The sequence below is a fragment of the Amycolatopsis sp. MEPSY49 genome, assembly GCF_051337345.1.
GTDB lineage: Bacteria > Actinomycetota > Actinomycetes > Mycobacteriales > Pseudonocardiaceae > Amycolatopsis.
On the sequence record NZ_JBDLYJ010000004.1, the window covers coordinates 394939 to 622066 of the forward strand.

Below are 227128 nucleotides of genomic sequence, written 5' to 3' on the forward strand. Positions count from 1 at the left end.
CCTTCGAGCCGCCGGTCCTTGCGGTCGGCCTTGTTCGCCGGCTCGATGGCCCAGTCGGGCACGCCGAGCGTCTTCAGGTCGGCGCCGTCGACCACCTTGCGCAGGTCGTCGGCGGTCACGCAGGTGCTCTTGCCGTTGATCTGCGCGCAGGACGCCTTCGCCATCAGGCTGTACACGCCGGGCGTGACCTTGCCGTCGGGCTGGGTGATGTCGTCGAACTGCGTGTACGGCCGGATCTCCAGCTGGCCGACCCGCGAGGCCGCGTCGGTGATCCGGTCGACCGCGCTGGCGCCCGACATGTGCGACTTCATCACGTAGAAGCCGTGCTGGATCCGGGCGAGCTTCGGGTTGTCCTCACCGGCCTTGACGAACGCCTTGCCGCTGGCGACGACGCCCGCCGTGGCGAGCTTCGCGCCGATCGCCGACGTCGAATCGCCGTCGTCGACCTGGAACAGCACGTCCCCGTCGCCGGCGCCCTCGAAGTCGTCGTAGCCGAAGATCTTGTTGAAGCCGTAGTAGGCGCCGCCGGCGAGCAGCACGATCACGACGAGCGCGGCGACCCAGCCGAGGGCGCGCTTGCCCTTTTTCTTCTTCTTGCGCGGCTGCTCCGGCTCGTCCTCGTACTCGTCGTACTCGGCGTCGTCGTAGTCCTCGTAGCCTTCGGCGTACTCGTCGTAGTCGTCGTACTCCGCGTACTCGTCGCCCTCGGCGAAGAACTCTTCGGGCTCATCGCGGGCCGGTTCCGCCGGGGCCTGGGCGGGGATGATGTCGGTCGGCGGGTCCTCGCGGACCGGCGGGGGCGGCGGGCGGCGGCGCCGCGGCGGCTCCAGGCCGGGTTCGGGCACGCCGACAGACCGGTCACCCGGCTGGACGGGCCGCCGCGGGGGTTCCGGCGCGCCGCGACGGGGGTCGGCGTCGGGGTCGGGCGCCGCGCGACGCCGGTGCGACTCGGCTTCGTTCGGGTCCGGCGCGGCCCGCCGGCGGCCGGCGGGCGGCTCGACGGCCTCGACCGGCTCGGGCTCGGCCCGGCGACGCCGCCGAGGGCCTTCGTCCGGGGCACCCCGGAGCCGGGCGGCCTGCGCTTCGGCGGCCTCTTCCAGGTCGAGCATCGCCTGGTGGCGGCGGGCCGCGTCGGCTTCGGCCAGCTCTTCGGGACTCGGGCGGCGCCGGCGGGCATCCGCCCCTTCGTCCGGGCTCGGCGCGGGACGGCGGCGGCGCGGCGGCTCCTCGGGGGCCGCGCGGCGGCGCCCTGGCTCGGGAGCCGCGCGACGCGGGGGCGGGCCGTCAGCACCGTCGTCGAGCCCGTGGCGGGCGCGGACGGGGGCCGAGCGCTCGGCTTCCCGGGGGTCGAAGTCGTCGTCGGCCGGGGGCAGCGTGCCCGGCGGTTCGAGGCGGCGACGGCGGCCGGACGGCGGCGCGTCGCGGCGCGGGTCGTAGCCCGGCTCGGGGCGCGCCCGGCGCGACGGCTGGGGCAGCTCGTGGGACCCGCTGTGCCGCGACGGCTGCGGGAGCTCCTGGTACCCGCTCGCGCGGGGATCGGGGCGGGACGGCGGCGGGGTGGCCGGTCCCGGTTCGCGGAGTCGCCTGCGCCCGCGAGGGGGCTCAGGTGGCTGCTCGTTCATCGGTCTCCCTCCCGGGCGCGGTGCGCAGCGGCGGCGTCGATCCAGGCCTGCAGGATCTCCACGGCGGCGGCCTGGTCGACCACCGCACGCTGCTTGCGGCCTTTGACCCCGCGCTGGGAGAGGATGCGGGATGCGGTGACCGTGGTCAGCCGCTCGTCGCCCAGCCGGACCGGCACGGGCGCTATCCGCCCGGCCAGGCGTTCAGAATACGCGATCGCCAGCTCGGCCGCCGGACCCTGGCGGTTGGCGAGCGTTCGGGGCAGGCCCACGATCACCTCGACCACCTCGTGCTCGGTGACGAGGGCGGCCAGCTGGTCCAGATCACTGTCGTCGGTCGCATCGCGGGAGAGGGTAACCAATGGCGACGCCAGCACGGGGGCCGGATCGCTCAGCGCCACCCCGACCCGGACGGATCCGACGTCCACGCCGAGGCGGCGGCCGCGCCCCGGATCGGCCTCTCCCGGCCGGTCCGGGCCACGGTTTCCGCGGTTAACCAATGCCGGCAATCGCCGAACGCAGGGCCGTGACCGCGTCGGCCGCGCCGGCCGGGTTCGTGCCACCGCCCTGGGCCATGTCGGGCTTGCCGCCGCCCCGGCCGCCGATCTGCTCGGCGAACGAGGGGACGAGCTTGCCCGCGGCGATGCCCTTGTCCTGGGCCGCCTTGGTCGTCGCGACGACGAAGCTCAGCTTCTCGCCGGCGGGCGAGAACAGCGCCACCACGCCGGGCCGCGAGCCGAGCCGGCCGCGGATGTCGGAGGCGAGCGCGCGCAGGCCGTTGCCGTCGACGTCCGGGACGACCTCGGCCACCACGGTCACGCCGCCGATCTCCTGCGCCTTGTCGACCAGCGAGCCCGCCGAACCCAGCACCTGCTGGGTCTTGAGCTGCGCGATCTCCTTTTCGGCGTTCTTCAGCCGGCTCAGGACGTCCTCGATGCGGCCGGGTAGCTGGTCCGACGGCACCTTGAACGTGTTCGCCAGCTGCGAGACCAGCAGCTGCTCCTTGCGGACGTACTTCAGCGCGTCGCTGCCGACCAGTGCCTCGACGCGGTGGACACCCGAGCCGATGGAGGCGTCGGAGACGAGCTTGACCAGGCCGAGCTGGCCGATCCGCTCGACGTGCGTGCCACCGCAGAGCTCGCGGGAGTAGTCGCCCATGTCGACCACGCGGACGTCGTTGCCGTACTTCTCGCCGAACAGCGCGACCGCGCCCAGCTCGAGGGCCTTGTCCTTGGTCGTGGTGAAGCTCCGGACCTCGACGTTGGTCTGCAGGTAGTCGTTGACCTCCTGCTCGACCTCGGTCAGCACGTCCGCCGACACCGAGCCGGGGGTGGTGAAGTCGAACCGCATCCGGCCCGGCGAGTTCAGCGAGCCCGCCTGCGCCGCGCGCTTGCCGTACGCGCCGCGGACGGCCGCGTGCACCAGGTGCGTCGCGGAGTGCGAGCGCTCGATGGACAGGCGGCGGTGCGCGTCGACCGAGCCGGTGAGCCTGGTGTCCAGGCCGACCTCGCCGTCGGTGACCTCGACGCGGTGCACGTACAGGCCGGGCACGATCTTCTGGACGTCGAGGACCTTCAGCTCGACGCCGTCGCCCAGCAGCACGCCGGTGTCGGCGACCTGGCCGCCGCTCTCGGCGTAGAACGGCGTCCGGTCCAGGACCAGCTCCGCCTTCTTGCCCGCGGCGACGCTGCGGACCGGCTGCCCGTCTTCGAGCAGCGCGACGACCTTCGCCTCGGCCTGCAGGTCGGTGTAGCCGAGGAACTCGGTCTCGCCGTGCTGCTCCAGGACCTTGCGGTACTCCGAGAGGTCGCCGTGGCCGGTCTTGCGGGCCGCCGCGTCCGCCTTCGCGCGGGTCCGCTGCTCGCTCATGAGCGTGCGGAAACCCTCTTCGTCGACGGTCAGGCCCTGCTCGGCCGCCATCTCGAGGGTCAGGTCGATCGGGAAGCCGTAGGTGTCGTGCAGCTGGAACGCCTTGTCGCCGGCCAGCACGTCCCCGCCGCCGCGCTTGGTCTCCTCGGCCGCCATGTCGAAGATGCGCGAGCCGGAGGTCAGGGTCGAGAGGAAGGCCTCCTCCTCGATCCGGACGACCTCGTTGATCCGGTCGAAGCCGTCGACGAGCTCGGGGTAGGTCGGGCCCATCGTGTCGCGCACGACCTTCGCGAACTCCTGCAGCACCGGCTCCTGCACGCCCAGCAGGCGCGTGGAGCGGACGATGCGGCGAAGGAGGCGGCGCAGCACGTAGCCGCGGCCGTCGTTGCCCGGGGTCACGCCGTCGCCGATCAGCAGGACGCCGGTGCGGGCGTGGTCGGCGATGACGCGGAAGCGGACGTCGTCGGCGTGGTTGGCGCCGTAGCGGCGGCCCGAGAACTCCTCCGCGCGACCGATGACCGGGCGGACGAGGTCGGTCTCGTAGACGTTCTCGACGCCCTGCAGGATCGTCGCCACGCGCTCGACGCCCATGCCGGTGTCGATGTTCTTCGCGGGCAGCTCGCCGAGGATCGGGAAGTCCTTCTTGCCGCTGCCCTCGCCCCGGATGTTCTGCATGAACACCAGGTTCCAGATCTCGATGTAGCGGTCCTCGTCGACGACCGGGCCGCCCTCGCGGCCGTACTCCGGGCCGCGGTCGTAGTAGATCTCCGAGCACGGGCCGCACGGGCCGGGGATGCCCATCGACCAGAAGTTGTCGACCATGTCGCGCGCCTGGATGCGCTCGCCGGGCAGGCCGGTGATCTTCCGCCACAGCCCCGCCGCTTCGGCGTCGTCTTCGTAGACGGTCGCCCAGAGGCGATCCGGGTCGAGGCCGTAGCCGCCTTCGCTCTGGGGCTTGGTGATCAGCTCCCAGGCGTACTCGATGGCGCCTTCCTTGAAGTAGTCGCCGAAGGAGAAGTTGCCGGCCATCTGGAAGAACGTGTTGTGCCGGGTGGTCTTGCCGACCTCGTCGATGTCCGGCGTGCGCACGCACTTCTGCACGGAGGTCGCGCGCGGGTACGGCGGCGGCGCCTCACCGAGGAAGTACGGCTTGAACTGCACCATGCCGGCGTTGACGAACAGCAGGTTCGGGTCGTCGAGGATCAGCGGCGCGCTGGGCACGCGCGTGTGACCCTTGCTCTCGAAATGGCGCAGGAATCGATCGGTGATTTCGTGTGTGTCCACGGGGTCATTCCTTGTTGCTGGTGACGAAGAGGTGGTCGGCGTCGACGGCGGAAGGGTTCCGGGCAGGCCCGGATCAGCCCTCCGCCCGGCGAGCTCGCCGGACCGGGCGCCGGGCGGCGGCCGCGTGGCGCCCCTCGGCGCGGGGCGTGGTCACGCCCGCCCGCTCCTCGACCATGTCGTGCAACTCCTGCTCCCGCTCGTTCATGCCCGCGCGCACCTCGGCGCCGAACGAACCCACGGCGCCGGCCAGCTCGCGCACGGCCTCGCCCAGGTTCGATGCTAACCCGGCCGGAGTGGCCTGACGAGCGGTTTCGGCGGCCTTGCGGGACAGCACGACGCCGGTGACCACGCCGACGCCGAGCCAGAACAGCCGCTTCACTTCGCGGCCTTCTTCGCGGCCTTCAGCGCGCTCTTCTTCTTGCGCGCCTTGATCGCCTTGGACAGGCCGTAGGACAGCGCCGCGGTCTTGACCAGCGGGCCGCCCAGCGTCGCGGTGAACACCGACGCCAGCGCGGAGACGTTGCCGGTGACCGCCTGCGCGTTCGACGTGATCCCGTCCACCCGCTCGAGCTGGGCGTTGACGTGGGTGATCGTCTGGTTCGCGCCGATCAGCAGCGGGTCGGTGTTGCTGTTGGTGCGCTCGATCGCCTCGGTGGCCGCGTCCAGCGTCTTGCCGAGCTTGATCAGCGGGATCGCCAGCAGGACGACCAGCACCACGAATGCTCCTGCGGCGATCAACGCGGCGATCTGCCCTGCCGACACGGGCCCTCCTCGGTTCACGGGTTTCGGGTGCTGGTGAGGTTACCGCCTGGCCGGGTTCCCGACCGTGTCACCCCGCGCGGGCCGGAAAACGCGTCGCCCCGGGCGCTCGCGGGGCGGTACACCTGAGCGATGGGACACGACGACGGACCCGGTCGCCGGGTGCTTTCCGGGCCGGGCGGCGGCGCGGCCGACGTGCTGGCCGCGTTGCCCGGCGCCGACCTGACGACGGTCCAGCTCGAGGTGGCGCGCCGGCGCGCGGCCCGGCTGTCCGGACCCGACGTGCTGCGCCGGCACCGGACCGACCGGTTCGCGGCGCCGAGCCCGCTGCCGTTCGCCCGGCTGCGCCGGGTCGAAGACGCCGTGCTCGGCGCGGCCGCGGACTTCGACCTGGTGGCCCTCTCGCCGCTCGTCCCGCTGGGCACCCATTCGGCGGTGGCCGGAGTGGCCCAGCACCGGGTGGTGCCGACCGGCCGCGGCACCGAGGTCGCCGCGGACCCCACCACCGGCTTGGCCCTGGAGGCGGCGGTCCGGCGCTCGGCGGAGGACGTCGTCCGCCTGGCCACGGTGCAGCGCGTGGTGCGGGCCCAGCAGGTCGCGGCCGGGCTGTTCGCGCACTTCTCCCTTTTCGGCGCGGTGACGGCCGGGCGGGACTCCGGCGATCTGACCTTCGAGCGGCAGCACCTGGCCGAGCACGCCGGATTGCTGGCCGCCGCCTGCCGGGCGCTGGGCGCGACGGAGGTTTCGCTCGCCGTGACCGTGCTGGACCCCCGGTTCGAGGGCCTGCTCGACGCGGTGCCGGACGTGCCCGTCCGCCCGTTCCCGGAGCGCGAAAGCGGCCGAGGTGGGTACTACACCGGCCTCTGCTTCAAGGTGTACGCGTCCTTTGGCGGCGGTGAGCTCGCCGAAGTGGGCGACGGCGGCTTCACGTCGTGGACGCGGAAGTTGCTGGGCAACGCGAAGGAACGCTTCCTGACCAGCGCCCTGGGCGTGGACCGGCTCGCGACACTCCTCCCGGCCTGAAGCGCCCCGAGGCGGCCTTCGGGCGCTTGAGACCCACGGTCAAGAGGACTTGAGCACCGCGCGGTAGAGCGCCGCCATGTCTTCGTCGCCGTGGCCCGCGTCCACCACCGCTTCCAGGTGCGAGAGGACCGCACGGGCCCCTGCCACGTCGACGTCCTCGCCCGCCGCCTCCACCACCAGCCGCGCGTCCTTCGCCGCCAGGCCCGCCGGGAACGACGGCGGGTACTCGCCCGACAGCATCGCGCCGCCCTTCACGTGCGCGTAGCCGACGTCGAGGCCGCCGCCCTCGATCGTCTCCAGGAACAGCGCCGGGTCCAGGCCCAGCGCCCGGGCCAGGCCGAGGCTCTCCGCCGTGCCGTTGGTCAGCGCCAGCACCCACGCGTTCAGCACCAGCTTCAGCCGGCTGCCGTTGCCCGCCGGGCCGAGCCACTGCGTCTTGACGGCGACCGCGTCGAACACCGGCGTGGCCTTGGGACGGGCCTCTTCCGGGCCGGACGCCAGCACCTGCAGCTGCGCCAGCTCCGCCGGCTGCCGGGTGCCGAGCACCGGCGCGTCGACGAACACCACGCCCGCCTTCTCCGCCAGCGCGGCGAGCCGGTCGGTCCAGTCGAGGCCGACCGTGCTCATCTGCAGCCACAACGTGCCCGAAGCGGGCGAAGCCGCCTCGAACGCTTCGGCCACCGCGGGTCCGTCGGCGAGCATCGTCACGAGGGTGTCCGCGCCCTCGGCCGCCGCGGCCGCCGAATCCGCGACCGTCGCGACGTCGGCGAGGGGCTCGGCCTTCGCCCGGGTCCGGTTCCAGACCCGGACGCCGAGGCCCGCCTTCGCGATGTTGGCCGCCATCGGGGCGCCCATGATTCCGGTTCCGAGAAACGCGACGCTCATGCTCTCCACGTGCCCACGGAACGCGCTCAGTAATCGCCCAGCAGGCAGAACGGGTGCCCGGCCGGGTCGGCGTAGACGCGCCAGCCGCGGCCGCCGAGGTCGGGGTCGAGCAGCCGGCCGCCGTTGGCCAGGACGACGTGGTGCGACTCCCGGAAATCGTCCACCTCGAAGTCGAGGTGGAACTGCTGCGGGTGCGCCGGGTCCGGCCAGCGCGGCGGCTGGTGGTCCAGCGCCCGCTGGAACCCGAGGACCATCCCGCCCACGTGCAGCGTCGACCAGTCCTCGTCGACCCGCCAGCGCGGGTCCGGCCGGTCCACCTCGCCGCCGAGCAGGGCCTGGTAGAAGCGGGCGAGCACGACCGGTTCCGGACAGTCCAGGACGATGCACTGCAGCGTCGCGGGCACGGGCACGCCTCCTGCGGGGATCGGGTCACCTTCGAGGGCAGCAGCTTACGAAACCCGATGATCTTGACCGCCTCGGGCCGCGAAGATGATCAGGGTCCGGAGAATCGTCCGCCCGGCTCACCGTTCGCCGCGGATCGTCCGGCGCAGCTTGGGGACGCGCTCGGCTAGGGTGCGCTCGGCGCCGCGCTGGGTGGGCTCGTAGTAGTCCCGGCCGACCAGCTCGTCGGGCGGGTACTGCTGCGCCAGCACGCCTTCCGGGACGTTGTGCGGGTACCGGTAACCCTGCGCGTTGCCCAGCTTCTTGGCGCCCGCGTAGTGCCCGTCGCGCAGCGGCGGCGGAACCGCGCCGGCCAGCCCGGCCCGGACGTCCGCCAAGGCCGCGTCGATGCTCGTGACGACCGCGTTCGACTTCGGCGCGGTGGCCAGGTGGATCGTCGCCTGGGCCAGCGCCAGCCTGCCCTCCGGCATGCCGATGAACTGCACGGCGTGCGCGGCCGCGACCGCCGCCTGCAGCGCGGTCGGGTCGGCGAGGCCGACGTCCTCGCTGGCGTGCACGACCAGCCGCCGCGCGAGGAACCGCGGGTCCTCCCCCGCTTCGATCATCCGGGCGAGGTAGTGCAGCGCGGCGTCCACATCGGACCCGCGGATCGACTTGATGAACGCGCTGATGACGTCGTAGTGCTGGTCGCCGTCACGGTCGTAGCGCACCGCCGCCTTGTCCACAGTGGACTCGACGATGGCGAGGTCGATCGTCTTCGCCTCGGTGGCCGACGCCGCGTCCGCCGCCGCCTCCAGCGCGGTGAGCGCGCGGCGCGCGTCCCCGCCCGCGAGCCGGACGAGGTGGGCGCGCGCGTCCTCGGTCAGCGTCAGCTCGCCGCCGAGGCCGCGTTCGTCGGCGAGCGCGCGCTCGATCAGCTCGGTGATGTCTTCGTCGGTCAGCGGACGCAGCTGCAGCACGAGCGACCGCGACAACAGCGGTGAGACCACGGAGAACGACGGGTTCTCGGTGGTCGCCGCGACCAGCAGCACGGTGCGGTCCTCGACCGCGCCGAGCAGCGCGTCCTGCTGGGTCTTGGAGAAGCGGTGCACCTCGTCGATGAACAGCACGGTGTTCTCGGCATTGTACTGCCGGCGCCGCCGCGCTTCCTCGATGACGCCGCGGACCTCCTTGACGCCCGCCGAAAGCGCCGACATCGCGACGAACCGGCGGCCGGTGGCGATCGAGACGAGGTTGGCCAGCGTCGTCTTGCCCGTGCCGGGCGGGCCGTAGAGCAGCACCGACGCCGGCGCGGCGCCTTCGACGAGCCGCCGCAGCGGGGCGCCTTCGCGCAGCAGGTGCTGCTGGCCGACGACCTCCTCGAGCGAACGCGGCCGCATCCGCACGGCCAGCGGCGAGCTGGCCGGATCCGCCTGCGGTTCGCCCGCGTTCGACGTCGTGCGCTCCGGCGGCGGCGCCACGTCGGCGTTCACGGCGTTGGATGCCGGCTCCGCGGAGAAGAGTGCGTCGCCGGTGAAGAGTTCGTCCTGTGCCACACCGATGACGTTAACCGACGGCACCGACAGAACCACTTGCCCCGGCCCGGCGATCGGCGCTACGGTCGTTATGACCGGTTGACCAAAAGTGCGATTCCGGTCAACAGGTCAAACTCTCAACGAACCAGCAGGTGGACGAACGCATGAGCCATCCCAACCGCGAGCGCGCCGACCGCATCCTGGACGCGGCGGGCGAGCTGCTGCTGCGCATGGGCTACCGGAAGGTGGCGGTCGACGACATCGCGCGCGCGGTCGGCATCGGCAAGGGCACCGTCTACCTGCACTGGCGCAACAAGGAACTGCTGTTCCAGGCGCTGATGATGCGCGAGTCGGCCGACCTGACCGACGAGATCCTGCAGGCGATCAAGGCCGATCCGGCGATGATCCTCCCGCACCGGATGATCTCGGCGTCGTTCCTCACCACGCACCGCCGTCCACTGGTGATGGCGATGCTGCGCGGCAACGCCGAGATGTTCGGTTCGCTCGGCGACCTCGCCCTGCGCAAGCAGCAGGACGAGCTGCGCGGGCAGTTCGAGGACGCGATGCTCCGGCGCGGGCTGATCCGCGCGGACGTCCCGAACGTGACCTACGCGCTGCACGCGGCGACGCTCGGCTTCTACCTCGGCGACACGCTGTCGGACGAGTTCGACGGCATCGCGCTGGAGGAGAAGGCGGCGGTCCTCGCGCACATCATCCGCACCGCGTTCGAGCCGGCCGGGGAGCCCGATCCCGCGGCGGTCGCGGACGTGGCGGCGGAATTGGGTTCGGCGCTCGAGGAGCTCGTCTCGGGCTACCGGAAAGGGATCTACGCACACGATCCCACCAGGGCTCCCGGCTGACCCGGGGGCCACACAGGGGAAAGAAAAGGGGCGGACATGACCACCACACAAGCGGACCTCTGGGGACTCCACGAAGCCCAGTTCTGGCTGCGGGGGAAGCAGCCCGAGGAGCGCGTCCACCACGCGGCCGACCTCGGGTTCTGGAACGTCTACGGGCACCCGGAAGCCGAAGAGGTCCTGCGCGACCCGGCGACGTACTCCTCGGACACCACCCGGCTGGTGCCGAAGGACATGATGGCCGGCCAGGACATCGACGTCGACTTCGAGGAGATGCAGGCGGGGAACCTGCTGCAGCTGGACCCGCCGCTGCACAACAAGATGCGCAAGCTCGTCAGCCGGGCGTTCACGCCGAAGGTCGTCGCGGACCTCGAGCCGCGCATCGCCGCGGTGACGCACGAACTGCTCGACGCGGCGGGGTCGTCGGACCGGCTCGAGCTGGTCGAGGACCTGGCCTACCCGTTGCCGGTGATCGTCATCGCGGAGCTGCTGGGGGTCCCCGCGAGCGACCGGAACCTGTTCAAGGGCTGGGTGGACAAGCTGTTCGACTCCTCGGAGCAGTTCTCGCTGAAGGAGCAGACCGAGGGGCGCCAGGAAGCGGTCAAGAAGTCCCTGGAGGGCCAGAAAGCGCTTACGGACTACCTCGGCACGCACGTCGACGAACGGCGCAAGCAGCCGCGGGAGGACCTGCTGACGAAGCTCGTCGAGGCCGAGCTCGACGGGGAACGGCTGACGCGCAACGAAGTCGTCAACTTCGCGAACGTCCTGCTGCTGGCCGGGCACATCACCACCACGATGCTGCTCGGCAACGCGGTGCTGTGCCTGGACACCCACCCGGAGTGGGACGAGCGCGTGCGCGCCGACCGGTCGCTCGTGCCACCGACGATCGAGGAGTCGCTGCGGTACCTGTCGCCGTTCGCGGCGGTGGCCCGCGCGACGAACCGCGAGGTCGAGCTGGGCGAGACGACCGTGCCCGCGGACCAGATGCTGATGGTCTGGGTCGCGGCGGCCAACCGCGACGACCGGGTGTTCACCGACCCGGACACGTTCAACCCGCTGCGGGACCCGAACCCGCACCTCGCGTTCGGCCGGGGGATCCACTTCTGCATCGGGGCGCCGCTCGCGCGGCTCGAAGGCCGGGTGGCGCTGAACATCCTGTTCGACCGCTATCCCGCGCTGCGCACGATCCCGGGCGAGCCGCCGAAGTTCCAGATCAACCCGAACATGACGGGGGTGCGGGAGCTGCCGCTCACCACGGCGTGAACCGGTTGCGCCCTGGGCGAACTCCCTCGCCCAGGGCGTTTCCGTGCCCCAGGGTGGGGCGATGAAGGTGGCGGTGCTGGCGGACATCCACGGCGTCCTCCCCGCGCTGGAGGCCGTGCTGGCGGAGCCGGACGTCGTGGCGGCGGAGAAGATCGTGCTGCTCGGGGACATGCTCGCCGGCCCGATGCCGGTGGAGACCCTCGACCGGCTCCTTGTGCTGGGCTCACGGGCGGTGTGGGTGCGCGGCAACGCGGACCGCGAGCTGGCGGCGTCGGCGCGCGGGACCGGGCAGTTCGTCCCGGACCCGATCTTCCCGTGGGCGGCGCGGCAGCTGCGTCCGGCGGATCTGCCGATCTTGGACGCGCTGCCGCTGACCGTGTCACTGGACGGTGTGCTGTACTGCCACGCGACCCCGCGCGACGACACGGAAATCGCGCTCGTCGACAGTCCGCCGGAGCGCTGGGCGGAAGTCCTCGACGGCGTGGCGGAGGACGTGGTCGTCTGCGGGCACACGCACATGCCGTTCGTCCGGCTCGCCGACCGGCGGCTGGTCGTCAACCCCGGCAGCGTAGGGATGCCCTACGGTGCCCGGGGCGCGCACTGGGCGTTGCTCGGCGACGGCGTCCAGCTGCGGCGGACGTCGTACGACATCGAGGAGGCGTGTCGCTTTCCTGGCCGCGCGGTCGGGCTATCCCGGCATCGAGGAGTGGGCGGACTACTTCGTCCGCGACCCGGCTTCGGACGCGGAGGCGTTGCGGGTGTTCAGCGGGCGCGGAACGAGTTCCACATGATGACGGCGGCGTAGGGCAGGAACTCGCGGCCGCGGCGCCAGAGCCACGGGATTCCCTTGAGCACCAGCCACCCCACGTGCCCCGCGGCGCTCGGCTCGACCCCGCCGCCGCAGGTGAGGCTGACCGGTTCCGGCACGGCGAAGCCGGCTTCGGCGAGCAGGGTGGTGAAGCCGTCGGCGAGCAGGCGGTGGCCGAGTTCGGAGGGGTGCAGCCGGTCGACGCTCCAGACGGTGAGGTCGTAGGCGCCGGGCAGGCGGTCGAGGTCGAGACAGGGGACGCCTTCGCGGGCGACGACTTCGTCGATGGCGGCGTTCAGCTCGGCGACGCGGGCGCTGAGGGCGCGCTTGAGCGAGGGCGGGAGGCGGAAGACCTTGCTGTGGTCGTGGAACCGGACCGGGACGACGGTGGTGTTCACTGCGCGGAGCCGGCGGATGACCTCGGTGAGGTCGGCGGCGATCCGGGCGGCGTCGAAGTCCGGCCGCAGGGTGTCGTTCATCCCGGCGACGAGCAGCGCGACATCAGGCCGGTGCGCGACGGCGGCGGGCACCTGCTCGGTGAGCACGCACCGCATCCGGGCCCCGGTGAAGGCGGGGTTGAGGTAGCCGCCGGGACCGACCCCGAGCGCGGCGGCGACGAGCGGGCCGACACCCCGCCAGCCGCCCCGCTTGGGCAGCGGATCCCCGAGCCCGACGGCGGTGGAGTCCCCGAGCACGACGAGCCGCTCGGCGTGCCTGAGCGCGGTCGCGGGTGCGGTGGGCACGGCCGCGAGTGCCGGGCGGGCGGGCCGGGGAGGTTCGGGGGTGACTTCGACACTGATCACGGTCACGTCCACGACCATCGGCCACGGAGACTCACACCCGGTGAGGACGAGGTAACGCGCCTGGGACGGAGCGCCTAATTCTTGACGCTCACCTCACAGGAGCCGGAAATGTCCAGTTCGGGCGGTGGTTGGCGCCTCACCGGACGACGTGAATGACTCATTCATGTCGCCTGACGACATGAATGAGTCATTCACGTCGTCCGGGCCGGGGCTCGCGACGATAGGGCACCGAGCGGGACCGCCGCCATGCCCGGAGCCTCGGACTGCGACTTTCCGGCGGCAGAGCCGCCCCTCCCCCGCCCGAAAAGTAGCCCCCGCCCTCCCTGGCAGGGTTCCGGCAAAGTCGTGGCCGCGCGGTCTGCCCGGCGTCGCGGCGATGTCATGAAAGGGTCGTTCATGTCGTCTGACGAGATGAACGACCCATTCATGACGTGCGGGCGGCCAGATCGGCCGCGCTGATCTGAATTTGCCGGGCCCCCGTCCGCCCTGGGGGCGAACCCGCTTCCGGCGTATCGGGAGGGGCCGGCAAAACCGCGCGGAAAAGCCCCAGCGGCCCGACCTGTCCACATCACGGCCGCCTTGGGGACAACCCCGCCCTGCCCGCCGTCACCGGAAAGCCGGGTAGAACGCCAAATCCGCGTGCGGCCCCAACCGCGCCGCCAAAGCCGCCGCTACCCGGGCCGCGAACTCCGACACCGCCGTCATCCGTACGTACCCCGCGTGCTTGGCCAAGTCCCGCCACCACGTCACCAACGCCGCCTCGCGGCTGACCGGAGCGGCGTGCCGGGACAGATCCAACGACCCCAGCTCCTCGCCCGTGATCACCCACACCCGCAGCAGCTCGCTGGTCGTCAGGTGCGTGGCCAGCACGTCGTCGTCGGCGAAGGCCGGCCACACCCCGACCACCTCCGCTCGCCACGCCGCGATCATCGCCTCGCTCATGCCCGCCGGCAGGGCCAGCGCGTCCGGCCAGCTCGCGAACGGCAGCCTCAAGTGCGCCGCGTCGACCAGGGCCGACCGGACGCAGCCGTACTCGAAGTCCAGGAACCGGACGCTTTCGCCCGTCACCAGGTTGTTGTCCGGGCTCAGCTCCACCGGGCTGAACGCGCGGAACCCCGCCGACCGCGACTGCTCCAGCGCCTCCGCCACCTGGGTCAGCACCTCGTCCGGCGCCGGGATGCCGAGGCGCTCCTGGATCACCGCCGCCACTCGCGCACCCAGCTCGTCGTCGGTGCGAGCGTCGTTCTTCGCCGGGCCGCCCAGGCGCCGCAGCAACGCGTTGAAGTCCGCCTCGCGCCCCGCCGTGCTCGCGTGCAGCCTACCCAGCGACCGCGCCCACGACAGCAGGGCGCGCTCGGCCGCGCGGGAGTCGCGGGCGTAGAGCTTGTCCTCCAGCGTCGGTGTGCGGCCGAGGTCCTCCAGCACCAGGACCCGGTCGCGGCCGTCGTGGGCCAGCAGCTCCGGGCACATCCGCTCGTCCGGCGCCAGCGCGGTGAACAGCTGGTAGCTGACCGCCTCTTGCGCGAACGGGTCGGCGTCCCCCGCCGCCGGTGACTCCGGGTAGTGCTTGATGACCAGTGTGCGCGGCAGCGCGAAGGACGACGACACCACCCGCGCCCGGACGACTGTCGCCGGTCCGCTCCCCGCGAGGTCCTCGGGCGCGACCAGCGTGATCGCACTGCCGAACCGGCGCGAAAGAACGGACTCGCCCGCCGCGACCGCCGCGGCCACGGCGAGGTGCTCGGCTCCTGCCCCGACCCCAGCGTCGCCGGAGGAGGAGGTGTCGACTGTCATTGTCACCGACCCTACTCGTGACTGAGCAACCATGACTACTGACATCCGGACAAGAAGAAGCCCCCGGTCCGGACCGGTCATCCCCGTGAAAGCGGACGCGTTCCCACCCGTGAACGTTGCCCATTCCGGCGCAGAGTCAACACAATGGCCGCAGCTGCAACGATTCCGAGAAGGTTGACCAGCAGCTGGCCGACCGACTGGAGGCACCGGCTCCACTCCCCCGCCACGGCCGCGACGACCGCGTACCCCGCGGCCGGCACCGTCGTCACGGAGATGAAGACGCCCACCAGCGCGGCGGACTTCGCCGACGTCATGGCGAGCATCCCGGCGGCGCCGGCGAGCATCGCGACGACCAGGGACGGCACACCGACGGAGAAAACGAAGTCGACTTCGTGGTTCTGGTCCAGCTGGAAGGCCTTTTCGCCGAAGACGTCGGTCGCGCGCACGAGCAGCGCGCCACCCAGCGTCACGACCATCGCCAGCGGGAAGCCGACGCCCAACGCCGCGCTCGCCCGGCGGAGCAGGTCCCCGCGGCGCAGCACGAGCCCGACCGCGAGCGCGGCCAGCGGCCCGAACTCGGGGCCGACGACCATCGCGCCGACGATCGTCACCGCGGAGTTCGTCAGCACACCGACCGCGGCGAGCAGGCAGGCGATGGTGAGGAACGCCAGGAACGTCACGTTCGTCCGCGACTCCTCGCCCGTGCGGGCGACCAGCTCCTCCCACACGACGGCGTCCGCGCCCTCGCCCGGCGCCGCCTCCTCCGCCCGGTCGGCGGCGTCGGACAGCGCGGTGTCGAGGGCTTCGAGCGTGATGCCGCCGGTGTGGTCGAGGCCCAGGCCGCACAGCGCGTCGACGATCTCGTCGGCCGCCTCGCGCGCGATGTCGGCCTCGACCAGGTCACCCGGCGGCTCCACGGCGGCGCCGCGGTGCGCGATCAGGTGCGCCGTCCCGGCGTGGGCCCGCAGGATGTCCAGCGCTTGCGCGGTGACTTCCGGCGGGCACACGGCCCTGAGGTGCAGCACTAGTTCTGCGGGGCGGGGGCCGGCTTCGCGTCGATGCCGGCTTCCTTGCGCTGCTGCGCCGTGATCGGCGCCGGCGCCGCGGTCAGCGGGTCGTACCCGCCACCGGTCTTCGGGAACGCGATCACGTCCCGCAGCGAGTCGGCCTTGGCCAGCAGCATGACGATGCGGTCCCAGCCGAAGGCGATGCCGCCGTGCGGCGGCGGGCCGAAGGCGAAGGCGTCGAGCAGGAAGCCGAACTTCTCCTGCGCTTCCTCCTCGCCGAGGCCCATCAGGCTGAAGACGCGCTTCTGGACGTCGCCGCGGTGGATACGGATCGAGCCGCCGCCGATTTCGTTGCCGTTGCAGACGATGTCGTAGGCGTAAGCCAGGGCGTTGCCCGGGTCCTGCTCGAACTTGTCGATCCACTCCGGGGTCGGCGAGGTGAACGCGTGGTGCACCGCCGTCCACTTGCCGGAGCCGACGGCGACGTCGTCGCCGATGTCCTCGACCGGCGCGAACAGCGGCGCGTCGACGACCCACACGAACGACCAGGCGTCCTCGTCGATCAGGCCGAGCCGCTTGCCGATCTCGTCACGCGCGGCGCCCAGCAGCGGCTGCGTGCTCGACGCCTTGCCCGCGGAGAAGAAGATGCAGTCGCCCGGCTTGGCGCCCGCCGCGGCGGCGACGTTCTCGCGCTCGGTCTCGGACAGGTTCTTGGCGACCGGGCCGCCGAGCGTGCCGTCCTCGTTGACGAGGATGTACGCGAGGCCCTTGGCGCCGCGCTGCTTCGCCCACTCCTGCCAGGCGTCGAGCTGGCGACGCGGCTGGCCGGCGCCGCCGGCCATCACGACCGCGCCGACGTACGGCGCCTGGAACACGCGGAACGGCGTGTCGGCGAAGAACTCCGTCATGTCGGTGATCTCGAGGTCGAAGCGCAGATCCGGCTTGTCCGAGCCGTACTTGGCCATCGCCTCGTGGTAGGTGATGCGCGGGATCGGCCGCGGGATCTCGTGCCCGATCAGCTTCCACAGCGCCGAGACGATCTGCTCGCCGATGTCGATGACGTCGTCCTGCTCGACGAAGCTCATCTCGATGTCGAGCTGGGTGAACTCGGGCTGGCGGTCGGCGCGGAAGTCTTCGTCGCGGTAGCAGCGGGCGATCTGGTAGTACCGCTCCATGCCGCCGACCATGAGCAGCTGCTTGAACAGCTGCGGCGACTGCGGCAGCGCGTACCAGGAGCCGGGCTTGAGCCGGGCGGGCACCAGGAAGTCGCGCGCGCCTTCGGGCGTCGAACGGGTCATCGTCGGGGTCTCGATCTCGACGAAGTCCTGGGCGTGCAGCACCTCGCGCGCGGCGCGGCTGACCTCGCTGCGCAGGCGCATGGCCGCGGCCGGGCCGCTGCGGCGCAGGTCGAGGTAGCGGTGCTTGAGGCGGATCTCTTCGCCGACGTCGACGCGGTCGTCGATCGGGAACGGCAGCGGCGCGGCTTCGGAGAGCACCTCGAGCTGGGTCGCGAGGACCTCGATCTCGCCGGTGGGGATCTCGGCGTTCGCGTTGCCTTCGGGGCGCTTCGCGACCTCGCCGACGATCTTGACGCAGAACTCGGAGCGCAGGGCGTGCGCGCGCTCGGCCATCTCGCCTTCGCGGAAGACGACCTGGGCGACGCCGCTGGCATCGCGCAGGTCGATGAAGATGACGCCGCCGTGATCGCGCCGCCGGGCCACCCATCCGGTGAGGGTGACGGTCTGTCCGGCCTGTCCGGCACGCAGGGTGCCGGCGTTGTGAGTGCGGAGCACTGCGACTGCTCTCCTTCGACCTGGGGTTATCGCTGCCTGGAAAGGCTAACGAACCACCCAGCGTACGACGTCGGCAGGCTTGGGTTGCGCGGTGGTCAGAGCACGAACTTCGGCCGGGTCTCGAGTGCGGCGACCAGCCGGTGGGCCTGGGCGAGATAGGCGGCGACCCGGTAGATGCGTCCGCCGGGGTGGGCGACCAGCCAGCTGGCGGCCGCCGAGGCGGAGGAGAAGAACGGCTGGCCGGCGCAGGCCATGGCGTCGGCGTGCTCGAGGCCGAAGCCCAGGTCGACGGCGGCGACGACGGCCGACGACGGGTCGGCCTGCACGATCGCGTGCGGGGTGAGGTCGATCCGGATGCGGGTGCCGGTGACCGGGCAGGTCGCGGCCGCGTGCACGCGCTCGCCGGTGGCGATGGCCAGCAGGAACATGTCGACGGTGCCGTCCGGGCCGGCGCCGAGAGTGCCTTCGGCGGGTTCGAGGCGGTGGTGGGCGCCGCGCGGCGCGGGGCCGGTGCTGACGAGGTCGCGGTGCAGGGTGAAGCCGATCAGTTCGACGAGCCGGCGCGCTTCGGCGGGGGTGACGCCGACGGTGGCGGCCAGCCGCTCGACGCTGACGGGGTGCCGCCCGGCCCGGGTCAGCTTCAGGGCGGCCCACGCGAGCCGGGCGGCCGCGACCCGGTCGGTCTGCGAGGTCGTCATTCGCCGCTCTCCCTTCCGCATCGATCCCTTCGACGTTAGGCGTCGGCGAGCCGGAGCGACAACGACACGATCGGACATTTTTCCGCAAGCCCCCGACTCGGCCGCGCAATCGGGTGAGGACTACGGCGAACGGCGCAGTTCGCACGGCTCCGGGGACGATGGGGGTGACGCCTTCACCCACACGGCGGCGAGGCGGGTGATCACGTACCGCAAGCGGCGGTCGTCCACAAAGGACGGCAGGACGGCGGGCGGACGGACGACTCGGCTCGCTTCGCGGCTTTCGGCCATGCAGGGCAACAGGCGGCGGCTGGGCGCCGCGGGACCGCAGGCGGGCTCAGAGCAGCTGCACCGCTTCGCCGCCGGTTGGCGAACTCGACCGGCCGCCGCAACCCGAAGCCCGGGCGTGGCCTCGGCAGCCGCAGCTGCCCCGCCGGAGAGCGGGATCGGCCGCCAGCCGCCTCAACCCGAAACCCCGGCGCGGGCCCGAAGCCGCCACAACTGCCCCGCCGCCAGGCTCAGAGCAGCCGTAGCTGCTCCGCCGCCGGCACCTCGATCCGCGGCTCGGGCACCGCCTCCATCCCCCGGGAATCCTCCCCCGCCCTCCGCATCAACCCGTGCCGCCGGAGCAGCGGCGCCACCCGCTGCCCCAGCCGCTCCCGATACGCCTTCCGCACGTAACTCCCCCGCGCGTACAACTCGCGGTACCGCGGCACCAGCTCCGGATACGTCCCCGCCAGCCACCGGCCGAACCACTCCCGCGCGCCCGGGCGCAAATGCAGCGGAATCACCGTCGCGCTCGTCGCACCCGCTTCGGCCAACTTCGCGAACAACGCGTCCAGCGCCTCGGCCGAGTCCGTCAACCACGGCAGCACCGGCGCCACCAGCACCGAGCACGGCAACCCCGCGTCGCGGGCCTTGCGGATCAGCTCGAGCCGCGCCCGGGGGCTCGGCGTGCCCGGTTCGAGACGGTGCTGCAGCTCGCCGTCCAGCAACGCCAGCGAGACCGCGAGCGACACCGGCACGTCCCGGGCCACCTCCTGCAGCAGCGGCAGGTCGCGCGCCAGGACCGTGCCCTTCGTCAGCACCGACAGCGGCGTCCCCGAGCGGGCCAGCGCCGTGATGATCCCCGGCATCAGCCGGTAGCGGCCCTCCGCGCGCTGGTACGGGTCGGTGTTCGTGCCCATCGCCACCGGCTCCCGCTGCCACGACGGCCGCTTCAGCTGCGCCGCCAGAACCTCCGGCGCGTTGACCTTCACGACCACCTGCGTGTCGAAGTCGTGGCCCGCGTCGAAGTCGAGGTACGTGTGGGTGTTCCGGGCGAAGCAGTTGTGGGACACCATGCCGTCGGCGATGAAGTCGCCGGTGCCGGTGGTGATGTCGAACAGCGGCAGCTGCAGGCCCAGCGGCTCGATCGTCTCGACGCTGCGGCGGCTCGCGCCGATCACCGCGCCGTCCAGCGACCGCTTCCACGCCACCGCCGGGTTGCCCACGTGCAGGAACCGCAGCACCTCCGCGGTCCCGCCGAGCAGCCGGACCTCCTGCCGCGCGGGGAACTTCGGCACTTCGTCGATCTGGTGCGCGAAGCCGAACCGGGTGAGCGCGGCGGCGAAGGCCTCGATGATCTCGGGTTCGTCGTGCGCCACGGCGAGGACGCCCCGGCCGTAGTCGCCCGCCAGGTCGAAGACGCCGGCGAGGAACCCGCGCTGCCAGTGCGCGTCCGGGTCCGGCGGCACCTGGAGGAACCCGACGGACGCGCCGAAGTCGGGCAGGTACCCGAGGGCGCGGCCGGCCGCGTCCGGTTCCGCCGCGAACCCGCCGGAACGCAGCATCCCGCACAGGTAGCCGGCCCGGTAGCCGAGCGTCTCGTCCGGCGTCGGCTCGAACCGGCCGACGCCGATGAGCTCGGCGCCGGGCTCGAGGTGCGGCCGCTGCGCGGCGCCGAACTTGCTGCCGGTGACGTGCTTCCAGCCCTTGCTCGTGAGGAACCGGTGATCGCCGCCGGCGACGAGCCGGGTGCCGTCGTCCAGGGTCACGCGGTAGGCGGCGCGCAGGGTCGTCCAGTGCGCTTCGACGCGGGTGGGCACCAGCCGCCGGGACGCGCCGTGGCCGCGGGTGCCGTAGATCTCGTCGCCGACCTTCAGCTCGGACAGCGCCCGGGTGCGGCCGTCCGCCATGAGGATCTTCGTGCCGCCTTCGAGGCAGTACGTGCAGGCGTGGGAACAGCCGCGGTACGGGTTCACGGTCCAGTTGAAGGGGACGCCCGAGCCCGAGGGCACCTTGTTCAGCACGGAGCGCGCGTGCACCTCGTGAAAGGTGACGCCGTCGAACTCCGGTGACCGCACGGACCGCACCAGGCCCTCCAGCCCGGGCAGTGCCGGCTCACCCTCCCCCGCTCGCTGCCGATCCCATCGCACCGCGTCAGTCGAACATATGTTCTAGTCGGGTGTCAAACCGGTTCGCCGCAGGCGAATCCGCGTGGTGCCGGTGTGACTCCTGGGGCGCTTCGGGCTGGGTCTGCGCGGCTGCCGATGTCGTGAATGACTCATTCATGTCGCCTGACGACATGAATGAGTCATTCACTACACACCGGCACCGCGCCAGGTCAGGACGAGAAGCGGTCCAGGGCCCGGATCTTGTTGGTCGCGTCCAACGCGGCCACCTTGTACGCCTCGGACAGCGTCGGGTAGTTGAACACCGCGTCCACCAGGTAATCGACGGTGCCGCCGCAGCCCATCACCGCCTGTCCGATGTGGACCAGGTCCGTCGCGCCCGTGCCGAACACGTGCACCCCGAGCAACTTGCGGTCCTTGGTGGACACCAGCAGCTTCAGCATCCCGTAGCTGTCGCCGGTGATCTGGCCGCGCGCCAGCTCGCGGTAGCGCGCGATGCCGACTTCGTACGGCACCGACGACGACGTCAGCTGGGCCTCCGTCGCGCCCACGTACGAGATCTCCGGGATCGTGTAGATACCGATCGGCTGCAGCGCGCCCAGGCCGTTCGCCGGTTCGCCGAACGCGTGGTACGCCGCGAGCCTGCCTTGGTCCATCGACGTCGCCGCGAGCGCCGGGAAGCCGATCACGTCGCCGACCGCGTAGATGTGCGGCACCTCCGTGCGGTAGTTCTCGTCGACCACCAGCCGGCCCCGCTCGTCGGCCGCCAGTCCCGCCGCGTCGAGGGCCAGCTCGCCGGTCATGCCCTGGCGCCCCGCGGAGTACATGACGCCGTCGGCCGGGATGCGCTTGCCGCTGACCAGCGTCGTGATCGTCGCGTCGTCGGACACCGCCACGTCCGCGACCTTCTCGCCGAAGCGGAACGTCACGCCGAGGTCGCGCAGCTGGAACTTCAGCGACTCCACGATCTCCGGGTCGCAGAAGTCGAGCATGTGGTCGCGCTGCTCGACCACCGTGACGCGGGAGCCGAGCGCGGCGAACATCGACGCGTACTCGATCCCGATCACCCCGGCGCCCACCACGACCAGGGACGACGGGATCTGCTCGAGCCGCAGGATCTCGTCGGAGTCGAGCACGCGCGCGGCGTCGAAGTCCACCTGGGCCGGGCGCGCCGGGCGGGTGCCGGTGGCGATCACGACGTAGTCCGCGCTCAGCGTCCGGCGGTCGCCGGGGTGCTTGCTCTCGACGACCACCGTGTGCGGGTCGGCGAACGAGCCCGTGCCGGAGACCAGGTCGACGTGGTTGCGCATCAGCTGCGCCCGCACGACCTGCACCTCGCGCCCGACGACGTGCTGCGTGCGCGCCAGCAGGTCGGCGATCGTGATGTCCTGCTTGACGCGGTAGCTGGCGCCGTACAGCTCGCGCTGGTTCATGCCGGTCAGGTAGAGCACGGCTTCGCGCAGCGTCTTGGACGGGATCGTGCCGGTGTTGACGCACACCCCGCCGACCATGTCGTGCCGGTCCACGACCGCCACCCGCTTGCCGAGCTTCGCCGCGGCGATGGCGGCCTTCTGGCCGCCGGGGCCCGAACCGATGACGATGAGGTCGTACTCGTGCTCGCTCACGTGTCGAGCCTGCGCACCCGGGCGGCCCCGCGCAACCCCTCGCCGGTGAAGATCCGCGCGCGGATCGGTTTCCGGGCTAGCGTGGCCGGGTGCTGCGCGTCTCGCTGCTGGGCGAGCAGGTCATCGCCGACGACACGACCGGCACCGTGCTGACGCGGTCGCCGCGGTCGGTCGCGCTGGTGGCCCACCTCGTCGTGCACGCCGGGCTCGCCCAGCCCCGGCGCCTGCTCGCGGGGCTGTTCTGGCCGGACTCCACCGACGCGCAGGCCCTGACCAACCTCCGCCGCGAGCTGCACCAGCTGCGCCGCGTGCTCGGCGACCTGCCCTCCCTCGCCGTCACCGGGCGGGACCTGTGCTGGCGGGACACGCCGTCGAGCCGGGTGGACGTGCGGGAGTTCGACGTCGCCTACCGGGCCGCGCTGGCCGCCGAGGACCCCGGTGAAGCCGTCGCCCACGCGCAGGCCGCGCTCGCGGCCCACCGCGGCGAGCTGCTGCCGGGCCTGGCCGACGACTGGGTCCTGGCGGCCCGCGCCGAGCTCGACCGCCAGTGCGTCGAGCTGTGCGACCTGATCTGCCGGACCCCGGCGGGCGACCCGGCCGCCGCGCTCGCCGCGGCCCGCCGCCGGATCCGCCTGCGTCCCCTCGAAGAGACCGGTTACCGGACGCTGATGGGGCTGCAGGCCGACGCCGGCGACCGCGCGGGCGCGGTCAGCACGTACCACCGGTGCGCGTCGGTCCTCGAACGCGAGCTCGGCGTCGTCCCGGCCGAACCGACCCGCGCGGCGCTGCGCCGGCTGCTCGACCGGCCCGGCCCCGAGGTCCGGCGCGCGGCGGCTCCGGGGCTCGTCGGCCGGGCGGCGGAGCTGGCGCGGCTCGGCGAGCGGTGGCACGCGGCCGCCGCGGGCCGGGCCGGGATCGTCCTCGTGCGCGGCGACGCCGGGGTCGGCAAGACGCGGCTCGTCACCGAGCTCGCCGGGCTGGCGCGCGCGGAAGGCGCCGTCGTGGCCACCGGCCGCTGCTTCGGCTCGGCCGGGCGGCTCCCGCTCGCGCCGGTGGCCGACTGGCTGCGCACCCCCGCCGTGCAGCGGGCGGCCGCTGCCCTCGACCGGGGGTGGCGCGCCGAGGTCGACCGGCTGCGGCCGGCCGCGCGGCCGGCCGCGGGTGGTCACCCGACCGTCGACGCGTGGCAGCGCCTGCGCTTCTTCGAGGGGCTCGCCCGCGCGCTCACCGCCGGCGGGCGGCCCGTGCTGCTGGTGCTCGACAACGTGCAATGGTGCGACGAAGAGACGGGCGCGTTCCTCGCCTTCTGCCTCGGTCTCCTGCCGGACGCGCCACTGCTGGTCGCCGGGACGCTGCGCGACGGCGACCTCGACCCCGGCGTGGCCGCCTGGACCGCGCGGCTGCGCGACGACGGCAAGCTGACCGAGCTGCCGCTGCGCCCGTTCGACGCCGACGGCACCGCGCAGCTCGGCGAAGCGGTGGCCGGGCGCCCGTTGTCCGCGTCGGACCGGACCCTGCTGCACGCGGCCACCGGCGGGTTCCCGCTGTACGTCGTGGAAGCGTTGCGCACCAGCGCTTCCCCGCCGTCCGGGCGGCTGGACGGCGTGCTGCGAGCGCGCCTCGAACAGCCCGGCCCGGCGGCCCGGGAAGTCGCCGGGCTGGCCGCCGCGGCGGGCCGGGACGTCACCCTCGAGTTGCTCACCGAGGCGAGCGACCTCGACGCCGACACCGTCGTCGAGGCCGTGGACGAGCTGTGGCGGCGCCGGATCGTGCGCGAGGTCGGCGGCGGCTACGACTTCACCCACGACCTCCTGCGCGAAGCCGCCTACCAGCAGGTCAGCCCGCCGCGGCGGTGGCTGCTGCACCGGCGGCTGGCCCAGGGCCTGGAGCTGCTGCACGCCGAGGACACCGACGCCGTGGCGGCGCAATTGGCCGAGCAGTACGCCCGCGGCGGGCGCCCGGACCGCGCCGTCGAGCACTACCGGCGTGCCGCCGCCGTCGCCGCCCGGACGTTCGCGCACGCCGAGGCGATCCGGCTGCTGAAGGAGGCGCTGACGCTCGTCCGCGCGCGCCCGGCGAGCGGCAACCGCGACCGCGCCGAGCTCGACGTCCTCGAAGCGCTCGCCGGGCCGCTCAACGCCCACCGCGGGTACTCCTCCCCCGAGCTGCAGCACGTCCTGGAACGGTCGCTCGCGCTCGCGGAGTCCTCGGGCAGCAAGGAGTCCGCGCTGACCGCGCTGCTGGAACTGTGGTCGTCGCGGTTCGTCCAGGGCCGGACGGCGGAGGCGCACGAAGCCGCCGAGCGGGCCCTCACGCTGCTCGTCCCCGGCACCAGCGCCGAGCAGGGCGGCTCGGCGCACTTCATCGTCGCGGGCTCGTCGCTGACCCTCGGGCACGACCCGGCCGAGGCGCTGCGGCACTTCGAGCTGGGCGCCGAGCGCACCCGCGGGGCGTCGTCGTGGCCGATCGGCACCCGGCCGGACGTGCACGGGCCGGCCTGGGCGGCGCACGCCCACTGGCTGCTCGGCCACGACGACGCGGCCGTGGCCAGCGGCGCCGGCGCGATCGCGCTGGCCCGCCGGATCGAGCAGCCGTACAGCCTGGCCATCGCGCTGGCGTACGCCGGGATCACCCACCAGCTGCGCCGGGACCGGGCGGCGCTGTGGACGGCGGTCTCGGAGCTGCACGCGCTGTGCGACCGGTACGGCTTCGCCTACTACCGCGAGTGGGCGCTGGTGCTGGGCGGCTGGGCCCGCGGCGGCGCGGCCGGGCTGGCCGCGGCGCAGGAGGGCGTCGCGAACCTCAAGGCCGAGGGGGCGTTCGCCCGGATGCCGTACTGGCTGACGCTCGTCGCCGAGCTGGCGGACCCGGCCGCGGCCCGCGCGACGCTGGACGCGGCCCTCGCCGCCGGGGAGGCCCGCGACGACCGCTGGTGGCTGCCGGAGGTGCTGCGGCTGCGGGCGGCTCACGACGCCGACCCGGTCCCCCGCCTGCGGGCGGCCGCCGAGCTGGCCCGCGTCCAGGGCAGCGTCGCCCTGCGCCGGCGGGCGGAGGCGGACCTGGGCGTTCGGCTCCCGTCCTGACTCCGGCGAACGGACCGAACGCTGTGCGAACGCCGGCTGCCTACGTTCCCTCCCGTACGGAAATCCGAGAGGGGCACCATGACCACCACCGCACTGCCGCACGAGGAACTGGCCACCGCGCTGCGCGGCGACCTCATCACGCCGGCCGACCCGGGCTACGACGACGCCCGCGCGGTCTACAACGCCATGATCGACAAGCGCCCGGCGGCGATCGCCTACTGCCGCGACGCCGCCGACGTCGTCACCTGCGTCCGCTACGGCCGCGAACAGGGCCTGGACCTGGCCGTGCGCGGCGGCGGCCACAACGCGGGCGGCCTCGGCGTCGCCGACGGCGCCCTGGTCGTCGACCTGTCCGGGCTGCGCAGCACCACGGTCGACCCGGTCAACCACACCGTCCGCGCCGACGCGGGGTGCACGTGGGGCGACGTCGACCACGCGACGGTCGCGTTCGGGATGGCGACGCCGTCGGGCATCGTGGCCTCGACCGGCGTCGCGGGCCTGACGCTCGGTGGCGGCATCGGCTACCTGGCCCGCCGCTTCGGCCTGACGGTCGACAACCTGCTCGGCGCGGACGTCGTGCTCGCGGACGGCTCGTTCGTGCACGCTTCGGAGTCTTCGCACGCCGACCTGTTCTGGGCCCTGCGCGGCGGGGGCGGCAACTTCGGCGTCGTCACGTCGTTCACGTTCCGCTGCCACGACATCGGCGAGCGCGGCGTGGTGATCGGCGGGCCGGTGCTGTACGACATCGCCGACACGCCCGACGTGCTGCGCTGGTACCGCGAGCTGCTGCCGTCGCTGCCCGAGGAGCTGAACGGCTGGTTCGGCCTGCTGACGATCCCGCCGGCACCACCGTTCCCGGAAGAGCTGTGGGGCCGCAAGGCGTGCGGCATCGTCTGGTGCTACACGGGCGCGCACGACAAGGCGGACGAAGTGCTGGCGCCGGTCCGCTCGTTCGGGTCGCCGTTGCTGGTGGGGCTGCAGGAGATGCCGTACACGGCGTTGCAGGGAGCGTTCGACGCGCTGTACCCGGCGGGGCTGCAGTGGTACTGGCGCGCGGACGTGTTCCACGAGATCTCCGACGCGGCGATCGAGGTCCACGTCAAGCACGGCGCGGACCTGCCGACGATGCATTCGTCGATGCACCTGTACCCGATCGACGGCGCGGCGAGCCGGGTGGCACCGGACGCGACGGCGTTCCCGCACCGGTCGGGCGGCTGGTCGGGCGTGATCGTCGGAGTGGACCCGTCACCTTCGCGGGCCGAGGCGATTTCGCAGTGGACGCGGGAGTACTGGGAGGAGCTGCACCCGACGTCGGCGGGCGGGGCGTACGTCAACTTCATGATGGAGGAGGGCCAGGACCGGGTTCGCGCCTCCTACGGAGGGAATTACGACCGGCTGGCGGAGGTGAAGCGGCGGTACGACCCGGACAACGCGTTCCACGTCAACCAGAACATCCGTCCCGCCTGACGCTCGGCGCGGGCGGCCGGGGCGGGGGTCCGGCCGCCCGGGGTAGGTTCACCTCCGAGGAGGTGATCACGTGCCCCGGTGGGACGTCCTGACGGCCATCGGCGCCGGCGGCGCGCTGGGCAGCCTCGCCCGTTACGGCCTGTCCGTGGCGATCCCGCACGCCCGCGGCGAGTTCGCCGTCGCGACGCTGCTCACCAACGTCCTGGGCTGCCTGCTCATCGGCGTCCTGATGGCGTTGCTGACCACCACCGCGCGCCCCCACCACCTGCTCCGGCCGTTCCTCGGCGTCGGGATCCTCGGCGGGTTCACGACGTTTTCCACGTTCGTGACCGACACCCTCGACGCGGTGACGACCGGGCGGATACTGGCGTCGCTGGCCTACGCGCTGGCGTCGGTGGTCTTCTGCCTGGCGGCGGTGACCGCCGGCCTGACGGCGACCCGCGCGATCCGGAAGGGACGCTGATGGAAGGACCGGCCACCCGCCTCACGATCTACCTCGGCGAAGACGACCACTGGCACCACAAGCCGCTGTACCACGAGATCGTCCGGCGAGCCCGCGACGCGGGTCTCGCGGGCGCATCGGTGCTTCGCGGGGTCGAGGGCTACGGCGCGTCGTCGCTGATCCACACGACGCGGATCCTGTCGCTGTCGGAGGACCTGCCGGTGGTCATCGTGATCGTCGACCGCGAGGAGAAGCTGCGGGCGTTCCTGCCGCAGCTGGACGAGCTGATCGGCGAAGGCCTGGTGACGCTCGACCAGGTCGAGGTGGTCCGCTACGTGGGACGGACGGAGTGACGCTGGTCCTGGTGGCCGTCGGCGGAGCGGCGGGGTCGATCCTGCGCTACCTGACCGACCGCCGGGTCCAGTCGTGGCGCGACTCGCCGTTCCCGTTCGGGACGCTGACGGTGAACATCGTGGGATCGTTCGTCTTGGGGTTCCTGAGCGGCTGGCTCCTGCACGGCGCGGAGCCGTCGTCGGTGCGTTCGCTGGTGGCCGTGGGTTTCTGCGGCGGGTTGACGACGTTCTCGACGTTCGGCTACGAGACCGTGCGGCTGTTCATGGAGAAGACGCGGCTGTACGCGGTGGTCAACGTGCTGGTGACGGTGGTCGCGGGCCTCGCTTCAGGCGCTCTCGGCCTGCTCCTCGCCACGGCGGTCTTCGGCTAGGGCTGATCGGTCAGTCCGCCTCACCAGTGGGCGGTTCGAAGCCAGGGACGGTTTCGCCGAACCGGAGGAGAATCCGCGCGAGCTGCGCATACGCCGATCGCGCGTACTCGCCACTCGTCCTCCAATGCCAGTCATGAAAAGTCGAACGCCAGTGGCACCGCGTTACAGCAGAGCCCCGACCTTCCCGAGGTCCGCAACGGTCACGTCTCCGGCCCGATCAAAGCCGTCACCGCGGTGCTCGCGCGCAGTCCTAGCCGCGGTCGGGACGGCCCAGCCGCCGCTGCACGCGGCCGAGCGCCTCCTCGAGCCGGCCGGCCCGGCCGGCTTCCCGCTCGGCGCGGCGTTCGACCTTCCACTCGACGTACTCGACGAGCGGGATGTCCGGCCACTTGCGCTTCACCCGGCGGCGCTTTCCCAGCAGCCGCAGCTCGGCCGCTTCGGCGCGGACCTCGTCCGGGTTGCCGGTCGCCGCCCGCAACGCCAGGCTTTCCCGCGCGCGGTTGGTGCGGCGCGCGAACGCCTTGCTGCGCGCCAGGTTCTTGCGCGACGACTTGTCGTTCTCGCCGTACGCGTCGCGCCGGTCCTTGAGGTAGCTGAGCCGCTTCTTCTCCGGCGGCGTCTTCCGTCTCATCCGTCCTCCTCCGGCGCCCAGGAAACACCGGGCGCCGGAGGAGAGCAACGGAATATCAGCGCGGTGCCAGCCCGCGCACCTGCTCGAACGGATCCCCACCAGTCGGCAGCAGCGCGATGATCGGCGTCGTCAACCCCTTGTCCACATAGGACCGCACCTGCTCCCGGCACGACTCCACGCTCCCGTGGACGACCAGCTCGTCCACGACCGAGTCCGGGATCACCTGGTTCGCCTTCTGCCGGTCTCCCGCCGCCCACGCCTCGTGCATCGGGGCCAGCGCCTCGCCGCGGCCCAGCCATTCGTGGAACGCCGCGTACACCGGGACCGTCAGGTAACTCGAGATCAGCATCCGCCCCAGACCTCGCGCCGCGTCGGCGTCCTCCGTGGGGCAGACGAAGATCCGGGCCGCCAGCTCGACGTCCGGGCCGATCTCGGCGCGCACGCGAGGGACGTCCGAAGCCGCCAGCCAGTTGGTGATCGCGCCGTCCGCTTCACGCGCCGCGAGGCGCAACATGCCCGGACGGAGCGCCGCCAGCATGATCGACGGCGGCGGGTCGGCCGGGCGCTCCAGCCGGAACTTCGACACCGCGAACGTGTCGTACTTTTCGCTGACCTTCTCCCCCGCCAGCGCCGAACGCAGGAACCGCAGCGTGTCACGGGACCGCGCGAACGGCTCCTCGAAGGAGGCCGCGTTCCACTGGGAGACGATCACCGGGGACGACGCGCCGATGCCCAGCACGAACCGGCCGGGCGCCAGCTCCGCAACCGTCGCCGCCTGCATCGCCAGCAGACCCGGGCCACGCGTGTACACCGGCACGATCGCCGTGCCCAGGCGCAGCTGCGGCGCCCACTGCGAGGCCAGGACCAGCGGCGTGAACGCGTCGGTGCCCGCCGTCTCCGCCGTCCACGCGTCGGTGTAGCCCAGGTCCGGCAGCTGCTCGACCAGTTCGCGGTGCGCCGTCAGCGGCACCCCGGTCAACGGGATCGTGAGGCCCCAGCGGCTCATGCGGTCTCCTTCTCGACACTGGACAGTTCACGCAGCAGCCAGTCCACCTGCGTGCGCATCAGGTTCTCCGCGACCTCTTCGGCCTGCGGCGTCATGTGGGTCGCGCCCGCCAGCGGGAGGAACACGTGCGGCCGCCCCTTCGCCAGCAACGCCGACGACAACCGCAGCGCGTGCGCGACGAACACGTTGTCGTCGGCCAGCCCGTGCACGATCAGCAGCGCGCGGCTCAGCTCGCCCGCGCTCTCGATCAGCGAGTTGTGCGCGTAGCTTTCGGACTCGTCCTGCGGCTTCCCCAGATACCGCTCGGTGTAGTGCGTGTCGTACAGCGACCAGTCGGTGACCGGCGCGCCCGCGACCGCCGCGTGGAACACGTCCGGCCGGCGCAGCACCGCCAGCGCCGACAGGTAGCCGCCGTACGACCACCCGCGGATCGCCACGCGTTCCAAGTCCAGCTCGGGACAAGACGCGGTCGCCGCCTGCAGCGCGTCGACCTGGTCCTGCAGCGTCACGTCGGCGAGGCGGCCGGCGATCTCGCGCTCCCACACCGCGCCGCGGCCCGGCGTGCCGCGGCCGTCCGCGACGAGCACCGCGAAACCCTGGTCGGCCAGCCACTGCGACGTCAGGAAGGCGTTGCGGCTCTGCAGGACGCGCTGCGCGTGCGGCCCGCCGTACGGGTCGAGCAGCACCGGCAGCTTGCCCTCGCTCGGCTCGTACCCGCGTGGCAGGAGCAGCGCCGCGCGCAACCCACGCTCCCCCAGCGTCAGCCAGGTCAGGTTGGGCACGATGTCCGGGTCCACGGTGGACGCCTCGATGGAGGCTACCGGCGAACCGTCCCGCAGCACCGAAACCCGCGGCCCGCTGTGCTCCAGGCTCCACGACGAGAGCACCGTTACCGCGGCACTGCCGGAGCCGTGGTGCACGCCGTCCACAGTGGACAGCCGGCGCACCGAGCCACCCTCGGTCCGGAACACGTGGATCTGCGTCGGGTCGGCTTCGGACGCGCTGAAGAGGATCTCGTCGCCGACGTCGAGGACGGCGCGCAGCTGCAGCCCGGCCGGGGTGACGGCCTCGCCGCCGACGAACAGCCGGTGGTCGCCGTCCACCATGCCTTCGACGACCAGGCGGCCGTCCGGCGTCCACGCCGGGACGCCGCCGACGATGTCGATCCAGTGCTGGTCGGTGGCGGTGTGCAGCACCGACGTCGAGCCGTCGGCGACGTCCAGCCCCAGGACGTCCATCCGCTTCTGGTCGCGCGGCTGCACGGCGAGCAGCGGCACGCCGCCGGCCGACCAGTGCACCGAGGCCAGGTACTCCCACTCGCCCGGCGCGACGTCCACACGGGAGCCGTCCAGGCCGAGCACGGAAAGCGAAACCAGCGCGTTCGTCGTGCCCGCCGCCGGGTATGCGACGACGTTGGCCGGGTTCTGCGGGTTGGCCGGGTCGGCGATGGTCCAGCGCGGCACCGGGCCGCGGTCGGAGCGCTCGGCGAGGATGCTGCGGCCGTCCGGGGCCCACCAGTAGCCGCGCGTGCGGTCCATCTCCTCGGCGGCGATGAACTCGGCGAGGCCCCAGGCGATGTCCTCGCCGTCCTCCTCGACCAGCACGCGGTCGTCGCCGGTGGCCAGCTCCATGACGTGCAGCCGCCGGTTCTGCACGTACGCCACGTGCGTCCCGGTCGGGTCCGGCCGCGGGTCGATCACCGAGCCGTCGACGCGCAGCGTCACCTCGCCGGACGCGAGGTCCAAGGTGTACAGCTTGCCCGAGAGCGAGAACGCGGCGACCGTGAAGCCCGCGTCGACGCCGTAGTGGACGACGCCGCCACCGGTCTCGCGGGCGCGTTCGCGGCGCGCGCGCTCCTCGGCGGGCAGCTCCTCCTCGCCGGGCAGCAGCTCGGCGGCGTCGACCAGCTTCGTCTCGGCGCCGGTCGCCAGGTCGGCCGACCAGAGGCTGTGCCGGGGGTCGGTGCCCGACTCCGCGCGCAGGAACAGCACGCGCGAAGCGTCCGGGGCGACCCGGAACTCCTTCGGCGCGCCGAGGGTGAAGCGCTGGGTCCGGGCCTGCTTGCGGAGGAACGGGAGGTCGTCGACATCGGTCACGCCCGCACTCTTTCAGACGATCACGCGGATACGCCAACGCCCTTGAGCTTCGCCAGCTCCGCGTCGACGTCGTAGTCCGGTTCGGGGAACCGCGGCTTCAGGTCCGCGAGCGTCTCGATCAGCAGCTCGGCGACGGCCCAGTTGCGGTACCACTTGTGGTCGGCGGGCACCGCGTACCAGGGCGCGTGCCCGGTCGACGTCTTCTCGAAGATGTCGGCGTAGGCCTCGGCGTAGGCGGGCCAGTGCGACCGGGCCTCGAGGTCGCCGGGGTTGAACTTCCAGCGCTTCTCCGGCGTGACGAGCCGGGCCTTGAGCCGCTTGAGCTGCTCCTTCGGCGAGATGTGCAGGAACACCTTGACTACGGTGGTGCCCGCCTCGGCCAGCTCCTCCTCGAAGGCGTTGATCTCGCTGTAGCGGCGGCGCCGCTCGGCGGCGGTGAGCAGCTTGCTCACCCGCGGGACCAGGATGTCCTCGTAGTGCGAGCGGTCGAAGACGCCGATCTGGCCGGGCGCGGGCAGCTGCTTGCGGATCCGCCACAGGTAGTCGTGGCGCCGTTCGGCCGCGGTGGGCTTCTTGAACGCCGCGTACCGGACGCCCATCGGGTTGACCAGGCCGAGCACGTGCGAGACCGTGCCGCCCTTGCCGGAGGTGTCCATGCCCTGCAGCACGAGCAGCACGCTGCGGGTGCCGCCGCCGACGCCCTCGGCGTAGAGCGCCTCCTGCAGCGCCGACAACCGCTCGCCGGCGCCCTCGAGCTTGGCCAGCGCCTTGGGCTTCTTGCCGGGGCCGACCGGGGTCGAACCCGGGTCCGGCAGCTCCGCGCCGACGCGCAGCGCGTCCCGGACCCGGCTTCCGTCGTTCTTCGCCATCCGCTGACGATAACGACTCAAGCGGCAGCTTTCGCGGCGAAGAGTTCCAGCAGCGCACCGTGCCCGCCGTCACCGGAGACGCCTTCGCGGACCTTGGCGCCGGTTTCGCCGTGCCGCTCGAAGTTGCGGTGCTCCAGTTCGACGCGGGTCGAGCGCGGTCCTTCTTCGACGAATCTGACTTCGATCTCGCTGGCGTACGCCGGGTCGGGGTTGATCCGCCAGTCGCCGTCGATCCGCCACGACAGCACCACCCGGGCGGGCGGCTCCCAGACGAGCACCTCGCCCCACTGGCACTCGGCGCCGTCCACGGTCCTCTCGTACCAGCGGCCGCCCGGCTTCGGCTCCAGGACGGCTTCGGCGAGGTCACCCGCCCCGATGTGGTGCTGCCGCGGCCACCAGCTGTCGAAGGCCTCGGTGTAGGTCTTGAACGCGTGCTCGCGCGAGCAGGCGACGGTGATCGTCTTGCGGATCGGTTCCAGGGTGGTCATGACTGCTCCTCTTCGGTGGATTCCGCCAGCTCGGCGAAGGCCTTCAGCGCGTCCGACCACATCCCGTCGAGCCAGGCGCGCAGGGCGGCGATCCCGGCCGGTTCCAGCCGGTAGAGCCGCTTGGTGCCGACGGCCCGGTCGGTGACCAGGCCGGCCGCCTTGAGCACCTTGAGGTGCTGCGAGACGGCGGGGCGGCTGATCGGCAGGTCCGCGGCCAGCTCGCCGACCGCGCGCGGCCCGTCGCGCAGCGCCTCGAAGATCGCGCGGCGCGAAGGGTCGGCGAGGGCGGCCAGCTGGTCGCTTCCGTAAGTCGCCACGAACGGTAAGTTACGGCTTACCGATGCCGTCGTCAACGGTTGCGCAGTGTTTCGAGGGTGTTGCGGGCGGATTGCGCAACGAACGACGGGTGAAAGCAATGATTCCCGGCTGAACTCTGCGTCTTCTGCCCTTAACCTGAACACATGACGACGTTCGCCGGCCGGGAGACCGCCGCCCCCACCGCCGCGAGCTTCATCGAGCTCGACGAGCGGTGGAGCACGCACAACTACCACCCCCTGCCCGTCGTGATCGCCGAAGCTTCCGGTGCTTCGGTGACCGACGTCGAAGGCCGTTCCTACCTGGACTTCCTGTCCGGCTACTCGGCCCTGAACTTCGGCCACCGCCACCCGGACCTGATCGCCGCCGCCGTGGAGCAGCTCGGCCGCGTCACGCTGACGTCGCGGGCGTTCCACCACGACCAGCTGGGCCGGTTCTGCCGCGAGCTGGCCGAGCTGACCGGCACCGAGCTGGTGCTGCCGATGAACTCGGGCGCCGAAGCCGTCGAGTCCGCGGTCAAGATCGCCCGCAAGTGGGCGCACCGGGTCAAGGGCGTGCCGGACGGCACCGCCGAGATCATCGTCGCCGGGTCCAACTTCCACGGCCGGACGACCACGATCGTGTCGTTCTCGACCGACGAGACCGCGCGCGCCGACTTCGGCCCGTTCACCCCGGGCTTCGTCACGGTGAAGTACGGCGACGCGGCCGCCCTGCGCGACGCGATCACCCCGCGCACCGCCGCGGTGCTGCTGGAGCCGGTGCAGGGCGAGGCCGGCGTGATCGTGCCGCCGGAGGGCTACTTCGCCGACGTCCGCGCGGCCTGCGACGAGCACGGCGTGCTGCTGATCGCCGACGAGATCCAGTCCGGGCTGGCCCGCACGGGCACGGTGCTGGCGCTGGACCACGAAGGCGTCCGCGCCGACGTGTACACGCTGGGCAAGGCGCTCGGCGGCGGCATCATGCCGGTGTCCGCGGTCGTCGGCCGCCGCGACGTGCTGGGCGTGCTGAAGCCGGGCGAGCACGGCTCGACGTTCGGCGGCAACCCGCTGGCCTGCGCGATCGGCCGCGCGGTGGTCAAGCTGCTGGCGACGGGCGAGTTCCAGCAGCGCTCGACGGAGCTGGGCGCACACCTGCACGGGCGGCTGAACTCGCTGATCGGAAGCGGGCTGTCCGAGGTCCGCGGCCGCGGCCTGTGGGCGGGCATCGACATCGCCCCGGGCGGGCCGTCGGGACGCGAGGCGTCGGAGGCGCTGGCCGGGCGCGGCGTGCTGTGCAAGGAGACGCACGAACGCACACTGCGCGTGGCGCCGCCGCTGGTGATCACGCGCGAGGAGCTGGACCGCGGCATCGACGCGATCGCCGAGGTCATCCGCCCGTAAGACGTCCGGATGCCGCCGGGTGAACCTCCCGCCCCGGCGGCATCCGGAGCACAACGAGCGGCGGGCCCGTCACCAGCCCCGCCGGGAGGTGGCGCGCCCCAGGGACGCGACCAGGGAAAGCACCAGGCCGAGCCCGAAGAGCACGACGCCGAGCCGGATGTCGGCGAACGCCGGGAACGCGGGGCGCCCGAACTCGTCGGTGCGGGTGGACATCACGGTGGCCACCTCGACCACGGTCAGGCCGAACCCGCCGACCGCGAGCAGCGCTCCCAGCCAGACGGCGACCCGCACCCACGCCGGCGCGCCGGAGTAGTTCGCCGGCGACGGCGCATGGACCTTGGAAATGAGGCCGCCGTGCGTCGCGACCTCGATGTTCCCCTGGCCGAAGTGCTGCGCGTTGGTCTCCGCGACGACCTGGTTGATGATCCGCCTGCCGCCGGCCTGGTCGAGCCGCCGCACGAGCGCGTCCAGCTCACGGGCGAACCGCTGGTCGGCGGCGGCGAGGTTTTCCACGGCCCGCGCGACCCGTTCCTGGACGGCCCGGTCGGTGGGCGCACGCGACAGGTCCTCCTCGGCCCGTCTGCCCAGCTTGGCTGTCACGCGCAAGGCGATCGCCTTGAGCAGCTCGTCGATCTTGCTGTCGGCGAACCTCGCGACGCCCCGAGCGAACGCCGCACCCGCGTACGCGGCGACTATCCCACCATCGATCATGGCCCCTCCCCAGGGTGACGATCCAGGTTAGGTCCGGAACCGGCGGTCGTCCCAGGTGGCCGCGCGGTTTTCACCCGTACGCAGTCAATCGGGAGCGTTCGTCCGGGTTGGAGCGTTGTGCCCGGTATGGGATTCGGGGAGCGCCCGCTGGTGGGCACGAACAGCGTCACACCGGGCGAGCTGTACGAGCAGGGGAAACGGCTCCGGGAGAAAGTCCCGGCCACCGCGCACGACCACGAGGCCGCCGGTGCGGGCCGGCCGAGCGCGAAGCAGTACTTCGAGGCCAGCAACGCCGGGCGGCTTCCCGAGCTGGCCGAACTCCGCCGTGAGCGCATGCTCGCGTCCCCGTTCACCTTCTTCCGCGGCGCCGCCGGGCTGATGGGCGCCGACCTCGCCGGCACGCCGGACTCCGGGCTGACCGCCCAGCTCTGCGGCGACGCCCACGCCGCCAACTTCGGGCTCTACGGCACGCCCGAAGGCAAGATCGTGATGGACATCAACGACTTCGACGAGACCGTCCCGGGCCCGTGGGAGTGGGACCTCAAGCGGCTCGCCGCCAGCCTCGTGCTCGCCGGGCGCGAGGGCGGCATCGGCGAGTCCGGTTGCCGCGAAGCCGCCGAAGACGCCGTGAAGTCCTACCGCCGCACCATCCGCGCGCTGGCGGACCTGCCGTTCCTGCGCAGCTGGAACGCCCTGCCGGACTCGTCGGTGCTGTCCAAGGCCCGCGCCGACGAGCTGATCGACGACTTCGCCGACGCCGCCGAGAAGGCCCGCAAGAACGACAGCGCGAAGATCTCCGCGAAGTGGACCGAGCGCGTCGACGACCACGAGACGGGCCTGGCGCGCCACCGGTTCGTCGAGGACCCGCCGGTCCTCACGCACGTCGACGACCGGGCGGCCGAAGCCGTCGCCGCCGGGTTGGTGTCCTATGTGGACACTCTGCGCGAGTCGCGGCGGACGCTGATCGAGCGGTACCGCATCGCCGACGTCGCCTTCCGCGTGGTGGGCACCGGCAGCGTGGGCTTGCGCAGCTACGTCGCCCTGCTGCACGGAAACGACGACGAAGACCTCGTCCTGCAGGTGAAGCAGGCGGCGAAGCCCGCACTGGCGCCGTACCTCGCCCTGCCGGCGGCGGACCACGAAGGCCGCCGGATCGTCGACGGCGCCCGCCTGGTGCAGGCGGAGACGGACATCCTGCTCGGCTGGACGACGATCGACGGAGTGCCGTACATCGTCCGCCAGTTCCGCAACCTCAAGGGCGATATCGACCCGGCGGAGCTGGAGAAGGACCACCTCGACGACTACGGCCGGCTGGCCGGCGCCCTGCTGGCCCGCGCGCACACGCGGTCACTGCACCCGAAGCTGCTGGCGGGCTACTTCGCCGACGACTCCGAATTGGACGAGGCGATGGGCGCCTACGCCGTCCGGTACGCCGACCGGACCGAGGCCGACCACGCCGCTTTCTCAGGCCGGCCGTGATCCCGGTACCGCCACGCTCGGATGCGACCAGCACCAAATTCACGCATCTTTGGTCTCCTCCTGAGAGAACAGGTCGGTTTCGGTTCCTGCTTTGGGGGCGGCTTTGGCCGCGGGCCGCACCGGCAGGACGTTCGCCGCAGTCAGATCGTCGACTGTGAGCAGCCGTCCCGCCATGATCTCGTCCAGCAGCGCAGCCTGACGTGGCTCGAGCGCGACACAAAGCTCGAGGACGTTCAGCAGTTCGAGCAACTCGGTCGTCATGGCGGGCGTCCAAGTGGTCGCGACCAGGTCGTCGAGCTGCGACTTCCGGTTTCCGGATGGGTTCTTCTTCCGGTACCCGAACCAGTGCTTGACGACCGACATCCCGGCCACCTGGTAGCTCCAGACCGCCGGCGAAACCGGAGAGATACGACCATCCCCGACATGCAACGTCCGGGTCTTCTCGTCATACGTGATGCCGTCGGGCATGCTCTCCTCGGTGTCCGGAATCCCGGCACGCACAGCGGGACGATCAGCCGGCATCTTCGGCGGACCGGGTCTGCGCCCGGCTGAGGCATCGGCGAACCGTTCTCCGTACGTGTGCAACCACACTACTTCGCGGCCGAGCCGGACCGCTTCGGTCCACAACTTCGGGTGACATGTAAGCGGCACTCTGATGCCGGGGGTTCTGAGGTTCACCGCGAACCGAGTGGTGAACGCCGGATGGGCGACGACGGCGGCCAAGTATGCGACGAAATCGTCAGACGTCACCTCAAGGCCGAGCCGATCGGATAGCAGCTGCCGTAGTCCAGGCGAGAGGTTCGGATCGTGGCCCGCTGAGTCGCGGTAAAGCGGTGCAACCCTGCCGCCACGACCGGCGAAGTGGTGCATGTCGGGGATGAGACCAGAGAAAACCAACCCCGGTCCCGTACCGATGTCGTGAAGATGCTGCTCGACCACGAAGATCTGCCGGTCTCCCACAACGGCCCAGAGCGCGGGACGCGGGGTGGCCAGCAGCCGCGAATCCGGAACCACCCACTGCCGGTCGAAGGACCGGAAACCGACACGAATCATCTGCGGCGGATCGCCGCGCTCTTCGAGGAACGGTGTACTCGACGCGACGCAGCCAGGGAGAGGCGGATTGACACGCCGCAAGTTCGCGTCTCGACTTTCGCAGAACAGCGCGGATTTTTCGTCCGGCGACGCCCTCACAATGGTACGCCAGCGCTCGTTCAGAGAGTTCCGATCCGGCGCGTACACCCAAGTGCGGTTCGGCTTGACCCCCGGCGATTGCCAAGGCATGAGCTCCGGCAGAGAGGGCATCGAGTCCCAGCGTCCGTCTCCGACCGAGCGGAAAGGAGCAGACCAGCCGCTCACGCAGGTTTCCCACCCACCATCTACCTGCAGGTTACTTAGTCCGACCTCCTTCTCGGCGACACTCCCGGAAACTTCCACCCGATGGATCACAGCCGGAACAGCCGGGTTCGGCGTACCTCGCCGAATAAAGACCGCCACGCAAATGGGTTGTTGATTCGGCTTGAAGAACCGGGTGGACATCGGCGGCTGATGACCCTCCGGTGTCAGGTCGATGAACCAGCCCTCATCTGCGGTTCTGCGAAGGTACTCCCGCATGCCTGCGAACCCGGCGCCAGTCGCAAAACTCGCGGAGCAGACCAGGGCGACGACACCTGCCGGATCGGCGGGGTGCGCATCGAAGGCCTTCCACGTCGCCCATCGCCAAAAGTAGATGTACTTATTCCAAAGCACGTACTCCAGACGACCATTTCCGGGCTTCTTGAAGGCGTGGATACTCGGTGCCGCGCCCGTCGAACTCGGGTCCTCGATCCACGGGGAACTGCCCTTTACCTTGTCGACGAAGGGCGGGTTGCCGATCACCACCATGACCGGCTCTTCGCGCTTGACCCTGTTCGCACCTTTGCGGGACCGCTCGATGGCTTCGTACATCCGTCCCAAGGGGAGATGTTGAATGTCGGGGTCATCGAGGGTGTCCGTGAGAAACCTTCGCTCCGAAGCCGGAATGTCCGCGCGGTGCCGCTTTTTCAGCAAGCTGTGGATACGGAGTTCCGCGACCGCGTACGGAGCTGCCTGGTTCTCGAAGCCGATCAACCTCTTCGACAACTCCCGCAGGCTGGCGGGAACGGCACCTGACCCTTCCTCCTCCGCGACGGTAACCGCGACCTTGTCCACGACCTCCGCCAAAAAGCTCCCCGTCCCCATCGCCGGATCGACGACGATCACATCCGGATCCGCGAAGCCCAGACTTCGACCCAACCGCGACCGTAGGATGTCGTCCACGAAGCCGGTAATGAACGACACCAGCGACGCAGGCGTGTAGTAAATGCCGCTCTTCCGACGTAGAGCCGGGTCGTACTCGGTAAGGAAGCGCTCGTACAGCATTGCGTAGGTGTCGTCAGGAAACTCTGCCCAATCAACCACACTGAGCACTCGCACCATGGTCGTCAGAGCAACACTCTGCTCCTCCTCCGGCTGATCGGTGAGAACAGTCAGCGCACGGCCCATCAATGAATGCTTCTTTCCCAGCAAGCGTGCGATCTCCCCGATGGACCGTCCGGGGAAGCTGACACCTTCGACCCGAGCCAGCAGGAGCGCGAAGGTGATCGTTTGCGCGTACTGATCCGCGAACTCCATGCCCGTCAGGTTCGGAAAGAGAACTCTCCTCCAGTCCTCGGCGAGACTGCGGAAGGTCTGCGCTTTCGACTTACCAGACTCCTCTCGCACGATCTCTGCGACGACATCATCGCGCAGCAGGCCGCAGAGGTTGGCGATCAAGCGGACGAGTTCGTCCAATGTACGCGGACGTTCAGGCTCCCACAGCAGGAAGTCGGTGAGGACGCGAGCGAAGTCCGTGCCGACCGCGTGAAACTTGCTGCCGGCGCGATCGAGGCCCGGCTCGAGCTTGGCGACCACTCCCTGAAGCTTGCCGAAGTTGAAGCGCGCGAACTGTTCTCCGTCGGAGTAGAGGACGTTCGGCAATCGCTTGAACTTCTCCCATTGCTCGAGGTCGTGCTTGCTCGCCCTCGTCCAGGTGTCCGGAACCCCGTGACCGGGCTTCTTCAACTCTACGTATCCCGCTCGCGCCCCGGCGACATCGATGGCGTAGTCAGGTCGGATCGAGAGTTCCGGCAGGCGAGTCTCACCGATCATCGTGATCTTCAAACCCAAACTACCGGCTATCGCCGCGAGCATGCGTTCAAACGGGCCTCGCAAATGATCTTCTTTCGAGCCGTGCCCAGTGCGGAGTTTGCTGGTAACTTCCCGGCCGAACTCGGCAATGACCATGTCGACCGTAGTGGTACCGATCTTCAGCCCCACAGTGCGGTTTCGAGGCATTCACCCTCCCACCAAGAAGGCAACCCGACAGATCAAATTCACCTCCTCTCCACCGGATTGTCTTCGGCCTAAAGGGTCTGATCACGAACGGATTTGATCACTAAGAGTTCGCGAAGATCACAGCTGAGCCTTGAGCAGGCTACGGATACATGACGGAACCGCCGAACAGGCGGTTTTTCCGGAATTACAATCTTGTGCTTTGGCCAATTTTCGTCCAGTTTACCGACTGGCGACAACTGAAGCGAGAACGTGATTCGCCAACCTGATCGGACTAGCCGACGAGGTCGAGGACGTCAGCCGCACAACCCCACGCGAGCGTGATCCCCGAGCCGCCGTGGCCGTAGCAGTGGACGACGTCACCGGTTCGCTCCAGCCGCACCACCGGCCGGAACGGGCGCAGCCCCACCGCCGACCGCAGCACCTCCGCCCCCGCCAACGCCGGGACCAGCTCGCGGCACCGCCGCACGATGTCCGCCGTCACGCCCGGGTTCGGGATCGTGTCGCCGCGGCCCGGCTCCTCCGTTCCGCCGCACACCACGTGCGTGCCGTGCGGGATGGCGTACGTCACGCCCGGGCCCGTCTCGTCCACCACGAACTCGCGCAGGCCCGGGTCGGCCAGGTGCACGACCTGCCCGCCGATCGGGACCATCGAACCGTCGCCCGCCAACGGACCCGCGCCCAGGCCCGCCGCGTTGACCACCGGGCCCAGGCCCGACAACGACGTCAACGACCGGTATTCGACGCGCACGCCCAGCGAAACCACCTGGGCCAGCAGCCACTCCAGGTACACCGGCGTGTCGACCAGCGCCGTCGTGAACACCAATTGGTCGCCGTCGCGGACCGGGTCGATCATCGCGCGCAGCCACTGCGGCTCCGGCTCGCCCGAGGCCAGCAGGACGCGGCCGCGGCGGAACCGCACCCCGGGCGCCTCCTGCGCCCGCAGCACCGCCAAGGTCTCCGCCGTCCACCGCGCGATCCGCTTGTCCGGGCGGCGCACCGGCGGGTACAGCACCCCGCCCGCCACCGCCGACGTCGACTCCCCCGGGCCGGCCGCCGCGACGACCGTCACGTCGTGGCCCGCACCGGCCAGCCGGTACGCGCAGCTCAGGCCGATGATCCCGGCCCCCGCCACCGTGATGTGCATGCCCGCATCGTGGCAGACGGCCGTCCCACGCCGCCGCGGCTACCCTCGCGCGGGTGAGGACGATGTGGGTGCCGGCCGCGGTCTGCGGGCCGCTCGCGCTGTTGCTGGGACTGCCGTTCGCCGGCGGGACGACCCCGGGCGCCGTCGACGCCGTGGCCGCCGGCTGGACGGCGCACTTGAGCCCCGGCGTGTTGCGCGCGCTGGTCTTCCCGACCGAGCCGTACGTCGTGTTCGCCCTCGGCGTCCTCGGCGTCGTCCTGTGCCTGCGCGCGGGCCGGAAGCTGGAAGCCGGGCTCGCGCTCGCGGCGCCGCTGCTGGCGATCCTGCTGACCGCCGTCCTGCTCAAACCCCTGTACGACCGGTGGAAGAACGACACCCTCGTCTACCCGAGCGGCCACACCGTGAGCCTGGTCGCGGTGCTGACCGTGCTCGTGCTCGTCACGCGCAAGGTTTTCGTGGTGGTGCTGAGCGCGCTGGCGCTGCTGGCCGCCACGGCCGGGCTGGTCGGCCTCGGCTACCACTACCTCACCGACGTCGCCGGCGGGACGCTGTTCGCCGTGGCTGTCGTGCTGCTCACGTGGCCGGTGCCGCGTCCCGCGCCAGCGCCGTCAGCCGGCTGACCGCGCGCAGGTACTTCTTGCGGTAGCCGCCGTTCACCATCTCCTCGGTGAACAGCGCCGGCAGCGGCTCGCCCGAGACGACCACCGGGATGGCCCGGTCGTAGAGCCGGTCGGCGAACGCGACCAGCCGCAGCGCCACGTTCTGGTCCGGCGCCGGGTGGATGTCCCGCAGGTGCACCCGGGTGACGCCGTCCAGCAGCCGCCCGTAGCGCGAGGGGTGCAGCGACGCCAGGTGCTCGACCAACGCGTCGAAGTCGTCCACAGTGGACCCCTCGTGCGCGGCGACGGATTCTTCGAGGACGTCCGGCGTGACCGGCGGCGGCGCGTCCGGCAGGCCGCGATGGCGGTAGTCCGGGCCGTCGACGCGCACGACGCCGAACCGGGCCGACAGCGTCTGGATCTCGCGCAGGAAGTCCTCGGCGGCGAACCGGCCTTCGCCAAGCTTCTCCGGCAGCGTGTTCGACGTCGCCGCGACGTACACGCCCGCGTCCATCAGCTCCTGCAGCAGCCGCGTGACCAGCGTGGTGTCGCCGGGGTCGTCCAGCTCGAACTCGTCGATGGCCAGGATCCGGTGCTCCGACAGGCGACGCACGGCCTCGGCGAAGCCCAGCGCTCCGACCAGGTGGGTCAGCTCGACGAACGTGCCGTACGCCTTGGGCGACGGCGCCGCGTGCCACGTCGAGGCGAGCAGGTGGGTCTTGCCGACGCCGAACCCGCCGTCGAGGTAGAGCCCCATCGGGCCGGCCGGCTCGGACGACCCGCCGAAGAGCTTGAAGCGCTTCTTCTCCTTGCGCGCGCCGACTTTGGCCGCGAACGCCGAACACGCCGCCACCGCGGCGGCCTGGCTCGGCTCGTCCGGGTTCGGGAGGTAGGTCTCGAACCGGACCGCGTCGAAGCGCGGCGGCGGCACCAGCGCACCGATCAGCTCGTCGGAGGACAGCTCGGGACGGCGGTCGGTGAGGTGCGCGGGCATGGTCGCAGAGCCTAACGGCGTGACGCGACCCGGCAGGCGGCGATGTCCCCCGGTCGAGACGCACTTCACGCCCGTGCTGGGATTGTCGGCGTGCGGAGCGTGTGGCCTTCTTCGACGGACGAGCTGACCGGGACCGACCTGGAGTCGATCTACGCCTACCCGGCGGACCTCGACCGCCCCTGGGTGCAGGTCAACTTCGTCGCGTCCGCCGACGGCGCCGTCGAGGTCGACACGACCTCCGCCGGCCTTTCGCACGCCGCCGACCGCAAGGTCTTCCTGCTCGGGCGCGACCTCGCCGACGTGATCCTGGTCGGCGCCGGCACCGCCCGCGCCGAGGACTACCGCGGGGTCGTCGCGGGCCCGAAGCGCCTCGAACGCCGGCGCCGGCTCGGCTTCGAGACCGTCCCGCCGATCGCCGTCGTGACGCGCACCGCGGACCTCGACCCCGCGTCCCGGTTGTTCACCGAAACCGTCGTACCCCCGATCGTGGTGACCACGGAAACCGCCGAGACCCAGCGGCTGGAAGCGGCCGGGGCGGAGGTCCTGCGCGCCGGGGACACCGAAGTCGACGTCCGGCGCGCGCTCGACCTGCTGGCCGCGCGCGGTCTGCGCCGCGTCGCGTGCGAGGGCGGGCCGCGGCTGTTCGGGCAGCTCGTCGAAGCCGACCTGGTGGACCAGCTGTGCCTCACGGTCGCGCCGTTGCTCGTCGCCGGGAGCGCGTCGCGGATCGCGGCGGGGCCGGTCGCCGTGCCGCGCCGGCTCGCGCTGGCGTCGATCCTGGTCGAGGAGGGCTTCACGCTCCTGCGCTACCGCCGGGACGCCGGGTGAGCGACGACGCCGACCTGGTCTGCCGGGCCGCGGCCGGTGACGACGCCGCGTTCGGCGCGCTCGTGCGGCGGCACACGCCCCGGATGTACCGCGTCGCGCTGCGGATCACCGGCAGCGCGGGCGAGGCCGAGGACGTCGTGCAGGACTCGTGGCTCGCCGCCTGGCGCGCCCTCCCCGGCTTCCGGCACGAATCCGCGGTCTCGACGTGGCTCTACCGCGTCGTCACCAACAGCGCGCTCGCGCTGCTGCGCCGCCGCCGGCCCACGGTCTCCCTCGACGAGCCCGCCGACCGGTCCACTGTGGACACGGCGTTGCTCGCCGCCGCGGTCCCGGGCCCCGAAGGCCGCGTCGTGCGGGCCGAAGAGGTCGACGCGGTGCTGCGCGCGATCGGCAGGCTGGAGGTCTCGCAGCGGGTGCCGCTGGTGCTGCGCGAACTGGAAGGGCTCAGCTACGAAGAGGTCGCCGAAGTGCTCGACGTGAACGTCGGAGCCTTGCGTTCCCGGCTGCACCGGGCCAGGGTGGCGCTGCTCGCCGAGTTGAGGGAGCGGTGATGGCCGAGCAGTCCGACCCCGAGCGGGACCCCCGCTGGGACGCCGTGCGCCGGGCGGCCGCACGCCGGGTGCCGACCCCGCCCGGCCTGGTCGAACGGGTCCTGCGGGCCGTCGCGCGCAGCCGCCGGACCGTGGTCGAGGTGCCCGGGGACGACGGCGACCTGCGGGTCGCGGAGACCGTCGTCACGCGGCTGGCCAGGGCGATCGCCGGCGAGCGGGCGCCGGCCGGGGTGCGGGTTTCGGCCGTCGCCGTCGAGGACGACGCCGTGCAGGTGCTCGTGTCCGTCCGGTTCGGCGTCGCCGCCGACGAGGCCGCCGAGGCGCTGCGGCGGGAGGTCACCGCCGAGCTGGCGCGCCAGCTCGGGAGCGAGGCGACGGTGAACGTGCACGTCGTGGACGTCCACCGCGAGTGACGTTCCCCCGATCGGGTGAGTCTGCGTGAGGTTTGCGCCCGCGCGGGCATCGTACGGGCGAGAGACCGCCCGAGAGGAGCCCGCACGTATGCACCCGGAACGGACCGAAAGCCCCGGCACGGTGACCCCGCTCAACGAGGAGGGCACCGCCGGCCGCACCACGATCTCCTCGCTGGTCGTGCAGAAGGTCGCCGGCCTGGCCACCCGCGAGGTCGCCGGGGTGCACGCCCTGGGCGGCGGCGGGGTGTCCCGCGCGATCGGCGCGCTGCGCGAACGCATCCCCGGCTCCGGCACGGTGAGCACCACCGGCGTGGCCGTGGAGGTCGGCGAGAAGCAGACGGCGATCGACCTCGACGTGATCGTCGAGTACGGCGCGCGCATCGTCGACGTCGCCCGCGCGGTGCGGCGCAACGTGATCACCGCGGTCGAGCAGATCACCGGCCTCGAGGTGATCGAGGTGAACATCGCCGTCAACGACATCCACCTGCCCGGCGAGGAAGAAGCCGAATCGACGCGGGTGGAATGACCGGGCGCGACCGGGCGGCCTTCCGGGAGTTCGTGCGCACCCACCACCCCGATGTGGGCGGCGATCCGGCCGTGTTCGCCGAAGGGCTCGCCCGGTTCCGCGCCGGCGAGTCCGAAGTGGACTCCCGCTTCGACGCCCCGGTGAGCTTCACCGCCCGCCGGCGCGGGATCGCCGCGCTGCTCGCCCGCTTCCGCCGCCGGCCACCCCGGGTGCGGTGACGCGCACCTTTCGCACGACCGTCCAAGGAGGACAAGTGAACGCAACGCAGACCGGGCTCCTGGCCGGGCTGATCCTCGGCCTCGCCGCGTCCCAGGGGTTCACCGCGTTCCTGGTGACCCTGGCCGTCGGGATCATCGGCCTGGTCGCCGGCCGGGTCCTCGACGGCGAGCTCGACCTCGGCGAGCTCTTCGGCAAGGGCCGCGACAAGTGAGCCGCGTCCTGGACGTGCCGCGCGAGCTGGCCGAGCCCGCCGAGCGCGGCACGCTCACCGTCGGGCACGCTGTGGTCCGCAAGGTCGCCCAGCACGCCGCGGACCAGGTCCCCGGCACCGCGAGCGACGGCAAGAAGGGCGCCAAGGCGAAGGTCGGCGGCCTCGACAACGACGTCGACCTCGCGCTCGACCTGGCCCTGCAGTACCCGGCGCCGGTGCGGACCGTCGTCGGTGTCGTGCGCGAGAAGGTCACCGAAGAGGTCGAGCTGCTCACCGGCTACCACGTGCGGACCCTCGCCGTGACGGTGTCCGCGCTGCGGCCCGCCGTGACGCCGAGGGTGCGGTAGCCGTGCGCCTGTTCGTCCGCCTCCTCGCCACCCTGCTCGGGCTGGCCTTCGCCGCCGCCGGGGCGCTGCTCGCCCTGGAAGTCGGCTGGCACTGGTGGCGTCCGGCTTCGGACCCGCTGCTCGTGCCGTGGCCGCGTTGGCAGGCTCAGCTCGCTTCGCTGGGCTGGGACGCCTACGCGGTGCGCGTGGGCGCCGGCGTGCTGGCCGCCGCGGGACTCGTCTTGGTGCTGTGCGCGCTGGCCGCCGGGAACCGCGCGGTCCGGCTCACCGACCCGGCCGACGAGGTGAGCGTCTCGACGTCGCCGCGCTCGCTGGCCCGGCTGGTCGGGCTCACCGTGCGCGCGCAGGACAACGTCGCCGGCGCGACGGTCACCGCGAGCGCCCGCCGCGTCCGGGTCCGGGCGAAGAGCACCCTCGAAACCGAGGGCGAGCTGCGGCCGCGGCTGCTCGAGACCGTGACCGCGCTGCTCGACGACGTCCCGCTCGCGCGACGGCCGAAGGTGTCGGTCGTCGTCGACTCCCCGAAGGACCGCCGATGAGTAAGTCCGTGGCCGCGAAGGCGCTTTCCCGGTCGTATGCGGGCGAACGCACCGGCGTGTTCCTCGTCGGCCTGCTGGCCCTGCTCGGCGGGGCGCTGGCCCTGGTGGTCGGCTTCGGCGTGCTCGGCGAGTTCCGCGGGCGCCGGCCGCTGCTCGACCCGATGGCGCTCGACTGGCTCGGCGGCCACGCCACGCCCGCGCGGATCGCCGCCATCGTGCTCGGGCTCCTGCTGGTCGTGCTCGGCTTGCGCGGCACGCTGCGGTCGCTGCGCCCGGAACCACGCCCCGACCTGGACCTCGACCGCACCGAGGGCGCCGAACTGGTGGTCACCGCCGCCGCGCTCTCCGGCGCGGTCCAGGCCGACGCGGAACAGCTCGACGGCGTGAGCCGCGCCCGGGTCCGCGCCGTCGGCTCCCGGACGTCTCCCGCGTTGCGCGTCACGCTGTGGCTGCACGAGGGCACCGACCTCAAGAGCGTCTGGGCGGAGCTGGACGGCCGCGTGCTGACCAGGGCGCGGGAGTCGCTCGGCCTCGACGTCCTGCCCACCGCCGTCCGCCTGGAACTCGACACGAGCCCGGCGAAACGCGTGCGCTGAACCGCGTCTTTCCGCAGAATGCCCGCATGCCCCTACCGCTGCAGCCGCCGCTGAAGCCGATGCTCGCCAAGCCCGCGAAGGCCATCCCGGACTCCGGGGGCCTGCTGTTCGAACCGAAGTGGGACGGCTTCCGCTGCATCGTCTTCAAGGACGGCGACGAGCTGTACCTGCAGTCCCGCGCGGAAAAGCCGCTCAACCGGTACTTCCCGGAAGCCGTCGCGCGGCTGCTGGAGACGCTGCCCCCGCGGGTCGTGCTGGACGGCGAGCTGGTCGTCGCGCGCGGCGGGCGGCTGGACTTCGACGCCCTGACCGAGCGCATCCACCCCGCCGAAAGCCGGATCACGCTGCTGGCGGCCGAGCAGCCGGCCGAGTTCGTCGCCTTCGACGTCCTCGCCCTCGACGACGAGTCCCTGCTCGACGAGCCGACGTCGGCCCGCCGCGAACGGCTCGTCGAGCTGGCCGGCGACCGCTTCCCGCTGACCCCGGCGACCACCGACCCGGACACCGCGCGGCACTGGTTCGAGCTCTTCGAGGGCGCCGGTCTCGACGGCGTCATCGGCAAGCCCCTCGACGAGCCGTACACGCCGGGCAAGCGCGTGATGGTCAAGTACAAGCACCTGCGCACCGCGGACTGCGTCCTCGCCGGGCTGCGCTGGCACGTCGACGGCGGCCCCGGCGAGCTCGTCGGCTCGTTCCTGCTGGGCCTGCACGACGAAAAGGGCGTGCTGCACCACGTCGGCACGGTCGGGTCGTTCCCCAAGGACCGCCGTCGCGAGCTCGCCGAGGAGCTGGCGCCGCTCGTGACCGACGGCGAAGACCACCCCTGGGGCGGGCGCGCGACCGGCGAGGCCCAGCGAATCCCCGGCGGGGTCACGCGGTGGCGCGCCACCGAACACGAATGGGTGCCGCTACGGCCCGAGCGCGTCGTCGAAGTCGCCTACGAGAACACCGAAGGCGGGATGCCGTCGCGCTTCCGGCACAACGCGCGGTTCGTGCGATGGCGCCCGGACCGCGAACCCGCGTCGTGCGACTACGGCCAGCTCGACGAGCCCGCCCGCTACGACCTCGACGCCGTGTTCCGCGGCCAGGTGGTGCGGACCCGCTAACCCGCGTCCCACACCGGCCGTGCGAAGCTCGGCTCCTACCGTGCCCTTGATCGACGTGAGGACCTCGCCCGTGCGCCGCCGCCGTACCCGTCTCCTGGTCGCGCTGCTCGCCCTGGCCTCCGCCGCGGGCTGCGCCGCGGGGCCGTCGGTCCGCCCGGCGCTGGTCGAGAACGACGGCAAGACGACGGCCGCGTCGCCCACCGGCACCCCGCCGGTGCCGCTGCCGCCGCTGGCCGAGCCGCAGTCGCCGTCGCTGCGGTGGGCCGACTGCGACGACGACACCCGGCAGCGGATCGGCACCCCGCCCGTGCCGGACAGCCTGCACTTCACCTGCGCCCGGGTCACCACGCCGCTCGACGCGCCCGGCGAGGCCCGGCGGTCGGTGGTGCGGCTGCTGGCGCTGAAGGTCGGCACCGGGCCGATCCCGCTGGTCGTGGTCAACGACGTCGACGGCGACCCCGGCACGGTGTACGCCGCGCGGCTGGCCGCGACGCTGCCGCCGGCGTTCCTGGCGAAGTTCTCGCTGATCGGCCTGGACCGCCGCGGCACCGGGCTCTCGGCTCCCGTCCAGTGCGTGCCGCCGGACATCCGGCACGACCTGATCGACGCCGACCCGGGCCAGGGCGACCTGCAGGACGTCCTGGACGCGGCGCGCAAGGCCGGGCAGCAGTGCGCGATCGAGCTGGACGACTCCCAGACCGCGCTGGACAGCTGGCGCGGCGCGGGCGACCTGGAGGAGCTGCGGAAGGCGCTGGGCTCGGACCGGCTCAACGCGCTCGGCCGCGGCGACGGCTCGAAGCTGCTGTCCGAGTACGCGGTGCGCTTCCCCGGCCAGGTCGGCCGGATGGTGCTCGACGGCGTCCCGGACCCGGGCCCGGACACCGCGGCGGTGCTGGACGCGGTCGCCGCCGGCGCCCAGACGACGTTGGACGCGTTCGCCGCGGACTGCGCGGCCCGCAAGTGCGCCCTCGGCGACCCGAAGGCGGCCCTGACGGCGCTCACCCAGCAGCTGCGGGCCGCGCCCCCGATGACCGAAGACGCCGTCGCGTTCGGGCCGGGAGTGGCGATGTACGCGGTCTACTCGGGGCTTTCGCAGCGCTCGCGTTGGCCGGAGCTGGCCGACGCGATCACGGCGGCGCGGGGCGGGAACATCACGCCGTTGGCGGCGTTCGCGTCACCGGCGCTGCACGACACGCGCGCACAGCCGTCCCGCCTCGACGCGACGATCGCGACCCGCTGCAACGACAGCCAGACGCGGCTCTCGGCCGACCAGCTCGACCAGGTCGCGGCCGGGATGCGGGCGAAGTACCCGCAGTTCGGCACGGTCGTCGCGCAGCAGCTGGCGTGGTGCGGGCCGTGGCCGGTCCGCACCGAGCCGCTGCCCCCGGCGGGCGCGACGGGAGCGCCCCCGATCCTGGTGACGGCCACCGCGGCCGACCCGCTGACCCCGCAGGTGGGCAGCACCCGGGCGGCGGACCAGATGCCGACGGCGGTGACGATCACGTGGCAGGGCGCGGGTCACGGCGCGGTGGGGACCTCCCCGTGCGTCACGGAGGCGGCGCGCGCGTTCCTGGTGGACGGCAAGGTCCCGGTGGACGGCACCCTCTGCCCCGCCTGACCCCACGGCATGCTGAAGGGCACCTTCCTCACCCCACAGGCAAGGAAGGTGCCCCTTCAGCCGGTCACTGGCGGTAGGACTCCACTTCGGAGACCGGGCGGGCCTGCGCGTCGTCCGGGTTCTCGTGGAACTCCGACTTCGCGCGCCGCTGGCGGAGCAGGTCCCAGCACTGGTCGAGCTGCTGCTCGACCGCGGTGAGGCGGTCCTTGTCGCCGCCGCTCAGCCCCACGCCGACCGAGCGCGACCGGAGTTCGTGCTCCTCCGCGATCAGCTCGTCGATCCGGCCCAGGATTTCGCCGTCGGCCATCTGTTCCTCCTCTTCACGGGTGCTCGGGTGCAGACGCTACCCCGGCCCCGGGAATTCCCGCCGGGGCCACGTCGTTGACCAGGGCATGAGCACCGTTGAGCTGACTGCCGAGAACTTCGACCAGACGGTTGACGACCATGATTTCGTCCTGATCGACTTCTGGGCGAGCTGGTGCGGGCCGTGCCGCCAGTTCGCGCCGGTCTACGAGAAGGCGTCCGAGAAGCACGACGACATCGTGTTCGCGAGCGTCGACACCGAAGCGCAGCAGCAGCTCGCCGCCGCCTTCGACGTCCGCTCCATCCCGACGCTGGCCATCATCCGCGACAAGACGCTGATCTACGCCCAGCCCGGCGCGCTGCCCGAGCCCGCCCTCGAAGAGCTCATCAAGCAGGCTCGCGAGGTCGACATGGCCGAGGTCAAGCGCAAGGCCGCCGAAGCCGAGGCCGAACAGGCCTGACCACCACCACATGACGAAGGCCGCCCCGCGGGGCGGCCTTCGTCGTGTTCAGGAGCGAGTCGCGAGCCCGCGCAGGAAGAACGCCAGGTTCGCCGGCCGCTCGGCCAGCCGCCTCATGAAGTAGCCGTACCACTCGTCGCCGTAGGGCACGTAGACGCGCATGCGCGCACCCGACGCCGCGATCCGCGCCTGCTCCTCCGGCCGGATGCCGTAGAGCATCTGGAACTCGTGGTCGTCGTCCTTGCGGCCGTTCTCCTCGGCGAGCGCGGCGGCGATCTCGATCATCCGCGGGTCGTGCGAGGCCACCATCGGATAGCCCTGGCCGGCCATCAGGACACGCAGGCAGCGGACGTAAGACTTGTCCACTTCGGACTTCCCCTGGAACGCCACCGACTCCGGCTCGGCGTACGCGCCCTTGCACAGCCGCACGCGCGAGCCCGGGCCGGACAGCTCCCGGCAGTCCTGCTCGGTGCGCCGCAGGTACGCCTGCAGCACCGCGCCCACCCACGGGTACTCGCCGCGCAGCTCGCGCAGGATGCCGAGCGTCGAGTCCGTCGTGGTGTGGTCCTCCATGTCCAGCGTCACGGTGGCGCCGACCGCCTCGGCCGCCGCGCAGATCTTCCGCGCGTTCTCCAAGGCGACGTCCTCGCCGTTCGACGGCAGGAACTGTCCGACCGCCGACAGCTTCACCGAGACGTCGGCACCTTCGGCCAGCCCTTCGGCCGCCAGCGCCGACAACACGGCTTCGTAGGCCGCGACGGTCGCCGCCGCCTGCGCGGCGTCGGTGGTGTCCTCACCGAGGTGGTCGAGGGTGATCCGCCGGCCGTCCGCGGCCAGTTCCCGGGCCACGCGGACGGCGTCGGCGGTCTCGGACCCGGCCACGAACCGGCGCACCACGGACCGCGTGGCGGGCACGGCTTCGACGAGCGCCCGGATCCTGCGGGAGCGAGCGGCGGCGAGCAACGGGGCACGCAACATGGCGGGTCCTCCTCAGCCCTGGTGCGGGTAGCGCACGGAGGTCGGCGGCACGAACGTCTCCTTGATCGAGCGGGGGCTCGTCCAGCGCTGCAGGTTGAAGATCGAGCCCGCCTTGTCGTTGGTGCCCGAGGCCCGCGCGCCGCCGAACGGCTGCTGGCCGACGACGGCGCCGGTCGGCTTGTCGTTGACGTAGAAGTTGCCGGCGGCGAACCGCAGCGCTTCGGCCGCCTTCGCGACGGCCGTGCGGTCGTTGGCGATGACCGCGCCGGTCAGCGCGTACGCGGCGGTCTCGTCGACGAGCCGCAAAACGGAGTCGAAGGCGGTGTCACTACCGCTGTCCTCGTAGACGTGCACCGACAGGATCGGGCCGAAGTACTCGGTCGAGAAGATCTCGTGCTTCGGGTTGTCCGAGACGAGGATGGTCGGCTTGACGAAGTACCCGACGCTGTCGTCGGCGGTGCCACCGGTGAGGACCTCGACCGAGGCGTCGTTCTTCACGCTCTCGAAGAGGTTGGTGTGCTTCGCGAACGCCCGGGCGTCGATGACCGCGCCGCCGAAGTGCGACAGGTCGGTGACGTCGCCGTAGGACAGCGCCTCGGTCTCGGAAACCAGGCCGTCCTTCAGCTTCGCCCACACGCTGCGCGGGATGTACGCACGCGAAGCGGCGGAGCACTTCTGGCCCTGGTACTCGAAGGCGCCGCGGACCAGCGCGGTGCGCAGGACGTCGACGTCGGCCGACGGGTGCGCGAGCACGAAGTCCTTGCCGCCGGTCTCGCCGACCAGCCGCGGGTACGAGCGGTAGCCCGCGATGTTCGCGCCGACCGTGGCCCACAGGTGCTGGAACGTCGCGGTCGAGCCGGTGAAGTGGATGCCGGCCAGGTCGCGGTGGGTCAGGGCGACCTCGGAGACGGCCTTGCCGTCGCCCGGCAGCAGGTTGATGACGCCCGGCGGCATGCCCGCCTCTTCCAGCAGCCGCATGGTCAGGTGCGCGGCGAACGACTGCGTCGGCGACGGCTTCCACAGGACCGTGTTGCCCATCAGCGCGGGCGCGGTCGGCAGGTTGCCGGCGATCGCGGTGAAGTTGAACGGCGTGATCGCGTAGACGAAGCCCTCGAGGGGCCGGTGCTCCATTCGGTTCCACACGCCCGGCGAGCTGACCGGCTGCTCGGTGAGCACGCGGCGGCCGAACTCGACGTTGAAGCGCCAGAAGTCGGCGAGCTCGCAGGCGGAGTCGATCTCGGCCTGGGTCGCGGTCTTGGACTGGCCGAGCATGGTGGCGGCGTTGAGGGTGGCGCGCCACTTGCCGGTGAGCAGGTCGGCGGCGCGCAGCAGGATCGCGGCGCGGTCGTCGTAGGACAGCGCGCGCCACTCGGGCGCGGCCTTCGCGGCGGCCGCGATGGCGTCGGTCGCGTCCTGCTGGGTGGCGCTGCGGATGGTGCCGAGGACGTGCCGGTGGTTGTGCGGCTGGACGACGTCGATCTTCTCGCCTCCGCCGGGGCGCTGCTCGCCCCCGACGGTGACCGTGAGGTCGACGGGTTCCGCCTGGCCCAGCCGCTTGAGCGCACCCTCGAGTTCGGCGCGCTCAGCGCTGCCCGGCGCGTACGTGAGCACCGGCTCGTTCTTCGGGGCGGGGGTCTGGGTCACGGCGTCCACGGCGGCTCCTCTGCCTTTCCTCTACGTCCTTGATGCCCCGAACGGTAACTCCGGACACGTCGTGGCGGCTTGTTCGAACGGCTAAAATCGCTCGTATGATCTTGGCCGATCGGATAACCCCGCCGTGACCTCGCTGCGCCATGTCCTGGCAACGCTCGGCGAGCCGCTCGTCGAGGTCGTCGTGGCCCCGCACGGGCTCGGCGTCCCGGTCGCCGACGTCGTGATCCTCGACCCCGAGGACCCCCTGGAGGCCTCCCCCGGCGACCTCGTGCTGGTGATCGGCGCGCGCGGCCGGGCGGCGGCCCCCGCGATCCGCGCGGCCGGGCGCGGCGGCGCGGCCGCCGTGGCGGTCAAGGGCGCGACGGGCGCCGACGTCGCCGCCGACGCGGGGGTCGCGCTGCTGACGGTCGGCGCGGAGGCGCGCTGGGAGCAGGTGGAGTCGCTGGCCCGCGGGGTCGTCGACGCGGCCCGCGCGGGCGGCGAGGCGGCCAGCGGCGAGGTCCTCGGCGACCTGTTCGCCCTCGCCCAGACCATCGCGACGCTCACCGGCGGCCTGGTCAGCATCGAGGACACCGCGAACCGCGTCCTCGCGTATTCGCGCGCCGGCGACGAGGTCGACGAGCTGCGGCGGCTGTCCATCCTCGGCCGCGAAGGCCCGGAACGGTACCTGGCGATGCTGCGCGAATGGGGCGTCTACCAGCGGCTTCGCGCCGGCGAAGGGATCGTGCGGATCGACGAGCGCCCCGAGCTGGGCATCCGCCGGCGCATCGCGGCCGGCATCCACGCGGGCAAGCAGCCGCTCGGCACGATCTGGGTCCAGGAGGGCGCACAGCCGCTCACCGAACGCGCCGAGACGGCCCTGCTCGGCGCCAGCCGCGCCCTGGCGCCGCAGCTGATCCGCGCCCGCACGCTGCCGAGCCCGGAACTGCGGCTGCGGGAGGACCTCCTCGCGAGCCTCCTGGAAGGGCGGCTGGACGCGGAGTCCGTCGCGGACGACATCGGCGCCGACCCCGCGCGGCCGGCCCAGGTGCTGGCGTTCTCGCTGAGTTTTCCGGGGCCGAGCCCCGGCCCCCAGCCGGGGGGCAAGCCCCCCTGGACCCCCCAAAAGCCGGTGGGGCGCTCGGACAACCGGCAGCTACGGCGCGCCGAGCTGGTGCACCTGATCGCGGTGCACACGGCGGCCTACCGGCGCAGCGCGCTGGTGAGCGTGATCGGCGGCCGCGTCTACGCGCTGCTGCCGGACCTGCCCGAGCACTCGGACGCGGCGGTGCTGGCCCTGGCGCGCGAAATCACCGGCACCGCGCGCCGCCACCTGGACGTCCCGGTGCGGGCGGCGCTGGGCGGCGTCGTACCGCGCCTGTCCGACGCGGCCGCGTCCCGGGGCGACGCCGACCGCGTCCTGGCGGCGATGGCCCGCGGGCACTGGGCCGCCGACGTCGCCTCACTGGCCGACGTCCGCGCCGAAGTCCTGCTGTCGGAGGTGCTGGCGTTCCTGGGCGGGCAGCCCCGCATCCGCGACCCGCGGCTGGTTTCGCTCGTGGCGCACGACACCGAGCACGGCGGCATCCTGGTCCCGGCGGTCCTGGCCTGGCTCGACGCGTTCGGCGACGTCCGCGCGGCGGCCCGGGTGCTGAACATCCACCCGAACACGGTCCGCTACCGCGTCCGGCGGGCGGCCGAAGTGTCCGGAGTGGACTTCGACGACCCGGCCCAGCGGATTCTTACTCAGCTGCAGCTGAGGCTGTGACCCTGCTAGCTTCGCCGGCGTGGATCTCTTTTCGCGCACGTGGGCGGCGCTGCGTGCCGCGGTCGCCGCTCTTCCCGACTCCGACTTCGCGAAGCCGTCGGGCTGCCGAGGGTGGCTGGTCCGGGACCTGGTGTGCCACCTGGTGATCGACGCGCAGGACGTGCTGATCACGCTGGTGACGCCCGCGTCGGCGGCGGTCACGCACGACGCGGTGACGTACTGGGCGGTGTCGTCCGAACCGCCCACCGGCGACGATCCCCTGGACGCGCTGATCGTCCGCCTGGCGGCGGCGTACGAGGATCCGGCGCTGCTGAAGTTCCACCTCGACGACGTGGGCGCGGCGGCGGGCCGCGCGGCCGGGCTGGCGGACCCCGGGATGCGGGTGTCGACGCAGGACATGGTGCTGACGGCGGGCGACTACCTGTCGGCGTACGTGCTGGAGTGGACGCTGCACCACCTCGACCTGGTGGCCCACGTGACCTCGGTTCCGGGGCCGCCGGCGGAGGGCCTGGCGGAGACGCGTTCGCTGGTGGAGAAGATCGCGGGCACGGCGTTCCCGGCGTCGTTCCCGGACACGGACGTGCTACTGGTGGCGACCGGCCGCCGCGCCCCCACGGACGCCGAGCGCGACGCGCTGGGCGACCTGGCCGCGCGGGTGCCATTCGTGCTCGGGTGAGGCAGGGCGCCCTGCCCCACCCGGCTCACCTCAGGCCCGCACCAGGCTGAACCGGCGCCGTTCCACGTCGATGGCTTCGATGCGGACCGTCACCCGGCTGCCCTGCTCGGGGACGCGGTCGGTCACGAGCAGGCCGTGCACGCCCGGCGCCACTTCGACGAACGCGCCGAACGGCACCGCCCGCGCCACGACGCCGTCGAGCACCCCGCCCTCGCGGTGGGCGGCGACGAACTCCTGCCAAGGGGACATGCGGTTTCACCTCCTTCCCGCGCACGTTCCGGACTTGGCGAACGTGCGGGAGGCGGCGGGCCACGGGCCCGCCCGGAGGTCACGGCACAGCCGGGTACCCCGTCTGCTCACGGCTCGAGGCCGACCCGGCAGTCATACCGGAAACCGTATCGCCGAAACGCGGAATTGCACCACCGGTAATTCTCCGACGCGATATCCGGCTATCGGGAAATCGGCTCACACAAGGGCGTGCAGATCGGCCAACCGCACGAGCGAATCCAGGCGCGCGGATTGGTCGTAGGCGGCCGTCGTCACCAAAACCTCGTCGGCGCCCGCGGCGTCGATCAATGCGCCGAGCCGGTCCCCGACTTCGGCCGGGGTGCCGGAAATCTGACCGTCCAAGGTCTCCTCGAGGCGCCTTCGCTCGCGGTCGGTCATCGGCAGCGCCAGGACCTCCGCGGGCGGCGACAGCGGTGGGAAGACGCCGTGGGAGCGCGAATACACCGTCGCCCAGGCCTCCGACACGAGCAGGCGGCGCGCGTCGGCCGCCGAGTCCGCCACGGCGATCGCCGACGACACCACGACGTACGGCTCGCGCGCCCACCCGGACGGCCGGAAGCCGTCGCGGTAGCGCGTCACGGCTTCGGCGAGCGCGCGTTCGCCACGGACGGGCGCGATCACCAGCGGCAGCCCGAGCTCGGCGGCGAGGTCGGCGCCGGACCCGGTGGCCAGCAGGAACGGCGGCACGCGCAGCCCCTCGGCCGGGTAGGCGTGGACGCCGGGGCGCTCGCCCGAGAAGAACCCGAGCAGTTCCCGCACCTGGGCGCCGAAGTCGTCAGCCGCTTCCTTGCCGTGGCCGAGCGCGTCGCGGACGCCGGCGGTGAAGCCGACCGACCGGCCCAGTCCCATGTCGATCCGGCCGGGGTACAGCGCTTCCAAGACGCCGAACTGCTCGGCGACGACCAGCGGCCGGTGGTTCGGCAGCATGACGCCCCCGGTGCCGACGCGGATCCGGCTCGTCGCGCTCGCGACGGCGGCGGCCAGGACGGTCGGCGCGGACCCGGCGACCCCGGGCACGCTGTGGTGTTCGGAAACCCAGAACCGGTGGTAGCCCAGCCGTTCGACGTCGCCGGCGAAGGCGACGGTGTCCCGCAGCGCCCGCGCGGTCCCGCCGTGCGTGCGGACGGGCGAGCGATCGAGCACGGAAAACCTCACGCCGGGTGCAACGCCCGCCGTGCGCCGGGATTCCCGTCAGGGACGCCAGCGCTCGCTGTACTCCGGGTGGTCGGCGTAGGGCAGGGCCAGCAGGCGCAGGGTGAGGCACCAGTTGGAGCCGGCCTCGTCGGCGGGCACGTGGCAGGTCTCACACCAGTATTCGCTGCCGTAGAGCGGAAAACCGGGGACCTTCTCCGACACGGTGGTGCGGTGGGCGAGCAGGATCCGACGCGTGGCCTCGATCTCGTTGATCATCTGGTTGACGACGTCGAGCTCCAGATCGGTCATCCCACGAATCTTCTGCTCGACGGCGACCTTGGTCTCGCCGCGGTTCATCGCCTCGCCGGCCTTCGCCTTGTTGACGGCCTGCATGATCAACGCCTGCCGCGCGCCGACGCGCGCGGCGAGGAATGCGATCAGGTCGTCCACGAAGGGCCTCCCTCGAACTCGCCCCAGGACATGTCGTCGAGGAGTCGTCGATTCGGGACCGCACGTTACGCCGATCGTGGCGGTGGTCGAGACCACAGGAGCGGCCGTGCGGGATTTGTGACCCGAAAGGCGACAGCGGGCAGCGGCGTGATCACTCCCCGTTTTCCGTGGTGACGTTCCGATTGGTTTCCGGGCCCCCGGAAGTGGCGCGCGGCACGGTTGTGGCGGTGATTACACGGGGTCCCGATCGAGGGAATCCCGCTGCCGCTGAGTAACACCGAACCCGGTCGTGGCGTCTGTCCCGGGCACAAGAGCCACGGAGGCAGCCATGTCCGTTCCCGTCCCGCCCGGCCCGCCGATGCCCTACGCCCCGCTGCCCGCGCCCGCGCCGCCGCGCCGGAAGTGGCCGTGGGTGCTCGGCGCGGCGCTCGTCGTCTCCGCGGTCGCGGCGGGTGTCGTGCTGGCGATCGCCGTGGGCAAGGCGGCCTCGAGCCCGTGCGTCGACAAGTCGCAGACCGCCCCGTGCGTCGGCCCCGGCGGGACCTGGGTCTCCGCAGACGGCGCGGTCCGGCCGCGCGACGCCGCCGCGCCCGCGACCACCAGCCCCTCGATCCCGGCCCTCGTCGCACCGACCACGACCGAGCCGGCCCTCCCCGAGCCGACGGCGAAGGACTACTCCGTCGACCTGGCGGTCGTCTCCAAGCAGTGCTTCGGCTCGGCCGGGTGCAACGTCGTCGTCGAACCGAAGCTGAACGCCCTCGGCGCGAGCACCCTGCTCTGGGAGTGCGACATCACCTACAGCATCTCCGGCGACAGCTCCGGAGAACTGATCGAGACGGCCTACGCGCAGGGCGGCACGTCGTACCGCGTCGACCGCACGGCGATGAGCACCAAGAACACCAAGGTCGCGCCGAAGGCGACCGTGACCTCGGTGAGCTGCCGCAAGCCGTGACGGTCAGGCCTCCGGGCGCGCCTTGCTGGGCTGGACCCGCTTGGGCTCCCCCGGCATCTTGGGATAGTCCGGCGGGTACGGCATGTCCCCCAGCCCGTGGTCGCGCAGGTCCCGCTCGTACCACTCCAGCGCCGTCTCCAGGCCGAACGCCTCGGCGTCCATCCCCGCGTGCAGGTCGCCGTGGGACTCCAGGAACGCCGGGATCGTCAGCACGTCGAAGTCGTCCGCGTCGACCTCCGGCAGCAGGTCCCACGTCAGCGGCGTCGACACCGTCGCGCGCGGGGTGCCGCGGACCGACCAGCTCGACGCCACCGTCCGGTCGCGCGCCGCCTGGTTGTAGTCCAGGAACACGCGCCCCTCCCGCTCCTCCTTCCACCACGCGATCGTCGCCTTGTCCGGGATGCGCCGCGCCACCTCGCGGCCCAGCGCGATCACCGCGTGGCGGACCTCGACGAAGTCCCACTCCGGGCGGATCCGGACCAGCACGTGGACCCCGCGGCCGCCGGACGTCTTCGGGTAGCTCGTCAGCCCCGCGTCCGCCAGTACCTCGCGGACCACCAGCGCCACCTCGACCGCGTCCGCGAAGCCGGCGCGGTCCGGCGGGTCGACGTCGATGCGCAGCTCGTCCGGGTGGTCGACGTCGGGACGGCGGACCGGCCACGGGTGGAAGTCGAACGTCCCCAGGTTGGCCGCCCACGCGAACACCGCCGGCTCGGTCGGGCACACCTCGGCCGCCTTGCGGCCCGACGGGAACGTGATCTCGGCCGTCTCCAGCCACGCCGGCGCCCCCTTCGGGACTCGCTTGGCGTAGAACCACTCGCCCTCGACGCCGTCGACGTAGCGCTTCAGCGTCGTCGGCCGCTCGCCGATCGCGCGCAGCAGCGGCCCGCCGACCGCGATGTAGTGCTCGACGACCTGCCGCTTGGTGATGCCGCGCTGGGGGAAGTACACCTTGTCCGGGCTCGAGACGCGGACGGTGCGCCCGCCCACCTCGTACTCGACCGGGTCACCGTGCTTGGGCATGCGGCCACGCTAGCGGTGATCGCGCACCGGAGCGCCCGCGAACATGCCCGCCCGGTGACATGAATGAGTCATTCACGTCACCGGACGACAGCGTCCCGGCAAAGTCGTGGCCGCGCGGTCTGCCCGGCGTCGCGGCAATGTCATGAAAGGGTCGTTCATGTCGTCTGACGAGGTGAACGACCCGTTCATGACATGCGGGCGACCGGATCGGCCGCGCTGACCCGACTTTGCCGGGACCCTGTCACCGGACGACATGAATGAGTCATTCACGTCGTCCCGGCGCGTGGATGACCCCCTCCCGGCACCCGGCGAGCGCGGCGGACCCGACCGGTAGGCTGGAGCGGGTGTCCGGCCGCACCAAGCTGATCGTCGCGCTCGCCGTCGTCGCCCTCTTCGCGGCCGCCGCGGTGCTGCTGCCGATCCCCGGGCCTGCCGAGCTGCGCGCCTGGGCCGCCGCCACCGGGCCCGCCACCCCGCTCGTGCTCTTCGCCGCCTACTCGCTGCTCACCGTCGCGCCGATCCCGCGCACCGTCTTCAACCTCGCCGCCGGCCTGCTGGTCGGCACCGCCGCCGGGATCGCCATCGGCCTGGCCGCCACCACCGTCGCGGCCGGCCTCTCCTTCGGGCTGGCGCGGCTGCTCGGCCGGGACCTGGTCACCCGGCACCTGCACCGGTCGGCCGTGCGGACCGTGAACGACCGGCTCTCCGGCGGCGGCGTCCTCGCGATCACGTCGCTGCGGCTGATCCCGATCGTGCCGTTCGCGCCCTTCAGCTACCTCTGCGGGGTGTCCTCGGTGCGGCTCGTCCCCTACCTGGCCGGTACGCTGCTCGGGAGCGTGCCCGGCACCGTCGCCGTGGTCGTCCTCGGCGACGCCCTGACCGGCGACACGCCGCCCGCGCTGCTCGCCTGCTACGGCGTGTTCGCGCTGGCCGGGGCGATCGGGCTGGTCAAGGTGTTCAAGAAGCGGGCACCGGCCGAACCGGGTCCGCCGGACCTGCTGGCTGACGCGAACAGCACAGGGCCGACCGCTACACTCGATCGGGTGCGCGAAGCGTAAACGCGCTGAGCAGGGCCACCATCACCGGGAATTTCGTCAGGAGCAGCCGCCATCGACACCGGTCAGCTGATCGCGGGGCACTACCGCCTCGTCGAGCACATTGGTAGCGGTGCCATGGGAGTCGTGTGGCGCGCGACCGACGTGCGCCTCGAGCGCACCGTCGCGATCAAGCAGATCCTCCCGCAGCCGGGCGTCTCCGAGACCGAACGCGACAACATGCGCCAGCGCGCCATGCGCGAGGCGAAGAACGCGGCCCGGTTCCAGCACCCGAACGCGATCGTCGTGTTCGACATCGCCGAGCACAACGGCGACCCGTGCCTGGTGATGGAGTACCTCGACGGGCCCAGCCTCTCCACGATCCTCGCCGAGGAGGGCACGCTCCCGCTCGGGCGCGTCGCCCGGATCGGCGAGCAGGTCGCGTCCGCGCTGGTGGCCGCGCACCGCGCCGGGATCGTCCACCGCGACGTCAAGCCGGGCAACATCCTGATCGACGAGACCGGCACCGCGAAGATCACCGACTTCGGCATCTCGCGCGCGGCGGGCGACATGACGCTCACCGCCACCGGACTGATCGGCGGCACCCCCGCCTACCTGGCGCCCGAGCTGGCCCGCGGCGCCGACCCGGTACCCAGCTCCGACGTCTTCGCCCTCGGCGCGACCCTCTACCAGGCGATCGAGGGCACCACGCCGTACGGCAACACGACCAATCAGCTCGCGCTGCTCTACGCGGCCGCGAACGGCCAGATCAACCCGCCGGTGCAGGCGGGCGCGGCCACCGCGCTGCTGATGAGCCTGCTGCGCAGCGAGCCGGGCGAGCGGCCCAGCATGGCCGAGGCGCGCGAGCGGCTGGCCGCGCTGGCCCGCACCGAGCCGGGCGGCATGTCGGCGTCGCCGCCGCTGCTGTCGGGCGGCGGGGGCCGCAAGCCCGCCGCGCCCGCCGACGGCGGCGAGCGCCCGCCGTGGCAGCGCACCGACCAGAAGGCGCCCTCGTCGCCGCCGGTCGGCACGCCGGTGCCGGCGAACAAGGCGGCGTCCAACCCGCCGCGCCCGACCGCGGCGTTCATGCCGATGCGCTCGCCCGCCGCGCCGCCGAACACCCCGCCCAGACCGATGCCCGCGGCCGCGCCGACGGCCAGGGCACCCCAGTACTCGTCGAACGCCCCGAAGCCGGACAACAAGCGCAAGTACGCGCTGCTCGCCGGGGGCGGCGCCGCGGTCGTCGTGGTCGCGGTCATCGTCTTCCTGGTGCTGAACTCGGGCAGCGGCGGCACGGGCGGCACCTCGAACGCCCAGTCTTCGGGCAACCAGCCGACCGCGGGGCAGAGCACGCCCAAGGCCACCGGTTCGGGCAGTGCCTCGAACGTGCCCGCGGGCCTCGGCAGGACCGTCCCCGAAGGCAAGATCACCGATTTCGGTGCCGCCGGCCGGGCGATCACGGCCTTCTACGACAACCCCGCGGGCGGCTGGTCGAAGCTGACCCCGGCGGCGCAGCAGGTGTACGGCAGCGAGCAGCAGTTCGCCGAGTACTGGGCGAACAACAAGGTCTCGAGCTACCAGAGCGCCCGTGCCGACAGCGGCGGCTCGAACGCCGACGGTTCGATCACCATGAACCTCACGGTCAACGGCACGCGCAATGGCTACCGGATCGTGATGGTCGGAGGCCAGATGCTCATCGACGCCGACACCCGCCTCGGCGCGCAGGGTTCGCCCGGGTCGGGCTACTGAGACTTAACGCGCCGCTGGTGGGTTCGCGGGCACCGATGGCCTACCGTGGAGGTATGGCCGACGACGGAGCTGCGCTGCCGGGCCAGAATCCTCGCTTCCACGAGGACCTGGTCGGCCTGGACCCGTACGACCCCGAGGCGCGCGCGTTCGCCGAGCACCTCGACCGGATCGAACGTTCCGGGCCGAACTACACGATCGAAGCCGCGCTGGACGGCGTGGCCGACTTCGCCGACTCCAGCAACCGGCTCGGCGGGCTGCGCTACTGGGTGTCGGCGCTCATCGTCGTGCTCATCGTGCTCGGCGTGATCGTCGCCGCATGGGACATCGTCGTGCACGCCCTCGCGTGGCTCGCGGCGTAACGTGGAACGGGTGAAAGGTATGAAACCCGTTGTCGGAGCCACCCCGCGCGTCGTGAAGTCCGAGCAGGAATGGCGGGAGAAGCTGGGCCCGGAAGAGTACGCCGTGCTCCGCCAGGCCGGCACCGAACGGCCGTTCACCGGTGAGTACACCGACACCAAGACCACCGGCGTCTACGAGTGCCGCGCGTGCGGTGCCGAGCTGTTCCGCAGCGACACGAAGTTCGACAGCCACTGCGGCTGGCCATCGTTCTACGACCCCGCCGACTCCGACGCCGTGCTGCTGCGTGAGGACCGGACCATGGGCATGAAGCGCATCGAGGTCCTCTGCGCCTCCTGTCACAGCCACCTCGGGCACGTCTTCGAGGGCGAGGGCTACCCGACCCCGACCGACCAGCGGTACTGCATCAACTCGATTTCGCTGAAACTGGTGCCCGAGCAGTAAAAGCCGGCAGCCTAAATCCTCCTTAAGCAAGCAACCCGCCGCCCTTCCTCGAACGTAGTCTCCGCACACGGACGAGGGAGGGCGGACTCATGACCGACACCTGGGGCATTCCCGGACCGGCGTTCGCGGGCCTGTACCTGGGCCTGCTGCTCCTGCCGGCGCTGTCCGCCGCGATCCGGCTGGCGCTCCTGCGGCGGGGCCGCGCGGGCGGAGCGCCGGAAGGACCCGAAGAGCTGGCGGTGCTGACCGGCGGGCGGCGGCGCTTCGGCGAGTACGTCGTGGCCAACCTGCTGGACGAGCAGGTCGTCCGGCTGGCGGGCAACGGCTGGCTGAGCCGGGTCAAGGGCACCACCGCCGGCACCGTGGGCCGCGAAGCGGTGAGCCGGATCGGCAAGCACGGCACGTCGGTCGAGCGGGTGTGCGACGCCGCCGCCGAGCACGAGACCGCACGCGAGCTCGAGGCCGCGCTGATCGGCCGCGGGCTGCTCGCCGACCCGCGGAAGGTGCGTTCGACTTGGGTCGCCACCGCGGTGGCGTATTGGCTCGTACTCGTCGTCGGCGTGGTTCGGCTGATCGCCGGGTCGAGCACCGGGCACCCGGTGGGGATCCTGCTGGGCCTGCTCGCCGTGGGCAGCGTCGTCGCGATCGCCGTCACCGTCAAGGCCCGCAACCGGCCGGCGGTGCAGGCCACCGCCGCGGGCACGGCGGCTGCCGAAGCGGCCCGCCGGGCCGGAACGCTCACGACCGGTCCGGCCGGCACCGTCGCGGCGCACGGGCTCAGCGGTCACCCCGACAAAGACATCCGGCGGGCCGCCACCCAGGCCGCCGCTCAGGCCGCGCGGCACTCGGCCGCGCGGGCGCACAGCCGCCGCACCCGCTTCGCCGGCGCCGGTGGCGGGGCCGCCGTCGGCTACTACGGCGGCAGCTCGTGCGGTGGCGGCAGCAGCTCCTGCGGTGGCGGTGGGGGCGGCGGCTGCGGAGGGGGTGGCGGCGGGGGCTGCGGCGGTTGAAACGCCGACGCGAGCAGCCGCGTCTCACAGCTACGGTAACCGCAACTCACTGAGGGGAGACGGGCGATGGACGACCCGTGGGGCATCTCCGGACCGGATTTCGTGGTCCTCTACATCGGACTGCTCGTCGCCGTGCTGCTCGTCCGGGTCATCGTGGCCGGGGTCGTCGCGAGCCGCGCGTTGCGGGGGAACACCGAGCGGCCCGGCCCGCCGCCGACCGTCTACCAGCTCGCCTTCCTCGCCGGCGGCCCCGACCGGGCCGTGGACGCGGCGATCGCGGCGCTGGTCGAGCGCGGCCAGCTGCGGGTCAACAGCTACAAGCAGGTCAGCCAGGCCGGGACGCGGCCGTCCGAACCGCTGGAGCGGGCGGTCTTCGACGCGGCGCAGCTGAAGACGACGGCGACGCTGCGGGCGTACGGCCGTCAGTCGGCGGCGATGCGGGCGCTGGAAGAGGGGCTCGACCAGCGCGGGCTGCTGGCGTCGGCGGCCGCGAAGCGCCAGTCCCGGACGTTCGGGCTCGTGCTGCAGCTGGCCGTGCTGGTGCTCGGCGTGGCACGGCTGGTCAACGGCATCTCGCTGGGCCGCCCGGTCGGCATCCTGGTGTTCCTGGTGCTGGTCGCGGCCGTGCTGACGATCGTGGCGGCGGTCCGGCGGTCCAAGACCGGGCCGCGGCAGCCCTCGGCGGCGGGGCACCACGTGCTCGGCCAGGCCCGGGCCGCGTCGAGCGGTCCGCTGCCGGCGGGGATGCTGGCGGGCGGCGTGCTGCTCGGCGGCGCCGCGGCGGCGGTCGCGCTCGGCGGCTGGGCGATGTACCCGGACGAGGAGCTCAGCGCGGCGCTGGCCCCGCCGGTGACGTCCTTCGGCGGCGGCGGTTCGTCCGGTGGGTCTTCGTGCAGCAGCGGGTCGTCGTGCTCGAGCTCGTCGTGCAGCAGCGGCTCGTCGTGCGGTTCCTCGTGCGGTGGGGGTGGGTGCGGTGGGTGAGCTCGGCATCGGGATCGGCTGGCGGCACGAGCTGGACCTGTCGATCGCCCGGCTGCCCGGTGTCGACTGGGTGGAGGTGGTCGCCGAGAACCTGCACGCCGACCACCTCCCCGAGACCCTCGTCGCGCTGCGCAAGCGGGGCATGCCGGTGCTGCCGCACGCGGTTTCGCTGTCGCTGGGCGGCGCCGAGCCGCTCGACACCGGGCGCGTCCAGCACCTCGCGGAGATCGCGCGGGCCGTGGACGCGCCGCTGGTCAGCGACCACGTGTGCTTCGTGCGCGCGGGCGGGCTCGACTCGGGCCACCTGATGCCGCTCCCCCGCACGCGCGAGGCGCTGGACGTGCTGGTGGCGAACGTCCGGCTCGCACAGTCCATTGTGGACGTGCCGTTCGCGCTGGAGAACATCGCGGCGGTGCTGGACTGGCCGGACAACGAGCTGACCGAAGAGCAGTTCCTCACCGAGCTGACCGAACGCACGGACTGCCGGCTGATCATCGACGTCGCGAACCTGTACGCGAACGCGCGCAACATCGGCACGGACCCGGTGCGGTTCCTGGACGGGATCCCGTGGGAGCGGCTGGCGTACGTGCACATGGCGGGCGGCATCGAGCGCGACGGCGTCTACCACGACACGCACGCCCACCCGGTGCTGCCGGAGGTGCTGGCGCTGCTGGCGGAACTGCGCCGCCGGACGGACCCGCCGGGAGTGCTGCTGGAGCGCGACGACGACTACCCGACGGACGAGGAGCTGGCCGCGGAATTGGCGGCGCTGCGCGCGGCGGTGACGGTGTGAGCCGGTCGGAGCTGGCGGCGCGGCAGGCGGAGCTGCTGCGGGCGTTGCTGGCTTCCGGCCCGGCCCCGGCGGGCTTCGACGCCGCGCGGTTGCGGGTGGAGGCGTCCGTGTTGCGCCGCAAGCACGGGCGGGTGCTGGCGTACCAGCGGCCGGAGGTGGCGGAGGCACTCGGGGACCGGTTCGGGCCGCTGTTCGCGGAGTTCACCGCGGGACGGCCGAAGCGGGACACCGAGCGCTCGGGGGCGTACGCGGACGAGTTCGTGACGTGGCTGATCGCGGAAGGGCACCTGCCGAAACCGCGGCGGGGCTTGGTGTCCCGACTCCGGCGCCGGTAACCCACAGACCGGCGCGGAGCTTGATATCCCGGCCTCGGCGCCGCTAATCCACAAGCCTGCCGCCTTGTGGACAACCGTGCCCGGCGCGGCGATTCCGTCGGGCACCACCGGTAAAATGGATGCGGGGGCACCCCCCGGGAAGGGCGGGCCGCGCTCGGCCGCCGCTGAGGGGCCAGGTTGGTTTGTCGCTGCCGTCTACGGGGTCCAGGTCGGTTTGTCGACACCCGGCAGCCGCGTCCCGAAGTCCCAGTGCGGTTCCGCCCCCGGCAACCCGCCCGCCATCCGGACCCGGGTCAGCCGGCCGTAACCGCTGTCCGCTTCTTCCAGGAGATCCGAGTAGTCCACCTCAACCGCGGCAGGATCCTTGCGGCCCAGCGAATCCAGCCACCGCGCCGTCCCGGCCAACGACAACCGGACCCGCCACGTCCCACCGTCCGTCACCTGCCGCCGCAACGCCGTCATGATCGCCGCCGCCGCGAGCCAGCCCGTCGCGTGGTCCAGCGCCTGGACCGGCAACGGCGAAGGCCCGTCCGCACCGAAAGCCATGCCGTTCGACATCTGGACCAGGCTGTCGAACCCGCGTCGGCGCGCCCACGGGCCTTCCCACCCGTACGCGCTCAGGTCCGCGATCACCAACCCCGGCCGCAGCTCAGCCAGCTCCGAAGCACCGAAGCCGATCCGCTCCAAGGCACCCGGACGGAACGACTGCAGCAGCACGTCCGCCCGGCTGATCAGCTTCTTCAACCGCGCCCGCCCGCCTTCGGTGTCGAGCGCGACGAACGCCGAACGCTTGCCCTGGTTCGTGTCGCGCACCAGCGCCTCGACCCGCGGGAGGTGCGCCGCGCCGACGTGCAGCACGTCGGCGCCGTGGGCCGCCAGTACCCGGCCGGCCACCGGACCCGCCAGCACGTGCGTCAGCTCCAGCACCCGGACCCCGCCCAGCGGCCGGTCCGAATAGAACAACGTCCGTTTGGGCGCGTCACCGACCGGCGAAGCCGAAACCAGCGGCAGCGAAGCCACGGCCGCCCCTTGGGGATGCACGGCCCAGTCCGATGGTGAGCGCAGCTCGGCGGCCGCTCCCCCGGCGGACACCACGGCGTGCTCGATCTCGCGCGCGCTCCGCCCGGCCACTGCCTTCGCGACCGCCTCCCGGCTGCCCGGCACGCCGAGGCCCCAGCACACCGCCGCTTCGTGCCGCGGGTAGTTGCAGTGCAGGCGGACCCAGCCGTCGGCCGCGCGGTAGTTGCCCGACAGCGGTGCCCACATCGACTCCGCGCCGGCGCCGTCCACCCGTAGCAGCTGCTCGCTGTGGAACGCCGCCGCCGCGTGGCGCGTGTCCGCCGTGACCACGCCCGGTTCGATCTCACGCGCCCGGAGCATTTCGCCGGCGGCCAGCGTCGCCGCGGCGATCGACGCCGTTGCGGCCGCCGCCACCCGGTACGGGCCGGGCAGGACGTCTTCGGTGCCGGTCAGCTCGAAGGGGCCCGGCTTCGACTCGGTGAGGGCGTGCCAGACGCCCTCCACTGCCTCGCGCACTACGGCAGAGCCGCGACGAGCTCGGCCGGCGGCACGCGCGTGCCCGTGTAGAACGGGACCTCTTCGCGGACGTGCAACCGCGCCTCGGTGCCACGCAGGTGGCGCATCAGGTCGACGATCCGGTGCAGCTCGTCGGCCTCGAAGGCGAGGATCCACTCGTAGTCGCCCAGCGCGAACGACGCGACGGTGTTCGCGCGGACGTCCGGGTAGTCGCGGGCTTCCTTGCCGTGGTCGGCCAGCATCTTGCGGCGGTCGGCGTCCGGCAGCAGGTACCACTCGTAGGACCGCACGAACGGGTACACGCAGATGTACTTGCGCGCCTCTTCACCCGCGAGGAACGCGGGGATGTGGCTCTTGTTGAACTCGGCCGGCCGGTGCAGCGCGGTCTGGCTCCAGACCGGCGTCGACGCGCGGCCGAGCGGGGTCCGCCGGAAGCCGGAGTAGGCGGCCTGGACCTGCTCGATCTCCTCGGCGTGCCACCAGATCATGTAGTCGGCGTCCGCGCGCAGGCCCGAAAGGTCGTAGACACCCCGGACGACGACGCCCTTGGCCTCCAGGCCGTCGAGGTACTCGGTCGTCTCGCGACCGGCCGCCCCGCGGTCCTCACCCAGCCGGCCGGGCTCGATCCGGAAGACCGACCAGGTGGTGTAGCGGATGGTGTCGTTGAGCTCGTTGTAGTTGACCCGCGCCATGCTTCCATCCTGTCACCGCCGCCCGCCGGACGCTGCCACGGGGCCGGGTGAGCGCACTCACGCGGAAAGCTGCGCCGCGATCCGGTGCGCCGCCGCCTCGGCCGTCGCGACGCAGGCCGGCAGCCCGACGCCGTGCAGGGTCGCCCCCGCCACCGCCAGCCCCGGGATCTCCGCGACGGCCTTCTCGATCCGCTCCACGCGCTCGAGGTGACCCGCGCCGTACTGCGGCAGGCCGCCGCCCCAGCGCGTCACCAGGGTCTCGATCGGCGCCGCCGTCACGCCCGTCAGCCGCGCGAGGTCGTCGCGGACCACGCGGACCAGCTCGACGTCGTCGGCCTGCAACGCGCCCAGCTCGCCGAACCGGCCCACCGAACCGCGGACCAGCACCGGCCCCGAGCCGAAGTGCGCCCACTTGCGCGAAGAGAAGGTGAACGCCTTCGCCGCGTACGGCACGCCCGATGCGTCCCGTTCGCCCTGGCCGATCAGGATCCCCGACGCGTCGGGCAGCGGTGTCCCCGGCGGCAGTGCCAGCGCCACCACCGCCATCGACGCCAGTTCGACCTCGCCGAACGCCGCCGACGCCGCGGGCACCAGGTCGGCCAGCAGCCGCCGGGCCGAGGGCGCCGGGACCGCGAGCAGCACCGCGTCCGCTTCGATCGTGTTGTCCGCGGGCGCGTGCGCGGTCGGGTTCGCGCCGATCCGCAGCCGCCAGCCCGGGCCGTGGCGTTCGATGTCGCAGACCGGCAGCCCGGTCCGCAGCTCGGCGCCGGACAGCTCGGTCAGCCGGTCGATCACCGTGCCGAGGCCGCCCGGGACCGTGCCGAACACCGGCGCCGTCCCCGGCGAAGCGGGCAGCTGCGCCTTGGCCGCCGCCGTCAGCGAACCGGCGCCCGCGGCCACCGCCGCGGCCAGGCCCGGCATGGTCGCGCGCAGGCCGAGGCCGTCCGCGCCGCCCGCGTAGACGCCGCCGAGCAGCGGGTCGACGAGCCGGTCGACCAGCTCGTCGCCGAACCGCTCGCGCAGCAGCGGCCCGAGCGGCAGGTCGCCGCTCGGCAGCCGCAGCTCGGGCAGCGACGGCTCGGCCTCGACGGCCCGCCGTCCGGCCTCCGACAGCACTCCGGCGACCGACTCGGCCGACGCCGGGACGCCCATGACGGTGCCCGGCGGCAGGCCGGTGACGCTGCCGCCGGCGTGGATCTTCGCGCGCGCCTTCGTCGGGTTCACGACGTCGAGCCCGAGCTCGCGGACCAGCGCGAGCATCTCGGGACGGCGGACGAGGAACGCCTCCGCGCCGACGTCGTAGGGGACGCCGGCCAGCTCGGCCGTGCGCAGCTTGCCGCCCGGCGTCTTCGTCTTCTCGAACACGACGATCTCGGCGCTCTCGCCGAGCAGGCGCCGCAGTCGGTACGCCGCGGTCAGCCCGGAAACGCCGCCGCCGACGACCGCGACGCGCTTCACAGCTCGTGCACCAGCCCGACCACGCGGGTCAGCACGTCCGGGTCGACGCCCGGCAGCACGCCGTGGCCCAGGTTGAAGATGTGGCCGTCGGCCGCCTTGCCCTCCTCGACGATCCGGCGGACCTCGGCTTCGAGCACCGGCCAGGACGCGTGCAGCAGCGCCGGGTCGAGGTTGCCCTGCACGACGGCGTGCCCGCCCAGCCGGCGGACGGCCTCGTCCAGGGGGATGCGCCAGTCGACGCCGACGACGTCCGCGCCCGCGTCGCGCATCGCGACCAGCAGCTCGCCGGTGCCGACCCCGAAGTGGATGCGCGGCACGCCGTGGGCGGCGACGCCTTCGAGGACCTTCGCCGAGTGCGGCAGGACGAACCGGCGGTAGTCGCGCTCGGACAGCGAGCCCGCCCACGAGTCGAACAGCTGGATCGCGTCGACGCCGGCGTCGAGCTGCGCGCGCAGGAAGGTCAGGGCGATGTCGGCCAGGCGGCCGGCCAGCTCGTGCCACACTTCCGGCTCGGAGTGCATCAGTGCCTTGGTGTGCTCGAGGTTGCGGCTCGGGCCGCCCTCGATCAGGTAACTGGCCAAGGTGAACGGCGCGCCGGCGAACCCGATCAGCGGTGTCTCACCGAGCCGCTCGACCAGCAGCTTGACGCCGTCCGCGACCTGCGAGACCTGCTCGGCGGCCAGTTCCGGCAGCGCCTTGACCGCGCCGAGGTCGCGCACCGGCTCGGCCACCACCGGCCCGGTGCCGGGGACGATGTCGAGGTCGACGCCCGCGGCCTTGAGCGGCACGACGATGTCGCTGTAGAGGATCGCCGCGTCGACGCCGTGGCGCCGGACCGGCTGCAGCGTGATCTCGGCGAGCATCTCGGGGTCGAAACAGGAGTCGAGCATCGGCACGCCCTCGCGCAGCGCGCGGTACTCGGGCAGCGAGCGGCCCGCCTGGCGCATGAACCAGACGGGCGTGCGGGCCGGGCGTTCGCCGCGCGCGGCGGCCAGGAACGGGGCTTCGGGCAGCTCGCGGCGGCCGGACGGGGCGGCCTGCTGCGGCAGGGGCGTGGTCGGAGACATCGCCGTCAATCGTGCCACGAGCCGGCGACGGTGCTTCCATCGGCGCGCCTGCGCCCGCAACAGGGCGTGCCCGCCCTAAAGTCGGTGCGTGACCGCGATGACGCCAGTGCCCGAACTCTTCCGCGAAGCAGTCGCGGCGCTGCAGTCCGTCCGGCCCCGCCGCGAGGTGCTGCTGGAGCCGATGCGCCCGCCGCAGCGGCTCGCGCCGTGGTCGTACGCGGTCAGCTGCGAGGTCTCGGGACCCGCGGACGTGCTGGCCTCGGGCCGGCTGGTCCTGCTGCACGACCCCGACGGCCAGGACGGCTGGGACGGCGTCCTGCGGCTCGTCATGTACGTGCGCGCGGAGCTGGACCGCGAGCTGGCGACCGACCCGTTCCTGCCGGCGGTCGGCTGGTCGTGGCTGACCGACGCGCTGGAGGTGTCGGGCGCGAACTGGAAGGCGCTGGGCGGCACGGTGACGGAGACGTCTTCGGCCCGCTTCGGCGACATCTCCGGTCCGGCGCGGACCGACGACCTGGAGCTGCGGGCGTCCTGGACCCCGGCCGACGCCGGCCTGCTGCCGCACGGGCAGGCGTTCTGCCAGGTGATGGCCAGCGTCGTGGGCCTGCCGCCGGTCGGCGTGACGCTCTTCGGGCAGCGCCAAAGCTCCTGACCCGCCGCACCGGATGACATGAACGAGTCGTTCCTGTCGCCCGGCGCGCTGAAAGAGTCGTTCATGACGTCTCCGGCGGCCGACCTGCCCGGCGTTCGGGCGATCGCCGGCAACGAATCGGCAACGGCGGCCACCGCCGTCCGGTCCGTCAGGAGCCCCTTGTACGGATGTGAGCAAATCTCACGTCCGCTGAACGCCGTTCACCCCGAACGGCCGCCTGAAGCACCCCCGGACGGGCGAAACCACTCAGACCGGCACCCGAGCCCTCCGCGCTCCCCCGAACGTCCCTGAGGCCGATTCACGTCTCCCCGTTAGTGACCGCACGCCGTCACGCACCGCAACAAGATCAACTTGCGGTCCCGGCGCCGGAGATCGCCCACCAGCGCCACGGACAGTCACCGGAACGTCCGGCCGGGAGGGCCGCCGGAGCCGGGTCGTGGTGTTGATCATGCCCCGGCCGGAGCCACTTTCCGACCCCTGGAGACCCCCATCCGGACCCCCGTCACTAGGCGCACCGGCAGCTGCACACCTCATCTGCACGGCCATTTGGGCGCCGGTAACTTCTTTGCATCGTGTTCGCTGGGCTATCCGTTAACAACCGGCCGTGTACTAGCCCGATCGTGTTACTACGAACCCACTGAGTGACTGTTCGTTTGAGATAGATACCCATTCGATCCCCCCGCAACGGCCTCAGGGCGGCTACAGTGCCTTCGACGACACCACTTTCGGTCTAAAGCTGGCGCGGCTGAACGGCCGAAGGTCCCGGTGCCGGTCGGGGGGCACGACCGACTCCAGGGAGGTAGTGACGTGGCTACCGTCGGCATTTCTCAGGCCGTCCGATCCACGCCAGCCGGCGCGTTGCCGGCGAGCATGGTTCCGCACCCGCGGGAAGAGCTCTTTTCGGTACTGGTGGTCGACGACCACCCGCTGTTGAGGGAGGCAATCGCAGCAAGACTCGCACAGATGGGTGCGGGAACCGTCCACGAAGCCGCCACGGTGGCCGAGGCGAGGGCGCGAGCACAGGCCACCGGGCCTTGTGACCTGGCGATCCTCGATCTCGGACTGCCGGACGGCAGCGGCATCGAGCTGGTTACGGAACTCCGTAGCCACGGCTGGCCGCGCGTGGTCGTACTCGCATCCTCGGACGACCCGTACGCGGTCCGCTCGGCCTTCCAGGCCGGGGCCCAGGCGTACCTGCTGAAGTCCGCGTCGCCGGTCGTCGTGACCGACGGCGTGCGGCGCGTGCTCGAAGGCGGCGTCTACGCCGACCCGAGCGTGGCTCCGGTGCTCGCCACCGGGACCCGCGTCGCGGGCACCGACAACACCCCGCGCGAGCTGTCCGCTCGTGAGGTGGAGGTGCTCCAGCTGGTCGCCGACGGGCAGTCCAACAAGGAGATCGGCGAAGAGCTTTCGCTCTCCGCTCTCACCGTCAAGTCCCACCTGTCCCGGATCGGGCGCAAGCTCGGCACGGGCGACCGGGCCCAGATGGTGGCGCTGGCCATGCGGGCCGGCGTGATCCGCTGACGCAAGCGAACAGCCCTGCGGGGCGGGCAGACCAGGCGCGGTATGCCCGTCCCGTAGGGTCGTCGGTTATGGGAAGTGCAGAGGCCGAGGACACCGGGATGGAGATCGAGTCCACGGGCGGCCCTGTGCTGCTGCGCGAACCCGCCGAGGGCACGCCCCCGGTGATCACCGATCCGGACGCGCTCGCCGAAGCGTGCGCCAGGCTCGCCGCGGGCACCGGCGCGGTCGCCGTCGACACCGAACGCGCGTCCGGCTACCGGTACTGGCCCAAGGCCTACCTCGTGCAGCTGCGCCGCGAGGGTTCCGGCACGGTGCTGATCGACCCGATCGCCCTGGCCGACGACCTCCAGCCGCTGCGCGACGTCCTCAACGACCTGGAGTGGGTGCTGCACGCCGCCTCCCAGGACCTCCCCTGCCTTGCCGAGCTGGACCTGCGCCCGGCGGCGCTGTTCGACACCGAGCTGGCCGGTCGGCTGGCGGGCTACGAACGCGTGGCGCTGGGGACCCTCGTCGAGCTGCTGCTCGGCTACACCCTCGAAAAGGGGCACAGCGCGGCGGACTGGTCGAAGCGGCCGCTGCCCGTCGACTGGCTCAACTACGCGGCCCTCGACGTCGAGCTGCTCGTCCAGCTGCGCGAAAAGCTGGAGGCGGAGCTGGGCGCCCAGGGCAAGCTCGAGTGGGCGCAGCAGGAGTTCGAGAACGTCCGGCTGGCCCCGCCGCCCGCGCCGCGGGCCGAGCCGTGGCGCCGGACGTCCGGCGTGCACAAGATCCGCAGCCCGCGCGGGCTGGCGGCGGTCCGCGAGCTGTGGCAGGCGCGCGACGAGCTGGCCCGCAAGCGCGACCGCGCCCCGAGCCGCATCCTCCCCGACAGCGCGATCATCAACGCGGTGACGGCCGACCCGAAGACGGTCGAGGAGCTGCAGGCGCTCCCGGTGTTCAGCGGCCGGGTCCAGCGCAAGTACACGGCGAGCTGGCTGCGGCACCTGCAGGCGGCCCGCGCGCTGCCGGCGAGTGAGCTGCCGTCGCCGTCGCAGCCGACGGACGGCCCGCCCCCGGTGAACCGCTGGGCGGACAAGGACCCGGACGCGGCGGCCCGGCTGTCGGCGGCCCGGGCGGGCCTGGCGGCGATCGCGGAGGACCGCCGGCTGCCGGTGGAGAACCTGCTGCTGCCGGACCTCGTGCGGCGCACGTGCTGGCGCCCGCCCGCGGAGACCGACGAGGAGTCGGTGGCTTCGGTGCTCCGCGCGGGCGGGGCCCGGCCGTGGCAGATCGAGCTGACGGTGACGGCGCTGAGCAAGGCGCTGCAGACGACGGCGTCCTGAACGGACAATCCCCGGACAGTTCCGGCAGCCCGCTCGAAGCGATCAACGCTCCCCTGCGCGCGGCCATCCGGCCGTTGCGCGTCGGCGCCCAGTCGATCCGGCTGGGCATGCGCACGAGGCGCGAGCTGTCGCGGACCATCAGCAACCTGCCGGCCGTCCCGGGCGGGCGGTGCAGCTGAACGGGCGGCCCGCACCGCGTTAGTCGGCGAGCGTCGCCAGCAGGGTGTGGGCCTCGGCGCGCAGTTCGTCCGTCGGCTCGGCCGGCCCCACCAGCCGGACCACTCCGTCGGCCCCTTCCCGCACGTGGGCCTCGACGTCCAGGTCCGGGTCGTCGCGGCGGATCACCGCGATGCTCTCCACCAGCCCGAACACCAGGTCCGTCCGGATCCCCACCGCCTCCGCCGCGACCCCGGCCGCCGCCACCAGCCGGCCGTACGCCGCCTTCAGCTCCGCCCGCTCCGCGCGGAAGCGGGCCAGGTTGGGCGAGGCGACCTCCGGCAGCAGGTACAGCGCGCCCAGGTTGTGGCGGGCTCCGCCGAGCAGGCCGATGTCCGCGTACGCCAGCGCCCACAGCCGGACCGCCGCCGGGGCCGGGCCCGCGACGAGGCGGGCGGCCAGGTCCAGCGACGGACGGACCGTCTCCGCCAGCAGCGCCGCGAGGATGTCCTCCTTGGCCGGGAAGTGGTAGTAGAGCGACGCCTGGCGCAGGCCCGCGCGTTCGGCGATCGCGCGCGTCGTCGTCGCCGCGTAGCCGGCTCCCGTGAACAGCTCGCCCGCGGCGTCGAGCACTGCCTGCCGCGCGTCCGGCCGGTTCGCCGCCGCGCCGCTCGCCCTGGGCCTGCCGACCCCCGCCCCTTTGACCACGGCGGTGATCTTGCCAGGTCCGGCGCCCGCGCACCCGCACCGAGGTGCGGTTACACCCACATGTCGCCGTTGACGTCCCGTCGACCGGGGCGTTAACGAGCCCCTAACGCGCCGGAGATCGGGAAGTCCTGACGCGGCCCTAATTTCTGTCGTGCGATCGAAAAAAGGAGAGCGCATGCCCGACGAACTCGCCGCCTTCGGTTACCGCCAGGAGCTCCGCCGGTCGCTGGGCGGGTTCTCCGCCTTCGCCGCCGGGTTCTCCTTCGTCTCCATCCTCACCACCGTCTTCCAGCTCTTCGGCTTCGGCTACTCCTTCGGCGGCCCGCTCTTCTTCTGGACGTGGCCGGTCGTCCTCGCCGGCCAGCTGCTCGTGGCCCTGAACTTCGCCGAGCTCGCCGCGCGCTACCCGCTCGCCGGATCCGTGTACCAGTGGGCGAAACAGCTCACCCGCGGGTTCCTCGGCTGGCTCGCCGGCTGGATGATGCTGCTCGGCTGCGTCGTCGCGCTCGCGGCCGCCGCGATCGCGCTGCAGATCGTGCTGCCGTCGGTGTGGGACGGCTTCCAGCTCCTCGGCGGCGACCCGTCGGTGACGTCGCCGTCCGGCGCGGCCAACGCCGTGCTGCTCGGCGCCCTGCTGCTCGTCTTCACCACGCTCGTCAACGCCGGCGGCGTCCGGCTGATGGCCCGGATCAACGACGTCGGCGTCGCGGCCGAACTGCTCGGCGTCGTCGTGCTCGTCACCGGGCTCGGGCTGTTCGCCGTCCGCGGCCCGCAGGTCGTGCTGCACGACGCCCCGGGCGCGAGCGCCGGGATCGGCGGCGTGCTCGCTTCGGCGCTCATGGCGGCGTACGTGCTCTACGGCTTCGACACCGCCGCGTCGGTCGCGGAGGAAACGAAGAACGCGCGGAAGACGGCGCCGCGCGCGGTGCTGCGGGCCGTGCTCGTGTCCGGGATCGGCGGGCTGGCCGTCGTGGTCACCGCGCTGATGGCCGCGCCGAGCCTGACCGACGGGCAGCTCGCCGGCCACGGCCTGCCGTACGTGATCACCGCCGTCTTCGGCGACACCCTCGGCCGCGTCTTCCTGGCCGACGTCGCGATCGCCGTCGTCGTCTGCACCCTCACCATCCAGACCGGCACCGTGCGGCTGATCTACGCGATGGCCCGCGACGGCGCGCTCCCCGCGTCCGCCCGACTTTCGTCGGTCAATCCGCGCACCGGGACACCGGTCGCGCCGGCCCTGCTCTCCGGCGGGCTCGCGATCGGGCTGCTGCTGCTCAACTTCGGCAACCCGACGCTGTTCAGCACGATCACCGGGACGTCCGTCGTGGTCGTCTACCTGGCGTATCTGCTGGTCACCGGCCCCCTGCTGGTCCAGCGGCTGCGCGGGAGATTCCCCGCGGAGCCCGGCCGGTTCTCGCTGGGCCGGTGGGGCGTTCCGCTGAACGGGGCAGCGGTCCTCTACGGCATCGCGATGATCGTCAACATCGCGTGGCCGCGCGCGGAGATCTACGACGTGACCGGTTCGGGCGCCCCCTGGATGCTCCTGTTCCCGATAGAGTTCGTCGGCGGCGCACTGGTGATCGGCTGGCTCTGCTGGCAGCGGCTGCGCCCCGCTCCCGCCCTCGAACCCGCGATCTGAGAGAGGACGTCCATGAGCACCACCGCCACCACCTACGGCGCCCGCGACCACGCCAGGGCCCAGGCCGGCACCGTGGTCGAAACGATGCCGTCGATCCCGGCGAGCACCTTCCCCGCTCCCCCGCCCGGGGTGGCACCCGAGGCGCTGACCTGGGCGGAGACCGTGGCCGGGGGCGGCTACACGCACAAGGTGCTGGCCCGCGGCACGCGGCTGCGGCTCACCGACGTCGAGGGCGACGCGTGCGCGCACCTGCTGCTGTTCAACGCCGACCAGCCGTGGGAGCGGCTGAACGTCGCGGACACGGTGAAGGTGCAGTGGAACGCCTACCTCGGCGAGAAGGTGGCGCTGCTGTCGGACCAGGCGCGGGTGCTCGCGACGATCGTCGCGGACTCGAGCGGGCACCACGACGCCCTCTGCGGGACGTCCACTGTGGACGGCAACACCGAGCACTACGGCGACGGCGCCCCGCAGGGCCCCTCCCCCGCCGGACTGCCGCTGTTCACCTTGGCCGCGGCCAAAAACGGCCTCGGGCCGCGCGACCTGCCGCCGAGCCTGGCGTTCTTCCAGGGCGTGCGGGTCCAGCCGGACGGCGGCCTGGAGTTCACCGGCTCCGCGGGCGCCGGGCAGTCGGTCGAGCTGCGGATCGAGGTCCCGTCGATCGTGCTGCTCGCCAACGTGCCGCACCCGGTCGACCCGCGTCCGGACTACACCGTGACGAACCTCCAGGTCCTCGCGTGGCGCGACCAGCCGTCCACTCCGGACAGTCCGGAGTGGACGCACTCGCCGGAGGCGCAGCGAGCGTTCGAGAACACCGCCGACTACCTGACCGCACGGGGGATCGCATGAGCACGGCGTACGAATCCCGGCTGGAGCTGACGTTCGACGTCGCCGCGCGCGCCCCGTTCTCGACCGTGCTGAAGCGCGGCAGCGAGCTGGCGATCGTCGACCTGGGCGGCAACCAGGCCGTCGACTTCCTCTGCTACGACGCCGACGACACGGCCAAGCGCTACAGCGCGGCGGCGACGATCGCCGCGCAGCGCAACATCTTCCTGACCACGGGCAGCGTCCTGCGCACCCAGGAAGGCGCGCCGCTGCTGACCGTCGTCGCCGACACCTGCGGCCGCCACGACACGCTCGGCGGCGCGTGCAGCAAGGAGTCCAACAGCCTCCGCTACGGCCAGCACACCCGCCACCAGCACGCCTGCGTCGAGAACTTCCTCATCGAGGGCGCCAAGTGGGGCCTGGGCAAGCGCGACCTGGTGAGCAACGTCAACTGGTACATGAACGTGCCGGTCGAAGAGGACGGCACGCTCGGCATCGTCGACGGGATCTCCGCGCCGGGCCTGGAAGTCCGGCTGCGCGCCGAGACCGACGTCCTCGTGCTCGTGTCGAACTGCCCGCAGATCAACAACCCCTGCAACGGGTTCGACCCGACGCCGGTCCGCATGTTCGTGACGTCCCCCGGGGGTAGCGAGTGAGGCTGCTCGTCGCCAACCGCGGCGAGATCGCGGTCCGGATCCTGCGCACTGCCAAGGAACTGGGTCTCGAGACCGTCGCGGTGTACTCCGACGCCGACGGCCTCGCCCCGCACGTGCGGCTCGCCGACCGGGCCGTGCGGCTCGGCCCGGCACCCGCCGCCGAAAGCTACCTGCGGGCCGACGCCATCGTCCGGGCGGCCCTCGACACCAGCTGCGACGCCGTCCATCCCGGCTACGGCTTCCTGTCCGAGGACGCGGCGTTCGCCCGGGCCTGCGAAGACGCCGGGCTCGCGTTCGCCGGCCCGGCGCCGGCGCACTTGGAGGTGTTCGGCAGCAAGCACACCGCGCGCGAGGCGGCGATCGCGGCCGGCGTGCCGCTGCTGGCCGGCACCGGCCTGCTGTCCGATGTGGACGAGGCACTGGCGCGGGCGGACGACATCGGCTACCCGGTGATGCTCAAGGCGACCGGGGGCGGCGGCGGGATCGGCATGCGTGCCTGCGCGACCCCCGGGGAGCTGCGCGAGGCGTGGGACGGCGTCCGCAGCGTCGCGGCCAAGAGCTTCGCGAACACCGGCGTGTTCCTCGAACGGCTGGTGCGCCGCGCCCGGCACGTCGAGGTCCAGGTGTTCGGCGACGGCTTCGGCGAGGTGCTGGCGCTGGGCACGCGCGACTGCTCGCTGCAGCGGCGCAACCAGAAGGTCGTCGAGGAGTGCCCGGCGCCGGACCTGCCCGCCGCCGTCCGCAAGCAGCTCGTCGACTCTGCCGTCGCGCTGTGCTCGTCGGTGCGGTACCGCTCGGCGGGCACGGTCGAATACGTCTACGACCCCGAGCGCGAAGAGGCGGCGTTCCTCGAAGTCAACACCCGGCTGCAGGTCGAGCACCCGGTCACCGAGGCGGTGTACGGTGTCGACCTCGTCGCCTGGATGCTGCGCCTGGCCCAGGGCGACCGCGCGATGTTCCGCGCGGTGCCGGTCGCGCGCGGGCACGCCGTGGAGGCCCGGGTGTACGCCGAGGACCCGAGTGCCGGGCACCGGCCGAGCGCGGGTCTCGTCACGCGGGTCACGCTGCCCGCGGACGTCCGCGTGGACACCTGGGTCGAACCCGGCACCACCGTCACGACGCACTACGACCCGTTGCTGGCCAAGGTGATCTGCACCGGCACCGACCGCGGCGACGCCCTCGCGCGCCTGCGGGAAGCGCTCGCCACGACCCGCGTCGACGGCGTCCGCACCAACCTCGGGCAGCTGCGCGCGGCGGCCGCCGACGCGGCGTTCGGTGCGGCGGCGCACGAAACGTCCACTTTGGACGGAATCGAGGACGCCGAACCGCGGATCGACGTCGTGCGCGGCGGGACGATGACCACCGTGCAGGACTGGCCGGGCCGCACCGGGTTCTGGCACGTCGGCGTGCCGCCGAGCGGCCCGATGGACGACCGCTCGCTGCGGCTGGGCAACCTCGCCCTCGGCAACCCCGAGGGCGCGCCCGGCCTGGAGTGCACTGTGGACGGTGTGACGCTGCGGTTCTCGCACGCCACCGAGGTGTGCGTCACCGGCGCGCCCACCACCGTGCTGCTCGACGGCTCGGAAGTTCCGTTGTGGACGCCGATCGAGGTGCCCGCGGGAAGCACGCTCGACGTCCGGGCGTGCACGGCCGGGCTGCGCAGCTACGTGCTCGTCCGCGGCGGCGTCGACGTGCCGGAGTTCCTCGGCAGCGCCGCGACGTTCACCCTGGGCAAGTTCGGCGGGCACGGCGGCCGCGCGCTGGCCGTCGGCGACGTCCTGCGGACCGGGCCCGAGCCCGCGGACCCGGCTGTCGGGCCGGTGGCCGACCGTCCGGCCTTCGCGTCGCACTGGACGATCGGGGCGCTCGAAGGCCCCCACGCGGCACCGGAGTTCTTCACCCCCGAGGACGTCGACACGTTCTACGCCACCGACTGGCAGGTGCACTTCAACTCCGCCCGCACCGGCGTCCGGCTCGTCGGGCCGCGGCCGAACTGGGCGCGGGCCGACGGCGGCGAGGCGGGCCTGCACCCGTCGAACATCCACGACACGCCGTACGCGACCGGCGCCGTCGACTACACCGGCGACCTGCCGATCCTGCTCGGCCCGGACGGGCCCAGCCTGGGCGGGTTCGTCTGCCCGGCGACGGTCGCCACCGGCGAGCGGTGGAAGCTCGGGCAGCTGCGGCCGGGCGACACCGTGCGGTTCGTGCCGATCGACACCGACCACGCGGCCGTGCTGCGGCGGCGGCCGGCGACGACGGTGACGTCCACTAGGGACACTCGCCACGACGGCGGTGTCCTGGGCCGGCAGACGTCCACCGGCGACGAGCCGTCGGTCACCTACCGCCGCAGCGGGGACGACAACCTGCTCGTCGAGTACGGCGAGATGAAACTCGACCTGGCGCTGCGGATGCGGGTGCACGCGCTCGCGGAACGGCTGGCGGCCGAAGGCGTGCCGGGGATCGTCGACCTGACGCCGGGCATCCGGTCGCTGCAGGTGCACGTCGACCCGGACGCGCTGCCGGTCGGCAAGGCGCTGGGGCTGGTGCGGGAGCTGGAGCGGGACCTGCCGCCGACGCACGCCCTCGAGGTGCCGAGCCGCAGCGTCCGGCTGCCGCTGTCGTGGGACGACCCGGCGACGCGCGAGGCGATCGAGCGGTACATGACCGGTGTGCGCGACGACGCGCCGTGGTGCCCGTGGAACATCGAGTTCATCCGGCGCGTCAACGGACTATCCACTGTGGACGATGTGTACCGCACGGTGTTCGACGCGGAGTACCTGGTGCTCGGCCTCGGCGACGTCTACCTCGGCGCGCCGGTCGCGACACCGCTGGACCCGCGGCACCGGCTCGTCACGACGAAGTACAACCCGGCGCGGACGTGGACCGCGGAGAACTCCGTCGGCATCGGCGGCGCCTACCTCTGCATCTACGGCATGGAAGGCCCCGGCGGCTACCAGTTCGTCGGCCGGACCGTGCAGGTGTGGAACAGCTGGCACGGCGGGGACCAGCCGTGGAACCTGCGGTTCTTCGACCGGATCTCCTGGTACCCGGTGTCGGCCGAAGAGCTCCTCGACCTGCGGGCGCAGAGCTCGTCCGGGCAGCTGGCGCTGGACACCACCGACGGCACCTTCAAACTGGCCGAGTACCAGAAGTTCCTGGCGGACAACGCCGACAGCATCGCCGGCTTCCGGGCGACGCAGTCGGCGGCGTTCGAGGCGGAACGGCGGGCCTGGGCCGCGGCGGGCGAGTTCGACCCGAAGCCGGAACCGGTGACGCGGCCGCCGAAGCGGGTCGAAGCCCCGCAGGGCGGGCACGTCGTCGAGGCGCCGTTCGCGGCGACGGTGTGGCGGGTGGACGTCACGGCGGGCGAGCGCGTCGAGGACGCGCAGTCGCTGGTGACGCTGGAAGCGATGAAGACGGAGGCGCGGATCCCCGCGCCGGCCGGCGGTGAGGTGGTCGAAGTGCTCGTGTCCCCCGGCGACCAGGTCGCGCCCGGCACGCCGTTGGTGGTGCTGGGATGACCGCCGACGCACGCTTTCCCGCGGAGGCGGCATCGAACACCGCGGTGGAACGCGTCCGGGCCGCGTACCGGCGGATCGAGCAGGTGGACCGGCCGGAGATCTGGATCGACCTCCGGCCGGAAGCGGAGGTGCTCGCCGAAGCCGCCGCGCTGGAAGAGCGCGGGCTCCCGCTCTACGGGAAGCTCGCCGCGGTCAAGGGCAACATCGACGTCGCCGGGCTGCCGACGACCGCGGGATGCCCGGCGTACGCGTACAAGCCGGAGGCCGACGCGCCGGTCGTCGCGCGGCTGCGGGCGGCCGGGGCGCTGGTGCTCGGCACGACCAACCTCGACCAGTTCGCGACCGGCCTGGTCGGGACGCGCAGTCCCTACGGCGCGGTGCGCAACGCCGTCGACCCCGCGTACGTCTCCGGCGGCTCCAGCTCGGGTTCGGCGGTGGCAGTCGCGCTGGGCATCGCCGACCTGGCGCTGGGCACGGACACCGCGGGCTCCGGGCGGGTGCCGGCGGCGTTCAACGGGATCGTCGGGCTCAAGCCCACACCCGGGCTGCTGCCGACGGACGGGGTCGTCCCGGCGTGCGCGAGCATCGACTGCGTGTCGCTGTTCGCGCGGACGGTCGAGGAGGCGTCGTTCGCACTGACCTGCCTGGCCGAGCCCGCGCGGGTCCACACGGGACGGTTCCGGCTCGGCGTGCCGGCCGGGCTGGGCCCCTTGGCGGCGGGGTGGGCGGAGGCGTTCGAGGCGGCCGTCGAGGACTACGCCGCGGCAGGCGCCGACGTGACCACTGTGGACACCAGGTCGTTCCTGGAGGCGGCGGAACTGTTGTACGGCGGCGCGTTCGTGGCCGAGCGGTACACGGCGGTCGGCGAGTTCATCGACGCCCATCCGGATTCCGTCGACCCGGTCGTGCGGTCGATCATCGGGCCGGCCCGCGACATCCCCGCGCACCGGCTGTTCGCCGACCAGGCGAAACTGGCCGGGCTGCGGGCGGAAGCGCTGGCGACGCTGGCCGGCGTCGACGCGCTGCTGTTCCCGACGACGACCGAGCACCCGACGCTCGCGGAGGTCGCCGCGGACCCGGTCGCGGTCAACGCGCGCCTGGGCCGGTTCACCAATTCGACCAACCTGTTCGGGCTGTCGGCGCTGGCGGTCCCGGCGGGCACGGTGGCCGGCCGCCCGTTCGGCGTGATGCTGGTCGGCGCCCCGCACGACGACCTGAAGCTGGCGGCACTGGCGAGCCTGCGCGGCGAGCGGGTGCCGATCGTGGTGGTCGGCGCGCACCTGCGGGGGCAGCCGCTGAACCACGAGCTGACTTCGCGGGGCGGGCGGTTCGTGTCCACGGTTTCGACAGCGGCTTCGTACCGGCTGTTCGCGTTGGACACGGTCCCACCGAAGCCGGGGCTGGTGCGGGTCGCGTCCGGCGGAGTCGCGATCGCGGCGGAGGTGTGGGACCTGCCGGCGCGCGGGTTCGGCGAGTTCGTCTCCCGGATTCCCGCCCCGCTGGCGATCGGCAAGGTGGAGCTGGCCGACGGCTCCCGGGTGTCCGGGTTCTTGTGCGAACCGGCGGCGACCGAGGGCGCGGAAGACATCTCGGCGAAGGGCGGCTGGCTGGCGCACCTCGGATAATCGCGTGCGCGCCGGGTGCCGCGCGTCGCACACTGGGCCCGTGAACACCTTGCCTTGCGGCCATCCGGGCCGCATCGGCACCTTGCGCCTCTGCCCGCACCTGGCTGTCTGCGAAAGCTGCGCCGATCGGGCGGATCAGCAGAGCTTCCCCGCGGGCCGGCACGGCGAGCCGGAAGTCGTCCTGCGGGACCGGGAACTCGGCGGCACCTGGTCGGCGCGCCCCTGCCCGGTGCGGCCGCTGAACGACGGCTGCCTGGCCCCGATGCCCGGCCACTGGCTCGCGCTCACCGCGGCGGGCTTCGTCCGGATCACCGACGACGACCAGTGGCTCGTCGGGCCGGTCGAGCTGCCCGCAGAGACCTATGAAGACATCCGCGACATCCCGGACCGCCCCCGCCGCGGCCTGCACACCTCGCGCGACGGGCGGTTCGCGGCGGTCGTCTCCGACTACGGGCAGTTCGCCACGGTCGTCGATCTCGACGAGTGGCTCACCGTGCTCGCCCTCGACCGGGACTGGAACGACAACGAGCTCACCCGGTTCCCGCTGGCCTTCCTCGGCGAAGGCGAAACGGCCAAGGTCGTCGCCGCGACGGACTGGAACCGCCTGGACGTGTTCGCCCTGCCCGGCGGGGAGCTGCTGACCGATCGCGAAACCGCGCCGCGGGAACGCGGGCAACCGGCACCCGAGCACTACCTGGGCTACTTCCAGGGCGCGCTCCACCCGAGCCCTGCCGAGCGGTGGCTCGTCACCGACGGCTGGGCCTGGCACCCCGTCGGCATCCCGCTGGCCGTCGACCTCGCCGCCTGGCTGGGCGGCGACCGGCACGCCGCCGAACACGGACGGCACCTCGCCGACCGCGGCGACACCTGGGACACCCCGATCGCCTGGCTGGACGAAAACACCGTGGCACTGCAGGGCATCGGCACCGACGACCCGCTCCTCGACGGTGTCGACCTGCGCGACCCCGCGACCGGGCGCCGCACCGGGATGTTCGCCGGGCCGAAAGGCCGGATGTGGGGCCATGGCGGCCTGCTGTACGTCGCCGCCGAAGCCGGGCTCGAGGTCTGGGACCCGGCCGACGGCGCCCGGATCGGGCTCCTCGAAGGCTTCGCGCCGACCGCCCACCGCGATGGCACCTTCGCCGAACTCCGTAACGATCAGCTGAGGATCTGGGCACCCGTCGGATAACAACGCTCCTCCCGGGGCACGAAACCGCCGATGACCTCGGTGAGACCCCGGAGGCGGCGATGACCACGGCAACCCGATCCCCGCAGACCACGCTCGTCCACTCGTACCTGTTCCTCCGCCGCGCGATCGGCCTGATCGGGCTGGCGCTGCCGGTCGTCCTGATCTTCGGCAAGCAGCTGGTCCAGGGCGGCGACCTCATCGGGTCCCTCAGCGGCTACTACTACACCGACCTGCGCAACGTCTTCGTCGGCGCCATGTGCGCCGTCGGGGTGTTCCTGCTCGCCTACTACGGCCACGACTTCGTCGACAACGTCGCCAGCAGCGTGGCCGGGCTCGGCGCGATCGGGCTCGCGCTGTTCCCGACGACGCCGGACCACGACGTGACGGCGTGGGACCGCACCTCGGGCGTGCTGCACCTGACGTTCGCCGCGGTGTTCTTCCTGATGCTGGCCTACTTCTGCCTGCACCTGTTCCCCCACGACGGCGAACAGCCCCCGGGCTTCGGAGTCGTCTACCGCGTCTGCGGCGTGGTGATCCTGGCCGCGCTGGTGCTGATCGCCCTGACGAGCTGGCTGCGGCTGGTGCCGGAGTGGCACCCGGCGCTGTGGCTGGAGAGCGTCGCCGTCTGGGCGTTCGGCGTGGCGTGGCTGCTCAAAGGCCAGACGTTGACGCCCAAGAGTGTGCCGTAGCCCACTCGACCGGGCCACTCCCCTGGTTACCGACGGGTAACAAGGGCTATCGTGCGGTCAAAGACCTCTACTTCATGGAGCATCTGTGGCCGCACCAGCAACGCCGCTCGCGCCGAACGCGCGGGGCGTGCGAAACGTCGCCTTCGTCGAGGGGGTACGGACCCCCTTCGGCAAGGCCGGCGACAAGGGCATCTACGCCGGGACCCGCGCCGACGACCTCGTCGTCAACGCCATCCGTGAGCTGCTGCGGCGGCACCCCGAACTGCCGCCCGAGCGCGTCGACGAGGTGGCCATCGCGGCCACCACGCAGATCGGCGACCAGGGCCTGACCATCGGCCGCACCGCCGCGCTGCTGGCCGGCCTGCCGAAGTCCGTCCCCGGTTTCGCCATCGACCGCATGTGCGCCGGCGCGATGACCGCCGTCACCAGCGTCGCGTCCGGCATCGGCTTCGGCGCCTACGACATCGCCATCGCCGGCGGCGTCGAGCACATGGGCCGCCACCCGATGGGGGAAGGCGTCGACCCGAACCCGCGGATCATCGCCGACAAGCTCGTCGACCCGACGGCGCTCGTCATGGGCCAGACCGCCGAGAACCTGCACGACCGGTTCCCCGCGATCACCAAGCAGCGCACCGACGCCTACGCCGCGCGCAGCCAGGAGCGCTACGCCGAGGCCGTCAAGACCGGCAAGATCGGCCCCGAGCTGGTCCCGGTCGCCACCCGTTCGAAGGAGCTGGGCTGGGGCCTCGCCACCGAGGACGAGCCGCCCCGCCCGGGCACGACGGTCGAGCAGCTCGCCGGGCTGAAGACGCCGTTCCGCCCGCACGGCCGGATCACCGCGGGCAACGCGGCCGGCCTCAACGACGGCGCCACCGCCTCGATCCTCGCCGACGAAGAAACCGCCCGCGAGCTGGGCCTGCCCGTCGCCATGCGGCTGGTCGGCTACTCCTTCGCCGGCGTCGAGCCGGAGGTCATGGGCATCGGCCCGGTGCCGGCCACCGAGAAGCTGTTCAAGCGCACCGGCCTGTCCATCGACGACATCGGCCTGTTCGAGATCAACGAGGCCTTCGCCGTGCAGGTGCTGGCCTTCCTCGACCACTTCGGCATCGACGACGAAGACCCGCGCGTCAACCAGTGGGGCGGCGCGATCGCGTGCGGCCACCCGCTGGCCTCGTCCGGCGTCCGGCTCATGACGCAGCTGGCCCGCCAGTTCGCCGAGCGGCCCGACGTTCGGTACGGCATGACGACGATGTGCATCGGCATCGGCATGGGCGGCACCGTGATCTGGGAGAACCCGGCCTTCGAGGGGGCGAAGTAATGACTTTCACCGCTGAAGAAGCGAAGGCCGCCTTCCCGGACGAGGTCGTCACCAACGCCGTGACGCGGCTGGTGAAGGTGCCCGGGCTCGAGAAGCCCGTCGCGCTGATCACGCTCGACAACGGCCACGACCACACCCGGCCGAACACCTTCGGCCCGCAGGGGCTCGTGTCCCTCAACGCCGCGCTGGACAAGGCGTTCGAGGCCGAGCCGGCCGCGATCGCCGTCACCGGCAAGCCGTTCATCTTCGCCGTCGGCGCGGACCTCTCGGGCGTCGAGTCCGTGAGCGACCCGAAGCTGGCGCGCGAGATCGCCCAGACCGGGCACGACGTGTTCCGCCGCCTCACCGAGTCCTCGATCCCGACCTTCGGATTCGTCAACGGCGCGGTCATGGGCGGCGGCCTCGAGCTGGCGCTGTCCTGCCACTACCGGACGCTGTCGGAGAACACCGCCGCCATCGCGTTCCCCGAGGTATTCCTCGGCCTGTTCCCGGGCTGGGGCGGCACGCAGCTGCTGCCGAACCTCATCGGCGCGGACGCCGCCGTCACGGTGATCATCGAGAACGCCCTGGCGCAGAACAAGATGCTCAACGTCAAGCAGGCGGCCGAACTCGGTATCGTCGACGCCGTCTTCGGCTCGGCCGACTACCTCGAGCAGTCGCTGCTGTGGCTGGCTCGCGTGGTCAACGGCGAGATCACCCCGGTTCGCCGCGAGATCGACCGCGGTTCCGGCTGGGACGCCGCCATCGCCCGCGCCAAGTCCCTTGTGGACGGTCGCACGCACGGCGCGTCGCCGGGTGCGGCCAAGGCCGTCGAGCTGCTGGAGCTGGCGCGCGAGAACGACCTCGACCGCGGTTATGCCGCCGAGACCGACGGCCTCGCCGAGCTGCTCATGTCCGACGTCCTGCGCGCCGGGCTGTACTCGTTCAACCTGGTCAACAAGCGCGCCAAGCGCCCGGCCGGCGCGCCGGACAAGTCGTTGGCCCGCAAGGTGAACAAGGTCGGCATCGTCGGCGCCGGTCTGATGGCCAGCCAGCTCGCGCTGCTGTTCGTGCGCCGCCTCAAGGTGCCGGTCGTGCTGACCGACGTCGATCAGGAGCGCGTCGACAAGGGCGTCGGCTACGTCCACGCCGAGATCGACAAGCTCCTGAGCAAGAAGCGCGTCTCCCCCGACGGCGCCAACCGGCTCAAGGCACTGGTCTCCGGCTCGCTCGACAAGGCCGCGTTCTCCGACGCCGACTTCGTCATCGAAGCCGTCTTCGAGGAGCTGGGCGTCAAGCAGCAGGTGTTCGCCGAGCTGGAACAGCACGTCTCCCCCGAGGCGATCCTCGCGACGAACACCTCGTCGCTGTCGATCACCGCGATGGCGTCGAAGCTGCAGCACCCCGAGCGCGTGGTCGGCTTCCACTTCTTCAACCCGGTGGCCGTGCTGCCGCTGCTGGAGATCGTCCGCGGCGAGCGGACCGACGACGCTTCGCTGGCGACGGCGTTCTCGGTCGGCAAGCAGCTGAAGAAGTCCAGCGTGCTGGTGAAGGACGCTTCGGCGTTCGTCGTCAACCGGCTCCTGCTGCGCTTCCTCGGCGAGGTGCTGGTGACCGTCGACGAGGGCACGCCGTTCGAGGTCGCCGACAAGGCCCTGGAACCGCTGGGCCTGCCGATGACGCCGCTGACGCTGATGCAGCTCGTCGGCCCGGCCATCGCGCTGCACGTCGGCGAGACGCTGCACGAGGCCTTCCCGGACCGGTTCACCGTGTCCGAGAACCTCGCGAAGTTCGTCAAGGCGGGCAAGAAGGGCGTCTGGGTCTGGGACGACCAGGGCAACCAGTCGGCCGACCCCGAGGTCGTTTCGCTGTGGACGCAGGGAGATTCTCCGTCCACTTCGGAGCAGGTGCGCGACCGCGCGCTCTCGGCCATCGCCGAGGAGATCCGGATCATGCTCGACGAGGGCGTGGTCGCCGAGGCGCAGGACATCGACCTGTGCCTGATCCTCGGCGCGGGCTGGCCGTTCTGGAACGGCGGCATCACGCCGTACCTGGACCGCTCCGGCGTCTCCGAGCGGGTGAACGGCAAGCCGTTCCTCGCCCCGGGTGTCGCCTCGGTTCCGGCGCGCTAGTACTCGCCCTCACGTGGGCACTTCGGCGGCGGCGCAGTGAGTTTCAGCTGCGCCGCCGTCGCGTCGGAGTCGATGACCGTCACCCGCTCCGCCTTCCGGAAGCGGGCGTGCAGCTCCTGTGCCCAGTTCTTCAGATCGGTGCCGGGGATGGCGAGCAGCGAGACCGACGGCGAGTCCACGAACACCCGCCGCGTCTTCGGATCGTCGCGGAGGGACGGCATCGCCGCCCGTAGCTCGGCGTCGGCGGGGAAGACCACGACGACGGCCGCGCACAGCGTGTGGCCGGACAGGGGCGCGGGGTTCGTGTCCACCGGCAGCTCGGGCGGCCGGACCAGCGCGGCGACGTAGAGGGCCAGTCCCACCCCCGCGGCCAAGGCGAGCGCGACGGCCGGGGCGACCACGCGGACCAGCGGCTTCTCCTCCACGCCCAAGATCACAGCACACGTTGACCGCCGGGACACCGCCCGTTCACCCCGGCGGCTCAACGTCCGCGCGTGACCACCGACAGACGCCGGTTCCTCAAGGGCGCCGGTTCTTCCAGGCCGGCGACCGGCAGACGGCCAAGCTGCGCGAGTTCGAGCGGACCTTCGACTGGCGGCTGACGAACTCCGAGGCGTCCAGCCCGGCGAACGAGGCCCTCGCGCTGCGGGCGTTGCGCTGGCTCTCCGACGAAGAACGCGCGCGGCGGATCCACGCGCCGGTCGCGCTGATCAACCACCCGCTGCGCAACGGCCGCGTAGCGCCGCACGAGCTGCGGGCCTACCGCGACGCCCCGGCTGGCTTCGCGCCCCAACGGCGGCGGCTCGGTGCCACGGCTGGCGCGGCTGGACGTCATCGCGGGCCCGGTGACCGGCCCGGTGGCCGACCCCGACACGATGACGGCGCCCGGCACGCGGGTCGTCGAGTCGTTCGAGCCGCGGTGGGCGCCCGGGCGGCGGGTGGTCTTCCGGCACACCGTCCGGAACGCGCGCTCGCCGTTCTGCGGGTCCGCGGGTCGAACGGGGATTCCGAGCCCACGCCGGACGTCGTCGGCCAGGCGAACCCGTTCGAGGACTTGTGGATGTACGCGAACCCGATTTTCGTGGACGTGTGCTGAACGGAAGAGTGCTGCTCGTCCGGTCGATCATGACCGGGTTGCGGTGGCTGCTGAGCTTGCCTTCGCCGGTGCTGCGCGTCCTCGCGGGCCGGCCGGTGGTCGTCGACGGGCGGCAGCCGGTGCCGACCGCGCGGATGCTGATGCGGGTGTCGCGGTTCGCGCCGTTCGACGCGCCGCACCGGAACGGCAGCCTCGCGCGGGCGCGGGCGGAGCTGAACCTGGCGGGGGCGCTGGCCGGGGCCGGGATCTGCCCGGGCGTCCGGACGCGCGACTCGACGTGGCCCGGGCCGGGCGGCCCGCTGCCGCTGCGGTGGTACGAGCCGGCCGGGCTCCCGGCTCCCGGGCCGGCGATCGTGTACTTCCACGGCGGCGGGTTCGTCCTCGGCAGTCTCGACACGCACGAAGGCGCGTGCCGGCTGCTGGCCGAGGAAGCCGGGGTGCGGGTGGTGTCGATCGGCTACCGGCTGGCGCCGGAACACCCGTTCCCGGCGGCGGCCGCGGACGCCGTGGCGGCGTTCGCTCACGTGTCTTCCCACGCGGCGGAGTTCGGCATCGACCCGGCGCGGCTCGCGGTGGGCGGCGACAGCAGCGGCGGCAACCTGGCGGCGGTGGTGGCCCACGCGGCGGCCCGCGGCGAGCTGCCCCGGCCGGCGTTCAGCCTGCTGCTGACCCCGGCGACGGACGCGCTCGGCGCGTCGGAGTCGCACCGGCAGTTCGGCTCGGGCTTCCGCCTGGACCGGGACGAATGGGCCTGGTACCGCGAGCAGTACGTGGGAGATCCGGCGCTGTACACGGACCCGCGGGCGTCGGTGCTGTACGACGCCGCCCTCGAGGGTCTGCCGCCGACGTTCGTGGCCACGTGCGGCTTCGACCTGCTCCGCGACGAAGGCGAGGCCTACGCGGCCCGCTTGGCTGCGGCCGGGGTCCCTCTCGTGCACCGACGTCACGAGGGCCAGCTCCACGGTTTCGCGAACCGGGTGGGCATCGACCCGGACGCCCGCGCGGCCATGGTCCACGCGGCGGGCGTGCTTCGCGCGGGTCTCGCCCTCGGCTGAGCACCTACCGGACGGGAAGGTGGACCGTCACCCCGAGACCGCCGCCCACGATCGGTTCCGCCGTCACGCTTCCGCCGTGCGCCGCCACCGCCGCGCGGACGATCGACAACCCCAGCCCCGCGCCCGACCGGGCCGTGCGCGCCACCCCGGCCCGGCGGAACGGCTCGAACAGCTCCGCCACCGTCGCCGGGTCCACCAGGCCGCCCGACGAGCGGACCCGCAGCGTCGACCACCGCGGCCCCGGCTGCGTCACGACCTCCAGCCAGCCGCCCTCGACGTTGTGGCGGACGCCGTTCTCCAGCAGGTTGCCCGCGATCCGCTCCAGCAGCGCCGGGTCGCCGAACGCGGGCGCCGGCACGACCGCGAACGTCGCCCGGATCCCGCGCTTCTCGGCTTCGAGCCGGACGGCGCGCCAGGCGCGGTCGATCACCACCGCCAGGTCGACCGGCTCGCGGACGCCCAGCCCGGCGCCGTCGGTGCGGGCCAGCAGCAGCAGCGAGTTCACCAGCTGCCCGGCGCGTTCGGTGGCGTCGCGGACCACCCCGCCCATCCGGCGCAGCTCGGCTTCGTCGGCGTCGTCGTCGGCGAGGGTGACGTCGAGTTCGGTGCGGATCACCGACAACGGTGTCCGCAGCTCGTGGCTCGCGTTCGCGACGAAGTGGCGTTGGGCGTCGAAGGCGGCCTGGAGCCGGTCGAGCATGTCGTCGAACGTCTCCGCCAGCACGGCCAGCTCGTCGCGCGGGCGCACCGCGCCGATCCGCTCCCCCAGCGACTCGACCGACAGCCGCCGCGCGGTGCCGGTGATCTCGCGCAGCGGCAGCAGGACGCGGGAGGTGAACGTCCAGGCGAGGATCGCCGCGGCCGCCACCACCAGCAGGAACGCGATCGACCCGAACAGCAGCATCCGGTTGCGGGCGTGCACGCGCAGGTGCTCGGCGAGCGTCGAGGCGTCGACCGTGACGCCGTCGACGACGACCGTGCTGCCCGGCGGCATCTGCGGCACGGTGTCCAGCGAGTCGCGCACCAGCGTCCAGGCGAGCCAGAGCAGCAGCAGGCTGACGGCGGCGACCAGCACGGTCGCCAGCAGGGTGATCCGGGCGCGGAGGCTGCGGGTGCCCGGCAGGTTCACGCGCGCTGCGCGCCGGGTTCCGGCACCCGGTACCCCGATCCGACGACCGTTTCGATGATCCCCGGCTCGCCGAGCTTCTTGCGCAGCGTCATGACGGTGACCCGGACGGTCGTGGTGAAGGGGTCGGCGTTCTCGTCCCAGACGCGCTCGAGGAGTTCCTCGCTGCTGACCACGGATCCGGCGGCCTGCAGCAGGACCTCGAGGACGCCGAACTCCTTGCGCGTCAGCTCGACCGGCCCGCTCGCCCGCCGCACGGTCCGCTTGGCCGGGTCCAGCTCGACGTCCCCGGCGGTGAGCAGCGGCGGCGCGGCCGGCGTGGCCCGGCGTCCCAGCGCCCGCACGCGCGCGACGAGCTCGGGGAAGGCGAAGGGCTTGGCGAGGTAGTCGTCGGCGCCGAGCGAAAGCCCGTCGACGCGGTCGGACACCGAGCTGCTCGCGGTGAGCATCAGCACCCGGGTGAGTTCCCCGGAGGCGACGATCTCCCGGCACAGCTCGTCCCCGGACATCCCGGGCAGGTCCCGGTCCAGCAACACGACGTCGTACCGCGTGACGGCGGCCTTTTCGTGCCCGTCGTCCCCGGTGAGCGCGACGTCCACCGCCATGCCTTCGCGGCGGAGGCCGCGGGCGATCGCGTCGGCCAGGGGTTCTTCGTCCTCGACTACCAAAACTCGCACGAGCCCACAATCCCATATTTTCCTGAGAGTGCCCTTTAAGGACGCTGTGCCGACCAGCGGAGGGCGAACCACAGCCGCATCCGGATCTCCGGGTCCGCCAGATCGACCCCCAACGCCTTCTCCACCTGGGCGATCCGATGCCGGACGCTGTTGCGGTGCACACCCAGCTCCGCCGCCGTCGGCTCCCACGCGCCGTGGTGGGCCAGCCACGTCCGCAGCGTCAGCACCAGCGACCGGTCCCCCGCCTGGTCGAGCGCGACCAGCGGCTCCAGGGCCTTCGCGGCGAACCCCCGGGAAGCACCCGAATCCACCAAAGCGTCGAAATCCAGGGGCGAGTCTCCCGCCACCACCGGGCGCCCCAGGGCACGGGCCCGGGAAAGCAGCAGATCCACTTCCGCCGCAGCCGCGGCCACCCCGGCAGCGGGCACCGGCGAGCCCACGGCCGCGAGCCAGCCGGACGCGCGCAGGTCGTCCAGCCGCGGGACCGAGCCGGCCACCGCCACGAACGACGGCCCGGGCCGCACCGAGACCAGCGGCGTGTCCAGCCGCGCGCGCAGCCAGTCCGGGCGCCGGGCCACCTCGTCCGGGCCGCGCCGGTGGGCCGCCCCCGCGACCAGCCGGACGACCTCCGTCCCCAGCAACGACCGGGCCGCGTCCCCGGGGGAAACCCGGCCCAACAGGAGCCCGGTGGCCGCCGCGCCCAGTTCGGCCGCGTCCGAGCCCGCGCGGCCCACCAGGCCCAGCAGGGCCGCGCCGACGGCGAGGATCGCCCGCTCGGCGCCGTCGAGCCGCCGGGACCGGCCGACGACCACCAGGTGCGACGCCGTGGCCTGCGGGTACACCGGCTGGACGACGACGAACCCGCCGGCCAGCTCGGTGGTCGCGCTCCGGATCCCGCTGCCCGCCCGCACGGTCGCCATCAGCTCCCGCACCGCCGTCGGCAGCGGCGTGGGCGCGTCGTGCGCCGAGGCCAGCACGTCACCCGCACCGACCAGGGCGACCCAGGACCCCAGCACCGCCGCCAGCGACGACGTCAGTTCGCCGAGCCCGCCACCCGCCGCGCGCGTGAGCGTCTCGCGCGCCGCCGTGATCCGCCGCTGCTCCCGCTGGCCGGCTTCGGTCAACGCCACCGAGACCGCCCGGTTGACCGCCAGGAACGGCGTCCGCGACGGCACCACCAGCAACGGCAGCCCGCGCCGCGCGCACGCCCGGCGCAGGGGTTCCGGCAGGGTCTCGTGCACCGTCGGGGTGAGCCCGAACCCCAGCGCCGTCACCCCGGCGTCGCGCAGCCCGCGCACGTACCGGTCGATCCGCTCCGGCAGGTTGACCCCGGCGGTGAGGATCAGCTCGCCGCCCAGCAGGTAGGGCGCGGGATCCTGCAGCTCGCTCACGTGCGCCCAGCGCACCGGGGCGTCCAGCGCGCCCGGCCGCAGCGTTTCGGGGACGACGTCGAGCGCGAGCTCCCGGTTGCCGACCACGTCCCGTAACGGGACATTCACCTCCGTGGACAGCGAATCCGTGATCAGGGTCATTTCATCCCCATCGATGTCGACATGGGGATGAATCATCCCATGCCGAGAGGGTGGCGGGCGAACCTACGGTGACCCGAAACGACGTGAGGAGGACACCGTGACCGGCGACTACGCGGTGATCGCGCTGTACATCGCGGGGATGCTCGGGGTCGGCTGGTACGGCCTCCGGCTCGCCAAGACGAAGTCCGACTACCTGGTGGCCGGCCGGCGGCTGGGGTGGTTCATGTACTCCGGCACGATGTCGGCCGTCGTGCTCGGCGGCGCGTCGACCGTCGGCGGCGTCAAGCTCGGCTACACCTACGGCATCTCCGGCATGTGGCTGGTCGTCAGCATCGGCGTCGGCATCCTCGTGCTGCACGCGCTGTTCGCGCGGCGGCTGGTCCGGCTGAAGGTCTACACCGTCGGCGAGATGCTCGACCTGCGCTACGGCGGCCGCACCAGCGCGGTGTCCGGCGTCGTCATGTGGGGCTACACGCTGATGCTGACGGTCACCTCGACGCTGGCGTTCGCGACCATCTTCAAGGTGCTGTTCGACCTGCCGAACTGGGCCGGCATCGCGGTCGGCGGCTCGATCGTCGTCCTCTACTCGGTGCTCGGCGGCATGTGGTCGATCACGCTCACCGACATCGCCCAGTTCGTCATCAAGACGATCGGCATCCTGGCCATCCTGCTGCCGGTGGCGATCACCTCGGCCGGCGGCTTCGACGGCATGAGCGAGAAGCTCGACGCGAGCTTCTTCAGCTTCACCTCGATCGGCACCGACACGATCATCACCTACTTCGTCATCTACACCTTCGGCCTGCTGATCGGCCAGGACATCTGGCAGCGCGTGTTCACCGCCCGCACGCCGGCGATCGCGACGTCCGGCGGCATCACCTCCGGCGTCTACTGCCTGGTCTACGGCCTGGCCGGTGCCCTGATCGGCACCGCCGCGCACACGCTCTACCCGGACATCGCCAGTGCCCAGGACGCCTTCGCGACGATCGTCGAGCGGCTGCTGCCGACCGGCGTCCGCGGCCTGGTCCTGGCCGCCGCGCTCTCGGCGATGATGTCCACGGCGAGCGGCGCGCTGATCGCCTGCTCCACCACGACGACGTCCGACCTGCTCACCAAGCTGGGCCTGAAGAAGGGCGGCGAGGTCAGCCGCAACCGGATCGCCACGCTGGTGCTCGGCCTGCTGGCCATCGGCATCGCGATGGTCGTCGACGACGTCGTCAACGCGCTCACCATCGCCTACGACATCCTGGTCGGCGGCCTGCTCGTCGCGATCGTCGGCGCGCTGTTCTGGAAGCGCGGCACGCGGCAGGGCGCATACGCGTCGATGGTGGCCGGCACGGTGTCCGTGATCGCGTTCATGATCATCGACGGCGTCGACGCCAACACCCCGATCTACTGGGGCCTCGGCGCGAGCCTGGTCGTCTACCTGGCCGTCAGCTTCGCGACGCCCCGCACTTCCGAGACCATCCTCTCCGTCTGGACCCGCCGCCTCGCCGGCCAGGAAACACCCATCGAAAACCGGGAACAGGAGCCCACCAGTGCCTAACATCGGACCCCTCGACTCGTCGCGCGTCCCCCGGTTCGCCGGCTTCGCGACCTTCGCGCGGCTGCCGCGGATCGACCAGGTCGAGCGCGCCGACGTCGCCGTCGTCGGGGTGCCCTTCGACTCCGGGGTGTCCTACCGGCCCGGCGCGCGGTTCGGGCCGGCGGCCGTCCGCGAGGCGAGCCGGCTGCTGCGGCCGTACCACCCGGAACTGGACGTCTCGCCGTTCGCCGAAAAGCAGGTCGTCGACGCCGGGGACATCGCGGTCAACCCGTTCAACATCGGCGAAGCGATCGAGACGCTGCAGCAGGAAGCCGAAGCGCTGCAGGCGGACGGGACGCGGCTGGTGACCGTCGGCGGCGACCACACCATCGCGCTGCCGCTGCTGCGCGCCGCGGCCAAGAAGCACGGACCCGTTGCCCTGCTGCACTTCGACGCCCACCTCGACACCTGGGACACCTACTTCGGCGAGCCGTACACCCACGGCACCCCGTTCCGGCGGGCGTCCGAGGAAGGGATCCTCGACACGAGCGCGCTGTCGCACGTCGGCACGCGCGGCCCGCTGTACGGCAAGCGGGACCTCGAAGAGGACCGCCGGCTCGGCTTCGGCATCGTCACCTCCGGCGACGTCCTGCGCCGCGGCGTCGCCGAGACCGTCGACGCGCTGCGCCAGCGAATCGGCGACCGGCCGCTGTACGTCTCGGTCGACATCGACGTCCTCGACCCGGCCCACGCGCCCGGCACCGGCACCCCGGAAGCGGGCGGGATGACCAGCCGCGAGCTGCTGGAGATCCTGCGCGGGCTGCGCGACCTCAACCTGGTCGGCGCGGACGTCGTCGAGCTGGCCCCGGCCTACGACCACGCCGAGATCACCGCCATCGCGGCCTCCCACGTCGCCTACGACCTGGTGAGCCTGCTGACCCTCGGGAAGGGCGAATGACGCGCATCGGCGGGGACGTCGTCGTCGAAACGCTGCGGGCGCTGGGCGCCGACACGGTGTTCGGCCTGCCCGGCCAGCACGCGCTGGGCCTGTTCGAAGCGTTGCGGCGGGCCGACGACCTGCGCGTGATCAGCGGGCGCGTCGAGAACAACCTCGCGTTCGCCGCCGACGGGCACGCCCGCGCCCGGCTCGCGGCGAACCCGGACGGGCCGGTGCCGGTGACGCCCCTGGTCGTGTCGACCGGCCCTGGTGCATTGCTGACGTTGGCTTCGCTGCAGGAATCCCGCGCCGCTTCGGTGCCGGTGCTCGGGATCTCCAGCCAGATCCCGGTCGCCGGGCTCGGCGGCGGGCGGCACGGCTACCTGCACGAGCTGACCGACCAGCAGGCGAGCTTCCGGGACGTCGTCAAGTCGGTGCACGTCGTACGGCGGGCGAGCCAGATTCCTTCGGCGTTGCGGGAAGCGTGGACGTCGGCCGCGACCGCGCCCTACGGCCCGGTGTGGGTCGAGATCCCCCAGGACGTGCTGCTCGGCCCGGCCGGAGTCCCGCCGATCACGTCGGTGTCGGCCTCTCCCCCGCCGTTGGAACCGCTGCCCGAGCTGGTCACCGCGGCGGCGGAGCTGCTGGGCGAGGCGTCGAACCCGGTGATCCTCGCCGGGGGTGGCGCGCTGCGGTCCGGGGCACACGCCGAGCTGACCGCCCTCGCGGAAGCGCTGCGGGCGCCGGTGATCTCGACGTTCGGCGGCAAGGGCGTCTTCGGCTGGGACCACGAGCTGTCCGGGCGGTCGTGGCTGGAAGACTGGCACACCACGGCATTCCTGGCGGACGCCGACGTGCTGCTCGTGCTCGGTTCCGGGCTCGGCGAGCTGTCCAGCAACTACCGTGAGTTCGCGCCGCGCGGCCGGGTGATCCAGGTCGAGGCCGACCTCGGCAAGCTGGAGTCGAACTACCCGGGCCTGGGCATCCACGCCGACGTGCGGCTCACGCTGCAGGCGCTGCTGGAGCAGGTGCCGATGCGGGCGTCCGACGGCCGGGCCGAGAAGGCGGTCTCCGGGCTGCTCGTGCGCGTCGAGTCGCGTTTGGACAGTCAGGACCTGGCCACCGAACGGAAGCTGATCGACGACATCCGCGCGGCGCTGCCCGAGGGGACGCAGACGTTCTGGGACATGACGATCGCCGCGTACTGGGCCTGGTCGGCGTGGAACCCCGAGGGCGCGCCGATCCACACGGCGCAGGGCGCGGGCGGGCTGGGCTACGGCCTGCCGGGCGCGCTCGGCGGCGCGGCGGCCGGCGGTCCGGCGCTCGCCGTGTCGGGTGACGGCGGCGCGATGTACGGCGTCGCCGAGCTGGCCACGGCGGTGCAGCACGGCCTCGACGTCACGTGGCTGATCATCGACGACGGCGGCTACGGCGTGCTGCGCGAGTACCTCACGGACGCGTTCGGCCAGACGACGGCGACCGAGCTGGCCCGGCCCGACTTCGTGGCGCTGGCCTCTTCGTTCGGCGTCCCCGCGCGTCTCTCCTCTTTGGACACCGTGGGCACGGACCTCGCCGAGGCGCTGCGCACGCCGGGTCCGTCCGTCGTCGTCCTCCCCGCGTTGCTGAAGCTGTTCGCGCCGACCCACCTGGAGCAGGCATGACCCGCACGCTCGACCTGACCGACCCGGCGACCGGCGAGGTCTTCGGCACCAGCGCCGTCGCGTCGCAGTCCGATGTGGACAACGCGCTCGAATCGGCTGCGCAAGCGTTTGCGGTGTGGCGCCGAAGCACCCCGGCGCAGCGGCAGCTGGCGCTGCTGAAGATCGCCGACGCGCTGGAGGTCCGGGCGTCGGAGTTCGCCGACCTGGAGGTGCGCGAGACCGGCAAGATCCGGTCGGTCGTCCTGGACGAGGAGATCCCGGAGTGCGTGAGCGCGCTGCGGTTCTTCGCCGGCGCCGCGCGGCACCTGGAGGGCACCGCGGCCGGCGAGTACGCGCCGGGCCACACGTCGGTGATCCGCCGCGAGCCGGTCGGCGTCTGCGCGCAGATAGCGCCGTGGAACTACCCGCTGATGATGGCGGTCTGGAAGATCGCGCCGGCCTTGGGGGCGGGCAACACGGTGGTGCTCAAGCCGGCCGAGACGACCCCGTCGACGGCCGTGCTGCTGGCCGAGGTGGCCGCGGAGTTCCTGCCTCCGGGGGCGTTCACCGTGCTGACCGGCGACCGCGACACCGGCCGGGCGCTGGTACGCCATCCCCTTACGGACCTGGTCTCGATCACCGGGTCGACGCGGGCGGGCATCGACGTCGCCACCGTGGCGGCCGCCGACCTCAAGCGCACGCACCTGGAACTCGGTGGCAACGCGCCGTTGCTGGTCTTCCCGGACGCCGATCTCGCTGCGACGGTGGAAGGCATCGTGGGCGCCGCGTTCTACAACGCGGGTCAGGACTGCACCGCGGGCAGCCGGGTGCTGGTGCACGCGTCGATCCACGACGACTTCGTCGCTTCGCTCGCGAAGGCCGCTTCGGCACAGACGCCGGGCGTCGACTACGGGCCGTTGAACAGCGCGGCGCAGTTCTCGCGCGTGGAGGGTCTCGTCTCGCGGCTGCCGTCGCACGCGCGGATCGAGACCGGCGGCACGCGGTTCGGCTCGCCGGGGTTCCACTTCTCCCCCACGGTGATCTCGGGGGTGCGCCAGGACGACGAGATCGTCCAGGAGGAGATCTTCGGGCCGGTCATCACGGTCCAGTCCTTTTCGGACGAGCCTCAGGCGGTTTCGCTGGCCAACGGCGTCCCCTATGGACTGGCGTCGTCGGTGTGGACTCGCGACCTCGGCGTCGCCGCGCGGGTGTCGGCGGAGCTGGACTTCGGGTGCGTGTGGGTCAACACGCACGGGCCACTGGTCGCCGAGATGCCCCACGGCGGGTTCGGCCACTCCGGCCACGGCAAGGACCTCTCGGCGTACGCGTTCGCCGAGTACACGCGCGTCAAGCACGTCATGACGAGGTTCGCATGAGCGAGAAGATCACCGAGGTCGAACAGCACGGCATCGCCCCGATCCCGCCGGAGGAGCAGACGTCGAGGCCGCGCGACCTGTTCCGGATGGCGTTCGGCGGCGCGAACACGTTCGCCACGATCATCCTGGGCACGTTGCCGATCGCGTACGGGCTGAGCTTCCGCGACGCGGCGCTGGCGACGGCGCTCGGCGTCGTCGTCGGCGGCCTGGTCCTGGCGCCGATGGCGTTGTTCGGACCGCGGACACGGACGAACAACGCGGTGTCGTCGGGCGCGCACTTCGGCGTGGTCGGCCGCTGCGTCGGCTCGTTCCTTTCGCTGCTGACGGCGATCACGTTCTTCGCGATTTCGGTGTGGGTAAGCGGCGACGCGGTGGCCGGCGCGGCGCAGCGGCTGTTCGGCTTCGACGGCGGCGCGGTGCTGCGCGGCGTCGCGTACGGCGTGATCGCGATCGCGACGCTGGTGGTCTGCATCTACGGCTACCGGTTCATGCTGCTGGTCAACCGGATCGCGGTGGTCCTGGGCACGCTGATCATGCTGCTGGGCATCTTGGCCTACGGCGGCACGTTCGACCCGGCGTACGCGGGCACGGGGACGTACGCGCTGGGCACGTTCTGGCCGACGTTCACGCTGGCGGCGTTGACGGCCCTGGCCAACCCGATCTCGTTCGGCGCGTTCCTCGGCGACTGGGCCCGTTACATCCCCGCGCGGTACAGCAAGCGCTCTCTGCTGACGGCGCCGTTCCTCGCGCAGGTGGCAACATTGCTGCCGTTCGGTTTCGGCATCGCGACGGCGACGCTGGTCGCGGACCCGGCCGACTACATCACGGGCCTGACGGCGATTTCCCCGTTGTGGTACGCGATCCCGCTGATCGTGGTGGCGTTGATCGGCGGCCTGTCGACGGGCACGACGTCGTTGTACGGGACGGGTCTGGACTTCAGTTCGATCTTCCCGAGGCTGTCCCGAGTGCAGGCGACGCTGCTGATCGGGACGCTGAGCGTGGCCTTCATCTTCGTGGGTAATTTCGTGCTGGACATGGTGTCGAGCATCAACGCGTTCGCGACGCTGATCGTGCTGTGCACGTCGCCCTGGATGGTGATCATGATGATCGGCTTCGTCCAGCGCCGGGGTTTCTACGACGTCGACGACCTGCAGGTGTTCAACGAAGGGCGTCGCGGTGGCCGGTACTGGTTCGCGCACGGAGTGAACTGGCGAGCGATGGCGGCATGGATCCCGGCGACGACGCTGGGGTTGTTGTGCGCCAACACGCCGATGATCGCGGGGCCGCTGCGCGATGTGGCGGGCGGGGTGGACATCAGCTTGCTGGTGACTTTGGTGACCGCGGCGGTGGCGTATCCGGTGCTGGTGAAGCTGTTCCCGGAGCCACCGGAGGTCTTCGCCTCGGCTCCGCTTCCGGTCACCGCCGCGCTCCCGGCGGAGGCCTGACCACCGCCCCACCCGAGCCCGCGCGGGGGCGCCCCCCGTTTTCCACTCTACCGGCGGGCACCGACAGTTTCGGCGCCCGAGATCGCAGCGCCGGCCCAGTGCAAGCCCCAAGCGCCCCCATGTGGCCTTCGGGTGCGTTGAATCCGCACTGCGGCGCGGAGCGCCTCCGTTGAGGGTGGTGGTGGGGCATGGGAGGAGCACCCAATGTGGCCTTGGGTGCGTCAGACGCAACCAAGGCGGCCTTGGGTGCGTCACACGCAACCAAGGCCGCCTTGGGGCGCTCTGGTCTAGCTTCGGTTGGCGTCCTTCTTCTCCGGAGCCGAGGCTTCCGAAGACCCCAGGCGGGAAGCCCATTCCGTCACCCGGCGGGCCACGTCCTGGGCCGTCAACCCGATCCGCCCCAGCACCTCGTCGCGGCTGCCCAAGTCGTGGAATGCCTGCGGTACCGCCAAATCCCGCAGCGGCACGTTGCACTCGGCGTCGCGGAACATCGCCGCCAGCGCTGAGCCGAAGCCGCCGTGGCGGCCGCTGTCCTCCACCGTCACCACCAGCTTGTGCTGCGATGCCAGGGCCACCAGCTCGGCCGGGACCGGGAGCACCCAGCGCGGGTCCACCACCGTCACGCCGATGCCCTGGTCGGCGAGCCGGTCCGCGGCCGCCAGCCCCAGCGTCGCGAACGGGCCGACCGTCACCAGCAGGACGTCCGCGCCCTCCGTCGGGCGGCGCAGCACGTCCACCGTGCCCAGGCGCTCCACCGCCGTCACGTCCGTGCCGACCTTGCCCTTCGAGAAGCGCAGCGCCGTCGGGCCGTCGGACACCGCCACCGCCTCGCGCAGCTCTTCCCGCAGCGTCGCCGGGTCGCGCGGGGCCGCCACGCGCATGCCCGGGACCATGCCCAGCAGCGACAGGTCCCACATGCCGTGGTGGCTCGGCCCGTCCGGCCCGGTGATGCCGGCCCGGTCCAGCACCAGCGTCACCGGCTGGCGGTGCAGCGCCACGTCCATCAGCACCTGGTCGAACGCGCGGTTCAGGAACGTCGAGTAGATCGCGACCACCGGGTGCAGCCCGCCCATCGCCAGCCCGGCCGCCGACGTCACCGCGTGCTGTTCGGCGATGCCGACGTCGTACCAGCGGTCCGGGAACGCCTCGGCGAACTTGTCGAGCCCGGTCGAGCGCAGCATCGCCGCCGTGATCGCGACGACGTCCTCGCGCTCGGCGCCGATCTTCGCCAGCTCGTCGCCGAACACGCCGGTCCAGCTCGGGCCCTTCACCGGCGGCAGGCCGGTCTCCGGGTCGATCGGGTCGGTCTGGTGCATCTGGTCGTGCTCGTTGTTGACCGCGGGCGCGTAGCCGTGGCCCTTCTCGGTCACCACGTGCACGATCACCGCGCCGCCGAACGACTTCGCGCTCTGCAGTGCCTTCTCCAGCGCCACCTGGTCGTGGCCGTCGACCGGGCCGAGGTACTTCAGGCCGAGGTCGGAGAACATCGCCTGCGGGCTCAGCGCGTCCTTCAGCCCGGCCTTCGCGGCGTGCAGCGCGGCGTAGATCGGCTTGCCGACGACCGGGGTGTGCTTGAGGATCTCGCGGCCGCCGTCGAGCAGCCGCTCGTAGCCCGGCTGCAGGCGCAGCGCCGCGAGGTGGTCGGCGAGGCCGCCGATGGTCGGCGAGTACGAGCGGCCGTTGTCGTTGATGACGATGACGACCGGGCGCTCGCGGTGCGCGGCGATGTTGTTGAGCGCCTCCCAGCACATGCCGCCGGTGAGCGCGCCGTCGCCGACGACGGCGATCGCGTGCCGCCCGGCACCGTCCAGGGCGAACGCCTTCGCCAGGCCGTCCACATAGGACAGACCGGACGACGCGTGGCTGCTTTCGACCCAGTCGTGCTCACTCTCCGCGCGCGACGGGTAACCGGTGACGCCGCCGGTCTGGCGCAGCAGGTCGAAGCCCTCCGCGCGGCCGGTGACGATCTTGTGCACGTAGGCCTGGTGCCCGACGTCCCAGACGATCGCGTCGCGCGGCGAGTCGAACACGCGGTGCAGCGCCAGGGTGAGCTCGACGACGCCGAGGTTCGGTCCCAGGTGGCCGCCGGCGCGGCGAACCTTGTCGACGAGGAAGTCCCGGATCTCGGCAGCCAGTTCGCCGAGGTCCTCGACACTCATGCGCTTCAGGTCCGCCGGTCCTTCCAAGGACTCCAGCAACGTCACTCGTCTCCACCTCGCTTGTCGCCCGCGGTCGGGGGTCCAGGGGGCTTGCCCCCGGCCGGGGTCCGGGGCCAGGCCCCGGAAGACACGGCACGCCCCGCGTCCGGCCCAGTCTACGGAGACCCGCCAGGGTGGTTCCGCCCGCCGCGTCCGGCGTCACAGGCGGAGCGCGACCAGGCGTCATCACGCGGGGTGAACCTCGTCTCCGTCCGTCGCTGTGGCAGTCACGCCGCGTGGCCACGAGAATGGGGGCATGGCGGACTTCTTCATCGGCGGCGACTGGGTGGACGCGATCGACGGCGGGCGCCGGGAGATCCGCTGCCCGGCCGACGGCTCCCCCGTCGCGACGGTCGCCGAAGGCACCGCCAAGGACACCGAGGCCGCGATCGCCGCGGCGCGCCGGGCGTTCGACGACGGACCGTGGCCCGGCACGCCCGCCCACCTGCGCGGCGACCTGCTGCTGCGCACCGCGGACCTGCTGGACCGCGACGCCGAGGCGTTCGCCCGCGCGGAGTCGCTCGACACCGGCAAGCGGCTGGTCGAGAGCCGTTACGACATGGCCGACATCGCGGCGTGCCTGCGTTACTTCGGCAAGCTCGCGGCCCAGGACGCCGGGCGCGTCGTCGACACCGGCAACCCGGACGCGATCAGCCGGATCGTGCACGAACCGGTCGGCGTCTGCGGGCTGATCACGCCGTGGAACTACCCGCTGCTGCAGACCGTGTGGAAGATCGCGCCGGCGCTGGCGGCGGGCAACACGTTCGTGCTCAAGCCCAGCGAGCTGACACCGCACACCGCGATCCTGTTCATGAAGCTGCTCACCGAGGCGGGCCTGCCGCCCGGCGTCGCCAACCTCGTGCTCGGCGCGGGTGCCGAGGCCGGCGCGCCGCTGGCGTCCCACCCGGACGTCGACCTCGTGTCGTTCACCGGTGGGCTCGCGACCGGCCGGGTGATCGCCGCCGCGGCCGCCGCGACGGTCAAGAAAGTGGCCCTGGAGCTGGGCGGGAAGAACCCGAACGTGGTGTTCGCCGACGCCGATTTCGAGACGGCCGTCGACTACGCGCTGACGGCGGTGTTCCTGCACTCGGGCCAGGTGTGCTCGGCGGGCGCGCGGCTGATCGTGCAGCGCGAGTGGCACGACGACTTCGTCGCCGAGCTGGTGCGCCGGGCGGAGCGGATCCGCTTGGGCGGCCCGTTCGACCCCCAGGCGGAGACCGGGCCGCTGATCTCGGCGGCCCACCGGGAGAAGGTCGAGGCGTACGTGGCGGCGGCGCTGGCCGAGGGCGCGGTGCTGCGGACCGGCGGGCGCCGGCCCGAAGATCCCGCTCTGGCCGACGGCTTCTACTACCTCCCTACCATCCTGGACCAGGTGAAACAGGGGTCGTCGGCGGTGGTCGAAGAGTCCTTCGGGCCGGTGCTCACGGTCGAGACGTTCACCGACGAGGACGATGCCGTCCGCATCGCCAACGACACCCACTACGGCCTGGCCGGGGCGGTGTTCACGCAGGACGCGTCGCGGGCGCAGCGGGTCGCCGGGCGGCTGCGCCACGGGACGGTCTGGATCAACGACTTCCACCCGTACCTGCCGCAGGCCGAGTGGGGCGGGTACAAGCAGTCCGGGTTCGGCCGCGAGCTGGGGCCGACGGGGCTGGCCGAGTACACCGAGGTCAAGCACATCTACCAGAACCTCCGGCCGGCGCCGCAGCGCTGGTTCGCCGGCTGAGCGGTCCTCCGATCGGGATCCCCCGAACGGCCCAGCGCGGAAAAGGTGATCGGAAAGCCGTTTCCGGCGAATTATGCTGCGTGCGTGACGCGTGCTTGGCGGGTTCCACGGGCGGTGGCGGCGGGGATCGCCGGCCTCGGGGTGATCGCCGGGCTGACCCTGCGCACGGCGGACTACCCGGGGATGCTGCCCCCGGGCACGCCGGACCCCGAACTGGACCTCGGCCTGCGCCTGGTCTGCGCGGCGGCGGTCCTGATCACGGGCACGCTGGCGTACCTGACGTTCGCCCGCCGCCAGGACGAGCCCCTGGCGATGGCATGCCTGCCGGGGCTGGTGGTGACCGGCGTGGTCCTGCGCCACCTGGTGGTGACGCTGCCGGGCGTGACCCGCATCCAGCCGGCGGCACGCGTGGTGCCGGGCGCCGGGGCGTGGGTGCTGCTGGTGTCGGGCATCGCGATGACGGCCGCCGGTCTGGCGGCGGCGTTCGCGGTGCGCCGGGCCACGTGAACCCACCGCGCTGACCTCCTCTCCCCAGTCGAGTCTCTGGTCGAAACATTCCCAGCCACGGTAAAGTCGTTTCATGCCGCAACGAAACGAGACCGCCGCGCTGGCCCAGGCCGTCATGGAGCTCATCGACCAAGGGCACCGGCGGATCTCACGGCGGATCGACCTGACCCGCGTCCGCGTGCTCGGGCTCGTCTCCGCCCGCGGTCCGCTGCGGCCGCGGGAGATCGCCGCCGAACTCGGCCTCACCGCCTCCGCCACCAGCCGGCACCTGACCGCGCTCGAACGGGAAGGCCGCGTGGTCGTCGACGCGGACCCGGCCGACTCGCGCACGTTCCTGGTCCGGGTCGCCGCGGACGGTCAGGCCGAGATCGACGCCACCGTCGAAGCCGGCGCCGCGGTGTTCGCGCGGGTCATCGCGGACTGGCCGGACGAGGACGTCGCCACCGCGCGCGTCCTGATCACCCGCCTCAACGAAGCCTGGACCCGCCGCGACGACGCCCCCGCCGCACCGGCCGGCCCGCGCTGGCAGCGAGCCCGCGGGAAGGAGGACTGACCGTGGACACGACCGCCCGGACGACGAGCGCGCCGAAGCCCGTCCGAGCCGCCCGGACGCTGCTGGCCCTGGTCGGGATCAGCCACCTCGTCGTCGCGGTCGTCATGGGCGCCCGCGAGGACGCGCTGCGCGACGAGATCGCCGCGCAACACCCGGACTTCGGCACGGCGGAGGTCGCCCGGTCGGCCGACATCGCCGTGGTCTCCGGCGCCGTCTTCCACGGCCTGCTGCTCCTGCTCTGCGCCCTCCTCGCCGTCAAGCCGGCGTCGGGCCGGCCGTGGACGCGCCGGCTCACCACCGTCTCCCAGTTGCTGTCCGTCGCCTTCGGCTTCTTCTCGTGGTCGTCGTCGCCGATGTTCCACGCGGTCATCCCGGTGGTCGCCGTCGCGCAACTCGCCGTCGTCGTCCTGGTGTGGGCGCCGCGGCCGTCGCGGGATTTCTTCGCCAGGCGCTAAGCGCTCACCGCCTTCCGGCCCAGGAACGCCGCCAGCCGGTCCGCCGCCGTGGCTCCCTCCGGAGCGTCCACCTCCGGCCCGAAGGGCCCGCCCGGCTGCCGTGGCGTGTCACCGAACCGCGCCCGCCACTGCGCCAGCGCCCGCGACGCCAATTCCGGCAGCAAGTCCGTCGAAGCGCCCGTCGCGTCGGCGATGTCCCAGCCGTGGACGACGTACTCGTTGACCCGCATGTGCACCAGGAACACCCCGGGCACTTCGCCGAGCGGAGTCGTCACCTTCCGCTCGAACAACCCGGGCGACGCCAGCACGGACCGAGCCGCCGCCACCGAGGCCGTGAACGCCTCGACCGGCGCGGAACCCAGGTAGTCGCCGTCCGGGGCCGGTGGGCCCATGCCCGCCCAGAACGCCACTTTCGCGTTGCCGTGCGCCAAGTGGTTCACCACCGCGCGCACGTCCCAGTCCGCGCACGCCGTGGGCGCGTCCCAAACCGAGATGCCGGAAACCAAGCCGGTCACCGTCGAAGCCGCCAGGTCGAATTCCTCGAGTGGAGTCATGCGAGCAGTGTGACGGCCACCACCGACAAAACCTCAGGACAGCAGCGCCACGCACTCCACGTGGTGGGTCATCGGGAAGGCGTCGAACGCCCGCAGATCCGTCAGCGAGTACCCGTGCGAAGAGAAGAACGCCAGGTCACGGGCCAGAGCCGCCGGATCGCAGGCGACGTACACAATCCGATCGGGTGAACCCGCCACGATGGACTCCACGACCGCCTTGCCCGCGCCCTTGCGCGGCGGGTCCAGCACCACGACGTCGACCGGCTTGGCCGCCGACGCCAGCACGTGCTCCACCCGCCCCGCCTGCCAGGACACCTGGGGCAGGTCCGCGAGGTTCTTCTCCCCGTCGGCGACCGCACGCCGCCCGGACTCGACCGCCAGCACCCGGCCCGCCGAGCCGACCTGCGCGGCCAGCACCGACGCGAACAGCCCGACACCCGCGTAGAGGTCCCAGGCCGTGCCGCCGGCCGGGGCCTCGGCCCACTCCCCCACGACCGCCGCCAGCGTGGGCGCCGCGTCCGGGTGGACCTGCCAGAAACCGTGCGCGTCGAGGTGCCAGTCGCGGCCCGCCGCGTGCTGCACCGCCACCCCACCGGCCAGCTGCCGCGCCCGGACCTTGCCGCGCACGGTCGACAGCTCCCGCACGTGCACGGCGCCGTCGCCGTCGCTGGTGACCTCCAGCTCGCTGCCCGGCCGCCAGCGCCGCGCCAGGACGTCGTCGAGCGCGCCGGGCACCGCGATCGGGCAGTCGTCCAGGGCCACCACCCGGTGGCTGTGGTGCGCGCGCAGCCCCGCGCGCCCCTCCCGGTCGGCGACCAGCCGCACGCGGCTGCGCCAGTCCAGCGGCCCGCCCTCGAAGGCCTCGACGACGACCTCGCGTTCGATGCCGGCCAGCCGCTGCAGCTGCTCCGCCACCACCGCCGCCTTGAGCGAACGCTGGTACTCCGGGTCGGCGTGCTGCCAGTCGCAGCCGCCGCAGCCGCCGGGCACCGCGAGCGGGCACGGCGGCTCGACCCGGAACTCCGAGGCCGAGAGCACCTCGACGGCGTCGCCGCGGCAGAACGACCCGCCGTTGTCCTCGGTCACCTCGACGCGGACGCGCTCGCCCGGCAGCGCGTGCCGGACGAACACGACGCGGCCTTCGGCGCGGGCGACGCAGTGGCCGCCGTGCGCCACCGCGCCGACCTCCACCTCGAGGACCCGGCCCAGCCAGCTCGTCATTCGGCGGGCTCCTTGGGCTTCGGCGCCGCGACCGGCTTGCCGTTGGGCGAGAAGCCGCGGCGGACGTCGCCGGCCGCGGGCCGCTCGTTCCGGACGCGCGCGGCCGCCTTGGCCGACGACTCCAGCTGCCACGGCACGCTCGCCACGATCACGCCGGACTGGAACAGCAGGCGGCCCTTGAGCCGCAGCGCGCTCTGGTTGTGCAGCACCTGCTCCCACCAGTGCCCGACCACGTACTCCGGGATGAACACGGTGACCACGTTGCGCGGGTTGTCGCCGCGCACGCGCTTCACGTAGTCGAGGACCGGCTTCGTGATCTCGCGGTAGGGCGACTCGACGACCTTCAGCGGCACCTTGAAGTTGTGCGCGTCCCACTCGGCGGTGAGCCGGCGGGTGTCCGCGTCGTCCACATTGACCGTCACGGCCTCGAGGACGTCCGGGCGCATCGCCTTCGCGTAGGCCAGCGCGCGCAGCGTCGGCCGGTGCAGTTTGGACACCAGGACGATCGCGTGGTTGCGCGACGGCAGCACGGTCGGGGTGTCGCCGAGCTCCTTCAGCTCGTCGGCGACGCGGTCGTAGTGCCGCCGGATCGCCGTCATCAACGCGAAGATGGCCACCATCGCGGCGATCGCGATCCACGCGCCCAGCAGGAACTTGGTGATCAGCACGATCACCAGGACGGTCGCGGTCATGGTCAGGCCGATGGCGTTGACCGTCTGCGAGCGCCGCATCCGCCGCCGCACGCCCGGGTCGGTTTCCTTGGCCAGCAACCGGTTCCAGTGCCGGATCATGCCGGCCTGGCTCACCGTGAACGACACGAACACGCCCACGATGTAGAGCTGGATGAGCCGGGTGACCTCGGCGTCGAACGCGATGATCAGGACCAGCGCGAACGCCGCCAGGAACAGGATGCCGTTGGAGAACGCGAGCCGGTCGCCGCGGGTGTGCAGCTGCCGCGGCAGGTAGCGGTCCTGCGCGAGGATCGAGCCCAGCACCGGGAAGCCGTTGAACGCGGTGTTCGCGGCCAGCAGCAGGATGATGCCGGTGGAGAAGGAGATGTAGTAGAACGCCGGCGGGAAGTCGGCGAACACCGCGTGCGCGATCTGCGCGACGATCGTCTTCTGCTCGTAGCCCGCGGGCGCGCCGGCGAGCTGCCGCGCCGGGTCCTCGGCGAACTTGACGTCGGTGATCGACGCGAGCGTGATGATGCCGACCAGCATGGTGACCGCGAGCAGGCCCATCATCAGCAGCGTCGTCGCCGCGTTCTTCGACTTGGGCTTCTGGAACGCCGGGACGCCGTTGCTGATCGCCTCGACCCCGGTCAGCGCCGCCGCGCCGGACGAGAACGCCCGCAACACCAAGAACGCGTACGCGACGCCCGCGAAAGTCCCCTCGGCGTTCAGCGTGAAGCCGGCGCTCTCGGCCTTCATCTCGGTGCCGGTGGCCGCTTGGACCAGGCCCCACGCGACCATGACCAGAATGCCCAGGATGAACCCGTACGTCGGGATCGCGAAGGCCTTCCCCGACTCCCGGATGCCGCGCAGGTTCAGCGACGTCAGCACGACGACGATGACGATCGAGGCGAGCACCTTGTGCTGCGCCACCCACGGCACGGCGGACCCGATGTTGGCCACACCGGACGAAGTGGACACTGCGACGGTCAGCACGTAGTCGACGAGCAGCGCGCTGGCCACGGTGAGGCCGAACTTGCCGCCGAGGTTGGTGTTGGCGACCTCGTAGTCGCCGCCGCCGCTCGGGTAGGCGTGCACGTTCTGCCGGTAGGACGCGACGACGACGAGCATGACCAGGGCGACCATGATGCCGATCCACGGCGCCAGCGCGTACGCGGACAGGCCCGCGACGCTCAGCGTCAGGAAGATCTCTTCGGGTGCGTACGCCACGCTCGAGAGCGCGTCGGACGCGAAGATCGGCAGCGCGATGCGCTTGGGCAGGAGCGTGTGAGCGAGCCTGTCACTGCGGAACGGACGTCCGAGGACCAGGCGTTTCAGCACGGTCGGGAACTTCGACACCACGAAAGCCTAACGGCACCCGGGCACGGTAGGTTCGGCGCTGGCATGTCGGGGTAGGAACGGACGGGTAACCGCCGAATGAGGAGGCAGGGCGTGCACGTGGTGATCATGGGGTGCGGCCGGGTAGGCGCGTCCCTGGCCGCTGCGCTGGAGCGGCTCGGCCACGAGGTGGCCGTCATCGACAAGAGCCAGCAGGCGTTCCGCCGGCTCGGCAGCGACTTCCACGGCCAGCAGGTCGTCGGCGTCGGGTTCGACCGCAAGGTGCTGATCGAAGCGGGTATCGAGCGGGCCGGCGCGTTCGCCGCGGTGTCCAGCGGCGACAACTCGAACATCATCTCGGCGCGGGTCGCGCGCGAGAACTTCAACATCGAGCACGTCGTCGCGCGGATCTACGACCACAAGCGCGCGGCCGTGTACGAGCGGCTGGGCATCCCGACCGTGGCGACGGTCCCGTGGACCACCGACCGGTTCCTGCGGACGCTGCTGCCGGACGGCGTGGCGTCGGCGTGGCGGGACCCGTCGGGCAACGTCGCGCTGCTGCAGCTGCCGCTGCACGAGGGCTGGGTCGGGCACTCGGTGAAGTCCCTGCAGGAGGCGTCCGGCGCGCGGGTGGCGTTCATCATGCGCTTCGGCACCCCGGTGCTGCCCGACAACAAGACCGTGGTCCAGGACGGCGACGACGTGTGGGTCGCCGCGCGCTCCGGCACCGTCAGCGACGTGACCAGCGTGGCGCAGCGCGAACCGGAGGACGAGAACTGATGCGGGTCGCGATTGCCGGCGCGGGTGCCGTCGGCCGTTCCATCGCCAACGAGCTCATCGACGGGCGCCACCAGGTGATGCTCATCGAGCGCGAGGCCGACCAGTTCGAGCCGCACACCGTCGAGCAGGCCGACTGGGTCCTCGGGGACGCGTGCGAGGTGTCGATCCTGGAGGAGTCCGGGATCGAGCAGTGCGACGTCGTGATCGCCGCGACGGGCGACGACAAGGCGAACCTGGTCGTCTCGCTGCTGGCGAAGACGGAGTTCGCGGTGCGGCGCGTGGTGGCCCGGGTGAACAACCCGGCCAACGAGTGGCTGTTCACCGACGCGTGGGGCGTCGACGTGGCGGTCTCCACCCCGCGGATGCTCGCGGCGATGGTCGAGGAGGCGGTCAGCGTCGGCGACCTGGTCCGGTTGATGACGTTCCGGCAGAGCAACGCGAACCTGGTCGAGCTGACGCTGCCGGCGGAGACGCCGCTGGCCGGCAAGCCGGTGAGCGAGCTGACGTTGCCCCGGGATGCCGCTTTGGTGACGATCCTGCGGGGCGACCGGGTGATCGTGCCGCAGCCGGAGGACCCGCTCGAGCCGGGGGACGAGTTGCTGTTCGTCGCGACGGCGGATGTGGAGCCGGAGATTCGGACGGCGTTGGGGTACTGAGGGTCGTTCGGACGTGCCCCGGGGTGGGTGACGGGGCCGTTCGGACGACATGAATGAGTCATTCATGTCGTCTGGCGACAGGGTCCCGGCAAAGTCGTGGCCGCGCGGTCTGCCCGGCGTCGCGGCGATGTCATGAAAGGGTCGTTCATGTCGTCTGACGAGGTGAACGACCCGTTCATGACGTGCGGGCGACCGGATCGACCGCGCTGACCTGACTTTGCCGGGACCCTGTCGTCTGGCGACGTGAATGACTCATTCACGTCGTGACCGGCGGCCTACCTGCGCTTCCGGGCGGCCGAAACTGTCGGTGCCTGCGGGTAACGTGAAATCCGGGGGCGCCCCTACGCGCGCGGGTTGTGCGGGTCGTCAGGCTTCGGGAGCCGCGTACTTCTCGCGCAGCCGGGCTTCGATCTCGGCGTCCGTCTCCGGCTTCGGCGTCGTCTCCTCCAGCGCCTTCAGCCGCTTGTCCGACCGCCGCACCGCCCACACGACCACCAGCAGGCCCAGCGCGTACAGCGGATACCCCATCGCGATCTTCGCGAAGGCCAGCCAGCCGGTGTAGTCCTCCTGATACAGCCATCGCTGCACGACGAACCGCGCGGCGAACACGAGCGCCAGCGCCAGCGTCGCGATGTCGTAGCCGTAGCGGGACGGCTTGTCCTTGCGCCACGCCTGGCCGGTGCCGTTCAGCACGTTCCACACCACGCCCGCGATCGGCCACCGCACCACCACCGACAGCACGAAGATGCCGCAATAAACCAGGCTCGCGTAGATCCCGAAGAGGAAGAACCCCTTCGCCGACCCCGTCCGGTAGGCGATGAACGCCGCGATCGCGACACCGAAGAAGCCGGAGATCGCCGGCTGGAGGGGCTCCTTGCGGACCACCCGCAGCACGGTGATCGCCACCGCGCTGCCCACCGACGTCCAGATGGCCGCGGTCAGCCCGAAGAACGCGTTCGCCAGCACGAACACGATCACCGGCACCGAGGAGTAGATCAGGCCGGACACGCCGCCCATCTGCTCCAGGAGGGTCGGCTGCGGTTCATCGCCGGAGTCGGTCTTCTTCTCGCTCGGGGCGGGTTCAGTCACGATGGGTGATCAACTCACTGGGCTCTGGAGCTCGTAATAGGGGTTGTACAGCACCTTCTGGCCGTCACGCTCGGCCATCCGGCCGCGCACCTTGATCGTCCGGCCAGGCTCGATGCCCGGGATCCGGCGGCGGCCGAGCCAGATTAGCGTCACGCCCTGTGTTCCGTCGAACAGCTCCGCCTCCAGCGTGGCGGCCTCGTTCGTCGGGCAGAGCTCCACGCTGCGGAGTCTCCCCATCACGGTGACCTCTTCGCCGGAACGGCAGTCGCAGGCCCGCTGCGCCCCTTCGGCGCCGGACCTCATGGACATCTCGTCGGCGTCGAGCTCGTCGACGTCGCTGGTCAGCTTGCGTACCAGCCGGCTGAAGTAGCCGCCGTCTTTGGCGGACATAGGTGCTCCTGTGCTCCGGGGCCCCCGACAAACTGCTTGCGGCCCGTGCGATTCCAGCGTACTGCGGTCCCCGCCAGGGAAACGCCTTTGCGCAAAGATCGCAACGTGACGTCCGCAATCAGAGTTCCCGCCGCGGTGCTGCTGCCCGGCACCGGCTCGGACGAGGTGTTCGTCCGGGCCGTCTTCGGCGGGCCGCTGCGCGCCCTCGGTGTCCCGCTCATCGCGCCACCCCCGCCGCCCGGCGCGGCCCTCGCCGACGGCTACCTGGCCACCCTCGACGCGCTCGCGGACGAACACGGCGAACTGCTCGTAGGCGGCATTTCGTTCGGTGCCCACCTCGCCGCGGAGTGGGCGGTCGCCAACCGGGGGCGTTGCGGGGGCCTGCTGGCCGCGCTCCCGGCCTGGAACGGCGTCCCGGGCCCAGCACCCGCGTCGCTGGCCGCGACGCTGTCCGCCGATCTGGTGGCCGGCTCCGGGGTCGACGCGGCACTGGCGCAGACGGCGGGCAGCCCGGACTGGCTGCGGGCCGAACTCGACCGGGCGTGGCGCCGGCACGGCGACGGATTGGCGATGAGCCTGCGCGTCGCGGCGGGCCGTCCCTCCCCCACCCTCGGGGAGCTGGCGGCCCTCGACGTCCCGGCCGGCATCGGCACGTGCACCGACGACCCGATCCACCCGACGAAAGTCGCATCGGAGTGGGCTCGCGCACTCCCCCGCGCCGTCCTCGGCGAGACGACGCTCACGGCGCTGGGCGCGGACCGCGAGTCCCTGGGCCGGGCGACCGTCCTGGCCTTCCTGCGGGCCCTCGAAACGCCGTGAAGGCCTCCGTACCGGTCATAAAGCCGGTACGGAGGCCTTCACGGACTCGAGCGTCAGCCCTGTTGCTGCTGGGCCGCGATGTGCTCGGCGACCGCGTCGGGCAGCGTGATGGTGAGCGGGGTGCGGACCGGCATCGGCGCGTCGCCGCGGTCGACGATCGTGCGCCGCACGATCCCCCGCAGCACCTCGACCGCCGCCGCGGCCTCCGACTGCGGCCCGGCGATGACGCCGCGCAGCATCCAGCGCGGCCGGTCGACGCCGACGAAGCGCAGCGCGACGTCGCCGACGATGGCCGAGATCTCCAGGCCCCACACGCCGCGGCCGATGTTGACCTTCGCGCCGTCGGCCCGCAGCTGCTCGGCCAGCTCGGTGCTGACCTCGCGCCACAGCCCGCCCGAGCGCGGCGCGGCGTAGGCGCTGACCGTGATCTGGCCCTGCTCGGTGACGACGTGCACGGCGCGCACGCCCTGCGTTTCGGGGTCCATCTCGACCTGCACCTGGGAACCGTCCGGCACCGGCACCTTCACCGAGCCGAGGTCGATCCGCGGGACGCCGTCGTCCTCGAAGTCCGCGACGTCGAACGGGCCGTCGGAGACGTCCGAAAGCTCCGAGTCCTCGTCGTACGCCTCGTCCTCGATCGTGTCGTCGGCCTCGGGCGCGGCGTGCCGTCCGGCGGACCCGCCCTCGGTCCGCCGCTTGCGTCCGAAAATCCCCACTACTTCTCCGTTCCTTCCCCCGTGCCGGCGCTCGCGGCGAGCGCCGGTGCTCCCAGTGTGGCGTGTCCACCCGTGGAGCCGTAGCCTCCGTCGCCCCGCTCGGTCGTGTCGAGCTCGGCGACCTCGACGAACACCGCGTGCTCGACCCGCTGCACGACCAGCTGGGCGATGCGGTCGCCGCGCGCGAGCTCCACCGGGTGCCGCGGGTCGTGGTTGATCAGGCAGACCTTGATCTCCCCGCGGTAGCCCGCGTCGATCGTGCCCGGCGTGTTGACCACCGAGAGGCCGACCCGGGCGGCCAGGCCCGACCTGGGGTGGACGAAGCCCGCGTACCCGGGCGGGAGGGCGATGGCGACGCCGGTGCCGACGACGCCGCGTTCCCCGGGTTTCAGCACGATATCCGAGGTCGTGACGAGATCGGCGCCCGCGTCGCCCGGGCGGGCGTAGGCGGGCAGCGGGACATCCGGGTCGAGCCGGGAGAGGAGTACCTGAACGCTGGACACGGGCGGCGAGATTACTCTCTACCCGTGGGTGAATCTGCGAAGACGGCCGCGAGTGCCGCGGTCCGGCACTCCGAGCGGCTCTACGTCCCGTGGTGGGGCTGGCCGCTGCCGGTGCTGGGCGCGATCCTGCTCGCGGCCGAGGTCGACATGGGCTACCCGGGTGTCCGGGCGTGGCTGCCGTACGTGATCGCGCTGCCGGTCGTCGTCGGGCTGATGCTGTCGCTCGGCCGGTCCAAGGTCCGCGTCACCGGCGGTGACGAGCCGGAGCTGTGGGTCGGTGACGCGCACCTGCCGCTGCGCTACGCGGGCGAGGTCGAGATCTTCGACAAGGAGGCCAAGCGCAAGGCGCTGGGCCGCGACGGCGACCCCGCGGCCTACGTGCTGCACCGCGGCTGGGTGGGCCCGGTCGTGCGGATCCGGCTGACCGACCCGGCCGACCCGACGCCGTACTGGCTGTTCAGCACCCGCCACCCCGAGCGCGTCGCCGAGCTGGTCAAGGGCGCCTGACCACGCCAAGACATGTGGAAGGGGGCCGGCCTGCCGGCCGGCCCCCTTGTCCCCAGCGCGCTCAGAGCCTCCCCCTTGGTGCCCTCGAGGCTCCTCGTCGCGTCTGTTCGTCCCCTGTGTCCGAGATCCCGCGCTTGTCAGGCGCAGTCGCGGCAGATCAGGCGTCCGCCGTTGTCCTCGGCCAGCCGGCTGCGGTGGTGCACCAGGAAGCACACGGAGCAGGTGAACTCGTCCGCCTGCTTCGGCACCACCTTCACGGTCATGTCCTCACCGGAAAGCCCGGAGAGGTCGGCACCCGGCAGCTCGAAGTTCTCGGCGGTCGCGTCCTCGTCGACGTCGACGACGCCGGACTGGTTCTCGTTCCGCCGGGCCTTGAGCTCCTCCAACGAGTCTTCGGCCAGCTCGTCGGCTTCGCTGCGGCGCGGAGCGTCGTAGTCGGTAGCCATGTGTCCCTCACCCCTGCGATCAGCTTGTGTAGTCGTTTTCCCGGACCCCCGGGTGCGCCCGTGAGTCCGCCGTGCCGCTGGTCAACGTTCCAGGGCCCTCGTTTGTGCCCGACGGCCGAAGTGACCGAGGTCTCTTCTTTATGGGCCTCTTCCTGCGGCCGGAGCCCGGGAAGGGTAGCTCACGCCCGCGACGGTTCTGCAACGAGTCAGACATTGCCGGGGAATCGTCACCCGACAGGGGGAACCCGCAGGTAAGACGCGGTGTCGTCCATTCGGGTTGCCCGGGGGTGGAGAACTTCACCGACGGCCCGTGTCCGCTTGCCCCGGCCGGCCCCGCCGTGGTGCGATCGCCGCACGGGGATCGGCCGCGGGCGGGGCACGCGGCGACGGGCGGGCACGGTGTTTCCGCCCGCGGTGACCCGGGACCGTGCGCGCCGGCCGCAGCGCCTAGGCTGAGCGGCCACGACGGTGCCGGGTTCGCACCGGCCGGGTTCGGTGTTCGGGAAGGGACGGGCAGGTGGCGTCGGGGAACGGCATCGGGGACCGTGGGGCGCGGCCGTATCGCAAGCACAAGCCGCTGCCGGCGCTGATCGTCATCGGCGTGCTCGCCCTCGGCGCGATCATCGTCTGGATCAACGCGGCCGTCGGCAAGGGCGACGTCGACGAGGCCGTGAAGTGCGACCCGCCCGCGAGCCCGCCGCCGGGGGTCACGTTCAGCTCGCTGCCCCACACCGCCCTCGACGACCGCGCGCCGGTGCCGCCGGACAAGGTCGCGGTGAAGGTGCTCAACGCGTCCAGCACGCGCGGCCAGGGCGGCATCGCCACCACCGCGCTCAAGGAGCTGGGATTCACCGGAGCGGGTGAACCGGCCAACGACCCGGCGTACGAGGGCCGCGAGGCCAAGTGCCGCGGCCAAATCCGCTTCGGCGAGAACGGCAGCGCGGCGGCCCGGACGCTCAGCCTGGTGGTGCCGTGCGCCGAGCTGGTCCAGGACAACCGCAAGGACGCGAGCGTCGATCTGGTCACCGGCACGCTGTTCGGCGACATCCGGCCGCGCGAGGAGGCCCGCCAGGTCCTCACGCAGCTCGCCGACTGGTCGAAGGCCCACCAGGGCGGCGGCTCGAACGAGCAGTCCGCGGGCGGGCAGGCCCCCGTCATCGACCAGACCCTGCTGGCGTCCGCGCGCGACGTCGCCTGCTGAGCGGGCGCTGCATCGCCCTGCTGACGGCACCTCAAATCCGCGCGCACCCCGGGATGCGAGCGCCCCGTAACCCGCGAGTTGTGGCGCAACCCGCGCGCGTGGGGGGACCCCCGGATTTCACGTTACCGGCAGGCACCGACAGTTTCGGCTGCCCGCAGGTCCTGGCGAGGTCGTTCAAGGCGGCCGGGCGTCGTGTCGCGTAGTGAATGACTCATTCATGTCGCCTGGCGACATGAATGAGTCATTCACGTCATCTCGGCCCGCGCGAACCAGACCAACCGGACCGGCTCAGACCTCCGCCGCGCCGCAGTCGGCCAGCACCTTCCGCAGCGGGTCCGCGATCGACGGCGCCGCCGCGTACGTGACGTCCGCGCCCAGCTCCGGCGCCGACCCCGGCAGCTGCACCCGGGCGCCCGCCTCCGCCGCGATCAGCGCCCCCGCCGCCCAGTCCCAGCGGTGCAGCCCGTGCTCGACGTACGCGTCGAGCCAGCCCGCAGCCACCGCGCACAGGTCCAGCGACGCGGCACCGTTGCGCCGGATGTCCCGTACCCGCCCCAGCAGCTCCGCCGCGAAGCGCGACTGGCGCGTCCGGCGCTCGGCCGAATACGCGAAACCGGTCCCGACGAGCGTCAGCTCCAGCCCCGCCGGCGCCGACACCGCCAGCCGGCGGCCGTCCAGGAACGCGCCCTGCCCGCGCGCGGCCGACCAGACGCGCCCGCTCGCCGGCTCGACCACCGCGCCGGCCACCGACTCGCCGCCGACCTGCGCCGCCACCGACACCGCGAACCAGGGCAGGCCGTAGAGGAAGTTGACCGTCCCGTCGATCGGGTCGACGACCCAGGTCACGCCGTCGCCGGCGGCGCCGCCGCCCTCCTCGCCCAGCACCGGCTCACCCGGCCGCAACGCGGCCAGCCGTGAGCGCACCAGGCGCTCGGACTCGTGGTCTACCGCGGTCACCACGTCGGTGGCCCCGGACTTGGTGCCGACGGCCACCGAACGACCGTTCGCCATCCCCTCCCAGGCCTCGCAGACCAGCTCGGCGGCGTCCGTCGCGACCTGCACCGCGACGCTTTTCAGCAACGACTCGTCAACTCCCACGTCCGACATGTCACCACATCCGGTTAAAGTCTCCGAGGCAGGCTTCTGAATCGTGCGAGAAGGGACCACGTCCGTGGTGGAGGCGACCCGCCGAGGTTTCGGCATCGACATCGGCGGCAGCGGGATCAAGGGGGCCTTGGTCGACCTGGACAAGGGGCAGCTCATCGGCGACCGGATCCGGATCGAGACGCCGAAGCCGTCCACCCCCTCGGCGGTGGCGGACGTCGTGCACGACATCGTCACGCAGGCGGGCTGGGACGGCCCGGTCGGCGTCACGCTCCCCGCGGTCGTCAAGAAGGGCGTCGCGCACACCGCGGCCAACATCGACAAGCAGTGGATCGGCACCGACGCCGACGCCCTGTTCGCCAAGCGGCTCGGCCGCGGCGTCGACCAGGTCGCGATGCTCAACGACGCCGACGCGGCGGGCATGGCCGAAATCCGCTTCGGCGACCCCGTCGCGCGCAAGGGCGTCACCGCGCTGCTCACCTTCGGCACCGGCATCGGCAGCGCGGTGTTCCAGGACGGCAAGCTCGTCCCGAACACCGAGTTCGGCCACCTGGAGATCGACGGCCACGACGCGGAGAAGCGCGCGGCCGCCTCCGTGAAGGACAACGAGGGGCTCTCCTACCCCGAATGGGCCAAGCGCGTGCACCGTTATCTGACCGTGCTCGAAAACCTGATCTGGCCCGACCTGTTCATCGTCGGCGGCGGGGTCAGCAAGAAGGCCGAGAAATGGGTGCCGCTGCTGGACATCCGCACTCCGGTGCTGGTCGCGACGCTGCAGAACAACGCCGGGATCGTGGGGGCCGCGGCGGCCGCCGCGGAGGGCATCCAGCACTGAATCCGGCCCGAAACCGGGCCGGAGGGTGATCGCTTCGCGACGCATGCGCGTACCGTCGTTACAATGGAACACGGCCCACGGCTGCGGAGGTCAAAACCGCAGGCCGAGGCGTGATCCCCGAATGTGAGGCAGCAGTGGCACCCGTGCCGTTGCTCGTCATGATCGACCGCTGCGAAAGGGCGTAAGTGGCAGCCGCAAGAACCGCAACCCGAGGCGGGACGAAGACCGCGACCGCAGCCGGCGAGCCGGCCGAAGAGGCAGCCACCGGGACGGCGAAGCCAGCGGCGCGCAAGACCACCACCGCCAAGAAAGCGCCGGCCAAGAAGGCGCCGGCGAAGAAGCCCGCGACCAAGGGCGCGAAGACCGAAGACGGCGAGCCGGACGGTCCCGGCGAGCTCGACGAGGCCGAACTCGACTCGCCCGACCTGTCGGACCTGGAAGAGGTCGAGGTCGACGTCGTCGACGAGACGGTCAACGACGAGCCGGACGCCGACTCGGCCGACGACGACGATGACGACGACGAGTCGGACGAGGAGACCCCGGCGCAGCGCCGCCGGGGCGCTGCCGCCGACAAGGCGGCGGCCGCCAAGAGCTCCGACAACCCGGACTTCGTCTGGGACGAGGAGGAGTCCGAGGCGCTGCGTCAGGCGCGCAAGGACGCCGAGCTCACCGCGTCCGCCGACTCCGTCCGCGCCTACCTCAAGCAGATCGGCAAGGTCGCGCTGCTGAACGCGGAGGAGGAGGTGGAGCTGGCCAAGCGGATCGAGGCCGGGCTCTACGCCGCCGAGCGCGTGCGCACCGCCGAGGAGGAGGGCGAGAAGCTCGTCACCCAGATGCGCCGCGATCTCAAGTGGATCGTGCGTGACGGCGAGCGCGCCAAGAACCACCTGCTCGAGGCGAACCTCCGGCTCGTGGTGTCGCTGGCCAAGCGCTACACCGGCCGCGGCATGGCGTTCCTGGACCTGATCCAGGAGGGCAACCTCGGCCTGATCCGCGCGGTGGAGAAGTTCGACTACACCAAGGGCTACAAGTTCTCGACGTACGCCACGTGGTGGATCCGCCAGGCGATCACCCGCGCGATGGCCGACCAGGCCCGCACCATCCGCATCCCGGTGCACATGGTCGAGGTCATCAACAAGCTCGGCCGCATACAGCGTGAACTGCTCCAGGACCTCGGCCGCGAGCCGACCCCGGAAGAGCTCGCCAAGGAAATGGACATCTCCCCGGAGAAGGTCCTGGAGATCCAGCAGTACGCGCGCGAGCCGATCTCGCTCGACCAGACGATCGGCGACGAGGGCGACTCGCAGCTCGGTGACTTCATCGAAGACTCCGAAGCGGTCGTCGCGGTGGACGCGGTGTCGTTCACGCTGCTGCAGGACCAGCTCCAGTCGGTGCTGCAGACGCTGTCCGAGCGCGAGGCGGGCGTGGTCCGGCTGCGCTTCGGCCTCACGGACGGCCAGCCGCGCACGCTCGACGAGATCGGCCAGGTGTACGGGGTGACCCGGGAGCGCATCCGGCAGATCGAGTCGAAGACGATGTCGAAGCTGCGCCACCCGTCGCGGTCGCAGGTTCTGCGCGACTACCTCGACTGAGTTTCCTTACCGGACAACGGAAGAACCCCGTCACTTCGGTGGCGGGGTTCTTCCGCGTTTCAGCCCGGTTCAGGGGTTTGCGCGTGCGCGCTGCGCCAACCAGTAATTGATCTGCAGGAGTTCGGTCTGAGCCGGGTGCCGGACGAAGCTGGATCTCGTACCCGTTTCGCGGAGCCAATCGTTTACATCCGCCCACAGCCACAACCCGCCATCGGCGAGGAGGTATGGTTTCGGGAAGGATCGGTCCGGTGCACCAGGTGCCTGCATCCATTGCCGCACGACGTCCTCTGTCACTTCCGCACGGTCCGCGATGTCGGCGAGGGTCACGAGATCCTCGCAGCACCTCTCTACGTGGACGCCGGGGATCCTCTCCAAGCCGGTCACGACCTGCCTGGCGACATCCATCACGTCGTCGCCTTCCGCGGTCACCGTGACCACTGTCAGACCGCCGAACGCGGCCGTGAACACGGCAAGGTCCTCGTGGATGCGCAACACGGTCTCGTCAGGCAGGTCATTCACGGCAAAGAGCAACTCGAACTGGCCCATTCTCCGCCTTCCCGACTGCAACGGAAGCGTCAAGTTACCATCGCTGCTCGAGCCTCGAGCAGAGTGATCACCGGTTCTGGACCTTCGGCTGCTTGTCCAGGGCATGGCGATCGGGGCAGTGCCTGACCATCCGCCGGACGCGGCTCGCTTCTCCCTCCGGATTGGGCGGTGTGCCGCTGACCGAGATCCTCGTGCTCAACGAAGGCGGGCACGGACAGCGGAGCAGGACCGCGTGACCCCCGCTCTGCACGGCCCACCCGGTTTTTACCGCCTCCTCAATGGCGCGATTGATCGCCTTGTGTTTGTGATACCTGACCACGCAACCCCCTGAGGTGGGTGTCCGGGTCCGCCGCGTGACTGAGGAAGAGCAAGCTTTCCCAGGGGGTATCGCCACAACAGCGGGCACTGATGAGAATGAGGGTTCAAGAAAGCGAGGGAGTTAGTCGTCGCCGTCCACGACGTTGCCACGGACAGCCCTACCCGCCTTTGTCTCCGGCTTCGTGACCGCCTGGACGGCGCGCGTGATGGACTCCTTGCCCGAGCCCGCGGACATAGTGGCGACCTGGTCCTTGACCGTGACCTTGCCGCCAATGCCCTGCCATGCCTCCGAAACGAGCCAGTCGACCTCGGTCAAGGTTGCTCGTGCCGCTTCCATCGCGGGCAGGTCGTTGCGGTAGAACGCCGACCCAAGGCTGGCGAGCGCCACCCTGACGGCGATCGTCCTGACGACACGCGACCGATCGGCGAGGACCTCGTGCCCGCCGAAGTGCTTGAAGATCTCACCAAACCACGCAACACCCGCCTCATGCAGCCGGTCGAAATCGACGCCGTCCCAGGATTCGGCTCGCTTCGACTTGATCAGCGCCTTGTTCGGACCGAGAACGATGGCCTTGACCATCTGCTCGGCATGGGTGAGCAAGATCCACTCGCCCAGGTTCTGGTGCGTGGCAGTCAGCTGCCGGCCAGATGTCGCGTACTTGATGCCCAGCTCATCGAAAATCTTCTTGGTCGCTGTTATCCACTTGTTGCGCGGATCGATATTCGCTTTGGTGATGGTGTCGACCGGCGTACCTTCGTAGTTCAGATCGACAAACATCTGCGCGGCTTGGTCCTCGGTCACCCCGTGGTAGATCTCCACGGTGACCAACTGGTTGAGCAGCTTGTCCTTCAGTGCGGCGGGAACGCTCTGGTCGGCGTTGATGTTGAGGCAGGCGAGATGGCGGCATTCCCCGTCGGCCAGCGCCCCCCGCCCGAGCTGTCCGTAGTCGTAGCTGAACCACGGACTCGGCAGACCATCGACGGTGACCGGGTCTTCCAGTTCCTTCATGCGCTCAGGCCAGACGGAGACAAATCCAGGAAGAACACCGAACGCCTCCTCCGGGCTCACCGCGAACTGCTCGAGCAAGTAAGCACGCAAGGGCCCAAGACTGTTCCGCATCTTGGCCGTGGGGACCAATTTTTCCACCTGTTTCGACTCGCCGGCCACGCTGCGACGCTCGAGAGCTTTTTTCTGGAACGGCCGCTGCATGCGCTGCCGCATCCGAGCTAGCTTCTTCGCGCGCGGATCGACGGAATTACCCTCGGCAATGTCTCGAATCGCCTGCTCGAGCACGAGACCTGAAACATGGTGCTCGATAACCCAGTTCAACGGCACGACGGTCGTGAAGTGGAACTCATTGCGACGAATTCCAGTAATTGTCTTCGGAACGAGCACGAGCTCCTGCTTCCCTCAAGTATGGCCGCAATAGTTGCGTAGCGAGGGCGTAGGGTCAAGCGCTAGAGCACGACTCGAGCTCCCTCAACGACGCACTCCACCTGTACTCGAGTTCAGGTGTCGACCGATTTACGCAGGTCAGAACGGACAGCAGCGATTGCCCTCGACCTGCTCGCGGCCACATACGCTCCACCCGATCGAGTGAAGAGCGTTCCCCATCGCCAAACGTGGCCTCCATCTGAGGACTGACGTCACGGCACGGCCAGCCCGCGCTCCCGCAAGGATTCCTCGACGCGCAGGCGTTCGATCTCGCGGTCCATGCCCTCGGGCAGCTCGGCGAGCCGGTGCGGGACGCCTACCTGGCGGCACGCCTGGGTGAGCAGCTCGTCGTACGCCTGGCGGGTACCGATCCGGCGGGCGGCCGGGGTGCCGGACGGGTAGCCGGCCAGCAGCCGGTGCACCCGCCGCAGGTCCGCGGCGACGCGCTCGATCGGCGGACCCTCCGGCTGCGGCAGCGCGCGCTTCTCGCGGATCCGGTGGACCAGCTTGGGGAGGCGCAGTGCGCACCAGAACAGGACCGTGGGAGCGATGCAGACCACGGCGAACAGGATCAAGTTCACGAGGACGCCGCCGGCGCCGGTCATGCACCGATAGTAAGCCCGCGCGGGGCCGCGGGCGGAATCTTTTTGAGCGCCGGGGGCGGCACTTTCACGTGAAAGTGCCGCCCCCGGCGAGTGCCTCAGGGGAGCTCGGGGGTCTCCGGGGATTCCAGCGTCTCCGGGTTCTCCTCCACCAGCCACAGCACACCCGCGGGCGGCAGCTGGAGGACCGCCGAGGCGGGCTGGCCGTGCCACGCGTCCTCCGTGGCCTCCACCGCGCCCAGGTTCCCGACGCCCGAACCGCCGTAGGCCTCCGCGTCGGTGTTGACCACCTCGAGCCAGCGACCCGCCGACGGCAACCCCACCCGGTAGTCGTGGTGCGGGACCCCCGCGAAGTTCGCCACGCACGCCAGCCGCGAGCCGTCCGCGCCGATGCGCAGGAAGCTGAGCACGTTGCCGCTGGAGTCGTTCGCGTCGATCCAGCGGAAACCGTCCGGTGACGTGTCCTGGCTGAACAACGCCGGCGTGGACCGGTAGATCGAGTTCAGCGACCGCAGCAGGTCCCGCACGCCGCGGTGCAGCGGCTCGTCCAGCAGGTGCCAGTCCAGCGACCGCTGCTCCGACCACTCCGCGGGCTGGCCGAACTCGCCGCCCATGAACAGCAGCTGCTTGCCCGGGTGCGCCCACATGAACGCCAGCAGCGAGCGCAGCCCGGCCGCCTTGTTCCACGCGTCGCCCGGCATCCGGCCCCACAGGGATCCCTTGCCGTGCACCACTTCGTCGTGCGAGAGCGGCAGCACGAAGTTTTCGCTCCACGCGTACACGAGCGAGAACGTCATCTCGTTGTGGTGGTAGGCGCGGTGGATCGGCTCGTGGGACAGGTACCGGAGCGTGTCGTGCATCCAGCCCATGTTCCACTTGAAGCCGAACCCGAGGCCGCCCAGGTGGGTCGGGCGCGTGACACCCGGCCACGCCGTCGACTCCTCGGCCACCATGACGATGCCGGGGTGTCGCTTGTAGACGGTCGCGTTCAGCTCCTGCAGGAACTTCACCGCGTCCAGGTTTTCGCGGCCGCCGTACTGGTTCGGCAGCCACTCCCCTTCCTTGCGGGAGTAGTCCAGGTAGAGCATCGAGGCAACGGCGTCGACGCGCAGGCCGTCGAGGTGGAACTCCTCGATCCAGTACAGCGCGTTGGCGACCAGGAAGTTGCGGACCTCGTTGCGGCCGAAGTCGAACACGAGCGTGCCCCAGTCGGGCTGCTCACCGCGGCGCGGGTCCGCGTGCTCGTACAGGGCCGTGCCGTCGAACTTGGCCAGCGCCCAGGCATCGCGCGGGAAGTGCGCGGGCACCCAGTCCACGAGGACGCCGATCCCCCGCTGGTGCAGGCGGTCGACGAAGTAGCGGAAGTCGTCCGGGGAGCCGAAGCGGGACGTCGGCGCGTAGTACGACGTGACCTGGTAGCCCCACGAACCGCCGAACGGGTGCTCCGACACCGGCAGCAGCTCCACGTGCGTGAAGCCGGTCTCGACCAGGTAGTCGCCGAGCTGGTCGGCCAGCTCGCGGTAGTCGAGCCCGGGCCGCCACGAGCCGAGGTGGACTTCGTAGACGCTCATCGGCGCCGCGGACCAGTCGGTCGCCTCGCGCTGCGCGACCCACGCGTCGTCGTCCCACAGGTGCCCGGAGGTGGTGACGACCGACGCCGTCGCGGGCGGCTGCTCGGTGCCGAACGCCATCGGGTCGGCCTTCTCGTGCCAGTTCCCGTCGGCGCCGAGGATGCGGAACTTGTAGCAGGTGCCCGCCCCGACGCCGGGGACGAACAGCTCCCAGATCCCGGACGAGCCGAGCGAGCGCATCGCGTGGCCGCGCCCGTCCCAGCCGTTGAAGTCGCCGATCACGCGGATGCCGCGGGCGTTCGGCGCCCACACCGCGAACGACGTCCCCTCGACGACGCCGTTCGGCGTCTCGTACGAGCGGACGTGCGCCCCAAGCGCCTCCCAGAGCCGCTCGTGCCGCCCTTCGCCGATCAGGTGCAGGTCCAGCTCGCCGACCGTCGGCAGCCAGCGGTAGGGGTCGTCGGCGGTGACGGTGTGCCCGTCGTACTCGACTTCCAGCCGGTAGTCGCCCGGGTGCTCCGGCACTCGGGCGGCGAACAGCGCGTCGATGACCGGCTCCAGCGGGTACCGGTGCTCGCCCGCGAGCAGCGTGACACCCTTGGCGCCGGGCAGCAGCGCCCGGGCCGCGAAGCCCTTGCCCACCGCGTGCACGCCCAGCACCGAGTGCGGGTCGTGGTGCGAGCCGGCGAGCAGCCGGTCGATGTCCGCGGCCGGCGGGGCCGCGGCCGGGAGGCCTTCCGGAACCGCGTTCACGGTGTCATCCCTCTCCGTCGGTGATCCGGGCGATCGAGGCGAGCGGCACGCCCAGCCAGTCCGGCCGGTTCGCGTGCTCGTAGCCCACTTCGTAGACCGCCTTGTCCAGTTCGAAGGCGCGCAGCAGCTCGCCCTGGTCGCGCGGGTCGGCCGCGACGGCGGCGTAGCCCTCGCAGAACGCCGCCCGGTTGCGGTCCGACCACTCCAGCGCGCGCTCGGCGAGCGCCGGCTCGTCCGGCTGGCCGACCAGCATCTGCTGGGCCGCGTAGTCGAACGACCTCAGCATGCCCGCCACGTCGCGCAACGGCGACCGCAGCGCGTGCCGCTCCTCGACCGGGGCCGCGGGCTCGCCCTCGAAGTCGATGAGCAGCCAGCCGGTGACCGTCCGCAGCACCTGGCCGAGGTGCAGGTCGCCGTGGACGTACTGCATGGTGACCGAGCCGGGGGGCTGCGTGCGCAGCTTCTCGAACGCCGCCCGCAGCGACGGGGCGTGCGCGGCCAGCTCGGGAACGCGGCCGGCGATCGTGTCGAGCCGGTCGAGCATCGCCTTCGCCGAGCGTTCCAGCTCGTCGGCGTCGACCGGTTCGGTGCCGAGCGCCTCGGCCAGGTCGGCGTGCACCTCGGCGACCGCGCGCCCGAGCCGCTCGGCTTCGCCGGCGAAGTCGCCGCCGACCTCCCCGGCGTGCAGTTCCGGCGCCGCCATCAGGTCGCGGACGCTGGTGGTGGCCATCGCCCAGCCGTCGACCGCGTCGGAGACGAACTGCTGGAGCATGCCGACCGTGGTCGGCTCGCCGTCCAGGTCGCCGGTGATCGAGCCGAGCACCTGCGCGATGTGCTTGCTGCCGACGCCCTGCAGCGCCCGGTGCAGCAGCAGGTCCTTGTTCTTGCCCGGCGTCAGCTTCCGGAACAGCTTGAGGATGTACTGCCCGCCGTAGACCAGGGAGGTGTTGCTCTGCTCCGACGTGATCGGCCGCGCGCGCAGGCCGGTGTCCAGCTCGACGCCCGGCTCGTGCTCGAAGACCAGCGAGCCGACCTGCTCTTCGCGGGCCATCAGGTCCAGCAGCACGCCGGTGACGTCGAGGTCGCCGGACGCCTCGTAGGCGTTGAGGTCGCCGACGGCGCCGATCCAGCTGGTGGACGCGATCTCCGGCGGGTGCGTCCGCCGGCCCACGAGCAGCTGGTACGGCTCGCGCCGGTCGTCCTGGGCGACCTCGATGACGACGTGCAGCAACTGCGGATCGCCGGAAACCAGCTCGGTCACGCCGAGCGGGCGGACGCCGGTCACCGGCCGGTCCTTGCCGGCGAACCAGCGCTGCTCCGGCAGCCAGCGCTTCAGGTCCTCGGTCAGGTCGTCGACCAGCTCGCGCGGGTCGGACAAGGGACTCACCTCGCTTCGCCTTCGTCTCCCGGGCTCGTCAGCTGGAACCAGTAGAAGCCGTGCCCCGGCAGCGTCAGCAGGTACGACAGGTCCCCGATGCTGGGGAACCGCACGCCGCCGGTGAGCTCCACCGGCGTGCACCCGCGGTGCGCGGACAGATCCAGCTCCACCGGTTGCGGGAACCGGGAGAGGTTGTTCACGCAGAGCACGACGTCCTCGCCGCCGTCCGGGCGCCGCCACTGGCGCTTGTACGCCAGCACGCTCGGGTTGGACCCGCCGAGGTCGACGAACTCGCCTTCGGCGAACGCGTGGTGCTGCTTGCGCACCTCGATCATCCGCCGGGTCCAGTTGAGCAGCGAGGCGTCGTTGTTCGACTGCGCCTCGACGTTCAGGCCCTGGTAGCCGTACACCGGGTCCATGATCACCGGCAGGTAGATCCGGCCGGGATCGCAGGACGAGAACCCGGCGTTGCGGTCCGGGGTCCACTGCATGGGGGTGCGGACCGCGTCGCGGTCGCCGAGCCAGATGTTGTCTCCCATGCCGATCTCGTCACCGTAGTACAGAACGGGCGAACCGGGGAGGGACAGCAGCATCGCGGTGAACAGCTCCTGCTGGTTGCGGTCGTTGTCCAGCAGCGGGGCCAGCCTCCGGCGGATGCCGATGTTGGCCTTCATCCGCGGGTCCTTGGCGTACTCCGCGTACATGTAGTCGCGCTCGTCGTCGGTGACCATCTCGAGGGTCAGCTCGTCGTGGTTGCGCAGGAAGATGCCCCACTGGGACCCGCTGGGGATGGTCGGGGTCTGGGTGAGGATCTCCGAGATCGGGAACCGGGATTCGCGGCGCACCGCCATGAAGATCCGCGGCATCAGCGGGAAGTGGAACGCCATGTGGCACTCGTCGCCGCCGACCGCCGGGTCGCCGAAGTACTCGACGACGTCCGATGGCCACTGGTTGGCCTCGGCCAGCAGGATCCGGCCCGGGTACTCGTCGTCGACGACCTTGCGGCAGCGCTTGAGGAACTCGTGCGTGCGCGGCAGGTTCTCGCAGTTGGTGCCCTCCTGCTCGAACAGGTACGGCACCGCGTCCAGGCGGAACCCGTCGATGCCCAGGTCGAGCCAGAAGCGCAGGGTGTCGATCATCGCGTTCTGGACGTCGGGGTTCTCGAAGTTCAGGTCGGGCTGGTGGGAGAAGAACCGGTGCCAGTAGAACTGGCCGCGCACCGGGTCGTAGGTCCAGTTCGACGTCTCGGTGTCGACGAAGATGATCCGCGCGTCGGCGTAGCGGGAGTCGTCGTCGCTCCACACGTAGTAGTCGCCGTACGGGCCGTCGGGGTCGCTGCGGGACTGCTGGAACCACGGGTGCGCGTCCGAGGTGTGGTTGAGCACCAGGTCCGTGATCACCCGGATGCCGCGCCGGTGGGCCTCGTTGAGCAGGAAGACGAAGTCCTCGACGCTGCCGAACTCCGGCAGCACCGCGCGGAAGTCGCTGATGTCGTACCCGCCGTCGCGCAGCGGCGACGCGTAGAACGGCGGCAGCCACAGGCAGTCGATGCCGAGCCAGGCCAGGTAGTCCAGCCGGCCGGCCAGGCCTCTCAGGTCGCCGGTGCCGTCGCCGTTGGAGTCGGCGAACGCGCGCACCAGCACTTCGTAGAACACCGCGCCCTTGAACCACTCCGGGTTGCTGGGCGCCTGCTGCGCCGACCGGAAGTCCCCGGCCTGGGGTTCCACGAGCATGCCGTCGGCGGTCATCGCCTCACCGGTGTGCGGCACACCTTCCAGCCCCAACGCGGCGTCGGGCCGGGCTTCTTCCGCCATGAGCTCCACCTCGTCCCTCGAGTCCCTGTCCTTCCGCTTCAGCCGGCCAGCCGGCGTCTCACCGACACGACGTGCGCCACGGCCCGCCAGGGTTCGAGCCGGACGAAGTTCGCCTGACCCCAGTCCCAGGTGTCGCCGGTGACCTCGTCGTGGGCGATCAGCCGCTCGTGCGCCTCGAACCCGAGCGCCCCGGTGTCGAGCCAGAGCGTGCCCTCCTGGGGCCCGTACGGGTCGAGCGTCACGACGGTGACCACGGTGTCGCCGGTGGCCGGGTCCTGTTTGGAGTAGGCCAGCAGCGCGTCGTTGTCGACGTGGTGGAAGTGCAGGGTGCGCATCTGCTGCAGCGCCGGGTGCGCGCGGCGGACGGCGTTCAGCTTCGCGATCCACGGCTCCAGCGAGCGGCCTTCGGCGAGCGCGCGCTCGAAGTCGCGCGGGCGCAGCTGGTACTTCTCGGAGTCGAGGTACTCCTCGCTGCCGTCGCGGACCGGGACGTGCTCGAACAGCTCGTACCCGGAGTAGACGCCCCACGTCGGCGAGATCGTCGCCGCGAGCGCCGCCCGCAGCGCGAACATGCCGGGCCCGCCGCGCTGCAGCGACTCGTGGAGGATGTCCGGGGTGTTGACGAACAGGTTCGGCCGGCCCTCGTTCCAGTGCTCGCGCAGGTCGATGGCGAAGTCGATCAGTTCCTGCTTGCCCGTCCGCCACGTGAAGTACGTGTAGCTCTGGGTGAAGCCCAGCCGGGCCAGGCCCCACAGCCGCGCCGGGCGGGTGAACGCCTCGGCCAGGAACAGCACGTCCGGGTGGGCGTCCTTGACCGACTGGATCAGCCAGGCCCAGAAGTCCGGCGGCTTGGTGTGCGGGTTGTCGACCCGGAAGATCTTGACCCCGTGGTCGATCCAGACCGTGATGACCCGCAGCATCTCCTCGTAGACGGCCTTGGGGTCGTTGTCGAAGTTGATCGGGTAGATGTCCTGGTACTTCTTCGGCGGGTTCTCGGCGTAGGCGATCGAACCGTCCGGGCGGGTGGTGAAGAACTCCGGGTTCTTCAGGACCCACGGGTGGTCGGGCGCGGCCTGCAGCGCGAAGTCGAGCGCGACCTCCATGCCGAGCTCTTCGGACCGGGCGACGAAGGCGTCGAAGTCCTCGAAGGTGCCGAGATCGGGGTGGATCGCGTCGTGCCCGCCCTCGTCGGCGCCGATGGCCCACGGCGAGCCGACGTCGTCGGGCTTCGCGTCGAGGGTGTTGTTGGGGCCCTTGCGGTTGACCCGCCCGATCGGGTGGATCGGCGGCAGGTAGACGACGTCGAAACCCATCTTCGCGACCCGGTCGAGCGCGGCCGCGGCGGTGGTGAAGGTGCCGTGCACCGGCTTGCCCTCGGCGTCGAGGCCGCCGGTGGAGCGGGGGAACAGCTCGTACCAGGAGCCGAACGCGGCCCGGCGGCGGTCGACCCAGACCTTGTGCGGCTTGCCCTTGGTGATCAGCTCGCGCACGGGGAACTCGCGCATGAGCTGGCGGACCTCGGGCGAGAGCGCGGGCCCGACGCGCTCGGCGAGGGCGCGCCCTTCGTCGCGCAACGCCGCCACCGCGCCGGTCAAAAGCGCTTTCTCGGCGCGGCGGTCGGGGCGGCGCGAGACGCGCTCCAGCAGCCGGGCGCCGTTCTCGAGGTCGTTCGCGAGGTCCTCGGGCCCCTGCCCGGCCGCGACCTTCACCTCGACGGCGTGCTCCCACGTCGCCCAGGGGTCGCCCCACGCGTCGATCCGGTAGGTCCACAGGCCGGTGGTGTCCGGGACGATCACCGCGGCGAAGGAGTCGGGATGGTCCGGACCGCGCGGCACCATCCGCGTCTGGCGGGTGAGCCGGTCGCCGGGACCGCGCCAGGCGACGGTCGCCGCGACGGCGTCGTGGCCCTCCCGCCAGACGGTCGCGGTGACCGGGATGTGTTCCCCCACAACGGCTTTGGCCGGATACCGGCCGCAGCTCACGTTGGGGGAGACGTCGTCGATGCCGAGCCGGCCGGTCATGGGCAACGCCCCTCGGTGTGTCGGTTGGACGCAGGCGACGCCAGTCTGCCTGACTCGATCAAGCGCCTGGGAGGCAGGGTTGTCTTCGGTGTACCCACGCGGCGGCGGGCGAAACGCTTTCCCCGCAACGAATTTCCGGCGGATGACCGGGACGTTAAGATCGCGCGCCCGGGCGGCGGGCCGACACGCGGACCCGAACGTTGAACACCCGTACCCGAATGGACGAACGCGGAGCTTTCACGTGAAAGCGGCGACCTGGGCCTCGCACTTTCACGTGAAAGTGCGAGGAGGGGTCAGGGGGCGTCGGGCGCCAGGCGGGGGGCGCGCAGGAGGAGCAACGACCGCGACTGCAGCGTCACCCGGCTCTTGGCCTCCAGCGTCCCGGGGTTGGCCGGGCTGCCGTCGGCGGTGCTCGTGTCGAGCGTCGGCTTGAACGTCTCGCCGTACTCGCGGCCCGGCAGCACCACCTCGGCCGGCTCGTCGCCCGCGTGCAGCCACAGCAGCCACGAGTGGTCGGGCACCAGCTCGCCGTCACGGTTGCGGGCCTGGCTGTTCGAGCCGTCGATCCACATGCCGAGCGTGTGCCGGTCCTCGAACCAGTCGGTCTCGCCGAACTCTTCGCCGTCCGGGCGGAACCAGACCAGGTCCGGCTGGCCGGTCGGCGTCGTCCGGCCCTCGAAGAACTCCGGCTGCCGCAGCGCCGGGCTGTTCGCCCGCAGCCGCACGACCCGGCGGGCGAAGGTCAACATGGCCTCGGCCTCAGGGTCTTCCGGGGTCCAGTCCAACCAGGACGTCTCGTCGTCGAGGCAGTACGCGTTGTTGTTGCCGCCCTGGGTCCGCCAGAACTCGTCGCCCGCGGTGATCATCGGGGTGCCGGTGGACAGCAGCAGCGTCGCGAACATGTTCCGCACCTGCCGCGCGCGCAGCTGACGGATCCCGGGGTCGGCGGTGTCGCCCTCGGCGCCGTGGTTCCACGAGCGGTTGTCGTTGCCGCCGTCGCGGTTGTCCTCGCCGTTGGCCTCGTTGTGCTTTTCGTTGTAGGACACCAGGTCCCGCAGCGTGAAGCCGTCGTGGGCGGTGACGAAGTTGATCGACTGCCACGGCCGGCGCAGGTTGTGGTCGTACAGGTCCGACGAACCGGACAGCCGGTAGGCGAGGTCGCGGACACCGGTCGCGCCGCGCCAGAAGTCACGCACGGTGTCGCGGTAGCGGCCGTTCCACTCCGCCCACTGGGCACCGAAGCCGCCGACGCGGTAGCCCTCGCCGGTGGCGTCCCACGGCTCGGCGATGAGCTTGCAGCGCGAGAGCACCGGGTCTGCGGTGATCGCGGTGAGCAGCGTCGACGCGGGGTCGAACGGGCCGCCGCGGGCCCGGCCGAGCGTGCTGGCCAGGTCGAACCGGAAGCCGTCGACGCCCAGCTCCTGCGTCCAGTACCGCAGCGAGTCGGTGACCAGCCGGACCACCGTCGGCGAGCCCGCCTCCAGGGTGTTGCCGCAGCCGGTGATGTCGGCCATGTGCCCGCGGTCGGTGTGCAGGTAGTACGCGGGCGCGTTCAGCCCGCGGAAGCTCAGCGTCGGCCCGTCCGGCCCGCCTTCGCAGGTGTGGTTGAACACGACGTCGACGATCACCTCGATGCCGGCGGCGTGCAGCGCGGCCACCATCAGCCGGAACTCCTCGACCTCGTGGCCGGGCTCGCTGGCGTAGGCCGCGTGCGGCGCGAAGAAGCCGAGCGGCGAGTACCCCCAGTAGTTGTGCCGCCCGGCCCGCACCAGCGACGGCTCGTCGAGGAACGAGTGCACCGGCAGCAGCTCCACCGACGTGACGCCGAGCCGGGTCAGGTACTCGATGGCCACCGGGTGGGCCAGGCCGAGGTAGGTGCCGCGCAGCGCCTCCGGGATGAACGGGTGCTGCTGGGTGAACCCCTTGACGTGCAGCTCGTAGATCACCGCCTCTTCGAACGGGACCTCCGGCTTGACCCCGGTGTCCGGCCCGCCGGGCGAGGACACCACCGACAGCGGCACGCTGCCCAGGGAGTCCACTGTGGACATCGGGCCGCGCTCGGGGTCGCCGGTGAAGCCCTGGGCCGCGCCCAGGTCGGTGAGGCCGCCGGTGATCTGCCGGGCGTAGGGGTCGACGAGCAGCTTGTGCGGGTTGCAGCGCAGGCCGCGGGCCGGGTCGTACGGGCCGTGGATCCGGTAGCCGTAGCGCTGCCCCGGCGTCACCCCGGGCACCAGGCCGTGCCAGACGCCGAACGTGCGCTCGGTGAGCGCGATCCGGCGTTCCGACCCGTCGGCGTCGATCAGGCACAGGTCGACCGCGTCCGCGACGGCGGAGGTGATCGCGAACCGGACCCCGCCCGCCTCGGGGTGGGCCCCGAGCGGGAACGGGCGTCCGGCGCGGACGTGCTGGGTCGAGGGTCGTGTGGCCATTCCTGAATCGTCCCAGATCATGCCCGTCGGCCGCGCCCCTATACCGGGACGGTTACCGGGCCGCCGCCGTTTCGACGAGGACGAAGGTGTCCGGCGGCAGCTGCGCGGCGCCCCCGTCCACAGTGGCTTCCGCCCAGGTCAGCAGGGACGTCGTGGCCCCGAGCGGGAGCGTGACCGGACCCTCGCCGAAGTTGACGGCCAGCCGCAGCGCGCCGCGGTGCAGCACGAGCCAGGAGCCGTCCGGCGCGGCGTCGACGCGCACGTCGGCCGTCCAGGGGCTCGCCAGCTCGGGGTGCTCGCGGCGCAGCCGGATCAACGCGCGGTACAGGTCCAGCACCTCCCGGTGACCGGGCCGCTCGGCCTCGGCCCAGTCGAGCCGCGAGCGGTCGACCGTCGCCGGGTCCATCGGGTCGGGCACCTCGGACTCGCCCCAGCCGTGCCGGGCGAACTCGCGACGCCGGCCGGTGCGGACGGCCTCGGCCAGCTCCGGGTCCGGGAAGGAGGCGAAGAACTGCCACGGCGTGCTCGCCGCCCACTCCTCCCCCATGAACACCATCGGCGTGAACGGCGAGCAGAACAGGATCGCCGCGCCGCAGGCCAGCCGGCCCTCCGACACCGTCGCGGACAGCCGGTCGCCGGTCGCGCGGTTGCCGATCTGGTCGTGGTTCTGCAGGTAGGCGAGGAAGCGGTGGCCGGGCACGGTCCGGGTGTCCACCGGGCGGCCGTGGGTCCGCTCCCGGAACGACGACCAGGTGCCGGCGTGGAAGAACACCTCGCGCAGGACCCGCTCGACGGCGTCCTGCGCGGCGAAGTCCGTGTAGTAGCCGGACGTCTCGCCGGTGAGCTTGACGTGCAGGGCGTGGTGGAAGTCGTCCGACCACTGGGCGTGCAGGCCGTACCCGCCGCGCTCGCGGGGCGTCACCAGCCGCGGGTCGTTCAGGTCGGACTCGGCGATCAGCGTCAGCGGCCGGTTCAGCGCCGCCGACAGCGCCTCGGTCTCGGTGGCGAGCTGTTCGAGCAGGTGGACCGCGCGCCGGTCGAGCAGCGCGTGCACCGCGTCCAGGCGCAGCGCGTCGACGTGGAAGTCGCGGAACCAGCTCAGCGCGTTGTCGATCACGTACCGGCGGACCTCGTCCGAGCCGGCACCGTCGAGGTTCAGGCCGGGACCCCAGTCGTTCTGCCCGGCGAAGTACGGCCCGAACCGGTCGAGGTAGGCCCCGGACGGACCGAGGTGGTTGTAGACGACGTCGAGCACGACGGCCAGCCCGCGCGCGTGCGCCGCGTCGACGAACCGCTTGAAGCCGTCGGGCCCGCCGTAGGGCTCGTGGACCGCGCCCCAGAGCACGCCGTCGTAGCCCCAGCCCGCGGTGCCGTCGAAGGAGTTGACCGGCAGCAGCTCGACGTGGGTGATGCCGAGGTCGACGAGGTGGTCGAGCCGGTCGATCGCCGCGTCGAACGTGCCGCCCTCGGTGAACGTCCCGATGTGCAGCTCGTAGAGGACCGCGCCGGGCAGCTGGCGGCCGTGCCACGCGTCGTCCGTCCACTCGAACTCGGCGTGGTCGTAGACGCGCGACTCCGCGTGGACGCCGTGGGGCTGCCACCGCGACCGCGGGTCGGGCAGCGGCTTCTCGTCGTCGTCGAGCAGGAAGGCGTAGTTGAGGCCGTCGGCTTCGGCGTGCCACCAGCCGCCGTCGCCGGCGGTCATCTCGTGGACGCCGGCGTCGACGCTCACCCGGACCCGCCCGGCGGACGGCGCCCACACGCTGAACCTCATGCGTCTCCTCGCACCAGCAACGCGACGGGGTACCGGTCGAACAACGTGGCCACGTCCGAAGTCGCGTCGCGGCCGGTCAGGACGTCGGTCCAGACGCCGTCGGGCAGCGGCAGCACGGTGCCGCGCCAGCCGCCGCCGGCCTCGAGGCCGATCGGCAGCCGGGTGACCGCGACAGCCAGGTCCGCGGACCGCGTGAAGGCCAGGACGTGCTCCGCCGCGGGCCCCTCGGCCCGCAGCGGCCGGTAGCCGCGGAACAGCGCCGGGTGCTCGCGGCGCAACCGCAGCGCCTTGTGCACGACCAGCAGCTTCGCCGCGCCGGACGCGTCGATCTCCGGTTGCTCGCCGTCGGCGATCCGCGCCAGGATCTCGCGGCGGACCGCGTAGTCGACCGGACGGCGGTTGTCCGGGTCGACCAGCGAGAAGTCCCACAGCTCGGTGCCCTGGTAGACGTCGGGGACGCCGGGCGCGGTCAGCTGGACCAGCTTCTGGCCGAGCGAGTTCACGTAGCCGGGCCGCTCGATCCGCGCGACGAACGCTTCGACGTCCGCGGCCAGCTCGGCGTCGCCCATGACGTCCGCCGGCCACGCGGCGACGTCGGCCTCGAACGTCTCGTCGTGGTCGGTCCAGCTGGTCCGGAGCTTGGCCTCCTTGGCCGCCTTGTCGAGGTAGTCCCGCAGCCGGTCCGGCTCGATCGGCCAGGTCGAAACCAGTGTCTGCCAGGCGAGGAGGTTCAGCGCCGGCTCGGCGATCCCGCGGCGCACGGTCCACCGGCGGACGGCGTCGGCGAACTCGCCGGGCAGCTCCGCCAGCACGGCCATCCGCGCGCGGGTGTCCTCCGAGCGCTTGGTGTCGTGCGTGGTCAGCGTCGTCATCGCGGCCGGGTGCCCGGCTTCGCGCGCGGCCGCCAGGCGGTGGAACTCCTCGACGGCCAGGCCGAACCGGTCCGGGTTGCCGCCGACCTCGTTGAGCGCGGCGAAGCGGGTGTAGCGGTAGAACGTCGTGTCCTCGGTGCCCTTGGCCACGACCATGCCGGACGTCTGCTGCAGCCGGGTGGCCAGCTCGCCGTCCGGCTCGGCGCGGACCTGCGCGTCGAGGGTGTCCAGCGCGGCGCCGAGGTCGGGCCGGGCTTGCCGCGCCCCGGCGATCGCGGCCGCCCAGTGCGCCGCGCCTTCGGGCAGGTAGGAGCGGTAGACGGGGAACGCGATCATGGTCTCGGCGACGGCCTCGCGCGCCGCGTCCTGGTCCACCCCGCGCAGCAGCGCGGCGATCCGCCGGACCTCGGCGACGAGGATGCGGTCGGTGACCAGCCGCCGGGCCTCGGCTTCGACGCGGTGGTAGCCGGTCTTCACGCCCAGTTCGGTGGCCAGCTCGGTGAAACCGGGCTCGCCCGCCGGGTCGACGAAGACGCCGGCGATCTCGCGCAGGGCGTCGTAGCCGGTGGTGCCGTCGACCGGCCAGCTCTGCGGCAGCGGCTCGCCCGGGTGCAGGATCTTCTCCGCGACGATCCACGCGTTCGGCGCGTTCTCCCGCAGCCGCCGGAAGTAGCCGCCGGGGTCGGCGAGGCCGTCCGGGTGGTCGACGCGCAGGCCGGTGACGTCGCCGTCGGCGACCCAGCGCAGCACTTCGCCGTGCGTCTCGGCGAACACCTTCGGGTCTTCGACGCGGACCGCGGCCAGGTTCGTGATGTCGAAGAACCGGCGGTAGCCCAGCTCCGCGTTGCCGCGGCGCCAGCCGATCAGGCGGTAGTGCTGGCGCTCGTGGACCTCCTGCGGCGTCCCGCCTTCGGTGCCGGGCGCGATCGGGAAGCGGTGGTCGTAGTAGGCCAGCTCGCCGTCCTCGACTTTCAGCTGCGCGATGGCGTCGTCGTCACCGAGCACGGGCAGCAGGAGCGGGCCGCGCTCCCAGTCGATGTCGAAGAACGCCGCGTACTCCGAGTCGCGGCCGTGCTCGAGCACGTCCCACCACCACTTGTTGGCCTTCGGCACCTCGACCGACATGTGGTTCGGCACGATGTCGACCACGAAGCCGAGCCCGAGCTCCTTCAGCAGCGCGCTGAGCTCGGCCCGGGCCGACTCGCCGCCCAGCTCGGGCCGCGCGCGCGTCGGGTCGACGACGTCGTAGCCGTGCGTCGAGCCGGGTGCCGCGTCCAGCACCGGCGACGCGTAGAGCGCGCCGATGCCCAGGTCGCGCAGGTAGCCGGCGATGCCGGCGGCGTCGCCGAACGGGAACTCCGGGCGCAGCTGCACCCGGTAGGTCGACTCCGGCACCGTCATGCGGGCTCCGTCCGCTGCAGCACGATCAGGGACCGGGCGGGCAGGGTGAGCTGCCCGCCCCCTTCGATGGGTTTCGCGTCGTGGGGCTCGACTTCGCCGGCCGCGGTGTCGATCACGACGGTCCAGGCCTGGCCGTAGCCGTTGCCCGGGAGCTTGGCGTCGATGTCCTCGTAGTGCGCGTTGAACGCGAGCAGGAACGAGTCGTCCTCGACGTGCATCCCGCGCGGGTCGAGGTCCGGGATGGCCTGGCCGTTGAGGAAGACGACGACCGCCTTGCCGAAGCCGTCGTCCCAGTTCTGCTCGGTCATCTCCTCGCCGGCCGGGGTGAACCAGGCGATGTCGCCGAGCTTGTCGCCCTTGCCGACCGGGCCGCCCTGGAAGAACCGGCGGCGGCGGAACACGGGGTGCTGGTGCCGGAACGCGCTCACCCCGCTGGTGAACCGGACCAGGTCGGCGTGCTCGGTGGCCAGCTCCCAGTCCATCCAGGACAGCTCGGAGTCCTGGCAGTAGACGTTGTTGTTGCCCTGCTGGGTCCGGCCGAACTCGTCGCCGTGCAGGATCATCGGCACGCCCTGCGACAGCATCACCGTCGCCAGCATGTTGCGCTGCTGGCGGGCGCGCAGCTCGTTGACCTCCGGGTCGTCGGTCTCGCCCTCGACCCCGCAGTTCCACGACCGGTTGTCGTCGGCGCCGTCGCGGCCGTCCTCGCCGTTGGCCTCGTTGTGCTTTTCGTTGTAGGACACCAGGTCCCGCAACGTGAAGCCGTCGTGCGCGGTGACGAAGTTGATCGACGCGAACGGGCGGCGGCCGTCGTCCTGGTAGAGGTCCGACGAGCCGGTGATCCGCGACGCGAACTCGCCCAGCGTCGAGGGCTCGCCGCGCCAGAAGTCGCGGACGGTGTCGCGGTACTGCCCGTTCCACTCCGTCCACAGCGGCGGGAAGTTGCCGACCTGGTAGCCACCGGGGCCGACGTCCCACGGCTCGGCGATCAGCTTCACCTGGCTCACGATCGGGTCCTGCTGCACGAGGTCGAAGAACGTCGACAGCCGGTCGACGTCGTAGAACTCGCGCGCCAGCGCCGAGGCGAGGTCGAAACGGAAGCCGTCGACGTGCATCTCCGTCACCCAGTACCGCAGCGAGTCCATGATCAGCTGCAGCGTGTGCGGGTTGCGCACGTTGAGGGAGTTCCCGGTGCCGGTGTAGTCCATGTAGTACTCGGGCTCCCCCTCCACCAGCCGGTAGTAGGCCTCGTTGTCGATGCCCCGCATCGACAACGTCGGCCCGAGGTGGTTGCCCTCGGCGGTGTGGTTGTAAACCACGTCGAGGATCACTTCGATGCCGGCCTCGTGGAAGGCCTTCACCATCCCCTTGAACTCCTGGACCTGACCGCCCTCGCCGGGCATCGCGGCGTAGGCGTCGTGCGGGGCGAAGTAGCCGATCGTGTTGTAGCCCCAGTAGTTCGTGAGCCCCTTCTCCTCCAGCCCGTGGTCGGAGACGAACTGGTGCACCGGCAGCAGCTCCACCGCCGTCACGCCGAGCTTCTGCAGGTGCTCGACGACCGCGGGGTGCGCCAGGCCGGCGTACGTGCCCCGCAGCGCCTCCGGCACGAACGGGTGGTTCACCGTCATGCCCTTGACGTGGGCCTCGTAGATGACCGTCTCGTTGTACGGCCGCTTCGGCTGGCGGTCGTTGCCCCAGTCGAAGAACGGGTTCGCGACCAGCGAGTACGGCACCCGGCCGGCGGAGTCGTCGTCGTTGCGCTCCTCCGGGTTGGCGAACTGGTAGCCGAACAGCGATTCGTCCCATTTCACGCCGTGCGAGACGGCCTTCGCGTACGGGTCGATGAGCAGCTTGTTCGGGTTGCAGCGCAGGCCGCGGGCCGGGTCGTACGGGCCGTGCACGCGGAAGCCGTACCGCTGTCCCGGGCCGACGTTGAGCAGGTAGCCGTGGTGGACGAAGCCGTCCACCTCTTCGAGCGCGTAGCGCGTCTCGTTGCCCTCGGCGTCGAACAGGCACAGTTCGACCCGCTCGGCGACCTCGGAGAACAGGGCGAAGTTCGTCCCGACTCCGTCGTAGGTCGCGCCGAGCGGGTAGGGCGTTCCAGGCCAGGGCCGCACTGGTGTCTCCTCGAGCTTTCACAGGGTTGTACCGGGCGCGTCCGCGCTCGCGGACGCGCATCACTGCGGGGGTCGTACGCCGGGGGGTACCCGTTACCCGGGCAACGGACGCGCTGCTGCCAGCGGCGCCACCGCGGCGCGCACCCCCTTCGCGGTGAAGAAGCCGTCGACGCTGACGGGAAGGGGAATCCGCCAGTTAGGGTACTGGTCGACCGTCCCGGGCAGATTCGGCTGCCGCACCTGGCCCGCGACGTCCGCCGGCGACGTCAGCACCAGCCGGGACGCGGCCCGCGCGAGGAGACTGTGCAAGGCGACGACCATGTCGTCGTCCGGAATCCCTTCGCGGGCAAGGAGTTCCCGCAGGGCTTGCCGCTCGGCGGCGGCCGCTTCTTCCTCGGCTTCGACGCCCCGGTCCAGCAGGCCCAGTTCGGCCCGGACCCGGACGTGCTCGCCCGCCAGCCAGCCGGCGACCGTCGGCAGGTCGTGCGTCGAGATGCTGGCCATGGCTTCCGGGTCCCAGGTGTCCGGGCGCGTGAACGGCTTGCCCGGCGCGTCCCAGTCGCGTTCGAACCACAGCACGGCCGAGCTGAGCATGCCGCGCTCGTGCATGGTCTCGGTGACCGTCTCCTCGACCGTGCCGAGGTCCTCCCCCACGACGACCGCCCCGGCCTGGTGCGCCTCGAGCGCGAGCACGCCGACCATGGCCTCGGCGTCGTAGTGGACGTACGTGCCGCGGTGCGCCGGCTCGCCCGGCGGGATCCACCAGAGCCGCCAGAGGCCGGCGATGTGGTCGACGCGGATGCCGTCGGCGTACCGCAGCACGCCGCGGATGACGTCCCGGAACGGCGCGTACCCGGCCGCGGCCAGCCGGTCCGGCCGCCACGGCGGCAGGTTCCAGTCCTGGCCCTGCTGGTTGAAGGCGTCCGGCGGCGCGCCGACGCGGACGTCGGCGGCGAAGACGTCCCGCACCGCCCAGGTATCGGCCCCGCCGGGGTGCACGCCGACCGGCAGGTCGTGCACGATCCCGACGGTCATCCCGGCCTCGCGGGCTCGTTTTCGCGCCGTCTCCAGCTGCGTCCGGCAGAGGTGCTGCAGCCACGCGTGGAAGCCGACGCGCTCCTTCAGCTCCTCGCGGGCCTTCTCGACTTCGGGGCCGGCCGGGTCGCGCAGGGCCTCGGGCCAGTCCCGCCAGTCGGCGCCGTGCTGTTCGGCGAGGGCGCAGAAGAGGGCGAAGTCCAGCAGGTCCTGGTCTTCGGGCAGCTCTTCGACGCGGTGCGGCCACAGCAGCTCGAGGGCGGCGCGCTTCGCCGTCCAGACCTTGTCGTAGTCGATGAGCTCGCCGTCCCGGTCCGGGACCAGCGACTCGACCGCCTCCCGCGTCGCCGCGTCGGCCCGCTCGAACGTCTCGGTGGCCGTGACGCGCAGGTAGATCGGGTTGGCGAAGCGCCGGCTCGCGGGCGAGTACGGCGACCGTTCGACCGGGTGAGCCGGGCTGAAGGCCTGCACGGGGTTGACCAGCAGGACGCCGGCGTCCAGCTCCGAGGCCGAGCGGGCGGCGAAGGTGGCGAGGTCGGCGTAGTCGCCGATGCCCCACGACCCGGTCGAGTGCAGGGCGTAGAGCTGCAGCATCCAGCCCCAGGCGGGCGGGACGTCCGGCAGCTTCGCGGGCACGACGGCGAGCACGACGTCCTGCCCGTCGGTGACCACCCGGTGCCAGCCCAGCGGCAGGTCGTCCGGCAGCGCGCCGTGGACTGGGCGGTGCGTCCCGTCCTCCAAGATCACTTCGGCGTCGCCGGGCAGCGGCCGTCCGGTGCCCTCCTTCAGCACGATCGTCGGCGGTAGCTCGTCGGGGGCCCGCGCCGCCAGTGCTTCGGCGATGGCGGCGTCGCTGGAGGCGTCGACCCCGAACTGTCCCAGTACGGCGACGACGACGTCGTCTTCGACTTCGACCCATTCCTGGTCGGCGTTCTCGTACCGGGTGGCGACGCCGTGGCGGTCGGCGAGCTGGTGCAGGGCGCTGGTGGGGATCTCGTCGGGCACGGGGACCAGCATTCCGGTGCCGGGCCGTTCCCGCCATCCGCACGCCCGCTTTTCGGGGGTCCGGGTGGCGGAGCCCTCGGCCCGGGGCGGAGCCCTCGGCCTGGGGCGAAGCCCCGATCGACACGGCTCGACGTCACCCCCGCCTCTTGGGCCGCCGGGTCGCCACCAGCACCGCCGCGCCGGCCAGGACCATCACGACGCTGGCCGCGACGTGCAGCGACGCCGGCAGCAGGTGCAGCTGGACGAACCAGCTCGGCGAGTCCGCCTCCAGCAGCCGGTTGAGCAGGCCGCCGGCGCCCTGGACGACCAGCAGGATCCCGAGCAGCTCGATCACGACCGCACCTCCGCCCGGCCGGCCAGCTCCTGCCAGAGCGGGCCGGTGACGAACCAGATCGCCGTGACGGTGCCCAGCCGCGGGAACCACTCCCACAACGGCCCGGTCTGCTCCGGGTTGCCGATGGCGAAGATCGCCGCCAGCAGGGCCACGGCCGCGAGCCCGCAGGCGAGCAGGCACTTCCCGAACTCGCGCCACTCGTGCTGTGTTTTCTCCCTCCCCTGCCGTTTGGGCGGCGGTGGCGGCCCGTGGGCGAACCGGTGCGCGAACCGCACGTCCGCCCACCGGACCATGCTCGGCCCGAACACGACGCTGAACCCCAGGTACACGGCGGCCAGGCCGTGGGTGAAGTTCGCCTTCGCCCCACCGGCCAGGTCGACCACGGTCGCCGCCAGCACCACGACGTCGATCAGCGGCACCATGGCCAGCAGGATCATGGAGGCGCGCCGGGCGCGCAGCAGGTACCGCACCGCGAGCCCGGCCGCGATCAGCACCCAGAACCCGATTTCGCCCGCCGCGATCACGGCGGCCGTCGGATTCTCCGCGAGGAACTTCCCGATCTCGTTCACGTTTCCAGGCTCGCGCCCGGACCGGCTCGGGCGCGTCGTCGGAAAGCACGACCGGGGGTCATCACTTCGTAGGACGCGCTCTCCTCACCCCGTGTGCTGGGATGGTCACATGTCCTTCCTCCGCCTCCGCTCACGGCCGGCGTGGCAGCAGGACGCGGTGATCGCGCTGACCACGTGGGTGGCCGGCGTCCTGGTCTACGCGGCCGGCATCCACCGGCTGCTGACCGCGTACGACCACGCGCCCCTGTGGGTGCGGCTGCTGGAGCTGACCGCGCTGTGCGGTCTGGAGCTGCTCCGCCGGTGGGTGCCGGGCGCGCTGCTGCTGGCGACGGTGGTGCTGGCGGTCGACATCCGGCTGAGCCCGTCGCTGCCGGTGGTGATCATCTACACGGACTTCCTGTACGCGGCGACGCTGTACGGCTCGCGGCGCACGAGCCGGGTGATGATCGGCGTCGCGGCGCTGTCGGTGGTGACCGTGCTGGCCGGGGTGCTGCTGCTCGGCCAGGAGTGGCGCACGGCGGTGCTGGCCGCGGTGAGCACGCTGCCGTTCGTCCTGACCCCGGTGTGGTGGGCGGCGAACATCCGCCAGCAGCGCGACATCGCGGACGCGGAGCGGGCGAACGCGGCGCAGCTGGCGAAGATCGCGGAGCTGGACCGCCGGGCGGCGGTGGCCGCCGAGCGCGGCCGGATGGCGCGCGACCTGCACGACGTGATCGCCGGGCACCTCTCGGCCATCGCGATCCAGTCGGAGGCGGCGTTGTCGCTGTCGGACGCGAAGCTGGCGAAGAGGGTGCTGGAGTCGGTGCGGGAGAACAGTGTCAGCGCGCTGGCGGAGATGCGGGCGATGATCGGGCTGCTGAAGGCCGAGGGCGCGAGCGCGGAGACGACGGCGCCCGCCCGGCTGGCCGAGCTGTCCCGGCTGGTCGAGTCGGCCCGGGCGAGCGGCCTGGAGGTGACGGTCGAGTCCACTGTGGACAAGCAGGTCCCGCTGCCGACGGCGGTCGACCTGACGGCGTACCGGATCGCCCAGGAGGCGTTGACGAACGCGGTGAAGCACGCGCCGGGCGGCCAGGTCGACGTGGACATCAGGCACTTCGACGGCGTCTTGGAGGTCAAGATCCACAACGAGGTCCACCACCCGCCCGCTCCGGCCGACGGCTCCGGGACGGGTTTGCTGAACATGCGCGAAAGGGCGGACGCGGTGGGCGGCACGCTGACGGCCGGCCCGTCGGGTGAAGGTTGGCTGGTCCGCGCGGAGCTTCCGGTGGGCCCGACCGAAGGCGCGCCGCGATGACGATCACCGAGCTGGTGGCCGGCAACCACGCCCGCATCCGCACCGACGACTCCACCGGCCAGGGCCGGCTGGCCTCGCATCGAGCCCTCGGCGAGCCCAGCCTGAGCTCACACACCACCGACCGACCCCGTCCGGCCGACGCCGGATGCTCCGCACCGAGCCCCCGACAGGCGCCACCCGGAGACCATCCCGGTCCTCGTGGCCGACGCCTGTTGCGCCGCCGAGCGGCAAGCCCGCACCACCGGCCCCTCCAGCGAAACCCGCCAGTGGGCCCAACCGAACCCACCACCGACGACCATCACCGTCCTCGTGGCCGACACCGGCAGCGCCCCCGAACCGCGAACCGGCCCGCTGACCACCAGACCCTCCAACGAAAGCCGCCAGTCGGCCCTACCCACGACGACCATCACCGTCCTCGTGACCGACGCGGGCAGCGCCGCCGAGCGGCAAGCCAGCCCGCCGACCACCGGCCCCTCCGACGAAACCCGCCCCTGGACCCAACCGAGCCCACCACCGACAACCTCCACCACACACGCAGCCGACACCGGCAGCACCCCCGATTGGCAAGCCCGCACCCGGCCCCGCGCACCCACCTGCCAACGCCGGCCGACCCGCGCCGAACCCCCGGCAAGCCCCACCGGATGACCACCGTCGGCACCGCGGCCGCGCGGCATACCCACGACCTGCCCCACGGCCCCACCAGCCAACGTCGGCTCCTCGACCCCGAACCTGCGGCAGGCACCACCCGATGACCATCACCGTGCTCGTGGCCGACGACCACACCGCCATCCGCGACGGCCTCGCCATGATCCTGGACAACGCCGAGGGCGTCCGGGTCGTCGGCCAAGCCGCGGACGGCGCCGCCGCCGTGCGGCAAGCCCGTGCCCTCCGACCCGACGTCACGCTCATGGACGTCCGCATGCCGGGCACCGACGGCATCACCGCCACCCGCCAGCTGCTCGCCGAAGGGCTGTCCGAAGTCCTCGTGCTCACCACCTTCGACCTCGACGAGTACGTCGACGGCGCGCTCCAGGCGGGCGCGGCCGGCTTCCTGCTCAAGTCGGTCGAGGCGCCCCGGCTGATCGAGGCCGTCAAGCGCGTGGCGGCCGGAGAAGGCGTCCTCGCCCCCGAGGTCACGCGGCGGCTGATCACCGCATATGCCGCCGGGCGAGGGCCGGCGCCCGTCCCGCACGGCCTCGACACCCTCACCGAGCGCGAACGCGAGGTGCTCGGCTGCCTCGGCGCCGGCCTGTCCAACGCCCAGATCGCCACCCGGCTGTACATCGGCGAGACGACGGTGAAGACGCACGTCTCCCGCGTCCTGACCAAACTGGACCTGCGCTCCCGCGTCCAGGCGGCGATCATCGCCCAGGAGAACGGCCTCGCCGCCGCCGATCTGCGGGAACCCCCGTGACCTTCTAACTTCTCCTCATGGGTGTGCGGAGAACCTTGAACGTGGACGACGTCCTGAAGCGCCAGGACTCCGGGGAGCTCAAGCGGCGGCTGCGCGGGCGCGACCTGGTCGGGTTCGGCGTGGGGATCATCATCGGCACCGGCATCTTCACCCTCGCCGGCGTCGAGGCGAAGACCCACGCCGGGCCGTCGGTGACGCTGTCGTTCGTGCTCGGCGCTATCGTCGCCGGCCTCGCGGCGCTCTGTTACGCCGAGCTCGCTTCCAGCGTGCCGACCGCCGGCAGCGCCTACACCTACGCCTTCGCCACCCTCGGCGAGGTCTTCGCCTGGATCATCGGCTGGGACCTGCTGCTGGAGTTCGCGCTCGGCGCCGCCGTGGTGTCGCGCGGCTGGTCCGGCTACCTGGCGAACCTGCTCGGCCTGTCGCCGGAGTGGTTCGGCGAGGACGCGAAGGTCAACGTCGGCGCGGTGCTGATCATCGCCGTGCTGACCGTCGTCGCCGTGCTGGGCATCAAGGAGTCGGCCTGGCTGACCAACCTGCTCGTCTGCGTGAAGGTCGCCGTGTGCGTGCTGGTGCTGGCGGTCGGCCTGTTCTTCGTCAAGGGCGCGAACCTGACGCCGTTCATCCCGCCGGCCCAGGCGCCCGCGAACGGGTCGACGGTGCTGGAGCAGCCGATCGTGCAGGCCGCGCTCGGCCTGGAGCAGTCGGTCTACGGCATCGCCGGCATGGTCACCGCCGCCGCGATCGTGTTCTTCGCCTACACCGGTTTCGAGGCGCTCGCGAACCTCGGCGAGGAGACGCTCAACCCGCGCAAGGACCTCCGCGTCGGCATCCTCGGCGCGCTCGGCGTGTGCGCGCTGCTCTACATCGGCGTGTCGATCGTGCTGACCGGCATGATCCCGTTCACCGACATCGACACGGGCGCGCCGCTGGCCGACGCGTTCGACCGGGTCGGCCAGCACTGGGTCGGCGCGCTCATCTCCCTCGGCGCGGTGACCGGCCTGACGTCGGTGATGATGGTCGAGCTGGTGACGATCGGCCGCATCGGCTTCGCGATGGGCCGCGACGGCCTGCTGCCGAAGGCGCTCGGCACCGCGCATCCGAAGTGGGGCACCCCGCACCGGATGACCATCGGCGGCGCCGCGCTGATCGCCGTGCTGGCCGCGTTCATCCCGATCTCCGAGCTGGCGGACATGGTCAGCATCGGCGCGCTGTCGGCCATGATCATCGTCGCGGTGGCGGTCCCGGTGCTGCGCCGCCGCCGTCCCGACCTGGAGCGGCCGTTCTCCGTGCCGTTCTCGCCGGTGGTCCCGATCCTGGCGGCGCTGGCCTGCCTGTACCTGATGCTCAACCTGAACGTGCTGACCTGGATCCGGTTCGCCGTGTGGCTGGCGATCGGCCTGGTGATCTACTTCGCCTACGGCCGCAGGCATTCCCGCTTCGCGACCGGCGCGGAAGTCAGTCCCAGTAGGACGGACTGAGACCGGCGACGCGGACCGCCTCGCGCGTCGCCGTCACCTGGTCCGCGTCGACGACCACCAGCACGCCCAGCCCGGCCAGCGCCGCCGTCATCCACTCGACGGGCTGGTCGTGGATCCCGTTGTCCCCGAAGGACGGATAAGTGTCCACAACGGACAGCAGGGTCCCTTCGGCGCCGATGCGGATACCCGCCACGAGCACGAAGTGGCCGCCGGGTGGGCGCCAGCGTGACGTCCACAGTGGTGGGACGCCGGTGTCGAGGTAGTCGAGCAGCGCGCGTTCCGGGGTGTCGTGGGCGCCGAGCTCGGCGGCGTCGATCCGGGCGATCACCGCGACGCGCGGGACGTCCCAGAGGCCGGCCAGCAGGTCGAAGAGCCGCTCGGTGGTCCACTCCCCCGTCACCGGCACGGCCGCGAGGGCGCCACCGGACAGCGCGCCGATCGCCGTGGCCAGCCCGGAAACCCGCGTTCCCGCGGCGGCCGGGTCGTCGACCCGCGGCACCGGCAGGCGGAAGCCCGGCCGCCCCACCTCGCCCGGCGGGCGCACGACCGGCCCCCGGACGGTGCCCGCGGCCACCGCGACGGCGTCCTGGTCGGGCACGTCGAGCCCGGCCGCGCGCAGCGCCGCGAGGCCGCAGAACGCCGCGGCCAGGCCGTCCTTCTGCGGCAGCTCCGCCTGGGCCACTGCGGCCAGCCGGGCGCCGCCCGGCAGCCACCGCACCCCGGACAGGTCGAGCTGCCCGCCGTCGATCCCCGAAGACATCGGTCCCCTCAGGTCCTCAATAGCGCCACAGGTGTGCGGCGACGATTTCCTCGACGCTCCGCTCGGCCGCCCACGCCGCGTCGGACGCCCGGACCGCGCGGAAGGCACCCAGGAGGTCCTCGCCGAGCACGCCGGCGATCCGGGGCGAAGCGAGCAGCGCGGCGTCCTGTTCGGCGGTGTCGGCAGGCAGCCGGCGCACGCCGCGCGTCTCGCGTTCGCCTTCGGTCCAGCCGCCGGGGTCCTCGGCGATCGGGTCGGGCAGCGCGGCCGCGTCTTCGATGCCGGCCATCCCGGCGGCGAGCACGACGGCCAGCGCGAGGTAGGGGTTGGCGGAGGCGTCCGACGTCTTGAGCTCGACGTTCGCGTGGTCGGCGCCCAGCAGCGGCGAGCCCGGGACGTACCGCAGCGGTGCTTCGCGGTTCTCGACGCCCCAGAAGGCGTACGCGCCCGCGAAGTAGCCGGGACGCAGCCGCAGGGTCGACGGGACGCTCGGCGCGGTGATCGCGGTCAGCGCCGGGAGGTCGCGCAGGAGCCCGGCGAGGTAGCCGCCGTCGCCCGGTTTGCCGTCACCGCCGGTCTCGAGGAGATTGCGGCCCTTGCGGCGGACGGAGGTGTGCAGGTGCCAGCCGTTGCCGGCGGCGCCGAGCCCGATCAGCGGCGCGAAGCTGGCGACGAGGCCGTGCGTCCGGGCGGCGGCGTGGATGGTCTGGCGGGCGAGGAGCTGGTCGTCGGCGGCGGAGACGGGATCGGTGGCGGCGAGCGAGAGCTCGAGCTGGGCGACGCCGTACTCGGCGTGCAGCTGGCCGATCCGCAGGCCGTTGGCGGCGAAGTCGTGCAGCAGGGCGGCGACGAAGCCGTCGAGCCCGACGAGGGCGTGCGGGCTGTAGGCGGGCCCGGGGTGCCCGGGCGAGGTGACGACGTCGGCGCTGCCCGCGGGCGCGACGGCGAACTCGAGCTCATAACCGGCCCGGAACTCCAGCCCGCGCCGCGCGCCCTCGGCGACCTGCGCTTCGAGGACGGCCCGCTGGCAGTACGGCCAGGGGTCGCCGCTCTGGGTGACCTGCCGCACGGGCGCCCAGGCGAGCGCGGGCTGCCCGGCGAGCCGCCGCAGCCGCTCGACGACGGGCACGAGCCGGATGTCGCCGGAGGGTGTGCCGAGGCCGGCGTGGCCGTAGGTGATGGCGTCGTGGCTGTCGAAGACGGCGAAGAGCGAGGTGGCCCCGACACCCCGGGTGGCGGCCTCGGCAAGCCCGGCGACGGGGACGATCCGCGAGCGCGGGATGCCGTTGTTGTCCGCCCAGGCGAGGTGCACGCCACCCACTCCGGCGGCCGCGAAGTCCTTCGCCGCCGCCGACGCCGCTTTGGTCATGGCACCCGCCTCCTCCGGCCCGACCAGACCCCGCCCATCCCGGGGGACGAGCCCCGCTTCAGCGTATCGGGAGGGTCCGACGACAGGCGCGGGAAAAGGGGGTGGCGGGCCGGGTAGTCCACATCACGGGCGGGCTGTGGACAACTCCGCGGCGGGCCGGTGGCCGTCGCCGACGCGCGGCCGGCCGGCAGCACCCCGGCGGCGAACAGCGGCAGGGCTGCTTCACCGTGGTTTCGTCCGTTCCGCGACGAGCGCGGCGGACGGCTCGGGTGGGCGAGCGCGGTCCGGCGGGCGCGCAGGGAGGCTTGCAGCTGCCCGACGACGGACCCGACGTGCAGGCCCACGGCGTTGAGCGCCGACCGCTCGGCGTCCCCGACCACGCCCAGCAGGCACTCCCGGAAGTCGGCGGGTTGCCTCATCCCGGTGGCTCCGGCGCGGGCCCCGCGGACTCCTCCCGGCTCCGCAGCGCAACCCCCGCCACCACAGCCAACGTCCCCACAGCCTCCGGCACCGAGGGCACCTGCCCCAGCAACACGAACCCCATCACCCCCGCGGTCACCGGCAGCAAAGCCAGCAACACGGCAAACCGCGCCTGCCCCAACCGCCGCAAAACGACCTGGTCCAGCGCGTACGGCACCACCGTCGACAACACCCCCACCCCGATCCCCAGCAGCAGCATCCGTGGCGAAGACCACACCGAGCCCGTCCCGATCGCCAACGGCGACAGCACCACCGTCGCCGCCGTGAAGCCGATCGCCAGGCTGTCCAAACCCGAGGAAGACGACGAAGCCACCCGCTTGCCCAGCACGATGTACCCGGCCCAAGCCGCCGCCGCGCCCAGGGCGAACAGCACCCCCAGGACCGATCCCGACAACTGGACGTCCGCTATCGCCACCACGCCGCACGCCACCAGGCCCACCGCCAGCACGTCCCGCAGCGAGCGCGTCCCGAACGCCGCCACCAGGACCGGGCCCGCGAACTCCATCGCCACCACCGTGCCCAGCGGGAGGCGCGCGATCGCCTCGTAGAAGAGCACGTTCATGCCCGCCGTCACCACGCCGAACGCGATCGCCAGCCACAGCCCGCGGCCGCGCCACGCCGCCCTCCCCGGGCGGCGCCACGCCAGCAACACCACCGCCGCCCCGAGACAACGAAGCCACGCCACCCCCGCCGGGGTCGCGTGGCCGAAAAGGTCGACCGCGATGGCCGCGCCCGCGTACATGGAAATTCCGCTGAGAACGAACAAGAGCGGAGCGGGTACCCCGGAAACCCTTCGAGGCGAAGTCACCGTACTCACCACCCCATGGTGCCTGACCACGGAAAACGTAACTCTCCGGGTATTCGTCTCCTGCATTGCGGGACGCGGTTACGGCATCCGGGGTAAATCGGCGTGACTCAGGTCCCACCGGCGCGGGAACACTTGCGAGCCGCGAAACGTCTGGAAGAGTGGAAGCACGAACACCGCGGAGCCGAAGGCGATCGCCGCCACCGGCAGTGTTCCGAAGTGGGCGTAGCTGGATCGATGGCACCGGGCAACCGGTGCCGGGACGGAGGGAGACCCCCATGACAACGCCGACGCTCACCCGCCCCGAACTGACCGCCGCCGACCGCTGTGACCGGTGCGGAGCAGCAGCTCAGGTACGCGCTGTCCTCTCCGGAGGCGGCGAACTGCTCTTCTGCGGGCACCACGCCCGCGCGCACGAGGCCAAGCTCAAGGAACTGTCCGCCGACATCCAGCGGTAACCACACAGACGCGAAAGGCGGTCGGTGCGCACAGGCACCGGCCGCCTTTCTGCATCTTGCAGAGTGCGTGGTCTTTATCACGGCAAGGCCGCGAACCGCAGTGATTACGGACACGAAAGCGGACAGAAAATCAGACAGAATCCAGCACTACTTCGAACGCCACTTCCGCGGCGCCCAACAGCTTCACGTCGGCTCCCAACGCGGAGCTGACGATCCGGGTGCCGCCGACCGCGCGACTCACCAGGCTGCGCCGCCGCACCTCCGTGCCGACGTGCCGCAGGACCGCCTCCGGTAGCACCGTCAGCAGGTCGCCGAGGATCACCAGCTGCGGCCCGAGCAGGTTGACGACGTTGATCAGCCCCAGGGTCAGCCACTCGGCGAACTCCGCGAGCCGCGTCAGCGCCGCCTCCGAGTCGCGGCCCAGCTCGCGCAGCTCGAACAGGATCGCGCCGCGCGGCGTGTCCTCCGGCAGCCCGAGCGCCCGGCACAGCGCCGCTTCGCCGACCTCGGTCTCCCAGCAGCCACTGCTGCCGCAGTAGCAGGGCCGGCCGTCCGGGCGGATCACCATGTGCCCGATCTCGCCGACGTACCCCGAGCCGCCGCGCAGCGGCGAGCCTTCGGCGATGACGCCGCCGCCGACGCCGACGTCCGCTGAGATGTACACGATGTCGGACGCCCCGCGGGCGGCCCCGCGCAGGTGCTCGGCCACCGCGCCGAACTCGGCGTCGTTGCCGACCAGGATCGGGATCTGCAGCACCGAGCCGAGCCGCTCGCCCAGGGCGACGTCGGTCCAGCGCAGGTTCGGGGCCTCGTGCACGTACCCGTCCGCCCGCCGGATGACGCCCGGCACCGACACCCCGGCCGCCACCGGGGTCACGTCGAGGTCGCCGGCCAGGATGGCCGTCGACTCGATGACGTGCGTGATGACCTCGTCGGGCTGGCCCATCCGGCCGCGCAGGTTCCAGCTGTTGCGGCCCAGGATCTGCCCGCCCAGCCCGACCAGCGCGATCGCGACGTGCTCGACCTGCAGGTCGACCGCGAGCACGACCGCCGCGTGCGGCTGGGGCAGGACCAGGAGCGAGGGGCGGCCCGCCCCTCGTCCCGGCCTCGGCACCTTCTCCTCGACGACGCCGGCTTCGGCCAGCCCGTCGACGAGGGTCTTGATCGTGCTCCGGTTGAGCCCCAGCTCCGCGGCCAGGGTCGCCCGGGTGCTCGGCCCGCCGACGTGCAGCAGGCGGAGCAGGGTCGTGCGGTTGTGCCGGCGCACCTCGTCCGGTCGTGCAACGGGTGTGCTGGTCACGGGTCTGATCATTCCATGCTGGTTCAGCGCGTCGACGCAGCCGCGCGGCGCCGCGACAGCGCGTCGACCGTGGCGGCGAGCAGGAGGACCAGGCCGGTGACGATGTTGACCACCGCGGCCGGCTGCTTGAGCAGGCCCAGGCCGTTGATGACCACGGCGATCACCAGGCCACCGACGACGGCGTCGGCCACCCGGCCCTTGCCGCCGAACAGCGACGTGCCGCCGATGACGGCCGCGCCGACCGAGTACAGCAGCGTGTTGAGGCCACCGGACTGCGGGCTGACCGAGCCGACCTTCGACGCGGCGACGATGCCGCCGATGGCCGCGACCGCCGAGCCGATGACGAACACGCTCGCCCGGATCTTCGGCACGTCGATACCGGCACGGCGGGCGGCTTCCTTGTTGCCGCCGACCGCGTACACGTACCGGCCGTACTTGGTCCGGTTGAGCACGTAGGTCCCGGCCACCAGCAGCGCCAGCATGATCGGGATGACGTACGGGACGCCCTCGATCGTGACGACCGCCTTGTTCGGCGAGCGGTTGACCGTGAGCAGCCAGGTGCCCAGCGCCGACAGCACGACGAGCGCGCCGACCTTGATCATCACCAGCGCGGTCGGCTGGACGACCAGGCCGCGCTGGAGCCGCCGGAAGTGACCGAGCAGTGTGATCACCGCGAACCCGCCCGCGGCGACGAGGAAGAAGATCCAGCTGCCGAGGACGTTCAGGTTGCCGTTGGCGATCTTGTACAGGATGTCGGAGTTGGTGATGCCGATCGTGCCGCCCTCACCGATGAACTGCAGCAGGACACCCTGCCAGACGATGAACAGCGCCAGCGTCACGACGAAGGACGGCATGCCGATCTTCGACACCAGGAAGCCGGTGATGCAGCCGATCGCGGTGCCGACGCAGATGGCCAGCAGGATCTCCAGCCAGGCGTTGGCCGGGACGCCGATCGCGACGATCAGCAGGCCGACCAGCGACAGCGCGGCGCCGGCCCAGATCCGCTGGTAGGCCGACAGCAGCATGGCCGCGGCGAGGACCGCGATGAACGTGATGAACACGCCGGAACCCATGGAGCCCAGCAAGTTGCCCGCGTGGACGTAGTGCAGGGCCATCACCGACGCGGCGGTGCCGGAGGCCACACCGGCGGCGAGGTCGATCTCACCGAGCAGCAGCACGAAGACGATGCCCATCGCGATGATGATCACGCCCGCGCCCTGCGGGAAGACGTTGGCGATGTTGGCCAGCGTGAAGAAGTTGTCCGACAGCGCGCTGAACAGGATGACCAGCACGAGCAGGCCGAACAGCGACGGCAGCGAGCCGAGCTCGCCGGCCCGCAGCCGGGCGAAGTAGTCGCGGACGGCTTCGCCGGTTGACATCGATGTCGTGTCGATGCCGAAGTCGGTGATCGCCGCGGAGGGGTTCTGGGTCTGCGCGAGCGCTTCCGCGGCCGGGGTGTCGACCTCGTGCTTCGCAGGGGTTTCAGTCATTTCCGGTTCTTTCTTCCCGCTCACAGGACCACGGCTTCGGGCCGGGCCAGGCCGAGGTCACCGGAGCGACCCGCCGTGATCAGCTCCACGACCTGGCCGTGGGATACGTCCTTCGTGTGCACCTCGGCGACGAGGCGGCCGAGGTAGAGGACCGAGATGCGGTCGGCGACCTCGAAGACGTCGGCCATGTTGTGGCTGATCAGCACGACCCCGAGGCCCTGCTCGGCCAGGCGGCGGACGAGGTCCAGCACCTGCCTGGTCTGCGCGACACCGAGGGCGGCGGTCGGCTCGTCCAGGACGACGACCTTGCTGTTCCACAGGACCGACTTCGCGATGGCCACCGTCTGGCGCTGACCACCGGAAAGCGAGGAGACCGGGGTCCGGACCGACTTGACGGTCCGCACCGACAGGGAGGCCAGCGTCTCGCGAGCGGCCTTCTCCATGCTGGCTTCGTCCAGCTTCCAGCTGCTCCCGCGCTCGCGCCCGAGGAACATGTTCTGCACGATGTCGAGGTTGTCGGCGAGCGCGAGGTCCTGGTAGACGACCTCGATGCCGAGGTCGGCGGCGTCCTTCGGACCCCGGATGTGGGCGTCCTGCCCGTTGAACCGCACGGCCCCCGAGTCGTACGGGTGGATGCCGGCGATGCACTTGACGAGGGTCGACTTGCCGGCGCCGTTGTCGCCGACCAGGGCGGTCACTTCGCCCGCACGCACGTCGAAGTCCACGTCGTGAAGGACGTGGACGGGGCCGAAGCTCTTGTTCAGGCCCTTGATCTCGAGGATGGGCTCACTCATGGCTGGATGGTTTCTCCTGGGTGGGGACCGGGCCGGGACGCGCCGTCGGGGTGCGCGTCCCGGCCCGGCTGTTCATGGGGTACTGCGGGGGCTCAGGAGATGCCGAGCGAGGTGCACTTGGCGGCGAGGTCGCCACCGCAGATCTCGGCGGCCTTCACGTAGCCCTGGGTGACGACGGTCTTGACGTCCTTCTCCAGGATCGTCGTCGGGGTGAGCAGCACGGACTTGATGTCGCGGTTGTTCTTCGGGTCGTGCAGCTTGCCCGTGGCGATCGCGTCCGCGGCGGCGGTGTCACCCTTGGCGAGGGCGGCGGCCAGCTTGGCGGTGGACTCGGCCTCTTCCTTGATCGGCTTGAAGACCGTCATGTACTGGTCGCCGCGCATGACCGCCATCAGGCCGTCGGCGGTGGCGTCCTGGCCGGTGACCGGGACCTTGCCGTTGAGGCCGTTCTTCTTGAGGATGGTGATGACCGCGCCGGCCAGGCCGTCGTTCGCCGCGACGACGCCGTCGACCTTGCCGCCGTTGGCGGTGAAGATCTGCTCGAACGTCGTGCCGCCGAGCTGGTTGTCCCAGTCGTTGATCGGCTGCTTCTGGAGCCGCTTCAGCGTGCCCGCCGCGAACAGCGGGTCGAGGACGGAGTCCTGGCCCTTGGTGAACAGCGTGGCGTTGTTGTCGGTCGGGGCGCCCTCGATCTGGACGACACCCGCGCCGGCCTTGGACTTCAGCGCGTCCGCCATGGCCTGGCCCTGCAGCTGGCCGACCTTCTCGTTGTCGAACGAGACGTAGTAGTCGGCGGAGCCACCGAGGCTCGGGCGGTCGTAGTCGATGACCGGGATGCCCGCGGCCTTGGCCTTGGCCTCGACCGCCGAGCCGACGGCCGGGTCACCGGGGGCGATGATCAGGACCTTGACGCCGGAGCTGATGAAGCCGTCGGCCAGCGTCGAGAACTTCTGGTTGTCGCCCTGGGCGTTCTGGACGTCGACCTCGAAGCCCTGAGCCGTCAGCGCGGCCGTCAGCATCGGCTTGTCGAAGGCCTCCCAGCGCGCCGAGGTGGCGGTCTCCGGGAGGATGACGCCGACCTTGCCGTTGGCACCGCCGCCGGCGGCCGGCGCGGACGAGGAGGCGGAGTTGCTCCCCGTGCCCCCGCTGTCTGAACTGTTGGCACCGCAAGCGGTCAGCACCAGGCCGGTGCTCACCGTGGCGGCGAGGAGGGTAAGGGTTCTGCTGCGCATCCTCGTTCCTTCCGGATCCAAGCATTGGTGACGAGCGGGCCGTCGACGTCGTCTCGGGCCCTGCGAGGCGGTGATCCGGAGGGTCCCGGCGCACCGACGCGCATATGTTGTGGGCGACAACATATGCCGCTGAGCGGCTGCGGGGAAGATAGCTGGATCGATTAAATGACACCAATTGGACACGGTTCGGCAACACGCGCTGAACCTCGCCCGGAAAGAGTAGATCCGCTGACGATGTGATCGCCGGCACTCACACTCTGTTACATCCAGGTTTCTTGACGGCTTGAAGGTACTCCGCCGGGGTGTACTGAGCGAGATCCGCCGCGAAGTGGTGGTGAACCCACGTGACGGGCCGCTGATTGGTCGCCGACTTGCGAACTTCGGAGCGGCGGTGCCCGGAGGGGCAGCCGGTGGGGGACGCGCGGGCAGACGAGGGGTGACGGAGGTCGTACGGACGGTCACGGGCCGGCTGGTACTTACCAGGAACGGACGGTGACGGCGGAGTTCAGCCGGCTGGGCGACCCCCGGCAGACTGGCGAGGCTGCCCGGCCGGGCGCTCGAGCAGGCGGTCCGGGGCGCAGGTGAGGTCCGGTCGGGAAGCGCCCCAAGGCCACATTGGGTGCGTCAGACGCACCGAAGGCCGCCTTGGGTGCGTCTGACGCACCGAAGGCCACCTTGGGGCGCTTGCCCGGCGGGGCGGGACAGGGAACGAGCGGCGGCGGCAATCCCGCTCAGCCGGTTCCGGCGGCGATCAGCTCAGCCAGCCCGGCCGAACCCTCTCCGGCGGCCAACTGCACCCGACCGAACCGCCCCCATCGACGCCCCCGGCGGCCGCCCGCACCCCGGCCGAACCGCCCCCATTGACACCCCCGGCGGCCAACCGCAGCCGACCGAACCGCCCCCACTGACCGGCCCCGGCGGGCGGACCGCGGCTACCAGGACCGCAGCGTCACGATCCGCTCTTCCAGCTGCTCGACCGTCGCCATCGCGGTCACCGGGCCGCCGCACACCCGCCGCAGCTCGTTGTGGATCGCGCCGTGCGGCTTCTTCGTGCGGTGGTGGTACATGCCCACCAGCGCGTTCAGCTCTTTGCGCAGCGCACCCAACCGCTCGCTCACCGACTGGGGGCGCGCCGCCGGGGGCGGGGCCTCCTCCTTGGCCGGCTTGCGGCGCTTCTCGTCCGCGACCTGCTCTTGCTGGCGCTTCCGCAGCAGCGCGCGGACCTGGTCCGGCTCCAGCAGCCCCGGCAGCCCCAGGTACTCCTGCTCCTCGTCGGACCCGGAGAACACCGCCGTGCCGAACGAGTTGCCGTCGTAGATGACCTGGTCGAGCTCGGCCGAGGCGCCCAGGGACGTGAACGCCTTCTCCTCCTCGCCCGGCTCGTCCTCGGTGCGGTTGGCCTGGGCCAGGAGCTCGTCCTCCCAGCCCTCCTTCTCGCGGTGCGGCTTGCCCAGCACGTGGTCGCGCTGCGCCTCCAGCTCGCTGGCCAGCTCCAGCAGCACCGGCACCGACGGCAGGAACACGCTCGCCGTCTCGCCCTTCTTGCGGGCGCGCACGTACCGGCCGATCGCCTGGGCGAAGAACAGCGGCGTCGACGCGCTCGTCGCGTACACGCCGACCCCCAGCCGCGGGACGTCGACGCCCTCCGAGACCATGCGAACCGCCACGATCCAGCGCTCGTTCGTCTCGGAGAACTCCTTGATCCGGCCCGACGCCTTCGGGTCGTCCGAGAGCACCAGCGTCGGCGTCTCGCCCGAAATGCGCTCCAGGATCTTCGCGTACGCCCGCGCGGACTCCTGGTCGGTCGCGATCACCAGGCCGCCGGCGTCCGGGACGTGCTGGCGGACCTGCGACAACCGCGTGTCGGCCGCCTGCAGCACCGCCGGGATCCACTCGCCCGCCGGGTCGAGCGCCGTGCGCCACGCACGCGCGTTCTGCTCCGCCGTCAGCGGCTCGCCGAGCCGCGCGGTGAACTCCTCCCCCGCGCTCGTGCGCCAGGAGGCCTCGCCCGAGTACGCAAGGAAGACGACCGGCCGGACCACGCCGTCGGCCAGCGCGTCCGCGTAGCCGTACGAATGGTCGGCCTTGCTGCGCTGGAACCCGCCCGCGTCCGGCTCGTACGTGACGAACGGGATGGCCGAGTCGTCGGACCGGAACGGCGTCCCGGTCAGCGACAGCCGCCGCACGGCCGGGGTGAAGGCCTCGCGGATCGCGTCACCCCAGGACTTCGCGTCGCCGCCGTGGTGGATCTCGTCGAGGATCACCAGCGTCTTGCGGTTCTCCGTGCGCACGCGGTGCAGCGTCGGGTGCGCCGCCACCTGCGCGTACGTCAGCGCGACGCCGTTGTAGTCCGACGACGTGACGCCGGTGGTGTTGCGGAAGTTCGAGTCGATGGCGATGCCGGCCGCCGCGGCCGACGCCGCCCACTGGTGCTTGAGGTGCTCGGTCGGGGTCACGATGGTGATCGCCTCGACCGTGCGGTCGCTCAGCAGCTCCGCGGCGATCCGCAGGCCGAACACCGTCTTGCCGGCGCCGGGTGTCGCCACCGCGAGGAAGTCCTTCGGCTTCTGCGTCAGGTACTTGGTGAGCGCCCGCCGCTGCCACGCCCGCAGCGGGCGCGCGGTCGAGTCCTTCTCCGCGGGAGGCGCCCCGAGCTGCGTCTCCGTCATGCCGGTCCTCCCCCTCGCTCATGCCTTTGACGTGCGAAAACCCTCACTGTGGTACCGACTTCAGTATCGGCGACTGCGGTGAGGGCACTGGACCGAGTCTACCGGCCGGGTCCGACAGTTCCGGGCACCGGCACGGGTGATGTCCCCCGACACGCCCGGCCGCAGGGGGTGTGACGAGCCAAATCAGCACCGATGGACCATGCTGGACACGTCATGGGTGAGGTACAGCCGTCCGCAGCGACGAAGGTGGCCCGCAAGGGGCCGTGGCGCCTCCTCACGCGCACGCTCGCCAAGGCCTGGGACGGCAACATCTTCTCCGAGGCCGCCGAAGCGGCCTTCTGGCAGACGCTGTCGCTGCCCCCGCTGCTGCTCGGGCTGCTCGGCAGCCTCGGCTTCGTCGGCGAGTGGTTCGGCCAGGACGTCGTCACCCAGGTGCACGACCGGATCATCGGCTTCTGCAAGACCGTCTTCAGCGCCAACGCCGTGCACGACATCATCGAACCGACCGTGAACAGCATCCTCACCGTCGGCAAGGGCGAGATCGTCTCGGTGGGTTTCCTGATCTCGCTGTGGGCGGGGTCGTCGGCGATGTCGTCCTTCGTGGACGCGATCACCGTCGCGCACGACCAGTACGGCGTCCGCAACGACGTCTGGCAGCGGATCTTCGCGCTGCTGCTCTATCTGTGCGGCTTGGTCATCCTGGTCGTCGGGCTGCCGCTGCTGGCGATCGGCCCGGACCTGCTGCCGGAGTTCTTCCCGGCCGACTGGCGCCCGACCGTGGCGTCCTGGGTGAGCGCGCTGTACTTCCCGACCCTCGGGGTGATGATCACCCTCGCCCTGACCACGCTGTACAAACTGGCCCTGCCGCGCAAGCTGCCGTGGCACCGCGGGCTGCCGGGCGCGGTGCTCGCGATGGTCGTGTTCCTGCTCTCCTCGGTCGGCCTGCGCATCTACCTCAACTGGATCACCAAGACCGGCTACACCTACGGCGCGCTCGCCGCGCCGATCGCGTTCCTGCTGCTGATGTTCTTCATCGGCCTGGCCGTCGTCGGCGGTGCCTACTTCAACAGCGCGATCCAGGAGCTGTGGCCGGCGAAGGCGACCCGGCGGCAGCGGCGCAAGTGGCGGCGGCTGGAGATGGAACGCGCTTCCGAGCGGCTGCGCTCGGAAGAGGGCCGCAAGCTGTGGGAGCGCACGACCACGCCGCTGCGCCGCCCGCGCGCCGAAGACGTCTCCCCCAACGGCGACGCACCGGCCGGAGAAGCACCGTCCGAAGAGGACGAGCCGTCACCGAGCGCGCCCGAACCGGCACCCAGCGCTCCTCAGGGTCGCGTCTCCTCCCGAGGGACGACCCGGAATCCACCCCCAGACTGAGTCGCTCCTCAGGTCGGACATGGCACGCTTCCCCCACCGCTGACGCAGGCGCCGGTCGCCGCGTCATTCCCGAGGGGGTTTCCACAGTCATGTCCGTGCTGGCCAGATTGAGCCTGCGCAACCGAAGCCTGATCGGCCTGCTCGCGCTGGTGGTCGTCGGCTTCGGCGCTTTCGCGCTGCCGCAGATCAAGCAGCAGCTGTTCCCGTCGCTGCAGTTCCCGCAGGCCCAGATCGTCACCTCGTACGCCGGCGCGTCGCCGGACGCGGTCGACCGGCAGGTCACCGAGCCCCTCGAAGGGGCGCTGCAGGGGCTGAAAGGCCTGGAGGAGATCAATTCGACGTCGTCGGACGGCGTTTCGCGGGTCGTCACGCAGTTCGAGTTCGGCACCGACCTCGACGCCGCGGTCTCGCAGATCCAGCAGGCGGTGAACCAGGTCCGGCCGCGGCTGCCGCAGAACTCCGAGCCGTCCGTGTCCGCCGGCAGCACCGACGACCTGCCGGTCGTGCTGGTCGCCGCGGGCACCGCCGGTGACCCGCAGCAGCTCGCGCCCGCGCTGACCGACCAGGTCGCGCCGGAGCTGCGCAAGATCGACGGCGTCCGCACGGTGACCGTCACCGGGGTGCGGCAGCCGCGCGTCACGATCACGCTCGACTACGCGAAGCTGGCCGCCGCCGGCGTCGACCCGGCGTCGATCGCGACCACGCTGCAGACCGCCGGCGCCGCGGTGCCGGCCGGCACGCTGACCGAGGGCGGCAAGACGCTGAGCGTCCAGGTCGGCGGCGGGCAGACCACTGTGGACACCCTCCGCAACCTGTACCTGACGCCGAGCGCCGCCGCGGGCGCGTCCCGCACCCCGGCGCGGGGACCGGTGAAGCTGGGCGACGTCGCCGACGTCCAGGCCGGCTTCGCGCCGACGACGTCGATCACGCGCACCAACGGGAAGCCGAGCCTCGGTCTCTCGATCACCATGGTGGACAACGGGAACGCCGTCGCGATCTCCGACGCCGTCCGCGACAAGCTGCCGGACCTGGCGAAGAAGACCGGCTCCGAGATGAGCGTCGTGTTCGACCAGGGCACGCCGGTGAAGGACGCGATCAGCGGCCTGACCACCGAAGGCCTGCTGGGCCTGGCGTTCGCCGTCCTCGTCATCCTGCTGTTCCTGCTGTCGGTGCGCTCGACGCTGGTGACCGCGGTGTCGATCCCGCTGTCGGTGGTGGTCGCGCTGATCGCGCTGTGGACCGGCGACCTGTCGCTCAACCTGCTCACCCTCGGCGCGCTGACCATCGCGATCGGCCGGGTGGTCGACGACTCGATCGTCGTGCTGGAGAACATCAAGCGGCACTTGGGTTACGGCGAGGAGAAACAGCGGGCGGTGCTCGACGGCGTCCGTGAGGTGGCGGGCGCGGTGACGTCGTCCACGCTGACGACCGTCGCGGTGTTCCTGCCGATCGCGTTCGTCGGCGGGTTCGTCGGCGAGCTGTTCTCGCCGTTCGCGGTCACCGTCACGGTGGCGCTGCTGGCCTCGCTGCTCGTGTCGCTGACCGTGGTTCCCGTGCTGGCGTACTGGTTCCTGAAGCGGCCGGAGGTCCCGGCGGACGCCATCGAAGCCGAGCGGGCGCGCGAAGCCGCCGTCGAGAAGGAGCGCCGCAGCTTCCTGCAGCGCGCCTACCTGCCGGTGATCCGGTTCGCGACCAAGCGGCGGCTGACCGTCGTCCTGCTGGCGTTGCTGATCTTCGCCGGCACGGTCGGGCTCGCGACGCGGCTGAACACGAACTTCCTGGACTCCTCCGGCGGCACCACGCTGAACATGACGCAGAAGCTGCCCGCGGGCACGAGCGTCGAGGCGAAGGAGCAGGCGGCGACGGCGGTCGAGCAGGCCCTCGCGGCCGAGCCCGCGGTGCGGACCTACCAGGTCAGCATCGGCGGGGGCGGCACGTTCGGCTTCGGCGGCGGGACCAGCACGAGCATCTCGGTCACCGTCGCGAAGGACACCGACCTCGACGCGCTGTCGGACCGGCTGCGCGCGAAGCTGACGTCGCGGCCGGAACTGGGCGAGGTCAAGATCGGCGCGGACGCGTCCGGGTTCAACTCCGACCAGGTCTCGGTGACGGTGACCGCGCCGTCGGAGGCCGCGCTCAAGCCCGCGTCCGACCAGGTCGTGCGGGCGCTGGGCGGGGTTTCCGGGCTGACCGAGGTGAGCAGTGACCTGGCCGTCGGTTCGCCGCGGGTGCAGGTCGAGGTGGACGACGCCGCGGCCGCCGCGCGCGGGCTGTCGGCGAGCACCATCGGCCAGGTCGCCAACCAGGCGATCGCCGGCCGCACGGTGACGCAGCTGCCGGTAGACGGCCAGCGCACGGACATCGTGCTGCGCGCCGGCACCGCGCCGGTCACGGTCGACCAGGTGAAGGGCCTGCCGATCCCGGGTCCGACCGGGGTCGTCCGGCTCGACGAGGTCGCGAAGGTGTCCACTGTGGACGGCCCGGCGTCGGTGCACCGCACCGGCGGGGACCTCAGCACCACGGTGACGGCCAAGAACACCGGCGACGACCTGACCAAGACGACCGCGGACATCAAGTCCAAGCTGGACGGTCTGACGTTCACCGGTGGCGCGTCGTACTCGCTCGGCGGCGTGAGCCAGGACCAGCAGGAGGCGTTCTCGAACCTGTTCCTGGCGCTGCTGGCGGCGATCGCGATCGTGTTCCTGATCATGGTGGCGACGTTCCGGAGCCTGGTCCAGCCGCTGATCCTGCTGGTGTCGATCCCGTTCGCGGCGACCGGCGCGATCGGGCTGCTGCTGGCCACCGGCACCGCGCTCGGCCTGCCGGCGCTGATCGGCATGCTGATGCTGGTCGGGATCGTGGTGACGAACGCGATCGTGCTGATCGACCTGATCAACCAGTACCGGGCGGAGGGCATGAGCGTCGCGCAAGCGGTCACCGAGGGCGGCCGGCGCCGGCTGCGCCCGATCCTGATGACCGCGGCGGCGACGATCTTCGCGCTCGTCCCGATGGCGCTGGGCATCACCGGTCAGGGCGGGTTCATCGGCCAGCCCCTCGCCATCGTGGTGATCGGCGGCCTGGTCAGCTCCACGCTGCTGACGCTGGTGCTGGTCCCGACGCTCTACACGATGGTCGAGACCCGCAAGGAACGGCGGCGCGCGCGTCGCGAAGCCAAGCGGACCCCGGCGAAGGCACCGGAGTCGGAGTCCCTGGACCCGGCCCCGACCGCCTGACCCAAGCGGCACTTTCACGTGAAAGTGCCGCTTGTCCCCAACCCGGGCCCGGCACTGTCCCGTGAAAGTGCCGGGCCCGGGTTGGGGCCAAGCGGCACTTACACGTGAAAGTGCCGGGCCCGGGTTGGGGCCAAGCGGCACTTACACGTGAAAGTGCCGGGCCCGGGTTGGGGCCAAGCGGCACTTACACGTGAAAGTGCCGGGCCCGGGTTGGGGACAAGCGGCCCATTCACGTGAAAGTGCCGGGCCTTCGGCGTTCACTGCTTGAAGCGGTAGGTCATCGAGTCGAAGAGGATGCAGATGCTCGGCGACATCACGATCACGCGCAGCGTGCTGTCCCGCTCGTCGAAGTCGATGCCCTCGACCTCGAAGTTCCCGCTGCAGCCGCTGCGCAACGGCAGTTGCCCCAGCGACGTCACGTGCCCGCCGACGTCGGAGCCGTTGAGCGCCCCGGCCAGGTCCACCTGCAGGAGCGGCTTCGTCGTGCCGAAGAGGCTGCCGTCCGGGTCGTCGGACGCGCAGAGCAGGCGGGTCGCCGTCTGGAAGTCGCAGCCCTGGACGTCGCGGACCGGGTGGTCGAGGCGGATCGTGCTCGCGAGGGGCAGGTTCGCCGCCGGGTCGGTCGCCACCACGCCGGGCATCGGGTGGACCAGGAGCCGGTCCATGGTGCCCCACTCCCCCGCCACCAGCCAGCGCGCGTCGGGCGACACCGCGGCGAAGGAGTTGTTGTTCGCTTCCCACGACTCGAGGGCGTGCTGGTAGTTCTTCCACGAGCCGTCCGGGGCCTGGACGCGGAAGAGCTTCGCGCCGCGGTCGTCACGCTGGTAGGGCTCGACGTACCAGCCCTGGGCCGAGCCCGGGTCGCCGACGTGGTTCCAGCCCTGCGTGCCGAGGTCCGCCGGGATGGTGCCGATCCCGGTGTAGCGGATGGTGGTGCCCGACGGCCGCACGATCGTGGCGAGCCCCTGGCTCTCGTCGAGGGCGCGGGCGGAGTCCCGGCCGACCTCCGTCCAGCCGGTGACGGCCTGGGCCAGCGCGGGCGAAACCACGGCGAGCAGGGCGGCGAGGGTGAGCACGATCCCGGTTCTGCGCATGTGCGACTCCGGTGGGTGAGGGAACCTGGCCAGCTGGATTTACCAGGACTCCCGCACCCGGCACACCCGCCGAATGAAGGTTTTTCACGTTTGTTCGACGACTTGTCCGTTTCCGGACAGCCCGAAGACCCGGCGGGAACACCCGCCGGGGTTCAAGCCGGGGTCACTCCCCCGGGCGCAGCCCGTCGAAGATCTCCTTGCAGGCCGGGCAGACCGGCGACCCGGGCTTCGGCGACTTCGTCACCGGGAAGACCTCGCCGCAGAGCGCCACCACGTGATTGCCCATGACCGCGCTTTCGGCGATCTTGTTCTTCTTCACGTAGTGGAACATCTTCGGGGTGTCGTCGTCGGTGGTGTCCGTGCCCTCGGGCGTGGTTTCCGGCTTCGTCAGCGTCTCGGTGCTCACCCGTCCATTGTGCCCGAGACCCACCGCGATGGGTCCTCGGCCTGGCAGGATCCACGGCATGTTCCAGAAGGTGCTCGCGACGTTCGGCTCGGGCGGGGCGAAGATCGACGCCCGCCTCCTCGACCGGACCGCACTCCCCGGCCGGCCCCTGCACGGCGAGGTCCTGCTGGCCGGCGGCGACGTCGACCAGGAGATCAAGGGCCTCGCGGTGACGCTGCTCGCCCGCGTCCAGGTCCCCGGCGCGGACAAGACCGAAGACCTCCCCTTCGGCACCCAGCAGCTCGTCGGGCGCGAAGTCATCCGGGCCGGCCAGCAGGTCAAGGTGCCCTTCGAGGTGCCGCTGCCCTGGGAGACGCCGGTGACCAGCGTCTACGGCAAGCCGCTCACCGGCATGGCGGTCGGCGTGCGAGCCGAACTCGACCTCGCGACCTCGGTGTCCGACCCGTTCGACGCCGACGCCGTCGCGATCGAGCCCCTCCCGGCGCAGAAGCGCGTCCTCGACGCCCTGAGCCGCATCGGCTTCACCTTCCGCGAGGCGATCCTCGAGCAGGGCCGGATCAACGGCGCCCAGCAGCAGCTGCCGTTCTTCCAGGAGGTCCGCTTCACGCCTTCGCCGCGCTTCGCGAGCGTGTTCTCGCAGCTCGCGGTGACCTTCCTGGCGTCGTCGGACCGCACGGACGTCGTCCTGGAAGTCACCAAGCGGGTCCGGGTGAGCAAGACCGGCGGCTTCGGCGGCCGCGGGCAGGACTTCCTCGGGATGTTCACCATGAAGCCGGACGTGAACTGGGAGAAGCAGCTCGACGACTGGCTCGACCAGGTCGCCCGGCCGCGCGGGATCTTCGACTGATGGACGGGCCCCGCGCCGGCCGGCCGCACATGCCGGGCTACGGCGTCACGGCCGGTCCCGCCGGGCCGCTGCCGTGGTCCTGGGCCGACGAGCAGCGCACGGCACGGGGCCTGCGGGCGCCGGAAGCTTCTGCGGTGCGGCCGGCCGAGCTCGCGCACACCGCGCCCCGGGGTGGAGTGATCGCCGGAGCCGAGCCGACGACCGTCGGAACCGCCGACCGCGATGCCTGCGCTCCGTCGAGGCCGCACGCCGCCAACGCGTCGATGCGGCTGCTGCCCGAGAAGGCGATCGGCCTGCGGGAAAAGGACTTCACCCGCACCCCGACGCGCTGGACGTTCCCGTGAAGTGGGCCGAAGCGGTCGCCGTCCTCGGCGGCACCTCCGACGCCTGGCCGGAACTGCGGGCCCGCTACGGCGAACCCCACCGCCGCTACCACACGCTCACCCACGCGGCCGCCGTCGTCCGCGACTCCGCCTGGCTGGCCGGCGACCTCGGCACCACCGAACGCGCAATCCTCACTATCGCCGCTTGGGCGCACGACGTCGTCTACGACGCGAACCCCGGCGAAGACGAACGCGCCAGCGCGCGATGGGCCCGCGACGCACTGGACATCGCCGAACGCCACCAGGACCGCGTCGAGGGCCTCATCCTCGCCACCATCAAGCACGACGCCCCGCCGGACGACCGCCTCGCGACCGCGCTCCTCGACGCCGACCTCGCCATCCTCGGCGCGCCGAAGGAGCTGTACGCCGTGTACGCCCGCGGGGTACGCGAGGAGTACGCGAAGTACCCCGACGACGTCTGGCGCGAAGGCCGCATCGCCGTCCTCGAAGGCATGCTCGCCCGGCAGCTCTACCGGAGCGAAGCCGCGCGGACACGCTGGGCGAGCGCCGCCGGATCGAACCTGACCGCCGAGCTGACCCACTGGCGCGGCGAGGGGACCGATCACCGATGATGGTCCCTCGTGACCACCCCACTCAACCTGCACGAAGAGGTCGCCTCGGCGCTGCGTGACGGGCACCCCGTCGTCGCGCTGGAGAGCACCATCCTGTCCCACGGCCTGCCGCCGGGCCGCAACCTCGACGTCGCCCGCCGCCTCGAGCGCGTCGTGCGCGACGGCGGTGCCGTCCCGGCCACCATCGCCGTGCTCGACGGCCGCGTCGTCGTCGGCCTCTCCCCCGCCGAGCTCGAACGCGTCTGCGCGCCGGACGCCGGCCTCGACAAGCTCTCGCTGCGCGACCTCGGCCCGGCCGTCGGCCTCGGCCGCTCGGGCGCGACGACCGTCGCGAGCACCTCGGCGCTGGCCGCGGCGGCCGGCATCGGGATGTTCGCCACCGGCGGGCTCGGCGGCGTGCACGTCGGCGCCGCGCAGTCGTGGGACGTCTCGGCTGACCTCGGCGTGCTGGCGAAGGTCCGGACCGTCGTCGTCTGCTCCGGCGTGAAGTCGGTCCTCGACATCCCCGCCACGCTCGAAGTTTTGGAGACGAACTCGGTGCCGGTGCTGGGTTACCGCACCGACGACTTCCCCGCGTTCTACCTCCGCTCGTCGGGACACCAGGTCGGCTGGCGGGTCGACGACCCGAAGCAGGCCGCCGCCGTGGTCGCCGCGCACCGCGCTTACGCGGATTCCGGTGTCCTGCTGGCGAACCCGATCCCGGAAGCGTCCGAAATGGACAAAGAGCTGCACGACCGGCTGCTCGCCGAAGGCCTCGCGCTGGTCGCCGAGCGGGGCGTGCACGGCGCCGACGTCACCCCGGTGCTGCTGGAGCACTTCCACACCGCCAGCGGCGGCGTGAGCATCGACGCGAACGAAGCCCTGGTGCTCAACAACGCGAAGCTCGCCGCCGAAGTCGCGGTGGCGCTGGCATGACCGGGATCGTGGTGGTCGGCGACGCGGCCCTCGACGTGATCGCCCGGCACGACAAGCCCCTGCCGCACGGCGGCGACGCCCGCGCGAAGATCCGCTTCACCGGCGGCGGCTCGGGCGCCAACACGGCGCTGTGGCTGCGTCACCTCGGAGCGGAGACGACGCTGCTCGCCCGGATCGGCGACGACCCGGGCGGCCGGCTGATCCGCGCGGAGCTGGAGGCGGCGGGCGTGCGGTGCGCGTTCGCCGTCGACCCCGAGGCGCCGACGTGCTGCGTCGTCGTCATGGTCGACGGTTCCGGGCAGCGCAGCATGCTCGCCGACCGCGGCGCGAACCAGCGCTTCGCTCCCGAAGACGTCACCGCCGAGGCACTCGCCGGAGCGAGCCACCTGCACCTGTCCGGGTACGTGCTGCTCGACCCGCCGTCGCGCGCGGCCGGGCTCGCCGCGCTGGCCGCCGCTCGCGAAGCGGGTCTGACGACCTCGGTCGACCCGCAGGCGGCCGCGCACATCACCGACCCGGCGGCGTTCCTCGACGACGTCCGCGGCGTCGACCTGCTGATGCCGAACACCGAGGAGCTGGTGGCGCTGACCGGCTCGGCGGACCCGGTGTCGGCGAAGGAACTGCTCGGCGCGGTCGGCGCGGTGGTCGTCACCGCCGGGCTGGACGGCGCGAGCTGGGTCGACGCTGACGGCGTGACGAGCGTCCCGGCGGTCGAGGCCGAGTGCATCGACTCGACCGGCGCGGGCGACGCGTTCGACGCGGGCGTGCTCACCGGCTGGCTGGCCGGGGAGTCCACTGTGGACGTCCTGCGGCACGGGACCCGGCTGGGCGCGCTCGCCGTCGGGAAGGTCGGACCTCAGCCGGCCTGAACCCGCATCTTTCTCGGCGAAAGATGCGCCTCAGGCGACCCGGAGCGCATCTTTCGTCGGACGAGTGGCGGCTCGGTCAGCCGTCGATCACCCGGTGAGTGGTGTGCTCGATCGCCGCCGGCTCGTTCTGGAAGCGGTTGACCTGCTCGGACTTGCGGGGCGGGCGGTCGTTGGCGATCAGGACCGCGATCCACGGCAGCGGCACGGAGATCGCGAGGAACCCCAGCGCCAGCCACCACGTGTGGTAGGTGAGCCCGGCGAGGATCAGGCACGGGATCCGGCAGGCCATCATGATCACGTACTTGCGCTTGCGGGCGGCGAACTGCTCTTCGTACGACGGGGCCGCCCCGGTGATCAGCACCGGGTCCGAGTCCTTGGCGGGCGTGGTCACTGCACCACCTCCACGTCCCATCGTCCCACCTGTTCCGGTCATCCGACACCTGGGTGGGACAACCGGCTCAACGCTGGGGGTCCAGGGGGCTTGCCCCCTGGCTGGGGTTTGGGGCTTCGCCCCAATAAGAGTGAGCGGCCGCGACGAGCGTCTCGATGCCCGTGCGCAGCGTCGGGTGCAGCACCGGGGCGAAGCGCGGCGAGTGGTTGGACGGGATGTCGCGCTCGAACCGGCCCTCGGTCATCGCCGTGATGACCGTCTGCGGGTCGAAGCCGCCGACCAGCCAGAACACCGACGGCACGCCGGCCGCCCGGCCGAACTCGCTGAAGTCCTCGCTGCCGGTGACCAGCGGCGCCGGCAGCACGACGTCGGCGCCGAAGTGGCCGCGGAAGACCTCGGTGAGCGAGTCGTTGGCGGCTTCGTCGTTTTCGGTGATCGGGTACGAGCCGGACCGCACGATCTCGGGCGGCTTCGGCGCGCCGGCCGTCGCCGCCTCGCCGTGGACGATCCGCTCGACCGCGGCCAGCACGCGCTCGCGGACGGCCTGGTCGAACGACCGGACGTTGACCTCCAGCACGGCGTCGTCGGCGATCACGTTGCTCGCCGTCCCCACGTGCAGCGAGCCGACGGTGACCACGGCCGAGTCGGTCGCCGCGATCTCCCGCGAGACGATCGTCTGCAGCTTCAGCACCACGGACGCGGCCAGCACGGCCGGGTCGACGGTCGTCTCCGGGCGCGAGCCGTGCCCGCCGCGGCCGTGCAGGGTGATGCGCAGCGTGTCGGTCGCGGCCATGATCACGCCGGGGCGGGTGAGCACCCAGCCGGCCGGGCCGGGCACCAGGTGCTGGCCGAACACGACGTCGGGCGTCCCGGCTCGGTCGAACAGGCCGTCGCGGACCATCCGCGCCGCGCCGCCCGCGCCCTCCTCCCCCGGCTGGAAGACCACCTGCAGCGTGCCGGACCAGGTGTCGCGGCCCTTCGCGAGCAGCGCGGCGGCGCCGGAGAGCCAGGTGGCGTGCATGTCGTGCCCGCACGCGTGCATGACCGGGACGTCCTTGCCGTGCTCGTCGGTGCCGCGGGCGGTGCTCGCGTACGACAGCCCGGTCTTCTCCTCGACCGGCAGCGCGTCGATGTCTGCGCGCAGCAGCACCGCCGGCCCCTCGCCGTTGCGCAGCACGCCCAGCACCCCGGTGCCGGCGATGCCGGTGTGCACCTCGTAGCCGTCGCGCTCCAGCCGCCGGGCCAGCTCGGCCGCCGTCCGGGTCTCGGCGAAGGACAGCTCGGGGTGCCGGTGGAGGTCGATGTACAGCGCTTCGAGCTCGGGCAGCGCCACGTCGAGCGGGGCGAGGACGCGTTCAAGGGTCACGGGGGCCATCGTGGCAGCATTACCCACCGTGAGCACGCGAAGCGTACTGCCCGACCTGTCCGACGACGTCTGCGCGCGGCTGCGCGAGGCCTTCCGGCGCACCTCCTACGACGCCGACGGGGTGGTGGCCGCCCTCGGCGGGGCCGCCCACGCGGCGCTGGGCCGCGGCGAGCCGGTGCCCGCCGAGCGCGCGAGCCGGGACGCGGGCGAGCTGGGGACGCTGATCCGGCTGTTCCTGCTGGGCGGCACCGAGCCGGAGACCGCGGTGAAGAGCGCGTTCGCGCCGCTCTCGCCCGAGGACGCCGTCGCCGCCGGGGTGCTGAGCGCGGCCCAGGACGGCTACCGCGCCGCGCTCGACATCCGGCCGCACGGTGACGACGAAGGCTCCTGGTGGGTCGTGTCCGACCTCGACGCCGACGTGCTCGGCACCACCGTGCCCGAGGATCACGTCCTCGGCGTCGGCCACGCGTCGCTGTCGCTGATCCGCGCGACCAGCCGCCGCCCGGTCGGCACGCTCCTCGACCTGGGCACCGGCAACGGCGTCCAGGCCCTGCACGCGACCCGGCACGCCCAGCGCGTGACCGCCACGGACGTCTCCGAGCGGGCGCTGGCCCTGGCCGCGGCGACGTTCCGGCTGAACGAGCTGGACGTCGAGCTCGTGCGCGGCGAGTGGTTCGCGCCGGTCGCGCGCCGGAAGTTCGACCAGGTCGTCTGCAACCCGCCGTTCGTGGTCGGCCCGGCGCGCGTCGACTACACCTACCGCGACTCCGGGCTGGCCGGCGACGACGCGAGCGCGCTGGTCGTCCGGCAGCTGCCCGGCTTCCTCAACGAAGGTGGCGTCGGTCAGCTGCTCGCCTCGTGGGTGCACACCGGGAAAGAGGACTGGGCCGACCGGGTGAGCCGCTGGCTGCCCGCCGAGACCGACGCGTGGTTCGTCCAGCGCGACGTGGCCGACCCGGCGCTCTACGTCGGCACCTGGCTGCGGGACGCGGGCCTCGACCCGCGCTCGCCGGAAGGCCGCGCGAAGGCGGCGGCGTGGCTCGACTGGTTCGCGGCGAACGACGTCCGGGGCATCGGCTTCGGCTTCGTCACCTTGCGGCGCGCGTCCGGGCGGACACCGACCGTCGTCTGCGAGGACCTCCGGCAGGCCTACGACGACCCGCTGGGCCCGGAAGCGGCCGCCTGGCTGGACCGCGTGGAATGGCTGCGTGATTCCGATTCATTGCTCGATGTCCGTTTTGTGGTGCCCGACACGGTTTTGCTGGAAAGCATCGAGGAACCCGGCGACGAGGGCTGGGCGACGACCGTCCGGCGGCTGCACCGCACCGACGGACCCGGCTGGCAGCACGAGGTCGACGAGCTGGCCGCGCGGCTGCTTGCGGGCTGCCGCGGCGCGCTGCCGTTGGAGGATCTGATCGAGCTCCTCGCGTTCTCGCAAGGACTCGACGCTTCGGAGCTCGCCGCCACCGCGTTGCCCGTCGTCCGCGAGCTCGTCCGGCACGGGATGCTCGTCCCGGCGGGCCGATGAGGGCCGTAGCGGCGCGCGTCGCCCGGGCGGACGTGACCGTCGAGGGCGAGGTCGTCGGCGCGATCGACGGACCGGGTTTGCTTGTGCTGCTGGGAATCCACGTCGACGACGACGTGGCGAAGGCCGCCGTGATGGCGCGCAAATTGCACGAGCTGCGCGTGCTTCGCGACGAGGAATCATGCGCCACGGCGAATGCGCCGCTGCTCGTGGTGAGCCAGTTCACGCTCTACGGCGACACGAAGAAAGGGCGCCGGCCGTCGTGGACGCGGGCCGCCCGGCCGGAGGTCGCGGAGCCGTTGGTGGACGCCGTCGTGGCCGAGCTGCGCGGCCGCGGCGCGACCGTCGCGACGGGGCGTTTCGGGGCGATGATGGCGGTCTCGAGCGTCAACGACGGTCCGTTCACCGTTCTCGTGGAGGTCTAGACCACCGCGCCCCGGTTCACATCTTGACCCGATTCACATCGGATTCTCAGGTTCCCCGGTCACGGAACGTTCTCAGCAAAAGCTCAGCAATGGTCGAGCAACCGGAGCGCGCCGGCAGCCGTCTCCTTTTCAGGCGAGCCGGGAACGTTTTGGAAACCCGGAGCGTTGTGCCAGATGTCCAGCCAAGCCGGCCGGACCGGCGTACCGGGTTCCACAGGCCCCGGTCCGCGGGTACGAACCCGGTGGGACGACCGCAGCAGCACGTTCAGCCCGTGACCGGGGAGGCAGAATGTCAGTCCAGACTCTCGAACGCGAGTCGCGCGGGATTCGCGAGCGCATCCCGGCTCAGGTGTCCGAGGAGCCGGCCGTGAGCGTGGGGGCGCTCACCGACGCCGACCTCGACGCCCAGAGCCCCGCCGCCGACCTCGTCCGCGTCTACCTCAACGGCATCGGCAAGACGGCCCTGCTGTCGGCGGCCGACGAGGTCGAGCTCGCCAAGCGCATCGAAGCCGGCGTCTTCGCCCAGCACATGCTGGACACCGGGGAGAACCTCACCCCGAAGCGCCGCAAGGAGCTGTCCGCGCTGGTCCGCGACGGGCACGTGGCCAAGAACCACCTGCTGGAGGCCAACCTCCGCCTGGTGGTCTCGCTGGCCAAGCGCTACACCGGCCGGGGGATGCCGCTGCTCGACCTGATCCAGGAGGGGAACCTGGGTCTGATCCGCGCGGTGGAGAAGTTCGACTACTCCAAGGGGTTCAAGTTCTCGACCTACGCGACCTGGTGGATCCGCCAGGCCATCACCAGGGGGATGGCCGACCAGGGCCGCACCATCCGGCTCCCGGTCCACCTGGTGGAACAGGTCAACAAGCTGGCCCGCATCAAGCGCGACCTGCACCAGCAGCTCGGGCGCGACGCGACGAACGACGAGCTGGCGGCCGAGTCGGGCATCCCGGCGCACAAGATCTCCGACCTGCTCGACCACTCGCGTGACCCGGTAAGCCTGGACATGCCGGTCGGCACCGAGGAGGACGCCCCGCTGGGCGACTTCATCGAGGACTCCGAGGCGACGGACGCCGAGAGCGCCGTGATCTCGGGCCTGCTGCAGGACGACCTGCGCCGCGTCCTGGCGACGCTGGACGACCGCGAGCAGCACGTGATCCGCCTGCGCTACGGCCTCGACGACGGCCAGCCGCGCACGCTCGACCAGATCGGCAAGCACTTCGGGCTGTCCCGCGAGCGCGTCCGCCAGATCGAGCGCGAGGTCATGTCGAAGCTCCGCCAGGGCGAGCGGGCCGACCGGCTCCGCGCGTACGCCAGCTGATCGCTTCTCGTGAGGGGCGGGTGCCAAGTGCACCCGCCCCTTTCGCGTGTCTTCGACCAGCGGTTCCGCGTTTCACGCGGACGGCTCGGAAAATTCTTCACGAAAACCGGGTTTCGCCGTCGGCGGCCCTGGGTAGCAACCCTCCGCTGGTACCCGTTCGGCCGCGTTGACTTATGACCTTCGTCACGCCACATTCGTGGAGCGGCTTGCGGCACCGGCACTGACCTCGCGTCCGGGTGTGCACGCACCCGGCCGCGCGCCCCGGGAGGTCGGGTCCGTCGGGGTGGACCCGGCCTCCCGACCAGCTTCTTGAACCGACCTTGTGAACCCACAAGTTCCAAGAACGCACGCCGGCGGCACAACCCGGCACCCCCAGCAACCAGGCCTCCCCGCAACCCCGATCCGAAGCCAGAACACGGCCGGCGGTGCCGGGTCAAGGCACGCTTTCCCGCCTTGACGCGGTACCGCCGGCCGTAGTCACAATCGGGCATCGGGGTGGTGGGGGGGGGATCCGAGCCCACGGCCGAAAGCACGACGGGCGTGGGGTGGCCCACAGTGACCGGGTGCTTCTGTCCGGTACTCATCCGACCCTCGTAAGGTGGACCGATCCCGGAGCTGGCAAAGGAGCCTGGCAGTGCCGTCCACCACCACGTTTCAGCACACCGAAGTCCTCCCGCTGGGCAAGGACACCACGACCGAGTACCGGCTGGTCACCGACGAAGGCGTCGAAACCGTCGAAGCCGCCGGGCGGAAGTTCCTGAAGATCGCCCCGGAAGCACTCACCACCCTCGCGCGCACTGCCATCACCGACATCCAGCACCTGTTGCGCACGTCACACCTGCGCCAGCTGCGCGCGATCGTCGACGATCCCGAGGCTTCCGGCAACGACCGCTTCGTCGCCATGGACCTGCTGCGCAACGCCGCCATCTCCGCCGGCGGGGTCCTCCCGATGTGCCAGGACACCGGGACCGCCATCGTCATCGGCAAGCGCGGCGAAGGCGTCCTCACCGGCGGTGACGACGAGCGCGCCCTGTCGCAGGGCATCTTCGACGCCTACCAGCAGCTGAACCTGCGCTACTCGCAGATGGCGCCGGTGAACTTCTGGGACGAGCGCAACACCGGCACCAACCTCCCGGCGCAGATTGAGCTCTACCACAAGGACGGCCAGGACGACCCGGCCTACGAGTTCCTCTTCATGGCCAAGGGCGGCGGCAGCGCCAACAAGACGTTCCTCTACCAGGAGACCAAGGCCGTCCTGAACCCGAAGCGGCTCGCGCGCTTCCTCGACGAGAAGCTGCGCAGCCTCGGCACCGCGGCCTGCCCGCCGTACCACCTGGCGATCGTCGTCGGCGGGATGTCGGCCGAGTTCAACCTGAAGGTCGCGAAGCTCGCCTCCGCGCGCTACCTCGACAACCTGCCCGCCGAGGGCTCCGAGCTCGGCCACGCCTTCCGCGACCAGGATCTCGAGCAGCAGGTGCTGGAGATGACCCGGCAGTTCGGCATCGGCGCGCAGTTCGGCGGCAAGTACTTCTGCCACGACGTCCGCGTCATCCGGCTCCCCCGCCACGGCGCCAGCTGCCCGGTCGGCATCGCCGTCTCCTGCTCCGCCGACCGCCAGGCCAAGGCGAAGGTCACCGCCGACGGCGTCTTCATCGAGCAGCTCGAGCGCGACCCGGCGCAGTTCCTGCCCGACGTCACCGAGGAAGACCTCTCCGACGACGTCGTCAGCGTCGACCTCAACCGGCCGATGGCGGAGATCCGCGCGCAGCTCTCGCAGCTGCCGGTCAAGACGCGGCTTTCGCTCACCGGGCCGCTGGTCGTCGCCCGCGACATCGCGCACGCGAAGATCGCCGAACGCCTCGACGCCGGCGAAGAGATGCCGGACTACCTGAAGAACCACCCGGTCTACTACGCCGGCCCGGCGAAGACGCCCGAGGGCTACGCGTCGGGTTCGTTCGGCCCGACCACCGCCGGCCGGATGGACTCCTACGTCGAGCAGTTCCAGGCCGCCGGCGGCTCGCTCGTCATGCTGGCCAAGGGAAACCGCTCGAAGCAGGTGACGAACGCGTGCCAGGCGCACGGCGGGTTCTACCTCGGGTCGATCGGCGGCCCGGCGGCGCGGCTCGCGCAGGACTGCATCAAGAAGGTCGACGTCCTCGAGTACGCCGAGCTCGGCATGGAAGCCGTCTGGAAGATCGAGGTCGAGGACTTCCCCGCGTTCATCGTCATCGACGACAAGGGCAACGACTTCTTCGCCAGCACTGGCGACCCGGTGCTGCAGATCAGCTTCCGTTAGCACGCAAGGGAAGGGGACACCGGCCCGCCGCCGGTGCCCCCTTTCTTCCCTGCTCCCTCAGCCGACGCGCTCGATCCGCGCGCGCCGGATGAGGAACTTTCCGGGTTCCCGGACCTGTTCGAAGGCCGCGTTGTTGAGCAGCGTGCAGCTGCCCGACACCGACGTGACCTCCACCGTCGTGGACTTCGAGTTGTCCAGGTTGGTCACCTTCAGTTTCGTCCCCGCCGGGAACTGGTTGCTGGACGCGGCGGGCGCGCCGCCTTCGCCCGAGAGCGTCACGGTCGAGCCCGGGCAGACGACTTCGCCGACGGCGCCGGTGTCCACTCCGGACTGGTTCTGCTGCTGGTTCTGGTTCTGCTGCTGATTTTGCTGGGCCGGAGCCTGCTGCGCCGGAGCCTGCTGGGCCGGCGCCTGCGCGGCTTGGCCGGTGTTCGCGACGACGTTCGCGGTGCAGCCCGCGACCTGCCGCCGTTGCTGGATCAGGTCGACGACCGCCTGCCGGTTGGCGATCCGCGCGGCCGACTGCGCGTCCGGGTTCGCCTGCTGGCCCGCGATGAAGGTCAGGTTGTTCTGCAGGGCGGTGTCGAGTCCCCCGCAGTTCTCCTTGGGCGCCTCGGCGGCGTTGCCCGCGGGACTGCTCAGCGCGATGGCGGCCGCGGTGACGCCGGAAACACCCAGCAACGCGGCCAGACCGACGGTCGCCTGCTTGCGGTGCCGACCACTGCTCAACCGGGGCATGGGCCCCTCCTCTCTGATCACCACCTCACCCTTGGATACGGCTCGGTAACACGGGCGGTTCACCGGAATCGCCGGAAGTTTTTCGACAACTTCGAGAGGAGAGCGGAAGAGGTGGTCCGGACCACCGGGGCCGAACCGGGCGATTACCAGCGCTTGGACTTTGTGATCAAGCCACCGGAGTCGACTGGTGGTCCGAACCATTCACCCGGGCCGCCGTCGCCAGCGCCCACCGCCCGGTCGTCACCAGTCCCAGCACGAACACCAGCACCCCACACCCCGCGACGATCGCCCACACCGCGTGGCCCGTTCCCGGCGGCGTCCCCACGTCCGCCGCGACCACCGCGCCGATCACCGCCACCCCCAGCGACGTCCCCACCTGACGGCTCGTCGACGCCACCGCCGCCGCCAAGCCCGCCTGCTCGCGGGGCATCCCGGACACCGCCGCGTTCGTGATCGGCGCGTTGAGCAGGCCGTAGCCGATGCCGAAGCACACGTACCCCGTCACCACCCACGCGATCGGCGTCGCCGGGCCGATCCCCGCCAGCACCACGCCGGCCGCCGCGATCCCCGCACCGGCCACCAGCAACGGCAGCCGAGGGCCGCGAGCGCCGGTCAGGCGACCCGACAACGGCGCGCCCACCGCCGTCAGCACCGCCATCGGCAGCGTCAGCAACCCCGCGTGCAGCACCGAAAACCCGCGCGTCTCCTGCAGGTACAGCGTGGTCAGGAACAAGAACCCGGACAGCGCCGCGAACCCCGCGATCGCCGTGAGCGTCGCGCCCGAGAACGGCACGCTGCGGAAGAACCTCAGCTCCAGCAACGGATCCCGGCGCCGTCGCTCGTACGGCAGCAGCACCGCCAGCGCCGCCGCGGCGACCACGAAGCAGCCCACCATCACCGGCGCGCCCGAACCGCGGCCTTCGATGATCCCGTACGTCAGGGACGCCAGCACGACGATCACCAGCAGCTGCCCGACCGGGTCCAGCCGCCGCGGGCGCGGGGCGCGGGACTCCGGGACGAACAGCGCCGTCAGCACGATCGCGGCGATGCCGACCGGGACGTTGATCCAGAAGATCGAGCGCCAGCCCGCCCAGTCGACGAGCACGCCGCCGAGCACCGGGCCGACCGCCAGGCTCAGCCCGTTCACCCCCGCCCAGACGCCGATCGCGCGGGTGCGGTCGCGGGGCTCGGTGAAGACGTTCGCGACGATGGACAGCGCGACCGGGTTGAGCATCGACCCGCCGATCGCCTGCAGCGCGCGGAACGCGACCAGCAGCCCGACGCTCGGCGCGATCCCGCACAGCAGCGACCCGAGGCTGAACAGCGCCAGCCCGGTCTGGAACGTCCGGCGCCGCCCGATCCGGTCCGCGGTCGAGCCGGACAGCATGAGCAGGCTCGCCAGCACCAGCGTGTACGCGTCGATCGTCCACTGCAGACTGGAGACCGACGCGCCCAGCTCGCGGCGGATCGAGGGCAGCGCGAGGTTCACGATCGTGTTGTCGAGCCCGACGATGAACAGGCTCAGGCAGCAGGTGGCCAGGACCACCCGCCGGCGCACCGGCTGCGGCACCGCACTCCCCAACTAGTTGCACGGACAATATTAAGCACTGTACAACTAATTTGGGGGCGCACCGAGTCAGGCCGGGAACAGCTCCCCGAGCCGCGCGAGGGTCTTCTCGATGCCCTCGGCGTTCTTGCGCGGGAACGGGCTGAGGCTGATCGCGAGCGGGAACTTCGCCGTCGACCAGTCGAACGTCTCGGTGACCTGGGTGCGGCCGTCGTCGAGGGGCTCGAGGCGCCAGCGCCAGCGGTGCCCGTTGAAGTGCCGCCAGGCGATGAGCCTGCCCTCTTCGAACTCGACGACGGTGTTGAGGATCTTGTACGACGCGCCGATCTTCATGTCCATGCCGAACTTCGCGCCGAGCGTGAGCCGGTCCGGGCCGCCGGACTGGGCGGCCCGGACCGTGCCGGATCCGTCGATGAGCGGGTGCTGGGCCGGATCGGCGAGCAGCCCGAAGATCTTCTCGGGCGGCGCGGCGACGATCGCGGTGCGTGAGACCTGGCGGCTTCCCATCACCCGAGCCTAGGCCAGGGTGATCACTTCGGCGGCGTGGTCTTCAGCACGACCGTGCGCTGGTCCAGCGGCGCGGCCAGCGCGACCGAGATCACCGGGTACCGGATGTCCATGGTGCACATCTGGCCGGTCTGGGCCTTGGTCTCGCTCAGGTTGACGACGACGTGGTCGCCCGCCTGCTCGGTCGCCTCGCCGAGGGCGTGGCCGCAGCCGCCCTCCTGGGCGCGGACGTTGAGGATGGTGCCGCCGTTGGCCGTCCACACCTCGTGCGGGTAGCCACCGGGCAGCGCCGAGGCGTCGACCTTGCCGGGCGGGACGGGCGTGCTCCCTTCGGGCACGGTGAGCCGGGGTTTGCCCGGCGGGTTGGCCGACGGCGACGTCGGCAGCACCGACTCGGTCGGCGTCGTCGAAACGCTCCCGGTGGGCGCGGCGGAGTCACCCCCGGCAGCGGGCTGGCTGGTGGGCATGTCCTGGCCGGCGCAGGCCGTCGCCATCAGCAGGAACGCGCCTGTCCCGACCACCTTCGCTAAGTACCTCATGTCCCGAAGACGGAACGGGCGGCGCCGGGGGTTGCACGGAAGATCGATCCGGGCGGAGCTTTCGCGGGGAAAGTGCCCGGACGTGGTCTGGGAGGGCGACCCCGGGCATCCCGGGGCGGCCCTCCCAGCGTGTGCGGGAACTCCTCAGCCCTGGCGGAGCACCACCGTGCGCGTGCCGAGCGGTTCGGCGAGGGTCAGCGGGATGCTGACCTCCTTGATGTAGTCCGGGCACATCTGGCCCTTCTTCGCCGTGATGACGGAGACCAGAACGACGACCTGCTGCGGCGTCTGGTCACCGACGTGCGCGGCGACGCGGCGGCAGCCGCCCTCCTCCGCCTGGAGGATCACCGTCTTGCCGTCGAGGCTGCGGGTGAGGCTCCGGGGATAGCCCTCGGGCAGCCCGCGCGCGTCGACCTGGGACTCCGCGATCACGTCGTCGCCCGGGGCAATGCCCTGCGTCGGGCGGCCGACGGTCTGCGACGGCGGGGGCGCGACCGTCGGCGAACCCGGCACCGAGGACGAAGCCGACGTCGTGGGCGTCTCCGGTCCGGTGCTGCTCCCGGCGGGCGCCGCCGTGTTGGCCGCCCCGCACGCCGTCAGCGTGAGGAGCAGCAGGCCCGTACCCAGCAGTGTGCGCATACCTGCCAGACGGAGCGGACGCCCGTTCGGTTGCATCTACCGGTGCGCCGCCCGCCCGCGGACCAGGCCGAGCAGCTACCGCTCGTTGTCACAGCCGGCCGGCCGCCACGAACACGCAGACCGCGAGGATCACCGCGTTCACCCCGACGTTCCGCCACTCGGCCGCCTTGTGCTGGACGATCGCCAGCCGGCCGTGCATCGCCATCGCGCCCACCATCACCGCGGCCAGCCCCACTGCCGCCCAGCCCGTCAGCGCCGGCGCGATCCCCGCCGGCACCGGCACGATCAGCCCCACCACCGCGACCAGCTCGCAGATCGCGGTGAACCGGACCACCGGCAGCGGGTACGCCGCCGCGCCCGTCTGGCCGGTTTCGAGCAGCCGCTGACGCGACATCGTCGACTTCAGCGCGCCCGACACGGCGAAAATCGCCGCCAGCAGGACCTGGCCGGCCCACAGTGCGATGTTCATGACGTCCTCCCGTTCGGTTGTGCGGGAGGAACGAGATCGCCGAAGAAAGTGTGACGCCTCAGGCGCGGCCCAGCCGGGTCATGAAGCTCAGCCGGTCGCCCCGGTACAGCGACCGCACCCGCTCGAACGGCGCCCCGTCCGGGCCCCACGAAATCCGGTGCATCAGCAGCATCGGCAGCGCCGGGTTCGTCCCGATCAGCAACGCCTCGCGCGGTGTCGCCAGCACCGTCTCGACGCGTTCCTCGGCGCCGTCGAACACCACGCCGAGCTTCTCGCTCAAGCACGCGTACAGCGACTGCTCGGGGTTGAACACCTCCAGCAGCGTCGGGAACCGCTCCGCCAGGAGATATGTCGACTCCAGCCCGACGCGCTCCTCGTCGGCCAGCAGCACGCGCTCGATGTGGATCACCTCGGCGTCCGAAGTGACCTGCAGGTCCGCCGCCAGCGCGCTGCCCGCCACGCGCCGCTCGAGCGTGATCACCGTGCGGCCCGGCCGGATCCCCTGGCGGCGCAGGCCTTCGGTGTAGCTCACCAGGGCCAGCGGCTGCACCAGCTTCGGGCCCGCGACGAACGTCCCGCTCCCCTGCCGCCGGCTCAGCCTGCCCTCGAGCACCAGCTCGCCGACCGCCTGCCGTACCGTCGCCCTCGACACCTCGAACCGTTCGCACAGTTCCCGTTCCGTGGGCAGTACCGAACCTTCCCCCAGTTCCGCGATCACCGCCAGCAGCTCGACCTTCACCGCGTAGTAGCGCGGGACACGGCCGTGCTCGGGAATCCCGTCGAGAACGGGACCGTCGGCGGACAGGCGGGAATGGCGTGAAGGGGCGGGCACGGAATCGACCCTATTCGTTTCCCGGCGTGCCGTGGTTCGCTGTGGCACGTAACACGGCCGTCACACGGAGGATCACCCGGATGCGCTCGACCCCGCTGGCCCGCAGGCTGGGCCTCGCCGACGCCGTTTTCCTGGGCCTGGGCTCGATGATCGGCGCGGGCGTCTTCGCCGCGTTCGCCCCGGCGGCGCGGGCCGCGGGGGCCGGCTTGCTCATCGCGTTGGTCGTCGCGGCCGTGGTCGCCTACTGCAATGCGATGTCGTCGGCCCGGCTCGCCGCGATTCACCCCGAATCCGGTGGCACCTACGTTTACGGCCGGGAAAGGCTCGGTGAATTCTGGGGTTACCTGGCCGGCTGGGGATTCGTCACCGGGAAGACGGCCAGCTGCGCCGCGATGACGCTGACCGTCGTCGCCTACGCGGCGCCCGGCCTCGGGCAGCCGTGGCGCGGCCTCCTCGCCGTCGCCGTCGTCGGCGCGCTCACCACGGTCAACTACTTCGGCGTGCACCGCTCCGCGCTGGCGACCCGGGTGATCGTGTCGTGCACCCTGCTCGTGCTCACCGCCGCCGCGGTCACGATGGCCACCGGGCCGGCCGCGGGCGGCCCGCTCGTCGCGTGGCCCGGCACCGGCGGCGTCCTCGAGGCCGCCGGGCTGCTGTTCTTCGCCTTCGCCGGGTATGCGCGGCTCGCGACGCTCGGCGAGGAAGTCCGCGACCCGGCCCGGACCATCCCGCGCGCCATCCCGCTGGCATTGGGCCTCACCCTCGTCGTCTACGCGGCCCTGGCGATCCTGCTGCTCGTCCGCCTCGGCCCGGCCGGGCTCGCCGCGAGCCCCGACCCGATCGCGGCCGCCGTCCCGGGATGGCTCGCCCCGGTCGTCCGGGTCGGTGCGGCACTGGCGGCGCTCGGCTCGCTGCTCGCGCTCATCCTCGGCGTCTCGCGCACGACGCTGGCGATGAGCCGCGACGGCCACCTCCCCCGGTTCCTCGCCGCCGTCCATCCCAAGTACGACGTGCCGCACCGCGCCGAACTCGCCGTCGGGCTCGTCGTCGCCGTGCTCGCCGCGTTCCTCGACCTGCGCGCCGCGATCGGCTTCTCGTCCTTCGCCGTCCTGACGTACTACGCGGTCGCCAACGCCGCGGCACTCACGCTGAAGGGGAAGACGCGGGCCGTCCTGGGCCTGGCCGGGTGCGTCGTGCTGGCCTTCAGCCTGCCGCTGCCTTCGGTGCTCTCCGGCTGCGTCGCGTTGTTGCTGGGCGCTTCGGCCTACGGCGTTCGTCGGATCCGGCGGTGAGAAATCACCCAACCGCCCGAAAGATCCGAAGAAAGTCGGTTGTCCGGGTATGTGAGCACCTGGTGTAGTCGTGGGGCCGCTGACGGCAACCGGCTTCCACTGTGGACACTGGAAGGACTGATCCCCTTGGCTCCCAAGCGCTGGTTCACCCTGCTCAGAAACGCCACCACCGCACTGGCCGCGCTCGCCGCGGCCGCGTCGTTCGCCACCCCGGCGATCGCCGCCCAGCCGCCGTCCACCGACGTCGTCGGCGGGACCCGGGCCGCTCAGGGCGAATTCCCGTTCATGGTGCGGCTGTCCATGGGCTGCGGCGGCGCCCTCTACACCAAGCAGATCGTCCTGACCGCGGCGCACTGCGTCAGCCGGACGGGGTCGAACACCTCGATCACCGCGACGGTCGGCGTCGTCGACCTGCAGAGCTCGAGCGCGCAGAAGATCCGCTCGACCTACGTCTACCAGTCCCCGACCTACGGCACCTCGACCGGCGGCGACTGGGCGCTGATCAAGCTGGCCAGCCCGGTGAGCGGGCTCTCGACGCTGCCGATCGCGACCACGTCGACGTACAACACCGGCACCTTCACGATCGCCGGCTGGGGCGCGGCGACCGAGGGCGGTTCCCAGCAGCGGTACCTGCTCAAGGCGTCGGTCCCGTTCGTGTCCGACTCGACCTGCGCCGCGCAGGGCGGCAGCTACCCCGACCTCATCCCCAGCGCCGAGATCTGCGCGGGCAACCTGACCTCCGGCGGCGTCGACACCTGTCAGGGCGACTCCGGCGGCCCGATGTTCCGCCGCGACGCCAACAACGCGTGGATCCAGGTGGGCATCACCAGCTGGGGTGACGGCTGCGCCCGTCCGCACGCCCCCGGCGTCTACACCGAGGTGAGCACGTTCGCGTCGAAGATCGCCGCGGCCGCCGCCACCCTGTAACCGCTTCCGCGCAGAGGGGGCCCGCCTTGGCGGGCCCCCTCTTCAGCGGGTCTTGTCCAAACGGGACAGTGCTTCTTCGTAGCCGTTCACCAGATCCGCGACGACGTCGGCGACCGGCCGGACCGCGTTCATCCGGCCGACGATCTGCCCCACCGGCATCGACACCACGCTCGGGTCGTTCGCCGCGTGGATCCGGTTGTGGGCATGGGAAACCAGCAGGTTCTGCAGTGGCATCGGCAACGGCTCGGGCGCGTCCGCCGCGGCCCACGCCTCGGTCCAGCGGGTCTTGAGCAGCCGCGCGGGCTTTCCGGTGTAGATCCGGGTCCGCACGGTGTCCGACGAGCTCGCGCCGACGAGCGCCTGCTGCATCGCCACCGACTCGCCCATCGTCTGCAGGTACTCCTCGGTGGCGAGCCACATCGAGCCCATCCAAACGCCGGACGCGCCGAGCGCGAGCGCCGCGGCCATCTGCCGCCCGGACCCGATCCCGCCGGCGGCGAGCACCGGCACGTCGACCGCGTCGACGATCTCCGGCACCAGCACCATGGACGCGATCTCGCCGGTGTGCCCACCGGCTTCGTAGCCCTGTGCGACCACGAAGTCGACGCCGTTCTCGACGTGCCGGACAGCGTGCTCGGCCTTGCCGGCGAGCGCCGCCACCGGCACGCCGCGATCGTGGCACTGGGCGATGACGTCGACCGGCGGTGAGCCGAGCGCGTTGGCGATCAGCTTGATCGGGTGGTTCAGCGCGACCTCGACGTGCGAGCGGGCGACCGAGTGCAGCCAGCCGAGCACGCCCGCGCGTTCGTCGGTGTCGTCCGGCAACGGCGGCACCGACAATTCGCGGAGGACGCGGTCGACGAATTCGCGGTGGCCGTCCGGGATCATCTTCGCCAGGTCGACCTGGGTGCCCTCGGCGGGCACCTTCGCCGGCATCACGATGTCGACGCCGTAGGGCTTGCCGCCGGTGTTCTCGTCCATCCAGGTCAGCACCCGGTCGAGCTCGGCGGCGTCGTTGAACCGGACGCAGCCGAGCACGCCGAGCCCGCCGGCGCGGCTGAGCGCCGCGGCGACGTGCTCCGAGGGCGTGAACCCGATGATCGGCAGGTCGATGCCGAGCCGGTCGCACAGGGGTGTCCGCACTTGCGATGTCCTCTCAGACGGGCTGGGCCGTGGCCGGTTCGTGCTCGGCCGCGTAGCGCTGGGCCCACGGGTAGTCCGGCTTGCCGCTGGGCGACCGGCCGATCTCGCCGGCCAGCCAGATCGTGCGCGGCACCTTGTACCCGGCGATCTCGCCGCGGACGTGCTCCTCCAGCGTCGCGAGGTCCGGCGAAGCGCCCTCGCGCAGCTGGACGACGGCGGCGACGCGCTGGCCGAGCCGGTCGTCCGGGACGCCGATGACGAGCGCGTCGAAGACGTCGGGGTGCGACTTCAGCGCGCCTTCGACCTCCTCCGGGTAGACCTTCTCGCCGCCGGTGTTGACGCACTGGGAGCCGCGGCCGAGCAGCGTGACGGTGCCGTCCTCCTCGTAGCGGGCGTAGTCGCCCGGGACGACGTACCGGACGCCGCCGACCTCGACGAAGATCTTCTTGCTCTTCTCGGGGTCGCCGTAGTAGCCGAGCGGGACGTGCCCGCGGCGGGCGATCAGGCCGACCGCGCCGGGCGCCTGGTCGACGAGGTTGCCGTCGTCGTCGACCAGGATCGCGTCCTTGCCGAAGCTGACCCGCGGGCCGGCGCTGTGGTCGGAGCCCTTGGCGACCATGCCGATCCCGGTGAAGCCGCTTTCCGACGAGCCGATCGCGTCGGTGATCACGGCGTTCGGCACGAGTTCGACGAACTCCTGCTTCACCGACTGCGAGAACAGCGCGGCGTGACTGGAGACGGCGACGAGCGACGAAGCGTCGTAGCCGCCCTCGCGGAACGCCTCGATGAGCGGCCGCGCCATCGCGTCGCCGACGATCGTGAGGACCTGGACCTTGTGCTTCTGCACGGCCTTCCAGATGTCGTGGGCGTCGAAGCGCGGCACGAAGACCACCGGGCTGCCGGTGAACAGCGCGCCGAACGCGGCCCACTGCGCGGCGCCGTGGATGAGCGGCGCGGCGGGCAGCCGGGTCAGGCTCCCGGCCTTGCCCTGCTCGGCGAGCGTCCATTCGTCCGGGACGTACTCGCCGGTGACGAAGTTGATGCCGCCGCCGAGGGCGCGCCAGACGTCCTCTTGGCGCCAGAGCACGCCCTTCGGGTAGCCCGTGGTGCCGCCCGTGTAGAGGATGTAGAGATCGTCGTTGCTTCGCTCCTCGAAGTCGCGGTCGGGGCTCTGCGCCTCGAGCGCGGCCTCGTAGTCGACGCCGCCGTAGCTCTCGTAGTCGCCGTCACTGCCATCGTCGATCACGACAACGTGTTTCAGTTTTGGCGTCTCGGGAAGGACGGCGGCGACCTTGTCGGCGTAGCTCCTCTCGTGCACGAGCGCGACGAGCTCGGCGTCGGTGAAGAGGTAGACGAGCTCGCCGTGGACGTAGCGGTAGTTGACGTTGACGGCGATCGCGCGCAGCTTGTACGCGGCGATCATCGCCTCCAAGGCCTCGATCGAGTTGCGGGAGTAGACCCCGATGTGGGATCCGCGTCCCACGCCGTGCGCGGCGAGGTGGTGGGCGAGCCGGTTGGCCCGCGCCTCCAGTTCGGCGAAGGTGACTTGCCGGTCGCCGCACACGACCGCGACGCGCTCCGGCACGGCGTCGACGGCGTGCTCCAGAAGATCCGCGATGTTGAGTGCCACGCCCTCAAAGTAGAACATGTTATCGTTCCGGGCAATGGCACTGCTCCTTCAGGAGGTCTCCCGTGGGTGAACCGCACGCGCTGGTTTCGCAAGAGGGACAGACCCTCGTCGTCACGATGAACCGGCCCGAGGCGCGCAACGCGATCACCGGCGAGATGATGTCGATCATGGTCGAGGCCTGGGACCGGGTCGATTCGGACGACTCGATCCGCAGCTGCGTCCTGACCGGCGCGGGCGGCGCGTTCTGCGCGGGCGCGGACCTGAAGTCGATGTCCCGGAACTCGCCGTCGGAGTCCTTCGCGTCGGGAAAGTTCGACCCTTCTCGGATCCCCGGCCTCCTGAAGGGGCGTCGGCTGACGAAGCCGCTGATCGCGGCGGTCGAGGGGCCGGCGATCGCGGGCGGGACGGAGATCCTCCAGGGGACGGACATCCGGGTGGCGGGTTCATCGGCTCGGTTCGGCGTGTCGGAGGCCCGGTGGGGACTGTTCCCGATGGGCGGCTCGGCGGTGCGGCTGCCGCGCCAGATCCCGTACACGGTCGCCGCGGACATCCTGCTGACCGGTCGGCACCTGACCGCTTCGGAGGCCTTGGCGATCGGGTTGATCGGGCACGTGGTGCCGGACGGCCAGGCTCTCTCGCGCGCGCTGGAGCTGGCGTCTTTGGTGAACGCGAACGGGCCGGTCGCCGTGCGGGCGATCCTGCGGACGATCCGGGACACCGAGGGGCTCCACGAGGAGGAGGCCTTCAAGCTGGACTCGCAGTACGGCATCGATGTGTTCGCTTCGGAGGATGCCAAGGAGGGGCCGCGAGCGTTTTCGGAGAAGCGGAAGCCCGAGTTCCGCGGCCGCTGACGTAGGCCGAGTTTCGCGACACAGTGAACAACGCGCTGAGCAGTCGAGTGCCGGACCCCGCAAGCCAGATCGCAGGGGTGACGTGAGCGCGGAACCCCTCGCGAAGCATCAAGCCGGCCAAAGTGATGAGGTAAGATCCGGCCGTTGCGATGGGGTGAGCGCCCCAGACGGGCGCCCACCCCCTGCCTAGCGACCCAAGAGCCTGGAAACTTCGTGGATCGTGGCAGCCAGCGCCACAAGGAGCTGGATCACCGACGTGAGGATGTGACGCCGGTCGGGTTTACTCCTCCGGCCGGAGTCGCCCTCCGTCGGCTCGCGTCCCGACACGCCATCGACATCATCACTCATTTGCTTGTCACTCAATCGCACTCCTTCCGGTAACGGATGCCGATCCCGACCCCGTCCCCGCAGATCGGGCCGGACCGGAAGAGCACCGAGTGAAAGCCGGTCAATCCTATCCTCCCCAGCGCCGGTCAGAATACCGGGGGGAAGCAGGTGCACTTCACCAGCGAGATGCTGACTTCAGTTGACAACCAGGGGTTCTGCCCTCAAAACGGAAAGTATGACCATTGCTGTCAGCGCGCAAAAATGGTCATCAAGTTAATTCGCCACAAGTGTTGCTGATTTGATCCAGCAGGTGAACCATCATTTTCAAACTTCGCCACCCATCGGGAGGTTTCCAGATGAACAACCGGACACGAAATTCCCATTTCGGTCGAAATCAGCCCCGCGTAGCGTCGAGCCGAAACGCGGCGCCTCCTCCGACACCCGGCACTTCCTTCCACTCCGCCTCGACGACACCCAACCGAACCGGCCACTCCACCATCAGAGCCACCACCTAGAACACGTTCCATGACAAGTCAGACCGACTCCGTGGGCAACTTGCCGCCAGAACGAGAACATGTTTCACTCATGGATGTGACCGAGACACCACTGGCGGCACCCCTCAACGTCGGCTTCGACTACACGCGCTCGACCGGGCCCGTTCTGGGCCGGTTCGTCAACTCCCTGCGCGAACGCCGGATCGAAGGCGTCCGGGGCAGTGACGGCCGCGTGCACGTCCCGCCCGTCGAGTACGACCCCGGGACCGCCGACCGGCTCGACGAGTTCGTCCCCGTCGCCGATGAAGGCACCGTCGTCTCGTGGTCGTGGTGTCCCGACCCTCTCGACGGGCAGCCGCTCAACCGGCCCTTCGCCTGGGCGCTCGTCAAACTCGACGGGGCCGACACCGCCATGCTCCACGCCGTGGACGCCGGCGAACCCGGGAACATCCACAGTGGACAGCGCGTCCGCGTGAAGTGGGCCGACGAGACCGTCGGGCACATCCGGGACATCGCCTACTTCCTGCCCGTGGACGCCGAGGACACCACGCCGACCGAGCCCGCTCCCCCGGTCGCCGAGCGGGAAGAAGGCGCCCCGGTCAGCGTTGTCATCACGCCCGTGCACCTGAAATACATGCACTCCGCCTCCCCCGAGGAGAGCCGGTACCTGCGCGGCCTCGCCGAAGGGAAGCTCATCGGCCAGCGCTGCCCCAAGTGCGAGAAGGTCTACATCCCGCCGCGCGGCGCTTGCCCGACCGACGGCGTGCCCACCACCGATGAGGTCGAACTGCCCGACACCGGGATCGTGACGACGTTCTGCATCGTCAACGTCCCCTTCCTCGGCCAGCGCCTCAAGCCGCCGTACGTCGCCGCGTACATCCTGCTCGACGGGGCCGACATCGCCTTCCTGCACCTCGTCCTCGGCTGCGACGCCCAGGACGTCAAGATGGGCATGCGCGTGCGCGCCGCGTGGAAACCGCGCGACGAGTGGTGGACGTCGCTGGAGAACATCAGCCACTTCGAGCCGACCGGCGAGCCGGACGCGGCCTACGAAACCTTCGCCCACCACCTGTGAGGTCCTGATGCCAGACGTCGCGATCGCGGGCTTCGCGAAGGCCCCCAACGTCCGCGAGACCCCGGGCACCACCAACGGCGTGGAGATGCTCGTCCCGATCTTCGCCGAGGTCTTCGAGCAGACCGGTTTGTCCAAACAGGACATCGGCTTCTGGTGCTCCGGCTCGTCGGACTACCTGGCCGGACGCGCCTTCTCGTTCATCGCCGCCGTCGACGCGATCGGCGCGTTCCCGCCGATCCACGAGTCGCACGTCGAGATGGACGCCGCCTGGGCGCTCTACGAAGCGTGGCTGAAGATCAAGATGGGCGAGGTCGAGACCGCGCTCGTCTACGGCTTCGGCAAGTCCAGCGCCGGGCAGCTGCGCCGGGTGCTCGCCCTGCAGCTCGACCCGTACGTCGTCACGCCACTGTGGCCCGACTCGGTCTCGATCGCCGGGATCCAGGCCCGGATGGGCCTCGAAGCCGGGCTCTGGTCCGAAAAGGACCTCGCCGAGGTCGCCGCGCGCGGCACGGACAAGGATGTCGCCGAGTTGCTCGACACGCCGTATTACGCGGATCCGCTGCGCCGGCACGACATCGCGCCGATCACCGACGGCGCGGCGGTCGTCATCCTGTCCACTGTGGAGCGAGCGCGCGACATCGTCGACCGGCCCGCCGTGATCACCGGCATCGAGCACCGCGTCGACTCCCCCGTCCTCGGCGCCCGCGACCTCACGCGCAGCCCGTCCACCGAGGCCGCGGCGAGCACCCTGGACCTCGACGGCGCCGACCTCGCCGAGCTGCACGCGCCCTTCACCCACCAGGAACTGATCCTGCGGACGGCGCTGAAGCTCGACGACACCACGAAGATCAACCCGTCGGGCGGGGCGCTGGCCGCCAACCCGATGTTCTCCGCCGGCCTGGCCCGCATCGGCGAGGCGGCGGCCCGGATCCACAGCGGCGAATCCCGCAAGGCCGTGGCGCACGCGACGAGCGGCCCGGTCCTGCAACAGAACCTGGTGACCGTGCTGGAGGCCCGATGACCAAGCAGCTCACCGCCGTGCTCGGCACCGGCCAGACGCACCACCGCGCCAAGCGCCAGGACGTCTCGATGCCGGGCCTGCTGCGCGAGGCGATCGACCGCGCGATGACCGACGCCCAGGTCGGCTGGGCCGACATCGACGCCGTCGTGCTCGGCAAGGCGCCGGACCTGTTCGAGGGCGTCATGATGCCCGAGCTGTTCCTCGCCGACGCACTGGGCGCGACCGGGAAACCGCTGCTGCGCGTGCACACCGCCGGTTCGGTCGGCGGGTCGACGGCGCTGGTCGCCGCCTCGCTGATCCAGTCCGGCGTCCACCGCCGGGTGCTGACCGTGGCGTACGAGAAGCAGTCCGAGTCGAACGCGATGTGGGGCCTGTCGATCCTGCCGCCGTTCCAGATGCCGGTCGGCGCCGGCGCGGGCGGCTACTTCGCCCCGCACGTGCGTTCCTACATCCGCCGTTCGGGCGCGCCCGAGCACGTCGGCGCGATCGTCGCGGCGAAGGACCGCCGCAACGGCGCCCTGAACCCGTACGCGCACCTGCAGCAGGCCGACATCACCGTCGAGTCGGTGCGGAAGTCGCAGATGCTGTGGGACCCGATCCGCTACGACGAGACGTGCCCGTCGTCCGACGGCGCGTGCGCGATGGTGCTCGGCGACGAGGCCGCCGGGGATGCCGTCGAGGGCGGCGCCGCCTGGATCCACGCGACGGCGATGCGCACCGAGCCGACGACGTTCGCCGGCCGCGACCAGGTCAACCCCCAGGCCGGGCGCGACGCCGCGGCCGCGCTGTGGGCCGAGGCCGGGATCAAGGACCCGATGTCCGAAGTGGACGTCGCCGAGATCTACGTGCCCTTCTCGTGGTTCGAGCCGATGTGGCTGGAGAACCTCGGGTTCGCGCCCGAAGGCGAAGGCTGGAAGGTCACCGAGGCCGGCGAGACGGCGATCGGCGGCCGGCTGCCGTGCAACCCGTCCGGCGGGGTGCTCTCGTCCAACCCGATCGGCGCGTCCGGCATGCTCCGCTTCTCCGAAGCCGCGAAACAGGTGATGGGCCGGGCCGGGGACTACCAGGTCGACGGCGCGCGCATCGCGGTCGGGCACGCCTACGGCGGCGGGTCGCAGTACTTCTCGATGTGGGTGGTCGGCGCGCACAAGCCGCGTTGATACGCTCGACCCACCATGCCCAGACTCGCCGACCACGAGCAGCGCCGCCGCCAGATCGCCGAAGCCGTCTGGCGGATCGCCAGCACGCGCGGGCTCGAAGACGTGTCGCTGCGCAAGGTCGCGGCCGAGGCCGGCGTCTCGCTGCGGCTGGTCCAGTACTACTTCGGGACGCGGGACGACCTCCTGCTCGGCGCGCTGGAGATCCTCAACGCCGACGCCGGGGAGAGCATCCGCGCGGAGCTCGGCCCGGAGGAGGACGCGGCGCCGCGCGAGGTGCTGCGGGCCATGCTCGTCGGGATGCTGCCGGTCGGCGACGAGCGCCGCACGCGCTACCTCGTGCACCTCGCCTACTTCGTCCGGTCCCTTTCGGACCCCGGGCTGGCGTCGGCGTTCAGCGCCGCGCCGCCCGAGCTGGAACGGCTGACCGCGGACCTGCTGGCGTGGGGCCGCGACCGCGGGGAGGTCGCGGCGGACCTCGAGCTGATGCCGGAGGCGGAGCTGCTCCTGTCGAGCGTCGACGGCCTGCAGACCAGCATCATCCTGGGCCAGCGCACGCCCGAGGCGGCCATCGCGCTGATCGACCACCAGCTCGACCGGCTGTTCAGCCTCGCGAACGTCGCCACTTGAGCGCCAGCAGCGTCCCGATCACCCCGGTCACGACGCCGACGGTGGCCGGCACCGCGACCGGGGGGTCCACCACGATCACCGGCTCGAGCACGACCGGCGCCGGTGGCTGGACCGGCTTCGGCGGCGCGTCGGAGCCGGTCGCCGTCCACGCCGTGACGTAGACGAGCAGCCGCGCGACGAGCGAGATGAAGAAGATCAGGCCGATGACCGAGCCGAACGCGATACCGGTCGGCGAGTCGCCGATCAGCCGCAGGTAGAAGCCCCCGGCCAGCTTCAGCGCCTCGAACCCGACGGCCAGGGCGATCGCGCCGCGCACCGCGCTGCGCACGCCCACCTTCTGCCGCGGCAACCGCGTGAGCACCCACAGGAACACCAGCCAGTCGGCGACCAGCGCCAGCGGCACGGACGACGCCGACACGAGCTGGTGCCCCCAGCTCGTGTCGTCCAGCCCGGCCAGCCGCAGCAGGTAGCTGCCGAGCGCCGTGCCGGAGATCGTGATCGTGAACGACACCACCAGCGCCGCGCTCAGGCCGATCAGCGCGAGCAGGTCGACGGCGATGAGCCGCAGCAGCGACTGGTCGGACCGGTTCTGCCCCCACAGCGCGGTGAGCGAGTCCCGCAGCGCGTTCATCCAGTTCCAGCCCGAGTAGAGGCCGATGGCCAGGCCGAACAGCCCGACGCTGGTCCGCTGCTCGACGAAGCCGGTGAGCAGGTCGGTGGCCTTGTCGCCGAGCCCGCCGGGCAGCGTGGACACGATCGCGTGCACGAGGGTCTCGCGCAGGGCCGGCTGGCTGGCCAGCACGAACCCGGCGACCGACGACGCGACCATCAGCAGCGGCACCAGCGACAGCAGGCTGAAGTAGGTGATGGACGCGATGTAGTGGTAACCGCCGGCGTCGAGGTAGCGGTCGGCGGCGCGGGCGATGTGGTCCAGCCACCGGTACCGGGCACGGGCCCGGGCCCAGGGGCTCGGGGCCTTCGGGGAACTCTTCACGGACACTGTCTACCCAGCCGGAGGCCACTTAGCGCAGGCAACACGCGGTCGGACCATCAGCTCAGGACGACGAGCTCCGTGCCGTCGTCCACCGGGAGCGCGGCGTCCGTCGTCGCGAAGACCGTGCTGCCGAGGAAGTCGAGCTCGCAGCCGAGGGTGGCGAGGAAGGACGTGTCCGCGGCGTCGCGCCCGGTGGAGATCCGCAGCATGGTCTGCCGCGGCGCGAGGCGGGTGGCGTCGAAGACGTACCAGTGGCCGTCGACCGCGGCCTCGAAGACGGCGTGGAAGTCCATCGGCGACAGCCCGGGCGCGTAGACGCCGACGTAGCGGGCCGGGATGTCGAGGAACCGGCAGAGCGTGACGCAGACGTGCGCGAAGTCGCGGCAGACGCCTTCGCCGGCGAGCAGCGTGTCGATGGCGTCGTCGGTGGGCCGGCTGGAGCCGACCACATAGGACAGTCGTTCGTGGACGTTGCGGACGATGGCGTCCACCTTCGCCTTGGTGTCCTTCGCTTTGATGGCCGCGGGCGGGACGAGCCCGGCGACGCGATCGGAGGGGCAGTACCGGCTCGGCCGGGTGAAGACGGCGACGTCGGCGAGCGTGACCGGCTCGGGTTCGGGGTCGGTCAGCGCGCGTTCGGCGTGGTAGGTGACGCGGTGTTCGCCTTTGGGCAGTGTGAAGACCTCGGCGCGGGTGCCGTGCTCGAACTCGGCGAGCTCGCTGTCCCCGTGCCAGGAAACGGTGAGCTCTTCGGTATCGGCGTGCGCCGCGGAGACCGAGATCGCCGCGCGCCCGGGTTCGGTGACGCGGATCGAGAACTCGACGTCGACGGTCGCTCGCGGGGCCATCGCCTCATGATGTCACCTCGGACGGTCCCGGCACGGTGGAGCGCGCCGGGACCGCCCGCTCAGGCGTAGCGAACCGGGTAGTGCTTGATCCCGTTCAGCCAGCTGGACCGCAGCCGCACCGGGGGCGCGGCCTCGGTGATGGCCGGCATCACGTCCGCGATCGCGTTGAAGATCAAGTCGATCTCCAGGCGGGCCAGGTTCGCGCCGATGCAGTAGTGCGAACCCGTGCCGCCGAAGCCCACGTGCGGGTTGTCCTCGCGGAGGATGTCGAACTTCTCCGGGTCCTCGAACACCTCGTGGTCGAAGTTCGCCGAGCTGTAGAACATCCCGACGCGGTCGCCCTTGCGGATCTGCGCGCCGCCCAGCTCCGTGTCGCGGGTGGCCGTGCGCTGGAACGCGACCACCGGGGTGGCCCAGCGGACGATCTCGTCCGGCGCGGTCTTCGGCCGCTGCTCCTTGAACAGCTCCCACTGGTCCCGGTGGTCCATGAACGCCTTCATGCCGTGGCTGATCGCGTTGCGCGTCGTCTCGTTGCCGGCGACCGCGAGCAGGATGACGAAGAAGCCGAACTCGTCGGAGCCGAGCGCTTCGCCGTCGACGTCGGCGTGGATCAGCTTCGTGACGATGTCGTCCATCGGGCACTTGCGCCGGTCCTCGGCCATGTTCCAGGCGTAGCCGATGAGCTGCGCGGATGCCTCGAGGGGCTCGACCTCGTACTCAGGGTCGTCGTAGGCGACCATCTGGTTCGACCAGTCGAAGATCTTGAGCCGGTCCTCCTGCGGGATGCCGATCAGCTCGGCGATCGCCTGCAGCGGCAGCTCGCAGGCGACGTCGGTGACGAAGTCGCCCGACCCCTTCTTGCGCGCTTCCGAGACGATCCGTTCGGCGCGGTCGCGCAGGGTGTCCTCGAGCTTCGCGATGGACCGCGGGGTGAAGCCCTTCGACACGATCCGCCGCAGCTTCGTGTGCTGCGGGGCGTCCATGTTGAGCAGCACCAGGCGGTTCGCGTTGAGGTTGTCCTCCGTCATGCTCTCGTCGAAGCGGATGATCGCGGTCTTCTCGCTCGACGAGTACAGCGTGCTGTCGCGGGACACCTCCTTGACGTCCGCGTGGCGCGAGACGACCCAGTAGCCGTCGTCGCGGAAGCCCGCGGTGTTGTGCTTCTGGGGGTTCCACCACACGGGGGCGGTTCGCCGGAGCTCGGCGAACTCGTCCACGGGCAGCCGTTGGGCGTAGAGGTCCGGGTCCGTGAAGTCGAAACCGGCGGGGATGAGCGGAGCGGCCACGGTGCCTCCCACGGTTCGCCTTTGAAACACGTTCTAACGGCGATTAGAGCATACGGTGTTAACTTGCGGAAGACCGTTCAGTGAAACCCGTTAACTTGACCGATGAGGCCAGGTGAGCGAGCGCTCACTCGTCGAAGATCAAGATCCGGCCGATCCTGGGGCCGCTTGCCTCAAACGATAACTTGTTCTAGTTTTTGAACTACAGGACAGAGTTTCCCGACGAAAGGGACGACATGGGCGTGCCGGTCATCGTCGAAGCCGTGCGGACCCCGATCGGCAAGCGGGGCGGGCTGCTGGCCGGCCTGCACGCGGCCGAGCTGCTGGGTGCGGCGCACCTGGCCCTCCTCGACCGCGCCGGGATCGACCCCGCGCTGGTCGAGCAGCTGATCGGCGGCTGCGTCACGCAGGCGGGCGAGCAGTCCAACAACGTGACGCGCACGGCGTGGCTGCACGCGGGGCTCCCGGAGACGGCGGGCGCGACGACGATCGACGCCCAGTGCGGCTCGGCGCAGCAGGCGACCCACCTGGTCGCGGGCCTGATCGCGGCCGACGCCATCGAGGTCGGCGTCGCGTGCGGTGTCGAGGCGATGAGCCGGGTGCCGCTGGGCGCCAACCGGGCCGGCGCGTCGCCGCGGCCGTCGTCGTGGTCGATCGACCTGCCCAACCAGTACGGCGCGGCGGAGCGGATCGCGGTCCGGCGCGGGTTGACGCGCGCCGACGTCGACAGTTTCGGTGCCGCCTCCCAGCAGAAGGCCGCGGCGGCGTGGGAAGCGGGACGGTTCGACCGCGAAGTGGTGCCGGTGAAGGCGCCGGTACTGACCGATGGCGAGCCGACGGGCGAGACGCGGCTGGTGAGCCGCGACCAGGGCCTGCGCGAAACGACCGTCGAGGGCCTGGCCAGGCTGAAGCCGGTGGTCGAGGACGGGATCCACACGGCGGGAACGTCGTCGCAGATCTCGGACGGCGCGGCGGCGTTGCTGCTGATGGACTCTTCGCGGGCGTCGGAGCTGGGACTGCGGCCGAGGGCCCGGATCGTGGCGCAGGCGCTGGTGGGCGCGGAGCCGTACTACCACCTGGACGGCCCGATCCGCGCGACCGAGCGAGTGCTGTCCCGGACCGGGATGACGGTGGGTGACGTCGACCTGTTCGAGGTGAACGAGGCGTTCGCTTCGGTGGCGTTGTCGTGGCAGCGGGTTCTTTCCCCGGACGAGTCGCGCGTGAACGTCAACGGCGGCGCGATCGCGCTCGGTCACCCGGTGGGCAGCACGGGCGCCCGGCTGCTGACAACGGCGTTGCACGAGCTGGAGCGCCGCGACGCGGCGACGGCGTTGGTGACGATGTGCGCCGGCGGAGCACTGGCGACGGCGACGGTCATCGAACGGCTCTAGCCCCCGGCTTCCGCGCCGTCCGGCTTGTGCTTGACTTCGGTGCATGATCTCGGAAAGCCGTTGCCCGGTGGAGAACGGTGAGCTCCTGGTCCGCCGCGGCGGCGAGGGTCCGGCGCTGCTGCTCATCGCGGGCGGCACCGGATCGGGCGACTCCTACCGCGCGCTGGCGAAGCCGCTGTACGCGGACTACACGGTGATCACGTACGACCGGCGCGGCCACTTCGGCAGCACGGATGCGACGACGGGCCCGGTCCCGGTGTCGTTGCAGGCGGACGACGCGCGAGCGGTGCTGGACCACATCGGCCTCGGCCCGGCGATGGTGTTCGGCACGAGCGCGGGCGCGCTGATCGGGCTGGACCTGGTGGCCCGGTTCCCTTCGAGCGTGACGACGTTGGTGGCGCACGAACCCCCGGCGGTCCACCTGATGCCGGACGCGGGCGCGTGGCTGGAGGCGGCGGCGGAGCAGGTCCGCCTGGCCCGGTCGGGCGAGCTGATGACGGCGGTGACCCGCTTCGCCGACGCGATCGCCGGTGCGGCGCTGCCGGATCTGCCGAACATGCGGCTGCCCCATGAGGCCGACTGGATCCGGTTGTTCGACCGGGAGCTGACGGAGTTCTTCGACTACCTGCCGGATTTGCGAGCGTTGCGCAAGGCGAGCACGGAGATCGTGCCGGTGGCCGGTGAGGGCAGCCGGGGGCGGTACCACTACCAGCCGGCGAAGATTTTGGCCTTGGAGCTGGGGTTGCCGTTCACGGAGATGCCGGGGGCTCACCTCGCTCCGCAGCGGAACCCGGGGAAGTTCGCGGCTGCGTTGAAGGATCTGCTGAGCCCGGAGCTGTAAGGAAAAGGGGTGCGCCGTGTGGTCACCGGATGAGCTGATCCTCCTGGACGCGGCCCGGGAGCTGGAGATCGCCGTCGAGCGCGCCGACGGCTGCTCGCGGCGATGGACGCCGATCTGGGTCGTGTGCGCCGGCGGGCAGGCGTACGTGCGGACCTGGTACCGGCGGGACACCGGCTGGTTCGGGGAAGCTTTGCGGTCCCGCCGGGCCCGGATCCGCGTACCGGGCTTGGAAGCCGACGTCACCATCGAAGACCTCGGCGCTCAGGTCACCTCGGACATCGACGCCGCCTACCGCAGCAAGTACACCGGCGGCGGCACCGACGCCATGGTGACGGCCGAGGCCGCGGCGACCACCTTGCGGCTCGACCCGCGCTAGCCCGGACTCTTGGTCAGACCACCCGGACCCCGTCCTTCCACACCTCCCGGATGTTCCCGGCCAACCCCGGAAAGTCGTACGGATCCCCAGCCACCACGACCAAGTCCGCCCGCAACCCCGCCTCCAGCCGTCCCAGCTCGCCGTCCAATCCCATCAACCGCGCAGCCGACGACGTAGTCGCCTCCAAAACGTCCCCCGGGGTCATCCCGCAAGCCGCCATCAACGCCAGCTCCTCCAGGTTCGTCCCGTGCGGCCCGACCCCGCTGTCGGTCCCCATCGCGATCCGGACCCCCGCCGCATACGCGCGACGCACCGAATCGCGGTGCACCTCCACCACTTCACGCGCCTTCGCCACCACCGCGGTGGGCAAGTCCACCCCCGCGTCCGCCGCGCGCACGACGTTCACCGGGGCGATCAACGTCGGGACCAGCCACGTCCCGTGGCCCAGCATCAGCTCGATCGCCTCGTCGTCCAGGTAGATCCCGTGCTCGATCGACCGCACCCCGGCCCGGACCGCGTTCTTGATGCCCGCCGCGCCCTGGGCGTGGGCCATCACCGGGCGGCCCTGGGCCGCCGCCTCCGCCACCAGGACCTCCAACTCCTCCGGTGTGTACTGCGAGTGGCGCGGGTCGTCGCGCGGGGACAGCACTCCGCCCGTCGTGCACACCTTCAGCACGTCCGCGCCCGCTCGTAACAGCGTCCTCGCCACGCGGCGCATCTCTTCGGGGCCGTCGGCCGTCGCGTCCGGGCGGCCCGGGTGCGGGACCAGCAGCGGGACGCACAGACCCGAGGGGTTCCAGCTGTCGCCGTGGCCGCCCGTCTGGCTGATCAGCCCGATCGAAATCTGCAGCCGCGGCCCCGGGATCAGGCCGTCGTCCACCGCTTGCTTGATGCCGAGGTCCGCGCCCGACGCGTCGCGGACCGTCGTGATGCCCAGCCCGAGCGTCGCCCAGAGGTTCCGCGCCGCTTCGTAGAACTGGTACGAGAACGGCTTCTGCACGCGCGCCAGCAGCCCGATGTCCGACACCGTCACGTGCACGTGGCAGTCGAACAGCCCCGGCAGCAGCACCGCGCCCGCACAGTCGACGCCCTCGTCGCCGTCCAGGTCCGTGCCGACGTCGACGATCCGGCCGTGCTCGACCACGACGTCGGCCGGCGCCGGGTCCGCGCCCGTGCCGTCGAACACCGAGCCGCCGGTGAAAACCGTGCGCGTCACGCCGCCTCCACGAGAGAAGTCCGTCGCGGCGCCACCACCGCGGCCGCGGCGAGGACGACGACGTTGACGCCGAGCCCGACCAGGCCCACGTTGACCGTGCCGACGAGATGAGTGTCCACAAAGGTCAGCCAGACGACCACCAGCTCGCCCGCGATCAGCCCGGCGAACACCGGGCCCTTGCCGACCGGCACCCGCTTCAAGAAGCCCAGCAGGTTGGCCGGGGCCAGCTGGACCGACCCCGAATAGGTGAGCAACAGCAGGTTGGCCAGCAGGTCCGGCCGGAAGATGCCGAGCACGAGGGCAAGAGTACTCGCGAGCACAACCGTGCCGTGGTTGATCCAGAACTGCTTGCGGCCACTGCGGACGCGGACTATGTTGCGCGCCACCAGCGACGAGATGCCGATCAGGATCCCGGCCGCCGGAACCATCGCGGTGGCCGTCGCGGCGACCACGACGACGCCGGTCACCCACTCCGGCAACGCGTCCTTCGACAGCGTCAGCAATACGCCGTTCGGATCACTCCCCTTGGGCACCACGATGATCGCCGCGAAGCCGATCAGCATCGGCAGCAACAGCGAAAGCTCGTACACCGGCATCCAGGTGTAGTTGCGCCGCAGCACCTTCGGGTCGCGCGCGGACATCAGCGCCGGCCAGGAGTGCGGCAGCGTCATCAGCCCGACGCCGATCGCGCTGACCAGCATGCTCGTCACGAACCACACGTGGTCGTTCGCTCCACTGTGGACGATCAGCTTCTCCGGGTGCAGCTGCTCGATCTTGTGGAACACCCCGCCGATCCCGCCGGCGAAGTGCGTCGGCACGGCGATGATCAGCACCACCAGCGCGACCAGCATGATCCCGTCCTTGAAGTAGGACGTCGCCGCGACGCCGCGCAGCCCGGCCCACAGCACGAACGCGACCACCAGCACGCTGCCGGTGACCATGCTCAGCGTGCCGGACGCGCTGTCACCGGTGACCAGCCGGACGATCAGGCCGAGCCCCGTGATCTGCAACTGCAGGTACGGCAGCACGAAGATCACGCCCAGCACCGCCGACAGCGTTCCGAGCGCCCGGCTGGCGTAGCGGTCCTCGAGGAAGTCGCCCTGGGTGAGGTAGCCGCGCTCCTTGCCCATCGTCCAGAGCCGTTTCGCGAGGAAGAACAGCACGACGTAGGCGATCGGCACGTACGGCAGCGCGTACATCGCCGCGACGCCGCCGGAGAACGCGAGGCCGGCCATGCCGAGGAAGGTGAAGGTGGTGAACACCTCGCCCGCCTGCAGGAACCACATGGTGAGCGCGCCGAAGCGGCGGCCGCCGACGGTCCACTCGGCCAGGTCGGCGACGGGCTTGCGCCGGCCGAGGAAGCCGAGGACGCCGATCAGGACGATGCCCACCAGGGTGAAGGTGAGGATCACGACTCGTCCTCCCGCCCGCGCATCAGGCGCTCGGACAGCAGCAAAGCCGGGGTGAACATGAGGCACCAGAACGCGCCCCAGACGATCATCCGCGGCAGCCCGAGCCACAGCCCGGTCGTGTTGACGAAGGGCAGGAACGGCATCAGGACCAGCGCGACGACGGGGAGCACCGGGGGCCAGTGGTAGCTGCGCACGCGCGTCACCCCGCCAGGAGCCCGAGCCGGCGGACGGCGAGCTCGGCCAGCAGCGCGGCGCCGTCACCGAGGACGCTGTCGTCGAAGCGGGCGCGCGGCGAATGGTTGTCCGGCGCGGATTCCGGGTCCGTCGGGCAGGCGCCGAGGAACAGGTACGCGCCGGGAACGCGTTCGAGCACGCGGGAGAAGTCCTCCGAGCCGGTGATCGGATCGGCCATCTCGGTGAACCGCTCTTCGCCGAAGACGTCACGGATCGTGTCGGCGACGAAGTCGTACGCCGCGGCGTCGTTGACCGTCGCCGGGTACTCCGGCTCGTAGGCGACTTCGATGTCGAGGCCGTGCGCCTGGGCGATGCCGCGGCAGACCTGGACGGCGCGCTCCCCCACCCGGGCCGCGACCTCCGGCGAGAACGACCGCAGCGTCGCCTCGAACTTCGCGTCGTCCGGGATGATGTTGCGCCGGGTGCCGGCGTGGAACTGGCCGACCGTGATCACCACGGGGTCGAAGACGTCGAAGGTGCGCGTCACCATCGTCTGCAGCGCGGTCACCATCTCGCAGGCCGCGGGGATCGGGTCGCGCGCGTCGTGCGGCGACGAGCCGTGGCCGCCGTCGCCGAGCACGCGGACTTCGAGGGCACCCGAGGCCGCCATCAGCGTGCCGGGCCGGGCGACGAAGTGACCCTTCGCGTAACTGGCGGCCGAAACGTGCAGACCGTACGCGGCGTCGACGTGCTTGCCGGACGCCGTCAGGACGCCTTCCTCGATCATGTGACCGGCGCCGTCCCAGCCTTCTTCGCCGGGCTGGAACATGAAGACGACGTCGCCGGCGAGTTCGTCGCGGCGGGCGGCGAGCAGGCGGGCCGCGCCGACCAGGCCCGCGGTGTGCAGGTCGTGGCCGCAGGCGTGCATGGCGCCGTCGTGCGTCGAGCTGAACTCCTCGCCGCTGGCTTCGGTCACCGGGAGCGCGTCCATGTCGCCGCGTAGCAAGACGGTTCCGCCGGGTTTGCCGCCGCGGAGGACTCCCGTGATCGACGAGAGGTTCTTGCCGAGGCTGAGTTCGAGCGGCAGGCCGTCCAGAGCGGTGAGCACCCGCTCCTGGGTGCGCGGGAGGTGCAGGCCGATCTCGGGGACGCGGTGCAGGTCGCGGCGCAGGGCGACCAGGTCGGGGAGCAGGTCAGCGGCCTCGGAGCGCAGGGTCATCCGCAGATCATGCAAGTGTCGAGCACAATGGCCGCAGAAATTCCCCGAAACCACCGCTGCGAGAGCCGATGAGCGAAGAATCCGCCATGTTGACCGAGCAAGATCTCAAACTGGTCGACGCGCTGCAGGCGGCGCCGCGGGCGTCGTGGTCGACGCTCGGTCGCGCGCTCGGCCTGGGCGCGGTGACCGCCGCCCGGCACTGGGACACGCTGGTCGAGCGCGGCGACGCGTGGCTGACCGCGTACGTCGGCGGCGAGCTGAGCGCGCGGCTGACCTTGGCGTTCGTCGAAATCGACTGCGCGCCCGGGACCGCGCTGTCCGTGGCGGCCGCGCTGGCCGCGGACCCGCACGTGGCGACCGTCGAGTACGTGGCCGGGCCGTGCGACCTGCTCGCCCACGTCGTCGCGCCGTCCCTGCGCGAACTGGGCGCGCACGTGCTCGACCGGGTGGCGGCGGTGCCCGGGGTGGCGCGGGTGCGGACGGTGCTGTCCCCGCGGATGTTCACCGAAGGCAGCCGGTGGCGGGTGCGGGCGATCTCGCCGGGGCAACGGGAGGCACTGTCGGCGAAGCCGGCGAAGAACCGCGCGCCGCTGCGGTTCGACGACGCGGACCGCGCGCTGATCCTGGCCCTCGGGGTGGACGCGCGGGCGTCGGCGGCTTCCTTGGCGGCCGAACTCGGCGTCGGCGCGACGACGGTCCGACGCCGCCTGGACGCGTTGCTGGCCCGGGGCGCGATCCGCGTCCGGTGCGAGATCGCCCGGTCGGCGTCGCCGGCGCCGGTCACGGTGACGCTGTGGCTGCGCGTGCCGCCGGACAAGCTGGAGACGACCGCACGGTCGCTGGCGATGCTGCCCGAGGTGCGGATGTGCGCGGCGCTGACCGGAGCGGCGAACCTGATGCTGGTGGTGTGGCTGCCTTCGCAGCCCGACACCCTGGGGCTGGAGGCGGTGCTCGCGGCGAAGCTGCCGTGGCTGGAGGTGGTCGCCCGGGCGGTGACGCTGCGGAACGTGAAGCTGATGGGCCGGCTGCTCGACGCGGCGGGGCGCGGGGTGGCCCGGGTGCCGCTGGACTTCTGGGCCGCGGTCCCCGTGCCGGAGCACGGGGACCGCAGCGTGGGCCGGTCCGGGGGATGAGGGGGGTGAGGTGGAGGGAAGCATCCACCGGACCGGGGTCTGCGGGGCCGGCTTCGAGTGCCGGGCTTCGGGGGGCTGCCGTGTAGTGAATGACTCATTCATGTCGCGTGGTGACATGAATGAGTCATTCATGTCGGCCCGCGCGGTGCCGCTCTTCGGTGAGCAGGTTTCACGCGACGGCTCCGGCCCGGTGACCGAGGGGCGGGCGCCGGGCCGGGAAGTCCGGGGCGGATCCCGCGTGATCGAGAGCGAATCTCTTGTGGCCGGCGGGTTCGGCTCGAAGGGAGGAGTTCCGGCGCGGTGGACTCGGGGGGTGAGGTGGAGGGAAGAACGTCCACCGGCCGGAACTCGCGGGGCGGGACTGCTCCCGCCTTCTTCCTCCTTCGCTGATCCGGCGAACCGGATCGGTGGGGGGTGCGGAATCCCGGCCCGGGGGACTTGGGGGGTGAGGTGGAGGGAAGCGTCCACCCGGGCCGGGGCTCGGGGCGCGGGACGGGGGTCCCGCGGTTCTTACGGGGTGGTGCGACCGGCCCGGCGGACTGGGGGGTGAGGTGGAGGGAAGTGTCCGCCGGGCCGGGGTTCGTGGGGCGGGTCAGTACCCGCCGGTCGTGGGGGTCGCGGTGGCCGGCCGGCGCGACGGGTCCACCTTGCAGCCACTGGGTTCCACGGCGTACCAGGTGTTCGCGGCGCCGTGGCCGGTCGCCTCGCCGGGCGCGCCGTCCTTGGCGTAGGTGTACACCGGCCAGCCGCCGACCGTCACCTGGTTGCGGCCGTCGGCTCGGGTCAGCCGGCCGACCAAGCCGGTGTCGATGGCCGGGGCGACGGTGATCCGGCCGTCCACCAGCAGCGGCGGCCACGTCTTCGCGCACGTGCCGTCGCAAGTGGACTGTCCGGAACCCTGGCCGTCCTTCGTGAACAGGTAGAGCGTGCGGCCGGCCTGGTCGGTCAGGACCGGGCCGAGGCCGTCGATGTCGGTGGCGCCGAGGGTGGTCGGGGCGCTTGCCTCGGCCTTCTCCCCCGCCGGCGTGATCGCCGCCCAGTCCGCGCTGACGTTCTGGCCGAGCGCGACGCCGGCACCGGTGTCCTTGGCGTAGGTGTACACCGGCCAGCCGGCGACGGTCACCTGCTTGCGGCCGTCCGGCCGGGTGACCAGGCCGACGAGCTGCGCGTCCACCCCCGCCGCGAGCGCCGGGGAATCCGAAAGCAGCGGCGGCCACGCCTGCGCGCAGGTGTCGGCGCAGGCGGCCCGGGACGGCTTCGCGGAATCCTTGGTGTAGCGGTAGAGCGTGTGGCCCGCGGCGTCGGTGAGGACCGCGCCGAGACCCTCCACTGTGGACGTCACCAGCTGGGCCTGCACCCCGGAGCTCGCCTGAACCGTGCTCGCCGAGAGCTGCTGCCGCGCGGCCGGCTGGACCGCACCGGACGTGGCGTACGGGTTGGTCCCGCACGCCGCGACCAGCGCGAGACCGGCGACGGCGACCACGGCGGCGGCACTCGGACGAGCACGGTTCATCGGACGTTCTCCCTCCTGGTGCGCAGTGGCCTGACTGGCGAAGCTATTCCGCGCAGGCCTTCCCGGAGTTGATGCAGTTGACCAGGCGGCCCATGATCTTGCGGTTCATCACGTTCGCGAAGTCGTCGTGGTCGGACCGCGGGTTGTGCTTCTCCTGGGCGAAGGCGTCCACTTTGTACTGACCCTTCTGCTGGACGTCCTGCGGGATGTCGTAGACCAGCGTCACCTGCAGCTGCGGCACGTTCTTGAAGCCCTGCGGGCACTTGCCCTGCTGGTTCGCGAACACGATGTGCGTGCGGTGGTTGGCGCTGTCGGTGTTCTTGCCGTCCCAGCAGTTCGGGAAGGCGTGGATGCGCTCCACCTTGCTGCCGGCCGGGCAGATCGGGTAGAGGTCGGTCAGCCGGTCCTCGAACCCGGTGCAGGTCCAGCTGGGCCGGGCGTTCGCCGGGCCGTTGGTGCTCTGCTTGGCGTCACCGTAGAGCACGCGCAGGCCGAGCGGCATCGCGACGACGTTCTGCGCGCCGCCGCCGATGAACTTCAGCGTCGCGGACTCCGGTTCGATGATCTCGCCGTCGTTGTCGCCGACTTCTTCGTTCTCGCCCTGCGGTCCGCCGAGCTCCTCGGCCGGGGGCGCCGCGGCGCTGCTGCTCTGGTTCTGGCCGCCGTTCTGGCCACCGTTGTTCTTTCCGCCGCGACGACGGTCCTGGGCCTGCTGCTGGTCCTGCTGGTTCTGACCGTCCTGCTGGGCGTTCTGGTCCTGGCCGTCCTGCTGCTGGGCGTTCTGGTCGCCGCCGCGGCCCGCGCCGCCACCGGTGTTGCGCCGCTTCTGCTGCCGGCCGTCCTGGTCCTGGCCGTTCTGGTCCTGCGCGTTCTGGTCCTGCGCGTTCTGGTCCTGCTGGTCCTGGTTCTGGGCGTCCTGGTCCTGGGCGTCCTGCTGGTCCTGCTGACCCTGACCGGCGTCTTCCGCGTCCTGGGCGTCCTTGGCGCTCTGGTCCTGCTGGACGTCGCCGGTCTTGCCCTGCTGCTTCTGCTGGGCCTGCTGGTTCTCGCTCTCGTTGGCCGCGTCGTCTTCGCGGTCGATGCGGATCACGGGCCAGAAGTACGCCGACTTGTCACCGTTCTTGCAGGTGGTGTCGCCGGCGAGGAGGCTCTTGAGGTTGGAGTCGGCGTCGGTGGTCACGTTGCCGACGTAGTCGTGCAGGTGCTGGGCACCGTTCTTGATCCCGGGCTGCGCGATGAAGTTGTCCGGGTTGTGGTGCGCGCCGTCCGCGTTCGTTCCACAGTCGACGGTGAAGGAACCCTGCGCGCCCTTCTTCTGCAGGGCCGCGTTGACGTTGTTGCCGGCGGGGACCTTGTTGATGTCGATGAAGAACGACGGGTCGGCGGGGTCCGCGCTGGCCTCGCCCGTGCGGCCCGCGGTGACCGCGACGGCGAGTGCGCCGACGGCGATCGCCAGGCCGATCGCGCCCATGGCGATCTTGGTACGGCGGGCGACGCGATGCTTGCCCGTCACGGGGGACCGAGAATTCCGGGCCATAGACTAGTTCACCTCGTTCGTTATTCCGGGCACGCCGATTACCGCGGTGCCCGGGCAAGAACTACCGTTGGTTTGCGGTCGAGATCGCACGGAACCCGCGGGGATGCTCTGGTTCCGGCTGTCGGGATGCATCGGGGGATGCATTGGGGGATACGGACGCCGGCGCGGCGAGGTTCAAAAGCGACCAGCCCGTTATCTGTTCGTTATCAAGCGGAACGCAACCGCGCATCATTAACCCTGGTCACGGCTTCGCAGCCGGAAAAAGATGTCATGAACGAGTCGTTCAGCGCGCCGGACGTCATGAAAGACTCGTTCATGACGTGAACCACCGGCCGCGCGGGATCCGTGGTTCAGACCAAGGGAGAAAAGTCAGCGCTGCACGACGACGAGCACTGTGCCGTCGTCGCCGCGGACCTCGAAGCGGCTGATCTGCTCCACCGCGAGCGAAGTGGAACCCTGCAGCCGCAACGGGTCCGGTGAGCCGGGGATGCCGAACCCCTTGGGCGGCACCGACCAGCCGGACACGACGCGGTCGTCGCCGGTCGTCGAGATGGCGACCAGCTGGCACTTGAGCGGTCCGACGATCCCGCGCAGCTCGAGGTCGACGCGGCTGCCCCACTCCACCGGGGACACCGTGACGACGGCGCTCACGGCCGACCCGCCGCTGCCGCGGCCGTAGGTCTGGCCGCCGCCGGGCTGGCTCGGCGCGCCCGCGGACGGTGGCGGCACGGACGTCGCCAGGACGCTCGTCGCCGGCGGAGGCTGCTTGCTGGTGGGCGCGGCGAGCGACGCGGGCGGGACGGCGTCGGCCGGGCGGACCGCGAGGGTCACCAGCGGGCCAGCGATCACCGCGGCGGCGGCCGCGGCGCCGGCGAGGATGCCGATCCGCTTGCGCCGGCGGCGCTTGACGGCCGCCTCTTCCATCAGGCCGCGCAGCACGCGGGGCCCGGGCGCGAGGGTGCGCGGGCCGGGCGCCGGCATCGGCGGCTCCGGCCAGCTGCGCTTGACGAGGTCGAGGACGTCCGGCAGCTGGTAGAGCTCGATCAGGTCGAGCTGGCAGTGCGGGCAGTTCATCAGGTGGGCTTCGAACTGGGTGCTCTCGGCCTCGCTGAGGACGCCGAGCACGTACGCGGCGACGTCGGTGTGTGCGGACCCGGCCACCCTCAGTTCACCCCCGCTCCCGCAGGGCCCGGCGCAGGGCGCGGACGGCGTGGTGGATGCGGGACTTGATGGTGCCCGGCGGCACGCCGAGGGTCGCCGCGACCTCGTTCACGGTGCGATCGCGCAGGTAGGTCTGCTGGATGGCTTCCCGTTGCTCGGGCGAAAGGCCCTGCAGCGCTTCGTAGACGATCATCGCGGCGAGCGTCCGGTCCGACTCGTCGGACACCGCGATCGCGTCGGACTCGATCTCCTCGAGCTCCTGGGGGCGGACACTGCGGCTGCGCCAGCCGTCGATGACGGTGCGCCGGGCGACGGTGAACAACCACGCGCGCAGCATCTCCGGCTGGCGGTCGAGCTTGTCCGCGTTCCGCCACGCCTTGATCAGGGTCTCCTGCACGACGTCTTCGGCCCACTGCCGGTCGTGGCCGGTCAGCCGCAGCGCGAACGCCATGAGGGACCCGCCGAACTCCTGGTAGAGCGCCTTCGCCAAGTCATCGGAGGCGTCGTTGGGCTCGACAACGACTTCCTGATCTTGAACGGGTCTCAGCGCTCGAGTGTGCCGTCCCACGCGGGACATCCTGGTGCCCCGAACGGCCCACGTCCAGTACCAAACGGTCCCGAAACTTTTTTGAACCGTTTCCGGACCGTGTCCGTATCCCCTACCGAAGACCCCGACAAGGCGTTGTCCCCCGCAACGCTCCGCATCCACTCCGGACCGAATGTCCACTGTGGATCCTTCGCGCGCATTTTCGCCTCACCCCAGGCTACTGCGCGTAGTCATGCCCTCGGAGGAGCAGTGATACGCATTCCCCGTACGGTGGTCCCCGCCGCCGTGTGCCTCACCGCACTCGCCCTGCTCACCGCCTGTACCGCCGGCGCGGCCACCACCTCGGGCGGTTACGCCGCCGGTGGCGGTGCCGGGATGCAGATGCCCGGTATGCAGCAGCAGGCCCCGATCATCGCGATGCCGCAACCGATCACGGCCAACCCGAACGACCCGATGAAGAGCCAGCTCAGGGGCGCGAAGACGTTCGACCTCGGCCTGATGCTCGTCGACGGGACCGGCTACACGATCTACCGCTACGACCGCGACTCCACGAACCCGCCCCGCTCGAACTGCAACGACGCGTGCGCGACCAAGTGGATCCCGGTCAAGGCCGGTGGCCCCGCGCCGATCGACGTCGACCAGTCGCTGATCGGCCAGCTCACCCGCGACGACGGCACCCAGCAGGCCACCCTCGCCGGCTGGCCGCTCTACCACTTCGCCGGCGACAGCGAACCGGCCGACACGTCCGGCCAGGGCGCGGACCAGGCCTGGTACCCGATCGCGCCGGACGGCACCAAGATCACGCTGACCCAGGACCAGTGGAGGGAAAATGCTTTCGGCCTCTGAGCTCGTGGGGCTCGAGACCCCCGTCGAGCGTTCCCGCCCGCTGGTCCGGATCCTGTTCGTGCTGGTCGCGGTGCTGACGCTGCTCGCGTCGGTGTCCCCGGCCTCGATCGCCCAGACCACCGCGGTCTCCCCCGAAGACGCCGTGCTGCTCACCAAGGTCCGCCAGGCGGGCCTGTGGGAGATGCCCTCGGGCATGATGGCGATGCAGAAGGGCAGCCCGAAGGTCCAGGCGGTCGGCTTCGCGATCATGATGGACCACGGCCGCCTCGACGTCGGCACGCGTGCGCTGTCGCAGAAGCTGAACTCGCCGGTGCCCGACCAGCCCTCGGCCGAACAGATGGGCTGGCTGGCCGAAGAGATGGCCGCGCCTCCCGGGCCCTCGTTCGACAGCGTCTTCGCCAACCGGCTGCGCGCGGCGCACGGCCAGGTCTTCGCCATCCTCGCGCAGCTGCGCGCCGGGACCCGCAACGACGACGTGCGGGCCTTCGCGACCGTCGGCAACCAGGCCGTCATGCGGCACATGACGATGCTCGAGAGCACCGGCATGGTCGACTACACCGCGCTGCCGACGCCGGCCGTCTCCACCACCGCCGCACCCGTCGGGCAGCCGCTCGGCCTCGACACGTCCCAGATCGCCGTGGTGGGAGCGCTGTTCCTGCTGGTCGGCGGCGGCCTCTTCTACGTGCTGCGCCAGATCAAGGGCAACCGCGGCCGCGCCCGGGCGTCCCGCCGGCCGGCCACCGTCAGAACCGGGGGTAGCCATGGTTGAGACCTGGCACGACGCGACGATCTTCCTCACCCAGCAGTTCCAGCCGAAGACGGACCCGGCGGCCCGCGGCCTCGCGGCCTTCGCCGCCCGGGCGTCCTACGCGGCGATGATGCTGACGCTCACCTGGGGCGTGCTCACCGCCACCGGCTGGGTGCGCTCGGTCACCGGACGCAAGGCGCTGCGCAGCTCGCACATGGTGCTCGCCACCGGGACGCTGATCTTCGGCGGCATCCACGCGCTGGGCTTCTTCTACCTGACGATCCAGCCGTACAGCCTCCAGTACCTCTTCCTCCCCTTCCTGTCGGGCCAGGAGACCCGGCACAGCATCGGCATCGTCGGCTTCGAGGTCATGCTCGCCATCGCGCTCACCGCCGGCCTGCAGCGGTTCACCTCCTACCGCCGCTGGCTGTGGCTGCACCGCTGCGCGTACCCGGCGGTCGCGCTGACCGCGCTGCACGCGTGGTTCGGCTCGATCGCCAACGGCCACCTCGCGGTCGTCTGGCTGGGCGGCATCACGCTGCTCATCCCGGCGGTCACGGTGTCGCTGCTGCGCTTCATGCCCGCGCGGACCCTCGAACGCATCGGCCTCGTGGAAGAGCAGGTGGCCTGACATGCCCTTCCGCCTGCCCGGAAACGGGCCCCGGATCAGCGTCGACAACGACCGGTGCGAGCTCTACGGCATCTGCGCCATGGAAGCGCCGGACGTGTTCGACCTCGGCCAGGACGGCCGGCTGCGCTTCCACACGCGGCTGCTCGACGAAACCACCATGGAACAGGCGAAGATGGCCGCCCGCTGCTGCCCGATGCAGGCGGTCGTGATGAGAGGGGACCTCGATGGCTGACGGCGACCGGATCGTCATCGTCGGCGCGGGCGTCGCCGGGCTGCGTGCCGCGGAACGCCTGCGCGAACAGAACTTCGACGGCGAGATCGTCCTGATCGGCGACGAAGCTCGCCGGCCCTACCACCGGCCGATGGTCTCCAAGGCACTGGTGATGGGCACCGAACGGCCCAGCGACGTAGGCCTTTCGCACTACCTGCCGGACCTCGACGTGCACTGGCGCCTCGGCGCGCGGGTCACGCACCTCGACACGACAGAGCGGGTCGTGCACCTGCCCGGCGGCGAGTCCCTCTGGTACGACGGCCTGATCGCCGCGACCGGCGTCTACCCGCGGCACCTGCCCGGTTCCCCGCGGCACGACCCGCGGGTGCGGATCCTGCGCACGGTCGAGGATTCGATGGCCGTGCGGCGCTGCCTGCACGCCAGCAAGAAGCCGGCCGTCGTGATCGGCGCCGGCCTGATCGGCAACGAGTTCGCGGCGAGCATGCGGCACATCGGCCGGGACGTCACCCTGGTCGGGCACGCGAAAGCGCCGCTGCACCGCTTCGGCGACCGCGTCTCGAGCGGCATCGTCGAGGCGCACCACGAGCACCGCGCGAAGCTGGCGATGAAGAGCGAAGTGCGGCACTGGATCAGCACGAAGGACACCGTCGGGCTGCACCTGACGAACAACCAGCTGCTGGTCGCCAGCGTCGTCGTGCTCGCCATCGGCAGCGTCCCGTCGGTCGACTGGATGCGCGGCTCCGGCCTCGACATCAGCGACGGCGTGCTCTGCGACGCGAAGCTGTTCGCCGAGGGCGCCTCCGACGTCGTCATCGCCGGCGACATCGCGCGCTGGCCGAACCTGCGGTTCGACGAGACCCCGCGGCGGGTCGAGCACTGGATCAACGCCGTCGAATCGGCCCGGCACGCGGCGGACAACCTCCTGATGGGCCAGTCCAGCGCCAAGCCGTTCACCCCGCTCCCCCGCGCGTGGTCGACGCTGTACGACACGCGGCTGCAGATGTGCGGGATGCCGTCGCTGGCCGAGGACACGGTGTCCCTGGCCGACGGCATCACCGGCTTCATCCGCGACGGCCAGCTCGTCGGCATCTCCGCGTGGGACAAGCCGCGGGCGATGCTCGACTGGATGGCCGAGCTCGACCGCCGGCTCCCCGCGCCCGACTACGTCCCGGAGCCGGAACCCGCTCCCGCCCCGGAGGTCGCGGAGATCCCCACGGTCGAACCGGCGATCGCCGCGCTGGCGGCCGACGTGCCGACGGAGTTCGACAGCGGCTTCGACCACCAGGCCTTCGAGCGCGAGTTCGAGAGCGAGTTCGCCAACGACATCCCCACGACGGCGTTCCCCGCGCTGGCGGCCCCGCCCACCACGGCGTTCGCCGCGCAGCCCGGGGCCGCGGCGCCGCCGACCATGGCCATCCCGATGGGGAGATAGTGAAAGCCGGGACGTGGCTGCGCGCGGCGGCCATCGTCCCTTCGCCGGTCACCACGCCCCCTCCGCGGCTGGGCGGTGTGGTGACCGGCCCCCTCCGACACCCGAGGCTCCGCCTCGGGCCGGGGGCTCCGCCACCCGGAACCCCCGAACAGCAGTGACATCCGAGGCTCCGCCTCGGGCCGGGGGCTCCGCCACCCGCAACCCCCGAACAGCAGTGACCGCCGAGGCTCCGCCTCGGGCCGGGGGCTCCGCCACCCGCAACCCCCGAACAGCAGTGACCGCCGAGGCTCCGCCTCGGGCCGGGGGCTCCGCCACCCGCAACCCCCGAACAGCAGTGACCGCCGAGGCTCCGCCTCGGGCCGGGGGCTCCGCCACCCGGAACCCCCGAACAGCAGTGACATCCGAGGCTCCGCCTCGGGCCGGGGGCTCCGCCACCCGGAACCCCCGAACAGCAAGAACGTCCCCCTGCCCGCCTCGCGTTTTGCGAGCCAAGCGTCCGGCGGGCCAGGAGAGGGCCATCCCGAGGGAACCCGACGCCCCCGGGGTGGCCTTCTTCCGGCGCACCGGGCGGGGGCCCGGGGTCGAGCGCCGCGGCGGTCTCGCACCGCCACGGCGTGCACGTCCGTACCGGCCCTTCCCGGGGGAAGGGTATGCCGCCGGGAAGGGCCGGTACGGGCGAAAGTCGGGTTCGGGGTTGCACCGGCGAAGGCCGTCTCGAGGGAAACGGGAGCCCTCGAGACGGCCTTCACCTCGTCCGCCGCCAGGACTCCCCCACGACCAGCGCGCCGAGCACCAGGACCACCACGCCGACCACGCGCAGCCCGGCGTCCGCGCCGGCGACGAACGCGGTGACGGCGTCGGGTCCGCGGCCGGCCGCGGACATGACCGTGCCGATGACGGCGACGCCGAGCGCGCTGCCGAACTCGCGGGTGGTGGCCTGCAGCCCGGTGCCGACGCCCGCCTGCTCGGGCGGCAGCGAACCGGTGATGACGCCCGACAGCGTGGGCAGCGCCAGGGTCACGCCGACCCCGGTCAGCACGAGCCACGCCGCGTAAGCCGCGTACGGCGTCTGAGCGTCGCTTGTGGACAGTCCGAGCAGGCCGCCGCCGACGAACGCGAAGGCGAGCGCGACCGTGGCGTCCAGGCCGATGCGCCGGGTCAGCAGGCCGACGTGGCGGCCGCCGAGGATGATCGGCACCGTGAGCGGGACGATGCCGAGCCCGGTCCCCAGCACCCCGAACCCCTTCGCGTACTGCAGGAACGACGCGTTGACGTAGAACAGCGCGAACATGCCGAAGAAGACCGTCGTCAGGCCGAGGCAGGCGCTGCGCAGGCCCGGGATCCGGAACAGCCGCGGGTCCAGCAGCGGGTGCTCGGCTTTCAGCTCCCGCAGCGTCCAGGCGGCGAACAGCGCGGCGGCGCCGGCGAACCCGGTCACGACGACCGCGCTCCCCCAGCCCGCCTCCGGGCCCTCGACGATCCCGACGAGCAGAGCGACCGACGCGCCGACGAGCAGCAGCGCGGCCCAGGGGTCGAGCCTGCGGTCGTGGCGCGACGACACCGGCGCGGTGCGCGCCACCAGAGCGGCTTCCGCGAGCGCGATCGGCACGGCGGCGGCGAACAGCCAGCGCCACGACCCGGCCGTGAGGACCAGCCCGCCGCCGACGTTGCCGAGGACGCCGCCGATCCCGGTCATCGACGCCCAGACAGCGATGGTCGAGGCCTTCTTCTCCGGCGGGACCGCGTGGAGCAGGACGGCCAGCGAGTTGGGCAGCACGGCGGCGGCCCCGACGCCGGTGAGCGCGCGGCCGGCGAGCAGGAGGACGACGTCCGGCGCGAGCGCCGACAGCAGCGCGCCCGCGGCGAACAGCCCGAGCCCGGCCAGCAGGACGCCCTTGCGGCCGTACCGGTCGCCCGCGGCGCCGCCGGGGATCACCAGGCAGGCGAACACGATGACGTAGGTGTCGACGATCCAGACCAGCGTGGCCGCCGAGGGGTGCAGCGCGCTCGCGGCGAGCATCGGGACGGCGAGGTTGACGGCCGCGACCATGCCGACGACGAGCGCGACGCAGGCGCACATCAGCGTCAGCAGGCCGGTGGTTCGTTGCTTGAGGTGCATACGGCCGACGGTATGGACCAGCGGTCGTGTCGCGCCACGCAACTTCGACAAAGATGAGTTGCGTACGCTGCAACCATGGCGGACCAGCTGGACCTGAACCTGCTGCGGGTGTTCGACGCGCTGCTGCGGGAAGGGAGCGTGACGGCGGCGGCCGAGCGTCTCCACCTGTCGATCCCGGCGGCCAGCCGCGCGCTCGGCCGGCTGCGGCGGGCGATGGGCGACCCGATCCTGGTGCGCGCCGGGCGCGGGATGGCGCCGACGCCGTTCGCGCTCCGGACGGCACCGCGGGTGCGGTCGCTGCTGGAGGAGGCGGCGTCGCTGGTCAACGTGGACTTCTCGGTCGCCGGCCTCGAGCGCACGTTCACGATCCGCATCAACGACGGCGTGGCGGCGACCCTGGCGACGGCGGCGGTCGAGGCCACGGCGGCGGTCGCCCCGGGCATCACGCTGCGTTTCGTCGCGGAGGGAACGGAGAGCACGGAGGCCCTGCGGGACGGGTCGGTCGACCTCGACATCGGCGCGGGCGACTCCCCGGCGCCGGACATCCGGACGGCGGTGCTGTACCGCGAACGGCTGGTCGGCGTCGTCCGCGCGGGCAGCCCGCTGGGCCGCGGCCGCCGTCCGACGCTGGCGCAACTGTGCCGCCACCCGCACGTGTCGGCATCCCGCCGAGGCCGGGCGCGGGGACCGCTGGACGACGTCTTGGCGGCGGCGGGCCTGCAGCGTCACGTGGCGGCGGTGGTGCCGACGTCCGCGCTGGCGTTGCTGCTGGTGGCGTCGAGCGCGCACGTCGGGCTGGTGCCGGAACGGCTGGCCGAGCAGCACGGCCCGGCACTGGGCCTGCGGTGGTTCCCGATCCCGGCCGAGCTGCCGGAGGTGGAGGTGAGCCTGTTCTGGCACGCGCGCCTCGACGCGGACCCGGCCCAGCGCTGGCTGCGCGACACGATCCGCGACGCGCTCGGCTGACGGACCGCCGAAGCGTCCCGCGGAAGCCGTCCGGTGTGGCACGATTGGCCCGGTGAGCAGCACGTCCGCCTCCGAGCAGTACCTGCGCGACCTCGCGCTGCTGCGCCGCGTCAAGGACCGCATCGACCGGGAGTACGCGCAGCCGCTCGACGTGGAGGCGCTCGCCAAGGGCGTGAGCATGTCCGCCGGGCACCTCAGCCGCCAGTTCCGCAAGGCCTACGGAGAGTCACCGTATTCGTACCTCATGACGCGGCGGATCGAACGCGCGATGGCGCTGCTGCGCAAGGGCGAGCTGAGCGTCACCGAGGTGTGCTTCACCGTCGGGTTCTCGTCGCTGGGCACCTTCAGCACCCGGTTCGCCGAGCTGGTCGGCGTGCCGCCGAGCGTCTACCGCGAAGAGCAGGCCCAGGCGACCTTGGGCATGCCGCCGTGCGTGGCCAAACAGGTCACCAGACCGATCAGGAATCGAGAAGCGCGGCCCTCGGCCGCCACCTAGGGTGACGACCATGGACGTCACCATTCACTCGAGCTTCCTCCCGCACACCGACCCGGAAGCCTCCCTCGCCTTCTACCGCGACCTGCTCGGCTTCGAGGTCCGGATGAACGTCAAGTACGGCGACATGGCCTGGATCACCGTGGGCCCGCCGAACCAGCCCGACACCGCGATCGTGCTGGCGCCGGCGACCGCGACGCCCGGCCTCACCGACGACGAGCGCCGCACCATCAACGAGATGATGGCCAAGGGCACCTACGCCGGCATCAACCTCGCCACCAAGGACCTCGACGCCCTCTTCGCGAAGCTCGAAGCGGGCAACGCCGAGGTCGTCCAGGAGCCGGTCGAGCAGCCCTACGGCGTCCGCGACTGCTCCTTCCGCGACCCCGCCGGGAACCTCCTGCGCATCCAGGAGCTCCGCTGACCGAGGTCGCGGCCCGCTCCTACCGCCAGGTCCTGGGTGACCGGCGCGTGGGCGGGCTGCTGCTGGGGGACCTGCTGGCCAACGTCGGCACCGGGATGATCATCGTCGCGATGCCCGTGCAGACGCTGTCGCTGCACGGGAACGTCCCGAAGGCGATCGCGATCGGGCTGGTCGAGGCCGCGCCGTTCGTGCTGTCGACCGTCCTCGCGCTGGCCATCGGGCTGGGCCGGGTGCGCGTCCCGCCGCGCACCCTGCTGGTCGCCGACTGCGTGCTGCGGTCGCTCACCTTCGCCGCGCTCGGCGTCCTGGCCGTCACCGGCCGGCTCACGCTGCCCGTCCTGATCTTCGGGCTGCTCTTCGGCGCGACGTTCAAGCTGGCCGGGTCGAGCGGCCGCCGGCTCCTGGCGACGTCGGCGGCGGGCGAGGCCGGGCAGTTCTCGGTCAACGGCCTGCTCGGCCTGAACACCACGTTCGCGCTCTACATCGCCGGGCCGGTGCTGGGCGGGCTGGTCGTGGCGACGGCGGGCGCGGGCTACGCGCTCTTCTTCGACGCGGCCGGCGCGCTGGTCCTGCTGGCGGCCACGCTGCTGTTCGTGCCTCGCGCGACCGAGGGACCCGATGCCCTGCGCGAGCCGAAGACGTCCGGCTGGCGGATCCTGCGGCGCCGCCCGGTGGCCGCGCGGCTGCTGGTCGTCGAGTTCTTCTTCAACTTCCTCTACATGCCCATCGAAGTGGCGCTCCCGCTGTACGTGAGCGAGACGCTGCACGCCGGCGCGTCCGGCCTCGGGCTGCTGTGGGGCGCGCTCGGGGTCGGCGCGTTCGTCGGCGCCGCGCTGGTCAGCCGGCTGCGGAACCTGCCGCAGCGGCCGCTGCTGGTCGCGATCATCGGGCTGTGGGCGCTGTGCCCGATCGCGCTCGCGTTCGCCGGGAACCTGACGCTCGCGCTGGTCGTCTTCGGCCTGGGCGGCCTGGTGTACGCGCCGTTCACGCCGGTCGCCTACAGCTTCCTGCAGTCCGGCCTCGCCCCCGGCGAACAACAACAGGTCGTCACGTTGTGGACGACCGGCGCCACCGTGGCCGCGCCGCTGGGCCTGGCCCTCGGCGGACCGTTGATCGAACTGGCCGGCAGCACCGGCGGGCTCGTGCTGTCCGGGGTGCTGACCCTGCTGCTGCTCCCGATCGCGGCCCGGGCGGTCCTCGGCCGCACCACGGAAAGGGAACCGACATGTGCCTCAGCCTGACCGCCGCCGCGCGCGAGCACTTCCGCGAACTGGCGCTGCTGCGCCGCGTCCGCGACCGCATCGACCGCGAGCAGTCCCTCGACGTCGAGGTGCTCGCCCACAGCGCGGGCATGACGGCCGAGCAGTTCCTCAGCCGCTTCCGGGACGCCTTCGGGCAGCCCCCGCACGCCTACCAGCGGGCCGCCCGGGCGGCCCGCACGCTCACCTTCGACCGAGTCCTGGAGCCCCGATGACCAAGCACGTCGCCGACAGCCACGACCTGATCCGCGTCCACGGCGCGCGCGTGAACAACCTCAAGGACGTCCACGTCGAACTGCCGAAAAGACGGCTGACCGTGTTCACCGGGGTCTCCGGCTCCGGCAAGAGCTCGCTGGTGTTCAGCACGATCGCCGCGGAGTCGCAGCGGCTGATCAACGAGACCTACAGCACCTTCGTGCAGGGGTTCATGCCGACGCTGGCCCGGCCCGACGTCGACGTGCTCGACGGGATCACCACCGCGATCATCGTCGACCAGGAGCGGATGGGCGCCAACCCGCACTCCACGGTCGGCACGGCCACCGACGCGAACGCGATGCTGCGCATCCTCTTCAGCCGGCTCGGGCAGCCGTACATCGGTTCGCCGCAAGCGTTCTCGTTCAACGTCGCTTCGATCAGCGGCGCCGGCGCGGTCACCATCGAGAAGGCCGGGCGGCAGATCAAGGAGCGGCGCAGCTTCAGCATCACCGGCGGCATGTGCCCGCGCTGCGAGGGCCGCGGCAAGGTCAACGACATCGACCTGACCGCGCTGTTCGACGAGAACAAGTCGCTCAACGAAGGCGCGATCACGATCCCGGGCTACAGCATGGAAGGCTGGTACGGCCGCATCTTCCGCGGCTCCGGCTTCTTCGACCCGGACAAGCCGATCAAGAAGTACACCAAGAAGCAGTTCAACGACCTGGTGTACAAGGAGCCGACCAAGATCAAGGTCGAGGGCATCAACCTGACGTACTCGGGGCTCGTGCCGGCGATCCAGAAGTCCTTCCTCTCCAAGGACGTCGACGCGATGCAGCCGCACATCCGCGCGTTCGTCGAGCGGGCCGTCACGTTCACGACGTGCCCGGACTGCGACGGCACGCGGCTGTCCGAGGAGGCCCGGTCGTCGAAGATCGACGGGATCAGCATCGCCGACGCGTGCGCGATGCAGATCAGCGACCTCGCCGCGTGGGTGGGGAAGCTGGCCGAGCCGTCGGTCGCGCCGTTGCTGGAAGCGTTGCGGCGCACGCTCGACTCGTTCGTCGAGATCGGCCTCGGCTACCTCTCGCTCGACCGTCCATCCGGGACGCTTTCGGGCGGGGAAGCCCAGCGCACCAAGATGATCCGGCACCTGGGGTCGTCGCTCACCGACGTCACCTACGTCTTCGACGAGCCGACGATCGGCCTGCACCCGCACGACATCCGGCGCATGAACGACCTGCTGCTGCAGCTGCGGGACAAGGGCAACACGGTGCTGGTCGTCGAGCACAAGCCGGAGGCGATCGCGATCGCCGACCACGTCGTCGACCTCGGCCCGCACGCCGGTTCGGCCGGCGGCGAAGTCGTGTTCGAGGGCACGGTGGCCGGTCTGCGCAAGAGCAGGACGCTGACCGGGCGGCACCTGGACGACCGGGCGGCGCTGAAGTCGTCGGTGCGCTCGCCGTCGGGCTTCCTGGAGGTGCGAGGTGCTACGACGCACAACCTGAAGGACGTCGACGTCGACATCCCGCTCGGCGTGCTGGTCGTCGTGACCGGGGTGGCGGGCTCGGGCAAGAGCTCCCTGATCCACGGCTCGGTGTCCGGCAGCGAGGGTGTCGTGACGGTCGACCAGACCGGGATCCGCGGTTCGCGCCGCAGCAACCCGGCGACGTACACGGGCTTGCTGGAGCCGATCCGCAAGGCGTTCGCCAAGGCCAACGGCGTCAAGCCGGCGCTGTTCAGCGCGAACTCCGAGGGCGCGTGCCCGAACTGCAACGGCGCGGGCGTCGTCTACACCGACCTCGGGATCATGGCCGGCACGGCGACGCCGTGCGAGGTGTGCGAGGGCAAGCGGTTCAACGCGGAGGTGCTGGAGTACACCTTCGGCGGCCGGGACATCAGCGAGGTGCTCGGGATGTCGGTGGCTTCGGCGAAGGAGTTCTTCTCTTCCGGCGACGCCGCACTGCCGGCGGCGCACAAGATCCTGACGCACCTGTCCGACGTCGGCCTGGGCTACCTGACGCTCGGCCAGCCGCTCACGACGTTGTCGGGCGGCGAGCGGCAGCGCATCAAGCTGGCGACGCACATGGCGGAGAAGGGCGGGGTGTACGTCCTCGACGAGCCGACGGCCGGTTTGCACCTGGCCGACGTGGAGCAGCTGCTGGGCCTGCTGGATCGGCTGGTGGAGGCGGGCAAGTCGGTGATCGTCATCGAGCACCACCAGGCGGTGATGGCCCACGCGGACTGGATCATCGACCTGGGCCCGGGCGCGGGTCACGACGGTGGCCGGGTGGTCTTCGAGGGGACGCCGGCGGAGTTGGTGAAGGCGCGGAAGAAGACGCTGACCGGCGAGCACCTCGCGGAGTACATCGGCTGACGCTCAAGCGCCCCAATGTGGCCTTCGGTGCGTGAGACGCACCGAAGGCCGCCTTGGGTGCGTGAGACGCAACCAAGGCCACATTGGGGCGCTCCATACCAGAAGGCGGGGTAGGGCGGGCCCCCCGAAATTGCCTGGTGCCGTCCGGGTTCCGGCGAAGGCCCCTACCGCGAAGACTCGGGTGGGTGACCACGACAGAGATCAGCACCGGCAGCGACTTCGCCCGGCTGAGCCACCGCATCTCCGCCGCCGGCCTGATGGTGCGGCGGCCCGGCTACTACACCGCCCGGTTCGCCGTCGTCGGCGGGTTGTTCGCGGCCGGCTGGGTGGCCTTCGCGCTGCTCGGGAACTCGTGGTGGCAGCTGGCCGTCGCCGCGTTCCAGGCCGTCATGTTCGCGCAGATCGCCCTGCTCTCGCACGACCTCGCGCACAAGCAGGTCTTCCGGCGCCGGCGGCCCACCGAGATCGCCGGGATGCTCGCCGGCAACCTCGGGATCGGGATGAGCTACGGCTGGTGGATGGACAAGCACACCCGCCACCACGCCAACCCGAACCACGAGGAGCTCGACCCGGACGTCGATCCCGACATCCTCGTGTGGTCGAAGGACCAGGCCCGCAACGCGAGCGGCGTCGCGCGGTTCATCGGGCGCTACCAGGCCTTCCTCTTCTTCCCGCTGCTGACGCTCGAAGGACTCAACCTGCACGTGTCGGGGATCCGCGCGGTGCGCAAGCCGGGCCTGCGCCGCCGCGGTGTCGAAGCCGCGTTGCTCGCCACGCACGTCGTCGTGTACCTCACCGCGTTGTTCACCGTGCTCTCCCCCGGTATGGCGCTGCTGTTCTTCGCCGTCCACCAAGGACTCTGGGGTGTCTACATGGGATCGATCTTCGCGCCGAACCACAAGGGCATGCCGACGCTGACCGGGCGCCCCGAGCTCGACTTCCTCCGCAAGCAGGTCCTCACGTCCCGCAACGTCCGCGGCGGCGTCGTCACCGACGTGGCCCTCGGCGGCCTCAACTACCAGATCGAGCACCACCTGTTCCCGAGCATGCCATCGCGGCACCTGCGGCTGGCGCAGCCGATCGTCCAGGGCTACTGCGCCGAGCTGGGCATTCCCTACCTGCAGACGAGCCTCGTCGAGTCCTACCGGCAGGCCCTCACCCACCTGCATGAAGCTGGGGCGCCTCTCAGGAACCGTTCGTAGACTCGATCCCATGAGGAAGACGATCGCGGCGTTGAAGGACCTGCCGGCGGCGTTCGGCGCGAAGGCCACCGGCGCGCGGGCCGAGCGGGTCCGCACCTCGCCGCAGTTCGACGGCAAGGTGTTCCGCAACGCCGCGCCCCGGCACCCGATGACCGCGGCGGCGATGCGGACCATCTTCCGCGAGATGTTCTTCGGCGAGCACCGCGAGCTGCGCAAACCCGTCGGGGCGGTGCCGCTGGTCGCGTCGGCGCCGGTCGAGGCGGCGGAGGGCCTGCACCTGACCTGGTACGGCCACGCGTCGGCGCTGGTCGAACTGGACGGCGCCCGCGTGCTCCTCGACCCCGTGTGGAGCGACCGCGTGTCCCCGGCGGCGTTCGCCGGCCCCCGGCGGCTGCACGAGCCGCCGGTCCCGCTCTCCGGCCTCGGCCGGGTCGACGCGGTCGTGATCTCGCACGACCACTACGACCACCTGGACCTGGCCACGGTCCGCGAGCTGGTGACGTCGTCGGAAGCGCCGTTCCTGGTCCCGCTCGGGGTCGGCGCGCACCTGGAACGCTGGCACGTCCCGGCCGGCCGGATCATCGAGCTGGACTGGCACGAAGAAGCGACGGTCGCGGGTGTCCGGTTCGTGGCGACCCCGGCCCAGCACTTCTCCGGCCGCGGCATCACGAACGACGACACGCTGTGGACCTCGTGGGTGCTGCTGGGCCCGGAGCACCGCGTGTTCTACAGCGGGGACACGGGTTACTTCGACGGGTTCGCCGCGATCGGGGAAGCGCACGGCCCGTTCGACGCGGCCCTGATCCAGATCGGCGCGTACGCCCCGCACTGGCCGGACATCCACATGACGCCGGAGGAAGGCGTCGCGGCAGGGCTCGACGTCCGGGCGAAGCTGCTGGTCCCGGTGCACTGGGCGACGTTCCAGCTGGCGATGCACCCGTGGGGCGAGCCGGCGGACCGGGTGTGGCGCGAGGCGAAGGCGGCGGACCTGCCGCTGGCGATCCCCCGCCCGGGCGAGCGCATCGACGTGACCGCGCCCCCGGCGGTCGACGGCTGGTGGCAGGCGCTGTGAAGCTGAAGCTCGACCTCCACGACCTCTACAACCGTGGCGGCGAGATCGACCGGGCGCTCAAAGCGATCATCGACGAGGCCGTCGCCAAGAAGGCGCCGCTGGTCGAGATCATCCCCGGCAAGGGGTCGGGTCAGCTGAAGAAGCGCGTGCTGCGGTTCCTCGAGCGCAAGGACGTCAAGGCGCTCTACCACCGCGTCGAAAAGGACAAGGACAACTTCGGCAGGGTGTTCGTGCACTTCCGCTGGAAGTGACTCAGAACCGGCTGTCGTGGCGGGCTTGGGCCCAGGCGCGGTCCCACGCCGACGCGTGGACGCGGCTCACCGCGAACCGGCCGATTCCGTACAAACCCGCCAGCGAGCCCGTGATCGCCACCCACAGCAGGATCGCCGCGAAGATGCCGTCGGCCACCGACGTCGACGGCGAGAGCGGCTCGTTCGTCAGCTCGCCGCGCTGGTCCAGCCACACCGTGACGTGCGTGCCCGCCGGGCTGCCCGCGTCCGCCAGGACGTCGCCCGTGTGGCGGGCTCCGCGCGCGTCGAACCAGGCTGCCTGGACCGTCGTCTGGTCGGCCGGCGCGCCCGCGCCGTCGGTGCTGTACGGCTGGTTGGGCGCCGCGGCCAGGGACACCGCCGTCGCCGGGTGGCGGGTCGTGCGTTCCTGCTCGGCGCGGGCGGTCTGCGCGGCGTAGGTCTCGGAGCCGAACGCCGCCGCGAACGGCAACGCCAGCAGTGCGCCGGCGAAGACCAGCACCAGCAGGGCGGCCTCGACGCGGTCGCCGAACCTGGTCAGCGGGTTGCGGCCGGGGTGCAACCGGCGCCGGAACCGGGCGATCCGTCCGCTGGGCCCACGCATGCGCGACACACTCCTCCCAGAAAAACTTCAACTAGGTAACAGTGTGCGCTCAGGGGCTCGACTTTCTCTCGTAAATGGGATGCGGCCCACCTGTGAAACCCTCCACAACCACCCGGTCGCGCTAACTCGCCGCGATCGCCGACGACAGCGCGTGAGCGATCTGCGGCCCGCAAACGTCCGTGTGGCCGCGGACGAACCGGTCGGCCCGCAAATTGTGCGGAACGCCCGGCCGCCACTCGTATGTCCCGCTCACCGGCAACAGCTCCGCCGGGACGGTCTCGGCGGTCCGCTGCGCGCCGGTGCGGCCGATCGCGCCGTAGCTGCCGGACTCGGCTCCGGCGATCCGCGCCGCGATCGCGAACGCCACGTCGACGGCGACGTCGCGCGCGGAGTGCGTGACGAGGATCGGCCCGGTCACGACGCGCTCGGCCAGGACCCGGCGGAACGCGCCCGCGAAGGCGTCGTGCGAGAACGCTGCCTGCAGCAGGGTCAGCGTGGCCACGGACCCGGCCGGGCACGCGTTCGCGGCCGCCGTGACGAGCCGGCCGCCGAAGCTGTGGCCGACGAGGTGGAGCTTCGACCCGGCACAATCGGCCAGCAGCGGCGCGAGACCGCGGACGCCGACTTCGCCCGCGCGGGCTTTCATCTCGTAGTAGGCGAGGAAGTCGAGCAGATGCGCGGCCGCGTCGGCGCCGAGGCGGTCCATCACCGTGCCGCCGGGGAGCGTGAACAGCTGCGCCGACGCGTCTTCGTGGTCGTCCGCGCCCCGGGCGGCGGCCGACAGCAGCGCGGCGGCGAAGGCGGTGCGCGCGGTCGCGCGGGCGGTCAGCGCCGGGACGAGGTCGGCCGCGGCGTCGATGGTCAGCCGCTGCTCGGGCACCAGGTCCCGCAGCAGGTCCAGCCGCTCCGCCACCCCGCCCTCGGCGAGCTTGCGCGACGGCCACAGCACGCAGGCCAACGCGATCCGCCGGCCCGGCAGTCCGCCCGAAACCGCGCGCAGCGACCCCGCCAGCGCGGAATAGAGCAGCCGCGCGACGAGGTGGTCGTCGTTCCAGCCGTGGGTCAGGACGACGAGGTCGGTGACCGCCGGGTCGGCCGCGAGCGCCCGCACGGCCGCGCCGCGGTCGCCGACGAGCTCGCCGGTCCGGTCGAACTCCACCTCGGCGGCCGGGAAACCGGACAGCTGCACTGCGGTCCTCCTCGGGCGACGACTCCCGGGAAGTCGCCCACGGCCCCGCAGCCGTTACGTCAGAGCCAGTCGTCCGGGCGCGGCCACGGCATCAGCGCCGACAGCGCGTCCTTCGCCGGTTCGGTGACCGCGTACCGGCCGCGGTGGAACAGCAGCGGCCGCGCGTCCGACGGCGCGCCCAACGCGGTCACGCGGCCGATCACGACGTAGTGGTCGCCGGCCTCGTGGACCGCCTCCAGCGCGCAGTCGATCCAGGTCAACGCGCCGTCGAGCAGCGGTGCCCCGGACGGCGCCGGCGTCCAGCCGACCCGGGCGAACTTGTCCTCGCCGCGGGCGCCGAACACCGCGCTGACCTCCTGCTGGTCCTCGGCCAGCACGTTGACCGCGAACCGGCCCGCCGCGGCCAGCACCGGCCAGGTCCGGGACGTGCGGGCCGGGCAGAACAGCACCAGCGGCGGGTCCAGCGACAACGCGGCGAACGACTGGCAGGCGAACCCGGCGAGCGTGTCGCCGTGCCGGCCGGTGACCACCGTGACACCCGTGCAGAAGTGCCCGAGGACACTGCGGAAGCCGGCTTGGTCGACCGCCACCGCGGTCATGCGCCCGGGGGCCGCGCGCCGACCGAGAAGTCGTGGCCCCACAAGGAAACCGCGGTGCTTTCGCGGGCGATCCAGTTGTCGTCGTCGACCTGCCGGCCTTCGCAGCCGAACTCGACGTCGAAGCCGCCGGGGGTCTTCATGTAGAACGACAGCATCAGGTCGTTGACGTGCCGGCCGAGGGTGGCCGACATCGGCACCTTGCGCCGGATCGCGCGGTCGAGGCACAGGCCGACGTCGTCGGTGTTCTCCACCTCGACCATCAGGTGCACGATCCCGGACGGCGTCGGCATCGGCAGGAACGCCAGGCTGTGGTGACGCGGGTTGCAGCCGAAGAAGCGCAGCCACGCGGGCGGCCCGTCGGCGGGCCGGCCGAGCATCTGCGGCGGCAGGCGCATCGAGTCGCGCAGCCGGAAACCGAGGACGTCCCGGTAGAACCGCAGCGACGCCTCGTCGTCCTTTGTAGACAAAACCACATGGCCGAGACCCTGCTCGCCGGTGACGAACTTGTGGCCGTACGGGCTCACCACGCGCCGGTGCTGCAACGCGACGCCGTGGAACACCTCCTGGGTGTTGCCGGACGGGTCGTCGAAGCTGATCAGCTCGTCGACGCGGCGGTCGGCCAGCTCTTCCGGCGTGCCTTCCTTGTACGGTACCGAAGCACTGTCCAACCGCGACCGGATCTCGGCGAGCTCGCCGGCGTTGGCCGCCTCCCAGCCGGTGGTCGCCAGCCGGTCGGCCGGTCCCGGCGTGATGACCAGCCGCGCCGGGAAGTCGTCCATGCGCAGGTAAAGCGCGTCGGGATTCGTACCGCTGCCTTCGACCATGCCGAGCACCTTGAGCCCGTACTCGCGCCACGCCGCCATGTCGGTGGCTTCGATGCGGAGGTAGCCCAGTGACCGGATGCCCATCAGGAACTCCCGAGGAAGTCGAGGGCCAGCCGGTTGAACTCGTCGAACTTCTCCAGCTGGGCCCAGTGCCCGCAGCCGCCGAACACGTGCAGCTGCGCGCGCGGAATCGTCTTGAGCGCCACGAGCGCGCCGTCCAGGGGGTTGACGCGGTCCTCGCGGCCCCAGATCAGGAGCACGCGCTGGCGCAGCCGGTGGGCTTCGCGCCAGAGCATGCCTTCTTCGTAGGTTTCGGGGTGGGCGAACGACTTCCCCATCGCCCGCATCGCGGCGAGGGACTCCGGGGTGTTCGCCGCGGCGAAGCGTTCGTCGATCAGCTCGTCGGTGATCAGCGCCTGGTCGTGGACCATGATGCGCAGGAACGCTTCCATCCGCTCCCGGCTCGGTTTCGCGCCGAACTTGCCGAGGTTCTTGACGCCCTCGGTCGGGTCGGGCGCGAAGAGGTTGACGCTCAGCCCGCCCGGGCCCATCAGCACCAGCCGGCCGGCGCGTTTGCCGTGGTTCAACGCGAACCGGACCGCCGCGCCGCCACCGAGGGAGTTGCCGACGAAGTGGGCGCGCTCGATGCCGAGCGTGTCCATCAGGCCGGCGACGGCGTCCGCGCTGTGCCTGAAGTACTGCGGGTGTTCGGTCGGCTTGTCCGACCGGCCGAAGCCGGGCTGGTCGACGGCGATCGTCCGGTAGTGCTTGGCGAACTCCGGCAGGTTGCGGCCGAAGTTGCTCCACGCCGACGCGCCGGGCCCGCCGCCGTGCAGCAGGATGACCGTCTCGGCGTGTTCCGCACCGGCTTCGTGGTAGTGCAGTTTCAGCGAACCGGCCTGGACGTACTTGCCTTCGGGAGCAGCCATCAGTACATCGCGTTCTCGACGGGGAGCCCGAAGACCCCGGTGCCGAACATGACGTACGCGCGCTCGGCGTCGTTGGCCGCGTGGACCCGGCCGGCGTGCGCGTCGCGCCAGAAGCGCTGGATCGGGGTGCCGCGCTGGATCGCGCGACCGCCGGAGTTCTCGAAGAGCCGGTCGATCGCGGCGATCGCGCGTTCGGTGCCGCGGACCTGGTCACGCCGCACGCGCAGGCGCAGATCGGAGGGCAGCCGTTCCTCGCGCTTGGCCAGTTCGTACAGCTCGTCGATGTTGCGGGTCAGCTGCAGCCAAGCGGCGTCGATCTCGCTGGCCGCCTCGGCGATCCGGACCTTGGCGAACGGGTCCTCTTTGGACTGTTCACCGGCGTACGCGGCCCGCACGCGCTTGCGCTGGTGCTCGACGTGCGCGTCGTAGGCGCCTTGGGCCATGCCGATGATCGGCGCGGTGATCGTGGACGGGTGCACCGAGCCGTACGGCAACCGGTACAGCGGACCGGGGTTGACGGCCTGGCCCGGCACCTTGCACTTCGACGTCGCGATGAAGCTCAGCGCCCGGTGCTGCGGCACGAAGACGTCCTCCACGACGATGTCGTTCGAACCGGTACCGCGCAGGCCGACGGTGTCCCAGACGTCCACGATGGTGTAGTCCGCGATGGGCAGCAGGTACGTGCAGAAGTCGACCGGTTTGCCGTCCTTGAACGCGGGTCCCCCGAGCAGCACCCACGTGCAGTGGCCGGAGCCGGAGGAGAAGCTCCAGCGGCCGGACAGCCGGTAGCCGCCGTCGACGACCTCCGCCTTGCCCATCGGCGCGTACGACGAAGAGATCCGCACGTCCTCGTCCTCACCCCAGACCTCTTGCTGGGCCTGGGCGTCGAACAGCGCGACGTGCCACGGGTGGACGCCGAGGATGGAGGCGACCCAGCCGGTGGACCCGCACGCGCTCGCGATCAGCTTGACCGCGGTGTAGAAGCTCACCGGGTCGGATTCGAGCCCGCCGAACGGCTTCGGCTGCAGCATCTTGAAGAACCCGGTCTCCTGCAGGGCCTTGACGGACTCCTCGGGCACGTTCCGCGCGTCCTCGGTGTCCTGGGCCCGTTCCCGCAGGACCGGCAGGAGGTCCCGGACCCCGGCGATCACCTGCTCGCTCATGCGCACTCCTTCTGTCTCTGCGCCAAGACTAGAACACGTTCTCGTTTTTGTCGAGAACGCCCTGCGCCAGGGCACTGTTGATCCCTGCCCTGCGGCCGGAAAACACGCAGT

General features: G+C 71.7%; 210 protein-coding genes and 1 pseudogene (2 of these 211 running past the window's edge). 105 read left to right on the forward strand and 106 right to left on the reverse strand.

The genetic code is table 11. The features are described from left to right. The 5 genes from mltG to ABFJ78_RS21360 form a co-directional block, all read right to left on the reverse strand. Nucleotides 1-1622, reverse strand: the 5' portion of a protein-coding gene (mltG, locus tag ABFJ78_RS21340) for an endolytic transglycosylase MltG (RefSeq protein WP_436388107.1). It extends 532 nt beyond the left edge of the window; only the first 1622 of its 2154 coding nucleotides appear in the window; the start codon lies at nt 1620-1622; its stop codon lies off the left edge, out of view. Next, nucleotides 1619-2047 (reverse strand): Holliday junction resolvase RuvX, encoded by a 429-nt coding sequence (ruvX, locus tag ABFJ78_RS21345; RefSeq protein ID WP_315863291.1) that lies wholly within the window; start codon nt 2045-2047, stop codon nt 1619-1621. Before ruvX ends, mltG begins: the two co-directional genes overlap by 4 nt. 64 nt (nt 2048-2111) lie before the next feature. Further along, nucleotides 2112-4772, reverse strand: coding sequence for an alanine--tRNA ligase (gene alaS / locus ABFJ78_RS21350; RefSeq protein ID WP_436388108.1), 2661 nt, complete (start codon nt 4770-4772; stop codon nt 2112-2114). A gap of 73 nt (nt 4773-4845) precedes the next feature. Next, the gene (locus tag ABFJ78_RS21355; protein WP_436388109.1) at nt 4846-5151 is read right to left on the reverse strand and encodes a hypothetical protein; all 306 of its coding nucleotides are present in this window, start codon (nt 5149-5151) and stop codon (nt 4846-4848) included. Further along, entirely contained in the window at nt 5148-5534 is a 387-nt protein-coding gene (locus ABFJ78_RS21360; protein WP_086678291.1) for a DUF948 domain-containing protein, read from the reverse strand. The genes ABFJ78_RS21355 and ABFJ78_RS21360 overlap by 4 nt, the downstream gene beginning before the upstream one ends. 129 nt (nt 5535-5663) lie before the next feature. Here ABFJ78_RS21360 and ABFJ78_RS21365 point away from each other — a divergent pair, with 129 nt between their 5' ends. Then, on the forward strand, nt 5664-6554 hold the full coding sequence (locus ABFJ78_RS21365) for a hypothetical protein (RefSeq protein WP_436388110.1): 891 nt from the start codon (nt 5664-5666) through the stop codon (nt 6552-6554). 39 nt (nt 6555-6593) lie between these two features. On the opposite strand, the gene ABFJ78_RS21370 is transcribed toward ABFJ78_RS21365, so the two are convergent. The 3 genes from ABFJ78_RS21370 to ABFJ78_RS21380 form a co-directional block, all read right to left on the reverse strand. Further along, nucleotides 6594-7439, reverse strand: coding sequence for an NAD(P)-dependent oxidoreductase (locus ABFJ78_RS21370; protein WP_436388111.1), 846 nt, complete (start codon nt 7437-7439; stop codon nt 6594-6596). A gap of 26 nt (nt 7440-7465) precedes the next feature. Next, the gene (locus ABFJ78_RS21375) at nt 7466-7843 is read right to left on the reverse strand and encodes a VOC family protein (RefSeq protein WP_436388112.1); all 378 of its coding nucleotides are present in this window, start codon (nt 7841-7843) and stop codon (nt 7466-7468) included. A gap of 117 nt (nt 7844-7960) precedes the next feature. Then, entirely contained in the window at nt 7961-9376 is a 1416-nt protein-coding gene (locus ABFJ78_RS21380) for a replication-associated recombination protein A (RefSeq protein ID WP_436388113.1), read from the reverse strand. Nucleotides 9377-9519: 143 nt separating this feature from the next. Between ABFJ78_RS21380 and ABFJ78_RS21385 the strand changes: the two genes are divergently transcribed. The 3 genes from ABFJ78_RS21385 to ABFJ78_RS21395 all read left to right on the forward strand — a co-directional run bounded on the left by ABFJ78_RS21385 (nt 9520) and on the right by ABFJ78_RS21395 (nt 12280). Further along, on the forward strand, nt 9520-10215 hold the full coding sequence (locus ABFJ78_RS21385; RefSeq protein WP_372668037.1) for a TetR/AcrR family transcriptional regulator: 696 nt from the start codon (nt 9520-9522) through the stop codon (nt 10213-10215). Nucleotides 10216-10251: 36 nt separating this feature from the next. After that, nucleotides 10252-11475: a cytochrome P450 gene (locus ABFJ78_RS21390; protein ID WP_436388114.1), complete on the forward strand. Its 1224-nt coding sequence runs from the start codon at nt 10252-10254 to the stop codon at nt 11473-11475. A 61-nt stretch (nt 11476-11536) separates the two neighbouring features. Next, nucleotides 11537-12280: a metallophosphoesterase family protein gene (locus ABFJ78_RS21395; protein ID WP_436388115.1), complete on the forward strand. Its 744-nt coding sequence runs from the start codon at nt 11537-11539 to the stop codon at nt 12278-12280. Here ABFJ78_RS21395 and ABFJ78_RS21400 read toward each other — a convergent pair. From ABFJ78_RS21400 to sthA, 7 genes are all read right to left on the reverse strand, one after another. Continuing rightward, a complete protein-coding gene (locus ABFJ78_RS21400) occupies nt 12238-13104 on the reverse strand; it encodes an SGNH/GDSL hydrolase family protein (protein WP_436388116.1) in 867 nt (288 codons plus the stop codon). The two genes, ABFJ78_RS21395 and ABFJ78_RS21400, sit on opposite strands and share 43 nt — an antisense overlap. Before the next feature lie 588 nt (nt 13105-13692). Continuing rightward, a complete protein-coding gene (locus ABFJ78_RS21405; RefSeq protein ID WP_436388117.1) occupies nt 13693-14880 on the reverse strand; it encodes a phosphotransferase in 1188 nt (395 codons plus the stop codon). Nucleotides 14881-14957: 77 nt separating this feature from the next. Beyond that, complete coding sequence (locus tag ABFJ78_RS21410; RefSeq protein ID WP_436388118.1) at nt 14958-15905, reverse strand: DUF389 domain-containing protein; 948 nt, start codon at nt 15903-15905, stop codon at nt 14958-14960. Next, nucleotides 15905-17680, reverse strand: a complete 1776-nt coding sequence (gene aspS, locus ABFJ78_RS21415; protein ID WP_436388119.1) for an aspartate--tRNA ligase — start codon at nt 17678-17680, stop codon at nt 15905-15907. The genes ABFJ78_RS21410 and aspS overlap by 1 nt, the downstream gene beginning before the upstream one ends. 95 nt (nt 17681-17775) lie before the next feature. After that, on the reverse strand, nt 17776-18378 hold the full coding sequence (gene merB, locus ABFJ78_RS21420; RefSeq protein WP_436388120.1) for an organomercurial lyase: 603 nt from the start codon (nt 18376-18378) through the stop codon (nt 17776-17778). Between the two features lie 515 nt (nt 18379-18893). Further along, on the reverse strand, nt 18894-20792 hold the full coding sequence (locus tag ABFJ78_RS21425; RefSeq protein WP_436388121.1) for an intein-containing Rv2578c family radical SAM protein: 1899 nt from the start codon (nt 20790-20792) through the stop codon (nt 18894-18896). Nucleotides 20793-20980: 188 nt separating this feature from the next. After that, nucleotides 20981-22393 carry a Si-specific NAD(P)(+) transhydrogenase gene (sthA, locus tag ABFJ78_RS21430; protein ID WP_436388122.1) on the reverse strand — a complete coding sequence of 471 codons (1413 nt, stop codon included), beginning with the start codon at nt 22391-22393 and terminating at the stop codon, nt 20981-20983. A gap of 89 nt (nt 22394-22482) precedes the next feature. Here sthA and ABFJ78_RS21435 point away from each other — a divergent pair, with 89 nt between their 5' ends. The 5 genes from ABFJ78_RS21435 to crcB all read left to right on the forward strand — a co-directional run bounded on the left by ABFJ78_RS21435 (nt 22483) and on the right by crcB (nt 28109). Beyond that, a complete protein-coding gene (locus ABFJ78_RS21435) occupies nt 22483-25476 on the forward strand; it encodes an ATP-binding protein (RefSeq protein WP_436388123.1) in 2994 nt (997 codons plus the stop codon). Between the two features lie 78 nt (nt 25477-25554). Next, complete coding sequence (locus ABFJ78_RS21440) at nt 25555-26943, forward strand: FAD-binding oxidoreductase (RefSeq protein ID WP_436388124.1); 1389 nt, start codon at nt 25555-25557, stop codon at nt 26941-26943. 70 nt (nt 26944-27013) lie between these two features. Beyond that, nucleotides 27014-27406, forward strand: coding sequence for a fluoride efflux transporter FluC (locus ABFJ78_RS21445; RefSeq protein WP_436388125.1), 393 nt, complete (start codon nt 27014-27016; stop codon nt 27404-27406). After that, nucleotides 27406-27738 (forward strand): DUF190 domain-containing protein, encoded by a 333-nt coding sequence (locus ABFJ78_RS21450; RefSeq protein ID WP_436388126.1) that lies wholly within the window; start codon nt 27406-27408, stop codon nt 27736-27738. Before ABFJ78_RS21445 ends, ABFJ78_RS21450 begins: the two co-directional genes overlap by 1 nt. Then, nucleotides 27735-28109, forward strand: a complete 375-nt coding sequence (gene crcB / locus ABFJ78_RS21455) for a fluoride efflux transporter CrcB (RefSeq protein ID WP_436388127.1) — start codon at nt 27735-27737, stop codon at nt 28107-28109. Before ABFJ78_RS21450 ends, crcB begins: the two co-directional genes overlap by 4 nt. 250 nt (nt 28110-28359) lie before the next feature. Here the strand turns inward: crcB and ABFJ78_RS21460 are convergent, their stop codons facing one another. From ABFJ78_RS21460 to ABFJ78_RS21485, 6 genes are read right to left on the reverse strand one after another with little or no spacing between them, the layout of a single operon-like run. Beyond that, nucleotides 28360-28740 carry a hypothetical protein gene (locus tag ABFJ78_RS21460; protein WP_436388128.1) on the reverse strand — a complete coding sequence of 127 codons (381 nt, stop codon included), beginning with the start codon at nt 28738-28740 and terminating at the stop codon, nt 28360-28362. A gap of 55 nt (nt 28741-28795) precedes the next feature. Then, nucleotides 28796-29746, reverse strand: a complete 951-nt coding sequence (locus tag ABFJ78_RS21465; protein WP_436388129.1) for an LLM class F420-dependent oxidoreductase — start codon at nt 29744-29746, stop codon at nt 28796-28798. Beyond that, nucleotides 29743-31842, reverse strand: coding sequence for a prolyl oligopeptidase family serine peptidase (locus ABFJ78_RS21470; RefSeq protein ID WP_436388130.1), 2100 nt, complete (start codon nt 31840-31842; stop codon nt 29743-29745). Before ABFJ78_RS21470 ends, ABFJ78_RS21465 begins: the two co-directional genes overlap by 4 nt. A gap of 20 nt (nt 31843-31862) precedes the next feature. Further along, nucleotides 31863-32711, reverse strand: coding sequence for a PPK2 family polyphosphate kinase (locus ABFJ78_RS21475; RefSeq protein WP_436388131.1), 849 nt, complete (start codon nt 32709-32711; stop codon nt 31863-31865). 17 nt (nt 32712-32728) lie between these two features. Further along, complete coding sequence (locus ABFJ78_RS21480) at nt 32729-33199, reverse strand: SRPBCC family protein (protein ID WP_436388132.1); 471 nt, start codon at nt 33197-33199, stop codon at nt 32729-32731. Continuing rightward, nucleotides 33196-33516: an ArsR/SmtB family transcription factor gene (locus ABFJ78_RS21485; RefSeq protein WP_436388133.1), complete on the reverse strand. Its 321-nt coding sequence runs from the start codon at nt 33514-33516 to the stop codon at nt 33196-33198. Before ABFJ78_RS21485 ends, ABFJ78_RS21480 begins: the two co-directional genes overlap by 4 nt. A gap of 144 nt (nt 33517-33660) precedes the next feature. On the opposite strand from ABFJ78_RS21485, the gene rocD reads away from it, so the two are divergent. Further along, the gene (gene rocD, locus ABFJ78_RS21490) at nt 33661-34893 is read left to right on the forward strand and encodes an ornithine--oxo-acid transaminase (RefSeq protein ID WP_436388134.1); all 1233 of its coding nucleotides are present in this window, start codon (nt 33661-33663) and stop codon (nt 34891-34893) included. Between the two features lie 69 nt (nt 34894-34962). Here rocD and ABFJ78_RS21495 read toward each other — a convergent pair whose 3' ends face one another. After that, entirely contained in the window at nt 34963-35604 is a 642-nt protein-coding gene (locus ABFJ78_RS21495; RefSeq protein ID WP_436388135.1) for a hypothetical protein, read from the reverse strand. Nucleotides 35605-35730: 126 nt separating this feature from the next. Here ABFJ78_RS21495 and ABFJ78_RS21500 point away from each other — a divergent pair, with 126 nt between their 5' ends. Then, a complete protein-coding gene (locus tag ABFJ78_RS21500) occupies nt 35731-37083 on the forward strand; it encodes a DUF2252 domain-containing protein (RefSeq protein ID WP_436388136.1) in 1353 nt (450 codons plus the stop codon). 39 nt (nt 37084-37122) lie between these two features. Here ABFJ78_RS21500 and ABFJ78_RS21505 read toward each other — a convergent pair whose 3' ends face one another. Both ABFJ78_RS21505 and ABFJ78_RS21510 read right to left on the reverse strand, forming a co-directional pair. After that, on the reverse strand, nt 37123-40416 hold the full coding sequence (locus tag ABFJ78_RS21505; protein WP_436388137.1) for a type ISP restriction/modification enzyme: 3294 nt from the start codon (nt 40414-40416) through the stop codon (nt 37123-37125). 289 nt (nt 40417-40705) lie between these two features. Continuing rightward, nucleotides 40706-41578 carry an FAD-dependent oxidoreductase gene (locus ABFJ78_RS21510; RefSeq protein ID WP_436388138.1) on the reverse strand — a complete coding sequence of 291 codons (873 nt, stop codon included), beginning with the start codon at nt 41576-41578 and terminating at the stop codon, nt 40706-40708. Between the two features lie 62 nt (nt 41579-41640). Here ABFJ78_RS21510 and ABFJ78_RS21515 point away from each other — a divergent pair, with 62 nt between their 5' ends. Next, on the forward strand, nt 41641-42198 hold the full coding sequence (locus ABFJ78_RS21515) for a phosphatase PAP2 family protein (RefSeq protein ID WP_436388422.1): 558 nt from the start codon (nt 41641-41643) through the stop codon (nt 42196-42198). On the opposite strand, the gene zapE is transcribed toward ABFJ78_RS21515, so the two are convergent. Then, nucleotides 42152-43171, reverse strand: a complete 1020-nt coding sequence (gene zapE / locus ABFJ78_RS21520; protein ID WP_436388139.1) for a cell division protein ZapE — start codon at nt 43169-43171, stop codon at nt 42152-42154. The two genes, ABFJ78_RS21515 and zapE, sit on opposite strands and share 47 nt — an antisense overlap. Before the next feature lie 90 nt (nt 43172-43261). Here zapE and ABFJ78_RS21525 point away from each other — a divergent pair, with 90 nt between their 5' ends. The 11 genes from ABFJ78_RS21525 to ABFJ78_RS21575 all read left to right on the forward strand — a co-directional run bounded on the left by ABFJ78_RS21525 (nt 43262) and on the right by ABFJ78_RS21575 (nt 50125). Further along, nucleotides 43262-43999, forward strand: a complete 738-nt coding sequence (locus tag ABFJ78_RS21525; RefSeq protein ID WP_436388140.1) for a pyrimidine reductase family protein — start codon at nt 43262-43264, stop codon at nt 43997-43999. Further along, entirely contained in the window at nt 43996-44550 is a 555-nt protein-coding gene (locus ABFJ78_RS21530; RefSeq protein ID WP_436388141.1) for an RNA polymerase sigma factor, read from the forward strand. The genes ABFJ78_RS21525 and ABFJ78_RS21530 overlap by 4 nt, the downstream gene beginning before the upstream one ends. Then, entirely contained in the window at nt 44550-44963 is a 414-nt protein-coding gene (locus ABFJ78_RS21535; protein ID WP_436388142.1) for an Asp23/Gls24 family envelope stress response protein, read from the forward strand. Before ABFJ78_RS21530 ends, ABFJ78_RS21535 begins: the two co-directional genes overlap by 1 nt. An 88-nt stretch (nt 44964-45051) precedes the next feature. After that, nucleotides 45052-45489: an Asp23/Gls24 family envelope stress response protein gene (locus ABFJ78_RS21540; RefSeq protein WP_372668064.1), complete on the forward strand. Its 438-nt coding sequence runs from the start codon at nt 45052-45054 to the stop codon at nt 45487-45489. Then, complete coding sequence (locus ABFJ78_RS21545) at nt 45486-45707, forward strand: hypothetical protein (protein WP_436388143.1); 222 nt, start codon at nt 45486-45488, stop codon at nt 45705-45707. Before ABFJ78_RS21540 ends, ABFJ78_RS21545 begins: the two co-directional genes overlap by 4 nt. 35 nt (nt 45708-45742) lie before the next feature. Continuing rightward, nucleotides 45743-45919: a hypothetical protein gene (locus ABFJ78_RS21550; RefSeq protein WP_086674141.1), complete on the forward strand. Its 177-nt coding sequence runs from the start codon at nt 45743-45745 to the stop codon at nt 45917-45919. After that, nucleotides 45916-46266 carry an Asp23/Gls24 family envelope stress response protein gene (locus ABFJ78_RS21555; RefSeq protein ID WP_436388144.1) on the forward strand — a complete coding sequence of 117 codons (351 nt, stop codon included), beginning with the start codon at nt 45916-45918 and terminating at the stop codon, nt 46264-46266. The genes ABFJ78_RS21550 and ABFJ78_RS21555 overlap by 4 nt, the downstream gene beginning before the upstream one ends. 2 nt (nt 46267-46268) lie before the next feature. Continuing rightward, complete coding sequence (locus tag ABFJ78_RS21560; protein WP_436388145.1) at nt 46269-46805, forward strand: DUF6286 domain-containing protein; 537 nt, start codon at nt 46269-46271, stop codon at nt 46803-46805. Then, complete coding sequence (locus ABFJ78_RS21565) at nt 46802-47401, forward strand: alkaline shock response membrane anchor protein AmaP (RefSeq protein WP_436388146.1); 600 nt, start codon at nt 46802-46804, stop codon at nt 47399-47401. The genes ABFJ78_RS21560 and ABFJ78_RS21565 overlap by 4 nt, the downstream gene beginning before the upstream one ends. 26 nt (nt 47402-47427) lie before the next feature. Then, nucleotides 47428-48507 (forward strand): ATP-dependent DNA ligase, encoded by a 1080-nt coding sequence (locus ABFJ78_RS21570; protein WP_436388147.1) that lies wholly within the window; start codon nt 47428-47430, stop codon nt 48505-48507. A gap of 70 nt (nt 48508-48577) precedes the next feature. Continuing rightward, complete coding sequence (locus ABFJ78_RS21575; protein ID WP_436388423.1) at nt 48578-50125, forward strand: alpha/beta hydrolase; 1548 nt, start codon at nt 48578-48580, stop codon at nt 50123-50125. 64 nt (nt 50126-50189) lie between these two features. Here ABFJ78_RS21575 and ABFJ78_RS21580 read toward each other — a convergent pair whose 3' ends face one another. After that, nucleotides 50190-50432: a DUF2630 family protein gene (locus ABFJ78_RS21580; RefSeq protein WP_372668071.1), complete on the reverse strand. Its 243-nt coding sequence runs from the start codon at nt 50430-50432 to the stop codon at nt 50190-50192. A gap of 85 nt (nt 50433-50517) precedes the next feature. Here ABFJ78_RS21580 and trxA point away from each other — a divergent pair, with 85 nt between their 5' ends. Further along, nucleotides 50518-50889, forward strand: coding sequence for a thioredoxin (gene trxA, locus ABFJ78_RS21585; protein ID WP_436388148.1), 372 nt, complete (start codon nt 50518-50520; stop codon nt 50887-50889). Nucleotides 50890-50937: 48 nt separating this feature from the next. Here the strand turns inward: trxA and ABFJ78_RS21590 are convergent, their stop codons facing one another. Together ABFJ78_RS21590 and pruA are read right to left on the reverse strand one after the other, a co-directional pair. Next, nucleotides 50938-51867 (reverse strand): proline dehydrogenase family protein, encoded by a 930-nt coding sequence (locus ABFJ78_RS21590; RefSeq protein WP_436388149.1) that lies wholly within the window; start codon nt 51865-51867, stop codon nt 50938-50940. Between the two features lie 12 nt (nt 51868-51879). Continuing rightward, nucleotides 51880-53520: an L-glutamate gamma-semialdehyde dehydrogenase gene (gene pruA, locus ABFJ78_RS21595; RefSeq protein WP_436388150.1), complete on the reverse strand. Its 1641-nt coding sequence runs from the start codon at nt 53518-53520 to the stop codon at nt 51880-51882. Nucleotides 53521-53644: 124 nt separating this feature from the next. Between pruA and ABFJ78_RS21600 the strand changes: the two genes are divergently transcribed. Beyond that, complete coding sequence (locus ABFJ78_RS21600; protein WP_436388151.1) at nt 53645-55267, forward strand: PucR family transcriptional regulator; 1623 nt, start codon at nt 53645-53647, stop codon at nt 55265-55267. A 19-nt stretch (nt 55268-55286) separates the two neighbouring features. After that, on the forward strand, nt 55287-55943 hold the full coding sequence (locus ABFJ78_RS21605; protein WP_436388152.1) for a maleylpyruvate isomerase N-terminal domain-containing protein: 657 nt from the start codon (nt 55287-55289) through the stop codon (nt 55941-55943). A 30-nt stretch (nt 55944-55973) separates the two neighbouring features. On the opposite strand, the gene ABFJ78_RS21610 is transcribed toward ABFJ78_RS21605, so the two are convergent. The 3 genes from ABFJ78_RS21610 to ABFJ78_RS21620 form a co-directional block, all read right to left on the reverse strand. Beyond that, entirely contained in the window at nt 55974-56192 is a 219-nt protein-coding gene (locus ABFJ78_RS21610; RefSeq protein ID WP_436388153.1) for a S1 RNA-binding domain-containing protein, read from the reverse strand. 216 nt (nt 56193-56408) lie between these two features. Further along, nucleotides 56409-57374: an LLM class flavin-dependent oxidoreductase gene (locus tag ABFJ78_RS21615; RefSeq protein WP_436388154.1), complete on the reverse strand. Its 966-nt coding sequence runs from the start codon at nt 57372-57374 to the stop codon at nt 56409-56411. Nucleotides 57375-57422: 48 nt separating this feature from the next. After that, a complete protein-coding gene (locus ABFJ78_RS21620; protein ID WP_436388155.1) occupies nt 57423-57815 on the reverse strand; it encodes a DUF6221 family protein in 393 nt (130 codons plus the stop codon). A 328-nt stretch (nt 57816-58143) separates the two neighbouring features. Here ABFJ78_RS21620 and ABFJ78_RS21625 point away from each other — a divergent pair, with 328 nt between their 5' ends. Next, nucleotides 58144-58767 carry a hypothetical protein gene (locus ABFJ78_RS21625; RefSeq protein ID WP_436388156.1) on the forward strand — a complete coding sequence of 208 codons (624 nt, stop codon included), beginning with the start codon at nt 58144-58146 and terminating at the stop codon, nt 58765-58767. 3 nt (nt 58768-58770) lie between these two features. Here ABFJ78_RS21625 and ABFJ78_RS21630 read toward each other — a convergent pair whose 3' ends face one another. Further along, a complete protein-coding gene (locus ABFJ78_RS21630) occupies nt 58771-59790 on the reverse strand; it encodes a DNA polymerase domain-containing protein (RefSeq protein WP_436388157.1) in 1020 nt (339 codons plus the stop codon). 344 nt (nt 59791-60134) lie between these two features. Between ABFJ78_RS21630 and ABFJ78_RS21635 the strand changes: the two genes are divergently transcribed. The 8 genes from ABFJ78_RS21635 to ABFJ78_RS21670 all read left to right on the forward strand — a co-directional run bounded on the left by ABFJ78_RS21635 (nt 60135) and on the right by ABFJ78_RS21670 (nt 66493). After that, nucleotides 60135-60848, forward strand: coding sequence for a TVP38/TMEM64 family protein (locus ABFJ78_RS21635; RefSeq protein ID WP_436388158.1), 714 nt, complete (start codon nt 60135-60137; stop codon nt 60846-60848). Nucleotides 60849-60962: 114 nt separating this feature from the next. Beyond that, on the forward strand, nt 60963-62573 hold the full coding sequence (locus ABFJ78_RS21640) for a protein kinase domain-containing protein (protein WP_436388159.1): 1611 nt from the start codon (nt 60963-60965) through the stop codon (nt 62571-62573). A 53-nt stretch (nt 62574-62626) separates the two neighbouring features. Beyond that, on the forward strand, nt 62627-62932 hold the full coding sequence (locus ABFJ78_RS21645) for a hypothetical protein (protein WP_372668090.1): 306 nt from the start codon (nt 62627-62629) through the stop codon (nt 62930-62932). Nucleotides 62933-62951: 19 nt separating this feature from the next. Next, the gene (msrB, locus tag ABFJ78_RS21650) at nt 62952-63374 is read left to right on the forward strand and encodes a peptide-methionine (R)-S-oxide reductase MsrB (protein ID WP_436388160.1); all 423 of its coding nucleotides are present in this window, start codon (nt 62952-62954) and stop codon (nt 63372-63374) included. A gap of 89 nt (nt 63375-63463) precedes the next feature. Further along, the gene (locus ABFJ78_RS21655) at nt 63464-64384 is read left to right on the forward strand and encodes a TIGR04222 domain-containing membrane protein (protein WP_436388161.1); all 921 of its coding nucleotides are present in this window, start codon (nt 63464-63466) and stop codon (nt 64382-64384) included. A gap of 66 nt (nt 64385-64450) precedes the next feature. After that, nucleotides 64451-65365: a TIGR04222 domain-containing membrane protein gene (locus ABFJ78_RS21660; protein WP_436388162.1), complete on the forward strand. Its 915-nt coding sequence runs from the start codon at nt 64451-64453 to the stop codon at nt 65363-65365. Beyond that, nucleotides 65358-66158, forward strand: coding sequence for a DUF692 domain-containing protein (locus ABFJ78_RS21665; protein ID WP_436388163.1), 801 nt, complete (start codon nt 65358-65360; stop codon nt 66156-66158). Before ABFJ78_RS21660 ends, ABFJ78_RS21665 begins: the two co-directional genes overlap by 8 nt. Then, complete coding sequence (locus ABFJ78_RS21670; RefSeq protein WP_436388164.1) at nt 66155-66493, forward strand: hypothetical protein; 339 nt, start codon at nt 66155-66157, stop codon at nt 66491-66493. Before ABFJ78_RS21665 ends, ABFJ78_RS21670 begins: the two co-directional genes overlap by 4 nt. A 195-nt stretch (nt 66494-66688) precedes the next feature. Here ABFJ78_RS21670 and ABFJ78_RS21675 read toward each other — a convergent pair whose 3' ends face one another. The 4 genes from ABFJ78_RS21675 to hemE are packed head-to-tail and all read right to left on the reverse strand — an operon-like array spanning nt 66689 to nt 71246. Then, nucleotides 66689-68029: a CoA transferase gene (locus tag ABFJ78_RS21675; RefSeq protein WP_436388165.1), complete on the reverse strand. Its 1341-nt coding sequence runs from the start codon at nt 68027-68029 to the stop codon at nt 66689-66691. After that, the gene (gene hemQ / locus ABFJ78_RS21680; RefSeq protein WP_372668104.1) at nt 68029-68721 is read right to left on the reverse strand and encodes a hydrogen peroxide-dependent heme synthase; all 693 of its coding nucleotides are present in this window, start codon (nt 68719-68721) and stop codon (nt 68029-68031) included. The genes ABFJ78_RS21675 and hemQ overlap by 1 nt, the downstream gene beginning before the upstream one ends. A 57-nt stretch (nt 68722-68778) precedes the next feature. After that, nucleotides 68779-70179, reverse strand: a complete 1401-nt coding sequence (gene hemG, locus ABFJ78_RS21685) for a protoporphyrinogen oxidase (protein ID WP_436388166.1) — start codon at nt 70177-70179, stop codon at nt 68779-68781. Next, entirely contained in the window at nt 70176-71246 is a 1071-nt protein-coding gene (hemE, locus tag ABFJ78_RS21690; protein ID WP_436388167.1) for a uroporphyrinogen decarboxylase, read from the reverse strand. The genes hemG and hemE overlap by 4 nt, the downstream gene beginning before the upstream one ends. Nucleotides 71247-71334: 88 nt before the next feature. Between hemE and ABFJ78_RS21695 the strand changes: the two genes are divergently transcribed. From ABFJ78_RS21695 to ABFJ78_RS21705, 3 genes are all read left to right on the forward strand, one after another. Further along, nucleotides 71335-71898 (forward strand): DUF3000 domain-containing protein, encoded by a 564-nt coding sequence (locus ABFJ78_RS21695; protein WP_436388168.1) that lies wholly within the window; start codon nt 71335-71337, stop codon nt 71896-71898. A gap of 807 nt (nt 71899-72705) precedes the next feature. Continuing rightward, complete coding sequence (locus tag ABFJ78_RS21700; RefSeq protein WP_033261886.1) at nt 72706-73422, forward strand: response regulator; 717 nt, start codon at nt 72706-72708, stop codon at nt 73420-73422. Between the two features lie 98 nt (nt 73423-73520). Next, entirely contained in the window at nt 73521-74744 is a 1224-nt protein-coding gene (locus tag ABFJ78_RS21705) for an HRDC domain-containing protein (RefSeq protein WP_436388424.1), read from the forward strand. Nucleotides 74745-74942: 198 nt separating this feature from the next. Here ABFJ78_RS21705 and ABFJ78_RS21710 read toward each other — a convergent pair whose 3' ends face one another. Next, entirely contained in the window at nt 74943-75608 is a 666-nt protein-coding gene (locus tag ABFJ78_RS21710; protein WP_436388169.1) for a TetR/AcrR family transcriptional regulator, read from the reverse strand. 175 nt (nt 75609-75783) lie between these two features. Here ABFJ78_RS21710 and ABFJ78_RS21715 point away from each other — a divergent pair, with 175 nt between their 5' ends. The 9 genes from ABFJ78_RS21715 to ABFJ78_RS21755 all read left to right on the forward strand — a co-directional run bounded on the left by ABFJ78_RS21715 (nt 75784) and on the right by ABFJ78_RS21755 (nt 89181). Continuing rightward, on the forward strand, nt 75784-77247 hold the full coding sequence (locus ABFJ78_RS21715) for an amino acid permease (protein ID WP_436388170.1): 1464 nt from the start codon (nt 75784-75786) through the stop codon (nt 77245-77247). A 12-nt stretch (nt 77248-77259) separates the two neighbouring features. Further along, the gene (locus ABFJ78_RS21720; protein WP_436388171.1) at nt 77260-78093 is read left to right on the forward strand and encodes an urea amidolyase associated protein UAAP1; all 834 of its coding nucleotides are present in this window, start codon (nt 77260-77262) and stop codon (nt 78091-78093) included. Continuing rightward, on the forward strand, nt 78090-78725 hold the full coding sequence (locus ABFJ78_RS21725) for an urea amidolyase associated protein UAAP2 (protein ID WP_436388172.1): 636 nt from the start codon (nt 78090-78092) through the stop codon (nt 78723-78725). The genes ABFJ78_RS21720 and ABFJ78_RS21725 overlap by 4 nt, the downstream gene beginning before the upstream one ends. Next, the gene (uca, locus tag ABFJ78_RS21730) at nt 78722-82249 is read left to right on the forward strand and encodes an urea carboxylase (RefSeq protein WP_436388173.1); all 3528 of its coding nucleotides are present in this window, start codon (nt 78722-78724) and stop codon (nt 82247-82249) included. Before ABFJ78_RS21725 ends, uca begins: the two co-directional genes overlap by 4 nt. Then, entirely contained in the window at nt 82246-83874 is a 1629-nt protein-coding gene (locus ABFJ78_RS21735; protein WP_436388174.1) for an allophanate hydrolase, read from the forward strand. The genes uca and ABFJ78_RS21735 overlap by 4 nt, the downstream gene beginning before the upstream one ends. A 40-nt stretch (nt 83875-83914) precedes the next feature. After that, nucleotides 83915-85063 carry a hypothetical protein gene (locus ABFJ78_RS21740; RefSeq protein WP_436388175.1) on the forward strand — a complete coding sequence of 383 codons (1149 nt, stop codon included), beginning with the start codon at nt 83915-83917 and terminating at the stop codon, nt 85061-85063. A 59-nt stretch (nt 85064-85122) separates the two neighbouring features. Then, entirely contained in the window at nt 85123-85752 is a 630-nt protein-coding gene (locus ABFJ78_RS21745; protein WP_436388176.1) for a DUF998 domain-containing protein, read from the forward strand. 127 nt (nt 85753-85879) lie between these two features. Continuing rightward, on the forward strand, nt 85880-87070 hold the full coding sequence (locus tag ABFJ78_RS21750; protein WP_436388425.1) for a thiolase family protein: 1191 nt from the start codon (nt 85880-85882) through the stop codon (nt 87068-87070). Further along, entirely contained in the window at nt 87070-89181 is a 2112-nt protein-coding gene (locus tag ABFJ78_RS21755; RefSeq protein WP_436388177.1) for a 3-hydroxyacyl-CoA dehydrogenase NAD-binding domain-containing protein, read from the forward strand. Before ABFJ78_RS21750 ends, ABFJ78_RS21755 begins: the two co-directional genes overlap by 1 nt. Here the strand turns inward: ABFJ78_RS21755 and ABFJ78_RS21760 are convergent. After that, a complete protein-coding gene (locus tag ABFJ78_RS21760; RefSeq protein WP_436388178.1) occupies nt 89178-89606 on the reverse strand; it encodes a hypothetical protein in 429 nt (142 codons plus the stop codon). The genes ABFJ78_RS21755 and ABFJ78_RS21760 overlap by 4 nt on opposite strands. 107 nt (nt 89607-89713) lie before the next feature. On the opposite strand from ABFJ78_RS21760, the pseudogene ABFJ78_RS21765 reads away from it, so the two are divergent. Next, nucleotides 89714-90277: pseudogene (locus ABFJ78_RS21765) on the forward strand (histidinol-phosphatase); the annotation flags it as partial. After that, nucleotides 90271-91332: an alpha/beta hydrolase gene (locus tag ABFJ78_RS21770; protein WP_436388179.1), complete on the forward strand. Its 1062-nt coding sequence runs from the start codon at nt 90271-90273 to the stop codon at nt 91330-91332. The pseudogene ABFJ78_RS21765 and the gene ABFJ78_RS21770, both read left to right, overlap by 7 nt. A gap of 4 nt (nt 91333-91336) precedes the next feature. On the opposite strand, the gene ABFJ78_RS21775 is transcribed toward ABFJ78_RS21770, so the two are convergent. Genes ABFJ78_RS21775 through ABFJ78_RS21785 form a run of 3 tightly spaced genes read right to left on the reverse strand, consistent with a single transcriptional unit; the run spans nt 91337 to nt 94667 of the window. Then, a complete protein-coding gene (locus ABFJ78_RS21775) occupies nt 91337-92461 on the reverse strand; it encodes a sensor histidine kinase (protein WP_436388180.1) in 1125 nt (374 codons plus the stop codon). Next, nucleotides 92458-93135 (reverse strand): response regulator transcription factor, encoded by a 678-nt coding sequence (locus ABFJ78_RS21780; protein WP_364446280.1) that lies wholly within the window; start codon nt 93133-93135, stop codon nt 92458-92460. Before ABFJ78_RS21780 ends, ABFJ78_RS21775 begins: the two co-directional genes overlap by 4 nt. 35 nt (nt 93136-93170) lie before the next feature. Further along, the gene (locus ABFJ78_RS21785; RefSeq protein WP_436388181.1) at nt 93171-94667 is read right to left on the reverse strand and encodes a PucR family transcriptional regulator; all 1497 of its coding nucleotides are present in this window, start codon (nt 94665-94667) and stop codon (nt 93171-93173) included. A 97-nt stretch (nt 94668-94764) separates the two neighbouring features. Between ABFJ78_RS21785 and ABFJ78_RS21790 the strand changes: the two genes are divergently transcribed. The 5 genes from ABFJ78_RS21790 to ABFJ78_RS21810 are packed head-to-tail and all read left to right on the forward strand — an operon-like array spanning nt 94765 to nt 101587. After that, entirely contained in the window at nt 94765-96210 is a 1446-nt protein-coding gene (locus tag ABFJ78_RS21790) for a sodium:solute symporter (RefSeq protein ID WP_436388182.1), read from the forward strand. Then, on the forward strand, nt 96203-97147 hold the full coding sequence (speB, locus tag ABFJ78_RS21795; protein ID WP_372668147.1) for an agmatinase: 945 nt from the start codon (nt 96203-96205) through the stop codon (nt 97145-97147). The genes ABFJ78_RS21790 and speB overlap by 8 nt, the downstream gene beginning before the upstream one ends. Then, the gene (locus ABFJ78_RS21800; protein WP_436388183.1) at nt 97144-98787 is read left to right on the forward strand and encodes a thiamine pyrophosphate-binding protein; all 1644 of its coding nucleotides are present in this window, start codon (nt 97144-97146) and stop codon (nt 98785-98787) included. Before speB ends, ABFJ78_RS21800 begins: the two co-directional genes overlap by 4 nt. Beyond that, complete coding sequence (locus tag ABFJ78_RS21805; protein WP_436388184.1) at nt 98784-100142, forward strand: aminobutyraldehyde dehydrogenase; 1359 nt, start codon at nt 98784-98786, stop codon at nt 100140-100142. Before ABFJ78_RS21800 ends, ABFJ78_RS21805 begins: the two co-directional genes overlap by 4 nt. Continuing rightward, nucleotides 100139-101587 carry a purine-cytosine permease family protein gene (locus tag ABFJ78_RS21810; protein WP_436388185.1) on the forward strand — a complete coding sequence of 483 codons (1449 nt, stop codon included), beginning with the start codon at nt 100139-100141 and terminating at the stop codon, nt 101585-101587. The genes ABFJ78_RS21805 and ABFJ78_RS21810 overlap by 4 nt, the downstream gene beginning before the upstream one ends. A 287-nt stretch (nt 101588-101874) precedes the next feature. On the opposite strand, the gene dxs is transcribed toward ABFJ78_RS21810, so the two are convergent. Next, a complete protein-coding gene (gene dxs, locus ABFJ78_RS21815) occupies nt 101875-103791 on the reverse strand; it encodes a 1-deoxy-D-xylulose-5-phosphate synthase (RefSeq protein ID WP_436388186.1) in 1917 nt (638 codons plus the stop codon). Nucleotides 103792-104041: 250 nt separating this feature from the next. Here dxs and ABFJ78_RS21820 point away from each other — a divergent pair, with 250 nt between their 5' ends. The 4 genes from ABFJ78_RS21820 (at nt 104042) to ABFJ78_RS21835 (ending at nt 107026) form a co-directional block, all read left to right on the forward strand. Continuing rightward, nucleotides 104042-105511 carry an aldehyde dehydrogenase family protein gene (locus ABFJ78_RS21820; RefSeq protein ID WP_436388187.1) on the forward strand — a complete coding sequence of 490 codons (1470 nt, stop codon included), beginning with the start codon at nt 104042-104044 and terminating at the stop codon, nt 105509-105511. An 84-nt stretch (nt 105512-105595) separates the two neighbouring features. Next, entirely contained in the window at nt 105596-106018 is a 423-nt protein-coding gene (locus ABFJ78_RS21825; protein WP_436388188.1) for a hypothetical protein, read from the forward strand. 73 nt (nt 106019-106091) lie between these two features. Then, nucleotides 106092-106571 (forward strand): MarR family winged helix-turn-helix transcriptional regulator, encoded by a 480-nt coding sequence (locus tag ABFJ78_RS21830; protein WP_436388189.1) that lies wholly within the window; start codon nt 106092-106094, stop codon nt 106569-106571. Between the two features lie 2 nt (nt 106572-106573). Next, nucleotides 106574-107026: a hypothetical protein gene (locus ABFJ78_RS21835; RefSeq protein ID WP_436388190.1), complete on the forward strand. Its 453-nt coding sequence runs from the start codon at nt 106574-106576 to the stop codon at nt 107024-107026. Here ABFJ78_RS21835 and ABFJ78_RS21840 read toward each other — a convergent pair. Genes ABFJ78_RS21840 through ABFJ78_RS21850 form a run of 3 tightly spaced genes read right to left on the reverse strand, consistent with a single transcriptional unit; the run spans nt 107023 to nt 110831 of the window. Next, nucleotides 107023-107580 (reverse strand): TIGR03086 family metal-binding protein, encoded by a 558-nt coding sequence (locus ABFJ78_RS21840; protein ID WP_436388191.1) that lies wholly within the window; start codon nt 107578-107580, stop codon nt 107023-107025. The two genes, ABFJ78_RS21835 and ABFJ78_RS21840, sit on opposite strands and share 4 nt — an antisense overlap. A gap of 33 nt (nt 107581-107613) precedes the next feature. After that, nucleotides 107614-108801, reverse strand: a complete 1188-nt coding sequence (locus ABFJ78_RS21845) for a class I SAM-dependent RNA methyltransferase (RefSeq protein WP_436388192.1) — start codon at nt 108799-108801, stop codon at nt 107614-107616. Continuing rightward, entirely contained in the window at nt 108798-110831 is a 2034-nt protein-coding gene (locus tag ABFJ78_RS21850) for an APC family permease (protein WP_436388193.1), read from the reverse strand. The genes ABFJ78_RS21845 and ABFJ78_RS21850 overlap by 4 nt, the downstream gene beginning before the upstream one ends. Nucleotides 110832-110924: 93 nt before the next feature. Between ABFJ78_RS21850 and ABFJ78_RS21855 the strand changes: the two genes are divergently transcribed. Both ABFJ78_RS21855 and ABFJ78_RS21860 read left to right on the forward strand, forming a co-directional pair. Then, the gene (locus ABFJ78_RS21855; RefSeq protein WP_436388194.1) at nt 110925-111590 is read left to right on the forward strand and encodes a potassium channel family protein; all 666 of its coding nucleotides are present in this window, start codon (nt 110925-110927) and stop codon (nt 111588-111590) included. Continuing rightward, nucleotides 111590-112246 carry a potassium channel family protein gene (locus tag ABFJ78_RS21860; protein ID WP_372668168.1) on the forward strand — a complete coding sequence of 219 codons (657 nt, stop codon included), beginning with the start codon at nt 111590-111592 and terminating at the stop codon, nt 112244-112246. Before ABFJ78_RS21855 ends, ABFJ78_RS21860 begins: the two co-directional genes overlap by 1 nt. A 366-nt stretch (nt 112247-112612) precedes the next feature. Here ABFJ78_RS21860 and ABFJ78_RS21865 read toward each other — a convergent pair whose 3' ends face one another. Beyond that, nucleotides 112613-113335, reverse strand: coding sequence for a DUF3159 domain-containing protein (locus ABFJ78_RS21865; protein ID WP_436388195.1), 723 nt, complete (start codon nt 113333-113335; stop codon nt 112613-112615). Between the two features lie 9 nt (nt 113336-113344). After that, entirely contained in the window at nt 113345-113725 is a 381-nt protein-coding gene (locus ABFJ78_RS21870) for an OB-fold nucleic acid binding domain-containing protein (RefSeq protein WP_072480405.1), read from the reverse strand. 135 nt (nt 113726-113860) lie between these two features. Here ABFJ78_RS21870 and ABFJ78_RS21875 point away from each other — a divergent pair, with 135 nt between their 5' ends. Continuing rightward, nucleotides 113861-114544 (forward strand): alpha/beta fold hydrolase, encoded by a 684-nt coding sequence (locus ABFJ78_RS21875; RefSeq protein WP_436388427.1) that lies wholly within the window; start codon nt 113861-113863, stop codon nt 114542-114544. Nucleotides 114545-114597: 53 nt separating this feature from the next. Here the strand turns inward: ABFJ78_RS21875 and ABFJ78_RS21880 are convergent, their stop codons facing one another. Next, nucleotides 114598-115260 carry a DUF3710 domain-containing protein gene (locus tag ABFJ78_RS21880; RefSeq protein ID WP_372668172.1) on the reverse strand — a complete coding sequence of 221 codons (663 nt, stop codon included), beginning with the start codon at nt 115258-115260 and terminating at the stop codon, nt 114598-114600. Next, on the reverse strand, nt 115260-115763 hold the full coding sequence (gene dut / locus ABFJ78_RS21885; protein ID WP_372668174.1) for a dUTP diphosphatase: 504 nt from the start codon (nt 115761-115763) through the stop codon (nt 115260-115262). Before dut ends, ABFJ78_RS21880 begins: the two co-directional genes overlap by 1 nt. A gap of 24 nt (nt 115764-115787) precedes the next feature. On the opposite strand from dut, the gene ABFJ78_RS21890 reads away from it, so the two are divergent. Further along, nucleotides 115788-116270, forward strand: coding sequence for a DUF3093 domain-containing protein (locus ABFJ78_RS21890; protein WP_364446236.1), 483 nt, complete (start codon nt 115788-115790; stop codon nt 116268-116270). Nucleotides 116271-116407: 137 nt separating this feature from the next. On the opposite strand, the gene ABFJ78_RS21895 is transcribed toward ABFJ78_RS21890, so the two are convergent. Beyond that, nucleotides 116408-116716 (reverse strand): DUF4193 domain-containing protein, encoded by a 309-nt coding sequence (locus ABFJ78_RS21895; RefSeq protein WP_013224476.1) that lies wholly within the window; start codon nt 116714-116716, stop codon nt 116408-116410. 517 nt (nt 116717-117233) lie between these two features. Here ABFJ78_RS21895 and cei point away from each other — a divergent pair. Further along, nucleotides 117234-117917, forward strand: a complete 684-nt coding sequence (gene cei / locus ABFJ78_RS21900; RefSeq protein ID WP_436388196.1) for an envelope integrity protein Cei — start codon at nt 117234-117236, stop codon at nt 117915-117917. Nucleotides 117918-118205: 288 nt separating this feature from the next. On the opposite strand, the gene ABFJ78_RS21905 is transcribed toward cei, so the two are convergent. Next, complete coding sequence (locus ABFJ78_RS21905) at nt 118206-119024, reverse strand: inositol monophosphatase family protein (protein WP_436388197.1); 819 nt, start codon at nt 119022-119024, stop codon at nt 118206-118208. Between the two features lie 64 nt (nt 119025-119088). Here ABFJ78_RS21905 and ppgK point away from each other — a divergent pair, with 64 nt between their 5' ends. Both ppgK and ABFJ78_RS21915 read left to right on the forward strand, forming a co-directional pair. Then, nucleotides 119089-119856, forward strand: a complete 768-nt coding sequence (gene ppgK, locus ABFJ78_RS21910; protein ID WP_436388428.1) for a polyphosphate--glucose phosphotransferase — start codon at nt 119089-119091, stop codon at nt 119854-119856. 185 nt (nt 119857-120041) lie between these two features. Beyond that, nucleotides 120042-121448, forward strand: coding sequence for an RNA polymerase sigma factor (locus ABFJ78_RS21915; RefSeq protein ID WP_436388198.1), 1407 nt, complete (start codon nt 120042-120044; stop codon nt 121446-121448). A gap of 69 nt (nt 121449-121517) precedes the next feature. Here ABFJ78_RS21915 and ABFJ78_RS21920 read toward each other — a convergent pair whose 3' ends face one another. The 14 genes from ABFJ78_RS21920 to ABFJ78_RS21985 form a co-directional block, all read right to left on the reverse strand. Further along, nucleotides 121518-121994: a hypothetical protein gene (locus ABFJ78_RS21920; protein ID WP_436388199.1), complete on the reverse strand. Its 477-nt coding sequence runs from the start codon at nt 121992-121994 to the stop codon at nt 121518-121520. Nucleotides 121995-122433: 439 nt separating this feature from the next. Then, a complete protein-coding gene (locus tag ABFJ78_RS21925; protein WP_436388200.1) occupies nt 122434-123708 on the reverse strand; it encodes a hypothetical protein in 1275 nt (424 codons plus the stop codon). A gap of 251 nt (nt 123709-123959) precedes the next feature. Continuing rightward, nucleotides 123960-124352, reverse strand: a complete 393-nt coding sequence (locus tag ABFJ78_RS21930) for a hypothetical protein (RefSeq protein ID WP_436388201.1) — start codon at nt 124350-124352, stop codon at nt 123960-123962. Nucleotides 124353-124447: 95 nt separating this feature from the next. Further along, a complete protein-coding gene (glgB, locus tag ABFJ78_RS21935) occupies nt 124448-126673 on the reverse strand; it encodes a 1,4-alpha-glucan branching protein GlgB (RefSeq protein ID WP_436388202.1) in 2226 nt (741 codons plus the stop codon). 4 nt (nt 126674-126677) lie between these two features. Then, entirely contained in the window at nt 126678-128051 is a 1374-nt protein-coding gene (locus ABFJ78_RS21940) for a maltokinase N-terminal cap-like domain-containing protein (protein ID WP_436388203.1), read from the reverse strand. Between the two features lie 5 nt (nt 128052-128056). Continuing rightward, complete coding sequence (gene treS / locus ABFJ78_RS21945; protein WP_436388204.1) at nt 128057-129865, reverse strand: maltose alpha-D-glucosyltransferase; 1809 nt, start codon at nt 129863-129865, stop codon at nt 128057-128059. Nucleotides 129866-129903: 38 nt separating this feature from the next. Then, nucleotides 129904-131886: an alpha-1,4-glucan--maltose-1-phosphate maltosyltransferase gene (locus ABFJ78_RS21950; RefSeq protein ID WP_436388205.1), complete on the reverse strand. Its 1983-nt coding sequence runs from the start codon at nt 131884-131886 to the stop codon at nt 129904-129906. Between the two features lie 293 nt (nt 131887-132179). After that, nucleotides 132180-134315, reverse strand: coding sequence for a glycogen debranching protein GlgX (gene glgX / locus ABFJ78_RS21955; RefSeq protein ID WP_436388206.1), 2136 nt, complete (start codon nt 134313-134315; stop codon nt 132180-132182). 52 nt (nt 134316-134367) lie between these two features. Next, nucleotides 134368-136089, reverse strand: a complete 1722-nt coding sequence (treZ, locus tag ABFJ78_RS21960) for a malto-oligosyltrehalose trehalohydrolase (protein ID WP_436388207.1) — start codon at nt 136087-136089, stop codon at nt 134368-134370. Further along, nucleotides 136086-138362 (reverse strand): malto-oligosyltrehalose synthase, encoded by a 2277-nt coding sequence (gene treY / locus ABFJ78_RS21965; protein ID WP_436388208.1) that lies wholly within the window; start codon nt 138360-138362, stop codon nt 136086-136088. Before treY ends, treZ begins: the two co-directional genes overlap by 4 nt. Next, a complete protein-coding gene (gene glgX / locus ABFJ78_RS21970) occupies nt 138359-140479 on the reverse strand; it encodes a glycogen debranching protein GlgX (RefSeq protein ID WP_436388209.1) in 2121 nt (706 codons plus the stop codon). Before glgX (ABFJ78_RS21970) ends, treY begins: the two co-directional genes overlap by 4 nt. 93 nt (nt 140480-140572) lie before the next feature. Then, the gene (gene malQ, locus ABFJ78_RS21975; RefSeq protein ID WP_436388210.1) at nt 140573-142531 is read right to left on the reverse strand and encodes a 4-alpha-glucanotransferase; all 1959 of its coding nucleotides are present in this window, start codon (nt 142529-142531) and stop codon (nt 140573-140575) included. A gap of 121 nt (nt 142532-142652) precedes the next feature. After that, nucleotides 142653-142853: a hypothetical protein gene (locus ABFJ78_RS21980; protein ID WP_436388211.1), complete on the reverse strand. Its 201-nt coding sequence runs from the start codon at nt 142851-142853 to the stop codon at nt 142653-142655. Further along, nucleotides 142850-143422 (reverse strand): hypothetical protein, encoded by a 573-nt coding sequence (locus tag ABFJ78_RS21985; protein WP_436388212.1) that lies wholly within the window; start codon nt 143420-143422, stop codon nt 142850-142852. The genes ABFJ78_RS21980 and ABFJ78_RS21985 overlap by 4 nt, the downstream gene beginning before the upstream one ends. Nucleotides 143423-143531: 109 nt before the next feature. Here ABFJ78_RS21985 and ABFJ78_RS21990 point away from each other — a divergent pair, with 109 nt between their 5' ends. The 3 genes from ABFJ78_RS21990 (at nt 143532) to ABFJ78_RS22000 (ending at nt 147611) form a co-directional block, all read left to right on the forward strand. After that, nucleotides 143532-144716, forward strand: coding sequence for a histidine kinase (locus ABFJ78_RS21990; protein ID WP_436388213.1), 1185 nt, complete (start codon nt 143532-143534; stop codon nt 144714-144716). A 748-nt stretch (nt 144717-145464) separates the two neighbouring features. Continuing rightward, complete coding sequence (locus tag ABFJ78_RS21995) at nt 145465-146130, forward strand: response regulator (RefSeq protein WP_436388214.1); 666 nt, start codon at nt 145465-145467, stop codon at nt 146128-146130. Between the two features lie 41 nt (nt 146131-146171). After that, nucleotides 146172-147611 (forward strand): amino acid permease, encoded by a 1440-nt coding sequence (locus ABFJ78_RS22000; protein WP_436388430.1) that lies wholly within the window; start codon nt 146172-146174, stop codon nt 147609-147611. On the opposite strand, the gene ABFJ78_RS22005 is transcribed toward ABFJ78_RS22000, so the two are convergent. The 4 genes from ABFJ78_RS22005 to ABFJ78_RS22020 are packed head-to-tail and all read right to left on the reverse strand — an operon-like array spanning nt 147589 to nt 150962. Beyond that, nucleotides 147589-148371, reverse strand: a complete 783-nt coding sequence (locus tag ABFJ78_RS22005) for a DUF6885 family protein (RefSeq protein ID WP_436388215.1) — start codon at nt 148369-148371, stop codon at nt 147589-147591. The two genes, ABFJ78_RS22000 and ABFJ78_RS22005, sit on opposite strands and share 23 nt — an antisense overlap. A 16-nt stretch (nt 148372-148387) precedes the next feature. Further along, nucleotides 148388-149740, reverse strand: a complete 1353-nt coding sequence (locus ABFJ78_RS22010) for a glutamine synthetase (RefSeq protein WP_436388216.1) — start codon at nt 149738-149740, stop codon at nt 148388-148390. Further along, complete coding sequence (locus ABFJ78_RS22015) at nt 149737-150159, reverse strand: hypothetical protein (RefSeq protein WP_436388217.1); 423 nt, start codon at nt 150157-150159, stop codon at nt 149737-149739. Before ABFJ78_RS22015 ends, ABFJ78_RS22010 begins: the two co-directional genes overlap by 4 nt. After that, nucleotides 150156-150962 (reverse strand): EamA family transporter, encoded by an 807-nt coding sequence (locus ABFJ78_RS22020; protein WP_436388218.1) that lies wholly within the window; start codon nt 150960-150962, stop codon nt 150156-150158. Before ABFJ78_RS22020 ends, ABFJ78_RS22015 begins: the two co-directional genes overlap by 4 nt. Before the next feature lie 341 nt (nt 150963-151303). Between ABFJ78_RS22020 and ABFJ78_RS22025 the strand changes: the two genes are divergently transcribed. Then, nucleotides 151304-151483 carry a DUF7455 domain-containing protein gene (locus ABFJ78_RS22025; protein WP_436388219.1) on the forward strand — a complete coding sequence of 60 codons (180 nt, stop codon included), beginning with the start codon at nt 151304-151306 and terminating at the stop codon, nt 151481-151483. Between the two features lie 130 nt (nt 151484-151613). On the opposite strand, the gene ABFJ78_RS22030 is transcribed toward ABFJ78_RS22025, so the two are convergent. The 5 genes from ABFJ78_RS22030 to ABFJ78_RS22050 form a co-directional block, all read right to left on the reverse strand. Beyond that, nucleotides 151614-152795 (reverse strand): ROK family protein, encoded by a 1182-nt coding sequence (locus ABFJ78_RS22030; protein ID WP_436388220.1) that lies wholly within the window; start codon nt 152793-152795, stop codon nt 151614-151616. 11 nt (nt 152796-152806) lie between these two features. Continuing rightward, nucleotides 152807-154273, reverse strand: a complete 1467-nt coding sequence (locus ABFJ78_RS22035; RefSeq protein WP_436388221.1) for a sugar ABC transporter permease — start codon at nt 154271-154273, stop codon at nt 152807-152809. Between the two features lie 20 nt (nt 154274-154293). Further along, complete coding sequence (locus tag ABFJ78_RS22040) at nt 154294-155067, reverse strand: ATP-binding cassette domain-containing protein (RefSeq protein WP_160698781.1); 774 nt, start codon at nt 155065-155067, stop codon at nt 154294-154296. A 92-nt stretch (nt 155068-155159) separates the two neighbouring features. Continuing rightward, nucleotides 155160-156299, reverse strand: a complete 1140-nt coding sequence (locus ABFJ78_RS22045; protein ID WP_436388222.1) for a sugar ABC transporter substrate-binding protein — start codon at nt 156297-156299, stop codon at nt 155160-155162. Between the two features lie 932 nt (nt 156300-157231). Beyond that, the gene (locus tag ABFJ78_RS22050; RefSeq protein ID WP_436388223.1) at nt 157232-158968 is read right to left on the reverse strand and encodes a DEAD/DEAH box helicase; all 1737 of its coding nucleotides are present in this window, start codon (nt 158966-158968) and stop codon (nt 157232-157234) included. A 213-nt stretch (nt 158969-159181) separates the two neighbouring features. Between ABFJ78_RS22050 and ABFJ78_RS22055 the strand changes: the two genes are divergently transcribed. Beyond that, a complete protein-coding gene (locus ABFJ78_RS22055; RefSeq protein WP_436388224.1) occupies nt 159182-160342 on the forward strand; it encodes a YihY/virulence factor BrkB family protein in 1161 nt (386 codons plus the stop codon). An 89-nt stretch (nt 160343-160431) separates the two neighbouring features. Further along, nucleotides 160432-163575, forward strand: coding sequence for an efflux RND transporter permease subunit (locus ABFJ78_RS22060; protein WP_436388225.1), 3144 nt, complete (start codon nt 160432-160434; stop codon nt 163573-163575). Between the two features lie 257 nt (nt 163576-163832). On the opposite strand, the gene ABFJ78_RS22065 is transcribed toward ABFJ78_RS22060, so the two are convergent. Continuing rightward, nucleotides 163833-164669, reverse strand: coding sequence for a hypothetical protein (locus tag ABFJ78_RS22065; RefSeq protein WP_436388226.1), 837 nt, complete (start codon nt 164667-164669; stop codon nt 163833-163835). 163 nt (nt 164670-164832) lie between these two features. Then, on the reverse strand, nt 164833-165075 hold the full coding sequence (locus ABFJ78_RS22070) for a DUF3039 domain-containing protein (protein WP_167379801.1): 243 nt from the start codon (nt 165073-165075) through the stop codon (nt 164833-164835). A gap of 58 nt (nt 165076-165133) precedes the next feature. Here ABFJ78_RS22070 and ABFJ78_RS22075 point away from each other — a divergent pair, with 58 nt between their 5' ends. Genes ABFJ78_RS22075 through ABFJ78_RS22095 form a run of 5 tightly spaced genes read left to right on the forward strand, consistent with a single transcriptional unit; the run spans nt 165134 to nt 168661 of the window. Then, entirely contained in the window at nt 165134-165922 is a 789-nt protein-coding gene (locus ABFJ78_RS22075) for a sporulation protein (RefSeq protein ID WP_436388227.1), read from the forward strand. Further along, the gene (locus tag ABFJ78_RS22080; protein WP_436388228.1) at nt 165922-166266 is read left to right on the forward strand and encodes a hypothetical protein; all 345 of its coding nucleotides are present in this window, start codon (nt 165922-165924) and stop codon (nt 166264-166266) included. Before ABFJ78_RS22075 ends, ABFJ78_RS22080 begins: the two co-directional genes overlap by 1 nt. Then, nucleotides 166263-166877 carry an HD domain-containing protein gene (locus ABFJ78_RS22085; RefSeq protein ID WP_436388229.1) on the forward strand — a complete coding sequence of 205 codons (615 nt, stop codon included), beginning with the start codon at nt 166263-166265 and terminating at the stop codon, nt 166875-166877. The genes ABFJ78_RS22080 and ABFJ78_RS22085 overlap by 4 nt, the downstream gene beginning before the upstream one ends. A gap of 9 nt (nt 166878-166886) precedes the next feature. After that, complete coding sequence (locus ABFJ78_RS22090) at nt 166887-167792, forward strand: pseudouridine-5'-phosphate glycosidase (RefSeq protein WP_436388230.1); 906 nt, start codon at nt 166887-166889, stop codon at nt 167790-167792. Next, entirely contained in the window at nt 167789-168661 is an 873-nt protein-coding gene (locus tag ABFJ78_RS22095) for a carbohydrate kinase family protein (protein ID WP_436388231.1), read from the forward strand. The genes ABFJ78_RS22090 and ABFJ78_RS22095 overlap by 4 nt, the downstream gene beginning before the upstream one ends. A gap of 76 nt (nt 168662-168737) precedes the next feature. On the opposite strand, the gene ABFJ78_RS22100 is transcribed toward ABFJ78_RS22095, so the two are convergent. After that, nucleotides 168738-169073, reverse strand: a complete 336-nt coding sequence (locus tag ABFJ78_RS22100) for a DUF3099 domain-containing protein (protein ID WP_436388232.1) — start codon at nt 169071-169073, stop codon at nt 168738-168740. Nucleotides 169074-169119: 46 nt separating this feature from the next. Beyond that, nucleotides 169120-170418 (reverse strand): amidohydrolase, encoded by a 1299-nt coding sequence (locus ABFJ78_RS22105; RefSeq protein WP_436388233.1) that lies wholly within the window; start codon nt 170416-170418, stop codon nt 169120-169122. 28 nt (nt 170419-170446) lie between these two features. Here ABFJ78_RS22105 and ABFJ78_RS22110 point away from each other — a divergent pair, with 28 nt between their 5' ends. From ABFJ78_RS22110 to ABFJ78_RS22125, 4 genes are all read left to right on the forward strand, one after another. Next, entirely contained in the window at nt 170447-171946 is a 1500-nt protein-coding gene (locus ABFJ78_RS22110; RefSeq protein WP_436388234.1) for a DUF7782 domain-containing protein, read from the forward strand. Further along, entirely contained in the window at nt 171943-172368 is a 426-nt protein-coding gene (dtd, locus tag ABFJ78_RS22115; protein ID WP_436388235.1) for a D-aminoacyl-tRNA deacylase, read from the forward strand. The genes ABFJ78_RS22110 and dtd overlap by 4 nt, the downstream gene beginning before the upstream one ends. Nucleotides 172369-172657: 289 nt before the next feature. Continuing rightward, on the forward strand, nt 172658-173689 hold the full coding sequence (locus ABFJ78_RS22120; RefSeq protein WP_436388236.1) for a sigma-70 family RNA polymerase sigma factor: 1032 nt from the start codon (nt 172658-172660) through the stop codon (nt 173687-173689). A 634-nt stretch (nt 173690-174323) separates the two neighbouring features. Beyond that, complete coding sequence (locus ABFJ78_RS22125) at nt 174324-175985, forward strand: fumarate hydratase (RefSeq protein ID WP_436388237.1); 1662 nt, start codon at nt 174324-174326, stop codon at nt 175983-175985. Between the two features lie 57 nt (nt 175986-176042). On the opposite strand, the gene ABFJ78_RS22130 is transcribed toward ABFJ78_RS22125, so the two are convergent. From ABFJ78_RS22130 to ABFJ78_RS22160, 7 genes are all read right to left on the reverse strand, one after another. Further along, nucleotides 176043-176723 carry a hypothetical protein gene (locus ABFJ78_RS22130; RefSeq protein WP_436388238.1) on the reverse strand — a complete coding sequence of 227 codons (681 nt, stop codon included), beginning with the start codon at nt 176721-176723 and terminating at the stop codon, nt 176043-176045. 166 nt (nt 176724-176889) lie between these two features. Then, nucleotides 176890-178293 carry an MFS transporter gene (locus tag ABFJ78_RS22135; RefSeq protein WP_436388239.1) on the reverse strand — a complete coding sequence of 468 codons (1404 nt, stop codon included), beginning with the start codon at nt 178291-178293 and terminating at the stop codon, nt 176890-176892. Between the two features lie 66 nt (nt 178294-178359). After that, nucleotides 178360-178797 carry an SRPBCC family protein gene (locus ABFJ78_RS22140; RefSeq protein ID WP_436388240.1) on the reverse strand — a complete coding sequence of 146 codons (438 nt, stop codon included), beginning with the start codon at nt 178795-178797 and terminating at the stop codon, nt 178360-178362. A gap of 23 nt (nt 178798-178820) precedes the next feature. Continuing rightward, nucleotides 178821-179336, reverse strand: coding sequence for a hypothetical protein (locus ABFJ78_RS22145; RefSeq protein WP_436388241.1), 516 nt, complete (start codon nt 179334-179336; stop codon nt 178821-178823). A 144-nt stretch (nt 179337-179480) separates the two neighbouring features. Next, nucleotides 179481-179975, reverse strand: a complete 495-nt coding sequence (locus ABFJ78_RS22150; RefSeq protein WP_436388242.1) for a hypothetical protein — start codon at nt 179973-179975, stop codon at nt 179481-179483. 88 nt (nt 179976-180063) lie between these two features. Further along, nucleotides 180064-180444 carry a DoxX family protein gene (locus tag ABFJ78_RS22155; RefSeq protein ID WP_436388243.1) on the reverse strand — a complete coding sequence of 127 codons (381 nt, stop codon included), beginning with the start codon at nt 180442-180444 and terminating at the stop codon, nt 180064-180066. A gap of 58 nt (nt 180445-180502) precedes the next feature. Then, on the reverse strand, nt 180503-181276 hold the full coding sequence (locus ABFJ78_RS22160) for a GntR family transcriptional regulator (RefSeq protein ID WP_400889621.1): 774 nt from the start codon (nt 181274-181276) through the stop codon (nt 180503-180505). A gap of 80 nt (nt 181277-181356) precedes the next feature. Here ABFJ78_RS22160 and ABFJ78_RS22165 point away from each other — a divergent pair, with 80 nt between their 5' ends. Next, the gene (locus ABFJ78_RS22165; protein WP_436388244.1) at nt 181357-182568 is read left to right on the forward strand and encodes an APC family permease; all 1212 of its coding nucleotides are present in this window, start codon (nt 181357-181359) and stop codon (nt 182566-182568) included. 126 nt (nt 182569-182694) lie between these two features. Beyond that, nucleotides 182695-183495, forward strand: coding sequence for a S1 family peptidase (locus ABFJ78_RS22170; RefSeq protein ID WP_436388245.1), 801 nt, complete (start codon nt 182695-182697; stop codon nt 183493-183495). A gap of 42 nt (nt 183496-183537) precedes the next feature. On the opposite strand, the gene ABFJ78_RS22175 is transcribed toward ABFJ78_RS22170, so the two are convergent. Continuing rightward, nucleotides 183538-184638, reverse strand: coding sequence for an NAD(P)H-dependent flavin oxidoreductase (locus tag ABFJ78_RS22175; protein ID WP_436388246.1), 1101 nt, complete (start codon nt 184636-184638; stop codon nt 183538-183540). Between the two features lie 13 nt (nt 184639-184651). Beyond that, nucleotides 184652-186268: an acyl-CoA synthetase gene (locus tag ABFJ78_RS22180; RefSeq protein ID WP_436388247.1), complete on the reverse strand. Its 1617-nt coding sequence runs from the start codon at nt 186266-186268 to the stop codon at nt 184652-184654. Nucleotides 186269-186330: 62 nt separating this feature from the next. Here ABFJ78_RS22180 and ABFJ78_RS22185 point away from each other — a divergent pair, with 62 nt between their 5' ends. The 5 genes from ABFJ78_RS22185 to ABFJ78_RS22205 all read left to right on the forward strand — a co-directional run bounded on the left by ABFJ78_RS22185 (nt 186331) and on the right by ABFJ78_RS22205 (nt 191823). Next, nucleotides 186331-187119: a crotonase/enoyl-CoA hydratase family protein gene (locus tag ABFJ78_RS22185; protein WP_436388248.1), complete on the forward strand. Its 789-nt coding sequence runs from the start codon at nt 186331-186333 to the stop codon at nt 187117-187119. Between the two features lie 912 nt (nt 187120-188031). Next, nucleotides 188032-189015: a Zn-ribbon domain-containing OB-fold protein gene (locus tag ABFJ78_RS22190; protein WP_436388249.1), complete on the forward strand. Its 984-nt coding sequence runs from the start codon at nt 188032-188034 to the stop codon at nt 189013-189015. A gap of 7 nt (nt 189016-189022) precedes the next feature. Continuing rightward, nucleotides 189023-190036: a thiolase domain-containing protein gene (locus tag ABFJ78_RS22195; RefSeq protein WP_436388250.1), complete on the forward strand. Its 1014-nt coding sequence runs from the start codon at nt 189023-189025 to the stop codon at nt 190034-190036. Then, complete coding sequence (locus ABFJ78_RS22200) at nt 190033-191196, forward strand: thiolase domain-containing protein (RefSeq protein ID WP_436388251.1); 1164 nt, start codon at nt 190033-190035, stop codon at nt 191194-191196. The genes ABFJ78_RS22195 and ABFJ78_RS22200 overlap by 4 nt, the downstream gene beginning before the upstream one ends. Before the next feature lie 15 nt (nt 191197-191211). Beyond that, entirely contained in the window at nt 191212-191823 is a 612-nt protein-coding gene (locus tag ABFJ78_RS22205; protein WP_436388252.1) for a TetR/AcrR family transcriptional regulator, read from the forward strand. On the opposite strand, the gene ABFJ78_RS22210 is transcribed toward ABFJ78_RS22205, so the two are convergent. From ABFJ78_RS22210 to ABFJ78_RS22220, 3 genes are read right to left on the reverse strand one after another with little or no spacing between them, the layout of a single operon-like run. Continuing rightward, the gene (locus tag ABFJ78_RS22210; protein WP_436388253.1) at nt 191798-192817 is read right to left on the reverse strand and encodes a YhjD/YihY/BrkB family envelope integrity protein; all 1020 of its coding nucleotides are present in this window, start codon (nt 192815-192817) and stop codon (nt 191798-191800) included. The genes ABFJ78_RS22205 and ABFJ78_RS22210 overlap by 26 nt on opposite strands. 56 nt (nt 192818-192873) lie before the next feature. Beyond that, nucleotides 192874-193665: a transglutaminase-like domain-containing protein gene (locus tag ABFJ78_RS22215; RefSeq protein ID WP_436388254.1), complete on the reverse strand. Its 792-nt coding sequence runs from the start codon at nt 193663-193665 to the stop codon at nt 192874-192876. Nucleotides 193666-193724: 59 nt separating this feature from the next. Continuing rightward, a complete protein-coding gene (locus tag ABFJ78_RS22220) occupies nt 193725-194951 on the reverse strand; it encodes a cytochrome P450 (RefSeq protein WP_400880641.1) in 1227 nt (408 codons plus the stop codon). 233 nt (nt 194952-195184) lie between these two features. On the opposite strand from ABFJ78_RS22220, the gene ABFJ78_RS22225 reads away from it, so the two are divergent. The 3 genes from ABFJ78_RS22225 to ABFJ78_RS22235 are packed head-to-tail and all read left to right on the forward strand — an operon-like array spanning nt 195185 to nt 197556. Further along, the gene (locus tag ABFJ78_RS22225; protein ID WP_436388255.1) at nt 195185-196339 is read left to right on the forward strand and encodes a steroid 3-ketoacyl-CoA thiolase; all 1155 of its coding nucleotides are present in this window, start codon (nt 195185-195187) and stop codon (nt 196337-196339) included. A gap of 43 nt (nt 196340-196382) precedes the next feature. Then, a complete protein-coding gene (locus ABFJ78_RS22230; RefSeq protein WP_436388256.1) occupies nt 196383-197180 on the forward strand; it encodes an alpha/beta fold hydrolase in 798 nt (265 codons plus the stop codon). A 16-nt stretch (nt 197181-197196) separates the two neighbouring features. Continuing rightward, complete coding sequence (locus tag ABFJ78_RS22235) at nt 197197-197556, forward strand: DUF2255 family protein (RefSeq protein WP_436388257.1); 360 nt, start codon at nt 197197-197199, stop codon at nt 197554-197556. Nucleotides 197557-197569: 13 nt separating this feature from the next. Here ABFJ78_RS22235 and ABFJ78_RS22240 read toward each other — a convergent pair whose 3' ends face one another. Genes ABFJ78_RS22240 through ABFJ78_RS22255 form a run of 4 tightly spaced genes read right to left on the reverse strand, consistent with a single transcriptional unit; the run spans nt 197570 to nt 201577 of the window. Further along, nucleotides 197570-198772, reverse strand: coding sequence for an amidohydrolase family protein (locus ABFJ78_RS22240; RefSeq protein ID WP_436388258.1), 1203 nt, complete (start codon nt 198770-198772; stop codon nt 197570-197572). Next, a complete protein-coding gene (locus ABFJ78_RS22245; protein ID WP_436388259.1) occupies nt 198769-200184 on the reverse strand; it encodes a sodium:solute symporter family protein in 1416 nt (471 codons plus the stop codon). Before ABFJ78_RS22245 ends, ABFJ78_RS22240 begins: the two co-directional genes overlap by 4 nt. After that, nucleotides 200181-200378 carry a hypothetical protein gene (locus ABFJ78_RS22250; protein ID WP_436388260.1) on the reverse strand — a complete coding sequence of 66 codons (198 nt, stop codon included), beginning with the start codon at nt 200376-200378 and terminating at the stop codon, nt 200181-200183. Before ABFJ78_RS22250 ends, ABFJ78_RS22245 begins: the two co-directional genes overlap by 4 nt. A gap of 5 nt (nt 200379-200383) precedes the next feature. Then, nucleotides 200384-201577, reverse strand: coding sequence for a M20 metallopeptidase family protein (locus tag ABFJ78_RS22255; protein WP_436388261.1), 1194 nt, complete (start codon nt 201575-201577; stop codon nt 200384-200386). 86 nt (nt 201578-201663) lie between these two features. Between ABFJ78_RS22255 and ABFJ78_RS22260 the strand changes: the two genes are divergently transcribed. Continuing rightward, nucleotides 201664-202710: an Lrp/AsnC family transcriptional regulator gene (locus tag ABFJ78_RS22260; protein WP_436388262.1), complete on the forward strand. Its 1047-nt coding sequence runs from the start codon at nt 201664-201666 to the stop codon at nt 202708-202710. Nucleotides 202711-203302: 592 nt separating this feature from the next. On the opposite strand, the gene ABFJ78_RS22265 is transcribed toward ABFJ78_RS22260, so the two are convergent. The 4 genes from ABFJ78_RS22265 to ABFJ78_RS22280 form a co-directional block, all read right to left on the reverse strand. Next, the gene (locus ABFJ78_RS22265; protein ID WP_436388263.1) at nt 203303-204223 is read right to left on the reverse strand and encodes an SCO0930 family lipoprotein; all 921 of its coding nucleotides are present in this window, start codon (nt 204221-204223) and stop codon (nt 203303-203305) included. Nucleotides 204224-204266: 43 nt separating this feature from the next. Beyond that, nucleotides 204267-205760 (reverse strand): DUF1996 domain-containing protein, encoded by a 1494-nt coding sequence (locus ABFJ78_RS22270; protein ID WP_436388264.1) that lies wholly within the window; start codon nt 205758-205760, stop codon nt 204267-204269. 369 nt (nt 205761-206129) lie between these two features. Next, nucleotides 206130-206921 (reverse strand): zf-HC2 domain-containing protein, encoded by a 792-nt coding sequence (locus ABFJ78_RS22275; protein ID WP_436388265.1) that lies wholly within the window; start codon nt 206919-206921, stop codon nt 206130-206132. Nucleotides 206922-206928: 7 nt separating this feature from the next. Further along, nucleotides 206929-207489, reverse strand: a complete 561-nt coding sequence (locus ABFJ78_RS22280) for a sigma-70 family RNA polymerase sigma factor (protein WP_400880671.1) — start codon at nt 207487-207489, stop codon at nt 206929-206931. A gap of 264 nt (nt 207490-207753) precedes the next feature. On the opposite strand from ABFJ78_RS22280, the gene ABFJ78_RS22285 reads away from it, so the two are divergent. Genes ABFJ78_RS22285 through ABFJ78_RS22305 form a run of 5 tightly spaced genes read left to right on the forward strand, consistent with a single transcriptional unit; the run spans nt 207754 to nt 211357 of the window. Continuing rightward, entirely contained in the window at nt 207754-208314 is a 561-nt protein-coding gene (locus tag ABFJ78_RS22285; RefSeq protein ID WP_436388266.1) for a hypothetical protein, read from the forward strand. Beyond that, nucleotides 208298-209083 (forward strand): DUF4142 domain-containing protein, encoded by a 786-nt coding sequence (locus ABFJ78_RS22290; RefSeq protein WP_436388267.1) that lies wholly within the window; start codon nt 208298-208300, stop codon nt 209081-209083. Before ABFJ78_RS22285 ends, ABFJ78_RS22290 begins: the two co-directional genes overlap by 17 nt. After that, nucleotides 209076-209693, forward strand: a complete 618-nt coding sequence (locus tag ABFJ78_RS22295) for a ferric reductase-like transmembrane domain-containing protein (RefSeq protein WP_436388268.1) — start codon at nt 209076-209078, stop codon at nt 209691-209693. The genes ABFJ78_RS22290 and ABFJ78_RS22295 overlap by 8 nt, the downstream gene beginning before the upstream one ends. 1 nt (nt 209694) lies before the next feature. Beyond that, nucleotides 209695-209925 (forward strand): ferredoxin, encoded by a 231-nt coding sequence (locus ABFJ78_RS22300; protein ID WP_310974825.1) that lies wholly within the window; start codon nt 209695-209697, stop codon nt 209923-209925. Next, nucleotides 209918-211357: an NAD(P)/FAD-dependent oxidoreductase gene (locus ABFJ78_RS22305; protein WP_436388269.1), complete on the forward strand. Its 1440-nt coding sequence runs from the start codon at nt 209918-209920 to the stop codon at nt 211355-211357. The genes ABFJ78_RS22300 and ABFJ78_RS22305 overlap by 8 nt, the downstream gene beginning before the upstream one ends. A 745-nt stretch (nt 211358-212102) precedes the next feature. Here ABFJ78_RS22305 and ABFJ78_RS22310 read toward each other — a convergent pair. Beyond that, nucleotides 212103-213437, reverse strand: a complete 1335-nt coding sequence (locus tag ABFJ78_RS22310) for an MFS transporter (protein WP_436388431.1) — start codon at nt 213435-213437, stop codon at nt 212103-212105. Nucleotides 213438-213551: 114 nt separating this feature from the next. On the opposite strand from ABFJ78_RS22310, the gene ABFJ78_RS22315 reads away from it, so the two are divergent. The 9 genes from ABFJ78_RS22315 to ABFJ78_RS22355 all read left to right on the forward strand — a co-directional run bounded on the left by ABFJ78_RS22315 (nt 213552) and on the right by ABFJ78_RS22355 (nt 221712). Next, nucleotides 213552-214442: a LysR family transcriptional regulator gene (locus tag ABFJ78_RS22315; RefSeq protein ID WP_436388270.1), complete on the forward strand. Its 891-nt coding sequence runs from the start codon at nt 213552-213554 to the stop codon at nt 214440-214442. 52 nt (nt 214443-214494) lie between these two features. Beyond that, nucleotides 214495-214938: a helix-turn-helix transcriptional regulator gene (locus tag ABFJ78_RS22320; RefSeq protein ID WP_372668325.1), complete on the forward strand. Its 444-nt coding sequence runs from the start codon at nt 214495-214497 to the stop codon at nt 214936-214938. 10 nt (nt 214939-214948) lie between these two features. Continuing rightward, nucleotides 214949-215359 (forward strand): VOC family protein, encoded by a 411-nt coding sequence (locus tag ABFJ78_RS22325; RefSeq protein WP_364446040.1) that lies wholly within the window; start codon nt 214949-214951, stop codon nt 215357-215359. Between the two features lie 47 nt (nt 215360-215406). Further along, complete coding sequence (locus ABFJ78_RS22330; RefSeq protein WP_436388271.1) at nt 215407-216600, forward strand: MFS transporter; 1194 nt, start codon at nt 215407-215409, stop codon at nt 216598-216600. Beyond that, nucleotides 216585-216833 carry an AraC family transcriptional regulator gene (locus tag ABFJ78_RS22335; protein WP_436388272.1) on the forward strand — a complete coding sequence of 83 codons (249 nt, stop codon included), beginning with the start codon at nt 216585-216587 and terminating at the stop codon, nt 216831-216833. Before ABFJ78_RS22330 ends, ABFJ78_RS22335 begins: the two co-directional genes overlap by 16 nt. Next, nucleotides 216830-219187, forward strand: a complete 2358-nt coding sequence (locus ABFJ78_RS22340; RefSeq protein ID WP_436388273.1) for an ATP-binding cassette domain-containing protein — start codon at nt 216830-216832, stop codon at nt 219185-219187. Before ABFJ78_RS22335 ends, ABFJ78_RS22340 begins: the two co-directional genes overlap by 4 nt. Before the next feature lie 185 nt (nt 219188-219372). Then, nucleotides 219373-220389: a fatty acid desaturase family protein gene (locus tag ABFJ78_RS22345; RefSeq protein WP_436388274.1), complete on the forward strand. Its 1017-nt coding sequence runs from the start codon at nt 219373-219375 to the stop codon at nt 220387-220389. 10 nt (nt 220390-220399) lie between these two features. Then, on the forward strand, nt 220400-221461 hold the full coding sequence (locus ABFJ78_RS22350; RefSeq protein ID WP_436388275.1) for an MBL fold metallo-hydrolase: 1062 nt from the start codon (nt 220400-220402) through the stop codon (nt 221459-221461). Further along, complete coding sequence (locus tag ABFJ78_RS22355; protein WP_436388276.1) at nt 221458-221712, forward strand: Smr/MutS family protein; 255 nt, start codon at nt 221458-221460, stop codon at nt 221710-221712. The genes ABFJ78_RS22350 and ABFJ78_RS22355 overlap by 4 nt, the downstream gene beginning before the upstream one ends. A gap of 1 nt (nt 221713) precedes the next feature. Here ABFJ78_RS22355 and ABFJ78_RS22360 read toward each other — a convergent pair whose 3' ends face one another. From ABFJ78_RS22360 to ABFJ78_RS22390, 7 genes are all read right to left on the reverse strand, one after another. Next, the gene (locus ABFJ78_RS22360) at nt 221714-222313 is read right to left on the reverse strand and encodes an Rv1733c family protein (RefSeq protein WP_436388277.1); all 600 of its coding nucleotides are present in this window, start codon (nt 222311-222313) and stop codon (nt 221714-221716) included. Between the two features lie 121 nt (nt 222314-222434). Beyond that, entirely contained in the window at nt 222435-223502 is a 1068-nt protein-coding gene (locus tag ABFJ78_RS22365) for an alpha/beta fold hydrolase (protein ID WP_436388278.1), read from the reverse strand. A gap of 59 nt (nt 223503-223561) precedes the next feature. After that, on the reverse strand, nt 223562-224101 hold the full coding sequence (gene hsaB / locus ABFJ78_RS22370; RefSeq protein WP_364446019.1) for a 3-hydroxy-9,10-secoandrosta-1,3,5(10)-triene-9,17-dione monooxygenase reductase subunit: 540 nt from the start codon (nt 224099-224101) through the stop codon (nt 223562-223564). Next, entirely contained in the window at nt 224098-225009 is a 912-nt protein-coding gene (hsaC, locus tag ABFJ78_RS22375) for an iron-dependent extradiol dioxygenase HsaC (RefSeq protein WP_436388279.1), read from the reverse strand. The genes hsaB and hsaC overlap by 4 nt, the downstream gene beginning before the upstream one ends. Further along, nucleotides 225009-225854: a 4,5:9,10-diseco-3-hydroxy-5,9,17-trioxoandrosta-1(10),2-diene-4-oate hydrolase gene (hsaD, locus tag ABFJ78_RS22380; protein WP_436388280.1), complete on the reverse strand. Its 846-nt coding sequence runs from the start codon at nt 225852-225854 to the stop codon at nt 225009-225011. Before hsaD ends, hsaC begins: the two co-directional genes overlap by 1 nt. Further along, nucleotides 225854-227017, reverse strand: a complete 1164-nt coding sequence (hsaA, locus tag ABFJ78_RS22385) for a 3-hydroxy-9,10-secoandrosta-1,3,5(10)-triene-9,17-dione monooxygenase oxygenase subunit (protein WP_436388281.1) — start codon at nt 227015-227017, stop codon at nt 225854-225856. The genes hsaD and hsaA overlap by 1 nt, the downstream gene beginning before the upstream one ends. A gap of 28 nt (nt 227018-227045) precedes the next feature. After that, nucleotides 227046-227128, reverse strand: the 3' end of a protein-coding gene (locus ABFJ78_RS22390) for an FAD-binding protein (RefSeq protein WP_436388282.1). It continues 1516 nt past the right edge of the window; 83 of the gene's 1599 nt are visible here — the last part of the coding sequence; its start codon lies beyond the right edge, outside the window; the stop codon is at nt 227046-227048.

What these genes read in the sequence shown, in the direction of transcription:
- ABFJ78_RS21535 (WP_436388142.1), top strand. Translation starts at nt 44,550, where the DNA reads ATGGCCGAGCAGTCCGACCCCGAGCGGGACCCCCGCTGGGACGCCGTG.
- ABFJ78_RS22045 (WP_436388222.1), bottom strand. Translation starts at nt 156,299, where the DNA reads ATGCGCAGCAGAACCCTTACCCTCCTCGCCGCCACGGTGAGCACCGGC.
- ABFJ78_RS21630 (WP_436388157.1), bottom strand. Translation starts at nt 59,790, where the DNA reads ATGCCCAAGCACGGTGACCCGGTCGAGTACGAGGTGGGCGGGCGCACC.
- ABFJ78_RS21860 (WP_372668168.1), top strand. Translation starts at nt 111,590, where the DNA reads ATGCGGGTCGCGATTGCCGGCGCGGGTGCCGTCGGCCGTTCCATCGCC.
- ABFJ78_RS22255 (WP_436388261.1), bottom strand. Translation starts at nt 201,577, where the DNA reads ATGACCCTGCGCTCCGAGGCCGCTGACCTGCTCCCCGACCTGGTCGCC.
- hemQ (WP_372668104.1), bottom strand. Translation starts at nt 68,721, where the DNA reads ATGGCGCGGGTCAACTACAACGAGCTCAACGACACCATCCGCTACACC.
- ABFJ78_RS21545 (WP_436388143.1), top strand. Translation starts at nt 45,486, where the DNA reads ATGACCGGGCGCGACCGGGCGGCCTTCCGGGAGTTCGTGCGCACCCAC.
- ABFJ78_RS22040 (WP_160698781.1), bottom strand. Translation starts at nt 155,067, where the DNA reads ATGAGTGAGCCCATCCTCGAGATCAAGGGCCTGAACAAGAGCTTCGGC.
- ABFJ78_RS22165 (WP_436388244.1), top strand. Translation starts at nt 181,357, where the DNA reads ATGCGCTCGACCCCGCTGGCCCGCAGGCTGGGCCTCGCCGACGCCGTT.
- ABFJ78_RS21920 (WP_436388199.1), bottom strand. Translation starts at nt 121,994, where the DNA reads ATGGGCCAGTTCGAGTTGCTCTTTGCCGTGAATGACCTGCCTGACGAG.
- ABFJ78_RS21495 (WP_436388135.1), bottom strand. Translation starts at nt 35,604, where the DNA reads ATGATCGATGGTGGGATAGTCGCCGCGTACGCGGGTGCGGCGTTCGCT.
- ABFJ78_RS22055 (WP_436388224.1), top strand. Translation starts at nt 159,182, where the DNA reads ATGGGTGAGGTACAGCCGTCCGCAGCGACGAAGGTGGCCCGCAAGGGG.
- ABFJ78_RS21655 (WP_436388161.1), top strand. Translation starts at nt 63,464, where the DNA reads ATGACCGACACCTGGGGCATTCCCGGACCGGCGTTCGCGGGCCTGTAC.
- ABFJ78_RS21460 (WP_436388128.1), bottom strand. Translation starts at nt 28,740, where the DNA reads ATGAGACGGAAGACGCCGCCGGAGAAGAAGCGGCTCAGCTACCTCAAG.
- ABFJ78_RS22075 (WP_436388227.1), top strand. Translation starts at nt 165,134, where the DNA reads ATGTTCCAGAAGGTGCTCGCGACGTTCGGCTCGGGCGGGGCGAAGATC.
- ABFJ78_RS21725 (WP_436388172.1), top strand. Translation starts at nt 78,090, where the DNA reads ATGAGCACGGCGTACGAATCCCGGCTGGAGCTGACGTTCGACGTCGCC.
- ABFJ78_RS22025 (WP_436388219.1), top strand. Translation starts at nt 151,304, where the DNA reads ATGACAACGCCGACGCTCACCCGCCCCGAACTGACCGCCGCCGACCGC.
- ABFJ78_RS21450 (WP_436388126.1), top strand. Translation starts at nt 27,406, where the DNA reads ATGGAAGGACCGGCCACCCGCCTCACGATCTACCTCGGCGAAGACGAC.
- hsaD (WP_436388280.1), bottom strand. Translation starts at nt 225,854, where the DNA reads ATGGCTGCTCCCGAAGGCAAGTACGTCCAGGCCGGTTCGCTGAAACTG.
- ABFJ78_RS22060 (WP_436388225.1), top strand. Translation starts at nt 160,432, where the DNA reads ATGTCCGTGCTGGCCAGATTGAGCCTGCGCAACCGAAGCCTGATCGGC.
- ABFJ78_RS22225 (WP_436388255.1), top strand. Translation starts at nt 195,185, where the DNA reads ATGGGCGTGCCGGTCATCGTCGAAGCCGTGCGGACCCCGATCGGCAAG.
- trxA (WP_436388148.1), top strand. Translation starts at nt 50,518, where the DNA reads ATGAGCACCGTTGAGCTGACTGCCGAGAACTTCGACCAGACGGTTGAC.
- ABFJ78_RS22360 (WP_436388277.1), bottom strand. Translation starts at nt 222,313, where the DNA reads ATGCGTGGGCCCAGCGGACGGATCGCCCGGTTCCGGCGCCGGTTGCAC.
- ABFJ78_RS21395 (WP_436388115.1), top strand. Translation starts at nt 11,537, where the DNA reads ATGAAGGTGGCGGTGCTGGCGGACATCCACGGCGTCCTCCCCGCGCTG.
- dtd (WP_436388235.1), top strand. Translation starts at nt 171,943, where the DNA reads ATGAGGGCCGTAGCGGCGCGCGTCGCCCGGGCGGACGTGACCGTCGAG.
- ABFJ78_RS21390 (WP_436388114.1), top strand. Translation starts at nt 10,252, where the DNA reads ATGACCACCACACAAGCGGACCTCTGGGGACTCCACGAAGCCCAGTTC.
- ABFJ78_RS21565 (WP_436388146.1), top strand. Translation starts at nt 46,802, where the DNA reads ATGAGTAAGTCCGTGGCCGCGAAGGCGCTTTCCCGGTCGTATGCGGGC.
- ABFJ78_RS21610 (WP_436388153.1), bottom strand. Translation starts at nt 56,192, where the DNA reads ATGTCCCCTTGGCAGGAGTTCGTCGCCGCCCACCGCGAGGGCGGGGTG.
- ABFJ78_RS22130 (WP_436388238.1), bottom strand. Translation starts at nt 176,723, where the DNA reads ATGCCCCGGTTGAGCAGTGGTCGGCACCGCAAGCAGGCGACCGTCGGT.
- ABFJ78_RS21440 (WP_436388124.1), top strand. Translation starts at nt 25,555, where the DNA reads ATGACCACCACCGCACTGCCGCACGAGGAACTGGCCACCGCGCTGCGC.
- ABFJ78_RS21660 (WP_436388162.1), top strand. Translation starts at nt 64,451, where the DNA reads ATGGACGACCCGTGGGGCATCTCCGGACCGGATTTCGTGGTCCTCTAC.
- ABFJ78_RS21640 (WP_436388159.1), top strand. Translation starts at nt 60,963, where the DNA reads ATGGGAGTCGTGTGGCGCGCGACCGACGTGCGCCTCGAGCGCACCGTC.
- ABFJ78_RS22120 (WP_436388236.1), top strand. Translation starts at nt 172,658, where the DNA reads ATGTCAGTCCAGACTCTCGAACGCGAGTCGCGCGGGATTCGCGAGCGC.
- ABFJ78_RS21465 (WP_436388129.1), bottom strand. Translation starts at nt 29,746, where the DNA reads ATGAGCCGCTGGGGCCTCACGATCCCGTTGACCGGGGTGCCGCTGACG.
- treY (WP_436388208.1), bottom strand. Translation starts at nt 138,362, where the DNA reads ATGACGGTGCCGGAGTCGACCTACCGGGTGCAGCTGCGCCCGGAGTTC.
- rocD (WP_436388134.1), top strand. Translation starts at nt 33,661, where the DNA reads ATGACGACGTTCGCCGGCCGGGAGACCGCCGCCCCCACCGCCGCGAGC.
- ABFJ78_RS21840 (WP_436388191.1), bottom strand. Translation starts at nt 107,580, where the DNA reads ATGACTCCACTCGAGGAATTCGACCTGGCGGCTTCGACGGTGACCGGC.
- ABFJ78_RS22270 (WP_436388264.1), bottom strand. Translation starts at nt 205,760, where the DNA reads ATGGCCCGGAATTCTCGGTCCCCCGTGACGGGCAAGCATCGCGTCGCC.
- ABFJ78_RS22065 (WP_436388226.1), bottom strand. Translation starts at nt 164,669, where the DNA reads ATGCGCAGAACCGGGATCGTGCTCACCCTCGCCGCCCTGCTCGCCGTG.
- ABFJ78_RS21870 (WP_072480405.1), bottom strand. Translation starts at nt 113,725, where the DNA reads ATGTCCGCCAAAGACGGCGGCTACTTCAGCCGGCTGGTACGCAAGCTG.
- ABFJ78_RS22100 (WP_436388232.1), bottom strand. Translation starts at nt 169,073, where the DNA reads ATGGGACGTGGAGGTGGTGCAGTGACCACGCCCGCCAAGGACTCGGAC.
- ABFJ78_RS22030 (WP_436388220.1), bottom strand. Translation starts at nt 152,795, where the DNA reads ATGATCAGACCCGTGACCAGCACACCCGTTGCACGACCGGACGAGGTG.
- ABFJ78_RS21905 (WP_436388197.1), bottom strand. Translation starts at nt 119,024, where the DNA reads ATGTCGGACGTGGGAGTTGACGAGTCGTTGCTGAAAAGCGTCGCGGTG.
- ABFJ78_RS22305 (WP_436388269.1), top strand. Translation starts at nt 209,918, where the DNA reads ATGGCTGACGGCGACCGGATCGTCATCGTCGGCGCGGGCGTCGCCGGG.
- ABFJ78_RS21805 (WP_436388184.1), top strand. Translation starts at nt 98,784, where the DNA reads ATGACCCGCACGCTCGACCTGACCGACCCGGCGACCGGCGAGGTCTTC.
- ABFJ78_RS21755 (WP_436388177.1), top strand. Translation starts at nt 87,070, where the DNA reads ATGACTTTCACCGCTGAAGAAGCGAAGGCCGCCTTCCCGGACGAGGTC.
- ABFJ78_RS21580 (WP_372668071.1), bottom strand. Translation starts at nt 50,432, where the DNA reads ATGGCCGACGGCGAAATCCTGGGCCGGATCGACGAGCTGATCGCGGAG.
- ABFJ78_RS21400 (WP_436388116.1), bottom strand. Translation starts at nt 13,104, where the DNA reads ATGGTCGTGGACGTGACCGTGATCAGTGTCGAAGTCACCCCCGAACCT.
- ABFJ78_RS21510 (WP_436388138.1), bottom strand. Translation starts at nt 41,578, where the DNA reads ATGCACATCACGGTGGCGGGGGCCGGGATCATCGGCCTGAGCTGCGCG.
- ABFJ78_RS21715 (WP_436388170.1), top strand. Translation starts at nt 75,784, where the DNA reads ATGCCCGACGAACTCGCCGCCTTCGGTTACCGCCAGGAGCTCCGCCGG.
- ABFJ78_RS21950 (WP_436388205.1), bottom strand. Translation starts at nt 131,886, where the DNA reads ATGACCGGCCGGCTCGGCATCGACGACGTCTCCCCCAACGTGAGCTGC.
- ABFJ78_RS21370 (WP_436388111.1), bottom strand. Translation starts at nt 7,439, where the DNA reads ATGAGCGTCGCGTTTCTCGGAACCGGAATCATGGGCGCCCCGATGGCG.
- ABFJ78_RS21995 (WP_436388214.1), top strand. Translation starts at nt 145,465, where the DNA reads ATGACCATCACCGTGCTCGTGGCCGACGACCACACCGCCATCCGCGAC.
- ABFJ78_RS21590 (WP_436388149.1), bottom strand. Translation starts at nt 51,867, where the DNA reads ATGTTGCGTGCCCCGTTGCTCGCCGCCGCTCGCTCCCGCAGGATCCGG.
- ABFJ78_RS21930 (WP_436388201.1), bottom strand. Translation starts at nt 124,352, where the DNA reads ATGACCGGCGCCGGCGGCGTCCTCGTGAACTTGATCCTGTTCGCCGTG.
- ABFJ78_RS22205 (WP_436388252.1), top strand. Translation starts at nt 191,212, where the DNA reads ATGCCCAGACTCGCCGACCACGAGCAGCGCCGCCGCCAGATCGCCGAA.
- hsaA (WP_436388281.1), bottom strand. Translation starts at nt 227,017, where the DNA reads ATGAGCGAGCAGGTGATCGCCGGGGTCCGGGACCTCCTGCCGGTCCTG.
- treZ (WP_436388207.1), bottom strand. Translation starts at nt 136,089, where the DNA reads ATGAGGTTCAGCGTGTGGGCGCCGTCCGCCGGGCGGGTCCGGGTGAGC.
- ABFJ78_RS21625 (WP_436388156.1), top strand. Translation starts at nt 58,144, where the DNA reads ATGTCCGTTCCCGTCCCGCCCGGCCCGCCGATGCCCTACGCCCCGCTG.
- ABFJ78_RS22195 (WP_436388250.1), top strand. Translation starts at nt 189,023, where the DNA reads ATGCCAGACGTCGCGATCGCGGGCTTCGCGAAGGCCCCCAACGTCCGC.
- ABFJ78_RS21895 (WP_013224476.1), bottom strand. Translation starts at nt 116,716, where the DNA reads ATGGCTACCGACTACGACGCTCCGCGCCGCAGCGAAGCCGACGAGCTG.
- ABFJ78_RS22350 (WP_436388275.1), top strand. Translation starts at nt 220,400, where the DNA reads ATGAGGAAGACGATCGCGGCGTTGAAGGACCTGCCGGCGGCGTTCGGC.
- ABFJ78_RS21385 (WP_372668037.1), top strand. Translation starts at nt 9,520, where the DNA reads ATGAGCCATCCCAACCGCGAGCGCGCCGACCGCATCCTGGACGCGGCG.
- ABFJ78_RS21830 (WP_436388189.1), top strand. Translation starts at nt 106,092, where the DNA reads ATGCCGCAACGAAACGAGACCGCCGCGCTGGCCCAGGCCGTCATGGAG.
- ABFJ78_RS22140 (WP_436388240.1), bottom strand. Translation starts at nt 178,797, where the DNA reads ATGGGAAGCCGCCAGGTCTCACGCACCGCGATCGTCGCCGCGCCGCCC.
- msrB (WP_436388160.1), top strand. Translation starts at nt 62,952, where the DNA reads ATGAAACCCGTTGTCGGAGCCACCCCGCGCGTCGTGAAGTCCGAGCAG.
- ABFJ78_RS22295 (WP_436388268.1), top strand. Translation starts at nt 209,076, where the DNA reads ATGGTTGAGACCTGGCACGACGCGACGATCTTCCTCACCCAGCAGTTC.
- ABFJ78_RS22300 (WP_310974825.1), top strand. Translation starts at nt 209,695, where the DNA reads ATGCCCTTCCGCCTGCCCGGAAACGGGCCCCGGATCAGCGTCGACAAC.
- hsaC (WP_436388279.1), bottom strand. Translation starts at nt 225,009, where the DNA reads ATGGGCATCCGGTCACTGGGCTACCTCCGCATCGAAGCCACCGACATG.
- ABFJ78_RS21515 (WP_436388422.1), top strand. Translation starts at nt 41,641, where the DNA reads ATGTGGGTGCCGGCCGCGGTCTGCGGGCCGCTCGCGCTGTTGCTGGGA.
- ABFJ78_RS22310 (WP_436388431.1), bottom strand. Translation starts at nt 213,437, where the DNA reads ATGTGCGCCTGCGTCGCGCTCGTCGTCGGCATGGTCGCGGCCGTCAAC.
- ABFJ78_RS22005 (WP_436388215.1), bottom strand. Translation starts at nt 148,371, where the DNA reads ATGTCTTCGGGGATCGACGGCGGGCAGCTCGACCTGTCCGGGGTGCGG.
- ABFJ78_RS21820 (WP_436388187.1), top strand. Translation starts at nt 104,042, where the DNA reads ATGGCGGACTTCTTCATCGGCGGCGACTGGGTGGACGCGATCGACGGC.
- treS (WP_436388204.1), bottom strand. Translation starts at nt 129,865, where the DNA reads ATGGCGGAAGAAGCCCGGCCCGACGCCGCGTTGGGGCTGGAAGGTGTG.
- ABFJ78_RS21405 (WP_436388117.1), bottom strand. Translation starts at nt 14,880, where the DNA reads ATGACAGTCGACACCTCCTCCTCCGGCGACGCTGGGGTCGGGGCAGGA.
- ABFJ78_RS22315 (WP_436388270.1), top strand. Translation starts at nt 213,552, where the DNA reads ATGGCGGACCAGCTGGACCTGAACCTGCTGCGGGTGTTCGACGCGCTG.
- ABFJ78_RS22190 (WP_436388249.1), top strand. Translation starts at nt 188,032, where the DNA reads ATGGATGTGACCGAGACACCACTGGCGGCACCCCTCAACGTCGGCTTC.
- ABFJ78_RS21365 (WP_436388110.1), top strand. Translation starts at nt 5,664, where the DNA reads ATGGGACACGACGACGGACCCGGTCGCCGGGTGCTTTCCGGGCCGGGC.
- ABFJ78_RS21645 (WP_372668090.1), top strand. Translation starts at nt 62,627, where the DNA reads ATGGCCGACGACGGAGCTGCGCTGCCGGGCCAGAATCCTCGCTTCCAC.
- ABFJ78_RS22325 (WP_364446040.1), top strand. Translation starts at nt 214,949, where the DNA reads ATGGACGTCACCATTCACTCGAGCTTCCTCCCGCACACCGACCCGGAA.
- ABFJ78_RS22150 (WP_436388242.1), bottom strand. Translation starts at nt 179,975, where the DNA reads ATGCGCACACTGCTGGGTACGGGCCTGCTGCTCCTCACGCTGACGGCG.
- ABFJ78_RS22260 (WP_436388262.1), top strand. Translation starts at nt 201,664, where the DNA reads ATGTTGACCGAGCAAGATCTCAAACTGGTCGACGCGCTGCAGGCGGCG.
- ABFJ78_RS22010 (WP_436388216.1), bottom strand. Translation starts at nt 149,740, where the DNA reads ATGACCAAAGCGGCGTCGGCGGCGGCGAAGGACTTCGCGGCCGCCGGA.
- ABFJ78_RS21475 (WP_436388131.1), bottom strand. Translation starts at nt 32,711, where the DNA reads ATGGCGAAGAACGACGGAAGCCGGGTCCGGGACGCGCTGCGCGTCGGC.
- ABFJ78_RS21570 (WP_436388147.1), top strand. Translation starts at nt 47,428, where the DNA reads ATGCCCCTACCGCTGCAGCCGCCGCTGAAGCCGATGCTCGCCAAGCCC.
- ABFJ78_RS21800 (WP_436388183.1), top strand. Translation starts at nt 97,144, where the DNA reads ATGACGCGCATCGGCGGGGACGTCGTCGTCGAAACGCTGCGGGCGCTG.
- ABFJ78_RS21705 (WP_436388424.1), top strand. Translation starts at nt 73,521, where the DNA reads ATGGAGATCGAGTCCACGGGCGGCCCTGTGCTGCTGCGCGAACCCGCC.
- ABFJ78_RS22050 (WP_436388223.1), bottom strand. Translation starts at nt 158,968, where the DNA reads ATGACGGAGACGCAGCTCGGGGCGCCTCCCGCGGAGAAGGACTCGACC.
- ABFJ78_RS21540 (WP_372668064.1), top strand. Translation starts at nt 45,052, where the DNA reads ATGCACCCGGAACGGACCGAAAGCCCCGGCACGGTGACCCCGCTCAAC.
- ABFJ78_RS22215 (WP_436388254.1), bottom strand. Translation starts at nt 193,665, where the DNA reads ATGGCCCCGCGAGCGACCGTCGACGTCGAGTTCTCGATCCGCGTCACC.
- ABFJ78_RS21845 (WP_436388192.1), bottom strand. Translation starts at nt 108,801, where the DNA reads ATGACGAGCTGGCTGGGCCGGGTCCTCGAGGTGGAGGTCGGCGCGGTG.
- ABFJ78_RS21745 (WP_436388176.1), top strand. Translation starts at nt 85,123, where the DNA reads ATGACCACGGCAACCCGATCCCCGCAGACCACGCTCGTCCACTCGTAC.
- hemE (WP_436388167.1), bottom strand. Translation starts at nt 71,246, where the DNA reads ATGTCTCCGACCACGCCCCTGCCGCAGCAGGCCGCCCCGTCCGGCCGC.
- ABFJ78_RS22095 (WP_436388231.1), top strand. Translation starts at nt 167,789, where the DNA reads ATGACCGGGATCGTGGTGGTCGGCGACGCGGCCCTCGACGTGATCGCC.
- ABFJ78_RS22035 (WP_436388221.1), bottom strand. Translation starts at nt 154,273, where the DNA reads ATGACTGAAACCCCTGCGAAGCACGAGGTCGACACCCCGGCCGCGGAA.
- ABFJ78_RS22340 (WP_436388273.1), top strand. Translation starts at nt 216,830, where the DNA reads ATGACCAAGCACGTCGCCGACAGCCACGACCTGATCCGCGTCCACGGC.
- ABFJ78_RS22015 (WP_436388217.1), bottom strand. Translation starts at nt 150,159, where the DNA reads ATGAGGCAACCCGCCGACTTCCGGGAGTGCCTGCTGGGCGTGGTCGGG.
- ABFJ78_RS22290 (WP_436388267.1), top strand. Translation starts at nt 208,298, where the DNA reads ATGCTTTCGGCCTCTGAGCTCGTGGGGCTCGAGACCCCCGTCGAGCGT.
- ABFJ78_RS21480 (WP_436388132.1), bottom strand. Translation starts at nt 33,199, where the DNA reads ATGACCACCCTGGAACCGATCCGCAAGACGATCACCGTCGCCTGCTCG.
- ABFJ78_RS21785 (WP_436388181.1), bottom strand. Translation starts at nt 94,667, where the DNA reads ATGACCCTGATCACGGATTCGCTGTCCACGGAGGTGAATGTCCCGTTA.
- ABFJ78_RS22020 (WP_436388218.1), bottom strand. Translation starts at nt 150,962, where the DNA reads ATGTACGCGGGCGCGGCCATCGCGGTCGACCTTTTCGGCCACGCGACC.
- ABFJ78_RS22145 (WP_436388241.1), bottom strand. Translation starts at nt 179,336, where the DNA reads ATGAGGTACTTAGCGAAGGTGGTCGGGACAGGCGCGTTCCTGCTGATG.
- malQ (WP_436388210.1), bottom strand. Translation starts at nt 142,531, where the DNA reads ATGCTGGTCCCCGTGCCCGACGAGATCCCCACCAGCGCCCTGCACCAG.
- ABFJ78_RS21990 (WP_436388213.1), top strand. Translation starts at nt 143,532, where the DNA reads ATGTCCTTCCTCCGCCTCCGCTCACGGCCGGCGTGGCAGCAGGACGCG.
- ABFJ78_RS22155 (WP_436388243.1), bottom strand. Translation starts at nt 180,444, where the DNA reads ATGAACATCGCACTGTGGGCCGGCCAGGTCCTGCTGGCGGCGATTTTC.
- zapE (WP_436388139.1), bottom strand. Translation starts at nt 43,171, where the DNA reads ATGCCCGCGCACCTCACCGACCGCCGTCCCGAGCTGTCCTCCGACGAG.
- glgX (WP_436388206.1), bottom strand. Translation starts at nt 134,315, where the DNA reads ATGGCCACACGACCCTCGACCCAGCACGTCCGCGCCGGACGCCCGTTC.
- ABFJ78_RS21735 (WP_436388174.1), top strand. Translation starts at nt 82,246, where the DNA reads ATGACCGCCGACGCACGCTTTCCCGCGGAGGCGGCATCGAACACCGCG.
- ABFJ78_RS22335 (WP_436388272.1), top strand. Translation starts at nt 216,585, where the DNA reads ATGTGCCTCAGCCTGACCGCCGCCGCGCGCGAGCACTTCCGCGAACTG.
- ABFJ78_RS22265 (WP_436388263.1), bottom strand. Translation starts at nt 204,223, where the DNA reads ATGAACCGTGCTCGTCCGAGTGCCGCCGCCGTGGTCGCCGTCGCCGGT.
- hsaB (WP_364446019.1), bottom strand. Translation starts at nt 224,101, where the DNA reads ATGACCGCGGTGGCGGTCGACCAAGCCGGCTTCCGCAGTGTCCTCGGG.
- ABFJ78_RS21720 (WP_436388171.1), top strand. Translation starts at nt 77,260, where the DNA reads ATGAGCACCACCGCCACCACCTACGGCGCCCGCGACCACGCCAGGGCC.
- ABFJ78_RS22230 (WP_436388256.1), top strand. Translation starts at nt 196,383, where the DNA reads ATGATCTCGGAAAGCCGTTGCCCGGTGGAGAACGGTGAGCTCCTGGTC.
- ABFJ78_RS21500 (WP_436388136.1), top strand. Translation starts at nt 35,731, where the DNA reads ATGGGATTCGGGGAGCGCCCGCTGGTGGGCACGAACAGCGTCACACCG.
- ABFJ78_RS22080 (WP_436388228.1), top strand. Translation starts at nt 165,922, where the DNA reads ATGGACGGGCCCCGCGCCGGCCGGCCGCACATGCCGGGCTACGGCGTC.
- merB (WP_436388120.1), bottom strand. Translation starts at nt 18,378, where the DNA reads ATGACGACCTCGCAGACCGACCGGGTCGCGGCCGCCCGGCTCGCGTGG.
- ABFJ78_RS22200 (WP_436388251.1), top strand. Translation starts at nt 190,033, where the DNA reads ATGACCAAGCAGCTCACCGCCGTGCTCGGCACCGGCCAGACGCACCAC.
- ABFJ78_RS21810 (WP_436388185.1), top strand. Translation starts at nt 100,139, where the DNA reads ATGAGCGAGAAGATCACCGAGGTCGAACAGCACGGCATCGCCCCGATC.